Source organism: Xanthomonas sp. WHRI 10207, from assembly GCF_040202975.1.
Taxonomy (GTDB): Bacteria; Pseudomonadota; Gammaproteobacteria; order Xanthomonadales; family Xanthomonadaceae; genus Xanthomonas.
This window is the reverse complement of the sequence record NZ_JBEGDX010000003.1, coordinates 266,978-497,663: the sequence shown is the minus strand read 5'-3', so window position 1 is coordinate 497,663 and position 230,686 is coordinate 266,978. Positions and strand designations below refer to the sequence as shown.

General features: G+C 64.3%; 187 protein-coding genes, 1 tRNA gene, 13 other RNA genes and 5 pseudogenes (1 of these 206 only partly in view). 110 read left to right on the top strand and 96 right to left on the bottom strand.

Features of this window, described 5'->3' with window-relative positions; translation table 11 throughout:
- The 4 genes and pseudogenes from ABQU90_RS12620 to ABQU90_RS12605 form a co-directional block, all read right to left on the bottom strand.
- On the bottom strand, positions 1-13,242 hold the 5' portion of the coding sequence (locus tag ABQU90_RS12620; protein ID WP_349775720.1) for an SDR family NAD(P)-dependent oxidoreductase. 1,767 nt of this gene lie to the left of the window's left edge; 13,242 of the gene's 15,009 nt are visible here — the first part of the coding sequence; it begins with the start codon at positions 13,240-13,242; the stop codon falls past the left edge of the window.
- Between the two features lie 505 nt (positions 13,243-13,747).
- A pseudogene (locus tag ABQU90_RS12615) lies at positions 13,748-14,295 on the bottom strand (integrase core domain-containing protein); the annotation flags it as partial.
- A gap of 14 nt (positions 14,296-14,309) precedes the next feature.
- Positions 14,310-15,430, bottom strand: a protein-coding gene (locus ABQU90_RS12610) for an IS3 family transposase (RefSeq protein ID WP_323522792.1) whose coding sequence is annotated in 2 segments (ribosomal slippage) — positions 14,310-15,172 and positions 15,172-15,430 — 1,122 coding nt in all. Because the reading frame shifts where the segments join, the coding sequence is not laid out codon by codon here.
- 73 nt (positions 15,431-15,503) lie between these two features.
- Positions 15,504-16,216, bottom strand: a pseudogene (locus ABQU90_RS12605) (transposase); the annotation flags it as partial.
- A 534-nt stretch (positions 16,217-16,750) separates the two neighbouring features.
- Between ABQU90_RS12605 and ABQU90_RS12600 the strand changes: the two are divergent.
- Complete coding sequence (locus tag ABQU90_RS12600) at positions 16,751-17,434, top strand: acyl-homoserine-lactone synthase (RefSeq protein WP_323522791.1); 684 nt, start codon at positions 16,751-16,753, stop codon at positions 17,432-17,434.
- Positions 17,435-17,458: 24 nt separating this feature from the next.
- Here the strand turns inward: ABQU90_RS12600 and ABQU90_RS12595 are convergent, their stop codons facing one another.
- Positions 17,459-18,223: a helix-turn-helix transcriptional regulator gene (locus tag ABQU90_RS12595; protein ID WP_323522790.1), complete on the bottom strand. Its 765-nt coding sequence runs from the start codon at positions 18,221-18,223 to the stop codon at positions 17,459-17,461.
- Positions 18,224-18,776: 553 nt separating this feature from the next.
- Here ABQU90_RS12595 and ABQU90_RS12590 point away from each other — a divergent pair.
- A pseudogene (locus tag ABQU90_RS12590) lies at positions 18,777-18,984 on the top strand (transposase); the annotation flags it as partial.
- A 251-nt stretch (positions 18,985-19,235) separates the two neighbouring features.
- Here ABQU90_RS12590 and ABQU90_RS12585 read toward each other — a convergent pair.
- From ABQU90_RS12585 to yegS, 5 genes are all read right to left on the bottom strand, one after another.
- Positions 19,236-20,459 (bottom strand): tyrosine-type recombinase/integrase, encoded by a 1,224-nt coding sequence (locus ABQU90_RS12585; RefSeq protein WP_323522789.1) that lies wholly within the window; start codon positions 20,457-20,459, stop codon positions 19,236-19,238.
- Positions 20,460-20,646: 187 nt separating this feature from the next.
- Positions 20,647-21,411, bottom strand: a complete 765-nt coding sequence (locus ABQU90_RS12580; RefSeq protein WP_323522788.1) for an SIMPL domain-containing protein — start codon at positions 21,409-21,411, stop codon at positions 20,647-20,649.
- A gap of 4 nt (positions 21,412-21,415) precedes the next feature.
- Entirely contained in the window at positions 21,416-22,501 is a 1,086-nt protein-coding gene (locus ABQU90_RS12575; protein WP_323522787.1) for a threonine aldolase family protein, read from the bottom strand.
- Positions 22,501-23,976: an anthranilate synthase component I gene (gene trpE, locus ABQU90_RS12570; RefSeq protein ID WP_115512744.1), complete on the bottom strand. Its 1,476-nt coding sequence runs from the start codon at positions 23,974-23,976 to the stop codon at positions 22,501-22,503. Before trpE ends, ABQU90_RS12575 begins: the two co-directional genes overlap by 1 nt.
- A gap of 642 nt (positions 23,977-24,618) precedes the next feature.
- Positions 24,619-25,548, bottom strand: a complete 930-nt coding sequence (gene yegS, locus ABQU90_RS12565; protein WP_055853249.1) for a lipid kinase YegS — start codon at positions 25,546-25,548, stop codon at positions 24,619-24,621.
- Positions 25,549-25,836: 288 nt separating this feature from the next.
- Between yegS and ABQU90_RS12560 the strand changes: the two genes are divergently transcribed.
- Positions 25,837-25,909: non-coding RNA, sX9 sRNA (locus ABQU90_RS12560), on the top strand.
- Positions 25,910-25,913: 4 nt separating this feature from the next.
- On the opposite strand, the gene ABQU90_RS12555 is transcribed toward ABQU90_RS12560, so the two are convergent.
- Together ABQU90_RS12555 and rpe are read right to left on the bottom strand one after the other, a co-directional pair.
- The gene (locus ABQU90_RS12555; RefSeq protein ID WP_323522786.1) at positions 25,914-26,405 is read right to left on the bottom strand and encodes a GNAT family N-acetyltransferase; all 492 of its coding nucleotides are present in this window, start codon (positions 26,403-26,405) and stop codon (positions 25,914-25,916) included.
- Complete coding sequence (rpe, locus tag ABQU90_RS12550; protein ID WP_323522785.1) at positions 26,402-27,073, bottom strand: ribulose-phosphate 3-epimerase; 672 nt, start codon at positions 27,071-27,073, stop codon at positions 26,402-26,404. The genes ABQU90_RS12555 and rpe overlap by 4 nt, the downstream gene beginning before the upstream one ends.
- Before the next feature lie 129 nt (positions 27,074-27,202).
- Between rpe and ABQU90_RS12545 the strand changes: the two genes are divergently transcribed.
- Positions 27,203-28,042, top strand: a complete 840-nt coding sequence (locus ABQU90_RS12545; RefSeq protein ID WP_323514485.1) for an outer membrane protein — start codon at positions 27,203-27,205, stop codon at positions 28,040-28,042.
- Positions 28,043-28,161: 119 nt separating this feature from the next.
- Here ABQU90_RS12545 and ABQU90_RS12540 read toward each other — a convergent pair whose 3' ends face one another.
- Positions 28,162-28,491 carry a J domain-containing protein gene (locus ABQU90_RS12540; RefSeq protein WP_055853254.1) on the bottom strand — a complete coding sequence of 110 codons (330 nt, stop codon included), beginning with the start codon at positions 28,489-28,491 and terminating at the stop codon, positions 28,162-28,164.
- Between the two features lie 207 nt (positions 28,492-28,698).
- Between ABQU90_RS12540 and ABQU90_RS12535 the strand changes: the two genes are divergently transcribed.
- Together ABQU90_RS12535 and ABQU90_RS12530 are read left to right on the top strand one after the other, a co-directional pair.
- A complete protein-coding gene (locus ABQU90_RS12535) occupies positions 28,699-29,625 on the top strand; it encodes a phosphoribosylaminoimidazolesuccinocarboxamide synthase (RefSeq protein WP_055853256.1) in 927 nt (308 codons plus the stop codon).
- Between the two features lie 112 nt (positions 29,626-29,737).
- Positions 29,738-30,472, top strand: a complete 735-nt coding sequence (locus tag ABQU90_RS12530; RefSeq protein WP_407078727.1) for a hypothetical protein — start codon at positions 29,738-29,740, stop codon at positions 30,470-30,472.
- Positions 30,473-30,475: 3 nt separating this feature from the next.
- Here ABQU90_RS12530 and ABQU90_RS12525 read toward each other — a convergent pair.
- Positions 30,476-30,552: non-coding RNA, sX9 sRNA (locus ABQU90_RS12525), on the bottom strand.
- 333 nt (positions 30,553-30,885) lie between these two features.
- Between ABQU90_RS12525 and ABQU90_RS12520 the strand changes: the two genes are divergently transcribed.
- The 6 genes from ABQU90_RS12520 to ABQU90_RS12495 all read left to right on the top strand — a co-directional run bounded on the left by ABQU90_RS12520 (position 30,886) and on the right by ABQU90_RS12495 (position 36,786).
- On the top strand, positions 30,886-31,386 hold the full coding sequence (locus tag ABQU90_RS12520; RefSeq protein ID WP_323522784.1) for a hypothetical protein: 501 nt from the start codon (positions 30,886-30,888) through the stop codon (positions 31,384-31,386).
- A gap of 311 nt (positions 31,387-31,697) precedes the next feature.
- Positions 31,698-32,093 (top strand): hypothetical protein, encoded by a 396-nt coding sequence (locus ABQU90_RS12515; RefSeq protein WP_349780861.1) that lies wholly within the window; start codon positions 31,698-31,700, stop codon positions 32,091-32,093.
- Between the two features lie 119 nt (positions 32,094-32,212).
- Complete coding sequence (locus ABQU90_RS12510) at positions 32,213-33,949, top strand: peptidoglycan-binding protein (RefSeq protein ID WP_323522782.1); 1,737 nt, start codon at positions 32,213-32,215, stop codon at positions 33,947-33,949.
- A 451-nt stretch (positions 33,950-34,400) separates the two neighbouring features.
- Entirely contained in the window at positions 34,401-35,996 is a 1,596-nt protein-coding gene (locus ABQU90_RS12505) for a M4 family metallopeptidase (protein WP_323522781.1), read from the top strand.
- A gap of 109 nt (positions 35,997-36,105) precedes the next feature.
- A complete protein-coding gene (locus tag ABQU90_RS12500; protein WP_115512754.1) occupies positions 36,106-36,591 on the top strand; it encodes an Mpo1 family 2-hydroxy fatty acid dioxygenase in 486 nt (161 codons plus the stop codon).
- Between the two features lie 118 nt (positions 36,592-36,709).
- Positions 36,710-36,786, top strand: a non-coding RNA gene (locus ABQU90_RS12495) — sX9 sRNA.
- Between the two features lie 90 nt (positions 36,787-36,876).
- On the opposite strand, the gene ABQU90_RS12490 is transcribed toward ABQU90_RS12495, so the two are convergent.
- Complete coding sequence (locus ABQU90_RS12490; protein ID WP_323522780.1) at positions 36,877-37,779, bottom strand: NAD-dependent epimerase/dehydratase family protein; 903 nt, start codon at positions 37,777-37,779, stop codon at positions 36,877-36,879.
- A 167-nt stretch (positions 37,780-37,946) separates the two neighbouring features.
- Between ABQU90_RS12490 and ABQU90_RS12485 the strand changes: the two genes are divergently transcribed.
- Genes ABQU90_RS12485 through ABQU90_RS12460 form a run of 6 tightly spaced genes read left to right on the top strand, consistent with a single transcriptional unit; the run spans position 37,947 to position 43,893 of the window.
- Positions 37,947-40,775, top strand: coding sequence for a monovalent cation/H+ antiporter subunit A (locus tag ABQU90_RS12485; RefSeq protein WP_323522779.1), 2,829 nt, complete (start codon positions 37,947-37,949; stop codon positions 40,773-40,775).
- Entirely contained in the window at positions 40,775-41,149 is a 375-nt protein-coding gene (locus tag ABQU90_RS12480) for a Na+/H+ antiporter subunit C (RefSeq protein ID WP_055853268.1), read from the top strand. Before ABQU90_RS12485 ends, ABQU90_RS12480 begins: the two co-directional genes overlap by 1 nt.
- A complete protein-coding gene (locus ABQU90_RS12475) occupies positions 41,146-42,690 on the top strand; it encodes a monovalent cation/H+ antiporter subunit D (RefSeq protein ID WP_323522778.1) in 1,545 nt (514 codons plus the stop codon). The genes ABQU90_RS12480 and ABQU90_RS12475 overlap by 4 nt, the downstream gene beginning before the upstream one ends.
- The gene (locus ABQU90_RS12470) at positions 42,687-43,193 is read left to right on the top strand and encodes a Na+/H+ antiporter subunit E (RefSeq protein ID WP_115512758.1); all 507 of its coding nucleotides are present in this window, start codon (positions 42,687-42,689) and stop codon (positions 43,191-43,193) included. Before ABQU90_RS12475 ends, ABQU90_RS12470 begins: the two co-directional genes overlap by 4 nt.
- Positions 43,190-43,474, top strand: coding sequence for a K+/H+ antiporter subunit F (locus ABQU90_RS12465; protein WP_055853273.1), 285 nt, complete (start codon positions 43,190-43,192; stop codon positions 43,472-43,474). The genes ABQU90_RS12470 and ABQU90_RS12465 overlap by 4 nt, the downstream gene beginning before the upstream one ends.
- Positions 43,471-43,893: a Na+/H+ antiporter subunit G gene (locus tag ABQU90_RS12460; RefSeq protein ID WP_115512759.1), complete on the top strand. Its 423-nt coding sequence runs from the start codon at positions 43,471-43,473 to the stop codon at positions 43,891-43,893. Before ABQU90_RS12465 ends, ABQU90_RS12460 begins: the two co-directional genes overlap by 4 nt.
- Before the next feature lie 374 nt (positions 43,894-44,267).
- Here the strand turns inward: ABQU90_RS12460 and ABQU90_RS12455 are convergent, their stop codons facing one another.
- On the bottom strand, positions 44,268-44,915 hold the full coding sequence (locus tag ABQU90_RS12455) for a lectin (protein WP_407078726.1): 648 nt from the start codon (positions 44,913-44,915) through the stop codon (positions 44,268-44,270).
- Positions 44,916-45,056: 141 nt separating this feature from the next.
- Here ABQU90_RS12455 and ABQU90_RS12450 point away from each other — a divergent pair, with 141 nt between their 5' ends.
- Positions 45,057-45,614, top strand: coding sequence for a hypothetical protein (locus tag ABQU90_RS12450; protein ID WP_323522777.1), 558 nt, complete (start codon positions 45,057-45,059; stop codon positions 45,612-45,614).
- Positions 45,615-45,919: 305 nt separating this feature from the next.
- On the opposite strand, the gene ABQU90_RS12445 is transcribed toward ABQU90_RS12450, so the two are convergent.
- The 4 genes from ABQU90_RS12445 to hppD form a co-directional block, all read right to left on the bottom strand.
- Positions 45,920-45,996, bottom strand: a non-coding RNA gene (locus tag ABQU90_RS12445) — sX9 sRNA.
- 61 nt (positions 45,997-46,057) lie between these two features.
- The gene (hmgA, locus tag ABQU90_RS12440) at positions 46,058-47,371 is read right to left on the bottom strand and encodes a homogentisate 1,2-dioxygenase (protein WP_323522776.1); all 1,314 of its coding nucleotides are present in this window, start codon (positions 47,369-47,371) and stop codon (positions 46,058-46,060) included.
- A 60-nt stretch (positions 47,372-47,431) separates the two neighbouring features.
- Positions 47,432-47,824, bottom strand: a complete 393-nt coding sequence (locus ABQU90_RS12435; RefSeq protein ID WP_323522775.1) for an endonuclease domain-containing protein — start codon at positions 47,822-47,824, stop codon at positions 47,432-47,434.
- 278 nt (positions 47,825-48,102) lie between these two features.
- Complete coding sequence (gene hppD, locus ABQU90_RS12430; RefSeq protein WP_323522774.1) at positions 48,103-49,218, bottom strand: 4-hydroxyphenylpyruvate dioxygenase; 1,116 nt, start codon at positions 49,216-49,218, stop codon at positions 48,103-48,105.
- Between the two features lie 122 nt (positions 49,219-49,340).
- On the opposite strand from hppD, the gene ABQU90_RS12425 reads away from it, so the two are divergent.
- Positions 49,341-49,829 (top strand): MarR family winged helix-turn-helix transcriptional regulator, encoded by a 489-nt coding sequence (locus ABQU90_RS12425; RefSeq protein WP_323522773.1) that lies wholly within the window; start codon positions 49,341-49,343, stop codon positions 49,827-49,829.
- A 296-nt stretch (positions 49,830-50,125) separates the two neighbouring features.
- Here the strand turns inward: ABQU90_RS12425 and ABQU90_RS12420 are convergent, their stop codons facing one another.
- From ABQU90_RS12420 to ABQU90_RS12410, 3 genes are all read right to left on the bottom strand, one after another.
- Complete coding sequence (locus ABQU90_RS12420; RefSeq protein ID WP_104614334.1) at positions 50,126-50,716, bottom strand: thioredoxin family protein; 591 nt, start codon at positions 50,714-50,716, stop codon at positions 50,126-50,128.
- Between the two features lie 11 nt (positions 50,717-50,727).
- The gene (locus tag ABQU90_RS12415; RefSeq protein ID WP_055853290.1) at positions 50,728-52,248 is read right to left on the bottom strand and encodes a peptide MFS transporter; all 1,521 of its coding nucleotides are present in this window, start codon (positions 52,246-52,248) and stop codon (positions 50,728-50,730) included.
- Positions 52,249-52,795: 547 nt separating this feature from the next.
- Positions 52,796-53,692, bottom strand: a complete 897-nt coding sequence (locus ABQU90_RS12410) for a tryptophan 2,3-dioxygenase (RefSeq protein ID WP_323522772.1) — start codon at positions 53,690-53,692, stop codon at positions 52,796-52,798.
- A 961-nt stretch (positions 53,693-54,653) separates the two neighbouring features.
- On the opposite strand from ABQU90_RS12410, the gene ABQU90_RS12405 reads away from it, so the two are divergent.
- From ABQU90_RS12405 to ABQU90_RS12380, 6 genes are all read left to right on the top strand, one after another.
- Positions 54,654-58,241, top strand: coding sequence for a lamin tail domain-containing protein (locus ABQU90_RS12405; RefSeq protein WP_323521122.1), 3,588 nt, complete (start codon positions 54,654-54,656; stop codon positions 58,239-58,241).
- A gap of 177 nt (positions 58,242-58,418) precedes the next feature.
- Positions 58,419-59,507 (top strand): pyruvate dehydrogenase (acetyl-transferring) E1 component subunit alpha, encoded by a 1,089-nt coding sequence (gene pdhA / locus ABQU90_RS12400; RefSeq protein WP_104614330.1) that lies wholly within the window; start codon positions 58,419-58,421, stop codon positions 59,505-59,507.
- On the top strand, positions 59,500-60,570 hold the full coding sequence (locus tag ABQU90_RS12395; RefSeq protein ID WP_055853297.1) for an alpha-ketoacid dehydrogenase subunit beta: 1,071 nt from the start codon (positions 59,500-59,502) through the stop codon (positions 60,568-60,570). Before pdhA ends, ABQU90_RS12395 begins: the two co-directional genes overlap by 8 nt.
- 1 nt (position 60,571) lies before the next feature.
- Entirely contained in the window at positions 60,572-60,955 is a 384-nt protein-coding gene (locus ABQU90_RS12390) for an SH3 domain-containing protein (RefSeq protein WP_323521121.1), read from the top strand.
- On the top strand, positions 60,952-62,481 hold the full coding sequence (locus ABQU90_RS12385) for a dihydrolipoamide acetyltransferase family protein (protein WP_323521120.1): 1,530 nt from the start codon (positions 60,952-60,954) through the stop codon (positions 62,479-62,481). Before ABQU90_RS12390 ends, ABQU90_RS12385 begins: the two co-directional genes overlap by 4 nt.
- Before the next feature lie 396 nt (positions 62,482-62,877).
- Positions 62,878-64,167 (top strand): DEAD/DEAH box helicase, encoded by a 1,290-nt coding sequence (locus tag ABQU90_RS12380; protein WP_323521119.1) that lies wholly within the window; start codon positions 62,878-62,880, stop codon positions 64,165-64,167.
- A gap of 67 nt (positions 64,168-64,234) precedes the next feature.
- On the opposite strand, the gene ABQU90_RS12375 is transcribed toward ABQU90_RS12380, so the two are convergent.
- The 7 genes from ABQU90_RS12375 to ABQU90_RS12345 all read right to left on the bottom strand — a co-directional run bounded on the left by ABQU90_RS12375 (position 64,235) and on the right by ABQU90_RS12345 (position 69,121).
- Positions 64,235-64,313, bottom strand: a non-coding RNA gene (locus ABQU90_RS12375) — sX9 sRNA.
- A 272-nt stretch (positions 64,314-64,585) separates the two neighbouring features.
- A complete protein-coding gene (locus ABQU90_RS12370; protein ID WP_323521118.1) occupies positions 64,586-64,918 on the bottom strand; it encodes a DUF6172 family protein in 333 nt (110 codons plus the stop codon).
- A gap of 342 nt (positions 64,919-65,260) precedes the next feature.
- Positions 65,261-65,337, bottom strand: a non-coding RNA gene (locus ABQU90_RS12365) — sX9 sRNA.
- 61 nt (positions 65,338-65,398) lie between these two features.
- Positions 65,399-65,836 carry a VirK family protein gene (locus tag ABQU90_RS12360; protein ID WP_407078725.1) on the bottom strand — a complete coding sequence of 146 codons (438 nt, stop codon included), beginning with the start codon at positions 65,834-65,836 and terminating at the stop codon, positions 65,399-65,401.
- Between the two features lie 223 nt (positions 65,837-66,059).
- Positions 66,060-66,491: a VirK family protein gene (locus ABQU90_RS12355; RefSeq protein WP_055853312.1), complete on the bottom strand. Its 432-nt coding sequence runs from the start codon at positions 66,489-66,491 to the stop codon at positions 66,060-66,062.
- Positions 66,492-67,138: 647 nt separating this feature from the next.
- A complete protein-coding gene (locus ABQU90_RS12350) occupies positions 67,139-68,548 on the bottom strand; it encodes an FAD/NAD(P)-binding protein (RefSeq protein ID WP_323521116.1) in 1,410 nt (469 codons plus the stop codon).
- A 497-nt stretch (positions 68,549-69,045) separates the two neighbouring features.
- Positions 69,046-69,121: non-coding RNA, sX9 sRNA (locus ABQU90_RS12345), on the bottom strand.
- A 242-nt stretch (positions 69,122-69,363) separates the two neighbouring features.
- On the opposite strand from ABQU90_RS12345, the gene ABQU90_RS12340 reads away from it, so the two are divergent.
- Positions 69,364-70,122 (top strand): SDR family NAD(P)-dependent oxidoreductase, encoded by a 759-nt coding sequence (locus ABQU90_RS12340; protein WP_323521115.1) that lies wholly within the window; start codon positions 69,364-69,366, stop codon positions 70,120-70,122.
- Between the two features lie 203 nt (positions 70,123-70,325).
- On the opposite strand, the gene ABQU90_RS12335 is transcribed toward ABQU90_RS12340, so the two are convergent.
- From ABQU90_RS12335 to glgA, 9 genes are all read right to left on the bottom strand, one after another.
- A non-coding RNA gene (locus ABQU90_RS12335) (sX9 sRNA) lies at positions 70,326-70,402 on the bottom strand.
- A gap of 61 nt (positions 70,403-70,463) precedes the next feature.
- The gene (locus ABQU90_RS12330; protein WP_323521114.1) at positions 70,464-71,096 is read right to left on the bottom strand and encodes an NAD(P)H-binding protein; all 633 of its coding nucleotides are present in this window, start codon (positions 71,094-71,096) and stop codon (positions 70,464-70,466) included.
- A 16-nt stretch (positions 71,097-71,112) separates the two neighbouring features.
- The gene (glgX, locus tag ABQU90_RS12325; RefSeq protein WP_055853318.1) at positions 71,113-73,275 is read right to left on the bottom strand and encodes a glycogen debranching protein GlgX; all 2,163 of its coding nucleotides are present in this window, start codon (positions 73,273-73,275) and stop codon (positions 71,113-71,115) included.
- A 113-nt stretch (positions 73,276-73,388) separates the two neighbouring features.
- On the bottom strand, positions 73,389-73,574 hold the full coding sequence (locus ABQU90_RS12320) for a DUF2934 domain-containing protein (RefSeq protein WP_055853319.1): 186 nt from the start codon (positions 73,572-73,574) through the stop codon (positions 73,389-73,391).
- A gap of 24 nt (positions 73,575-73,598) precedes the next feature.
- Complete coding sequence (treY, locus tag ABQU90_RS12315; protein WP_323521113.1) at positions 73,599-76,202, bottom strand: malto-oligosyltrehalose synthase; 2,604 nt, start codon at positions 76,200-76,202, stop codon at positions 73,599-73,601.
- Entirely contained in the window at positions 76,199-78,130 is a 1,932-nt protein-coding gene (locus tag ABQU90_RS12310; protein ID WP_323521112.1) for a 4-alpha-glucanotransferase, read from the bottom strand. The genes treY and ABQU90_RS12310 overlap by 4 nt, the downstream gene beginning before the upstream one ends.
- Positions 78,127-79,884 carry a malto-oligosyltrehalose trehalohydrolase gene (gene treZ / locus ABQU90_RS12305; RefSeq protein WP_323521111.1) on the bottom strand — a complete coding sequence of 586 codons (1,758 nt, stop codon included), beginning with the start codon at positions 79,882-79,884 and terminating at the stop codon, positions 78,127-78,129. Before treZ ends, ABQU90_RS12310 begins: the two co-directional genes overlap by 4 nt.
- A 2-nt stretch (positions 79,885-79,886) precedes the next feature.
- Positions 79,887-82,121: a 1,4-alpha-glucan branching enzyme gene (locus tag ABQU90_RS12300; protein WP_323521110.1), complete on the bottom strand. Its 2,235-nt coding sequence runs from the start codon at positions 82,119-82,121 to the stop codon at positions 79,887-79,889.
- Entirely contained in the window at positions 82,118-83,701 is a 1,584-nt protein-coding gene (gene glgA / locus ABQU90_RS12295; RefSeq protein WP_115512780.1) for a glycogen synthase GlgA, read from the bottom strand. The genes ABQU90_RS12300 and glgA overlap by 4 nt, the downstream gene beginning before the upstream one ends.
- A gap of 485 nt (positions 83,702-84,186) precedes the next feature.
- Between glgA and ABQU90_RS12290 the strand changes: the two genes are divergently transcribed.
- Positions 84,187-85,815 (top strand): GGDEF domain-containing protein, encoded by a 1,629-nt coding sequence (locus tag ABQU90_RS12290; protein WP_115561062.1) that lies wholly within the window; start codon positions 84,187-84,189, stop codon positions 85,813-85,815.
- Positions 85,816-85,874: 59 nt separating this feature from the next.
- Positions 85,875-85,949: non-coding RNA, sX9 sRNA (locus tag ABQU90_RS12285), on the top strand.
- Positions 85,950-85,963: 14 nt separating this feature from the next.
- Here ABQU90_RS12285 and ABQU90_RS12280 read toward each other — a convergent pair.
- Positions 85,964-86,905, bottom strand: coding sequence for a DUF808 domain-containing protein (locus ABQU90_RS12280; protein WP_115526854.1), 942 nt, complete (start codon positions 86,903-86,905; stop codon positions 85,964-85,966).
- 255 nt (positions 86,906-87,160) lie between these two features.
- Here ABQU90_RS12280 and ABQU90_RS12275 point away from each other — a divergent pair, with 255 nt between their 5' ends.
- The 3 genes from ABQU90_RS12275 (at position 87,161) to ABQU90_RS12265 (ending at position 91,716) form a co-directional block, all read left to right on the top strand.
- The gene (locus ABQU90_RS12275; protein ID WP_055853336.1) at positions 87,161-88,885 is read left to right on the top strand and encodes an ABC1 kinase family protein; all 1,725 of its coding nucleotides are present in this window, start codon (positions 87,161-87,163) and stop codon (positions 88,883-88,885) included.
- Between the two features lie 494 nt (positions 88,886-89,379).
- Positions 89,380-89,455: non-coding RNA, sX9 sRNA (locus tag ABQU90_RS12270), on the top strand.
- Positions 89,456-89,607: 152 nt separating this feature from the next.
- Complete coding sequence (locus ABQU90_RS12265; RefSeq protein ID WP_323521109.1) at positions 89,608-91,716, top strand: phosphoglycerol transferase I; 2,109 nt, start codon at positions 89,608-89,610, stop codon at positions 91,714-91,716.
- A gap of 130 nt (positions 91,717-91,846) precedes the next feature.
- Here the strand turns inward: ABQU90_RS12265 and ABQU90_RS12260 are convergent, their stop codons facing one another.
- Complete coding sequence (locus ABQU90_RS12260) at positions 91,847-94,270, bottom strand: DUF3772 domain-containing protein (RefSeq protein WP_323521146.1); 2,424 nt, start codon at positions 94,268-94,270, stop codon at positions 91,847-91,849.
- Positions 94,271-94,621: 351 nt separating this feature from the next.
- On the opposite strand from ABQU90_RS12260, the gene ABQU90_RS12255 reads away from it, so the two are divergent.
- A complete protein-coding gene (locus tag ABQU90_RS12255) occupies positions 94,622-94,963 on the top strand; it encodes an HPF/RaiA family ribosome-associated protein (RefSeq protein ID WP_055853941.1) in 342 nt (113 codons plus the stop codon).
- Positions 94,964-95,402: 439 nt separating this feature from the next.
- On the opposite strand, the gene ABQU90_RS12250 is transcribed toward ABQU90_RS12255, so the two are convergent.
- Positions 95,403-95,479: transfer RNA gene (locus ABQU90_RS12250), tRNA-Arg, on the bottom strand.
- Positions 95,480-95,773: 294 nt separating this feature from the next.
- On the opposite strand from ABQU90_RS12250, the gene ubiA reads away from it, so the two are divergent.
- The gene (gene ubiA, locus ABQU90_RS12245) at positions 95,774-96,673 is read left to right on the top strand and encodes a 4-hydroxybenzoate octaprenyltransferase (protein WP_323514522.1); all 900 of its coding nucleotides are present in this window, start codon (positions 95,774-95,776) and stop codon (positions 96,671-96,673) included.
- 685 nt (positions 96,674-97,358) lie between these two features.
- Here ubiA and ABQU90_RS12240 read toward each other — a convergent pair.
- The gene (locus tag ABQU90_RS12240) at positions 97,359-98,084 is read right to left on the bottom strand and encodes a ComF family protein (RefSeq protein WP_323521108.1); all 726 of its coding nucleotides are present in this window, start codon (positions 98,082-98,084) and stop codon (positions 97,359-97,361) included.
- 49 nt (positions 98,085-98,133) lie between these two features.
- Between ABQU90_RS12240 and bioB the strand changes: the two genes are divergently transcribed.
- Together bioB and bioF are read left to right on the top strand one after the other, a co-directional pair.
- Positions 98,134-99,168 carry a biotin synthase BioB gene (gene bioB / locus ABQU90_RS12235; RefSeq protein ID WP_115561056.1) on the top strand — a complete coding sequence of 345 codons (1,035 nt, stop codon included), beginning with the start codon at positions 98,134-98,136 and terminating at the stop codon, positions 99,166-99,168.
- A 204-nt stretch (positions 99,169-99,372) separates the two neighbouring features.
- A complete protein-coding gene (gene bioF / locus ABQU90_RS12230) occupies positions 99,373-100,578 on the top strand; it encodes an 8-amino-7-oxononanoate synthase (RefSeq protein ID WP_055853344.1) in 1,206 nt (401 codons plus the stop codon).
- A 4-nt stretch (positions 100,579-100,582) separates the two neighbouring features.
- Here bioF and ABQU90_RS12225 read toward each other — a convergent pair.
- Positions 100,583-100,659, bottom strand: a non-coding RNA gene (locus ABQU90_RS12225) — sX9 sRNA.
- 379 nt (positions 100,660-101,038) lie between these two features.
- Between ABQU90_RS12225 and ABQU90_RS12220 the strand changes: the two genes are divergently transcribed.
- From ABQU90_RS12220 to lpxO, 5 genes are all read left to right on the top strand, one after another.
- Positions 101,039-101,422, top strand: a complete 384-nt coding sequence (locus tag ABQU90_RS12220) for a DUF7079 family protein (RefSeq protein WP_323521107.1) — start codon at positions 101,039-101,041, stop codon at positions 101,420-101,422.
- Positions 101,423-101,450: 28 nt separating this feature from the next.
- Complete coding sequence (gene bioH, locus ABQU90_RS12215) at positions 101,451-102,212, top strand: pimeloyl-ACP methyl ester esterase BioH (protein ID WP_055853348.1); 762 nt, start codon at positions 101,451-101,453, stop codon at positions 102,210-102,212.
- Between the two features lie 44 nt (positions 102,213-102,256).
- On the top strand, positions 102,257-103,039 hold the full coding sequence (locus tag ABQU90_RS12210; RefSeq protein ID WP_323521106.1) for an SDR family oxidoreductase: 783 nt from the start codon (positions 102,257-102,259) through the stop codon (positions 103,037-103,039).
- Between the two features lie 213 nt (positions 103,040-103,252).
- On the top strand, positions 103,253-104,137 hold the full coding sequence (bioC, locus tag ABQU90_RS12205) for a malonyl-ACP O-methyltransferase BioC (protein ID WP_055853352.1): 885 nt from the start codon (positions 103,253-103,255) through the stop codon (positions 104,135-104,137).
- Between the two features lie 197 nt (positions 104,138-104,334).
- Positions 104,335-105,240 (top strand): lipid A hydroxylase LpxO, encoded by a 906-nt coding sequence (gene lpxO / locus ABQU90_RS12200; RefSeq protein WP_055853354.1) that lies wholly within the window; start codon positions 104,335-104,337, stop codon positions 105,238-105,240.
- 247 nt (positions 105,241-105,487) lie between these two features.
- On the opposite strand, the gene ABQU90_RS12195 is transcribed toward lpxO, so the two are convergent.
- From ABQU90_RS12195 to ABQU90_RS12185, 3 genes are all read right to left on the bottom strand, one after another.
- Positions 105,488-105,907, bottom strand: coding sequence for a nuclear transport factor 2 family protein (locus ABQU90_RS12195; protein WP_323521105.1), 420 nt, complete (start codon positions 105,905-105,907; stop codon positions 105,488-105,490).
- Between the two features lie 258 nt (positions 105,908-106,165).
- The gene (locus ABQU90_RS12190; protein ID WP_055853359.1) at positions 106,166-106,783 is read right to left on the bottom strand and encodes a YdcF family protein; all 618 of its coding nucleotides are present in this window, start codon (positions 106,781-106,783) and stop codon (positions 106,166-106,168) included.
- Positions 106,768-107,727, bottom strand: a complete 960-nt coding sequence (locus tag ABQU90_RS12185; RefSeq protein ID WP_323521104.1) for a pyridoxal-phosphate dependent enzyme — start codon at positions 107,725-107,727, stop codon at positions 106,768-106,770. The genes ABQU90_RS12190 and ABQU90_RS12185 overlap by 16 nt, the downstream gene beginning before the upstream one ends.
- A gap of 158 nt (positions 107,728-107,885) precedes the next feature.
- Between ABQU90_RS12185 and ABQU90_RS12180 the strand changes: the two genes are divergently transcribed.
- The 4 genes from ABQU90_RS12180 (at position 107,886) to ABQU90_RS12165 (ending at position 112,742) form a co-directional block, all read left to right on the top strand.
- Positions 107,886-108,350 (top strand): hypothetical protein, encoded by a 465-nt coding sequence (locus ABQU90_RS12180; RefSeq protein ID WP_323521103.1) that lies wholly within the window; start codon positions 107,886-107,888, stop codon positions 108,348-108,350.
- A gap of 600 nt (positions 108,351-108,950) precedes the next feature.
- Positions 108,951-110,855: a tRNA uridine-5-carboxymethylaminomethyl(34) synthesis enzyme MnmG gene (gene mnmG, locus ABQU90_RS12175; RefSeq protein ID WP_323521102.1), complete on the top strand. Its 1,905-nt coding sequence runs from the start codon at positions 108,951-108,953 to the stop codon at positions 110,853-110,855.
- Between the two features lie 75 nt (positions 110,856-110,930).
- The gene (locus tag ABQU90_RS12170; protein ID WP_323521101.1) at positions 110,931-111,752 is read left to right on the top strand and encodes a nucleotidyltransferase domain-containing protein; all 822 of its coding nucleotides are present in this window, start codon (positions 110,931-110,933) and stop codon (positions 111,750-111,752) included.
- Between the two features lie 279 nt (positions 111,753-112,031).
- Positions 112,032-112,742 (top strand): DUF2490 domain-containing protein, encoded by a 711-nt coding sequence (locus ABQU90_RS12165; protein WP_323521100.1) that lies wholly within the window; start codon positions 112,032-112,034, stop codon positions 112,740-112,742.
- 146 nt (positions 112,743-112,888) lie between these two features.
- Here the strand turns inward: ABQU90_RS12165 and ABQU90_RS12160 are convergent, their stop codons facing one another.
- Complete coding sequence (locus ABQU90_RS12160; RefSeq protein WP_323521099.1) at positions 112,889-113,836, bottom strand: alpha/beta hydrolase; 948 nt, start codon at positions 113,834-113,836, stop codon at positions 112,889-112,891.
- 438 nt (positions 113,837-114,274) lie between these two features.
- Positions 114,275-115,135 (bottom strand): PA4780 family RIO1-like protein kinase, encoded by an 861-nt coding sequence (locus ABQU90_RS12155; protein WP_115512800.1) that lies wholly within the window; start codon positions 115,133-115,135, stop codon positions 114,275-114,277.
- A gap of 146 nt (positions 115,136-115,281) precedes the next feature.
- Here ABQU90_RS12155 and ABQU90_RS12150 point away from each other — a divergent pair, with 146 nt between their 5' ends.
- Entirely contained in the window at positions 115,282-116,142 is an 861-nt protein-coding gene (locus ABQU90_RS12150) for an IclR family transcriptional regulator domain-containing protein (RefSeq protein WP_323521098.1), read from the top strand.
- A gap of 209 nt (positions 116,143-116,351) precedes the next feature.
- Here ABQU90_RS12150 and ABQU90_RS12145 read toward each other — a convergent pair whose 3' ends face one another.
- The 9 genes from ABQU90_RS12145 to ABQU90_RS12105 all read right to left on the bottom strand — a co-directional run bounded on the left by ABQU90_RS12145 (position 116,352) and on the right by ABQU90_RS12105 (position 124,433).
- On the bottom strand, positions 116,352-117,278 hold the full coding sequence (locus tag ABQU90_RS12145) for an alpha/beta hydrolase (RefSeq protein WP_323521097.1): 927 nt from the start codon (positions 117,276-117,278) through the stop codon (positions 116,352-116,354).
- Positions 117,279-117,366: 88 nt separating this feature from the next.
- Positions 117,367-117,753, bottom strand: a complete 387-nt coding sequence (pcaC, locus tag ABQU90_RS12140) for a 4-carboxymuconolactone decarboxylase (protein WP_055853377.1) — start codon at positions 117,751-117,753, stop codon at positions 117,367-117,369.
- Positions 117,754-117,779: 26 nt separating this feature from the next.
- Positions 117,780-118,562, bottom strand: coding sequence for a 3-oxoadipate enol-lactonase (pcaD, locus tag ABQU90_RS12135; RefSeq protein ID WP_055853379.1), 783 nt, complete (start codon positions 118,560-118,562; stop codon positions 117,780-117,782).
- A gap of 10 nt (positions 118,563-118,572) precedes the next feature.
- On the bottom strand, positions 118,573-119,925 hold the full coding sequence (locus ABQU90_RS12130; RefSeq protein WP_323521096.1) for a 3-carboxy-cis,cis-muconate cycloisomerase: 1,353 nt from the start codon (positions 119,923-119,925) through the stop codon (positions 118,573-118,575).
- A gap of 271 nt (positions 119,926-120,196) precedes the next feature.
- The gene (pcaG, locus tag ABQU90_RS12125) at positions 120,197-120,760 is read right to left on the bottom strand and encodes a protocatechuate 3,4-dioxygenase subunit alpha (RefSeq protein ID WP_323521095.1); all 564 of its coding nucleotides are present in this window, start codon (positions 120,758-120,760) and stop codon (positions 120,197-120,199) included.
- A 4-nt stretch (positions 120,761-120,764) separates the two neighbouring features.
- Positions 120,765-121,496, bottom strand: coding sequence for a protocatechuate 3,4-dioxygenase subunit beta (gene pcaH, locus ABQU90_RS12120; protein ID WP_115526837.1), 732 nt, complete (start codon positions 121,494-121,496; stop codon positions 120,765-120,767).
- 83 nt (positions 121,497-121,579) lie between these two features.
- Positions 121,580-122,788: a 3-oxoadipyl-CoA thiolase gene (gene pcaF, locus ABQU90_RS12115; RefSeq protein ID WP_323521094.1), complete on the bottom strand. Its 1,209-nt coding sequence runs from the start codon at positions 122,786-122,788 to the stop codon at positions 121,580-121,582.
- Complete coding sequence (locus ABQU90_RS12110; RefSeq protein ID WP_055853388.1) at positions 122,785-123,573, bottom strand: CoA-transferase subunit beta; 789 nt, start codon at positions 123,571-123,573, stop codon at positions 122,785-122,787. Before ABQU90_RS12110 ends, pcaF begins: the two co-directional genes overlap by 4 nt.
- The gene (locus ABQU90_RS12105) at positions 123,570-124,433 is read right to left on the bottom strand and encodes a CoA transferase subunit A (protein ID WP_323521145.1); all 864 of its coding nucleotides are present in this window, start codon (positions 124,431-124,433) and stop codon (positions 123,570-123,572) included. The genes ABQU90_RS12110 and ABQU90_RS12105 overlap by 4 nt, the downstream gene beginning before the upstream one ends.
- Positions 124,434-124,689: 256 nt before the next feature.
- On the opposite strand from ABQU90_RS12105, the gene ABQU90_RS12100 reads away from it, so the two are divergent.
- The 7 genes from ABQU90_RS12100 to glpK all read left to right on the top strand — a co-directional run bounded on the left by ABQU90_RS12100 (position 124,690) and on the right by glpK (position 132,897).
- A complete protein-coding gene (locus tag ABQU90_RS12100) occupies positions 124,690-125,766 on the top strand; it encodes an aromatic ring-hydroxylating dioxygenase subunit alpha (RefSeq protein ID WP_323521093.1) in 1,077 nt (358 codons plus the stop codon).
- Positions 125,767-125,788: 22 nt separating this feature from the next.
- Positions 125,789-126,592, top strand: a complete 804-nt coding sequence (locus ABQU90_RS12095) for a GntR family transcriptional regulator (RefSeq protein WP_323521092.1) — start codon at positions 125,789-125,791, stop codon at positions 126,590-126,592.
- Positions 126,585-127,568 carry a PDR/VanB family oxidoreductase gene (locus ABQU90_RS12090; RefSeq protein ID WP_323521091.1) on the top strand — a complete coding sequence of 328 codons (984 nt, stop codon included), beginning with the start codon at positions 126,585-126,587 and terminating at the stop codon, positions 127,566-127,568. Before ABQU90_RS12095 ends, ABQU90_RS12090 begins: the two co-directional genes overlap by 8 nt.
- Before the next feature lie 141 nt (positions 127,569-127,709).
- The gene (locus ABQU90_RS12085) at positions 127,710-128,537 is read left to right on the top strand and encodes a DeoR/GlpR family DNA-binding transcription regulator (protein ID WP_055853396.1); all 828 of its coding nucleotides are present in this window, start codon (positions 127,710-127,712) and stop codon (positions 128,535-128,537) included.
- Between the two features lie 223 nt (positions 128,538-128,760).
- Entirely contained in the window at positions 128,761-130,275 is a 1,515-nt protein-coding gene (gene glpD, locus ABQU90_RS12080) for a glycerol-3-phosphate dehydrogenase (protein ID WP_323521090.1), read from the top strand.
- A 170-nt stretch (positions 130,276-130,445) separates the two neighbouring features.
- Complete coding sequence (locus tag ABQU90_RS12075) at positions 130,446-131,267, top strand: MIP/aquaporin family protein (protein ID WP_323521089.1); 822 nt, start codon at positions 130,446-130,448, stop codon at positions 131,265-131,267.
- A 130-nt stretch (positions 131,268-131,397) separates the two neighbouring features.
- A complete protein-coding gene (glpK, locus tag ABQU90_RS12070; protein WP_115512812.1) occupies positions 131,398-132,897 on the top strand; it encodes a glycerol kinase GlpK in 1,500 nt (499 codons plus the stop codon).
- 111 nt (positions 132,898-133,008) lie between these two features.
- On the opposite strand, the gene ABQU90_RS12065 is transcribed toward glpK, so the two are convergent.
- Both ABQU90_RS12065 and pobA read right to left on the bottom strand, forming a co-directional pair.
- Positions 133,009-133,521 carry a nuclear transport factor 2 family protein gene (locus tag ABQU90_RS12065; RefSeq protein ID WP_055853403.1) on the bottom strand — a complete coding sequence of 171 codons (513 nt, stop codon included), beginning with the start codon at positions 133,519-133,521 and terminating at the stop codon, positions 133,009-133,011.
- A 214-nt stretch (positions 133,522-133,735) separates the two neighbouring features.
- Entirely contained in the window at positions 133,736-134,923 is a 1,188-nt protein-coding gene (pobA, locus tag ABQU90_RS12060) for a 4-hydroxybenzoate 3-monooxygenase (RefSeq protein ID WP_323521088.1), read from the bottom strand.
- Between the two features lie 96 nt (positions 134,924-135,019).
- Here pobA and ABQU90_RS12055 point away from each other — a divergent pair, with 96 nt between their 5' ends.
- Positions 135,020-135,916, top strand: a complete 897-nt coding sequence (locus ABQU90_RS12055; RefSeq protein WP_323521087.1) for a helix-turn-helix domain-containing protein — start codon at positions 135,020-135,022, stop codon at positions 135,914-135,916.
- A 126-nt stretch (positions 135,917-136,042) separates the two neighbouring features.
- On the opposite strand, the gene ABQU90_RS12050 is transcribed toward ABQU90_RS12055, so the two are convergent.
- The 6 genes from ABQU90_RS12050 to ABQU90_RS12025 all read right to left on the bottom strand — a co-directional run bounded on the left by ABQU90_RS12050 (position 136,043) and on the right by ABQU90_RS12025 (position 143,309).
- Positions 136,043-137,524, bottom strand: coding sequence for a benzaldehyde dehydrogenase (locus ABQU90_RS12050; protein ID WP_115526830.1), 1,482 nt, complete (start codon positions 137,522-137,524; stop codon positions 136,043-136,045).
- Positions 137,525-137,554: 30 nt separating this feature from the next.
- Positions 137,555-138,322, bottom strand: a complete 768-nt coding sequence (locus ABQU90_RS12045; protein ID WP_055853410.1) for a coniferyl-alcohol dehydrogenase — start codon at positions 138,320-138,322, stop codon at positions 137,555-137,557.
- A 33-nt stretch (positions 138,323-138,355) separates the two neighbouring features.
- Entirely contained in the window at positions 138,356-139,375 is a 1,020-nt protein-coding gene (locus ABQU90_RS12040) for a SphA family protein (RefSeq protein WP_323521086.1), read from the bottom strand.
- Between the two features lie 137 nt (positions 139,376-139,512).
- The gene (locus ABQU90_RS12035) at positions 139,513-139,989 is read right to left on the bottom strand and encodes a MarR family winged helix-turn-helix transcriptional regulator (RefSeq protein ID WP_115552710.1); all 477 of its coding nucleotides are present in this window, start codon (positions 139,987-139,989) and stop codon (positions 139,513-139,515) included.
- Between the two features lie 605 nt (positions 139,990-140,594).
- Positions 140,595-141,848, bottom strand: a complete 1,254-nt coding sequence (locus ABQU90_RS12030) for a cyclic di-GMP phosphodiesterase (protein ID WP_311239197.1) — start codon at positions 141,846-141,848, stop codon at positions 140,595-140,597.
- A 150-nt stretch (positions 141,849-141,998) separates the two neighbouring features.
- Entirely contained in the window at positions 141,999-143,309 is a 1,311-nt protein-coding gene (locus ABQU90_RS12025) for an MFS transporter (RefSeq protein WP_323517967.1), read from the bottom strand.
- Positions 143,310-144,225: 916 nt separating this feature from the next.
- Here ABQU90_RS12025 and ABQU90_RS12020 point away from each other — a divergent pair.
- Entirely contained in the window at positions 144,226-144,771 is a 546-nt protein-coding gene (locus ABQU90_RS12020; protein ID WP_115552709.1) for a gamma carbonic anhydrase family protein, read from the top strand.
- 56 nt (positions 144,772-144,827) lie between these two features.
- Here the strand turns inward: ABQU90_RS12020 and ABQU90_RS12015 are convergent, their stop codons facing one another.
- Positions 144,828-145,094 carry a YkgJ family cysteine cluster protein gene (locus ABQU90_RS12015; RefSeq protein WP_115561029.1) on the bottom strand — a complete coding sequence of 89 codons (267 nt, stop codon included), beginning with the start codon at positions 145,092-145,094 and terminating at the stop codon, positions 144,828-144,830.
- 405 nt (positions 145,095-145,499) lie between these two features.
- Between ABQU90_RS12015 and ilvD the strand changes: the two genes are divergently transcribed.
- Entirely contained in the window at positions 145,500-147,338 is a 1,839-nt protein-coding gene (gene ilvD / locus ABQU90_RS12010; RefSeq protein ID WP_055853423.1) for a dihydroxy-acid dehydratase, read from the top strand.
- Positions 147,339-147,738: 400 nt separating this feature from the next.
- Here the strand turns inward: ilvD and ABQU90_RS12005 are convergent, their stop codons facing one another.
- Positions 147,739-148,401 carry a phage integrase N-terminal SAM-like domain-containing protein gene (locus ABQU90_RS12005; RefSeq protein WP_349780860.1) on the bottom strand — a complete coding sequence of 221 codons (663 nt, stop codon included), beginning with the start codon at positions 148,399-148,401 and terminating at the stop codon, positions 147,739-147,741.
- Positions 148,402-148,603: 202 nt separating this feature from the next.
- Here ABQU90_RS12005 and ABQU90_RS12000 point away from each other — a divergent pair, with 202 nt between their 5' ends.
- From ABQU90_RS12000 to ABQU90_RS11935, 15 genes and pseudogenes are all read left to right on the top strand, one after another.
- Positions 148,604-148,948 carry a hypothetical protein gene (locus tag ABQU90_RS12000; RefSeq protein ID WP_161964593.1) on the top strand — a complete coding sequence of 115 codons (345 nt, stop codon included), beginning with the start codon at positions 148,604-148,606 and terminating at the stop codon, positions 148,946-148,948.
- A gap of 412 nt (positions 148,949-149,360) precedes the next feature.
- Complete coding sequence (locus ABQU90_RS11995) at positions 149,361-149,825, top strand: DUF6392 family protein (RefSeq protein ID WP_115552704.1); 465 nt, start codon at positions 149,361-149,363, stop codon at positions 149,823-149,825.
- 178 nt (positions 149,826-150,003) lie between these two features.
- Entirely contained in the window at positions 150,004-150,207 is a 204-nt protein-coding gene (locus ABQU90_RS11990; RefSeq protein ID WP_153066732.1) for a hypothetical protein, read from the top strand.
- A 70-nt stretch (positions 150,208-150,277) separates the two neighbouring features.
- Positions 150,278-150,634, top strand: a complete 357-nt coding sequence (locus tag ABQU90_RS11985) for a hypothetical protein (RefSeq protein ID WP_153066214.1) — start codon at positions 150,278-150,280, stop codon at positions 150,632-150,634.
- Between the two features lie 437 nt (positions 150,635-151,071).
- Positions 151,072-151,329, top strand: a complete 258-nt coding sequence (locus ABQU90_RS11980; protein ID WP_153066731.1) for a hypothetical protein — start codon at positions 151,072-151,074, stop codon at positions 151,327-151,329.
- Between the two features lie 584 nt (positions 151,330-151,913).
- The gene (locus ABQU90_RS11975) at positions 151,914-152,273 is read left to right on the top strand and encodes a hypothetical protein (RefSeq protein ID WP_115526818.1); all 360 of its coding nucleotides are present in this window, start codon (positions 151,914-151,916) and stop codon (positions 152,271-152,273) included.
- Between the two features lie 19 nt (positions 152,274-152,292).
- Positions 152,293-153,243 (top strand): hypothetical protein, encoded by a 951-nt coding sequence (locus ABQU90_RS11970; protein ID WP_153066213.1) that lies wholly within the window; start codon positions 152,293-152,295, stop codon positions 153,241-153,243.
- Positions 153,244-154,026: 783 nt separating this feature from the next.
- Positions 154,027-154,764 carry a DUF4304 domain-containing protein gene (locus ABQU90_RS11965; protein WP_323521084.1) on the top strand — a complete coding sequence of 246 codons (738 nt, stop codon included), beginning with the start codon at positions 154,027-154,029 and terminating at the stop codon, positions 154,762-154,764.
- A 71-nt stretch (positions 154,765-154,835) separates the two neighbouring features.
- Positions 154,836-155,204 carry a hypothetical protein gene (locus tag ABQU90_RS11960; RefSeq protein WP_153066730.1) on the top strand — a complete coding sequence of 123 codons (369 nt, stop codon included), beginning with the start codon at positions 154,836-154,838 and terminating at the stop codon, positions 155,202-155,204.
- A 66-nt stretch (positions 155,205-155,270) separates the two neighbouring features.
- Positions 155,271-155,687 (top strand): hypothetical protein, encoded by a 417-nt coding sequence (locus ABQU90_RS11955; protein ID WP_115552699.1) that lies wholly within the window; start codon positions 155,271-155,273, stop codon positions 155,685-155,687.
- Between the two features lie 1,274 nt (positions 155,688-156,961).
- Entirely contained in the window at positions 156,962-157,420 is a 459-nt protein-coding gene (locus tag ABQU90_RS11950) for a hypothetical protein (RefSeq protein ID WP_323521083.1), read from the top strand.
- 44 nt (positions 157,421-157,464) lie between these two features.
- A pseudogene (locus tag ABQU90_RS22795) lies at positions 157,465-157,620 on the top strand (NIF family HAD-type phosphatase); the annotation flags it as partial.
- 5 nt (positions 157,621-157,625) lie between these two features.
- Positions 157,626-158,003 (top strand): NIF family HAD-type phosphatase, encoded by a 378-nt coding sequence (locus ABQU90_RS11945; RefSeq protein WP_323521082.1) that lies wholly within the window; start codon positions 157,626-157,628, stop codon positions 158,001-158,003.
- Positions 158,004-158,423: 420 nt separating this feature from the next.
- Complete coding sequence (locus ABQU90_RS11940; RefSeq protein ID WP_323521081.1) at positions 158,424-158,771, top strand: hypothetical protein; 348 nt, start codon at positions 158,424-158,426, stop codon at positions 158,769-158,771.
- Between the two features lie 349 nt (positions 158,772-159,120).
- Positions 159,121-159,336, top strand: coding sequence for a DUF4287 domain-containing protein (locus tag ABQU90_RS11935; RefSeq protein WP_323521080.1), 216 nt, complete (start codon positions 159,121-159,123; stop codon positions 159,334-159,336).
- 37 nt (positions 159,337-159,373) lie between these two features.
- Here ABQU90_RS11935 and ABQU90_RS11930 read toward each other — a convergent pair whose 3' ends face one another.
- Positions 159,374-159,619, bottom strand: a complete 246-nt coding sequence (locus ABQU90_RS11930; protein WP_323521079.1) for a hypothetical protein — start codon at positions 159,617-159,619, stop codon at positions 159,374-159,376.
- 115 nt (positions 159,620-159,734) lie between these two features.
- On the opposite strand from ABQU90_RS11930, the gene ABQU90_RS11925 reads away from it, so the two are divergent.
- From ABQU90_RS11925 to ABQU90_RS11915, 3 genes are all read left to right on the top strand, one after another.
- Entirely contained in the window at positions 159,735-160,208 is a 474-nt protein-coding gene (locus ABQU90_RS11925; protein ID WP_323521078.1) for a GNAT family N-acetyltransferase, read from the top strand.
- 481 nt (positions 160,209-160,689) lie between these two features.
- Positions 160,690-161,481: a hypothetical protein gene (locus ABQU90_RS11920; protein ID WP_323521077.1), complete on the top strand. Its 792-nt coding sequence runs from the start codon at positions 160,690-160,692 to the stop codon at positions 161,479-161,481.
- A gap of 246 nt (positions 161,482-161,727) precedes the next feature.
- The gene (locus tag ABQU90_RS11915) at positions 161,728-162,114 is read left to right on the top strand and encodes a YfeK family protein (protein ID WP_115515070.1); all 387 of its coding nucleotides are present in this window, start codon (positions 161,728-161,730) and stop codon (positions 162,112-162,114) included.
- A 4-nt stretch (positions 162,115-162,118) separates the two neighbouring features.
- On the opposite strand, the gene ABQU90_RS11910 is transcribed toward ABQU90_RS11915, so the two are convergent.
- A non-coding RNA gene (locus ABQU90_RS11910) (sX9 sRNA) lies at positions 162,119-162,195 on the bottom strand.
- Between the two features lie 515 nt (positions 162,196-162,710).
- On the opposite strand from ABQU90_RS11910, the gene ABQU90_RS11905 reads away from it, so the two are divergent.
- From ABQU90_RS11905 to ABQU90_RS11895, 3 genes are all read left to right on the top strand, one after another.
- Positions 162,711-163,064 (top strand): hypothetical protein, encoded by a 354-nt coding sequence (locus ABQU90_RS11905; protein ID WP_323521076.1) that lies wholly within the window; start codon positions 162,711-162,713, stop codon positions 163,062-163,064.
- Between the two features lie 76 nt (positions 163,065-163,140).
- A complete protein-coding gene (locus tag ABQU90_RS11900; RefSeq protein WP_323521075.1) occupies positions 163,141-163,536 on the top strand; it encodes a DUF1801 domain-containing protein in 396 nt (131 codons plus the stop codon).
- 131 nt (positions 163,537-163,667) lie between these two features.
- Positions 163,668-164,090 carry a DUF5655 domain-containing protein gene (locus ABQU90_RS11895; protein ID WP_323521074.1) on the top strand — a complete coding sequence of 141 codons (423 nt, stop codon included), beginning with the start codon at positions 163,668-163,670 and terminating at the stop codon, positions 164,088-164,090.
- Between the two features lie 106 nt (positions 164,091-164,196).
- On the opposite strand, the gene ABQU90_RS11890 is transcribed toward ABQU90_RS11895, so the two are convergent.
- Positions 164,197-166,281 carry a methyl-accepting chemotaxis protein gene (locus tag ABQU90_RS11890; protein ID WP_323521073.1) on the bottom strand — a complete coding sequence of 695 codons (2,085 nt, stop codon included), beginning with the start codon at positions 166,279-166,281 and terminating at the stop codon, positions 164,197-164,199.
- A gap of 980 nt (positions 166,282-167,261) precedes the next feature.
- The gene (locus ABQU90_RS11885; protein ID WP_115515067.1) at positions 167,262-167,699 is read right to left on the bottom strand and encodes a winged helix-turn-helix transcriptional regulator; all 438 of its coding nucleotides are present in this window, start codon (positions 167,697-167,699) and stop codon (positions 167,262-167,264) included.
- A 135-nt stretch (positions 167,700-167,834) separates the two neighbouring features.
- Between ABQU90_RS11885 and ABQU90_RS11880 the strand changes: the two genes are divergently transcribed.
- Complete coding sequence (locus tag ABQU90_RS11880; RefSeq protein WP_323521072.1) at positions 167,835-168,725, top strand: SDR family oxidoreductase; 891 nt, start codon at positions 167,835-167,837, stop codon at positions 168,723-168,725.
- Positions 168,726-169,508: 783 nt separating this feature from the next.
- A complete protein-coding gene (locus ABQU90_RS11875) occupies positions 169,509-170,960 on the top strand; it encodes an OprO/OprP family phosphate-selective porin (protein ID WP_323521071.1) in 1,452 nt (483 codons plus the stop codon).
- A gap of 429 nt (positions 170,961-171,389) precedes the next feature.
- On the opposite strand, the gene ABQU90_RS11870 is transcribed toward ABQU90_RS11875, so the two are convergent.
- The gene (locus tag ABQU90_RS11870; RefSeq protein ID WP_055853470.1) at positions 171,390-171,761 is read right to left on the bottom strand and encodes a winged helix-turn-helix transcriptional regulator; all 372 of its coding nucleotides are present in this window, start codon (positions 171,759-171,761) and stop codon (positions 171,390-171,392) included.
- Between the two features lie 191 nt (positions 171,762-171,952).
- On the opposite strand from ABQU90_RS11870, the gene ABQU90_RS11865 reads away from it, so the two are divergent.
- The 5 genes from ABQU90_RS11865 to ABQU90_RS11845 all read left to right on the top strand — a co-directional run bounded on the left by ABQU90_RS11865 (position 171,953) and on the right by ABQU90_RS11845 (position 175,274).
- Positions 171,953-172,936, top strand: a complete 984-nt coding sequence (locus tag ABQU90_RS11865) for a quinone oxidoreductase family protein (protein WP_115515064.1) — start codon at positions 171,953-171,955, stop codon at positions 172,934-172,936.
- 636 nt (positions 172,937-173,572) lie between these two features.
- Positions 173,573-173,648, top strand: a non-coding RNA gene (locus ABQU90_RS11860) — sX9 sRNA.
- 63 nt (positions 173,649-173,711) lie between these two features.
- Complete coding sequence (locus ABQU90_RS11855) at positions 173,712-174,344, top strand: dihydrofolate reductase family protein (RefSeq protein WP_323521070.1); 633 nt, start codon at positions 173,712-173,714, stop codon at positions 174,342-174,344.
- Positions 174,345-174,421: 77 nt separating this feature from the next.
- Positions 174,422-174,829 (top strand): DUF4259 domain-containing protein, encoded by a 408-nt coding sequence (locus ABQU90_RS11850; RefSeq protein WP_104615232.1) that lies wholly within the window; start codon positions 174,422-174,424, stop codon positions 174,827-174,829.
- A gap of 58 nt (positions 174,830-174,887) precedes the next feature.
- The gene (locus ABQU90_RS11845) at positions 174,888-175,274 is read left to right on the top strand and encodes a hypothetical protein (RefSeq protein WP_323521069.1); all 387 of its coding nucleotides are present in this window, start codon (positions 174,888-174,890) and stop codon (positions 175,272-175,274) included.
- A gap of 166 nt (positions 175,275-175,440) precedes the next feature.
- On the opposite strand, the gene ABQU90_RS11840 is transcribed toward ABQU90_RS11845, so the two are convergent.
- The 3 genes from ABQU90_RS11840 to ABQU90_RS11830 all read right to left on the bottom strand — a co-directional run bounded on the left by ABQU90_RS11840 (position 175,441) and on the right by ABQU90_RS11830 (position 178,112).
- Positions 175,441-176,439 carry an NADP-dependent oxidoreductase gene (locus ABQU90_RS11840; protein ID WP_323521068.1) on the bottom strand — a complete coding sequence of 333 codons (999 nt, stop codon included), beginning with the start codon at positions 176,437-176,439 and terminating at the stop codon, positions 175,441-175,443.
- Positions 176,440-176,497: 58 nt separating this feature from the next.
- Complete coding sequence (locus ABQU90_RS11835; RefSeq protein WP_323521067.1) at positions 176,498-177,358, bottom strand: oxidoreductase; 861 nt, start codon at positions 177,356-177,358, stop codon at positions 176,498-176,500.
- A 160-nt stretch (positions 177,359-177,518) separates the two neighbouring features.
- Positions 177,519-178,112 carry a TetR/AcrR family transcriptional regulator gene (locus tag ABQU90_RS11830; protein WP_236699310.1) on the bottom strand — a complete coding sequence of 198 codons (594 nt, stop codon included), beginning with the start codon at positions 178,110-178,112 and terminating at the stop codon, positions 177,519-177,521.
- Between the two features lie 602 nt (positions 178,113-178,714).
- On the opposite strand from ABQU90_RS11830, the gene ABQU90_RS11825 reads away from it, so the two are divergent.
- On the top strand, positions 178,715-179,650 hold the full coding sequence (locus ABQU90_RS11825; protein ID WP_323517926.1) for an NAD(P)-dependent alcohol dehydrogenase: 936 nt from the start codon (positions 178,715-178,717) through the stop codon (positions 179,648-179,650).
- Between the two features lies 1 nt (position 179,651).
- Complete coding sequence (locus tag ABQU90_RS11820) at positions 179,652-180,350, top strand: helix-turn-helix transcriptional regulator (RefSeq protein ID WP_323521065.1); 699 nt, start codon at positions 179,652-179,654, stop codon at positions 180,348-180,350.
- Between the two features lie 101 nt (positions 180,351-180,451).
- On the opposite strand, the gene ABQU90_RS11815 is transcribed toward ABQU90_RS11820, so the two are convergent.
- Complete coding sequence (locus ABQU90_RS11815; RefSeq protein WP_323521064.1) at positions 180,452-181,189, bottom strand: SDR family oxidoreductase; 738 nt, start codon at positions 181,187-181,189, stop codon at positions 180,452-180,454.
- Positions 181,190-181,566: 377 nt separating this feature from the next.
- On the opposite strand from ABQU90_RS11815, the pseudogene ABQU90_RS11810 reads away from it, so the two are divergent.
- Positions 181,567-181,731 (top strand): annotated as a pseudogene (locus tag ABQU90_RS11810) (porin); the annotation flags it as partial.
- Between the two features lie 162 nt (positions 181,732-181,893).
- On the opposite strand, the gene ABQU90_RS11805 reads toward ABQU90_RS11810, so the two are convergent.
- From ABQU90_RS11805 to msuE, 3 genes are all read right to left on the bottom strand, one after another.
- A complete protein-coding gene (locus ABQU90_RS11805) occupies positions 181,894-182,925 on the bottom strand; it encodes a methionine synthase (RefSeq protein ID WP_115552680.1) in 1,032 nt (343 codons plus the stop codon).
- Between the two features lie 28 nt (positions 182,926-182,953).
- The gene (locus ABQU90_RS11800) at positions 182,954-183,937 is read right to left on the bottom strand and encodes a DUF1852 domain-containing protein (RefSeq protein ID WP_323521063.1); all 984 of its coding nucleotides are present in this window, start codon (positions 183,935-183,937) and stop codon (positions 182,954-182,956) included.
- Between the two features lie 160 nt (positions 183,938-184,097).
- The gene (gene msuE, locus ABQU90_RS11795; RefSeq protein WP_323521062.1) at positions 184,098-184,709 is read right to left on the bottom strand and encodes an FMN reductase; all 612 of its coding nucleotides are present in this window, start codon (positions 184,707-184,709) and stop codon (positions 184,098-184,100) included.
- 97 nt (positions 184,710-184,806) lie between these two features.
- Here msuE and ABQU90_RS11790 point away from each other — a divergent pair, with 97 nt between their 5' ends.
- The 3 genes from ABQU90_RS11790 (at position 184,807) to ABQU90_RS11780 (ending at position 188,843) form a co-directional block, all read left to right on the top strand.
- Entirely contained in the window at positions 184,807-185,721 is a 915-nt protein-coding gene (locus tag ABQU90_RS11790; RefSeq protein ID WP_323521061.1) for a LysR family transcriptional regulator, read from the top strand.
- A gap of 19 nt (positions 185,722-185,740) precedes the next feature.
- Positions 185,741-186,616, top strand: a complete 876-nt coding sequence (locus ABQU90_RS11785; RefSeq protein WP_323521144.1) for a methylenetetrahydrofolate reductase — start codon at positions 185,741-185,743, stop codon at positions 186,614-186,616.
- A gap of 274 nt (positions 186,617-186,890) precedes the next feature.
- Positions 186,891-188,843 (top strand): choice-of-anchor X domain-containing protein, encoded by a 1,953-nt coding sequence (locus ABQU90_RS11780; RefSeq protein WP_323521060.1) that lies wholly within the window; start codon positions 186,891-186,893, stop codon positions 188,841-188,843.
- A gap of 242 nt (positions 188,844-189,085) precedes the next feature.
- Here ABQU90_RS11780 and ABQU90_RS11775 read toward each other — a convergent pair whose 3' ends face one another.
- The 8 genes from ABQU90_RS11775 to ABQU90_RS11740 all read right to left on the bottom strand — a co-directional run bounded on the left by ABQU90_RS11775 (position 189,086) and on the right by ABQU90_RS11740 (position 197,175).
- On the bottom strand, positions 189,086-190,225 hold the full coding sequence (locus ABQU90_RS11775; protein ID WP_323521059.1) for an MFS transporter: 1,140 nt from the start codon (positions 190,223-190,225) through the stop codon (positions 189,086-189,088).
- Positions 190,226-190,370: 145 nt separating this feature from the next.
- Positions 190,371-191,222: a formyltetrahydrofolate deformylase gene (gene purU, locus ABQU90_RS11770; RefSeq protein ID WP_311239162.1), complete on the bottom strand. Its 852-nt coding sequence runs from the start codon at positions 191,220-191,222 to the stop codon at positions 190,371-190,373.
- Positions 191,223-191,440: 218 nt separating this feature from the next.
- Positions 191,441-191,833, bottom strand: coding sequence for an XVIPCD domain-containing protein (locus tag ABQU90_RS11765; RefSeq protein ID WP_323521058.1), 393 nt, complete (start codon positions 191,831-191,833; stop codon positions 191,441-191,443).
- A 197-nt stretch (positions 191,834-192,030) separates the two neighbouring features.
- Positions 192,031-192,906, bottom strand: coding sequence for an NAD(P)-dependent oxidoreductase (locus tag ABQU90_RS11760; protein WP_323521057.1), 876 nt, complete (start codon positions 192,904-192,906; stop codon positions 192,031-192,033).
- A 39-nt stretch (positions 192,907-192,945) separates the two neighbouring features.
- A complete protein-coding gene (locus tag ABQU90_RS11755) occupies positions 192,946-194,043 on the bottom strand; it encodes an NADH:flavin oxidoreductase/NADH oxidase (protein ID WP_503064413.1) in 1,098 nt (365 codons plus the stop codon).
- 81 nt (positions 194,044-194,124) lie between these two features.
- Entirely contained in the window at positions 194,125-195,006 is an 882-nt protein-coding gene (locus tag ABQU90_RS11750) for an NAD-dependent protein deacetylase (protein WP_323521055.1), read from the bottom strand.
- 674 nt (positions 195,007-195,680) lie between these two features.
- Complete coding sequence (locus ABQU90_RS22790; protein WP_323521054.1) at positions 195,681-195,938, bottom strand: VOC family protein; 258 nt, start codon at positions 195,936-195,938, stop codon at positions 195,681-195,683.
- On the bottom strand, positions 195,901-197,175 hold the full coding sequence (locus ABQU90_RS11740) for an MFS transporter (protein ID WP_323521053.1): 1,275 nt from the start codon (positions 197,173-197,175) through the stop codon (positions 195,901-195,903). The genes ABQU90_RS22790 and ABQU90_RS11740 overlap by 38 nt, the downstream gene beginning before the upstream one ends.
- A gap of 97 nt (positions 197,176-197,272) precedes the next feature.
- On the opposite strand from ABQU90_RS11740, the gene ABQU90_RS11735 reads away from it, so the two are divergent.
- The gene (locus ABQU90_RS11735; RefSeq protein ID WP_115526793.1) at positions 197,273-198,160 is read left to right on the top strand and encodes a LysR family transcriptional regulator; all 888 of its coding nucleotides are present in this window, start codon (positions 197,273-197,275) and stop codon (positions 198,158-198,160) included.
- A 969-nt stretch (positions 198,161-199,129) separates the two neighbouring features.
- Entirely contained in the window at positions 199,130-199,798 is a 669-nt protein-coding gene (locus ABQU90_RS11730) for a hypothetical protein (RefSeq protein ID WP_323521052.1), read from the top strand.
- Positions 199,799-200,016: 218 nt separating this feature from the next.
- Here ABQU90_RS11730 and ABQU90_RS11725 read toward each other — a convergent pair whose 3' ends face one another.
- From ABQU90_RS11725 to ABQU90_RS11715, 3 genes are all read right to left on the bottom strand, one after another.
- Entirely contained in the window at positions 200,017-200,517 is a 501-nt protein-coding gene (locus ABQU90_RS11725) for a hypothetical protein (RefSeq protein ID WP_323521051.1), read from the bottom strand.
- Between the two features lie 328 nt (positions 200,518-200,845).
- Positions 200,846-201,652, bottom strand: a complete 807-nt coding sequence (locus tag ABQU90_RS11720; RefSeq protein WP_323521050.1) for a TatD family hydrolase — start codon at positions 201,650-201,652, stop codon at positions 200,846-200,848.
- A gap of 204 nt (positions 201,653-201,856) precedes the next feature.
- Positions 201,857-202,774, bottom strand: a complete 918-nt coding sequence (locus tag ABQU90_RS11715; RefSeq protein ID WP_115515045.1) for a LysR family transcriptional regulator — start codon at positions 202,772-202,774, stop codon at positions 201,857-201,859.
- Positions 202,775-202,900: 126 nt separating this feature from the next.
- On the opposite strand from ABQU90_RS11715, the gene ABQU90_RS11710 reads away from it, so the two are divergent.
- From ABQU90_RS11710 to ggt, 6 genes are all read left to right on the top strand, one after another.
- Positions 202,901-203,953 (top strand): Rieske 2Fe-2S domain-containing protein, encoded by a 1,053-nt coding sequence (locus tag ABQU90_RS11710; protein WP_323521049.1) that lies wholly within the window; start codon positions 202,901-202,903, stop codon positions 203,951-203,953.
- 17 nt (positions 203,954-203,970) lie between these two features.
- Complete coding sequence (locus ABQU90_RS11705) at positions 203,971-204,930, top strand: PDR/VanB family oxidoreductase (protein WP_323521048.1); 960 nt, start codon at positions 203,971-203,973, stop codon at positions 204,928-204,930.
- A gap of 400 nt (positions 204,931-205,330) precedes the next feature.
- On the top strand, positions 205,331-206,644 hold the full coding sequence (locus ABQU90_RS11700) for an NCS2 family permease (RefSeq protein ID WP_323521047.1): 1,314 nt from the start codon (positions 205,331-205,333) through the stop codon (positions 206,642-206,644).
- A gap of 118 nt (positions 206,645-206,762) precedes the next feature.
- The gene (locus ABQU90_RS11695; protein WP_323521046.1) at positions 206,763-208,307 is read left to right on the top strand and encodes an adenosine deaminase family protein; all 1,545 of its coding nucleotides are present in this window, start codon (positions 206,763-206,765) and stop codon (positions 208,305-208,307) included.
- 403 nt (positions 208,308-208,710) lie between these two features.
- The gene (locus ABQU90_RS11690) at positions 208,711-210,171 is read left to right on the top strand and encodes an AtzE family amidohydrolase (protein WP_323521045.1); all 1,461 of its coding nucleotides are present in this window, start codon (positions 208,711-208,713) and stop codon (positions 210,169-210,171) included.
- Positions 210,171-211,751 carry a gamma-glutamyltransferase gene (ggt, locus tag ABQU90_RS11685; protein WP_323521044.1) on the top strand — a complete coding sequence of 527 codons (1,581 nt, stop codon included), beginning with the start codon at positions 210,171-210,173 and terminating at the stop codon, positions 211,749-211,751. Before ABQU90_RS11690 ends, ggt begins: the two co-directional genes overlap by 1 nt.
- A 149-nt stretch (positions 211,752-211,900) precedes the next feature.
- Here the strand turns inward: ggt and ABQU90_RS11680 are convergent, their stop codons facing one another.
- Positions 211,901-212,794, bottom strand: a complete 894-nt coding sequence (locus ABQU90_RS11680; protein ID WP_323521043.1) for a tetratricopeptide repeat protein — start codon at positions 212,792-212,794, stop codon at positions 211,901-211,903.
- A gap of 164 nt (positions 212,795-212,958) precedes the next feature.
- On the opposite strand from ABQU90_RS11680, the gene gvpU reads away from it, so the two are divergent.
- A complete protein-coding gene (gene gvpU / locus ABQU90_RS11675) occupies positions 212,959-213,417 on the top strand; it encodes a gas vesicle accessory protein GvpU (protein WP_055853542.1) in 459 nt (152 codons plus the stop codon).
- Between the two features lie 147 nt (positions 213,418-213,564).
- Here the strand turns inward: gvpU and ABQU90_RS11670 are convergent, their stop codons facing one another.
- The gene (locus tag ABQU90_RS11670; protein ID WP_323521042.1) at positions 213,565-216,069 is read right to left on the bottom strand and encodes a S9 family peptidase; all 2,505 of its coding nucleotides are present in this window, start codon (positions 216,067-216,069) and stop codon (positions 213,565-213,567) included.
- 114 nt (positions 216,070-216,183) lie between these two features.
- Positions 216,184-217,071, bottom strand: a complete 888-nt coding sequence (locus ABQU90_RS11665; protein ID WP_323521041.1) for an alpha/beta fold hydrolase — start codon at positions 217,069-217,071, stop codon at positions 216,184-216,186.
- 371 nt (positions 217,072-217,442) lie between these two features.
- On the opposite strand from ABQU90_RS11665, the gene ABQU90_RS11660 reads away from it, so the two are divergent.
- The 3 genes from ABQU90_RS11660 (at position 217,443) to ABQU90_RS11650 (ending at position 220,565) form a co-directional block, all read left to right on the top strand.
- Positions 217,443-218,336, top strand: coding sequence for a LysR family transcriptional regulator (locus tag ABQU90_RS11660; RefSeq protein WP_323521143.1), 894 nt, complete (start codon positions 217,443-217,445; stop codon positions 218,334-218,336).
- Positions 218,337-218,816: 480 nt separating this feature from the next.
- Positions 218,817-219,605 carry an SDR family NAD(P)-dependent oxidoreductase gene (locus tag ABQU90_RS11655; protein ID WP_323521040.1) on the top strand — a complete coding sequence of 263 codons (789 nt, stop codon included), beginning with the start codon at positions 218,817-218,819 and terminating at the stop codon, positions 219,603-219,605.
- A gap of 150 nt (positions 219,606-219,755) precedes the next feature.
- A complete protein-coding gene (locus tag ABQU90_RS11650; RefSeq protein ID WP_311239146.1) occupies positions 219,756-220,565 on the top strand; it encodes an oxidoreductase in 810 nt (269 codons plus the stop codon).
- A gap of 101 nt (positions 220,566-220,666) precedes the next feature.
- On the opposite strand, the gene ABQU90_RS11645 is transcribed toward ABQU90_RS11650, so the two are convergent.
- Both ABQU90_RS11645 and ABQU90_RS11640 read right to left on the bottom strand, forming a co-directional pair.
- Complete coding sequence (locus tag ABQU90_RS11645; protein WP_323521039.1) at positions 220,667-221,866, bottom strand: MFS transporter; 1,200 nt, start codon at positions 221,864-221,866, stop codon at positions 220,667-220,669.
- A gap of 539 nt (positions 221,867-222,405) precedes the next feature.
- Positions 222,406-223,299, bottom strand: coding sequence for a LysR family transcriptional regulator (locus tag ABQU90_RS11640; RefSeq protein WP_055853559.1), 894 nt, complete (start codon positions 223,297-223,299; stop codon positions 222,406-222,408).
- A 571-nt stretch (positions 223,300-223,870) separates the two neighbouring features.
- Here ABQU90_RS11640 and ABQU90_RS11635 point away from each other — a divergent pair.
- The 8 genes from ABQU90_RS11635 to ABQU90_RS11600 all read left to right on the top strand — a co-directional run bounded on the left by ABQU90_RS11635 (position 223,871) and on the right by ABQU90_RS11600 (position 230,635).
- Positions 223,871-225,142 (top strand): allantoate amidohydrolase, encoded by a 1,272-nt coding sequence (locus ABQU90_RS11635; protein WP_323521038.1) that lies wholly within the window; start codon positions 223,871-223,873, stop codon positions 225,140-225,142.
- The gene (locus tag ABQU90_RS11630; RefSeq protein ID WP_323521037.1) at positions 225,132-226,388 is read left to right on the top strand and encodes a pyridoxal-phosphate-dependent aminotransferase family protein; all 1,257 of its coding nucleotides are present in this window, start codon (positions 225,132-225,134) and stop codon (positions 226,386-226,388) included. The genes ABQU90_RS11635 and ABQU90_RS11630 overlap by 11 nt, the downstream gene beginning before the upstream one ends.
- Positions 226,385-227,275, top strand: a complete 891-nt coding sequence (puuE, locus tag ABQU90_RS11625) for an allantoinase PuuE (RefSeq protein ID WP_323521036.1) — start codon at positions 226,385-226,387, stop codon at positions 227,273-227,275. The genes ABQU90_RS11630 and puuE overlap by 4 nt, the downstream gene beginning before the upstream one ends.
- Complete coding sequence (hpxZ, locus tag ABQU90_RS11620) at positions 227,272-227,667, top strand: oxalurate catabolism protein HpxZ (RefSeq protein ID WP_323517898.1); 396 nt, start codon at positions 227,272-227,274, stop codon at positions 227,665-227,667. Before puuE ends, hpxZ begins: the two co-directional genes overlap by 4 nt.
- Positions 227,664-228,155 carry a 2-oxo-4-hydroxy-4-carboxy-5-ureidoimidazoline decarboxylase gene (gene uraD / locus ABQU90_RS11615; protein ID WP_323521035.1) on the top strand — a complete coding sequence of 164 codons (492 nt, stop codon included), beginning with the start codon at positions 227,664-227,666 and terminating at the stop codon, positions 228,153-228,155. Before hpxZ ends, uraD begins: the two co-directional genes overlap by 4 nt.
- Positions 228,152-229,573: an FAD-dependent urate hydroxylase HpyO gene (hpyO, locus tag ABQU90_RS11610; RefSeq protein WP_323521034.1), complete on the top strand. Its 1,422-nt coding sequence runs from the start codon at positions 228,152-228,154 to the stop codon at positions 229,571-229,573. The genes uraD and hpyO overlap by 4 nt, the downstream gene beginning before the upstream one ends.
- A complete protein-coding gene (uraH, locus tag ABQU90_RS11605; RefSeq protein ID WP_323521033.1) occupies positions 229,570-229,902 on the top strand; it encodes a hydroxyisourate hydrolase in 333 nt (110 codons plus the stop codon). Before hpyO ends, uraH begins: the two co-directional genes overlap by 4 nt.
- 259 nt (positions 229,903-230,161) lie before the next feature.
- Complete coding sequence (locus ABQU90_RS11600) at positions 230,162-230,635, top strand: YehS family protein (protein ID WP_055853578.1); 474 nt, start codon at positions 230,162-230,164, stop codon at positions 230,633-230,635.
- Positions 230,636-230,686: the final 51 nt, after the last annotated feature.

The following is a 230,686-nucleotide window of genomic DNA, read 5'->3' as shown; positions in this document are numbered from 1 at the left end:
GCCAAACCACGGGTACTGGACCATCGGCAGCGTCATCGCCACCGGATCGGATGTTCTCTCGCGCCCGCCGTCCGGCGGTGAGAACGCACCGAGCCCGTTCAAATACTCGACCAGTTCCGCCGGCGTACGTCGGTCTAGCAGGTCGACGAGTTGCACCTCGACGCCCATCTGCTCGTTGATCGCCGACAGCAACCGCATGCTCATCAGCGAATCGAAGCCCATCGTGCTCCAGTTCGTATCGGCGCGCAACGCGTCGGGTTGGTCGCCCGTGATCGCCGCGACCTGCCGCAGCAACCAGCGTTCCGGCCGTTCGGCTGCCGGCTCCTCCGGTGCGAGGGGCGCCGCGATCGCCTGCGACAGTAACCAATGGCGGGTCCGCTCGAACGGATAGGCGGGCAGCGACAGTGGCGCCAGATCGCTCGCGGCGAATCCGCGCCGAGCGTCGAACGCGACATCGTGCACATACCAGCGAGCGGCATGCGCGAGCGGCAACGCGTCCTGCCCTGTGTTGAACTCCGCGGCATCGCGGCGCAGTGCCGAAAGGCGCGCTTGATCGGCCGCCGACTCCGCATCGCCCGACGCCGAGTCGAGATTCGTCAGCACGTCGGGATCGGCCTCATTTGCGAGGAACCGCGCCAGCAAGGTCTCGGTGTGCAAGCGATCGCGCACGCGCAGCGCGCACCGATAACGGAAGTGATTGCGCCGCAACAATAGGTTCGCGGAGAGCTGCGCGAGCGACCATGGCGGCGCCGGCGTGGCGCTTACGTAATCGAGCAGATCGCGGCAGCGCTGCCGCAGCGCGTCGACCGTGGGCGCGGAGATCGCCAGCAGCACCGGCTCCGGTCGCGCGGACGATGCCGTGAAAGCGGCGGGCGGCGCTTCGGACACAACCAGATGGACGTTGATGCCGGTCGCACTGTACGAGCTGACACCCGCGCGACGCGCCACGCCCGCCTGACGCGGCCACGCCCGGACGCGCGTTGGAAGCTCGAACGTGTCACCGTCGCTGCCGGCGATCGCCGTCGCGGGATCGATGTTCGCGGTCGGTAGCAGCGTGTCGCGATGAAGCGCAAGGATCACCTTCAGCAGATGTGCGATTCCGGAGGCGGCAAACGAATGACCGACGTTGTTCTCGACGGTGCCGAGCACCAGCCGCTGCGTGGAGCGCTCACCGAACACTTTCCGCAGTCCTTGCAGTTCGACCTTGTCGCCGAGTGACGAACCGCTCGCGTTGGCCTCGAAGAAGCCGATCGAATCGGGATCGATGCCGAAGCTCCGATAGGTGGACGTCAGCAGATCCGCCTGCGCGACGGCGCTCGGTGCCGCGATGCCCTGGGTCCGGCCATTGTGGTTGCTGCCCCACGCATCGAGGACGGCGTAGATACGGTCGCCGTCGCGCTCGGCCGCATCGAGTGGCTTCAACACCATCGTGCCGACCGCCTCTCCGGGCAGCATGCCGGTCGTACCGGAGAGCAGTGCGGCACCATGTTCCGTGTCGCTCAGCAGGCGGTAGTAATGGCTGGTCGCGATCAGGTTGCGCGTCGAATACACCATCGCGCCGCCCGCGATCGCGATCTCGCACTGACCGAGCCGCAGGCTGTCGCATGCATGCCGAATCGCCATCAGCGACGATGCGCAGCCCGCATCGATCGCCATCGTCGGCCCGGTCAGATTCATGTGATACGCAACGCGGCCAGGCAGCGTCGATTGCGAGACCTGCGGCGCGATGCCGAGTACGGTCTGGACGTGCAGGTTGTAGTCGCCGCCGCTGCCGGTGAACACCCCCCAGTTCGAGCCGGCGAGTCGATCGGACACGAGACCGGCATCCTCGACGGCGCGCCACGCCTCCTGCAGGAACAACCGCTCGGCCGGCTCCATCAGTTGCGCCTCGTTCGGGCTCAGATGGAAGAACGCATTGTCGAACTCGTCGATGCGCTCGAACAGGCAACCGTAGTCCGTCGCGCCGTCCGCCGAGGCGAAGCGCCCGGCCGGCGCCGCGCGAATCAGGCTCTCGCCCGCAGACAGCACGCGCCAGAACGCATCGACGTCCTCGGCACCCGGAAACCGCGCCGACAGGCCGATCACAGCGACCCGAAACGCGCCCGGTCCGGCGCTGGTCGCCGGCGCCGCGGCTGGCGCCTGTGCGACGATCGGCGCGCTGTCGGCGGGCGTCGCATGTTGCGCCGCGGCCGGGTGCATGCGATGCATCGACGCGAGCACGGGACCGATGACTTCCTCATTGCCGATGCCCTGGCTGCAGAGCTGGAAATGGTCGTCGCCGCCCACGATCACGGTGCGAACCTGCGGCATCTTCTCGACCCATGTATCGAGCAGGGGAATCATCGATCCGTGCACGCGCTGCAGCTTGTACAGATAGTTCGGGTTGTAGACCTCGTCGGACGTCGCCTTGGCGGTCTCGGTACGAAACATCAGGATCTCGACCTCGTCCGGCCGCGCGAGCGGTTGCCAGCGGTATTCGCGCATGCTGCGCAAATTGTTTCGGTGCGTGTCGGACATCGACCGCAGGCGCAGGCGCAGGATATCCGCCGCCTGGCGAACGCCCCGCTCGACGATGAGCGCGACGAGGCTCGCCTCGACCTGGTCGGCATCGAGCGCTGCGCCGTCGTCGATCCGCAAATCGGACTCGGTGATCACGAGATCTTCCCATTTGACGATCCCGGCCCTCTTGCGCTGCCGGAATGCCGGATCGAGATGCAGCATTGCGATCATCAGGAAGTTCGCGTTGGTCAACCAGTTCTGCAGCTCGTCGAGCGCGAAGATTTCCTCGTCGCGTTGGTCGGTGATGAGTGGCGTCTCGAGCATGAACACCGACTTCACGTGCTTGCCCGCGTGTTGCAGTACGCGCGCAACCTCGTAGGCGACGACCCCACCCATCGACGCACCCATCACGTAATACGGTCCGACCGGATCGATCGCCTGGATCACCTCGGCGTAGTACTCCGCCATCTCGCAGGCGTCGGCGCACAAAAGCCGTTTCGTCAGGAAACCCCGCGCTTTGATACCCACCGCGCGGCAGCGTGTGCCGACCGCCGTGACCAGCCTGCCGAACATCGCGACGTCGCCGGACGCCGGATGCAGGCAGAACAACAATGGGCCCTCCCCCTCGGTCTGGAGCGGCACCGCTTCTTCATAGGTGCGGCCGTAGCGGCGCAGGTTTTGCTGCAGTTCCGCCTGACCGAGCCATGCCGGCGGCGAATCGGCAAGCGCCGCGGTGTCGGCCCGCCGGAGCACAGCGAGATGGCCGGCGAGCGCGACGATCGACGGATGATCGAACAGTACTGTCTCTTCGAGATCCAGGCCCAGTCTCGCCGAGAGTTCGCGGACGAAACCGACCATCCGGATCGAATCGACGCCCAGCTCGAAGAACGTCACGTCGTTGTCGAGGATCTCCGTTTCCGGGTACTGCAGGATCGTTCTGACCAGCTCCTTCAGTTGCCGCAAGACCGCATCGGTCACCGGTGCGGCCGTCTCGACGCGCGTCCGGCCGGCCGTCGCGAGCGCGACCGGCGCACTGCGACCGGCAGCACCGTCATCCATCCCGGTAGCGCGGTCCACGGTGGCCGCGCGCAAGCGCGCAACGTGTTCGCAGAACCTGGAGATGGTCGGGTAATCGAACAGCACCGTCTCGTCGAGGTCGACTGAGAGCCGGTCCGCGATTCCGCTTACGAACGGCACCATCCGGATCGAGTCGATGCCGAGTTCGAAGAACGTCGCCCCGTCGTCGATCGCATCGGCCTTGTCGAAACCCAGTAGCGCACCTATCGCATCTTTCACCTCGGCGACGATCTCGCGCAACGTCGCCTCGGGCGACACAGGTGCAGGCGATGCTGAGGGCGAAGCCGCGGGTCTCGACGCGGCCTCGTTGCGCTGCGCGGATGCCGCGGGCGAGTACGCGGCCACTTCCGGTTCGACCGGCGCCGAGGCTGAGCCCGTGCGCCCACTTACGCCCGGCGCATGCGCTGGCGCGCGCCAATAGTCGCGCGTTTCGAACGGGTATGCGGGCAGCGCGAGCGGCGCGCCATGCGCGTTCGTCCACGCGCTGCCGTACGCATCGGACCAGTCCACATTCTGCCCGTCCACCCACGCCTGCAACGCCACCTCCAGCCGCATCTGCGCATGCACGGACGCCACAGGCAGCGTGGCATCCCTTTCGCCAGACGTCGGTGGCTCGCCCGACGCCATTGCGCGCAACCGGCCCATCAGCTCCCGGCGGCTCGTGACGACACAGCCGGTGCGCACCTTCATCGCCTCGCGGCCCTCGTGCAGCGTATAGGCGATGTCCTCCAACCGATGCTCGGGATATGCAGCGAGATGATCGTGCAGATCGGCGGCGACGCGCTTCAAGGCCTCTGCGGTGCGCGCGGACAGCGCGATCGCGACGACGGCGTTGGCGGTGCGATCCGCAGGTGCATCCACTCGGTCCGGCGCCTGCTCGACCACCATCGCCGCGTAGGTGCCGCCTGCACCCGCAGCCGTGATCAGGCATTTGCGCGGGCCGGCCTGCGCCGGCCAGGGTTCGTAACGCGTGACAAGTCGCAACCCGCTATCGGCGAGCAGATCGCTGTCCAGCGATGTCTCGTCCACGAGTGTCGGGGCGAGCGCGCGGTGCCTGAGCTGCGCGACGACCTTGCTGAGTTGCGCAATGCCGGCGGCGGCTTCCGGATGGCCGATGTTCGGCTTGACCGAGCCGATCGCGCATGGCTGCGTCCGCGTGCGGAACACGTTCTTCAACGCGCCCCACTCGATGGCGTCGCCCATGCTCGATCCGTTCGCAGCGGATTCGACGTAGGCGATGTCGTCGACGTGATTGCCCGAGCGTTCGATGACCTGAAGAATCAGCGTCTCCTGTTGCGCGAGGCTCGGCGCGGTATAGCCATGCGTACGCCCGCTGTGGCTGACGCCTGTCGCCGTGATGACCGCGTCGATCCGGTCGCCGTCGGCGAGCGCCGCGTCGAGGCGCTTCAGAACGACCGCGCCGACCGCCTCGCCGGGGATGAAGCCGTTGCCTTCCATCGCGAAGCAGCGCACCTGCGCGTCGTCGCTCAGCATGTCGAGCCGTTCCAGCGCGAGGTAATCGTTCGGATGCAGATGTAGATTGACGCCGGCCGCAATCGCAAGCTCTGCCTCGCCATGCTGCAGATACCGGCACGCGTGATGGATCGCCGTCAACGACGACGTGCACATGGTGTCGAATGCGATGCTCGGGCCGCGCAGGTCGAGGAAATACGACACGCGGTTAGCCATGTTCGCAAACGAGGTCGACGTGACGGTCTCGCGTGCGTCGGCGCCGCCGGATGGCACGGCGGCGCCCGAGGAGAAGTGATTGAAACCGCTCTTGGTTGCGCCGACGCAGACCGCGACATTGCGCCCGTGCCGCGCATTGAGCCGCTGGCGCGTGTAGCCGCTACTTTCGAGCGCTGCCCAGCTCGCCATCAGCACCAGCCGCTCCTGCGGGTCGATCGAATACGCGTCGATGGGCGCGATCTGGAAGAAGACCGGATCGAACTGCGCGAAATCGTCGAGGAACGCGCCCTTGCGGCCGCGCAGCAGCGGATGCACGTCGCTCTCCGGGTCCGCCTGCGGACCGTACCAGCGGCGCACCGGCAGCTCGCCGATCTCGCTCGATTCGGTCTTTAGACGGCGCCAAAACGCCTCGAACGACGGCGCGTTCGGGTAGCGACCGCCGATACCGATGATGGCGATCGGCTGTTCGCGCGGAGGGTCGGCATCGCGCATAGCCGGCGTGTTGGCTGCGCTGCGCATCGCAGGATGCACTGGCGGCCGGGCGGCCGGCGCATCCGCCGGCTGTATCAGCCGCGCCGGCTCTGCCGCGGAGCGCGTCGCGAGCGCCGGCACCGCCGGTTCGCTCATCGCATGCGCGGGCACAAAGCGGTCGGCGGGAATATCCTGAATGCGGATCTGCTCTGCCAGATAGCCGGCGAGCGCCTCGAGCGTCGGATATTCGTAGAACAGCGTCCTCGGCAGCTGGCGGAAGCTCCCGGCCAGCACCTTGTTCAACTTCGCGAGCATGATCGAATCGAGACCGAGCTCCGACAGTGGCCGATGCGGGTCGATCGCCGAGGCATCGAGTTTCGTAGCGTCGCCGAGCACACGCTTCAGATACGGATACAGATCGGCCGCGGCCAACACCGAGGGCGCCAGAGTGAGCGCAGACGGCGCCACCGGCTGGCGACCGCCCCTCTCCGCTGGCTGCCGGCGCGCCGACGCGGCCAGCAGACGAGCGACCTCGTCCTCGATACCGGTCCCGACGAACACTTGATGCGCGTCCGAGCCAAGCGCACGATCGAGCGCCCGCATTCCGGCGTCGTTCGAGATCGACGCAAGGCCGTGCTGTTCGTGCAACAGCGTCGCTAGCTCGCGGTCCAGCGTCATTCCGCCGTCCCGCCACAACGGCCAGTTGATCGACACGGTCCGACCCGAGCGCGCACCTGCGCGCACCTGCGCGGCGCGGCGATGTGCGAACGCATCCATAAACGCATTGGCCGTCGCATAGTCGGCCTGGCCAGAATTGCCGAGCACGCCCGAAATCGACGAGAACAAGGCGACGAACGCAAGCGGCTGGTTCCGCGTCGCCCAGTCAAGATTCAGCGCGCCGGCGACCTTCGGCGTCAGGACCGCGCGGAAGTCCTCCTCGGACTTGTGCATCAGAAATGCGTCGCGGACGATGCCCGCGCAATGGATCACACCGTGAATCGGCCCCAGCGACGCGCAAATCTCCTCGACGCACTCCGCAAGCGCGCGGCGGTCGCCAACATCGACGCGCCGGTATGCGACCCGTACCCCTTCGGCGCGCAGCGCGTCGATCCGGTGGCCCTGCGACGAACGCATCAAGTCGGCCTCGTCGCGACGCGCGAGCAGGACGATCGTCGCGTCGCGATCGTGCGCGCCGATCCATCTGGCACACGGCAGCGCAAGTGCCCCCGATCCACCGGTGATCAGGTACGCGCGCGGCGCACCGGCGGAGACGACAAGCCCGTCGAAGAACGGCCCGATTGCCGGCGTCAACGGCTGCCATGCGCGTACGCACCGTTGCGGACAATAGCGGACCGCTACGTCGCGGCCAGCGCGCATTTCGTCATGCAGAACATCGAGCCATGCGGCCGCAGCCGGCGCCTCGTCCAATACTATGCATTGCGCCGACAGATTCGGATTTTCCTGCCCCGCCGTCTTCAGCAGCGCCGCGAGTCCGTCCAAGGTTTCGCTGTCTGCGCCGGCCGCCGTCACCTGCACGAGCACTGGCTCGTGCAGACCGTGCAAGAGCCGCTCGCGCAGCGACGCGAACAGCGCGGCTGCGTGGTCGGCAAATGCGGTGTCCTCCGGCTGTACAGGCGGCAAGAACTGCACGGTCGCGTCGGTTGCGCCGAGCGCGGCGCGCAGCGCAACACTCGCGACGGTGTCGAGCCCGCAGAACACGATATGGCGCGCGCCGCTACGCGCCGGCAAGCGCGCCTCGGTGGGCAGATCCTCACGGACCCATGCCGGCGTGAACAACGACGCGTCGCCATCGGCGGAGGCAACGGAGGCCGGAGCCGGCTTCGCGGCAAGTCCTGCAGGCGCATACGTGTGTTCGAGCCAGTGCGGACGTCCGCGGAACGGATAGGTCGGTAGACTGATCCGCACCGGCGGGGTCGGGGCATGCAGCTCCTCCCACGGCAGGGTGAAACCGTGCAACCACAGTTGCGCAATCCGATGATGGTCGTGCTCACGAGCCCATTTCCGGAGCAGCTCGAGCATGTCCGGCTGGCGGTCGAGAAAATCGCCGAGTACATTGCGCTCGGCCGTGCTGCCGCACAGCCAGCACGGGTCTGCGCCAGCGCCTGCCGCGAATCGCTCAAGCGCATCGAGCAGCGTGCTCCGCCCGTCGACGATGAAGACGACGCGGTGGTCCAAGTGTTGACGGCCGATCTGCAGCGTGTAGGCGATCGAGCCGACATCGCACGCGATCGCGTCGACACGCAGCAGATGTTCGCGCAGACGATGGGCGATGAGCGGCAAAAGCTCTGCCCGATGCGCGGACAACGGCACCAGATGGCGCGTCGCGCCGCCAGGTGTGCGCGCCGCACGCGCGGGCCACGCCTCCAGCACCACGTGCGCATTCGAGCCGCCCGCGCCAAAGTTGCTGATACACGCGGCGACCGTCCCTTCGGCCTCACGCTCGGACCAATCGCCGAGTGTGCGCTGTACCTCGAAGCCAGCCGCCGCGAAATCGATCGCTGGGTTGCCCTGCTCAGAGGTCAGCGTCGGCGCCCATTGGCGATGGCGGAACTGCAGCAGCACCTTGCTCAGGCTCGCAAGGAACGCGTTCGATTCGCCGTGGCCGACGTTCGCCTTTACAGATCCGATGCGCCGTACGCTCTCGCCGCCGATTTCGCGGAATGCGCGGCTGAGTGCGCTGACCTCGATCGGATCGCCGAGCGCGGTGCCGGTGCCGTGCGCCTCGACGTACGCGATACCTGGTGCCGGCACGCGCGATGCGCGCAGTACGCTCGCGATCAGGCCAGCCTGCGCGTTCGGATTCGGCACGGTGAAGCCGTTGGTCTTGCCGCCGCTGTTGATCGACGACGCTTTTACGATCGCGTAGATGTTGTCGCCATCGGCAGTTGCGCGCGACAGCGGCTTCAGCAGTACCGCGCCGACGCCTTCGCCGAGCAGCGTGCCGTCGGCGTGCTGCCCGAACGGCGTGCAGCTGCCGCTGTCCGACAGCATGCCCGTCTGCGAGTACTGGATCAGGCGACTCGGATGCAGGATTAGGTTCACGCCACCGACGATCGCTGACTCGCAATTACCATCGCGGATCGACCGGCAAGCGAGATGGAACGCGGTGCCCGACGACGCGCAGGCCGCGTCGATCGCCATGCTCGGCCCGGTGAGGTCGAAGTGGTACGACACGCGATTCGCGATCTGGTAGTAGTCGGTGTGGCGGTACTGCTCGGGATGCTGCAAAGCATGCAGATTTGCGTACATCGCATAGTCGTTCGACAGCACGCCGACAAACACGCCAGTCGAGCGATCGAGTGTATGCCGCGTATAGCCGGCATCCTCCAACAGCCCCCAAACGACCTGCAGGAACAAGCGCTGCTGCGGGTCCATTAACTCGGCTTCCTTCGGCGTGATGCCGAACAGCTCTGCCTCGAAGCGCTCGATTCCGTCTAGATAGCCGGCACGGTCCATGTAACCGTGCAGCGTCGATGCAATGCCCGGGAACGCGCGATCGATCAGCTGCCGGCGCGCTTCGGGCATCGGCACGATCCGGCACTCGCCGGTCTGCAGCAATTGCCAGAACGCGTTCATGTCGTCGGCGCCCGGATAGATGCCGTGCAAGCCAACGATCGCGATGTCCTCGCGGGTACCGTCGCTCTCGTTCGCTTCAGCATGGTCGGCCGGCGCCCGCCGCGACGTGTTGGACGCCGCCGGCGCAGTGGGAGTTGCGGCCGGATGTGCAGTTTCATGTGCAGCGCCAGGCACGCTCGTGCTGTAATCGGTGATCAATGCGCGTACGGCGCTGTGCAGGGTACGATGCTCGAACAGGAAGGCCGGCGCGAGGCCCGGTACGAGCTTGGCAAGTTCGACAGTCAGGTTCACTACGTCGATCGACTCGAGACCGTATCGCTCGAGTTCCTCGTATTCGTCGATCGTGTCGGGACCGATACCTAGCACGCGCGCGTAGCGCGCCTTGACTTCACGCATCAGTGCCGCCTCGCGCTCCGCCTCGCGGCCAACCACGCCCATCGCCATACGCTGGTCGGCTGCAGCGACAGTCGCACCGGCAATCGGCTGCACGTCCGCTTGCATGGCACCGAACGCGATCGCCTCAACGCCGGACACGCGGATATCGTCGAATGCCAGGTTCATACGTTCCGCGATCTTCCCGTAGTCTACGTCGTGCGTCAGACGCCGTTCGTTTACGATGAATGGCGGCCGATGCTCGGCCGGCGCGTCATCGCTGCCCTCCTGCTGTGCCAGATATGCCTGCCGATCGAGCACGGCGCGCAAAGTCTCGCGATCGAACAGGTAGCGGCTAGGCGTGGCCTCCGCACCATCGCCGGAGACAATCTCCTGTGGCGCGATTTTGTCCAGAAATTGCCGGAACGGCGTGTTTTTCCTGGTAGCCGCAAACGCAACATGGACCTGCCCGACGCCGGTCTCCTCAGCGATTTCGATGAGCCGCTGCATCACCCGGTCTTCCACGGTTCGGCCGAGCACTCGGCAACTGAGTAGGAACGATTCGACGTAGAGGCACGACGGTTCGAGTCGATACGCGACGAATCCCGTCGTACCGTAGTCACCGAATCGGTCGACAACGTCGATCACGAGCAGATGCCATGCGTCGTCGCGCATCATCGCAATGACTTCCGACCGGTCACGCCGGATCGTGGTGTTGTTGAACTGGTTCGTGCGCAGCGTCAGCTGCGACGCGCGATCCACCATCTCCGGCGTCATCGGTTTGATCGCAACGTGCAGATTCAGTCCTTCGATGAAACCGCGGAACGACTCGGCGGACTCTCGGAACCTTTCACGTTGCGATTGCTCACGATACATCTGAGTGCGCGCACTGTCCTCGCGGGTCAAGGTCAACTGGTCGAACACCCACAGAAGCCCCGTCCACTGCGACAGAGGAACCTCGCTCTGCGTCGTGCAGATCGTCAGCACTTCGGACGCATTGGCCCGAACCTCCGCGCACTCCAGCGGGTTGTCGTCGAAAAACACGAAGCTGTTCAAGCCAAGATCGAGTTCGCCTGCGAGCGCACGGAGATTGCTGGATTTCGGCAGCCAGTTGATCTTCGCAGCGGCGATATCGTCGCGCGTGAGCACCATGTCCGGATGCTGGTCGAATACGTGCCAGACGTCCTCCTCGCGATTCTTGCTGCAAAGACACAAAATGAAACCCCGGCCTAGCAGATCCTTCATCGAGCGCTGGAACCCGCGCATCTGTTCGTCGATCACGAGATTGCGGACGTCGTTCTCCTCGCCGCAAACCCCCTTCCACAACGTGTTGTCGCAGTCGAGCACCACCACCTTCGCTGTCTGCTGACGCTTTGCGTTTAGCATGCGCACGGCCAGCGCCGCCAGAAAGCGGAAATAGCTCTGCACATACGGGATATGCGCGATCCGGTTACGCTGGGCGTCGTCGATCCGACCGGGGTCGATGTCGTGGATCGCGTGATAATCTCGCGCAAATACGGTCATCAGGTTCGGCAGTTCGATCGCGAGGGCCGCAAACTGCGCATAGACCGCCTCGAGCAAGGCCGGAGCACCCGGATCGGCCGGATCTAGGCGCGGATCGGGACAGACGATCAGCAGTTGCGTTGCGCGACTGCGCTTGGCAAAGCCGCGCAACGCAGCGACGAACTCATCGGCGATCTGATGAACGAACGCCTCCTCGCCGGACAGATTGAGGCCGCTGTCGCGCCAGCAGGCATCGCGCTCGTATAGCCAGTCCGACACGCGCACATACAGCAGGTTGGCCGTACCCTCGGCCGTGTTCAACGTACTGTCCGGGCTCACCAGATCCTGCATCATCCGGTTGTAGCCAGTCTGCCGAACTGCGTGCTGACCGGGCAGGCATGCCAGCCATCCGTCGAATTCATCGAGCATCGCATCGAGCGTGAAGTTGCCGGTCAACATCAGCACCGACACCGCAACCGCCGCAGCTTTATCGGAGAAATTCGTCAGCAGACAATGCCGCTCATCCATCGTCGACAGCACGTTTACGATCCGCATCGCAACCTCGTCTGGCGCCTGCGCGTTCAGTATTCGCGTCGGCGTGTTGCTCATCTCGGTCAACAGGTTCGACGGACGCACGACGAGCGTGCGGACCGACGGTTCGGCGTCGGCAAGCTCCCGCACGCGCGCTTCTGTCTGTCGCTTTAAGTCAACGTAATGCGCATACCCCGCCGGCGAGGTGTCGACCATTTCCGAAGAGATCGCCACGCATGTACCGCCACTTGCCGCGAGCAGAGTTGAGAATGCACTGAGCGGCGCATCAATGAGATGCAAATTGCGCTTGACGTAGTTGGCTCGGTAAAGTAAGGATGACGCGTCTTCATCCACCCTTGAGGGAGGTTCGCAAGCATTGCAAACCAGGATGTCAAGCCGTTGGTGTTTCGCAGACAGCTCAGCTTCTACAGAGGCAAGCCAAGTGCTGTCTCCGGCATTGCCATGAAGCAGTGTCACAGATAGACCATGCTCCTCTAGGTCGCGAGCTACTTCACGTGCTTGATCACCGCTATCTCGGTAATTTAGATAAACGTGTGCGCCCAATACAGCAAGACTTCGAACAAGCGCTGAGCCAAGTCCCCGCCCTCCTCCTGTAACGAACGCAATCTTGCCTGAAAGAAGATGGGTCTCTGAGCTCTCAAGCGCAGCGATGTAATTTCGGACTGGTAAATCAGTTATTTTCTTTCTAACGAACGATCGGAGCTCTCCCCGTGCGAATGTTGATTGCGTGTCATCTACCAACAATTGCGTTTCTAACAATCCATAATCTCGATTAAAGTGTTGCGTCGATAGAATATATTTGAAATAACCACCTTGCGATCCTCGCTCGAAATTTAAGCTCAACCCAGAAAATATCGCCCGCTCCCCAGGCAGTTTCATACCGGTCAGGTAACTTGTAAGTGCAAGCATGTCAATTAACGCTGAACCATACCGCTTGACTGCACTTTTATAAAATTTACCAAGTCCTGTCGACGCATAGCTACCAGTCATCGCCACGCCAGCATTGAGCACAGCGTCGTCGTAGTCGCAGATATCAGAAGCCTCTTTAATATATTCCTGCTGCTGCCCAGCAGGTTCATACTTAAGCTGGCTTAGAACAGCTTGCCCGTTATCATCTCCGATCAGCCAATAAATTTCGACTTGTATTAGGACCCGCCTTCCTTCCCGCACGGAAAACCTGCAGAAGCCTTCGCTTTCTAGATCGACTGTGCAGGAGTAATTACGATTCACATAGAGAGGATTTTTAAATTTGACTTTAAGCGTACCCAGCCTCCCTACCAATGTAATATTTATTCGTTCGAGTGCTGCTAAAACTCCCATCACACCGGGTACAATGCAGGCGCCAAAGGAAGATCGCTTCCCATATTGAGGATCTATATGAAGTGGGTTGATATCCCCGCTTAAGAGCGAGAACAGGTCAACTTCTTCTTGACTAAAAGCAAATGATTCATCTAATGGCGGAACTAATGATGCAGTTTCCATGGGAAATTTTACCTTTGCGAGCCACGGAATGTTCTTAAACGAATTTTAGAAATTCTTGTAAGAAATTAATGAGGTCAACTGGCGACACCATCGTTAACCAAATCAACCTTCTCAACATCCCGTAAAATTCCTAGATTCTTCGCTTTATATTTCTTGCTATGCTTATATAAAATGGCATCATTAGACCCCCCCCGCACTTTTGTCTACTAGCAATTGGAAGCTAATATGATGCTCTTGTTTTTTCTTATGTACGTCCTATGTGTTTCTATTTTTTTATTTTTTTCTATAACAGCACTAAAAAAATCGAGGAACTCCAAGCCTAGAATCGACCAAGAATGTGAAGAGAAATATAGATTTATTTGCGCGCTACGGTATCTTTTTAGAGAAGCAACGAGATGTGGATATTTTGATGCTGCCAAACACCTGAAACGCGCGCTTGATAGTATGCGTTGATGTCCTGCCTAGCGGCTTACTTATCTATATGTCGACTCCCCGCAATTCAATGTCAGCTAAAGCTAGGGGTCTGCGGTTGATGTTGATCACGGAACTCGGCGGGCGTTAGCCCGCCCAGGCTGTCGTGCGGGATCTGCTGGTTGTAGTCGGCAAGCCAGTGTTCGGCCTGTTCGCGAACCTCGCTCAGTGTGCGGAAGAGATGCATGTCCAGCACGCCGCGCCGGTAGCTGCCGTTGAAGCGTTCGATAAAACCGTTCTGAATCGGACGCCCCGGCTCGATGAAGTCCAGGGCGATGCCCTTGCGCTCAGCCCACTCGGCCAATTCGGACAACAGCGCAATAACATCATTATCCCGATCGGGACGACGCTGATAGCGCATCGTCGAGCGCGCCACGCCAACCACCGAACAGGCCCAGCGCTCGCTCCAGCCATGCTGCTCGACGAGCCAGGCAAGAAGCGGGCGCTTGTCCGCCGGGTCTACAACTTTTTTGCGATGACATCTTTGAGTGCATGGTTTTCCATCGCGAGCTCGGCATACATGCGTTTGAGCTTGCTGTGCTCGGTCTCCAGGTCGCGAAGGCGCTGCACATCAGCTGCCTCCGTAAGCTCCCCCGTCAAGCAGGCACTTCAAAAGTAGAGCTTTCGGCGTGCTTGTTGCGGCACTCGACCGGGGTCATTCCGCCGAGCGAATCATGGGATCTTGCTTCGTTGTAGTCGATCATCCACCAGTGGGCGGCTTCGCGCACATCGTCGAGGCAGGCGAAGAAATTCAGGTCGAGCACTTCCTCGCGGAACGTGCGATTGAAGCGCTCAATGAAGGCATTCTGATTTGGCTTTCCCGGCTGGATGTACTGCAGTGCGACGCCATTCGTCTTGAGCCAGCTGGTGAACGCTTCGCCTAGGAACTCGGGGCCGTTGTCCGAGCGCACCACCTGCGGCAAGCCATGATCGCGTTTGATCTGCTCGAACACACGCACAAGCCGTTGCGAGTTGATCGAGGTGTCAACCTCGATGTGCAGCGCCTCGCGATTGAAGTCATCCACCACGTTGAAGGTGCGAAAGCGTCGTCCGCATGCCAGCGCATCGCTCATGAAGTCGACCGACCAGACCGTGTCTGGCAGCCTCGGCACGTAGAGCGGCACCCGCTCACGCTTGGGAAGGCGACGCTTTGCAGCGCGGCGTAGGTTGAGCTTCATGGCCTTGTAAACGCGATAGATGCGTTTGGGATTCCAGCCTGGTTGCTGCTTGCGAAGGTAGTCGCTGCACTTCCAGAAGCCACGACTGGGGTGCGCTTCAACGTAACGCGCGATCTCGGCAATCAGCTCGGCATCGCGCACCGTCCAGTCCAGAGGCGGTGCGTACCAGGCGGCACGCGACAGCCCGACGCGTGCACAGGACCGGCGCAACGGCCGCGCGTGGACCTCGATAAGGAACCGCACCGCCTCGCGCTTACGCGCCGGCCCTAGAGTTTTTTTGCGATCAGGTCCTTCATTGCCGCATTGTCGAGCGCCAACTCGGCGTACATCCGTTTGAGCTTGGCGTTCTCGGACTCGAGCTCCTTGACCCGCAGCAGCTCGGACGCCTCCAAGCCGCCGTACTTGCTCTTCCACTGGTAATAGGTCGCCGTGCTGATGCCGACCTGGCGACGGCGACAGATGTCTTTGACTGGAACGCCTGCGTCGGCCTGCTTGAGCGTGGCGATGATCTGTGTCTCGGTGAACTTCGATGTGCGCATGGAACCTCCTGACTTGGGAACGATGCCAGAAAGATCTACTTATGCGGTGTCTGCCGATCGGGGGAGCTTACGCGATCGCCAAGGCTTCCCGGCTGAAGTCATCAATGATATTGAACGTGCGGAAACGCCGACCATCCCACAGCGCATCGGACATGAAGTCGATTGACCATCCGGGACTGGGCCGTTGTCCGCACACCAGCGGCTGTGGATGGCGCGTCGGGACCCGGCGCCTGCTGCGACGACGTTGATTGAGCTTCATCAGGCAATACACGCGCCACACCCTTTTGTGATTCCACACATGCCCACGACGGCGGATGAGTTGAAACAGCTTTCCAAAACCACGCTCGGGAAAGCGCTCGGCCAATTCGGACAACAGCGCAATGACCTCCTCATCGCGATCGGGACGGCGCCGATAGTGCGCTGTCGAGCGCGCCACGCCAACGACTGAACAAGCCCGGCGCTCGCTCCAGCCGTGCTGCTCGACGAGCCAGGCAAGAAGCGGGCGTTTGTGCGCCGGGTCTACAGCCTTTTTGCGATGACATCCTTGAATGCATGGTTTTCCATCGCGAGCTCGGCGTACATGCGTTTGAACTTGCTGTGCTCGGTCTCCAGGTCGCGAAGGCGCTGCATATCAGCTGCCTCCATGCCACCGTACTTGGACTTCCAGACGTAGTACGTCGCGTCGGAAATACCCAGCTCACGGCACACATCCTTGACTTGGCGGCCGCCCTCAACCTGCTTCAGCGTGGCGACAATCTGGCTCTCGGTGAACTTGCTCTTGCGCATCGTTGGTCTCCTCGGGGGCTAGTGTGCCCGGAGACCTCTAGTGATGGATGGATCAATTTTACGGGGGGCTGACAAATACAGTCCTGCAGCTGGGCTGATAGTGGGCCCGACATATGCGTTTTACCGAACTGATAGAGCGGCTGAACATCGGCCGTGATTTGCCGATCCAGATGCACAGTGGCGATCCGGCGGCAACGAGCACACTAACGATCTACTTCGCCAGCTCCTGTCCAAAGGGGCGGACCTAGCCACCATCAGCCAGAAGTATCTAAACCACATCACGTTACTGATGAACGCGCATCCACCGACAATCACCGGTATGGAATACACCCAGGGAGGCGGTGGAAAAATAACTCGCGCCGATCAAATCATGCATTGCACTTGAATCTTTAGATCGCCTTACCGTGCGGTTAGATGCACGCGCGACATAGGGCACCCGGTAATTTTACCTGCCCATCAAAGCAGTTATTTCCCCAGATTCAATCTCTCGCCAAATGATTAATCATTTTTTTAATCATTGGATGAGAATTATAAATGATATTTTTATTAAAAAACCATAGTTCCGAAACGCATAATCATTTATTTGAGTCTTTTCTTGAACTTCGCCATGATATTTTCATTAAAAAGCTAGGCTGGCGCATCCCGACGGCGAACGACAAAATAGAACAGGATAAATTTGATAACGATCAAGCTATTTATTTAATGATAAATAATAGCCGGGGCCAAGTGGTTGCAGGTGCCCGTCTAATTCCAACGTCTACTCCCGGAATTATAGATATGTTCCCGGAACTGATTGATGCTAATTCACCGAGGTCTTCTCGAACTTTTGAAATAACCCGTTTTGCCATTGACCAGCGCAAGGATCGCATAAGAGACAACTTAGATCTTCGAGCTTCTTTACTATGGGGCATTCAAGCTACAGCGCTGGCTATCGGTGCCGATAAACTTGTCTCAGTAACTTATCTCCATCTAGAAAGTATGCTGACTAAAACGGGTTACTCATTTAGACGACTTGGTCAAATACATGAAATTGATGGTGTGCCGACCGTGGCACTTGAGCATGAAGTTTCAGTAAAAATCCTAAACGATTGCCGCAATCAAATCCGATCCAGCGAGGTACGCCAAAATATTCGACTTCACTGCATTGGCAATCAAGATCAGCACCACGGCAGCATTATCCATTCACCACCTGCTGTAGAGCAATCCCTTCATGACTAAAATTCAGCGCTAACCAGAGAAATGTTATAACTCAATTAATCCTAATATTATTGCTTTCACGACTGCATGAGCTCGATTTTCAGAATAAAGTTTCTCTCTTGCAGTTTCCGTGTAAAAATCCACGCTTTTCTTTGAAATTTCTAGTATTTGCGCTATCTCAGCGGCTGTTTTACCCTTCGCAATCCAGGTCAACACATCCACCTCTCTGGAAGATAACAGTGTCTTTCTGCGAGATGAAATTTCTTTCATCGATTGGCCAAATAGAATTTTCCTAGCCCTATGGTGAAAACATTGCGCAAGTATATATATTTCGGAAATTGATGAAATTAATCTTTCCTTTTCCGCCAGCCCCTGCGGCACAAGACTAATCGCAACTGATTCCCCAAACTCGGCTAATAGAGGAAATGTAATTCCACTTGATAAACCAACGCCACGCGCCTCCATCATGACGCCCGCCTGCCTTTTACTTAATCCACTTAGATCTTTTATGTTATCCCAATCAACAAAACCTGATTTCGAAGATAACAATTCAATTACCGGATCAATAGTATCGTATTTTTCCCAGAAATAATACGACAACCAATCTTGGGGATAATTCGTTATTAAAAAACGCTGAGAATCAGACGCCAGATGGCTGTGAGATATGAGTGGACTTATTCGATGGATATTATAGGCGAAAAATCTTACGCCGTAGGCTAACAGGTACTTTTCGAACTTTTCTTGCAAGTCCTTTTTGTCGTTACAGGCTTCCACTTCCTCTATAAAACTTCGAATAAGATCATTTAGCATTCCAATCCTTATCTAGGTCGTGCAGCAGGTCTACTATTCAATTACAGTAGACGTCAAGATGCATGTATCTACCAAGCTGATAATTGCCACATCGTTGAGATAAGTCAATTCGAATTTACTTACTTTTTGTATAATTGAATCGACATACTTTGTAAGAGCCGGAAAAACTGTTTGTCTCTGATTTATGCAACGACCATCCCAGTTCATTTTGCATGACATCACACAAAAAAGAGGGCGAGAATCAATCTTAATCCGAGCAATAATCTGCCTCGCGGTTTAGACTGCCACCTCGGGGGTATGGTTCCAGGAAGTATGTTACGAAAAAATCCCCTGCTCTACGTTTTTTTGAATTTAGTACTTTCGCTTTATTAATATGCACTGAGCAGACACGTATCGGATCGATTAATGCCAGCCGCGGATAGCGCTGGTATAGCTTAGTGCCTGACTCTGGCTGACGGGTCAAGAGCTCCGATCGGCTATTGAACAACGCCCCCCCCGATTTTAAGAATCGCACTAGTTTGGAGTCCAGTTCTCTACCCCGAGGAAATTGGACGTGAAGAAGCGTTTTTCCGAAGAGCAGATCATCGGCCTCCTGCGCGAGGCGAAGCGGGCGTGGCGATCAAAAACCTTTGCCGGCGCCATGGTTTCAGTAAAGCCTCTTCTGCCTGTGGCGCAGCAAGTTCGGTGGGATAAGCGTGTCCGACGCAAAGCGGCTTAGGCACCTTGATGCCGAGAGCGCGCTATTGAAGAAACTGCTGGCCTAGCAGCTGCTCGATAACGACCTGATCAGGGACGCGCTACTTCAGATAATTCCAAGCGCTGCATTATGCGACGCTGTTCCATACCTCGTTGCACGCGATGTTTCAGCAAATCACTGAGATTCCGATCACGAGCGCTGGTATCGACGCCCCCCCACCCCGAGTAGCGACTGCAGTGGGTGTGCAAGGGTTCGGATGACGCCAGATGATGTGCACTGGGCACCGGCTAACGGCTGTTCCTCAGCACAGTGATTTTAAACCTTATCTAACACATATACCGCTCTCGATATTCTTCTTGCTGGATTCTCAACAAAATCTGCCCATTTTTGCATCATTACTTCTCGTTCGTGCATGTACTCGGCCTGGTTGTAACTCGCCCGAACTTTATTTCGCTCGGCGTGAGCAAGCTGGCGCTCGATGACATCGAGACGAAAGCCCATCTCGTTTAGAAATGTTGATGCCGTTGCGCGGAAGCCATGCGCGGAGAAGCCGATACTGCTTTTTCCGTTAAAGCCCATTCGCTCAAGAGCGCGATTCAACGTGGTGGCGGTCATTGCCTCTTTCGGTGTCCGGTAGTTCGGAAATAGAAAGCCACGTCCACCTGTGTACGTTTGCAATTCCTTCAACAGCTCGATAGCCTGCCTAGATAGCGGAACGACATGCGGTTCGCGCATCTTCATCCTTTCGGCAGGTATCCACCATGTCGTCTGATCAAGATCGAATTCCTGCCACTGCGCGTTGCGCAGTTCCACAGTACGAACGAAGGTCAGTAACATCAAACGCAAGGCAATGACTGTTGTGCGATAGCCACCGTACTTCTCCAGCGCAGCGCCGAACTGCACAATCTGCTCGCGCGACAGGGGCTTATGGTGCTGGACCTTTGGGCGATGAATTGCGCCCCTCAAGGCAGCTGCAGGGTCGTTGTCTGCACGGAGCGTAGCAACCGCATAGCGAAAGATCGCTGAAGACCATTGCCTGACAAGCAAGGCGACAGTGGAGGCTCCACGCTGCTCTACCCGCCTGATGATCTCAAGCAGGTGAGCTGCCGTTACGGTGCGAATCGGCAGCCTGCCGATATGAGGAAAGACATCCGCAGTGAGGAAGTTTTCAACTTGCCGCTGATAGTACGGCGTCCAGCTTCCAGACTTCTTCGAAATCCATTCCTCCGCGATTGCTTCAAACGTATTAGCATTCGCTGCGTGGTTGGATAGCCGCTCCGCTTGACGGCTATGGGCAGGATGAAGCCCCTGTTTTACCAGCGCGCGCACCTTGTCATGCTCGGCGCGCGCAACTGCCAGCGATACCTCCGGATACTCGCCCATGGCATAGACGTTTTCCTTGCTAGCGATACGGTAGCGATAGCGCCACAGCTTTGCCCCGGTGGGCCGCACCTCAAGGTAGAGACCTCCGCCGTCAGTCAACTTGACTGGCTTAACGCCAGGCTTGGCAGTTCTGATTTTTGCGTCGGTCAGCGACATGCGCGGGTATCGGCCTATTGATACCCGCTACGATACCCGCAAATTCACTGGATTACGATGGATCCAAACGAATCACACTGGACAAGAAATGCTTTGAAACCTTTGATACAAAAGGCTTTCCAGGACTCTGGCGGACCATCCTGCACTGCAATGCTAGTTATCGAGCATCAGCAGCATGGCAAGGGACTCATTGCGCGATCAGGAAGACCGCATAGATGTTTTCGGAAATCGTGAGCGAACCCGCCTCCAGCGAATCAACGGTAGCTCCAGCGTCGGCAGCTGGTGCTGGAGGCAACGGCGGCCCGGACACTAGCGATACCTGGACCGGCCAATCGCCAGCTTCGACTCCATAGGAAAATTTCGGCGCGACATCGGAAATCGTATAAAGGCCACGAAGACTGACTCCATACGCCTTCGCGAGTTCGGCGGCAGAAGCACGCGATTGTTCGGCAGCTTGGTGCTTGAGTTGCGCTCGCAGCTGATCTTCCTTGCTGTAAGAGGTCTTGATACCAGACAGTTCCATCTCGCTACTGGTTTTTATTTCGCTCAGGAATTGGCGAACATCCTCCAGCGACTGAAAGCTGCCACCGATACCGCGCTTGACCTCAGTTCCCTCGAAATCACGTCCGCCTTGCTGCGAGTATTTATAGGTAGGCTGGATCTGCAGCGATGAGGCTTCGATGCTGTCCTTAAGCACGTGATGCCTCTTCAGCGCGGTCAAGATGTGCTCTGCAGATGCCTGGACACGCTTTCTGGCAGCTTCCGGCTGCAAATCGACCGCGCGCAGGTTGACGCTCAGCGAGAACCGATCGGGCATCACCTCGCGCTTGGCCTCTCCCTTCACCAGTAGGTGTGGTTGCGACGGTAGCGTATTGATCTGGGCGGCTGCCACGAACGGCAGGGCGAGAAGGCTTGCGAAAATCCAACTGGTCACTCGCTTCGTCGTTCTCATCGTTTCATCCTTGAGAGTGGTAAGGCAGGTGCACCGGGAGTGGAAGAAGCGCAGCAACATCCGCACACAACCGATCGACTGCATCGGCCGTGGTCGCCCATGAGGTCACGAAGCGAATGACTAGCCGCCCATCGTCGCGCGTTTCCCAGCGTTCGAAGTCGTAGCGCTGCGCGAGTTGCTCGGCCTGCTGCGCGGTGACGGCGATGAATTGTTGATTGGTTGGCGAGTCGCTGGTGAATTCCACGCCTGCTGCCAGCAGACCGGCGCGCAGACGCTGCGCCATGGCGTTGGCGTGCGCGGCCAGTGCGAAGAACAAGCCATCCTCGAACAAGGTGGCGAACTGCGCGCCGAGCACCATGCCCTTGGCAAGCAACGCACCGCGTTGCTTGATCAGATAGCGCAGATCGGCCTGCAAGGCAGGGTTGATCACGACCAAGGCTTCGCCGAGCAGCGCACCGTTCTTGGTGCCGCCGATATAGAACGCATCGGTGAGCGCGGCAATCGTCGGCAGATCCAGATCGTTGCCGTTGGCGGTGAGCGCCGCACCTAGCCGCGCGCCGTCGAGATACAGCAGCAGATCGTGCGCGCGACAAAAGCGCGACAGTGCATCGAGTTCGGCGCGCGTATAGATAGTGCCGCTTTCGGTGCTATTGGAAATGTAGACCAGCCGCGGCTGCACCATGTGCTCGTTGCTGTGCACCTCCAGCACTGGCGCGATCAATGCCGGTGTCAGCTTGTCGTGCAGCGCCGGCACCGTGAGCACCTTGTGCCCGGTCGCTTCGATGGCGCCGGTTTCGTGCGTGGCGATATGCCCCGCTTCGACCGCAATCACTGCCTGATGCGGGCGCAAAAACGCACTGATCGCAATCAGGTTGGTCTGCGTGCCGCCTACCAGCAACTGCACGGCAGCCTGCGGTTGCGCGATGGCAGTGCGAATCAATGCCGCAGCACGTTCGCTATGCCGATCGGTGCCATAGCCGCCATTCTGCTCGGCACTGGCTTGCACCAACGCCTGCAAGACACGCGGATGCGCGCCTTCGCTGTAATCGTTGCGGAAGCTGATGCGCGCGGCGCTGCCCTGCCCGTCCATCACAGCCCCTTTGCGGCCTGGGCGACGGCGCGAAACAGCGCACGCCCCTTGTTCATCGTCTCCTGCCATTCCAGGTCGGGGTCGGAGTCGTAGACCACGCCGCCGCCGGCCTGCACATACAGATAGCCGTCCTGGATGACCGCGGTGCGGATGGCGATGGCAGTGTCGGCATCGCCGTGCCAGCCGATGTAGCCAACTGCACCGGAGTAGACGTTGCGCTTGACCGGCTCCAGCTCGCGAATGATTTCCAGCGCACGAATTTTCGGCGCGCCGCTAACGGTACCGGCGGGGAACGTGGCGCGCAGCACGTCGCTGTAATTGAGGCCGGCCTTGAGCGTGCCGGTGACCTCGCTGACGATGTGCATGACATGGCTATAGCGTTCGATGACGAACTGCTCACCCACCTTGACCGTGCCCGGTTCGGCAACGCGGCCGACATCGTTGCGACCCAGGTCGATCAGCATCACGTGCTCGGCGCGCTCTTTCGGGTCGGCCAGCAATTCTTCTTCCAGCGCCTTGTCCAGCTCCGGCGTTGCGCCACGCGGGCGGGTGCCGGCGATCGGGCGCACGGTGACCACGCCATCGCGCAGCCGCGCCAGGATTTCTGGCGACGAGCCGACGACTTGGGTGCCGCCGACATCCAGAAAATACATGTACGGTGAGGGATTGAGCGCACGCAGCGCGCGATACACATCCACCGGGCGCGCACGAAATGGCACGCGCAACCGCTGCGATGGCACCACCTGGAAGATATCGCCGGCGCGCACGTATTCCTGCGCCTTGCGCACCACTGCGTGGTACTCCTCGCGGGTGAACGAGGAATGGAAATCCGATTCGTCGATGGCATCGGAGATCTGCGCCTGCGGATACCCGGCGCCGCCCTGACGCAGGCGATGCGCCAGCTCGTCCAGTCGGCGGTTTGCGCGCACATACGCCTGCGGCTGACGCGGGTCGGCATGCACGATCAGATACAGCCGGCCCTTGAGATTGTCGAACACCGCCAGCTCTTCGGAGAGCATCAGCAGGATGTCGGGCGTGCCCAGTTCGTCGGGCTTGTCGCCACTACCCAGGCGCGGCTCGATGTACTGGATGCACTCGAAGCCGAACCAGCCGACCAGCCCGCCGGTGAAGCCGGGCAGGCCATCGAGTTGCGGCACCGAATGCTCGGCACGCAGCGCGTCGACTTCGGCCAAGGGGTCGACGACGTTGCGGGTGTCGATGACTTCGCCGTGTTCGCTGACTTCCAGCGTGTGGCCGCGGAAGCTGTACACGCGCCGCGCCGGCAGGCCGATGATGGAATAGCGACCGAAGCGCTCACCGCCTTCGACCGATTCGAACAGATAGGTGTAAGCGCCGTCGGCGAGCTTCAGATAGACCGAGAGCGGCGTGTCCAGGTCGGACAGCACTTCGCGGACAACGGGGATACGGGTGTGACCTTCAGCGGCTTGGCGCTGGAACTGCTCTGCAGTGATCAAGACGACTTTCCTTCCGGGACTCTGTGGCGGGGCGGACGACGGCAACGGGCCACCATCGCCACCAGCGGCGAGCGGAAGAGAAGGAGCGTGGGGTCGTCAGGCGGGACACGTGGCTACTGTAGCGCAAGTGCCGCTTCAGGGCAGCAGGTGCGCGGGCGGATGCGGTGCGAATTGCGAAGGCGCTTTGGGTTGGTTTGGGTGTTGTCGGGCAGAGTCTGTCAACTCGGACCGATATCTCTTCCGGGCAACGCGAGCCTGTCGTTGTGCGCCTGTTGCGCTGTTGGCAGCCACTGTCCTGAGCCGTCGCAGGGCGAGGTGCCTCTAGTAGTGTCGGCATCGGTGTCGGCGCAGGGACCTTCACCCCAGCCCCTCTCCCGGGGGGAGAGGGGCTTTGAGCGGTGCGCACTGCAGGTCGTTGCACGCCTGTTGCGCTGTGGGCAGCCATTGCCCTGGGCCGTCGCAGGGCGAGGTACCTCTGGTGTCGGCATCAGTGTTGGCGCAGGGACCCTCACCCCAACCCCTCTCCCGGGGGGAGAGGGGCTCTGAGCGGTGCGCACTGCAGGATCAGGTTTTCCAAATCCTGCGTTCGACTTCCCAATCCACAATCCCCAATCCGGACTCCCGACTTCCCAACCCCAGCGCTCACGCGCTCAGCAACGGGCAATCCACCGGCAAATGCATCCGCAGCCGCGCCGGGACGCAGTCGATATGGAAATGCAGCGAGGTTTCCGGTTCGCCATCCAGGTTCAACGTGAGCGGTTGATGCGAGACGATTTCCAACCATGGCAGCCGCGCGCGGACGGCGACGCGTTCCAACGCCGCCTGCTTGCCGCTGGTGACCAGGGTCCCGAGCGTGGCGGCGACCTCGCCATTGAGCGCGGGCACGATGGTGACGTCGAGCAGGCCATCGTCGATCACCGCTTCCGGGCACAGCGCCTGGCCGCCGCCGGCCTGACGGCCATTGCCCAGACCGAGTGCGATGAACTCGCCTTCCCAGCTGAAATCCGGACCTGAAAAGCGGGCACTGATTGGGTCGATCCGGCCCAGCCGCGACATGCCGGTGATCAGGTAGGCCAGGCCACCGAGCATTTTTTTGAGGCCGTCGTCGGTTTCCACGGTGACCTGGGTACCGAAGCCGCCGCTGGCGACATTCGCGCACCAGTGGGGGCCGTGTGGGGTGTCCAGGCGCAGCAGATCGATCGCTTGGGCGGGGCGCTCGGCAATCAGGCTCAGCGCATCGAGCGGCTCGATCGGGATGTTGGCGGCCGTGGCGAAATCATTGGCGGTACCCAACGGGACCAAGCCCAGCGATGGCAGGCTGGCGGCATCGCCGTCGTGGTGCGCGAGCGCGGCGGCCACCTCGCTCAAGGTGCCATCGCCGCCAGCCGCCACCACCGTGTGCACGCCATCGGCGACCGCTTCGGCGACATAGCGCTCGGCGTCGCCCTCTTCCCAGGTAACGCGTACCTCGAGCCGGACGCCGCGTTTGCGCAACTCCCCCACCGCCTCACGCAGGTCCAGATTATCGGTGGACTTGCCGTTGAGGATCAGACGCCAGTGGGACGGGGCCATGCGCGCTGCCGATGCTGTGAGAGTGGTGCACGCAGGCTAGCAGCGCGCCAATGGGTGGATCGTGAATACGTAATGCCACCGGGCTGTCATTGGCATGTCATCGATGACCCGGAGAGTAGAAGTCCATAGCAGGGACGACGGGCGGAGGCAGGATCAGCCTCCAATTTTCTTGAAGGCCGCTCCGGGTGGAGCGGCCTTCCTTTTGTGTGCGATGCCGGGCCTGGAGCGGCCAAGCAAGACGACTGCGCTCAGCGTCAGGCGGAGTTGGCATTGCGCGGGACGGCACCGACCACGCGCACATTCCGGCTCTGAATGCGCCGTCCACATCCAGCTGTCGACTGCTCGCGACGATCTGTCAGCCGCTCTTAACCGCCTGCGGCAAATGCGGCCAGGCGCTCGCCATCGAGCCGGTATACCGTCCAGCCTTCCATCGGGCGGGCGCCGACGGCTTGGTAGAAGTCGATTGCCGGTTGATTCCAGTCCAGCACCGACCATTCGAAGCGCCCGCAGCCACGCTGCACCGCCAGCTGCGCCAGATGCCGCAGCAGCGCCAGACCGGCGCCCTTGCCGCGCGCTTCCGGGCGCACGAACAGGTCTTCCAGATACAGGCCGTTGCGGCCCAGCCAGGTCGAGTAATTGAAAAAATACACCGCAAATCCCAGTGCCTGGCCATCGTGCTCGCAGATCAGCGCATGTGCGGTGGCGCCCTCGGCGAACAGGCTGGCACGCAGATCGTCGGGGCTGGCCTTGACCGCATCGGGCTCGCGCTCGTACACCGCCAGTGCGGTGATCAACGCATGCAGCAGCGGTACGTCATCGGGCGTGGCGCTGCGGATCTGCAGCGTGGTCGCACTCATCGCACCGCATCCACCGCTGCGCGCATCTGCGCGATCACATCGGCATAGTCGGGCGCATTGAAGATCGCCGAGCCGGCCACGAAAGTATCGGCGCCGGCGGCGGCAATCGCGCCGATATTATCGACCTTGACCCCGCCATCGATTTCCAGGCGGATCGGCTTGCCCAGTGCGTCGATCTTGCGGCGGATGGCACGCAATTTATCCAGTGCCGACGGAATGAATGCCTGCCCGCCGAAGCCGGGGTTGACCGACATCACCAGCACCAAGTCCAGCTCCGGCAGCACCCAATCGAGAATATCCACCGGGGTGGCCGGATTGAGCACCAGCCCGGCCTGGCAGCCGTGCGATTTGATCAACTGGATGGTGCGGTGCACGTGGCGGCTGGCTTCGGGGTGGAAGCTGATGGTGGTGGCGCCGGCCTCGGCGAAGTCCGGCACGATGCGATCCACCGGCTCGACCATCAGGTGCACGTCGATCGGCGCGGTGATGCCGTGCTTGCGCAGCGCCTGGCACACCATCGGGCCGATGGTCAGATTGGGCACGTAATGATTGTCCATCACGTCGAAGTGCACCCAGTCGGCGCCAGCCTTGAGGACGTTGTTCACTTCTTCGCCAAGACGGGCGAAATCGGCGGACAGGATGGACGGGGCGATCGCCGTCGATTGCATGGGCAGCTCGTAGGAAGACGGAAACCCCATTGTCGCAACCCCTGCCCGACGAGGAAAGGCGTGCATCCGTGGCGGGCCCAACTGCGTATGCACTTGACCGGCGCAATGCGCCCGATTTGAGGAGACTCCATGAAAACCACCCCGCTCGCCTCCGCCGCCATCGTGTTGCTGGCCCTCGCTCCGTCCGCCTGGGCGCAAACCGGCCCGGCCGACTGGTCCGGCTTCTCCATTGGCGCCAATGTGGGCGGTGCCGATCCTGCCGGCGTGTCAGGCGGCCGTTTCGGCTTCGATACCAACCTGGATGGCCGCGACGGCGACCAGGTCAGCACCGCCACCGGCGCCGACGCGTTCTCGCCGGGCTTCTGCGGCGGCGCGGCGGCCGGGCGCACGCCAGCCAGCGGCTGCAGCAAGGACAAGGGCGGCGCCGAATACGGTGCGCGGCTGGGCTACGACTGGCAGGCCGGCAACTGGGTCTATGGCGTGGTGGCCGAATACACCCGCAACGACATCCGCGACAGCGTCAGCGCCTTCAGCACCACGCCTGCGCTGTACACCTTCACCCGCCAGCTCAACCGCACCGCCGCGCTGCGCGGCCGGATCGGCTATGCATTCGGCGCGCAGGGCGATTACCTGGCGTACTTCACCGCCGGCGTGGCGCGCGGCGAGTTCGACCATAGCTTTGCCAGCAGCAACACCGCCAACAGCTTCACCGGCAGCGGCGGCGACAGCGCCGATGGCTACCAGGCTGGCGTGGGCCTGCAGCGTCGTTTGAGCGACCATGTCTCGGTGGGTGTGGAATATCTGTTCACCCGCCTGCAGGACGAAGACACCCGCGTGCGCGTCGGTCCAGGCACCGCGCCTGCCACCAACCCGTTCCTGCGGGTCAATCCGGCCGGTACCGACCTGCGTCGCACCGACACCGACTTTTCGACCAATGCAGTGCGGCTGACGGCGACGTATCGCTTCTGATACAGGGCTGACGGCAGCGCCCCCTGGGCTCGGCCTGGGTGGCGCTGTTTCTATTTGGGATGGGCAGCGGCCCTGCTTGCTACGACCTGTTGAACGCGCAATGCGTTCACCTCTGCCACTCAGCGCTTGCGCAGCCGCTGGATCCGGTCGTACGCGGCGTTGATCTGACTGGCTTTTTTCTCTGCCTGGCGGCGCGCCTCCGGCTCGGCGTTGATCACCTTGTCCGGGTGATAGCGCGACATCAGCCGGCGATAGGCCAGATCGATCTCGGCCGTGGTCGCGTCCGGCTCCAGTCCCAGGGCTTCGTACGGGTTTTCCGCGCGCCGCTTGAACCAGCCGGCATCCACCGCGTGCCCGATGGCCAGGCCGATCATCAGCCCCACGAATGGCGCGCCGCGGAACAGCAAGGCGCCGGCCAATGCGCCGAGCAATTTTCCGTACCAGGACATGAGCAATGGGGGGTGGCAAGGCGGGCTGGCGATCTTACCCGAACGCCCGCCTGGCCTGGCTGACGGGCCGTCCACAACCGGTGCACGGCAGCCGCCAATAAATCCAGCGGGGCGCGCCGAAGCGCCGTACACTACGCGGCCCGCTGCCCACCCGCGGGCCCGCCGGGTCCCGGGGACAGCGTCATAGCGACGTCCTTAGGAGTGCCTGTGTCGACCACGCTGTTGCAATCCGATCTGCCCGGCCTGCCGTTGCGTCATCGTGGCAAGGTCCGCGATGTCTTCGATATCCCCCGCGACCGCCTGCCCGCCAACGCGCCGCCCGGCGACTATCTGTTGATGGTGGCCACCGACCGCCTGTCCGCGTTCGATGTGGTGTTGCCGGACCCGATTCCCGGCAAGGGCGAGATGCTGTGCCAGGTCTCCAATTTCTGGTTCCACAAGACCGAACACCTGATGCCCAACCACCTGGTCAACATCGCGGTGGAGCAGGTGCTGCCCGAGGGCGTGGACCCGGCGCTGTACGCCAAACGTGCGGTGGTCACACGCAAGCTCAAGCCGGTGCCGGTGGAAGCGATCGCCCGCGGCTATCTGATCGGTAGCGGCTGGAAGGACTATCAGCGCACCGGCAAGGTCAGCGGCATCGAATTGCCCGACGGCCTGCGCCAGGCCGAGAAACTGCCCGAACCGATCTTTACCCCGTCGACCAAGGCCGCCGTGGGCGACCATGACGAAAACATCGACTTCGATGCGATGGTCAAGACCGTCGGCGCCGAACTGGCCGAACGCGTCCGCGATGCCACCTTGCGCATCTACCGCTTTGCCGCGGATTTTGCCGCGGAACGCGGCATTTTGCTGGCCGACACCAAGTTCGAATTCGGCACCGACGCCGATGGCCGCCTGTACATCATGGACGAGATGCTGACCCCGGATTCGTCGCGCTACTGGCCGGCCGATCAGTACGAAGTGGGCACCAGCCCGCCAAGCTACGACAAGCAGTTTGTGCGCGATTATCTGGAGACGCTGGACTGGGGCAAGACCGCACCGGGCCCGAGCCTGCCGGCCGACGTCATCGACCGCACACGCGCCAAATACGCCGAAGCGCTGCAGCGGCTGGCCAATATTTCGGTTGATTGATGAGTTAAAGCCCCGAGTGCGGGGCTTTAGTTTTTGCGGTCGCCGATCATCGCTGTCGGCACTGGAGATGCCGGTAACGCATCGATCGATAATGCGCGCATGAAACAGGGCAATGCGCGCATTTGATGATGTGCGAGACTTCTCCCAGCGAACTGTTTCAGCAGTTTTCACACCCAGCAGCCAGGTTTTGACGATGTCGCGCTCTTCAACTAATCGCCTCACGCCATTGTCTCGAGTCGTGCTGCCTGCGCTGTTGTTCGCAGCGATGGCATGCAGCGCTGGCGAGCCAATTGCTACGCAGGCCGCAGCACGCGCCTTAACGGCAGCACCTGCAGCGGTTACTGCTGTCGGTCAGCCATTCGCAGCGGTGATCAAGGCCAGTGGCGTGACGTGTGCCAATCCATTCTCCGGAACAGGCTGCACGGCAGGCAATATCGATGCGGGCGATTTTTACGATGTGGAGCTGCTACCGGAGTGCGGTGACACAGGATTCTTCGCAGGCGTCGCACGTGCAACGGGCGCAGACATACTTGATACCGTGCCAGCCACAGGCAGCACCGCAACCGCCACTGCTCGCCTGACGCAAGGTCAACTCGTCTGCGTCCAGGGCATCGCCCGCACCGGGCAGAATCCGCGCTATTACTACGTGATCGCAATCCCGGCGAGCAGTGTCGCTGCGTGCAAGAACGCGACGCTGTGTGAAACGTATGGCGACAGGCCGATCAAACGTTTGAAGCCAACGGGCGGCACGGCCTGTCGGCCCGCTGCGCAGGGCCGCTATGTCGGCGACTGTGCACAGGGCTGGGTCGATGCAGATGCGCTGGACGTTTTTTCGAACGGGATTTAGGGCGGTTTATAAAACGTAGCGAGTCGTCGTCAGGCGGGTGTGGACGGCGCGCTCAAAACCGGCATGTACGCGTGGTACACGCTGCACTGAGCACCGGCCACGCTCGCCTGGCGATAAGCACAGGAGTTTTGTCAGCCGCTCTAAGTTACGTTTCGCACATCGGGGATGCTAAGAGGAGCGCAATGCGCACGTGCGCCGACAGATGGTCCCGGTGACACACTGGTTCGATCAGCGGAGCCTGCGTGCCGTATCGGAACGGCCGCATCCCTCGAAACCACGGCTGCGCGCTCGCGGCTGCGCAGCCTCTTCACTAGCGCCGACGCTCCGACTGCAGGATCTTCACACACTACAACCGGGCCGCCGATAGACTCCTGCCGCGCGCATGCTGCCCCGACACGATCAGGAGGATCCCATTGGCTAGTTACCGTACTACCCTGACCGCTCTGGTATTGAGCTTGGCGCTTGCGGCCTGCTCCGCACAGGCGCCGCCGGCAGCCTCAGGCTCACCGGCGGCCGCCACGCCCGCGACCACCGTGTCAGCCACCGCGCCGGCACCGGCACCGGCAGCAAGTTGCCCGGATACCGACTTCTTCACGTTCTTGAAGCGCTTCAGTGCAGAGATCGCTGTGCAGGAGAAGGCCACTGCCGATCCGCTCACCATGGTCCAGCTAGACCCGGAGGCGCAGCCCGAGCCGGCACCGGTGACGCGCGAGGTCCCGCTCGCAAAGGTCGAGTGGCCGGTCATCCCCAACCTGGACGCTGTCCGCAACGGCGGCCGCGAAGTCGCCGTCTCCGACGACGCTGGCGGTCGCCAGGTACTGGTCCGCACACCGAACACCGGCGACCAGCAGGTCTACCATTTCGCTCAGCGTCCGTGCTGGACGTTGGTCAAGGTGGACGACCAGTCGCTGTAACTCGGCAGCCGGTAGAACCCACGCGGCGGACGTTACAGGCGCGTTGATGCAGCTTTCGACGCTACGTAAGCCGCCGGCAGGCGTTCCGATGGATTGGGCATAGGGGCGAGATACTTTGATGAGACCTCCAAGGAGGCCAACCAATGCGACGTGACACGTTTCTGTTACCTGTGCTCGCTGCGACGCTGTGCTTGTCCGCCTGCGGCGACAAACCGATGTCCGCAACGAGTGCCCCAAGCGCGCCGGCGGCGGCGGCGCCCACTCCCCAACCTGCTGTTTCAGCGGAAGCGGTCCGACCAGGACAAAACGACATGATCAAGGAATGCCGCGGCATGCGTCTGCGTTTGACCGCACTGCCTTCACAAGACGCAACTTCCACCAAGACGCGGGTGGACATGGAGCGCGAGGGCCAACGCCAGACCTTGCCGGCACCTGCCGAGATGGCGGAGTACACGCCCGTCGGGATTGGCTGTGCGGAAGATGGCACGGGGACCGCCTACGCTGTCGTCCAGTATGGCGAGCTGCCTTATGGTTGCGAATTCTGCGAGTGGTTCTTCCTCTACGACGCCACAGGGAAACTGCTCAATCACGCGACCCCGCCGCTTCTCGAGCAGGACGGCCAGCAGAGCCCGAACAACGACGACTACGAACACATGCTTGAACAGCTGGGGTTGAAGCACCCCGAGCTATTGCCGTTCCAGTCTTGACTGGAACAAGAGATGCGCATGCACCGTCACGGATTTGGTGCATGGCGAATGAAGTACGCAGTACATGGAGCAACACCCCCGACACGGAAGAATCTGTCTCATAGAAAGGAACGCACATCATGACCGACGATACGATCTACACCGACATGGTCCAGCCCCGCGGCGCTGGATACAGCAGCGACAAAATCAAAGCCTGGAGCCATTATCGCGAGCCCATCGACAGCACCGATGGCCGGCTGCACGGCGAGTCCCGGCGCTGGGGCGATGCCAGTCCACAGACCCAATCCAGAGTGATCGACAGCCTGATCGATTCCTCGCGGGATGCCGGGCTTTCCGCGCGCGAGACCGCTTACGTTCTTGCCATCGCCCGCGTTGAATCAGGCTTCAATCCCGATGCCGCTGCGGGCACGACGTCTGCCTCGGGCCTGGGTCAGTTCATTGACCGCACTGGCGCGCATTACGGGGTCAACGCGTCCAACCGCTTCGACGTGCAAACGCAGTCGCAGGCGTTGGTGCAACATTTTGTCGATAACCGCGACCTTGCGCGCAGCCGCGGCCAGGGTGAGGATTACATCTACAAATATCACCACGATGGCCCTAGCAAGGATTATGGTGGCCTTGCGCTGTCGCGGCGCGAGATTGCCCCCCATTTGGACAACTACACCCAGTTTGTAGAACAGCGTCTTGCCCAGACCCAGGGCAACACCGTGGATCGGCCGGCACCGGCACCAGCGATGCACCAGGCCGAACCCAGCCATGACGCTCGCAGCAATTTTCAGCAAACGATGGAACGCATGCTGCCTGGTCAAGGCCGTACCGATCCGCATATCACTGGTCATTATGGAGAGCACCGCGGTAGCCACGGGCCGCACGGCGGGACCGACTTCAACTACCAGGGTGGCCAAACAGGCCGCAATTTGCAGCATCCGACCGTGCATGCGCCGATCTCCGGGACCGTCACCTTCGCAGGCGGCAACTACGGCACCGTCAAGATTCGCGATGCCCAGGGTAACTCGCACGAGATCCTGCACCTGGACGCACTCAAGGTAAAAGAAGGTCAGACACTGTCCGCGGGCGATGCCATCGGCACGATGGGTGGACGCGGCCCTGATGGTAAGAGCCAGTACGCGCAGCATGTGCATTACCAACTGCGCGATGCCAACGGCAAGCTGACCAGTCCTGAGACGTTCTGGAATCAGGGCCATCAGCAGGAGTCCGGCGCTCGCCAATCACAGCCCGCCACACCGGCCGGCAATGGCACGCTGCGTCACGGCGAGCAGAGCGGCGATGTCGGCAAGCTACAGCAGGACCTCAACCGCCTCGGTGTACGCGATGCGCAGGGCAATCGGCTTGCCGAGGATGGCCGCTTTGGCGACAACACGCGCGAGGCGGTGATGGCGTTCCAGAAGCAGCATGGGCTGCAGCAGGACGGTGTCGTCGGTCGCGATACGCGGACGGCGTTGTCGGCGCCTGCGGCGCAGATTGCGGCCAAAGCGGCCGACGCCCCGGTTGCGGCGCCAAAGGGTCCGTCGCTCAACGATGCATCGCATCCGGACCATGCGTTGCACAACGCAATTCGCACCAAGCTGCCAGGCATGATCTCCAACGAGACCGCGGCCAACATCACCTTGCAGGCCAAGCAGAACGGCATCGACAGCGCAGACAAACTGCAAAGCGTGACGGTGCAGGACGGCAAGGCGTTCGTGATGGGAACCACGCCGGGCTTCCGTGCGGCGGTGGATCTGAACCAGCCTGCCCCGCCGTTGGAGCAGACCAGCGCACAGTTGCTGGCCGGCCAGTCGCAGCAGCAACAGGCGCACGAAGAGCAGCAAAAGGTCGCCATCGGCGGCCGCTGAGTTTTCGCAGCGCACGAAAAAGCCGGCCGGCCTGTATGGCCGGCTTTTTTGTATCTGCCTTTTCCCTGCACAGCGGTTTATGCACTCGGGTAGAAGTGAGATCTCACGTCTTTGACTGCTGACTTCATGCAGCCGCGTCATTCCTCGTGATTGTCTGCCGCACGACCCGCATGTCGGCGCATCAATCCCCGCAATCTGCTGAGTACGATAGAGAGATTGCGCGGACGCAAGGCTACGAGAGCTCTGCGCGCAATGGGACAGGCACATCTCTGCGATGCGGTCCGCAGCGCAAAGTGGCCGGGCGCACAGAACGCGATACATCCGTAATTTTTACTACTGTCCAGTTCGGGACTGTGCAAGCGTAGCTGCCGGCACCCGAGGTGCCATCGGCGACCGGCTGTCGGGGGGTGCCGCCGGTCTTTGCATTGCACGTTTTCTGGAGAGAGTCGTCATGCAATTCCATGTACTGGGCGCGGCAATCTGCTGCGCGCTATCGTTTTCTGCTGTCGCTACGGCTGCTGATTTATCCACCACTGCTGCGGTATCGCGTGCGCAGTCGCTGCTGGGGAACAACGCCGCAGCGCTGGCCAATCGTGCGCCGGCCGATACCTTTATCGCACGCGACAGCATCGTCGATGCCGATGGCACCGAGCATGTGCGCTTCGATCGTACCTATCAGGGCTTGCCGGTCATCGGCGGCGATGTGGTGGTGCATTCGCGGCGCGGGGTGATGCGGCAGTTGAGTCAAACCATGGACACCAACCTACGTCCCAGCCTGCTGCCGGGCATCGATGCAGCCACCGCATTGCGCGTCGCTGGCGCGCAGTTCGATGTGCCGCAGGCTGCCACGCCACGCGCCAGTCTTGCGCTGTACGCGCGCCAAGGCGCACCGCGATTGGTGTATGAGGTGATCTATAGCGGTATCAAACCCGATCAGACGCCGACCGAAATGCATTACATCGTCGATGCGGCGGATCAACGCATCCTCGAATCCTGGGACACGGTGCATACCGCATGCGCAGGCGGCACCAGTGCGGCCGGCACCGGGCGCTCGCTGTATGCGGGCAGCGTGGCGCTGTCGACCACGCGTTGCAGCAGCGGATATGAGCTGACCGATCTGAGCCGCGGTGGCGGTGCCACTTACAACCTGCGCAATGCCACCTCCGGCAACGGCACCTTGATCACCGATGCCGACAACACCTGGGGCAACGGCGCCACCAGCGATGCAGTGACGGTGGCTGCCGACGCGCACTTCGGTGTGGCGCTGACCTGGGATTACTTCAAGAACACCCACGCGCGTACCGGGATCGCCAACGACGGCAAAGGCGCGCGCAGCCGCGTGCATTACGGAAGCCGCTACAACAATGCATTCTGGTCGGACGACTGCTTCTGCATGACCTTCGGCGATGGCGACGGCAGCAGCCTGACACCGCTGGTGTCGGTGGATGTGGCAGGCCACGAGATGACACACGGCGTAACCAGCCGCTCGGCACGGCTGGTGTATTCCGGCGAATCGGGCGGATTGAACGAGGCCACCTCCGACATCATGGGCAGCATGGTGGAGTACTACGCCAACAACCCGGCCGAGCCGGGGAATTACCTGATCGGCGAAAAAATCATCCCCGGCAACAGCAGCGGGACGCTGGCGTTGCGCTACATGTTCAAGCCGAGCCTGGATGGCGATTCGCCGGACTGCTACCGCAGCGGCATCGGCTCGCTCAACGTGCATTACAGCTCCGGTGTGGCCAACCACTTCTACTACTTGTTGGCCGAAGGCGCGGTAGTGCCGAGCGGTTTCGGTGCGGGCACCAGCTACAACGTGACCCCGGCCGGGCTGGTCTGCAACGGCAATACCGCATTGACGGCGATCGGCCGGGCCGCGGCCAGCCGTATCTGGTATCGCGCACTCACCGTCTACATGACGTCCTCCACCAATTACGCGGCAGCCCGTCGGGCGACGTTGAGCGCGGCCACCGATCTGTATGGCGGCACCTCCACGCAGTACCGCGCGGTTGCAGCCGCCTGGAGTGCGGTGTCGGTCAACTGATGCCGTCCGGGCCTCCCACGCCATTGGGGCGTGGTGGGGCCCGGTTGCCGGCAGAGCGCCACTGCGGCCGTTCGCACGCGTATGCTTGGAGTCATTCCTGGGAGGGAACATGACCGAACGCACCGCGACCGCGCGACCGATCGAACGCTATTTCGCCAGCTATTCCGATGATCACCGCAACGACACCAATCAACTGATCCATGTGGTGGCCGTGCCGGCAATCCTGTGGTCGGTGGTGGGGCTGCTGTGGTGCATTCCGGTGGGCGGCACCTGGTTCAGCAGCGGCGTGTGGGCGGCGTTGTCGATGTTTGCAGCATGGTCGTACTACAACCGGCTGTCGCGCCCGCTCGGGTTGGGCATGCTGGGCATCTTCTTTTTCTTCGGCTGCCTGTGCCGGTTGATCGAAGGCCGGATCGGGCTGACTGGATTGTTCGCCACCGCGCTGTCGGTGTTCGTACTGGCGTGGATTGCGCAATTTGTCGGCCACAAGATCGAAGGCCGCAAGCCGAGCTTTTTGACCGATCTGACCTATCTGCTGATCGGGCCGATCTGGGTGCTGGCCAAGGTGTATCGGCAGTTGGGTTGGCGCTACTGAGTGCGGTGAGCGCGCAGACCCGGCAGATGCAAGGCCACGCAGCTGTCATCCCGTTTAAAGCGGCTAACAAAACGACTGGGCTCACCGCCAGGCGGCCGCGGCCGGTGTTCGATGCAGCATGTACCACGCGCACCTTCCGGTTCTGAGTGCGCCGTCCGTACCGACCTGACGACTGTTCGCTACGGTTTATTAGCCGCTTTTAGTCGCGCGTGAGCACTGCGACTGTCGGCGCGTCGAACCGGCTATGCGCTGCTCAACACCGCGACCGGACGCGCGCGCAATCGCTTACTCGCCAATACCGAGCTCTTCGGGCAGCGGGCGGAACGCGCGCGGGGCATAGCCGAAATCGCGACGTGCCGGCTCCAGGTCGAACACCAGATCGTCGCGCATGCGTTGCAGCGCCGCCGCGTTCATGCCACGCAGGCGGCCCAGGCGTTGCGCGGCAGTCAGCGCAAACCCGAACAGGCTTGGTGGCACCTGATAGAGCCGCGCCGGCCGTGGCAGCGCTTCCAGCACCCGTTCCACCATCTGCGTGTAGGCCAGCACTTCGCCGCCGCCCACCGCGTAGCTGCGTTGCTGGGTCGCCGCTTGTCCGATCACCGCCAGCGCCGCGCTGGCCAGATCGTCCACATGCACTGGCTGACGCAAACCGGTGGCATTGGCGGGCAGCACGAAGGCGCCGGTGCGCTGCGCCAGGCCGGCAATCTGGGTGAGCGTCTTGTCGCGTCCGGCACCGTAGACCAGGGTCGGGCGCAGTACGGTGGCGGTGGCGCCGCGCGCCATGGCCGCAGAAAACAATGCCTGTTCGGCATGCGCCAGCCGTTGCGCCACGTCGCGCTCGGCCGCATCGATCGAATGCTCCTTGACCTCCACGCTGGTCGAACCGAACGCCACGATGCGCGGCGCGGCGACCGGGTTTTCGGCATACCAGCGGGCGAAGTGGTCCAGCGGTCCGCAGCTGAAGATCACCTCGAACGCCTCGCCCGCGGCGGCCGGCACGGCCAGATCGCCTTGCCGCCAGATCAACCCGGAGCGCGCCGCGCGCGGCTGCCGCGACCATGCCGTTACCTGCCAGCCGCGGCTCAACAGCCGGGTCAACAGGCGCTCGCCAATCTGCCCGCTGCCGCCGAACACCAGGGCGCGCGGCGCAGACACAGCGGTGGACGGAGCGGGATGGGCAGCGGTCACAGGAAAACTACGCGGTGATGAATGACAGCAGCATACCGAGTCCCTCACGCCGATGCGCCTGCCGTTTGGCGGGTAAGTCCTCGTATGCACGGCACCGGCGTTGACACGGGCGTCAGTCAACGTTTTGTTAAACTCTCTGGCCTGCTCGCGAATCTTGTGTTCCCTGCATGCCTTTTCCGCTGGAAATTCTGCTGGCGCTGCCCTTTGTGATGGCCGCCGCCGCTGCGCTGTTCGCGCGCGCGCCACGTTCGCTCACTGCGTGGTTAGCCGCGGCCGCGCCGTTGGCCGGCCTGCTGGTGCTTGCCAGCTTGACCCCGGCAGTGCTGCGCGGCGAGGTGATCCGCAGCGAGCATGCGTGGTTGCCGCAGATCGGGTTGATGTTCTCGCTGCGGCTCGATGGGCTGGCCTGGATGTTCGCGCTGCTGGTGCTGGGCATCGGCGCGCTGGTGGTGATGTATGCGCACTACTACCTGAGTGCACGCGATAGCGCGTCGCGCTTCTTCGCCTATCTGTTGCTGTTTATGGGCGCGATGCTCGGCATGGTGCTGTCGGGCAATCTGCTGTTGCTGATGGTGTTCTGGGAACTCACCAGCATCAGTTCGTTCCTGCTGATCGGGTTCTGGTCGCACCGCAAGGATGCGCGCGAGGGCGCGCGCATGGCGTTCGTGCTGACCGCTGGCGGTGGGCTCGCACTGCTGGGCGGTGTGCTGATGCTCGGCCGCATCGTCGGCAGTTTTCAGCTGGATGCGGTACTGGCCGCAGGCGACGTGATCCGCGCCAGCCCGCTGTATCCGTATGCGTTGGGATTGGTACTGCTGGGCATCTTTACCAAGAGCGCGCAGTTTCCGTTCCACTTCTGGTTGCCGCATGCGATGGCCGCGCCCACCCCGGTATCGGCGTATCTGCATTCGGCCACGATGGTGAAGGCCGGTGTGTTTTTGCTGGCGCGCCTGCATCCTGCGCTGGCCGGCACCGATCTGTTCTTTTACACCGTCACCAGCATCGGCGCGATCACGCTCTTGCTGGGTGCGTGGTATGCGATTTTCCAGCACGACCTCAAGGGCGTGCTGGCGTACTCCACCATCTCGCATCTTGGTCTGATCACGATGCTGTTCGGCCTGTCGACACCGATGGCGGTGGTTGCGGGCGTGTTCCACATCCTCAACCACGCCGTGTTCAAGGCGTCGTTGTTCATGGCCGCGGGCATCATCGACCATGAAACCGGTACGCGCGACATGCGCAGGTTGGGCAATCTGCGCCGCTTGATGCCGTTCACCAGTGCGTTGGCGATCATCGCATCGCTGGCGATGGCCGGCATTCCGCTGCTCAACGGCTTCCTGTCCAAGGAAATGTTCTTTGCGGTGGCGCTGGACACGCAAGCGCCGCAGCTGATGCGCATACTGGCGAGTATCGCGGCGTTGCTGGCCGGCCTGCTCGGCGTGGCCTACAGCCTGCGGTTCGTGCACGATACCTTCTTCGGCGACGGCCCACGCGCGCTGGAGACAACGCCGCACGAGCCGCCGCGCTGGATGAAGATCCCGGTGGAAGTGCTGGTGCTGATCTGCCTGGCGGTCGGCATCGTGCCGGCGTGGACGGTGGCGCCGGTGCTGCGCGCCGGTGCCAGCGCAATTCTTGGCGACCGATTGCCCGATTACAGCCTGGCGCTGTGGCATGGCTTCAACTGGCCGCTGGCCATGAGCTTCGCTGGCATGATCGGCGGCACGCTGCTGTACATGGCGATCCGCCGCATGCTGGATCTGTATGCGGTGCAGAACCGCTCGCCAGGCAAGGCGGTGTTCCACTGGAACCTGCGTGCGCTGTTTGCTGCCACCGCCCGCATGACCGATACGGTCACCAACGGCAATCTGCAGCGCATGCTGATGTTGCTGGTGCTGAGCGCGGTAGTGGTGGCGCTGGTGCCGTTCCTGCAGGGCGGCACACTGCCGGCCTGGCCGGCGCCCACGCCGATGCCGTTGCTGGGGTGGACGGTGTGGCTGCTGTTGATCGCCTGTGCGCTGGGCAGCCTGTTCCTGTACAAGCAGCGCCTGCTGGCGGTGCTGGTGCTCGGCGGGACCGGGCTGGCGGTCAGCCTGACTTTCGTCTTCCTGTCCGCGCCGGATCTGGCACTGACGCAGTTGCTGGTGGAGATGGTGACGCTGGTGCTGATGCTGCTGGCGATGAACTACCTGCCCGAACGCTCGCTGCCCGAGCGCGCGCGGCTGCGCAAGATCCGCGATGTCTGCATCGCGATCGTGGGCGGCGCCGGTCTGGCCGCGTTGTCGTACACCTTGATGACGCAATCCAGCCACACCGTTGCCGGCGAACTGCTGCAACGCGCACTGCCCGAGGCGTATGGCCGCAACGTGGTCAACGTGATCCTGGTGGATTTCCGCGGTTTCGACACCTTTGGTGAGATCACCGTGTTCGCGATTGCCGGGTTGGTGGTGCATGCGCTGCTGCGACGCTCGCGCATGGCACCGGAACGCAACATGCCGGGGCCGGCGATCCGCTTGCCGGTGCCGGCGGATCTGGCGCAGATCATGTTCCCGCTGACCTTGACGGTGTCGCTGTTTCTGTTCCTGCGCGGTCACAACGCACCCGGCGGCGGCTTTATCGCCGGGTTGGTGCTGGCGGTGCCGTTGCTGATGCAGTACGTGATCCAGGGCGCCGCATCGGTGGAGTCGCGCTTCGGCTTCGACTACATCCGGCTGATCGGCATGGGCTTGTTGTGCGCATTGCTCAGCGGTGCCGGGTCGCTGCTCTTCGGCTTGCCGTTCTTGAGCAGCGGGCACGTCAACATCCCCTTGCCGCTGTTGGGCGAGCTGGAACTTGCCAGCGCGCTGGGCTTCGATATCGGTGTGTATCTGGTGGTGTTCGGTGCGGCGATGTTGATGCTGTCGATGATGGGCACTATCAAACCGTCGCGTACGCGCAGTTCGCAGCGCGGCGAGATCGACCCCACCCAACGTTCGACACGCACCGCGGAGCAGCATTGATGGAATTGGCAATGGCAAGCGCGATTGGCGTCCTCACCGCATTGGCGATCTATCTGCTGCTGCGCGCGCGCAGCTTCGATGTGATCCTGGGGATGACCTTCCTGTCGTATGCGACCAATCTGCTGATCTTCGCCGGTGGGCGGCTGCGCAGCGGCCAGCCGCCGGTCTTGCGCGACGGCGTGCCGGTGGACCTGCAGCACTACACCGACCCGTTGCCGCAAGCGTTGGTGCTGACCGCGATCGTGATCGCGTTTGCGATGACGGCCGTGAGCCTGGTGCTGGCGATCCGTAGCCGCAGCGACAACGGCAGCGACCATGTGGATGCGCATGAAGATGCCGCCACCGGCATGGACACGCGGCAGGCGCGGCGATGAATCATCTGCTGATCCTGCCGATCCTGATTCCGATGCTGGGTGCATCCGCATCGCTGTTCGTCGAGCACCGCCGCTATGGGCCGCGGGTGCAGCGCAGCGTGGCATGGGTGAGCATGGCGTTGCTGGCGGCTGCGGTGATCGCGTTGTTTGCACGTGCCGCCGATGGCGGTGTGCTGGTCTATCTGCTCGGCGACTGGCCGGCGCGGCTCGGCATCGTGCTGATGGGCGACCGGCTGTCTGCCTGGATGCTGTTGACCACCTTGATCCTGGCCTCGGCGTGCCTGCTGCATGCCTGCGCCGGCTGGGACCGGCGCGCGCCGCACTTCCATGCCTTGTTCCAGTTCCAGCTGATGGGCTTGAACGGCGCGTTTCTGACCGGCGACATCTTCAATCTGTTCGTGTTCTTCGAAGTGATGCTGATCGCGTCCTATGGGCTGTTGCTCAGTGGCGGGCGCGGCCTGCAGATGCGCGTCGGCTTGCATTACGTGGTGTTCAACGTGTGTGCGTCGACGCTGTTTCTGATTGCGCTGGGCTTGGTGTTTGGCGTGTTCGGCACGCTCAACATGGCCGAACTGTCGCAGCGCATTGCCGACCTGCCGGCGCAGGATGTGCCACTGGCCAAGGCCGCATTGGGATTGTTGCTGCTGGTGTTCTGCAGCAAGGCCGCCTTGTTGCCGCTGTACCTGTGGCTGCCGGAAACCTACTCGCGCGCGCCGGCCGCGGTAGCCGCGCTGTTCGCAATCATGACCAAGGTCGGGCTCTACGCAACGCTGCGCGTGTCGTCGCTGTGGTTCGGCGCCGGGGCCGGCGCGCTGCATGGCTTTGGCCGGCATGCGCTGCTGTGGCTGGGCATTGCCACGCTGCTGATGGCCGCCTTCGGGGTCATGGCCGCATCGCGACTGCGGGTGATGGTGTCGTATCTGGTGGTGTTTTCGGCAGCGACCTTGTTCATCGCCTTCTCGCTCGACGATGCGGGCGCACTGGGCGCGGGTCTGTATTACCTGCCGCACAGCAGCTTTGTGGCCGCGGCCTTGTTCATGGTGTCGGACCTGATCCGGCGCCGCCGCGGCACTGCCAGCGACCGCAAGGAAGTGGTGGCGCCGCTGCCGGGGCGGGCGATTCCCGGCACGATGTTCCTGATCGCCGCGATTGCGGTGGCCGGCCTGCCGCCGTTGTCCGGATTTCTCGCCAAGGCCGCCTTGTTGCAGCATGTGCCCGAAGGCCTGGTCGGGCCGGTCTGGGGCGCGATTCTCGGCAGCAGCCTGCTGGTGGTGATCGGTTTGACCCGGGCTGGCGTGCGGCTGTTCTGGCGCGTGCCGGAGGCAGTGGAAGACACGCCCGCGCTGCAACCGCAGCGCCGCGGCCGCATGCGGCCGGTGGAGACCGCCGCCACGGTCTTGCTGCTGACCGGGCTGGTGGCGATGACGGTCGGTGCCGCGCCGCTGATGCGCTACACAGATGCCGCCGCCGCGCAGCTGCACGACCCCGGCGCCTATGTGGATCAGGTACGCGCCACCACGCCGCAACGGAGGCAGCCATGAACGCGCGCGTCTCGTGGCGACACCGCGTCTTTCCATCGGCGCCATTGAGCGTGACGGTCTTCGTGTTCTGGCTGTTGCTCAGCGACAGCTTCGGGCCGCAGCAGTGGGTGCTGGGCGCGCTGCTGGGCGTGGTGGTGCCGATCTTCGCCGCAAGGCTGGACCGCGAATTCGCCCGCATCGGCTCGTTGCGCTCGGTACCGCGCATGTTGCTGGTAGTGGCCGCCGACATCGTGCGTTCCAACATCAAGGTGGCCATCCAGGTGCTCGGGCCGGAATCGCGCATCCATCCCGGGTTTATCTGGGTGCCGCTGGATATCGCCAATATCCATGGCATTGCCGCGCTGACCAGCATGATCACGCTCACGCCGGGCACGGTGTCGGCGGCGTTGTCGGACGACCGCAAATATCTGCTGGTGCACGTGCTGCATCTGGACGACCCGGACGCGTTGATCGCCGAGATCAAGACCCGCTACGAAAAGCCTCTGATGGAGATCTTTCCATGACCGGTCACATGTTCATCGAATCGACCATCGTCATCTGCATGCACACGGTGGGCCTGGCCATCCTGATGGCGCTATGGCGGCTGCTACGTGGGCCGACGGTGCCCGACCGCATCCTGGCGCTGGACACGCTGTCCATCACGGCCATCGCCGAACTGATGCTGCTGGGCATGTATCTGGATTCGCCAATCTATTTCGAGGCCGCACTGGTGATTGCGATGCTGGGCTTCGGCAGCACCGTGGTGCTGAGCAAATACGTGCTGCGCCGGGATATCGTCGAATGATCGCACTCACCGAGTATCTGCTGAGCGCGCTGTTGCTGGTCGGCACCTTCTTCATCCTGATCGGCGCATTCGGGCTGGTCAAACTGTCGGACTTCTTCAAGCGGCTGCATGCGCCGACCAAGGCCAGCACACTGGGCGTGGGCTGCGTGCTGCTGGGCTCAGTGGGCTATCACCTGTTCCTGGGCGTGGACCCGCAACCGCGCGAGCTGCTGATCACCGTGTTTTTGTTCATTACCGCGCCGATCAGCGCGCACATGATGGCCAAGGCCGCGTTGTCGTTGATGATGGAAGACCGTCCGGAAGTACCCAATCACGGCGAGATGGAAAAAGAAGGCCTGCCAACGCCGGCCACCGAAGGCGACGTCGGCGAGAACGCAGAGACCGCCAAGCAACATGAGCGGCCAGCGTCGGAGCGCTGATCTCGCGCGGGGCCGGTAACGCGGGTGCGCGACGTGGCTTGGTTACGCGCCGCGCATTGCCACAGTGACGCTGCTGCGGGCGCGATGGATGCCACGTGACTTCAGGGGTCGCGATGCGGCATCTGTGCGAATTGCAGAAAGCCGTACGCCGACGTCTGTGTTGCTAGCACTCCGGTAGACCTCGACCACTGCCCGTTGCATCGTGCATCCGCCACGCCCGGCGGCGGCTGAGCCAGCAAAGCACGGCTGATCCGTTCGCCGTATCGCTGCAGCGACGCTGACGCCGGCAGCGCCAGCGTGATCCATCCACCGTGCGCTGCTGCGTACGCGTATGCGGCGAAAGGCCCACACCGACATGCGACGTGACGCGGAGCTCAGCCGCAGCCTTCCACATAATCGACTTGCGGTGCCTGCCCTACCCACCAGCTGCTGACCGTGCCACCGGCATCGGTCTCGAAGACCAGCGCAGACTGCGTCGCGGCATCGGCATGGCGCAGCGTCTGCGCACCGGGCAGGTATTTGTGCGGCTGTGCGTCCAAGCCATCGGGATACAGCGCGCGCAGCTGCGCCACCGTCATGCCGACCTTGCCGCCGCCGGGCGCGATCTCCTTCGGCTCGTTGGTCTGGTAACGCACCAGGTGATCGCCTTCGAACATGAAACCGAATCGACGCGCGTCATCGGCCCACTGCGGGCGCAGCAAGTAACACCCGCCATCGCTGGCGGCATCGCCGCGCAATTCGCCACCCCAGGCCGCGCGCGCCTGCGCAGCGTCCATGCCTAACCGCAGGTCGCCATAGCCATCCAGCCGCGCAAGCGTGGTGGGTTCCTGGCGCAGATGCGGCGGAAACGTGCCGGGCGGAGCGGTTGCCGGCGGCATCGCGTCTGCGGGCTGATCGTTGGCAGACGCGACCGCTGCATGCGCGGTATCGGCCGGCGCTTGCGCAGCCGGCGCATCGTCGCCGCGATGACAGCCAGCCACCATCAGCACCATACCTATCCAACCAAGCAGTCTGCGTGTCATCGATGCGCTCCGTTATGCGTTGGCCCAGCCTACACAGCCGGCATCGCGGCGATGTGCAGGGCACGGCAACCTGCCGTCGCGGTGATGTCATCGGCGCTTCATTGGCAGCGGTCACGCTGTCGGCTTCGCAGGACTGCCGCCATGACCCCACGCAAGACCGAACTCGCCCTGACGGCACTGCAATCGCACCGCAGCCCACTGACGTTACTGCAGCGCCGTGCGCTGATCCTGGCCGATGGGCAGCGCGACCTGGCGACACTGGCGCTGTTGCTGGGAGATAACGGAGCCGCGTTGGTGCAGACACTGTGCGCGATGGGGTATCTGACCGGCGCTGAAGATGCGCCAGCCAGTGCATCGCGCTCGACCGCTCCGATGGTTGCGGTGATGCCGATTGCCGCGGTGCCTGCGGCGGTCCAGGCGCCGCCAGTTACTGCGCCCACCGAGGAAGACCTGCAACGCCTGCGCCGTCGCGCTGCCACCAACGCGCGCCTGTATCTGCTCGACATCCTGCAGTTGCAGCGCAACCCGGTGGCGGTGGTGTTGCACCGGCAGTTGCAGGCCGCACGCGCGGAAGAGGAGATCGGCATCGCCATCAATACGGCGTTGCGTGAGCTTCCGCAGTTCACGTCCGCCTCGTATACGCAGCGCGTGCGCACCCGGATCGAAGAGCTACTGCCGGATGCGTTGCAGGCCGCGTAATGCCGGCCGGCACGCGGATTCGATTCTGGAGCGCAGCACGCGGATGTGGGCGATGAACTAAAAGCGCTCGGTCATTTCCTGGCGATCGCCGAGACCGACGCTGCCTGCTGTTGTCGCAGTCCGTCGCAGCAGCGACGCGAAGCCAATGGCGAAGAGCACGCCAGCACCTGCGTTGCGCTGAATGCACATGGGCGTGCCATGGATGCCGGTGACACGACGGCCGGCAGTGTCCGCGTTGGAAACGTTGGCCCCGATTGCACGCCATTGCCGGCGGCGCAAACCGGTTTGATCGGCACGCTTAGAGCGGCTATGGAGACTTAGCGTGCAGTCGTCGGGCCTGTGTGGAAGGCGCACTCAGAACCGGAGTACACGCGTGGTCCATGCCGCACCGAGCACCGACCGCGCCCTCCTGTTGGTGAGCACAGTCATTTTGTTAGCTGCGCTTAGTCTGCCGGGCCAGACGTCGGCGCCTTGAACCCTGCACGCAAGCCGGACCAGCATTGCTGGTAGTCGCCTTGTCGATGGGTGGCCTGTAGCGCCTGCTGGGTGGGGCGCAATACCGCACGGGTTTCGAACATAAAAGCCATGGTCTCGGCGATAACGTCCGGACGCGATAGATCCGCCTGCGAGGCCTTGTCGAAGGTTGCCGCATCCGGGCCGTGCCCGCTCATGCAGTTGTGCAGCGACGCACCGCCCGGCGCGAAGCCTTCGGCCTTGGCGTCGTAGACGCCATGCACCAATCCCATGAACTCGCTGGCCACATTGCGGTGGAACCACGGTGGGCGGAAGGTGTGCTGCGCCACCAGCCAGCGCGGCGGGAAGATTGCAAAATCCATGTTGGCCGTGCCGTGCGTGTCGCTGGGCGAGGTCAGCACGGTGAAGATACTGGGATCGGGGTGATCGAAACTGATCGAGCCGATAGCGTTGAAGCGGCGCAGATCGTAGCGATACGGCGCGTAATTGCCGTGCCAGGCCACCACGTCCAGCGGCGAATGGCCGATGTCCGCACGCCACAGATGGCCCTGGAATTTAGCGACCAGTTCGAATGCGCCTTCGCGCTGCTCGAAGGCGGCGTGCGGGGTCTCGAAGTCGCGCGGGTTGGCCAGGCCATTGCTGCCGATCGGGCCCAGGTCGGGCAGGCGCAACAAGCCACCGAAGTTTTCGCAGACATAGCCCCGCGCGGTGTCGTCGCGCAGCTCGACACGGAAGCGCACGCCGCGCGGGATCACGCCGATCTGCTGCGGCTCCAGTTCCAGCACGCCAAGCTCGGTGTGCACCCGCAGCCGGCCCAGCTGCGGCACCAGCAACAACTCGCCATCGGCGTCATAGAAAAAGCGATCGTGCATGGAAGCGTTGGCCGCATACAGATGCACGGCAACCCCGGTCATCGCCTCGGGGCCGCCATTGCCGGCCATGGTGTAGAGCCCATCGATGAAATCGGTCGGCGCGGTCGGCAGCGGCAACGAACTCCAGCGCAGTTGATCCGGCGGCACCGGCCCGCTGCCGAACGCGTTGTGGAGCTGCGACTGCTCGATCAAGGAGAAGCTGCCATGCACGGCCGCCGGGCGAATGCGGTACAGCCAAGAGCGCCGGTTCTCGCCACGCGGTGCGGTGAACGCGGTGCCCGACAACTGCTCGGCATACAGCCCGTGCGCCACGCGCTGCGGCGAGTTCTGCCCGACCGGCAGGCCGCCCGGCACCGCCTCCGTTGCGAACTCGTTGCCGAAGCCGGTCATGTAATGCTGCTGGTTGTGCATGGTGGCGCGTCCGGATGTTGACCCTCCTCCTCGACCGCAGAAGGCTGGGCTTGGGGTGAATCAAGCCCCTCTCCCATCGGGAGAGGGGTTGGGGTGAGGGTACGGCGGCGCAATGGCATGACAGATCGCCTCCACCACCGCATCCAGCGAAAGCAACACATCGTTGTTCCAGAAGCGCAGCACTGTCCATCCCTTGGACTGCAACCACCGCGTCCTTGCCTGATCGCTGAATGCCTGGTGCTGCGATCCATCCAACTCAACAATCAACCTGACTTCGACGCAGCAAAAATCTGCGATGTACGGCGGAAGTGGATGCTGACGTCTGAACTTGAGGCCTTGCAGCTGATTGCTGCGCAGACAGCGCCAAAGCTCACGTTCTGCGTACGTCAACTCTTTGCGTAATGCGCGCGCATGGGTGCGTGTGACAGTGGGTAGTGGCAGTTTGATTTTCATCGCTCCACCGTACCCTCACCCCACCCCCTCTCCTGCAGGGAGAGGGGCTTTAATCACGTGCGTCTTCGTTGCCCTGTGTTGTCAGAAAAACACCTTGCCTGGGCGTACTGGATTGCTGCCACTTGCCTAACGCGTCGTCTCATCCGTACCGGAACCACATCCGACGTGACGGGCAGACAGGCGCGACACCGCAACAATCTGCACCACTCCAAACTCGCGCCGACGCAGCTAATGGCACCAACCACAAATCCCGAACGGCGAATCACCCATCCCTGCCCTCAAAGCACCCCGCGCTTGATCTGGTCGCGCTCGATGCTCTCGAACAGCGCCTGAAAATTGCCTTCGCCGAAGCCTTCATTGCCCTTGCGCTGGATGATCTCGAAGAAGATCGGGCCGATGCTGTTGGTGGTGAAGATCTGCAGCAACTTGCGCTGCTTGGTGTCCACGTCCGCATCGATCAGGATCTTGTTGCGGCGTAGGCGCGCGACGTCTTCGCCGTGATCGGGGATGCGCAGGTCCACCACGTCGAAATAGGTGTCGGGCGTATCCAGAAAACTCACGCCGGCCTCGTGCATCTTTTCCACGCTGGCGTAGATGTCGTCGGTGAAGCAGGCGATGTGCTGGATGCCTTCGCCCTGATAAGCGTCCAGATACTCGTTTATCTGGCTCTTGGGGTCGGACGATTCGTTGAGCGGGATGCGCACGATGCCATCGGGTGCGGTCATCGCCTTGGACACCAGGCCGGTCTTGGCGCCCTTGATGTCGAAGTAGCGAATCTCGCGGAAGTTGAACAAGCGTTCGTAGTAATCCGACCAACGCTGCATGTTGCCGAAATACAGGTTGTGGGTGAGGTGGTCGATGAAGGTCAGGCCGAAGCCGACCGGGTGTTGGTCGGCGCCTTCGATCGGCTCGTAGTCGGCGTCGTAGATGCTGCCGGTATCGCCATAGCGGTCCACCAGATACAGCATGCAATCGCCGATCCCCTTGACCACCGGTGCCGGCACCGCGCGCGTCTCCGGCTTGTTCTGCACCGCTTCGCCGCCGTTGCCCAGCACCGTCTGCAGCACGGTATCGGCCGGGGTGCGGAAGCGGATGGCGAAGCCGCAGGCGCAGGGGCCATGCGCGGCCGCAAAATCGGCGGCAAACGAATCGGGGTCTTCGTTGAGCAGGAAATTGACCCCGCCCTGGCGATAGACGGTAATGGCGCGACTGCGGTGCCGCAGCACCGCACTGAAGCCCATCTTGCGAAAATAGTCATGCAGTTGCGCGGCCTGGCCGGCCGGTGCGGCGAATTCGACGAATTCGAACCCGTCGATTCCCATCGGATTGTCGAAGGTGGTGACCTGCATCCCTGGATCGGGGCGGGCTACAGTGGTGTTCGGTTGTGCGCTCATCGTCGTTTCTCCACGCTAGGCGGCCCGCAGGGCTATGCGGGGTGGCAGAAGACCCGCGAGAATGCGCAGGCCACCCCTCGTTTGTAGTTGCAAATGAAACCAAAATCAAGACACAGTGCAACATGAGCGATCACGACACCTCCAACCCGCCGCAACATCCCGTGCTGCTCAACCTTGAGCAGTTCCTGCCGTATCGCCTCAGCGTGCTGTCCAACCGCATCAGCGCCAACATCGCCAAGGTCTACGGCAACCGCTACGGCATGGCCATCCCCGAGTGGCGGGTGATCACCATCCTGGCGCTGTATCCGGGCTCGTCGGCCAGCGAGGTCTCCGACCGCACCGCGATGGACAAGGTTGCCGTGAGTCGCGCGGTGGCGCGGCTGCTGGAACGGGGCTTCATCCGCCGCGAGACCCACGGCGACGACCGCCGCCGCTCGATGCTGGCACTGTCGCCGGCCGGACGCCAGGTGTACGAAACCGTCGCACCGCTGGTCAACGAAATGGAACAACGGCTGATGTCGGTGTTCAGCGACGAAGAACAGCAGTTGCTGGAACGCCTGATCGACCGGCTGGCCAAGGATGGGCTACCGCGCATGGCGGGCAAGGACTGAGCTTCGCTTTGCAGGACGGCAGCTGGCGTTCGTGCAGCGCTGCGATGATCGGGTTAGACGCGGGTTTGCCGCGCTGCCAGGCACGCGGCTGATGTCGACGTCGCCGAGTGTGTTGCGCGATCGCTGCGGGCACTGCGTTATTGCAGGCAGCGATGCCCAGCCCGCTCGCGTCATCGGGCATCGCATGCAACGGTCCAGGCACACATCTGCGTGGTCTTCGGACATTGCGCTCGACAGGTACCCACAAAAAACCCCGCAGCAGTGCGGGGTTTTTTGTGTGACGCATTCGCAGGGAATCAGGCTTCCGGCGGTGCCCACTGCTTGAGGAAATCGAACAGCTTCTTGCGATCGAAGCCCTCGCCCTTGCGCAGCTCCGGGCTGGTCTGGGTGGTCAATAGCTTGCCGTCGTTGTCCAGCACCAGCAGCGACGGATAGTCGTTGAGTTGGGCGAACTGCGACAGGAACGCAGCGTTTTCGTTGGCCGCATCGCGATTGACCTTGACCACCACAAAGTGCGCGTCGCGGAAGCTGCGCAGTTCGGCATCGCCGCCCATCAGCTCGTCCAGCGTCTTGCACGGCTCGCAGGCGGCGTTGCCCACGTTGAGCACGATGCGCTTGCCGCCGCGCTTGGCCTCGACCTTGGCCGTTTCCAGATCGGCGGCCGGATCGCGCGATGGGTCGTACTGCGCATTGAGCGCGGCCGCGGCCGCAATATCGGCCGCGGTGGGCGTGTTGCCCGAGGACACCGGCTGGCTGGGGTCGGCACTGGGTGGCTTCTGCATCGACGTATCCAGCGGCCGTGGCGCTTCCTGTTGCTCGGCATGCTGCCCGCAGGCACTCAACAGACCGGCCAGCAGCAGGCCACAGACAATGGGTTTGATCGGCATCGCTTTTCTCCTCACTTCACACCATGCATCAGTTTGTTGATCAGCGGCGCGATCAGGAACAGCAGCGCGCCGGCGCCCACCAGCGCCCAGAACCCGAAGGTATACCCGCCCAGCGCCGACGACACGCTCATGCCTTCGCTTCCGCTGACATGGCCGGCAAAGATACCCGAGAGGTTGTTACCGATGCCGGTGGACAAAAACCAGCCACCCATGCCGAAACCGACCAGGCGCACTGGTGCCAGCTTGGTCACCATCGACAAGCCGATCGGCGACAGGCACAGCTCGCCCACCGACTGGATGACGTAGACCATGAACAAGGTCCAGAACGGGATCTTGCCGGCATCGTTGACCAGGCTGGACAACGCAAACATCAGCAGCAGGAAGGCCAGGCCGTTGAACAGCAGACCCAGGCCGAACTTGCGCGGAATCGACGGATTGAAGCGGCCGGACTTGACCCAGATCCACGCGATGACCGGCGCCAGCGCAATGATGGCGATCGAGTTGACCGACTGGAACCACGCCGTCGGGAAGGTCCACGCGCCGAAGTTGCGGTTGACGATGTTGTCGGCCAGGAAGGTGAACGAGCTGCCAGCCTGTTCGAAGAACATCCAGAACAGCACGTTGAAGGCGAAGACGATCAGCATCGCGATCACCTTGTCGCGCTGCACCTTGCCCTCGCGGATACCTTCGACCAGCAGCATCACCGACAGGCCGATAAACAGCACCGTCAGCACGATCTGCAGCACATCGGCGCCGACAGCCAGCAAGAAGTACACCACCGGAATCGCCAGCACGCAGCCGGCCAGCACCATCAGCACACGGCCGATGCCCTGCGCGTCCGGTGCGGGTGCACCAATGCCCTTGAGCTGCGCGCGGCCGATCCAGAACCACACCAGGCTGATCAACATGCCCACGCCGGATGCCATGAACACCATCTTGTAAGCCGGCATGGCCTCGGTGCCGAAGACCTTTTCGGCCAGCAGCTGGGTCAACACCGGCGAGATCATCGCGCCCAGGTTGATGCCCATGTAAAAAATGGTGAAGCCGCTGTCGCGGCGCGGATCGGCCACCGAATACAGCTTGCCGACCATGGTGGAGATATTCGGCTTGAACAGCCCGTTGCCGACCACCACGGTCGCCAGGCCGATCTCGAACATGGTGTGGTCGGGGATGGCGATCAGGAACAGGCCGGTCGCCATCACCGCAGCGCCGACCAGGATCGAGCGCTGGTAACCGAGCACACGGTCGGCCACATAACCGCCGAAGATCGCCGCTGCATACACCAGCGCCAGATACGCGCCGTAGGTACGCCCCGCCGGCGCCTGGCCGGTGGCATCACCGCCAAAGAACTGCGCCACGATGTACAGCACCAGCGCCCAGCGAATGCCGTAGAACGCAAAGCGTTCCCAGAACTCGGTCATGAACAGCATCCACAGCGGCCGGGGGTGACCAAGCAGCGTGGGGAACTCGGGAGGCGCAGGCGGCTGCGGCGGGGTGGAAGCGGATGTCGGCGCAGTTGCGTCAACGCTCATGTGGTGTCCCTTGCGTATTCAGTAATGGCTGGGTGCCCCAGGGCGGAACCCTGGGCGACGCGCGAGGATCACTTAGACGTCATGTACGCGTCAAATTCGCCGGAGTCGGCGGCGTGATGGGGATGGGTGGAGTGGCCGGGTGTTGTTGGGTTTGCTGCGTATCCTCCACCAGCGTGCGCGACACCATTTCCACATCTGTGATGTTCTTTTGGCGGCCCTTTGGGTGATCAGTGGGTTGGTCGGTAAGGCGACCAAGGCGCTGCCGGTCAGCGGTAACCAACCCGCATCTCCCACCGCCGCATGCCCGCTTCCGCTTCTCCGGCCGGGAGAAGCTGCCCGTAGGGCGGATGAGGGTGCGATGTCGCTGGGTGGTGCCGATCGCCGAAATAAGAGCATCAGCAAGCGGCTGATCCCGGGGATGAGGCCCGTACCCTCACCCCAACCCCTCTCCCGACGGGAGAGGGGCTTCAAGCGACTGCTTTCCCGAGTAAGTGCTCTCCCGAGTTTCAGCGCGCGCGCCCCTGCGTTGCTAAGCTTTTTGCCTCGCTCAGCGCTTCCCCGCGTCCGCACTCCCCCCCGGCGCCCGGCTTTCCACACCCACCGAGGTGCGGACGTCGAACAGTTCCGGGAAGAACGTCAGCGCCAGCGCCTGCTGCAAAAATCCCACGCCGCTGGAGCCGCCGGTGCCGCGCTTGAAGCCGATCACCCGCATCACCGTGCGCATGTGGCGGAAGCGCCAGAGCTGGAACTGGGTTTCCACATCCACCAGGTCCTCGCACAGCGCATATTCGCGCCAGTAGCGGTCGGTGTTTTCGTAGATGCGCTCGAACACCGGGCGCAAGGCGTCGTCTGCCACATGCGCGGCGGTCCAGTCGCGGGTTTGGTACTGCTGCGGAATCGCATGGCCGAAGCGGGCCAGATAACGCAGGAATTCTTCGTACAGACTGGGCGCTTCGAGCACTTCGCGCAGGCGCTCCTGGCCCTGCCGGTCATAGGCGAACACCTGCAGCATCTGCGGGTTTTTGTTGCCCAGCAGAAACTCGATATAGCGGTATTGCAGCGACTGGAACCCTGACGAGGGGCCGAGCACATCGCGAAATCCCATGTATTCGCTGGGCGTCAGCGTCTCCAGCACCGACCATTGCTCGGTGAGCTGGCGCAGCACCTGCTTGCTGCGCGCCAGCACCTTGCGGCACTGCCAGACCTCGTCGCGCTGCAGATGCACGATGGCCGCGCGCAACTCGTGCGCCAACAGCTTCAACCAGAGCTCGGAGGTCTGGTGCTGGATGATGAACAGCATCTCGTCGTGGTGCGCCGGCTCGGACAGCGGCTGCTGCGCGGACAACAGCTGATCCAGCCGCAGATAGCCGCCGTAGGTCAGCCGCCCCTCCAGATCGGTGTGGATGCCGGGTTCCAGGTCACGCAGGTTCTTGTCGACGGGCATGGCAGTGCAGATGGATCGGGCCGGTCAGGGTAGCTCAGCGGTAGGGAGTAGGGAGTAGGGAATCGGGAATCGGGAATCGGGAATCGGGTCAGGGTCAGGGTCAGCGGTTGGCTTTGCTGTTGCGAGTTCAGAATGGAATGCGAGTCGTCGCTGAGGTGGAACTGAAAATCCGCGCGTGCTGTCGAGGTCGAAGGCGATTCGAGGTGTCGGGCCAGTGAGGCCGCGTCCCTGGCGACCGGGATGGATGAAAGTTGATAGTGGAATGCACGTCGTCGCCGAGGTGGAACCGGAAAGCCGCGCAGGCAGTCGAGGTCGACGGCGATTCGAGGCGTCGGGCCAGTGAGGCCGCGTCCCTGGCGACAGGGATGGATGAAAGTTGATCGTGGAATGCACGTGGCCGCCGAGGTGGAACCGAAAAGCCGCGCGTGCAGTCGAGGTCGAAGGCGATTCGAGGCGTCGGGCCAGTGAGGCCGCGTCCCTGGCGACCGGGGTAGATGAAACGGGCGTCCGTTGCTTGCAAGCATCTCGGTGCGACTCGGCGCAGATGGCTGCGGCCTTTTGTTGCGCCCGGTTCGGGGATGGGCGGGCACATTCCGAGTTGCCTGGTTGCCTGGTTGCCTGGTTGCCTGGTTGCCTGGTTGCTTGGTTGCTTGGTTGCTTGGTTACCAGGCTGCTTGCAGCGCTGGAGAACCATGCAAGGGCCAGCCGGTGCCTGCACCGGATGCCGCGCGACCCGGCGACACATCAAACGCCACACGTCCAGGCGTGTTCGACGCCGGCACTTATTTCGCTTCTGAACCACCCGGCCAGCCGCCAGTGCAGTCTCAGCCAGTGCACCGCTGTCACAGTATCGTCAACCAAGGTCTGCAAATTCATGCAGAATCGAACGGCGCTGCCGGCCAGGGACGTGGCCGGACCAGGGGAGCGTTTCACGTCTCAAGGATCAGGGGACTCTCATCTCATGCATGTGTTGCAGCGTCGTGCAGCCGTATTTCTCTGTGCGCTGGCAGTTGCCGGCCACGCCAATGCCCAGGTCGTCATCAGCCAGGTCTATGGCGGTGGCGGCAATAGCGGCGCCACCCTCCGCAGCGATTTCATCGAGCTGCACAACATCGGCAGTACCACGGTCAGCCTCGACGGCTGGTCGGTGCAGTACGCCTCGGCCGCCGGCAGCAGCTGGCAGGCCACCCCGTTGGCAGGCAGCGTGCCGGCCGGCGGGTATTACCTGGTCAAACAGGCCGATGGCAGCGGCGGCAGCGTTGCACTGCCCACGCCCGATGCCACCGGCACCCTGGCCCTGAGCGGTACCGCCGGCAAGGTAGCGCTGAGCACCACCGCGTCCGCACTGAGCGGCACCTGCCCCACCGGCAACGCCGATCTGGTCGGCTATGGCAGCAATGCCAGCTGCGCCGAAGGCAATGCGCCCACGCCGGCCCCCAGCAACACGCTGGCGGTGCTGCGCGGTGGCGATGGCTGCACCGATACCGACAACAACGCGGCCGATTTCGCCACCGGCGCCCCCACGCCGCGCAATAGCGCCAGCGCTGCGCGCCTGTGCAGCGGCGGCGGCCAGCCGATCGCCACGCTGGCCGATGTCAGCCAGGCCGAAGGCAATAGCGGCAGCCGCAGCGTCGTATTCACGCTGAGCCTGAGCCAGCCGGCCGGTGTGGGCGGGGTGAGCTTCACCGCCGCCACGCGCGATGGCACGGCCACCGCCGGCAGCGACTACATCGCCCTGCCCGCGACCACTGTGCGCATTGCCGCAGGCGACCGCACGGCCACCATTTCGGTGGATGTGCTCGGCGACACCCTCTCCGAGCCGGACGAGCGCTTCAGCCTGCAGATCAGCGGCCTCACCGGCGCGTTGCCGGCCACGCTCAGTGCCACTGGCACCATCGTCAACGACGACTTCAATCTGTTGCCGATCCACAGTATCCAGGGCAAAGGCGCACGCTCGCCGCTGGACGGCCAGGTGGTGGCCACCTCCGGCATCGTGACCGCACGCCGCAGCGCCGGTTTCTTCCTGCAGGCCCCGGATACCGAGGCCGACGCCGACCCCGCCACCTCCGAAGGCGTCTACGTCTATACCGGCAGCGCCCCGCCGGAAGCGGCCGTCATCGGCAACCGGGTGCGCGTACAGGGCACGGTGATCGAATACGTGCCCACCGCCGACCCGACCCAGCCGCCACTGACCGAAATCGGCGGCAGCGTCACCGTGCTGGCCGATTCCACCGGCAACCCGCTGCCGTCGCCGGTGCTGTTGCGCCCGGACTTCCCCAACCCCAACGGCGCCTTCGATCAGCTCGAAGCGCTGGAAGGCATGCGCGTCGCCGCGCCCAGCCTCACCGTCAATGCGCCCACCGGCGGCAGCGTCAACGAGACCAACGCCACGGCCACCAGCAATGGCGTGTTCCATGCGGTGGTCACCGGCGTGCCGCGCGCCTTCCGCGAACCCGGCGTGCAAATGCCCGACCCGCTGCCGGCCGCCGCGCCTGTCGGCGTGCCGCGCTGGAACACCAATCCGGAAGTGATCGCCGTCGGCAGTGCCGGCGTCGGCGCCGAGCGGCTGGATCTGGCCGCTGGCTGCCAGGTGCTCAATGTGGTCGGCCCTCTGGATTACAGCTTCCGCCGCTACACGCTGTACCCCGAGCGCACCCCGCAGGTGAGTTGCAACGATGCGGATAAACCGCGTCCGGCACCGATGCCGCAGGCCGACGATGTGTCCGTGGCCACCTACAACATGGAACGTTTCTTCGACGACCAGAACGACCCGGCCATCGGCGAACCGGTGCTCACCCCGGCCGCGTTCCAGGCGCGCCTCAACAAGGCTTCGCTGGCGATCCGCCGTTATCTGCATCTGCCCGACATCCTGGGTACGGTGGAAGTGGAAAACCTCAGCGTGTTGCAGGCATTGGCGGCACGCATCAATGCCGATACGGCAGGCTCCGGCCAACCGAATCCGCAATACGTGGCCTACCTGCAGGAAGGCAACGACGTGGGCGGTATCGACGTCGGCTTCCTGGTCAAGACCGCCGACGTTGCCGCCGGCGTGCCACGCGTGGAAGTGCTTTCCATCGCGCAGGAAGGCAAGACCACCACCTGGACGGAGCCGGCGGGCGCTGTCAGCCTGCTCAACGACCGCCCGCCGCTGGTGCTCACGGCCAACGTGCGTCAGGTCGACGGCCGCGTGCTGCCGCTGACCGCCATCGTGGTGCATCAGCGCTCGCTCAACGGCGCCGAGACCGACGACGCAGCCGGCACCCGCATCCGCGCCAAGCGCCAGGCCCAGGCCGACTATCTGGCGCGCCTGCTGCAGACGCGTCAGCAACTCAATCCGGCAGAAAACGTGCTGGTGATGGGCGACTTCAACGCCTTCGAGTTCAACGACGGCTATGTGGATGCGATGGGCACCGTCACCGGCAAACCGGCGCCGGATGTGCAGACCGTGGTGGGCGGCGATGGCGTGGATCTGGTCGACCCGGACTACACCGATCTGACCTGGTTCAACACGCCCGACCAGAGCTACTCGTACGCCTTCGATGGCAACGTGCAGTCGCTGGATCACATCCTGGCCAACGCGGCACTGATGCGCGCACCCAACATCGCCTCGCTGTCGGTGGGCCATGCCCGCATCAATGCCGATTTCCCCGGCACCGCGCGCAACGATGCCAACACGCCCACCCGTCTTTCGGATCACGATCCCACCGTGGTGCTGTTGCGCATGACTCCGCAAGTCAACGCGGACCTGGGCGTGGCAGTCAGTGCCGCACAGGCGCAGGTCACCGAAGGCGAGCGCATCGACTTCCGTGTGGATGTGGAAAACCGTGGACCCGACAGTGCAGCGTTTGCAGCAGTGGCATTTGCCTTCGATGCAGCGGTCAGCCCACGGCTAACTGCGGCACCGGGTTGGAGCTGCCTACCGCCGGAAACCGGCACCCAGACTGTGGTCACCTGCACCATCGCCTCGCTGGCATCCGGCAACGCACAAAGCTTCGCCGCGCAGGTCGAAGCTAGCTCGCAACTGGCCGGACGCACCCTCACCCTGGCCGCCTCGGTGGCCTCGCAATCGCCCGACCCGCAGCCGGACAACAACACCGACACCGCGGCCGTCGTGGTACAGGCACGGCCGCAGCCGCGTAGCGACCTGGCGGTGCGCTTCGATGGCCCGGCCAGTCTGCCGACCACCGCGTTCAACGCCAGCTATCGCGTGCTGCTGGACAACGTCGGTGCCGCGCCGGCGCAACGTCCCGGCCTGGTGATCGAAGGCAATACGGTGTCTGCGTTGTCGCAGCTGGTGCCGCCGCAGGGCTGGCGCTGCGACAAGCAGGTGCAATCGCTGCGCAGTGCCCGCTTCGTGTGCAGCAGTGCGGCAGTGGTGCTGCCGGGCGCGCAGCTGGCCTTCCAGCTGACCGTGGCGGCCAAGCCGATCCCGGCCGACGGTGCCATCCGCGTGCAGGCAAGTGCCACATCGGCATCGCCGGATGCCAACCCGGCCAACGATTCGGCGCTGATCGTCACCCCGATCGGAGGAGGCGCCGGCCGCCGCTGATCGCAGTGCACCACGTCGCAGTTTCTTACTGCGACAAAGGGCGCGGCCTGGTCCGCGCCCTTTTTTTTGTGCATGCCAGCATCATTATGTGTTGCGGTGCAGGACAGCGTTTTGCTTCGCCGTCCTTAACATGGCAACTCATATCATTTGAAACTTCTTGATGAAGGTGTCGCCGCAATGAGCGTAGCCGCGCAGTTCCAGATCGACTATCTGCAATACATGGACGCGGACGGCAACTTCGTCCGCGACGACCTGCCGGCCGACGCCGCCAACCCGCAAACCCTGCTCGCCCTGTTCAAGCGCATGCTGTTCGTGCGCACCTTCGACAGCAAGTCGGTGGCCCTGCAGCGCACCGGCAAGCTCGGCACCTACGCTGCCAGCCTGGGCCACGAAGCCACACATGTGGGCATCGGTGCCTCGATGCGCAGCGGCGACGTATTTGCGCCCAGCTACCGCGAGTACGGCACCATGTTCGAGCGCGGCGTACGCCCGCGCGATGTGCTGCTGTACTGGGGCGGCGACGAGCGCGGCAGCGATTATCCGCGCGATGCCGATGCGGCCATCGACTTCCCGATCTGCGTGCCGATTTCCACCCAGTGCCTGCATGCGGCCGGCTCGGCGCTGTCGTTCAAACTGCAGAACAAGCCGCAGGTGGCCGTGGCCTGCTGCGGCGATGGCGGCAGCTCCAAGACCGACTTCTATGCCGCGCTCAATTCGGCCGGCGCCTACAAGCTGCCGCTGATCCTGTGCGTGATCAACAACGGCTGGGCGATCTCGGTGCCGCGTTCGGCGCAGACCGGTGCGCAGACGCTGGCGCAAAAGGGCTTGGCCGGCGGCCTGCATTGCCTGCAGGTGGATGGCAACGATCTGATCGCGGTGCTCGAAGCGATGCGTCAGGCGCGCGTGCGTGCGCTGGCCGGCGAAGGCGGCACGGTGATCGAGTTCATGACCTATCGCCTCACCGACCACACCACCGCCGACGATGCGCGCCGCTATCGCGGCGAAGACGAAGTCAAACAGGCCTGGACGCGCGAACCGCTGCTGCGTCTGCGGACCTATCTCACCGCGCAAGGTCTGTGGGACCAGGCGCAGGAAGACGCGTGGAAGACCGAATGCGGCGCGCGTATCGACGAAGAGGTCAACGCCTATCTCAATACCCCGGTGCAGCCGGTGGAGGCCATGTTCGATTACCTCTATGGCGACCCGCCGGCGCAGTTGCTGGCGCAGCGCGCCGAAGTGATGGCCCTGGAGGCGCGTCATGGATGAGCTCAAGCAGGTGCATGCGGAAACCTCGCACCACGCCAGTGCCCCCTACAACGCCGCAGCCACGCGCGGAGACAGTGCCATGAGTTCGCCCATCACCTTGATCGAAGCCATCACCCAGGCGCTGGCCTGGGAGTTGGAGCACGACCCCGCAGTGCTGGTGCTGGGCGAGGACGTCGGCGTCAACGGCGGCGTGTTTCGCGCCACCGCCGGCCTGCAGCAGCGCTTCGGCAGCGAGCGCGTGCTCGATACCCCGTTGGATGAAACCACCATCGCCGGCCTCAGCGTCGGCCTGGCCGCACAAGGCATGAAACCGGTAGCCGAAGCGCAGTTCGACGGCTTCGTGTATCCCATGGTCGATCACCTGATCTGCCACGCCGCACGCCTGCGCAACCGCACCCGTGGCCGCCTGCATTGCCCGATGGTGCTGCGCGTGCCGTGGGGCGGCGGCATCCGCGCGCCGGAACATCACAGCGAAGCCAACGAAGCCATCTTCACCAACGTGCCCGGCTTGCGCGTGGTGCTGCCGTCCTCGCCGCAGCGCGCCTACGGCCTGTTGCTGGCCGCGATCCGCGACCCGGATCCGGTGATCTACATGGAGCCCAAGCGCATCTATCGGCAGTACAAGGAAGTGGTCGCCAACGATGGCGAGGCCTTGCCGCTGGATGTGTGCTTCGTGCTGCGCGACGGCACCGACGTCACCCTGGTCACCTGGGGCGCGCAGGTCAAAGAAGCGCTGGAAGCGGCCGACAAACTCGCTGGCGAAGGCATCAGCGCCGAAGTCATCGACGTGGCCACGCTGCGCCCGCTGGATTTCGACACCATTGCCGAATCGGTGGCCAAGACCGGCCGCTGCGTGATCGTGCAGGAGGCCCCGCGCACCGCCGGCTTCGGTGCCGAAATCGCCGCACAGCTCGCCGAAAAATCGATGTACGACCTGCTCGCGCCGGTCGAACGCGTCACCGGTTACGACACACATATCCCGCTGTTCCGGCTGGAAATGAAGTATCTGCCGAGCGTGGAGCGCATCGTCACGGCAGCGCGCCGTGCGGTGGCTGCCGGCTGACATGCGCGCCCGTCTGCTCTGCGATCACCGCGCCAGAGTCGTTAATCCGATCCGCTTCCGTGCCGGCCAACAGGTCGGTATCGGCGTACGCGATGAAGAATGGCCGGCGTTTGCCTGGGTCAACACTGGCGAAGGCCATGCCGGCTGGGCGCCGGTGGCGTGGCTGCGCCCGATGGGCGATGGCCGGGCCGAAGCCCTGCGCGATTACGACGCACGCGAACTCGATGCCCGCCAGGGCGAGGACGTGTTGCTGCACTACGAACACGGTGGTTGGTGGTGGTCCGAGCGTGCCGATGGCGCGCAGGGCTGGCTGCCGGCAGCCGATCTGGAACTCCTCGACGACACCACGCCGCAGTTGCCTGCGGTGCAAGAGAATCTGCCATGAGCGAAGCGAAGAATTTTCATCTGCCCGATCTGGGCGAAGGCCTGCCCGATGCCACCATCGTCGAGTGGTTCGTCAAGGAGGGCGACACGGTGCGCCTGGACGACCCGCTGGTGTCGATGGAAACCGCCAAGGCGGTGGTCGAGGTGCCGTCGCCGTTTTCCGGCACCGTGGTCAAGCTGGCCGGCGCGGCCGGCGATGTGATCGTGACCGGCTCCATGCTGGCGCAGTTCGCACTGGATGCCTCGCAGCCGCAACGCGCCGATGGCCAGGACACCGGGCATGGTCACGGCGGCAGCGCGCAGGCGGCCACGCCGAGCACCGGACAGAGCGCGGCGGGCCCCACCGACCGCGTGGTCGCCTCCGACAACGGTGGCGAAATTGCCGATGCCGACGCAAATGCAGCTTCCGATGCGGCAGGCGAGCGCGATGACGCCGGCACCGTGGTCGGTGCGATGCAGAGCTCCAACACCGTGCAAAGCGAACAGGCCATCGCGGTCGGTGGCGTCCGCGCCATGCCGGTGGTGCGCGCGCTCGCGCGCAAGCTGCGCGTGGATCTGACGCAGGTCCGCGCCACCGGCCCGGACGGCACGGTGACGCTGGCCGACGTGAAGCAGGCTGCCGCGGCAGGGACCGCGCAGCCCTCACCCGGCACGCAGGGCGCGCCGACCTCTCCCGCCAGCGGGAGAGGTGGCTCGTTCGCCAGCGGTCCGTTCGGTGAAGGTGGCAGAGCCAATGGGATCGCTGCCGACGGCCGCGATCGACCGGCAACGGCAACCCTTCTCCCGTCTGCGGGAGAAGGTGCCCGCAGGGCGGATGAGGGCCAGCACCGCTCCGCACTCTCCACCAGCGGCAAACCCATGCGCACCCAGCCGCCAGGCGTGGTCGCCAAAGGCCAGCCCGAGCAGCTCAAGGGCGTGCGGCGCAACATGGCGCGCGTGATGGCCGATGCGCACAGCAAGGTGGTGCCGACCACGCTCAACGACGACGCCGACCTGCACGCCTGGCAGCCCGGCAACGATGTCACCGTGCGGCTGGTGCGCGCCATCGTGCGTGCGTGCCAGGCCGTGCCCGCGCTCAACGCCTGGTTCGACGGCGATGCGCTCAGCCGCACCCTGCACCACCAGGTCGATATCGGCATTGCGGTGGATACCGAAGAAGGCCTGTTCGTGCCGGCGCTGCGCAATGCCGACATGCTGGATGCGTACGGCATCCGCGAAGGCGTCAACCGGCTGCGCCAGCAGGTGGAAACCCGCAGCATCGCCGCCTCCGAATTGAGCGGCTACACCATCTCGCTGTCCAACTTCGGCATGTTCGCCGGCCGCTATGCCACCCCGGTAGTGGTGCCGCCGTGCGTGGCCATCGTCGCTGCCGGGCGCGCGCGTTACCAGCTCACCCCAGTGATGGGCGGGGTGGAAACGCACAAGGTGATGCCGCTGTCGCTAACCTTCGATCACCGCGCCGCCACCGGCGGTGAAGCCGCACGCTTCCTGCGCGCCATGCTGGACGATCTGGCACTGGCGCAGTAATCGCCCTGGTCCATCCACCGGCGGCGCTGCGCCTGCAACGCTGCCGGTGAAGCGAAAGCCGCAGTGGGCACGCAATGGCTGCACGGCACACAAAGCCGCTCGAGACGGGCGGCTTTTTTGTGGGTCTGCAGGTGGACTGACGCCATCATGTTGGGGCGATGTCCGCATCAATGTGACGAGGGCCTACGGCGTTGCAGTGAAGCTGCATGGCACGCGTTTGTTTTGTGCACAGCGCTTCCGAGAGCGCTGCGTGCAGCGTCTTCGCGTAACACGGGTTGGTTCGCGGATCGGCCGCGACGCCGATCGCGCGCCCAATCCAATGCTCAGCCCGCAGTGCGCACGCGCCATCGCCATCGCCATCGCCATCGCCATCGCCAATCCTGGATAATCGGCGGCATGTCATTTGCCCATCTCTCGCTGTCGCCGCAGCTGCAGCCGTTCTTCGACACCGCGCTGAGCAAGGCCGGTCATCGCACGCCCACACCGATCCAGCAGCAGGCGATCCCGCCGATGCTGGCCGGGCGCGACCTGATTGCGATGGCGCAGACCGGCTCGGGCAAGACGCTGGCCTACGCATTGCCGCTGCTGCAGCAGCGCTGCCTGGCCCCGGACACCGCACCGCGCGTGCTCGGTGCGCTGGTATTGGTGCCCACGCGCGAACTCGCCGCACAGGTGGACGACACGCTACGTCAGCTGGCCGCGCATCTGCCGCGCCGCTTGAAGACGGTGGTCGCCACCGGCGGCAGTTCGATTAACCCGCAGTTGTTGGCGCTGCGCGGCGGTGCCGACATCGTGGTGGCCACGCCCGGCCGGTTGCTGGATCTGGTCGATCACAACGCACTGCACCTGGGCGAGGTAGCCACGCTGGTGCTGGACGAGGCCGACCGCCTGCTGGAGCTGGGCTTCGGCGCCGAGCTCGATCGCATCCTGGCGTCGCTGCCGGCGCAACGGCAGAGCGTGCTGTTTTCTGCCACCTACCCGCCGGCCATCGCCGCGCTGGCCAAACGCAGGCTGCGCGACCCGCTGCGCATCACCATCGACGCCACGCCCGAGCAGGCCCCGGCGATCGAACAGCGCGCCATCGCGGTGGATGCCGGCCAACGCACGCAACTGCTGCGGCATCTGCTGACCGAGCACGGCTGGTCGCATGTGCTGGTGTTCGTGGCCAGCCGCCACACCGCCGACAAGGTCGCCGAAAAACTCACCAAGACCGGTATCAACGCCCAGCCGCTGCATGGCGAATTGAGTCAGGGCCGCCGCGGGCGCACCTTGCACGCATTCAAACAGCACGAGGTACAGGTGCTGGTGGCCACCGATCTGGCCGGGCGCGGCATCGATATCGACGCCTTGCCGGCAGTGGTCAACTACGACTTGCCCCGCTCCACCATCGACTACACCCACCGCATCGGCCGCACCGCGCGCGCCGGCGCCAGCGGGCTGGCGATCAGCTTCATCACTGCCGACAACGCGCAGCAATGGCGCCTGATCGAAAAACGTCAGGGCCTGCGCGTACCGACCAGCGTGATCGAAGGCTTCGAGCCGACCCCCGCCGAGGCCGCCGCACAAAACACGCCAGCCGCAGACGCGCGCGCAGCGGACGATAACGGCGGCATCAAAGGCAAACGGCCGAGCAAGAAAGACAAACTCCGCGCCGTGGCACAGGCGCAGCTCGGCAAGCCGGGCTGAGAGCGGCCGACACGCCGCAGCGAGCAGTTGTCACCTGATGTGCATAGCCACTCGAATGGCTAAGAGTGGCTAACAAAACGTAGCGAGCAGTCGTCAGCTGGGTCTGGACGGCGCGCTCAGGACCTTAGTGTACGCGTCCGATTCCTAACACCGGCCGCGCCCGCCTGGCGGTTGCACAGCTGTTTTGTTAGCCGCTCTTAGCGCGAGCGGCAGATGCCGCTACTTATCACCAGCAGGCCAGGCAATTGTCCATCAGCCACCTGAAAGCGCTCGCTGGAGCACTACAACCTTCGTGTGAGCCGTGCCACTGGCATCCGCAAGACGGTACGCGAAATGCATTCGATCCGGCGCCGGTCACAGCGCGACAGAGATTGGTCGTCCCGCAGCGGTGCGCCGCCACGGGAGGAGAGCGAGGAGCTCAGTCCTGCTCGAAATCCAGCTCGCTACCGGCCAGCGCATCGCCATCGGCACGCGGAACACGCTTGGCGGGCTTGCGCAGGATTTCCACAAAGAACTGGTCGCCGCCTTCGCCGGTCAGCGCATTGATCGCGCGGATCAACTCGGCCGGCGGCAGCGGCGCGGCGCTGGCCTCGTCCACCCCGAAGCGCATGTCGAAGTCCCAGTAGTCCGCGCCTTCGGGCAGGTCCTTGCGGCGCTCGCGGCGGATGTACTTGCGGATATCGTTCTTGCTGGCTTCCAGCAGACGGTCGCGGTTCTTGCCTTCGAGGTTGAGCTGGTAGGTCTTGCGCATGGGGACATCGTTCCGGAACTGGCCGCCTATTGTGAGGCCATGCGGGCGTTGTGGGTGAATCGGCGGCGTCCAGGTCTGCCGCGCAACCAATCCATGCTGCGCCCACCTCGACCAATCCTGACCGCTCATCGTCGTGGGACCTCATGCGGCATGGATGTCGCGTCACCGCCTCCATGGAAGGACTCACGGCATGTCCCGCGGCATTGGCCGGCCACGGGCGCTGCGGCCGAGCCGCAGTTCAACCCCTCTGCAATGACGCATCCAACGTTTTCAACCCTCGCCAGGGCAGCCTATCTCTCACCGTATCGAAGTGGTTGAAGAAACTTCGCGACCAATCAGGGTCACCAACAAAACGTAGCGAACAGTCGTCAGCTGGATGTGGATGGCGCGCTCAGAACTGGGGTGCACGGGTCGTCCATGCCGCATCGAGCACCGGCCGCGCCCGCCTGGCGGTGAGCACAGTCGGTTTGTGAGCTGCTCTTAATCGGCGTGGAAACGGATGCCCTGGTCGAGCGTGCACTGATACGCCAACAGTGGGCCGCGCTGCTGCAGGCTCGGCAAATCGTACATATACGTGGTCAGCCGCACGCGATTGTCCGGGCTCACCTGGTAGCGCTGAAACTGCTGAAACGGCCGGCCATCGCTGCTGGCGGCAATGAACTGCGTATCGGAAAACGACAGCGTTCCATCGTCGGTCAGACGGTAGGCACCGAGACGCACCCCGCCGCGGCTGCGGCTGGCCGCAGTGCCCGCCTCCGGCGTACAGCGCGACAGGTCGACCGACACTGCAACGTCATGGCCGGACTCCAGCGTGGCGATCAGATTGGCTGACGAGGTGATGCTCTGCTTGGCGAATGCCGGTGGGATCGTCGCAGACATAGCGGCAACGGCAACAATTGCAAGACGACCCGTCGACATGATGGCTCTCCTTGCGAAGCGCACAGGCGTGCAATCGTCGACGTATGCGCGCGGGATGATGGGTTGACGATGTGTTCAACGCATGCGCTGCAAACCCCGCACGGCTGGCACAAGTGTGTTGCAGAGGTGTAGCTGCATGACGCTGGCGCTGTACTGGCCCAAGCTGGCCAGGCGACACATCGCACGCGTCATGCAGCTGCGCAATCGTTTTTGTCAGTGGCTCTCAATCGGCGTGGAAGCGGATGCCCTGATTGATCGTGCACAGATACGCCAGCATCGGCCCGCGCTGTTGCAGCGCCGGTAGGTCGTACATGTAGGTGGTGAAGCGCACACTGCCATCCGGACGTAGCTGATAGCGCATGAACTGCTGGATCGGCTTGCCATCGTTGGCCACGGTGAAATGCGAACCCGAAAACGCTGCGGTGCCATCTTCGGTGATGCGGTAGGCATCGATATGGCGGCCACCGCGGGTGCGACTGACCGGGGTGCCCTCTTCGGGGGTGCAACGACTGAGATCGCTGGACAGACTGACGTCGTAACCGGCATCCAGCGCAGCGATGACATCGGCACGCGTATTGAGCGTTTCGCTGGCGACGGCGGGTAGCGCGGACGCACACAGCACAGCGGCGAGAGCAATGGGAGCAAGACGGGGCATGGCGAACTCCAGGCAGACAAGGGAATGCAGCGCCCTGGGCTATAACGAGCCCAGGGTGCACAACATGACCCACTCCTGTCCGCGGGAGCATCCTGCGCTACGCATCGCGCTGCATGTTTGCGCTGTTTGGCGCAGCACGTGCGCATGTGCACAGTTTTGAGAGATGCCTGCACGCGCAGAGATTGGTTGAAACGCATCGGTAGAACCGCGATAGAACGAGCGTCACATCACGATCCAATAGCGCAGCGGCGCGCGCCACGCAACAACTCACGCACTCCGCAAACACCAGATTCTCGCAGTTCCAACGAAGCAAGCCTGAGATCAAGACAGAGTCCATTTCTTGCCGCGAGAGGGATTGGGGTGAGGGTACGAAGCAAAGCGACGCCTCCACTCAAACCGAACGCTGCAGGCACACTCTCTCCGCACACCACCTCGATCCCGAGAAAAACACATCAAGCGCCTAAGCAACCTCTGAATAACTCATGGCCCAGCGAGAGAGAGTTGCAATCTAGCCTAATCACGACAATCGCCGGCGCTTAAAATCAAACACATGCGCGTGATTTAGTCTGTCCAAGGCATCGATCGGAAACCTATGAAAGAGTTGTTCAGAGCTTCCCGAATGCAAACAGCCCATCACATATCCCCATCTACAAACGCGCATTGACCTCGCGCGACACCGGCTCACGCTCCGGCTGTAACGCCGGCGTCGCGCCCAGCAGCAAGCGCTCTGCCAACGCACGTGTTGCCACGCGCAGTTCCGGCACTGCGGTGATTTCCCAGTACCGGCCGCGTAGCAGCGGCCCCACGCAATACAGCCCCTGCACGATCTGTCCGGCGCCGTCGCGCACGCGCAGTTGCGCATCGGTGTCCACACCCAAGCCCAGTGGATCGGCGCGCAACAGGCCGGCTTCGCGCATGCCAGCAATCAGTGGGTCGCTGGTGCGGTCGATATCGGTATCCAGGCCAGTAGCGCGGATCACCGCATCGAAGCGATGCGTCTGCGCATCGGCGGCGGCACGCGGACGGATCACCGCTTCCACGCCATCGGGCACCCAACGCGCACGCAGCAGCCGCGCTGCGACGATCTGCAACCGGCCGGACGCCTGCAACTGCTGCAAGTGCTCTGCCGCACCCGGCGCGACGCGATGCCGCGCCACTTCCCAATAGGGGCGCAGATGGCGCAGGAAACGCGCACGCTGCGCCAGCGTGAGCCGCTGCCACAGCGGCTGCAGATGCGGGCGCAATGCGTCCACCACACGACGCCAATCGTCCACCACCGCGCTGAGCTGACGTACGCCGCGCAGCAGGCCGCGCAGATCGGCATCCTTGAGCGCACGTTGCAGATGCGGCGGCAGGTCCAGCGGCGCACCGGGCTGACGCAGATGCGCCTGCGGGGCCAATCCGCGCCGCGAGATCGCCAGCATGCGGCCGCGGTGTCCGCGCGCGTGCAGGGTCAACGCCACATCCACCATGGTCAGCCCGGTGCCCACGATCAGTACGTCATCGTCGGGTGCAAGCCGCGACAATGCATCGCCCTGCCACGGCCAGCCGATGTAGCGCGCATGCACGCTCAACCGCGGGCCAATGCCGGCCAGCGCCTGCGGCTGCAGCGCACCGACCGCCAGCACCACACGGTCGCTATGGAAGGCATCGCCGTTGGCAAGAAACACGCGGAAACCGCTACGCGCGCGCTCCACCGCCACCGCTTCCTGCGACAGCCGCATCACCGATGCCTGCGCACCGCTCACCGCCGCATCCAGCTCGCTGCGCAAGTAATCGCCGTAAGCCAACCGCGGCAGGAACTCCAGCCGCCCGCTCTCGCCCAGATGCAAGGTATCGGCGAAGGCGCCGGGCGCCTGCGCATCGATGCCCAGATCCTTGGCACGCACGTTGAGCAGATGCTCCGGTCGCGCCGCGCCATACGCGATGCCGCTACCGAACGTCTCGGCCACGCCGACCAGGGTGATACGCACCTGCGCATCGGCCGTCTGCGCCAGCGCACGGACCAGCGCGGTGCCGCAAAAGCCGGCACCGATGACGGTGATATGGGTTTCCATGTGCAACTCCCACTGAATGACTCGCACGTTGTGCCCGCAGCGCCGCGTGGTTGTGTAAACAAATGGTTAGCGGCGAGCAACCTGAAAGGCATGAGCTGATCGCCAGCCGTGATGAGGCTTATGGTGCAGGCTGCGCGTGTTGCAGATGGCAGTAAGATGACAGCGGCCGCCACTGCAATTGTTGCTGCCGATGGGGATGCGTGTGGTGGGTTTGGCTTGCGCTGCGCAATGCACGCCGGGTCGTCTCCGGGGCTGACGAAGTGCCTTGTCGAGTTGCAGCTGCGTCGAGCTTCGAGATTTGGTGTTGGTGTTGGTGTTGGTGTTGGTGCTGGTGCTGGTGTTGGTGCTGGGTGTTGGTAGTTGGTAGCTGGGAGCTTGGTGTTGGTGTTGGTGTTGGTGTTGGTGTGATTTTGGAGATGGTGGCGACTCTGTGCCGGCGCTGATGTCGCGCCGGCAACCGTGTTTTATGTCAGGGCGCCTGTATCCGAACCAAGAGCGGCTGACAAAACGTAGCGAGCAGTCGTCAGGTGAGTGCGGATGGCGCACAAGAACCGGAGTGGACGAGTGGCCCATGCAGCACCGGGCACAGGCCGCGCCAGCCTGGCGGGCATCCAATCCTTCTGTTAACTGCTCTAAGCGCAGCATCAGGTGTTGCCCCACGACTCTCCAATCGACGTGGGCAGCGCCGTGCAGACTTGTTGCAGCGCTTTATGCGATGACGCCTTACGCCTGGACAGCACAACGGCCAGCGCACGCAGCGGCCACGTCGGTACCAAGCTGTTCGATAATGCGGGTTTTCCGCAGTGAGTAACGCCATGCCTCTTTCTGCACACCGTACACAACGCGTGCTGATCGCCGGGGGTAGCCGCGGCATCGGCCTGGCGATCGCAGAGGCGTTTGTGCGCAGCGGCGCTCACGTATCAATCTGCGCGCGCAGTGCAGACGGCCTGACCCAGGCGGCACAGACACTGGCAGCCTACGGCACGCTGGTACATACCCTGCCCTGCGATCTTGCCGATGCAGCGCAGATCGAAGCGTATGTGCAGGCCGCAGCGCAGGCGCTGGGCGGCCTGGACGTGGTGATCAACAATGCCTCCGGCTACGGTCATGGCAACGACGACACCAGTTGGCAGGCGGGACTGGACGTCGACCTGATGGCGGCAGTGCGCTGCAACCGCGCCGCGCTGCCGCATCTACGCACCAGCGATGCAGCGGTGATCCTCAACATCAGCTCGATCAACGCCCAGCGCCCCACACCGCGTGCGATCGCCTATTCCACCGCCAAGGCCGCGCTCAATTACTACACCACCACACTGGCAGCCGAACTTGCGCGCGACCGCATCCGCGTCAATGCGATCGCACCGGGCTCCATCGAGTTCCCGGATGGACTCTGGGACAAGCGCAGTCGCGACGAACCGGAACTCTACGCACGCATCCGCGACAGCATCCCATTCGGCGGCTTCGGGCAGGTGCAGCACATCGCCGATGCTGCGCTGTTTCTCGCATCACCGCAGGCGCGCTGGATCACCGGGCAGGTGCTGGCGGTGGATGGCGGGCAGTCGTTGGGGGTGTGATCAGCGAGTGCGTTGATGGAAGACTGCCAGTACGCAACGCTTGGTAGGAACGTGTTGTTGCGGGATGAGGCCATCTTGTTACACGACGTCGCGCGCAGGCACGCTCCTACGCAGGCAGCTGTTGCGCTCTGCGTTCTCATGAAGCTGTCTCCATGCAGCAGTGCGTGCATGCACCACTGCATGGTGGTGGCAGTATTTAGAGTGGCTAACACAACATAGCGAGCAGTCGTCAGGTGGGTGTGGACGGCGCGCTCAGAACCGGAGTGTACGAGTGGTCCATGCCGTACCGAGCACCGTCCGCGCCCGCCTGGCAGTGAGCACAGTGGTTTTGTTAGCTGCTCTCAGCCAGCCAGTTCCGCCGCCTCGACACTATGCTCGCCACGCGCCGGCGATAGCGCGGCGGCGACCATCGCGGCGGCAATGCGCTCGGCTGGATTGATGCGGAAGCGCCGTGGCAGGATCGGGCCGAGTGCACCAAGCACCAGGCTGCCGAGGTGTTCGCCGGTGCGGCGTTCTTCGCGTTCGCCGCCGATCAGCCCAGGGCGTACGAAGGTCAGCGAGGGGAAGCCGATCGTGCGCAGATCGCGTTCCAGTTCGCCCTTGACGCGGTTGTAAAAGATGCGCGATTGCGCATCTGCGCCGGCCGCCGAGTTCAGCACGAACACCGACGTACCCTGCGCGCAGGCCGCGCGCGCCAGGGCCAGCGGGTAATCGTGGTCGATGCGATAGAAGGCCTCGCGCGAACCGGCCTGTTTCATGGTGCTGCCCAACGCGCAGATGGCCGCTTCCATGCGCGGTGCGGTCCAGTGGTCCAGGCGCTCAAAATCGATCACCTGGTTGCGCAGTTTGGGATGGATCTGCGTCAGCGGGCGACGCGTCAGCGCCACCACGCCCGTGCAGCGCGCATCGGCGAGCAGCTGCCGCAACACCTGTTTCCCGACCAGCCCGGTCGCCCCTGCCAACAACACATCCATCAGGCCACTCCGCTCATCAACGCCCACCTTCGGAGACGATGCGCGCACTGCTGATCACGCGGTCGCGCTCCACTGCCAGCAAGGTGAGCGAATGCGCGGGCGCCTTCCACTCGCTGCCGCCGGCCACCACGCGTCCGCCGTGCCGTGCGGTGTCGACCAGTACGCGCCAGTGTTCGTCGTGCATGGCCGGCAGCGTGAACGACACAGTGGTGGAAGCGGCGTTGATCAGCATCAGCAAGGTGACGTTGGCGGCAATCTCGCGCAGGCCGGTGGTCGGCGAGCGGCCGTCCAGGCGCAGCATCAGCGCGCGCGCTTCCGGGTCGTGCCAACCGGCTTCGTCCATCTCGGTGCCGTTGGGCGCCAGCCAGGTGAGATCCCGCAAGCCCAGCGCTTCGTCGAACTTGCCGTCGAAGAAGCGTGCGCGATGCAGCAACGGGTAACGCTGACGGATGCGGATCAAGCGGCGCACGAACGCGGCCTGATCGGCAGCGGCAGCCTTGGTGGCGGCCGTCCAGTCGATCCAGCTCAGCTCGTTGTCCTGGCAATACGCGTTGTTGTTGCCGTTCTGGCTATGGCCAAATTCATCGCCGGCCAACAGCATCGGCGTGCCTTGCGACAGCAGCAAGGTGGCGAGCAGATTGCGCATCTGTTGACGGCGCAGCTGCTTGATCGCCGCGTCGTTGGTCTCGCCTTCGACGCCGTAATTGGCGGAGATATTGTGGTCGCTGCCGTCCCTGCCGTCTTCGCCGTTGGCGAGGTTGTGCTTGCCCTCGTAACTGACCAGATCGCGCAGGGTGAACCCGTCGTGCGCGGTGACGAAATTGACCGACGCGGTCGGCCGGCGGCCGCTGTGATCGAACAGATCGGCAGAGCCGGTCAGACGCGTGGCCAACTCGGCCAGTTGCCCGCCATCGCCGCGCCAGAACGCGCGCACGTTGTCGCGGAACTTGTCGTTCCACTCCACCCAACCCGGCGGGAAATTACCCACCTGGTAGCCGCCGGGGCCGATATCCCACGGCTCGGCGATCAACTTGGTCTGGCTCAGCACCGGGTCCTGCCGCACCGCATCCAGAAAGCTGCCCGACGGATCGAAACCATAGCGCTCGCGGCCAAGGATGCTGGCCAGATCGAAGCGGAAGCCGTCCACGTGCATTTCCTGCACCCAGTAGCGCAGCGAATCCATCACCATGCGCAGCGCGCCGACGTTGGTCAGGTCGAAGGTGTTGCCGGTGCCGGTGTCGTTGATATAGAACCGGCGATCGTCGGCCAGACGGTAGTAACTGGCGTTGTCGATGCCCTTGAACGACAGCGTCGGCCCCAGCTCGTTGCCTTCGGCGGTGTGGTTGTAGACCACGTCTAGCAGCACTTCCAGGCCGGCGTGGTGCAGCCGCGCCACCATCTGCTTGAACTCGGCCACGGTGCGCGTGGACATGTAGCGGCCCTGCGGCGCAAAGAACCCGAGCGTGTTGTAGCCCCAGTAATTGCGCAGGCCTTTTTCCAGCAGGTATTGGTCGTCGACGAACGCGTGCACGGGCAGCAGTTCCACCGCAGTGACGCCGAGTGAGCTGATGTGGTCGATCAGCTCGTCGGTCTTCAGCGCCGAGAACGTGCCGCGTTCTTCCGGCGGCACCGCCGGGTGCAGCATGCTCAACCCGCGCACGTGCGCTTCGTAGATCACCGTGCGGTTCCAGGGCGTTTGCGGCGGGCGGTCCTGGCCCCAGGTAAAGGCCGGGTCGATCACCGCGGATTTAGGCATGAATGCCGCACTGTCGCGGCGATCGAAACTCAGGTCCTTGTCGCGGTGACCAATGGTGTAACCGAACAGATGCGGCGCCCATTTGAGTTCGCCGACAATCTGCTTGGCATACGGGTCCAGCAGCAATTTGTTGTGGTTGAAGCGATGCCCGGCCTCGGGGGCGTAGGGCCCATGCACGCGGTAGCCGTACAGCTGACCGGGGCGGGCGTCGGGCAAATAGCCGTGCCAGACCTCATCGGTGTATTCGGGCAGCGCGATGCGCTCCTGCTCGCGGCCACGCTCGTCGAACAGGCACAACTCCACGCGCGTGGCATTGCGCGAATACAGCGCAAAATTGACGCCCAAACCGTCCCAGGTGGCGCCGAGGGGGTTGGGACGGCCTTCGCGGATGCGCGAGCGCTGAGTGAACTTGCGAGTGGCCATCGGTAACTCCTTAAAACGGTGAACTCAAGACAATGCGCGGTGTGCGGCTGCGGCGGGCTGTGCACGCTTGCAGGGGCGCGCGGCACAACCCACGCAAGGTGGCAGACACCGCGTTACTGGCGCGCAGTGATCGGCGTGGCCGCGTGCTCGGCGGACTGCTCGGCCGCGCGTTCTTCGGCATCCACCAGCCGCTCGGCCATGGCCCAGTGGCGGTGCGCATGCCCGTCCGGGCGGCCTTCGGCCTCCCAGATCTCCTGTGCCAACTGGCGAAGCCGCGCTTGCCGTTCCGTGTCATTCATTGCGTACATTTCCCTCAAGGTCGATTACGGGGTCAACAACACTGCCACCGGCGCACGTGCAAACACCGTGGATAGCGCCACGCGGCCGCGCTGCGGCTGCAGTGTGCTGCCGTCGAGCACATTACGGTATGTGGCTTCCGGCAATGCCAACGACGCCTGACCCCAATTGGCCGGCGGCACCAGCAACGGCAGATCGCCTTCGCTGTGCGCACCGGCACCCAGCCGAGTGACCGCAACCACCAACGACTGGCCCCGGTACTGACGACGGAACGCGAGCACCTGCGCAGCGCCGCTGGCCGCGACGTTCAATGGCTGGTAGTCGCCCTTCGCAAACAGCGCCGGATGTTCGCTGCGCAGCTGCAGCAGCACAGCGGTGAGACGCGCCTTGACTGCGCCATCGCGCCAGCCGCGCAGCAGGTTGTTGAAATCGCGCGCCTGCTGCAGCCACTGCTGCCGCTGCGTGTAATCCACCGGGCGGCGGTTGTCCGGGTCCACCAGCGACAGATCCCAGCCTTCGGTGCCCTGATACAGGTCGGGCACACCTGGCACGGTCAGGCGCAAGGTGGTTTGCACCAGCGAATTACGCGCACCGGCCGCGGCGATGTGGTTACTGGCACGTAGCAGCGCGCGGCGTAGCGGCAACCCGGCACGGCTGGTCAGCACCTGCTCCACGGTGGCCTGCACGGCCTGTTCGTACTCGGCAGAGCCATCGGTCCAGCTGGTATGCAGCTTGGCTTCGCGGACCGCCTTGAGCAGCCACTGCGCCACGCGCTCGGCATAGGCGGCGAGCGGCTCGGCCTGATCGGCGCCCAGCCCGATGGGCCAGGCCGCCACCAGCGTCTGCCACAGCATTTGTTGGTCGCCACCGGCCAGCGCCGGCGATTCCAGCGTCTGGGCCAGGGCATCGAATTGGGCGCTCTGCTCGACCCACCACTTCGGCTGCTCGGATAGCACCGCCAGCCGCATGCGCAGGTCTTCGCCGCGCTTGTGATCGTGCGTGGCAGTGGCCAGCAGCGCGCGCGGATAGTGCTTGGCGCGCTGCTGATTCTGCGCGTGGAACTCGGCGGCCTCGTTGGCGAAGTGGGTCGGATGGCTGCCGACCTCGTTGCGCGACAACAGCACGCCGTGCCGGTAGAACGCGGTGTCTTCCACCGACTTGGCGTTGAGCGGTGCGGACAGCTGCTCCACGCGGCGGCGCAGGATGCGCCGCAACGCGATCTGCGCGCGGTCGGCACCGGCATCGTCCAGCAACCAACGCTCGATGGCGTCGACCGCTGCAACGATCGACTCGGGCATGCCGTCGCGGGCACGCGCAGCGGTGCTGCGCAGCCGCTCTGCCTCGCTGCCGGTAACGCCCTTGGCACCGGCATAGGTGCGATACACCGGGAACCAGCGCAGCAGCACGCACAGACCGCGTGCCAGCATCTGCGGGCTGAACTCGCGTGTTGGCGGGTCCAGGCGTGCCAGCGCCGACAACGCACCCACGGCGCGATTGAATTCGGTCTGCAGCGGGCCGCGCAGGATTTCATCGCGGGCCGCGCGTTCTTCCTGCGCGAAGTCGCCACTGCGTCCGCTCACGCGTTGCCAGGCACGCGCCAACGGCTTGAAGCCGGCCGCGTCGTGCAACACGCCGCCGACCTGGTCCATGAAGTCGTAACCGGTGGTGCCATCGCAGGGCCAGTCGGCCGGCAGATGCTCGCCGGGGGCGAGGATCTTTTCCAGATACAGGCCCAGCGTGCCGGGCTTTAGCCCGCGCGTGCGCCCGGCCGCATCCAGCCGGCTGCGCAGCTTGCGCACGTAACCGGTGGGGTCGGTGAGCCCGTCCACATGGTCGATGCGCAGGCCGTCCAGGTGTCCTTCGGCCACAAGCCGCAGCGGCAGCGCGTGCACCGCATCGAACACCGCCGGCAGCTCGACCCGCAACGCCACCAGCGAGGTGATGTCGAAGAACCGGCGGTAGTTGAGCATGTCGTTGCCCACCCGCCACCAGTTCAATCGATACGGCTGGCGTTCGATCACCTTGTGCAGGCGGCCATCGCCACGCTTGGCACCGTCGTTGTAGCCGCGCAGCCACTGCGCTCGTGCGGATGGTTCCGGGATCTCCAGCGTCTGCGGACGAATTGGATAACGCTGGTCGTAATGCGCCAGTGCGGCACTGCCGTCGTCCTGGATCACCAGCGTGATCAAGCCGTCGGCCAGCGCGGTGGCGTACGGGCGGTCCAGCACTGCCAGCCACACCTTTCCATCGCGACCCGGCGCACGCCAATCGATATCGAACCAGTCGGCATGCTTGGCGCTGCGGCCATTGCGCAACACATCCCACCACCAGGCGTTCTGCGCGTGGGTGGCCATGTGGTTGGGCACGATGTCGGCGATCAGACCCATGCCGTGTTCGCGCGCGGCCTGCGACAAGGCGATGAGCGCGTCTTCGCCGCCGAGTTCGGGATTGACCACGGTCGGGTCGATATTGTCGTAGCCGTGCGTCGAGCCCGGCACCGCAGTACCGATCGGCGACAGATACAGATGGCTGACGCCAAGGCCGGCGTAGTACGGCACCTGCGCAAGCGCATCGTGCAAGGTGAAGCCGGCATGCAGCTGCAGGCGGGCGGTGGCGCGAAGATCGATCATGACTGTGGTTCCGAAACGGCCGCGACGCGACGCGCCTCGGCAAAGCCCTGCAGCGCCGTGGTCAGGCGCGCATGCGGCAAGGGATCGGGCAGGCGTCGACGCCAGTTGGGATGGACTTCGACGGTGCCCGGCAGATTGGGTTGTTCGTCCAGCGCCAGTGCGTCTTCGGCCGGCAGCAAGGCCAGCGGCGACACGCTGCTGGCGGTAAACCGCAGCGCACCCAGCAGCGCATCGTCGCTGGACAGGCCGACGTGCTCCACCGCTGCATCCAGCCGCGCGACATCCTTGGTGCGGTGGTTTGCGTCGTCGCTGGCTTGCTCAGGCTTGATCAGCGCGAGCTTGCGACGCCAGTCGATATCGCGGCCAGCGCGCCAGCCGGTAAGCGTGGGCAGATCATGGGTGGTGGTGGTGGCCACCGCATCCGGGCGCCACAAGCCGGGCGCAATGAATGCACCATCTTCGTCGCGGGTGAACATCAGCACATCAATGCCCATCACGCCGCGGCGCGAGAGTTCTTCGCGGATGCCCGGCGGCACCACGCCCAGATCTTCGCCGATCACAATGGCGCGGTGACGCCACGATTCCAGCGCCAGCAGATTGAGCAGATCGTGCAGCGGGTATGCCAGATAGGCGCCTTCGTTGGAGCCGGCACCCTCGGGCACCACCCACAACCGCAACAGGCCAAGAATGTGATCGATGCGGATCCCGCCGCGATCGCGCAGCACCGCGCGTAGCAGCGCGATGTACGGCGCAAACCCGCTGCGTCGCAAGGCGGTGGGCGAATACGCACCGATGCCCCAATGCTGACCATCGGCATTGAAGGCATCCGGCGGCGCACCCAGCACCAGGCCACGCAACACCGTGTCGGCGGCGGCAGCGGCTTCGGCACCGTTGGGGTCGAAGCCCACCGCCAGATCGGCGATCAGGCCGATCTTCATGCCGCGCTCGTGCGCTTCGCGCTGCGCATCGGACCAACTGCGCGCCGCCAGCCATTGGGTGAACACATGCAGCTGCGGATCGTTGTCGCCATAATCCTGCGCGGCGAAGCGTGCGAATCCGTCCAGCGCTGCGCCGCCCGCAGTGCGGAAGGCAAGCAGATCGGCATGATCCGGCGCCACGCGCGCATGCAGATGGCGCAACAGCTCCCACTTGGCCTGCGCCGAGGCAGGCCAGTCGATCAATGCATTGGTGTGCAGCTTGTCGAAGCGCTGGCGCAGGCCTGCGATCTCGTCGATCGCCTCCAGCGCCAGTTCGCCCAACACGCGGACCGGTGCGGCATGCAAGGGATCGAAAAAGCGTCGGTCACTCGGCGAATACGGGCTGTAACCACCGGTGATCGGGCGCGAGGCGTGCACCGGGCTCAGTGCCAGCGCATCGGCGCCAGCCAGCGCCGCGTGCCGCAGCCAATCGACAGCGCCGGCAGCATCGCCGATGCCACCATCATCGAGGCTGCAGGCCGAATACACCTGCAGCGCCATGCCCCAGGCACGCGGCGACGGCTGGCCGCAGGCATCGGCCACGCTGAAACAGCGTTGCGGCGCGACTGCCACTTGCTGGATCAGCGCACCGATCTGCAGCGTCCAATAACCAAAACGCTGCGGTGCAAGCAATTGCCCCTGCGCATCCGCACGCGCTTCTTCGCTGCTGCCGCTGTCATCGGTCCAGCGGCCACTCGCATTGGCGGCAACGCGCAACGGCAACGGCGCGCCCACCTGCACGGTGAGCAGCGCTGCCGGCTCATCTGCCTGCGCCTTGCAGCGTCGCAGGCTGTCTTCGCGTTGTGCGGCAGTGGCCGATGGCAATTCAAGAGCGGTCAATACTGCCTGCACCGACTGCTCAGACACCTGTCGCGGTTGGTCGCTGGCGTCCACCCACTCCACCATCACCCCGGCCGCGGCGGCCAGGGTGTGCAAGGTGTTCGTGCTCATGTACGGTCCTCATGCCAGGCAATGAAACTGTCGACCGGCAACTGCTGCGCGGAGATATCCACGTTTTCGGCAAACGCCACGCGCCCGCGCAGTGGTGGCAACGGCACGGCCGCGCTGCCGACGTTGAAGGCGATATGCCACAGCCCGCCCGGCAGCTCCCAGGTGGCGGTGAGCGCGCCATCGGCCAGCACGCTGGCACGCACCGCGCGCGCGTCGGCAAGACCGGGCACCAACCACTGCCGACGCACGGCGAGTAGCGCAGTGAACCACGCTGCCCACTGCGCGCCGTCGCCGTGCGCTGCATCGCCGATTGGCGAGCGCGAGGCGGCGAAGGTGGCATGGCTGTTGGGGTCGGGAATGGTGGCGCGCTGCGCCTCGTCAGCGAACGCGGCAAAGTGCGCAAACTCGCGACGCCGCCCTTCGCGCACCGCCTCATCCAGCGGCGGACCGAAGTCGGTGAAGAACAGGAACGGCTGCGTCGCACCCCAGGGCTCGCCCATGAAAAACAGCGGAATCATCGGCGTCAATGCGGTCAACGCCAGCGCTGCGCGCAGGCGCGGCTGCGCGACCAGCACGGTCAGCCGCTCGCCACGCGCACGGTTACCGATCTGGTCGTGATTCTGCGCAAACACCACAAACTTGTACGGCGGCAACGCACCACTGGGCTCGCCACGCACGTGGCCACGCGGGTCCGGCTCGCCCTGATAGGCAAAGCCTTCGCCGAGCACGCGCGCAAGATGCTCGGTGGGCTTGTCGGCGAAGGCGGCGTAATAGCCTTCGGCCTCTCCGGTCAGCAACACATGCAAGGCGTTGTGGAAATCGTCGTCCCACTGCGCGGTGTAGCCACGTTGCAGTTGCGAGGCCTGGTTGGCCTCGTTTTCCAGCACCAGATGCACGTGGCGGCCAGACGGCAGGCTGCTCTCCACGGTCTCGCGCAAGGTGTCCAGAAATGCATTGGGCGTGATCGCGTGCACCGCATCCAGGCGCAAGCCGTCGAAGCGGTATTCGTGCAACCACATCAATGCGTTATCGAGAAAATAGCGCTGCACCGGCGGCTTGTGGAAGTCGATCGCCGCGCCCCACGGGGTGGGCTTGTCTGCATTGAAGAACGGGCCGGCATAGCTGTGCAGGTAATTGCCGTCCGGGCCGAAGTGGTTGTAGACCACGTCCAGCAACACCATCAGGCCGTGGCCGTGCGCAGCATCGATCAACGCCTTGAGTGCGTCGGGCGTGCCATAGGCGTCGGCCGGCGCATACGGCAGCACGCCGTCGTAGCCCCAGTTGTGCGCACCGGGGAAGGCGCTCAACGGCATCAGCTCGATGGCGGTGATGCCCATCGCGGCCAGCTGCGGCAACTGCGCCTGCACGCCGGCATAGCCGCCGCAGGTGCCCACGTGCAGCTCATAGATCACCGCCTCGTCCCACGGACGGCCCTGCCACTGCGTGTTGCTCCAGCGGTAGCTATCGGTGGGCTGCACGGCGCTGGGGCCGTGCACGCCATCGGGCTGCCAGCGCGAGGCTGGATCCGGCACCGGCTCGCCGCCATCGACGCTGTAGCGATAGCGCGCAGTTGCCGCGCAGGCCAGGGTGGCGGTGAAGAATCCGTCCTGCCCGGCCTGCAGCGCGCTACGCGTGCCGTCGTCGAACACCACTTCCACGCGCGTTGCGTCCGGTGCCCAGAGCGCGAAGCGCACCTGTCCCTCACCCGCTGGCCATGCGCCCCAGGCCGGGATGATGTCGTTGCGCTGGTTCATTGTTATTTCTCCGCTTGCAGGTAGATCGTGGCCAGCGGCGGCAGAGTCAGGCGCAGACGTTGCGTATGCCCATGCATGCCCATCGGCTCGGTCGCAAGACGACCGCTGTTGCCGAGGTTGCTGCCGCCGTAACGGGCACTGTCGGTATTGAGGATTTCGCGCCAGATGCCGGCGCGCGGCACGCCCACGCGGTAGTCGTGCTGCGGTTGCGGGGTGAGGTTGCTCACTGCCAGCAACGGCGGCGCACCGCCTTCGGGATCGTGACGAATGAAGGCCAGTACGCTATTGCGTGCGTCGTCGGCCACGCTCCAGTCGAAGCCGTCGGCGCGATGCGTGCTGCGATACAGCGCCGGCACGCGGCGCAAGGTGGCATTGAGATCGCCCACCAGTTGCTGCACGCCGCGATGCGGCGCGCCGTCGAGCAGATGCCAGTCCAGCGACTGGTCGTGATTCCAATCGCTCCACTGGCCGAATTCGGCGCCCATGAACACCAGCTTGTCGCCCGGATGCGCCCACATCAGCGCCAGATACGCGCGCAGGTTGGCGAAGCGGCGCCAGTCGTCGCCCGGCATCTGCCCAAGCAGGCCGCCGGTGCGATGCACCACTTCGTCGTGCGACAGCGGCAACACGAAGCGTTCGGAGAACGCGTACACCAGGCCGAAGGTGAGCTGGCTGTGGTGTTGCGCGCGCTCGGCAGGATCGCGCTGCATGTAGCTCAGCGTGTCGTGCATCCAACCCATATTCCACTTGTGCGTAAAGCCCAGCCCGCCGTCGCTGATCGGCGCGGTCACGCCGGGCCAGGCGGTGGATTCTTCGGCGATGGTCAGCACGCCGGGATGGCGCGCGGCAATCTCGCGGTTGAGCTGGCGCAAGAACGCCACCGCCTCCAGATTCTCGCGGCCGCCATGCGCGTTGGGTACCCACTCGCCTTCTGCACGGCCGTAATCGCGGTACAGCATCGAGGCCACCGCATCCACGCGCAGGCCGTCGAGGTGGTAATGATCGATCCACTCCAGCGCGCTGCCCAACAGGTAGGCGGTCACTTCCGGGCGGCCGTAGTTGTAGATCAGCGTATTCCAGTCGCGATGCATGCCTTCACGCGGGTCGGCATGCTCGTACAGCGCGGCGCCATCGAACTGCGCCAGGCCGTGCGCATCATCGGGGAAGTGCGCGCTGACCCAATCCAGGATCACGCCGATGCCGGCACGGTGGCAGGCATCGACGAACTGCGCAAAGCCATCCGGGCTACCGTGACGGGCAGTCGGCGCATACAGGCCCAGCGGCTGGTAACCCCACGAGCCACCAAACGGGTGCTCGGTGATCGGCAGCAACTCGAGATGGGTGAAGCCCAGCTCCTGCACATACGGGATCAGTTGCTTGGCCAGACTGGGCCAGTCCAGCGGCTGGTTGTGGCCATCGCGGCGCCACGAAGCGGCATGCACCTCGTAGATGGACATCGGCGCCGGCAATGCCTGCACCGCACGCTTGTCCATCCACTCGGCATCGCTCCACGCAAACGCGGCGCCACCGGGCACGACCGAGGCGGTGGCCGGCGGCAGCTCGCTCTGGCGCGCGACCGGGTCGGCCTTGAGCAGCACACGGCCGTCCGCGGCGGTGATGGCGTATTTGTAGCGGGCGCCGGCTTCCACACGCGGCAGAAACAGCTCCCAGAAGCCGCCCAGACGCTGGCGCATGGGATGCCGCCGCGCCTCCCAGCCATTGAAGTCGCCCACCACCGCCACGCGCTGCGCGTGTGGCGCCCAGACCGCAAAGCGTACGCCCGGCACATCGTCGCAGCGCAGATGCTGTGCGCCCAGCGTGCTGCGCAACGCCTGCCCATCGCCGGCGGCGATCTGCAGCAGCAGCGACTCGTCCAGGGTGGGGGCAAACGCGTACGGGTCTTCGATCTCCTGCACTACGTCCGGCCAGACGATGCGCAGCCGATACGGGCCATCGATCGCCAGCTCGCCTTCGAACACGCCATCGACCGCGCCGGCCTGCATGCGCGCCAGCAACTTGCCGCGTGGATCGATCAGGCCCATCGCCTCGGCGCCGGGTGCCAGCACCCGAACGCGGCGGCGGCCATCGGCCTGCAGATGCGGGCCCAGCACCGCGAACGCGTCGGTCGGCGCTCCGTCGGCCAGCGCCTGCAAGGCAAGCGCGCTATCAGACACTCCTTCCGTGGTCACAGCCTCGCCTTCCGTTCCCTGCCCTTGCACGCCCAACCGTTCGCTCATGACACCGTCGCAAGCGCAGGTGCGGTTGCGGCGGTGCGTTCGTAAAGGGACAGATACTTCTTGCCGGCCACATCCCAGCCGCTGGGCCGCAGCATGGCCGCGCGGCGCATGGCCGACAGCAGGCTGGGCAGCCGGAAGGTGCGGAACGCGCGTTCCAGGCAGCGGCGCAAGGCCTCCACGCTGGCGTGCTGGAACAGGAAACCGGTGACGCCGTCGTCCACGGTATCGATCAGCCCGCCGGTAGCGTGTGCGATCGGCAGGCAGCCGAAGCGCTGCGCGTACATCTGGCTCAGGCCGCAAGGCTCGAAGCGCGACGGCATCAGCAGGAAGTCCGCACCGGCGAACATGCGCCGCGCCAGGCCTTCCTCGAAGCCGATGAAGGCGCCGACCTGGCCGGGATACCGGCGGGTCAACTCGGCCACCTGTTGTTCGATCTCCGGCTCGCCACCGCCGATCACGGCGATCTGGCCACCGGCCGCCACGATCTGCGGGGCAACCTCGCAGATCAGGTCCAGGCCCTTTTGATGCACCAACCGCGACACCACCGCGAACAACGGCCCGGTGCTGTCGCGCAGCCCGAAAGCCTTGCGCACCTGGGCGGCATTGGCCTGCCGGCCCTGCCACTGGTTCACGCTGAAGTGCGAATCCAGGTGGACGTCGGTGCGCGGGTCCCAGCTGGCGTCGATGCCGTTGACGATGCCGGTCAGCGCGCCCTTGGCAGCGCGGCCGGCCAGCAGCCGGTCCAGCCCACAGCCCTGCGCCGGGCCGGTGATCTGCTTGGCATAACTGATGCTGACGGTGTTGACGTGGTCTGCATTGACGATACCGCCACGCAGGAACGACATCTGCCCGTAGAACTCCAGCTCGGCCACCCGCTCGGCCGGGATGCCCAGTGCCGATGCCATCGAATACGGCACCAGGCCCTGATAGGCCAGGTTATGGATGGTCAACAGGCACGGGGTGGTGCCGCCGGACCAACGCACGTAGCCGGCCGCCAGCGCGCACGGCCAGTCGTTGAGATGCAGCAGGCGCGGCTTCCAGCCCAGGCCGGCATGACCGGCGGCAATCTGCGCGGCGGCATGCGACAAGGTGGCGAAGCGGATTGCGTTGTCTTCGAACTCCGAACCGCTGGTGCTCACATACGGCGAGCCATCGCGTTCGAACAGTTCCTTGGACAACAGGATGTAGATCGGCAGGCCATCGGATTGCACGATGCGACCGATGTCGCAGGCCGGCAGCGCGGCATGCGCCAACACGCGGCCCACGATCTCCACCTTGCCGGCGCGCTCGAGCACCGCGCGGTAGCCGGGGATCAACACACGCACGTCGTAGCGATGGCGCAGCGCGCGCGGCAGTGCTGCCGCGACATCGCCCAGACCGCCGGCCTTGATGAAGTCGGCCATCTCCGACACCACGAACAACGCACCGCGCGTATCGGCCAGCGACACCGGCAATCGCTCGTGATGGCGAATGAAACGCCCGCGTGCATCACGCGGCCGCCCGCTCTTCTTCAGCGTGGGGATCATCGTGCTGCGCTCTAAGCGTGCAGTGCTGGCGTGAAGCGGCATCGTGGCAACCATCTAAACGTCCGTCGTAAAGTGGGTGGAGACGGAAAACGGCGAAGCGAAAACCATCGTCTGCCGATGTGGCCAGACGACCTGCTACGAATGAGGAGCAGGGACGACGCGCGTACTCCACGTTGTCCTTGGTGATGAATCTACACCCCGTACAAATAAAATATGCGTGAACATGTGCTGACTTTTCTGCGACAGCCCACATTCCTTTACGCACAGTTGCGCAGGTCTGCGGGCATAAGCGATGCATTGCAGTGCGATGACATCCCCGCATCGGTGCATAGGCACTGAGATGCACCGAATGCGGGAAAGTGCAGCTGTGGTCGTCGTCATCTGTGTAACTTGTTCATGCCCACGTTCGCGTCATGCATCGCATCGCGGCGTCGCGATTGGATGCATGCTGCGGACTGCGCCGTACGGTCCGGTCTGCTCAAGCGACTCGCATACGCGCCGATAACCAGCGATAGCACGTCGACCTTTCGAGACCTGGCATGACCGACCAGCCTGACCTTCCAAGCCGCCCGCGTGGCGGGCTGCGCCGTCTGTTGCCCTGGGGCGGCACGGACACCGCGCGCCCGGTCGCTGCGCTGCCGAGCGTGCGCGGCAGTGCGCATGCCGCGCCGGGGCTTGCGGCACATCAGCTGGTTCCCGCCAAGACCAAGTCCGGCGCGCACGATCCGGCGGCCGCCACGGCGATGCTCGTTCGCCTGTTTTCGCATGCCGCGCATCCCGAGGCACTGCTGCTGGCGTTCGCCGAAGGCATCGCCAGCCTGCATGGTGAGCTGGGCGACATGGGCGTACGCCTGAGCGCGGCCTATGCGGCCGGCGACTGGCCAGGCTACGGCCGCACGCTGCGCCAGCTGATCGACAAATACATCCGCACCATCGATATCGGCGACTCCATCGCCGAAGGCCGCACCGAAGCCGAACAGTTACGCGACCTGCTGCGGCACGCGCTGGGCAACGCCCTGGCCACACTGCTGCAACGCAGCCCCGAGCTGGCCGAAGAAGCCCAGACCCTGGCATCGGCCCTGCGCCATTGGCGCCCGGGACATGAGCTGATCACGCTGGAGCAGCGACTGCGCGAACTGAGCCATCAGATCGGCCTGCGCGCCGAGGATGCCAGCGAACAACAGAACCTGTTACTCGGTTTGTTCGACCTATTGTTGGAGAACGTCGGCGAACTCCTCGACGATCGCAGCTGGTTGCAGGGCCAGATCTCGGTGGTGCGGCAGCTGCTGGCCGGCCCGCTGGACGTGGAATCGATCGAACAGGCGCGCGGCACCCTGCGCGAGGTGATCTACAAGCAGGGCCTGCTCAAGCAGGGCATTGCCGATTCCAAGAGCGCCATGCGCGAAATGATGGTGTCCTTCGTCGACCGGCTCGACGGCATGGCCACCAGCACCGGCGAGTACCACGACCGCGTTGCCGGCTATTCGCAGGCGATCGGCGACGCTCGCAGCATTCCCGATCTCAACCGCCTGCTGCAGGACGTGCTGCAGGACACCGCCGGGGTCCAGGCCCAGGCGCTGGCCGCGCGCGACGAACTGCTGTCCGCACGCCGCCAGGTCGAAGATGCAGAACAACGCATCGCCTCGCTCGAACAGGAACTCAACGCAGTCGCCGGACTGGTGCGCGAAGACCAGCTGACCGGCGCGCTCAACCGGCGCGGCTTCGAAGAACTTTTCCAGCGCGAAGCGGTGCGCACCCAACGCAGCGGCCAGCCGCTGTGCGTGGCGATGCTGGACCTGGACGACTTCCGCCGCCTCAACGAAGCCCACGGCCACGCCGGCGGCGACGCCGCGCTACGCCACACCGTGGACGTGGCCAAGGCGGTATTGCGCACCACCGATGCCATTGCCCGCTTCGGCGGCGAAGAATTCGTGCTGCTGCTGCCGGACTCGACCATCTTCGAGGCCAGCGCGGCGGTCATCCGCCTGCAACGTGCCATGGCGCAGCGCTCCTTGCTGCACGAGGACGTGCGGATCTTCATCAGCTTCAGCGCAGGCGTAGCGCTGCGCCATACCGACGAAACCCAGGACGAGCTGGTGCGCCGCGCCGACCGCGCCATGTACGACGCCAAGGCCGCGGGCAAGAACCGGGTGATCAGCGCAGATTAGAGCGGCTGACAAAACGACTTGCTCACCGCCAGGCGGATGCGGTGAGTGCTCGGTGCGGCATGGTCCACTCGTCCGCCGTGCTCCTCCGCAACGTCCACACTCACCTGACGAATGCTCGCTACTTTCTGGTAGCCGCTCTAGGACAAGATCAGTGCGCGGCCTTATTCCCGCGCAGCTTCTGGAACAACATCACGGCTCCCAGCACGACCGCACCGGCGACCACGCCGACCACCATGTTGCCCAGCGCCTCGACCAGCCAGCCCATGCTGCCGGCCGACTTGGCCAGATCCATGACGAGGTGGTGCAGCGCGGGGATGTTGTGAACCAGGATGCCGCCGCCGACCAGGAACATCGCCAGCGTGCCGGCTACCGACAGGAACTTCATCAGCCATGGCGCGGCCACCAGAATGCCGCGGCCGAGCGCCGCCAGCGACGCGCCCTTCTGGGTCAGGTACAGGCCCAGATCGTCCAGCTTCACGATCGCCGCGACCAGGCCGTACACGCCGATGGTCATCGCCAGTGCGATCGCCACCAACACCGCCACCTGCTGGCCGAACGACACACCGGCCACCACGCCTAGCGACAACACGATGATCTCCGCCGACAGGATGAAGTCGGTGCGGATCGCGCCCTTGACCTTGTCCTTCTCCAGCGCCACCACATCGACCTGTTCGTCGGCCAGCGCGCGGGTGCGCTCGGCATGCCGCTGCGCTTCTTCGTCCGCGTCGTGCAGGAACTTGTGCGCCAGCTTCTCCACCCCTTCGAAGCACAGGTAGGCGCCACCGATCATCATCAGCGGCATCACCAACGGCACGTTGTAGCCGCGTCCGCGCAACCAGGCTTCCAGCGCGCTGATCGCCAACGCTGCCGGCACCAGGATCACCTTGTTGACCAGCGACCCCTTGGCGACTGCCCAGACCACCGGCAACTCGCGGTCGGCGCTGACGCCGGTCACCTGCTGCGCGTTGAGCGCCAGATCGTCGCCCAGCACGCCGGCGGTTTTCTTGGCCGCAACCTTGGTCAGGATGGAAACGTCGTCCAGCAGGGTGGCGATGTCGTCGAGCAGGGTAAACAGGCTGGCACCGGCCATGCGGAGGTCCTTCGAGGGTGGTCGTGCGTGAGTAGGCGTGAATTCTCGCCCATCCTGCGCCCGCATGGGGTGATGGCAGGCCATTGCCCGGTCGTTGCGTGCCGTTGCCGGGCGGTTGCCTGCACTGCCAAACCCAGGCCAGACACGTGCCAGCGCAGGCGTCGGCAGCGCTCGCAACGCTGTCACGGCGCACCCGGATTCACCGGCTGACGACCCCGCGCTGGCCACACTCGCTGCTCGCATGACGCCCCGGAGATGGCCTTGAGTCCGAATGACCCGCACCGCACACCGGCTCCGGCAACGCACCCGGCCGATCAGGCCGTGGTGGGCGGCATGAGCCGGCGTACGCAGATCCTGCGCTTGTTGCTGCGGTACCGCGGGTCGGGTGTGTTTGCCGGCATGAATCTGGATCCGGCCGCCATCAACGAGTACGAGGTGCCGGCCGAAGGCACGCCCGACCAGTTCGTCTCCGACCTCGAATCGCTAGGCCCCACCTTCGTCAAACTCGGCCAGATGTTGTCCACGCGCCCGGACATCGTGCCGCCAGAGTTCGCCACCGCGCTGGAGCGCATGCAGGAAAACACCAGTTCGGTACCGGTGGAACGCATCCGCCAGATCATCGAAGAAGAACTCGGCGTGTCGGTCAACAAGGCGTTCTCGTTCTTCGATCCAGTGCCACTGGGCTGCGCCTCGCTGGCGCAGGTGCATCGGGCCGCGTTGCGCGATGGCACACCGGTGGCGATCAAGGTGCAAAAACCCGAAGTCGCCGCGCAAGTGCGCTCGGACCTGGATGTCCTCAAGAGCTTTGCCACCGCCGCCGACCGGCTCACCGGCATCGGCCGCCGCGTGCGCTTTGCCGACTGGCTGGGCGAATTCGGCAAGACCCTGCGCGCCGAGCTCAATTACGAAGACGAAGCCGAAACCCTGGTGCGCTTCGGCAAGCATCTCAAGCCGTTTCCGTTGTTGTGGATACCGCAACCGATCTGGGACCTGAGCAGCCGCAAGGTGCTGACCATGCAGCTGGCCGAAGGCGTGCGCGTGGACAAGATCTCCGGCCTGCGTCGCACCGAACAGCCGATGGATAATTTGGCGGCGGAGCTGGTCAAGGGCTATCTGGATCAGATGTTCGTGCATGGCGAAATCCATGCCGACCCGCACCCGGGCAACCTGCGTGTGCTGCAGGACGGTCGGCTGGCCATCTTCGACCTGGGCATGGTGGCGCATGTACCGCCGCGTCTGCGCGAACGGCTGCTCAAGCTGCTGTTTGCCGCCGTCGACGGGCGCGGCGAAGAAGTGGCCGAAGAGACCATCGCGCTCAGCACGCGCCTGGAGGATTACGACGAAGACCGCTACCAGCGCGAAACCGGGCAGATGATCGCCCGCTATGCCGCGCACGACACCACCTCCGAAGGCCGCGTGGTGCTGGATCTGGTGCGTATCGCCACCGCGAACGGACTGCGCACGCCACCGGAGCTGAGCCTGCTCGGCAAGACCCTGCTGAATCTGGAAGGCGTGTGCCGCGCGTTGTCGCCGAACCTGGACACGCGCCGCATCGTCGAACGCCACCTGCAGCATGTGATGCGCGCGCGGCTGAAAAAATCGCTGTCCGCCGCCAACCTGGCCAGCGAAGCGATGGAACTGCAGCATCTGGTGCGCGAAGGCCCGCGCCGCATGTCCGAGATCCTGTCGCTGGCCGCGGAAAACCGCCTGCAGATGCGCGTCACCGGGCTGGAAGAATCGCATCTGATGGAAAGCCTGCAGAAGATTGCCAACCGCGTTGCGGCAGGCATCGTCACCGCTGCGCTGATCATGGCCTCGGCGCAGATGATGCGCATCGAAACCGGCCTGAAACTGTGGGGCTATCCGGCCATTGCGATGGTGCTGTTTCTGCTCGGCGTCGTGCTGGGCCTTGGCATTGTGCTGAGCGCACTGCTATTCGACCGTCGCGTACGTGCACGCGAAGAGCGTGGGCACAGATAGCGGCCGCCGAGTCAGCGCGCTCCCATTCGACAAAGCCCCTCTCCCACCGGGAGAGGGGTTGGGGTGAGGGTACGGGGCAACGCCGCTCATCGAGCCCACGCATCAAGCCTCGACGGCGTGACGCAAACCCCGCATCGCCCTCAACGACGCGCTGACGCAAACAGACGCAAACGCTCCCGCTAACGATATGACCGATTACATCGATCAGTGAAGACCGAACCCGACGTAATCGGCCGATCTCGATCATCCATCGCCAGTCGCCAGTCGCCAGTCGTGACCACGCACAGCAGATACATCGCGCACAGCGCATTGCAAAATTACCTTGCCAGCACCCAGTGCGACTGCCTTGAATCAACACCGCACACACCGCCCCACAGCACACCCAAACAACACTCCATACGCGTGGACACACCCGCATCGAACGACGCATTAAGAGCGGCTAACAAAATCACTGTACTCACCGCCAGGCGGGCGCAGCCGGCGCTTGGTGAGGCAGTTACCACGAATACACTGCTATTCCAGCGCGCCGTCCACACCCACCTGACGACTGCTCGCTACGTGTTGTTTGCCGCTCTAAACCCACATCCAAACGCAACAAACATTTCAGTCAGCTTCAGCGCGGCATAGTCCGTCATCCGGGTGTCACATTGCAGGTGGCGCACAGGACATGGCGAGCAAGGCGTCCGGTACGCGCTCGCATCATTCCCCCACGGACGTTGCGCATGCATTGGATGTTGTTGTTCTCGTTGTTGCTATTGCTGTGGCTGTTGGTCGCCTCGCCGCGTCTGGCCTGGCTCAAGGCCTGCCTGCTGTCGCTGTTGCTGCTGCTGCTCAGCGCCTGGGGCTTGGTCGACCGGCTCAGCGGCGACGGCGTCAATGCGGCCACGCTCTATCACCTGCGCGCAGACATGGACGGTGCCGGCGTCAGCGACTTTTCCGGCTATATCGCCGTGTTCATCGGCATGCTGCTGCTGTCATTAAGCCCGCTCATCCTGGTCAAGGTGCGCCGTTTCCGCCGCCCGCGCGGCGGCGGTGTGGTGTTCGGATCGTTCGTGGCGATGTTGTTGGTCAGCATCGTGGTGAGCCCGCTGTATCGCGATGGCAAACGGCTGTACTACCAGTTGCGCCCGGTCGATTACGCCACGGTGGTGCCGGAGTATCAGGTGCCGCAGCAACCGCTGCAAAAGCGCAAGAACATCGTCTGGATCTACGGCGAGAGCCTGGAGCGCACCTACTTCGATGAGTCGGTGTTTCCGGGCCTGATGCCCAACCTGCGCGCGCTGGCCACCGAAGCGGTGGACGTGCGCAACCTCAGCTCCACCGAAGGCAGCGGGTGGACCATCGCCGGCATGGTGGCCTCGATGTGCGGCGTGCCGCTGACCACCGCACCGGGCGATGAAAACAGCATGGATCGCATGGGCATGTTCCTGCCCGAAGCGCGCTGCCTGGGCGACTATCTCAAGGATCAGGGCTACCGCAATCACTACGTGGGCGGTGCCGATGCCAGCTTTGCCGGCAAGGGCCGTTTCTTGGCCAGCCATGGCTTCGACGTGGTGGATGACGTGCAGCATTTCCGCGATAAAGGCGTGGCGCCCAAGCATTTTTCCGCATGGGGCGTGCATGACGACGTGTTGCTGGACGATGCCTGGGACAGCTTCCAGACCCTGTCGCGCGCCGGCCAACCGTTCATGCTGACCACGCTGACCATGGACACCCATCACCCGGCCGGTCACCTGCCGCTGGCGTGCAAGGGCCAGCGCTACGACAGCGCGCTGGGCGACATCGGTCTGTTGCATGCGATCAAGTGCAGCGACCGCCTGATCGGCGAGCTGGTGGCACGCATCCGCAACAGTCGCTACGGCAACAACACCATCATCGTGATCGCGTCCGATCATCTGGCCATGCCGAACGATCTGAGCGATGTGTTGGCCCATCAGAAACGCGAAAACCTGCTGTTGTTTCTCGGCAAGGGCATCGCGCCGCAACAGGTGCTCACGCGCGCAGGCAGCACGCTCGATTCCGGTGCCACGCTACTGCAATTGCTTGAGCCGGGCATGCGCACCCTGGGCTTCGGCCGCTCCCTGCTTGCCAGCGATGCACCGCCCAGCGCCAGCGTCGCCGCCAGTCGCGACAGCGGCAAGGACTACCCGCGCTATCTCGCCTTTGCGCGCACGCTGTGGACCGGGCAAAGCACCCGCATGCTGCGCGTCAACGGCAATGGCGATGTGGTGGTGGGCGTGCAACAGGTGCGTCCGCCGGTGCTGCTCGAATACGACGAAGACACCCATCTGAAAACGGTGTATCTGGAAAACACCTCGCGTCAGTTCGACCGCACCCACAGCAAGGGCACGCTGGCCTACGTGGACCGCTGCACCGCATTCGAGGACGGCTCAGCCGATGGCGACTGGTGCGCGCTGGTCGTCGATCGCCAGCAGAACATGAAGCTCTACCGCGACCCGGACCTGACCCGCGGCATCGCCGTCGATGCGCCCCTGGATGCCACCCCGCAAGGCCCGCGCCCGCGCGTGCGTCAGCCGATCATGCTCACCCAATCTGCGCGCAAGACTGCTGCAGGCAGCTACATGCTCGAGCTCTACGCCAAGCGTCGCCCTACCCGCGCGTTCTGGGTGGAAGCGGTGTCGTCCGAACGCAAGGTGGTACTGGCCCAGCAATGGGTGGTGCCCGATGCCGCCGGACGTATCCGCATGCCGGTGGGCCTGGAGCATACGGTGGAGGACTTGGAAATTCGCGCCTGGCTCGACTACACCGAAGATGTCAGCGTCGACGATCTGGCACTGGTCAAGGACACTCCGGTGGCCGACCGTTCGTAAAGCAGCATTGCTGCCAAACGCGTTGGCCTCGCAGGAGCGCGCTGGCGCGCGATGCAGCGTTACCGGCGATGTCCAACACATACCGGCGCACGTCTACGTCACGCACGTTAGGCGGGGCGCACACGCCGCATCACTGCGGCGCTGACGACGCGTCCTCGCCACCGTCGCGTGCCACCGCCACCCCGGCACGACTGAAGCGGATTTCCTGCGGCGACTGCAGCGCAATCCCCACCGTTTCCATCCGCTGCAACAACGCAAAGAACAGCTCGCTGCGCACGCCATACGAATCGCGCGGGCTGCGCACGTAGGCGAACGAATTGAAGTTGACATGGCCGCCGGCCAGCGAGTCGATGAATACCGACGGCGCCGGCTCGGCCAGCACCTTGGCATGCTCGGCGAACAGTTCCAGCAGCATGTCGCGCACCTTCGCCACTTCGGTTTCCAGCGGTACCGAGAACTGCAATTGCACCCGCCCCATCGGATTGGACAGGGTCATGTTGCGCACGCTTTTGGTGATCAATTCCGAATTCGGCACGATCAGGGTGGAGCGATCACCGACCTGGATTTCAGTCGCACGCACACTGATCTTGCGCACATCGCCTTCCTGGTCGCCGATACGCACCCAATCGCCGATTTTCACCGGCCGCTCGGCCAACAGGATCAACCCCGACACGAAGTTCTGCGTGATCGCCTGCAAACCGAAACCGATACCCACCGACAATGCGCTCAACACCAGCGCCAGCCGCTTCAGATCCAGGCCCAATGCGGTCAGACCCCACACCACCACGATCAACCAGCCCAGATAGCGCGCCACCGTGCTGATCGAGTTGCGCGCCCCGTCATCGAGCTCGGTCTTGGGCAAATAGGTATTGAGCAGCCACTGCTGCGCCACGTGCACCACCCCCATGCCAAGCAGGAACACGCACAGCGCTCGGAACACATCGCCGGGAGTGATCACCAGTTCCTTACCGATGTGGATGCCGTGCGCGATGTTCTCCGCCCAGTCGGTGACCACGTTGATGTTGGCGCCATACGGCGTCAACAGCACCGCAATGCCCAACAGCACCAACAACACCCGCGCCGCCGCCGAGATCAGCAAGCCCAGCTGTACCAGGCGTCCGCTCCCGATGCTGAGCGCGTGCGACAGCGCGCGGCTGAAGCGCCCATCCGGCTTGAACAACCAGGTCATCAGATCATCGGCAAAAATCACCAGCAAGCCGAGCAGGCTGCACACCAGGGTGATCCAGATGATCTGCCGCTCTACGAACAAGGCCAGATTGAGATAGCCGAACAAGGCCGCGATCAACGCGAAGATCACCGCCAGGTGGCCCAACAGGCGGATCAGCACGATGAAACCGCCACCGCGCGACACCACCGGCGGCGGCGCATCGCTATCGGGATCTGCCACGCCTGCATTGGCCGCATGCGCGCGCAACGACAGGCTCAAGCCAGCCAATGCCGACAGGATCAAGCCGGCGTACAGCAGGGCAGCAAGCGCATCGGTGGCGGTGAGCAGCGCGCCGCTGCTGCCGGCCACCTCGTTGGTCTTCATCGCCATGCCGCTGAACCAGATCACTGCCGCAGTGGCAAGACAATGCAGGCGCAGGCGATCGACGGTGGCATCGTCCAGCGGAAACAGGCGCCAGCTGGGCTGGTGTTTCATCAGCAGGCTGGCACTGAGCGAACCGACGAAGGCTGCCACCACGCTGATGGCGACAAACCCGGTCAGCCATTGATCGAAATCCTCTGGCAGCTCGCTCAACCCGCGAATGCTTTCGGCCAGCACGAACGCCGCCACCCCCAGGCTCAGGGTACCGACCAACAGGAACCACAGCGCCAGCCCGGAGCGCCGCAGGCGTCCGCCCGGCGCACGCGAGGCCGCGTAACGGCGCCCCAGGTGGCGCAGGAAAATACGCAGCGGGAGTGCCAGAAACAGCGCGACCAAAGCACCGGTGATCAACCCACCCACGCCGTTGGCTGCGGTTCCCGCCTGCACCACCTGCACCGCCTTGCCGGACAGCGCCTGCAGGCGGCCACGATCGTCGGGCCATTGCTGTGCGATCTGGCCCCACAACGCAGGCGACAGCGGCGAGGCGACCCGCGTGGAGAGCTTGACGCTGAAGCGCTGCACCCGCTCGCGTTCGAGCCGATCGGCCAGATCCTTGGCATTGGAGACCAGCAGCGTGGCCTGGATGAACTCGGCATTTAACTGATCGCGCTCTTTGATCAACGCTTTGCGCTGTTTGACCAGATCGGCCGGCTCGTTTGGCGGCGCGATACCGAGCCCCTCCAACCGAGCGTTGAGATCTTTGAGCGGCTGCTCCAACGTGCGCACCAGCTCCTGCGCCTTCCGCTGGGTGCCGGTGACGTCATCGGTCAGCTTGACGAGCTGCTCGGTATCGGCCTTGTCCATGCCCGCGTCGGCCTTGGTCACCACCTGCTGCATGCTGTCCAGCTGGGTCTTCGTACTCTCCAGCTGCTTGTCCTCGTCCTGCGCCGCCGCCGCGCCCACGCAGACCGTCCACAGCACGGCCAGCAACAGCAGACGCCGCACCACACCCCACGGAGCACTTCGAACAACTCGGAATTCGGACACAGGCAGGCATCGGACAGGCGCGGACTACCGCGGTGCCGGCATCTTAAGCCACTGCCTACAGCGCAGCCGATCGCCACTGCCACCCGGGTTCAGGCTGGCAGAGCTCGCCAATGTGCAATTGCAAGACGCAATGGGAGGCTCGTCAGCAAAGGCAGCCATCACGCCAGCAGCCGCATGTGACGTGGCATCCCCGCATCCAAACCTGCGCATGAACGTTGTGCGGCTTGTCACCTCGCGGCAACAGTGCGCTGTCGCAGAATCAGGTCACCGCTGCGGCAGACGCAGCGGATGACCGCGAAGGAGAACTCCATGCAGATTCAGATCCAGACCGACAAGCACGTGCCGCATGACCCGTCCGTCGTGCAGCATGTCGAGAAGACCTGCACCGCCCAGCTGGCGCATTTCGCCAACGACATCACCCGCGTCGAAGTGCATTTGCGCGACGAGAACGGCCAACGCGGCGGCGCAGCGGATCGAACCTGCAGTATCGAAGCGCACGTCGCCGGCTTGCCGCCGATCGCCGCCACCAATAGCGCCGAAACCACCGCCTCCGCCGTCACCGGCGCGGCCCGCAAGTTGCGCACCGCCATCGAACATGCGCGCGGCAAGCAGCACGCCAGGGCCACCGCACCGGCACCGGACAGCCTCTGATTCGCTTCAAAGGCAGGGCGTACGCGCCCTGCCTTTGAGTGAGCCCAACGTCTGAGTGAGCCCAACGTCTGAGTGAGTCCAGCGTCGAGGCCTGTTCGGCGCACCACGTTCTTCAACACATGGCGTGGAAGCGATTCGCTACAGGCTTGAGCGCAGTCTGCAATGGACGCCTCGCATGGCGCTCACCGGCGCACTAAGCGAAGGCCATCAGCGCTCACACACGATGACATCGGCCCACACTGACGCTGCGACGTAAACGTCCGGTTTCACAGCGGTGCATCCGCGCTGCCGGCACAGAACATCACGGCCTCCGACACCAGCGCTGGCGACATGCAGCGTCAGTTGCGACGCAAAGCTTAGAAACTGTAAGACCTGACCCCAGAAACGATTTCGGCCCGCTGCAATGGAATGCCACTGCAGCGGGCCGAACGATGCGATCTGGTGCGCCCGGAGGGATTCGAACCCCCGACCAATGGCTTCGGAAGCCACTACTCTATCCGGCTGAGCTACGAGCGCCTGGCCGCGCATTATGCCAGAACCCGTGCCACCCGCGTGATGCCTTGGGCCGCTGGCGTCCGCAGACCGCCCGGCGGGAGCTGCCAATGCGCTCCGCAGACTCCCCCCACGCGGAGCGCGCACTCACTGAAGCAGCCGACACACGACGCAGCCACCGAGCCTCACGCACACGTTGTATCGCCCCAGTTCCGACCGCAGATGCATGTCCCCGTGTTGACCGGAGTTCTTGCAGCCGGCACGTGCATGGCCGCATCCAGATGGCCGCATCCAGGGCGCGCTGCTACCCTTTGCAGCATGAGCAAGCATGGTTTCGAACAGGCACCCGCAGCGCCCGCGCTGACGTGGTCCGAGCGGCTGGGGCAATACTGGAAACTGGTGCGTGGCGACCGCCCGATCGGCAGCTTGCTGCTGCTCTGGCCCACCTGGTGGGCACTGTGGCTGGCCGCCGACGGCATGCCACCGTTATGGACGTTGTTCGTGTTCACCGCCGGGGTCTGGCTGACCCGCTCGGCCGGCTGCGTGATCAACGACTACGCCGACCGCTGGCTGGACCCGCATGTAGAGCGCACCAAGTCGCGCCCGCTCGCCACCGGCGCGGTGTCCGGGCGCGAAGCGCTGTGGGTATTCGTGGTGCTGATGCTGGTGGCGTTCGCATTGGTGCTCAGCCTCAACTGGCTGACCGTGGCACTGAGCGTGCCCGGCGTGTTCCTGGCCGCGAGTTACCCCTATTTGAAGCGCCACACCCACCTGCCGCAGGTCTATCTGGGCATGGCGTTCGGCTGGGGCATCCCGATGGGCTTTGCGGCGGTACAAGGCAGCGTGCCGTTGCTGGGCTGGCTGTTGTATGCGGCCAATATCCTGTGGGCGACCGCGTACGACACCTGGTACGCCATGGTCGACCGCGACGACGACATCCGCATGGGCAGCAAGTCCACCGCCATCCTGTTCGGCAAGTACGACCTGCTGGCGCAAGGCGCGCTCTATGCGTTGATGTTTGCGACCCTGGCAGCCGTCGGACTGCGCGCCGGCCTGGATGCAGCCTACTGGGCGGGCCTGGGCGTGGCGGCGGCGCTGGTGCTCTACGAATTCCGCATCGCCCGCCACCGCGAACGCGGCCCCTGCTTTCGCGCCTTCCTGCATAACAACTGGGTTGGTCTGGCGATCTTTGTCGGGATCGCGGTGGCGGTGCGTTAGGAGCGGGGATTGGGGATTCGTAGTTTGGGATTCGTAATTCGTAATTCGGGGTGTGGGCTTTGGGCTTTGGCCTTTGGCCTTTGGCCTTTGGGCTTTGGGCTTTGGGCTGTGGGGTTCGGGGTTCGGGGTTCGGGGTTCGGGGTTCGGGAGACGCTAAAGGCTGTGCGCCAGGCTTTCCGAGCAGGCGATCTCTTTCCACAACCGCGCTGGTAGAACCAGCACCGACCTCTGCAGATAAGGCCCAGAGTGCTGAGAGCCGATCCGCAGGCGACAAGCCCCTCTCCTGCGGGAGAGGGGTTGGGGTGAGGGTACGGGCCGGTGCAACAAGCCCGCACTCGCATCAGCATCTGCTTTTGGCCTCGGCTCACTTCACCCCTGTTTTAAGCGTTTTAAGCGCGACAGCAGCCCACCGACACTCGCGTCTACGCCTGTGATCGCGCTCACCGAGTGAAAAGAACACCTGCCTGCTACCCGAGAGCCCGAGGCAGCGTCGCGCTAAAAGAACAGCACCCACCTGACCACCACACCCGAGCCGAAGCGAGAAACGCGTAACGCGCTGACCCGCCGCACAGAGCGGCAAAGCGCCCGCCGGCCCGATCCCGTCGTTGGCCTAGCTTGCCACCACCTACGGCAGCCTTGCCTCAGCCCCGGCCATCTCGACCACAGACCGCTCCCAGCCACACCATCACGGCACCCGCGCGCACACCCAGGCATCGACCCGCTGCACGCCCGCGCGTCGCAAGGCCAGCGCTGCCGCGTGCAGCGTAGCGCCGGTGGTCATCACGTCGTCCACCAGCGCCACATGTGCGGGCAAGGCGCCGCGTGCGATGAAGGCGTCGCGCAGATTGCGTTGGCGCTCGACGGCATCCAGCTCGGATTGCGGCGCCGTCGCACGCACGCGGCGCAGCAACGGCAAACACGGCAACCGCAGTGCGCGGCCCAGCGGTTTGGCCAGCTCAAGCGCCTGGTCGTAACCGCGCTGACGCAGGCGCTGCCGATGCAGGCTCACCGGCACCAGGGCCTGCGGCCGCGGCAACCGTGCGCAGCGCCTGGCCATCAATTCGCTGAGCAGTCGCCCTGCCGCCAGGTCCTGATGGAACTTGAAGCGCCGCAGCAATCCGTCCACCGGCCAACGATAGGTCAAGCACGCATGCACGCGCTGCAGCGGCGGGGTCTGCTGCAGGCACTGCCCGCACAGTGCCACCCCATCGGAGGCGAACAGCTGGGTGGCGCAGCACAGACAGGCATGGCCGTGCTCCGGCAATGCGGCCCGGCACGATGGACACAGATCGCAATCGGCCATGCCCGCTTCCGCGCAGACCAGGCACAGGCTCGGCAACAGCAGGCGCAACACCCGTTGCGGCCATCTGTAAACCGACCCCACCTCTTCAAAGTTGACAGCCTCTTCCATGCTCACCAGACTGCCTGGCTTCCAAGCCGCTGACTGTCAGGAAACTCCGATGTCTGTTGTCGTACGCCATGACTGGGATCGCAAAGAGCTGCAGGCATTGTTCGATCTGCCGTTCCCCGAGTTGCTGCATCACGCGGCCAGCGTGCACCGCGCACAGTTCGATCCGGCGCAGGTGCAGGTCTCCACGCTGCTGTCGGTCAAGACCGGCGGTTGTCCGGAAGATTGCGCGTACTGCCCGCAAGCGCAACGCTACGACACCGGCGTGACCGCGCAAAAGCTGATGGAAACCGAAGAAGTGGTCGCCAAGGCGCGCCAGGCCAAGGCCGCCGGCGCCTCGCGCTTCTGCATGGGCGCAGCCTGGCGCTCGCCGAAGGAGCGCGACATCCCCAAGGTGGCCGCGATGATCCGCGAGGTCAAAGCCATGGGCCTGGAAACCTGCGCCACGCTCGGCATGCTCGACGCCGGCCAGGCACGTGCGCTCAAGGACGCCGGGCTGGATTACTACAACCACAATCTGGACACCGCGCCGGATTACTACGATTCCATCATCCACACCCGCCAGTACCAGGACCGCCTGAACACCCTGGAGCACGTGCGCGATGTGGGCCTGAAGACCTGCTGCGGCGGCATCGTCGGCATGGGCGAGACCCGCGAGCACCGCATCGGCCTGCTGCTGGCGCTGGCCACCTTGCCGGCGCATCCGGACTCGGTGCCGATCAACCAGCTGGTGCAGGTCCCCGGCACGCCGCTGCACGGCACCCAGCAACTGGACCCGTTCGAGTTCGTGCGCATGATCGCGGTGGCACGCATCGTCATGCCCAAGTCGATGGTGCGCCTGTCCGCCGGCCGCGAGGCGATGAGCGACGAGCTGCAGGCGCTGTGCTTCCTGGCCGGCGCCAACTCGATCTTCTACGGCGAAAAACTGCTGACCACCGGCAACCCGGACACCGAGCGCGACCAGGCCCTGTTCCAGCGCCTGGGCCTGCGCCCGATGCAGATCACCGTCGACGCCGCCGACCACGATCACCCCGGCACCGTGCATGCGGACATCACCCGCGGCGCGGCGTGCGAGCACGCAGCGTGACGACGGCGCACGCCGTCCAGGGATGAGCCTGCACTGCGCCTGGCCCTGCTGACCGCAGAAGGGCCAGACCCGGCAGTAAACCATCATGACTGGCAGCCCAAGCTCACCGGGTAGCCAACCCGCCCCACCGGCCGTCGGTGCCGGCTGGGCGATGTGACCGCGGCACGCTACGCTAGCGGCCCTTATCTGTTGTCGAACTCCCTCATGGCTCGCCCCGATCTGCACGAACGGATTTCGTCGCTGCGCAAGTTGCGCGTCGCCCAGGAACGGGTGCGGGTGCGCCGCCAGGTCGGCCGCCGCGATGGCGTGCGGCTGGAGATCGACGGCCGCTGGCTGACCGGTTTCTGTTCCAACGACTATCTGGGCCTGTCGCAACAGTTCGAAGTGGTTGCCGCCCTGCAGGACGCCGCCGCGCGCGATGGCGCCGGTGCAACCGCCTCGCATCTGATCTGCGGCCACCACACCGCACACGAAACGCTCGAGCGCGAAATCGCCGAGTGGCTGGGCTACCCGTCGGCGCTGCTGTTCGGGAGCGGCTTCATCGCCAATCTGGCCGTGCAGCAAGCCTTGCTCAGCGAAGAGGACGATGTCTGCGTGCAGGACCGGCTCAACCACGCCAGCCTGCTCGACGCCACGCGCCTGGCCGGCTGCCGGCTGCGGCGGTATCCGCATCTGGATGTGGAAGGCGCGATGCGCCAGCTCAAGGGCGCCCCCGAGGGCGCGGCGATGCTGGCCAGCGACGGCGTTTTCAGCATGGACGGCGATGTGGCGCCGCTGCGTGCCTTGAGCCTGGTGGCGCGCATGCAAGAGGCGCTGTTCTATGTCGACGATGCGCACGGTGTGGGCGTGCTGGGCCCGCAGGGGCGCGGCTGCGTCGCCGATGCCGGCCTGGGCGTTGCCGAAGTGCCGCTGCAATTGGTGACGCTGGGCAAAGCGCTCGGCGGCTACGGCGCGGTCGTGGTCGGCGAAGAAGCGCTGATCCGCCATCTGGCCGAAACCGCGCGCCCGTACATCTACACCACCGCCCTGCCGCCGGCGCAGGTAGCCGCCACCTTGGCTGCGGTACGGCTGGCGCGGCGCGACGATTGGCGGCGTGCGCGCCTGGTCGAACTGATCGGCAACTTCCGCGATGGCGCGCGCCGGCATGGGTTCGAACTGATGGCCTCCGACACGCCGATCCAGCCGCTGCTATGCGGCGAGGAAGCCACGGTGATGGCGATGTCGGCCGCACTCGAACAGGCCGGTTTCATGGTCGGCGCGATCCGCCCGCCCACCGTGCCCGAAGGCAAGGCGCGTCTGCGCGTGACCTTGTCGGCGCTGCACACGCCGCAGCAGGTGCAGGCATTGATCGAGGCGATCGTGCAGGCGCGTGACGTGGTCAGCCGGCAGCCGCTGCGCGCGTCCGCTTAAGAGCGGCTAACACAACGTCGCGAGCAGTCGTCAGGTGGATGTGGACGGCGCGCTCATAACCGGAGTGTACGAGTGGACCATGCCGCACCGCTCACCGGCCGCGCCCGCCTGGCGGTGAGCACAGTCGTTTTGTTCGCTGCTCTAAACCGTTGCCGGCAGCGCGCTCGTGCACAACGCCGGGCCGACGCGGCTGGCGCCCGGACGCTCGATGTATCGCGCGAATGGTTCGATGCGTGCGCACTGTCCAAGCGCACGTGCCGACTGCATGCAACCCTGCGTTGGCGGCCTTGGGCGCACGGCACCTCACCGCACCCCCCGTCATGCGCGAACCCAACAACCGCACGCCTGATCAACCCACTGCGACAACGCTTCGACTCGAACGCAGCCACCCGCGTGTCGACAGCTCCGCGCCGATACCGCATCGTCCACGCCGGCAGTCACTCGGAACAAGTCCGCTGACATGGCAATGACCGCGCCCAAGACGCAAACCGCCACGCCGGCGCAACGCCGCGTCTGGGAGGCGCTGTCGCTGCTGTATCTGGACAGCGCGTGCGATGGCGACCACGCGCGCATTGCCCAGATCCTGGCCGCCTCGCCGTTTACGTTGCCGCAACTGCGCACGATGCTGCTGCACGAGGTACACCCGGTGCTGATCGGCAATCTGCGCAGCGTGGCCGGCGTGTGGGAGGGCTTCGATCACGACTGGCTGGCGGCGGCGATCGCCACACAGCGCGCGCGTCGCTGGCGTTGGCCGGATCGTTGGAGCTGGCGCCGGTATGCGCGCCAGCAATGGGCAGTGCTGGCGCCTGCGATCAATGCAGTGCGCACACACGCTGCACGCTGAGCGCGCGCCAATCGGCGACAATCCACGCATGCATATCGATGTCATCGGCCACGGGCCTGCGCTGGTTCTTCTGCACGGTTGGGCGTTGCACGGCGGCGTGTTTGCGCCACTGGTGGAGCGGCTGTCGTCGCACTACCAACTGCACCTGGTCGATCTGCCCGGGCACGGTTTCAGTCGCGACGACACCACGCCGTTGGCGTTGCCGTACGTGGTCGCCGCGATTGCCGCGGCCACGCCGCCGGCAGTGTGGGTGGGCTGGTCGCTGGGCGGCCTGTTTGCCTTACATGCCGCCGCCACCCAACCGCAGGTGCGTGGGCTGGCGATGATCGCGGCAACGCCGCGCTTTGTGCGGGGTGCCGACTGGGCTGATGCGGTCGAGCGCGACGTGTTCGTGCAATTCGGCCAAGACCTGGCGCGCGATTACCGCGGCACCCTGGAGCGTTTTCTGGCGTTGGATACCTTGGGCTCGGCGCATGCGCGCGCCGAACTGCGCAGCCTGCGCGAAACGCTCACCGCACGCGGCGAGCCGGCGGCCGACGCCCTGCAACACGGCTTGCGCCTGCTCGAACGTACCGACCTGCGCCGCGCATTGCCGCAGCTGGCGCGCCCCAGCCTGTGGATTGCCGGGCAACGCGATCGGCTGGTGCCGGCCGCCGGCATGCACGCCGCCGCCGCGCTCGCGCCACACGCGCAAGCGCTCACCATCGCCGGCGGCGGCCACGCACCGTTTCTCGGCCATGCCGATCAGGTGGCCGAGGCGTTGCAACGCTTCGTTGCGTCCGTGCCGTGAGCAGATCGCCGATCATACGACTTCGCTGATCGAGGACACATCGCATGGATCTGGGAATCGCCGGGCGCTGGGCATTGGTCTGCGCTGCCAGCAAAGGGTTGGGCCTGGGTTGCGCCCGCGCGTTGGCGCGCGAAGGCGTCAACGTGGTGATCGCCGCACGCGGCCTCGCTGCACTGGACGCGGCCGCCGATGCATTGCGCGCACTGCCCGGCGCCGGAGACGTGCGCAGTGTCGTGGCCGATATCTCGACATCGGAAGGACGCGCCGCCGCGCTCGCGGCCTGCCCGCAGGTCGACATCCTGATCAATAACGCAGGCGGCCCGCCGCCGGGCGATTTCCGGCAGTGGGAACGCGAGGACTGGCTGCGCGCGCTGGACGCCAACATGCTGGCGCCGATCGAACTGATTCGCGCCACCGTCGATGCCATGCGTGCGCGCCGCTTCGGCCGCATCGTCAATATCACCTCCAGCGCGGTGAAGGCGCCGATCGACATCCTGGGCCTGTCCAACGGCGCACGTGCCGGCCTCACCGGCTTCGTTGCCGGGCTGGCGCGCAGCACGGTGGTCGACAACGTCACGCTCAACAATCTGCTGCCCGGCCAGTTCGCCACCGACCGCCTGCGCGGCAACTTCGCCGCCATCGCGCAACAGCAAGGCAGCACCGCCGAAGCGGTCGCCGCGCGCAAGCAGGCCGCCATCCCGGCCGGGCGCTTCGGCGAGCCGGACGAATTCGGCGCGGCTTGCGCGTTTCTGTGCAGCGCGCAGGCCGGCTATATCACCGGGCAAAACCTGCTGATCGACGGCGGCAGCTACCCGGGCACGTTCTAGAGCGCGTCGGCCATGCGGAGCTTGTGGCAACCGCGGGCGACGTCGCGGTTGTTTTCGGCCACGACTGGGCTTGTCGAAACACATTGCTAGTTCATTGCGGTCGCCACGCAGTCGCTGGCAGAGCGACCGCTCGCAGAGTTCTCCAGGCCGATTGCCACGCCACACCACGCATCGATTCCCTCCGCCGCGCCCACGGGCGACAATAGCGCCGCAATGAACAGCACTTTCGATCCCCGCCACGTCCGCCGCGCCTTCGCGCGGGCCGCCAACAGTTATGCCGCCGCCGCCGCGCTGCAGCGCGAAGTGGAAACGCGCCTGCTCGAATCGCTCGATTACCTGGGCGAGCAGGTGCCCAAGGTGGTGCTGGATGTCGGCGCCGGCCCCGGCCACGCCAGCGGCGCGATCAAGAAACGCTGGCCCAAGGCGCAGGTGATCGCGCTCGACCAGGCCATGCCGATGCTGCGCCAGGCGCGCAAGGCCGCCGGTTGGTGGAAGCCGTTCGCGCAGGTCTGCGCCGATGCGCGCGCGCTGCCGGTGGCCGACGGCAGCGTGGATGTGATCTTCAGCAATCTGTGCCTGCAGTGGGTGGAAGACCTGCCGGCAGTGTTCGCCGGGTTCCGCCGCGCGCTGCGGCCGGGCGGGCTGCTGTTGTGCTCCACCTTCGGGCCGGAAACCTTGATCGAGTTGCGCGACGCGTTCGCCCAGGCCGACACCGCCCCGCACGTCAGCCGCTTCCCGCCGATCGCGCAATTCGGCGATGCGCTGCTGATGTCCGGCTTCCGCGACCCGGTGCTGGACCGCGACCTGTTCACGCTCACCTATAACGACTTGCCCGCGCTGATGCGCGAGTTGCGTGCGATGGGCGCGACCAATGCGCTCAGCAACCGACGCGCCACGCTGACCGGCCGTGGCCGCTTTGCCGCTGCCAGCGCCGCTTACGAACCGTTACGGCGGCCAGATGGCACCCTGCCCAGTTCCTGGGAAGTGATCTACGCGCACGCCTGGGCCCCGGCACCGGGCGCGCCCATCCGCGAGCGCGGCCAGGACATCGCCAGCGTGCCGGTGTCCTCCATCCCGATCCGCCGCCGCATCGACTGACCGTGCTGCGGTACACATCGCCCGCCGCAGCGCGCCTGTGCCGGTGATACACAGCATTGCGCCGGCGCCGATGCTGCGCCGGCGGGCTTTGTAGTGACTGCCGGTAGAATTCATTAATAAAGTGCCGCGATCCTGTGCTGGCCTACCCGCTTCTGGTCCCCGCCCCAAGCGACCCCCGCCCCCAAACGGTTTCCCCCATGTTGAAGTGGCTTCTCATCGCGCTGTTCATCGCGTCGGCGCTGTACATCCATTACCGCGGTCGCGTGCGGCACCGGCTCAGCCGGCAGCTGCTCGACCATTCCACCTTCATGGCGCCGATCAACACGCTGATGTATCTGTGCTCGCGCGTGCCGACCACACCGTTTATCGACCCGGGCAAGGAATTCCCCGAGTTGGCGCCGCTGCGCGCCAACTGGCCGGTGATCCGCGATGAAGCGGTGGCGTTGCAGCAGATGCAGAAGATCCGCGCCGCCGACGGCTATACCGATATCGGCTTCAACTCGTTTTTCCGCCGCGGCTGGAAGCGCTTCTATCTGAAGTGGTACGGCACCGCGCACCCGTCGGCGGCCGAGTTGTGCCCGCAGACCACCGCGTTGCTCAAGTCCATCCCAACGGTGAAAGCGGCGATGTTTGCCGAGTTGCCGCCGGGGAGCGAGCTACGCCCGCACCGCGACCCGTTCGCCGGCTCAATGCGCCTGCACCTGGGCCTGGCCACGCCCAACGACGACCGCTGCTTCATCGACGTCGATGGCCAGCGCCACAGTTGGCGCGACGGCGAGTGGACCATGTTCGACGAGACCTATATCCATCACGCGCGCAATGACACCGACCAGGACCGCATCATCCTGTTCTGCGATATCGAACGCCCGATGCGTTGGCGCTGGGCGTCGGCGCTGAATCGCTTCGTCGGCCGCAGCCTGCTGTCGGCCGGCGCCTCGCCCAATCAGGACGGCGACAAGACCGGCGGCATCAACCGCGTATTTCGGTATTTCTACGCGGCGCGCCTGAAAGCCAAGGCGTTGAAAGAGCGCAACAACCCGCTGTACCAGGTACTCAAGTGGAGCATCTTCATCCTGGTGGTGGTCGGTATCGTGCGGCTGTAACGCCCGACCACCCACGTAGGAGCGCACCCGGGCGCGAAGGCTTTCCCCAGAACGCATCATTCCGCGCAGACACGTGCAAACACCCGCCCAGACGCTCCTGCCATGCCGCCGACCAAACATGCAGCATTGCTACAACGCCAGACCACCCGCGTAGGAGCGCACCTGGGCGCGACAAGATATTCCCGGTAACGCTTCATCGCGCCCGGGCGCGCCCCTACACAGGTCTAGCGCATGCCGATCGACGCTCTCAGCGCGACACCTGCGCGATCCATTCCTGCAGGTTGTAGTAGTTGGTGACCCGGGTGATCGCGCCGTCCTGCACATCGAAGAACGCACCGCCCGGCAGCACATAGGTCTGGCCGTTGGCGTCGGGCAGGCCTTCGTCGGTGGTGTGGTAAACCCCGTGCACCACGTATTCGGCCCCCACCCGCGTGCCGTCGTCGTTGGCGGTGATCACGATGTCGCGCAACTGCTCGCGGTAGCTGTCGTTCATGCGCTGCAGGAAGGCCGCGAATTCCGCACGGCCGATCTCGCGCGCGCCTTGATTGAGGTCGTGCGCCACATCCTCGGCCAGGAACGCCAGCATGGCGTCCCAATCTCCGCGATTGAAGGCGTCGTAATAGGCCTGGACCAGGCTGATGGCGTGTTGCCGATTGCTCTCGCTCATGCTCGAACCTGCCGCTGGGAAAGCCGCATCATAGAGCGGGTTTTGCGTGCGCGCTGAGACGCGGTCAGCGTCCGACCGCATCGCAGGCGCCCCGCCTACCTCGACGGCCGCGCCGTTACGCGCAGCGCACCACCACACCATGCACCGCTGACGCCCGGTGCCGATCCATCGCGGCGAGGCGCTCGTGCAACCGCGACGCGCCATCGCGCCGACTGGCTGAATCGCCAGCTCGATGCCGCCGGATGCCACGCAGCCGTTTCAGGGGCCCTGCACCACCAGATCGCGGTGGAAGAAGTAAACCTCCTGCAGCAGGAAGCGCCAGCTGGTGTGGAAACTGCGAAAGCGCGTACTTGGTGTGGACGAGGCCAGCGCATCCACCCCCAGCTCCTGGCTCAGCCGCAGCGCGCGCGCCATGTGCAGCGGGTCGCTGACGATGATCGCCCGGTGCATGCCATGACGGGCCATCAAGATGCGCGCCTGCTCCAGGTTCTGCCGGGTAGTCCGCGAAACCGTCTCGATCACGATCGCTTCCGGCGGCACCCCGTGGCGCAGCGCGTAGCGCCGTGCCACCTGGGACTCGGAAAACCGCGCGCCATTGCCGAAGCCGCCAGTGAACAACAGCCGCGGCGCATAGCCCTGGTCGTACAGATCCAGCGCATGCCGGATCCGTTCTTCGAAGACGGGCGACGGGCGCGCGTCGTAAGCCGCCGCGCCCAGCACGATGATCACGTCCGCCGGCGCGGCCTGATCGCGGTCGCCGACCCAGACGATCCAGCCAGCCACCGCCACCAGCCAGATCAGCGCCAGCATGCATAACCGCCAGCCCCAGCCCCACAGGCCGAGTCCGCGCGCACGCCTGCTCACGCCGCGGCCCACGGCAGTGCGTCCAGATCGACATTGCCGCCGGACAGGATCAGCCCGACCCTGCGCCCGGCAAACCGCGCCGGCTCGGCCAGCACCGCCGCCAGCGTGATGGCCGAAGACGGCTCCACCACCTGCTTGAGCAGCTGCCAGATCAGCCGCATCGCCTGCACCACGGCCGCATCGTCCACCGTGATCACCTGCGCGCCGGCCGCCTGCAGCAACGTAAAGTTCGGCCCGCCCAGGGTGCCGCGCAGACCATCGCAGATGGTGTCGGGTACGAAGTCGACCAGGCGCTGCCCAGCGGCCAGCGAGCGCGCTGTGTCGGCCGCCCCGCTCGGCTCGGCCAGCACCAGCGCACAGCCCGGCGCAGACCGCAGCGCCAACGCCGCACCGGCCGCCAGCCCGCCGCCGCCGACCGGCGCCACCAGCACATCCAGCCCGCCGCTTTGATGCAGCAACTCCAAGGTGGCCGTGCCCTGCCCGGCGATCACGGCCGGATCGGTGTACGGATGCACCAGGGTCGCGCCACTGGTGGCCTGGACCTGGGCACACAGCTGCTCGCGTGCTGCGATGGTCGGCGCGCAACGCCACAACGTGGCGCCATGCCGGGAAATATTGGCCAGCTTGGCGGCAACCGCGCCTTCGGGCACCACGACATGACAGCCGATACCGCGCGTACGAGCGGCCAGCGCCAACGCTGCGCCATGATTACCGGACGAGTGGGTGACCACGCCGCGCGGTGCCACGTCGTCAGGCAGCGACCACACCGCATTGCAGGCGCCGCGGAACTTGAACGCGCCGCTGCGCTGCAGGTGCTCGGCCTTGAAGAACAGCTGCGCACCGCACAGTGCGTCCAGGCGGTGCGAGGTCAGCAACGGTGTCGTCGCGCAGTGCGGCGCAATGCGCGCGGCGGCTTGCAGGACATCTGAATGGGCAAGAGGGACCGTGTCGATCATGCCTGCAAGATTAACGTATCGCCTCACTCTTCACGGCTCGCACGCACACCGCCTGCGCATGCTGGATCGATGAAAAAGCGCCACATTGCGGCACAGTTAAGGACCGATTCAATGCAGCGGTTCGAAAGTGAGATCATGGTTGCAGGAGGGCACCATCCATGAAATTCCGTCTGATCTTCGCCGCCGGGCTATTGGCCTTGGGCGGCTGCGCAACTTACGACTACACCGGAGGCGGGTCGGGCGGCTATTACCGTGGCGCGCCTGCTGTGCAGTATCGCTATCCGCCGGGATACTCGCCCTATAACTACGGCGGCTTCTACGGCGCCCCGTATGGTGCCGGTGCGATCGGGCTGTACGACTACCCGGTGTATCCGGTCTACCATGGTGGCGGCTATTACTACCGGCAGAACGATCGCCGCCCGCAGTACCGCCCGCCGCGTCCGAACGGATCGTTCAACAACGGCCCGCGCCCAAATGGCCCACGTCCGCAGCGTCCCAATTCGCCACCGGCGACGGGTGCACCGCCCGCGCGGCCACCGGCACGGATCGGCGCGCCGCCGCGTGTGATTCGCGAGATCCAGCGCCAGACAGCGCCACGCAACAGCCGCCAGCAAATCCCATGACGCGCTGACTGCGACGTGCCCCACAAATGGCGACATTGGGGGCTTGCGTTCAGTCGGCACTTGGTCGCAAGCTAGGTGCTCTGTGTGACCCGCCACGTCATGTTATGACCCGGCCCGCCCCACTGACCGACTTATGTCGATGTCCGACAGGGAAATCTGGATCCCCCCTGTTCCGGCCCTGTCGGATATCGGCGCCTCCAATGCATAAAGCCCCGGCATGCCGGGGCTTTATGCATTGGTAGATCGAGGATCGCAGGCGCATCAGGACGCGCAGTGCCTGCAGCCGCGCAATGATCGAGAAAGCGTGCAGGTGTTGCCGGAATCGCAGAAAAAAATAAGGGTCGGCAGTCCCCCGACTACCGACCCTTACGCTACCCCATCGCGCGCGCGGCTGGCCCCTGTTCCAATTCCAGCCTTTGCGCCCATGTCGCAATGCCACGATAGGTGCAGTAGGGATATCCGCATGGAACGTGCCAACTTGAGGGTCACTATCTTAAAATGTGACTTGAATCACATATTTAACGATTTAGTGACCATCGCGGCGCTTCAGTCGATACTTCTGCGGCCGTTTTCCTTCTTTCTGCTGATCAGTCCACGCCCATGTCCGACTCTTTCTATCGCTTCGACGTCATCGTGATCGGCGGCGGCCATGCCGGCACCGAGGCCGCACTGGCGTCTGCGCGCGCAGGTGCCCGCACCTTGCTGCTGACTCACAACATCGAGACGGTGGGCGCGATGAGCTGCAATCCGGCCATCGGCGGGATCGGCAAGGGCCATCTGGTCAAGGAGATCGATGCGCTGGGTGGCGCCATGGCGCACGCGGCGGATCTGGCCGGCATCCAGTGGCGCACCCTCAATGCCTCCAAGGGCCCGGCAGTCCGCGCCACACGCTGCCAGGCCGACCGCAACCTCTACCGCAACGCCATCCGGTGCATCGTCGAGGCACAGCCCAACCTGACCGTGTTCCAGGCGGCGGTGGATGATCTGATCATCCACAACGGCACCGCCGAGGGCGACAGCGTGCGCGGAGTCATCACCCAGACCGGGCTGCGCTTCGAGGCGCCGGCGGTGGTGCTGACCGCCGGCACCTTCCTGGCCGGCAAGATCCATGTGGGCGAAACCCAATACGCGGCCGGGCGCATGGGCGACCCGCCGGCCACCACGCTGGCCGCGCGTCTGCGCGAGCGGCCGTTCGCGATCGACCGCCTCAAGACCGGCACCCCACCGCGCATCGACGGGCGCACGCTGGACTACAGCGTCATGGCCGAACAACCCGGCGACGACCCGCTGCCGGTGATGTCGTTCATGGGCCAGGTCAGCGACCACCCGCGCCAGGTCAGCTGCTGGATCACCCACACCACCGAGCAGACCCACGACATCATCCGCGGCGCACTGCACCGCTCGCCGCTGTATTCGGGGCAGATCGAAGGCATCGGCCCGCGCTACTGCCCGTCGATCGAAGACAAGGTGGTGCGCTTCGCCGAGAAGACCAGCCACCAGATCTTCGTCGAACCCGAAGGGCTGGAGGTGACCGAGATCTATCCCAACGGCATTTCCACCTCGCTGCCGTTCGATGTGCAGCTGGCGCTGGTGCGCTCGATCCACGGCTTTGCGCAGGCGCATATCACCCGCCCCGGCTACGCGATCGAATACGACTTCTTCGACCCGCGCGGGCTCAAGGCCTCGCTGGAAACCAAGGCGGTCGGCGGGCTGTTCTTTGCCGGACAGATCAACGGCACCACCGGTTACGAAGAGGCCGCCGCGCAAGGCCTGCTGGCCGGCCTCAATGCTGCCCGCCATGTGCAGGGGCTGCCGGCTTGGTCGCCGCGCCGCGACGAGGCCTACCTGGGCGTGCTGGTGGACGATTTGATCACCCACGGCACCACCGAGCCGTATCGCATGTTCACCAGCCGCGCCGAATACCGGCTGCAGCTGCGCGAAGACAATGCCGATGCACGCCTGACCGGGGTGGGCCGCGCGATGGGTCTGGTCGATGACGCGCGCTGGGCGCGCTTTTCGGCCAAGCAGGATGCAGTGCAACGCGAGACCGCACGCCTGTCGGCGCTGTGGGCGACGCCGGGCAATGCACTGGGTCGCGAAGTGGCGCAGACGCTGGGCGTGTCGCTCAGCCGCGAAACCAATGTGCTGGACCTGATCAAGCGCCCGGAACTCACCTACGCCACGCTGATGCGCGTGCCGACACTGGGGCCGGGCGTGGACGATACGCAGGTGGCCGAACAGGTCGAAATCAGCGTCAAGTACGCCGGTTATCTGGATCGCCAGCGCGACGATATCGCACGCCAGCAACGCCAGGAAAATACGCCGATCCCGGAAGACTTCGACTACGCCGGCGTGCGCGGTCTGTCGATCGAAGTACAGCAGAAACTCGAACGCGTGCGCCCGCAACACATCGGCCAGGCACAACGCATTCCCGGCATGACCCCGGCAGCGATCTCGCTGCTGCTGGTGCATCTGGAACGCGCGCGGCGTAGCAAGGTTGCATGATCTGGTCGTGTGCCGGGCTGCATCTGCGTGAGCTGGTTATGATTGGGGCACGTCATGCACAAGGACAGCGACCCCATGGACATCCATCCCATCGCAGCGGACAAACGCGAGGCAGTGCTGGCGGCGTTGCGCGAGATCGAGCAGCAACATGAGGTCCGCATTCTGCTGGCGTGCGAATCGGGCAGCCGCGGCTGGGGATTTTCGTCGCCCGACAGCGATTACGACGCACGCTTTGTCTACGTCCATCGGCGCGACTGGTATCTGACCGTCAACGAAAGCACCGGCCCCGGCGAGCCGCAGCGCGACGTGATCGAGCTGCCGATCTCCGACGATCTGGATGTCAGCGGCTGGGACCTGCGCAAGGCACTGCGGTTGGTCTCCAAGTCCAATCCGACGCTGTTGGAATGGCTGCATTCGCCGGTGGTGTATCGGCAAGATCCGGTTGCTGTCGAGCAGTTGCGGACGATCGCCACGCACTTCTATTCACCGCTTGGCACCTGGTGGCATTACTTCAACATGGCCAAGAGCAACTATCGCGGCTACCTGCGCGGTGAGCGGATTCGTACCAAGAAATATCTGTACGTCTTGCGCCCGATTCTGGCCTGTCAGTGGATCGAGCGCCGCCAGGACATGCCGCCGATGGCATTTGAATTGCTGCTGGACGAACTGCTGCCGAGTGGAGACCTGCGCGAGGAAATCGAGCGTTTGCTGGCGCTCAAGCGCATCTCCACAGAAGTGGAAGATGGACCACGGATTGCGGTGATCAGCGATTTTATCGAAGCAGAACTCGACCGCATGGGCACGGCGCAGCCACAGCTGCCGGCCGGCAGCGGGCGTTCGGATGCCCTGGACACCTTGTTTCGGCAGATGCTCTCCAACGACGCTGCATCGCCCTGAGGCATTGGGATGCGCTGTCGGCCTGGCTATCGACCGCCAGTCACTGCAGAGCAGCCCAGGGCTGGCGATGTCGGCGTATCGGCCTGGTCTCACAGAAGGCAAACACAGACATGTCACTTGGCTCCAGGCCTGCACACCTTGCCAGTGAATGCACTGAAGCGATGGCGTATCCCGATTAGCGAAGCCCCAGCCGAACAGAGGCGTTACGGGTGGACCAGACGGTCGATGGAAACGCGATAGATGTTGCTATGATTTGCCAACGCCGACACATTTCACTAAATGAACGCATTTGGCACGCTACGGACCGCAACGTTTCGCATCGCCGGTCCTGTTCTGTTTTTACTGCTGGGAAGTATCTCCACCGCCCATGCCAATACCGAAGAAGATGGCCGATATTGGTTGAGTATCTACGCCCAGGGCAAATTGCCGGTCGAGAACCTTTACTGGAGCATGGATATTCATCCGCGCTGGCGCGAGGAAGGCGAGCAGTTCGATCAATTGATCCTGCGCCCTGCGGTGTTTTACCGGCTCAACTCCAAGGCCAGCGTCTGGATGGGGTATGACACCATCATCAGCCATCCGGCCGGTCAGCCGTCCAACCGCGAAAATCGCTGGTGGGGACAGTTTCAGTATCAGTTCGATCCGATCGCCGAGATCAGCATCACCAGCCGCACCCGTCTGGAGCAGCGCCACCGCGAAGACTTCAGCGATGAGGGCTACCGCGTGCGGCAAATGATCCGCGCCACCCGCCCGAGCGGATTCAGTCCGCAACTGTCCTGGGTGCTGTTCAACGAACTGTTCGTCAATCTCGATCAGACGCAATGGGGCGCACGCCGCGGTATCGACCAGAACCGCGTCTTTGTCGGCATCAACTGGAAATTCAACGCCATTTCCAATATGGACGTCGGTTATCTCAACCAGTTCGTCAATACGCGTGCAGTGGACCGCGAAAACCACGTATTGATGACGACGTTCCGCTTCAACTTCTAAACGCTGCGGTAGCGCACCGGCACCGAGTGCCGGATCGCGCCGGAGTTTCTTCGCGTGGACCGAAGCGGTAGCGCGTTTGCATCTGCACCGTGCGCCGACGCGCCACGATGCTGCGCGTATTGCCGACACCTCGGCACTACGCCGGATTACACCGGCAACAGCCGCTGTCGCAGCATTTCGGCAAACAGGTCCACGGTCTTGTCGGCTGCCTGGATGATGCTGGCCATATGGATGAAGCCGTGCACCATGCCGGGAAAGGTGTGCACGCTGACCTCGACACCGGCTGCGCGCAGGCGCTCGGCATAGCGCAGACCTTCGTCGTGCAGAACGTCGCGCTCGGCCAGCACGATCAGCGCCGGCGCAACGCCGCTCAGATCCGGAGCAAGCAGCGGCGAGACGCGCCAATCCAGGGCGATGGCTGGATCCTTGATGAAATGCTGATTGAAAAACTGCGTGGCCTGCCGGGTCAGCGGTGGAATGTCGGCATTGGTCGTGCGGGACGGATACTCGCCGCTGTCTTCGCGTGCGTCTGTCAGCGGGTACAGCAACAGCTGACAGCGCAGCGCAATGCCGGCATCGCGTGCAGCCACTGCAGCGGCGGCAACCATCGCGCCGCCGATGCTGTCGCCGGCCACCGCCAACCGCTGTGGATCTGCGCCGACCTGCCCGGGATGCGCGGCCAGCCACTGCACCGTGGCGATGACGTCCTCCACGCCGGCCGGCGCGGGGTGCTCGGGAGCCAGCCGGTAATCGACGGCCAGCACCTGGCAACCGGCGCGTGCCGCGAGCTGTCGGCACACATCGTCATGCGACTCCAGATCGCCCACCACGCCGCCGCCACCGTGCACAAACACGCAGGTTGGCGCGGGCGCATCGCTCAGGCCCGGCGGCCGATACAACCGTAGCGGCACGTTGCCAACAGCGGTGTCGGCCTGCACGGCGCGCACCTGCGCCATCTCCAGCACCGGAAAGCCGAGCTGCGCGCCCAGCCCACGCATCATTGCGCGTGCGTCTGCCAGGGGCAGCGTTTCCATCGGCGGCTGGGCGGCCTGTTGGAGAACAGCGAACAGGCGAACGACATCGGGATCGAACATGGCGGTCTCGTTGGCAGTGAAGGACTACCGAGTTTGCCTGATACTTATTTCAAATAACCATTAAGTAAAATAACTACCTGACCGGATGGCGCGCTATCGCTTGGGCAGGCCGGTACTGGCTTGATACAGAAGGGTTCTGACCTGCAACGCGTTACATCTTGCGGGCATGCACGCGACCACTTGCACCCCGATTGCTGCGTTGCATCGCGTGGATGCGCAACCGCATGACGCGTGCGTAGACCGTGCGGGGCATGACGCGGCAACGCGCCTCATCCCGGTGCCGTCGTTTAGACGCACCGTGGCTCAGGTCGCGTCAATCGCATCAGTGCGCAAGCAACATGGTCGCGTCTGGACAGGTGCCGCCCGTGCCACGGCAGGCCCCGTGCCGCCGGCCAGCCGGGTAATGCAGTGCAATGCGCCGTGTGGCGCACGCAGCGATCAGTCGTCGTCTTCGGCGGCGGCTTCGCGGCCTTGCTGGCGGATGAGGTTTTCCTGCCGCGCGTCTTCGATGGAGGCGCGGATGGCGCGCACATCGGCGCGCTTGGTGTCGAACTTGAAGCGGCCGGTGAGCACGCTGTCCGGGCGCAACTCACCCTTTTCGTAAAGCGCCCACATTTCTTCGCCGTAGTGGGTGTCGAGCAGCTCCGGAGCGAAGCGGCCCAGGCAGTCGCGCAAGTTGTGTACATCGCGCAGCAGCATGTCGCGCGCGGCATTGTTGCCGGCGGCGCTGACCACCTGCGGGAAATCGATCACCACCGGGCCGTCGGGCGAGACCAGCACGTTGTATTCGGACAGATCGCCGTGCACCAGACCCAGCGACAGCATCTTGACCACATCGCCGATCAGGCTGACATGGAACGCGTGCGCCTGCTCCGGCTCCAGCTCCACTTCGCCCAGCCGTGGTGCGCTGTGACCGGCGGCGTCGGTAACCAGATCCATCAGCAGCACGCCATGGAAGTAGCCGCGCGGCTTGGGCACGTGCACGCCGGCATCTACCAATTGATAGAGCGCGTCGGCTTCGGTGTTCTTCCATGCGGTCTCGGCTTCGCGACGGCCGAACTTGGTGGCCTTGCCCATCGCGCGCGCCTGGCGGCTGCCGCGCACCTTGCGGCCTTCCTGATATTGCACGCGCGCCTGGAAGCTGCGTTGCGCCATGTCCTTGTAGACCTTGGCACACAGGATGTCGGCGCCGGCGCTGACCACGTAGACGGAGGCTTCCTTGCCGCTCTTCAGTGGTCGCAACACTTCGTCGATGACACCGTCGTCGATCAGCGGCTGCAGGCCCTTGGGGGTTTTCATGGACGAGGGGGACCGATCCGAAACAAGTCAGCAGCGATTATGCGGCAAGCAGGATGAAGTGCTTACATGCGAGGCGCACAGTGCGACCGGAAGCAGGCATTGGCGCGAGCGCTTACCATGCGTGGACCTGCCTGACGCGCGATCCGATGCCCGAGCCCACCACCAGCCGCCGCAAACGTCCCGCCGCCATCGCCGCGACCGGTAGCGAGCGCGGCCTGCCCTACGAATTGATGCAGCAGATTGCCGCCGCCCAGGGCGACCCGGACTTCATGACCTCGCTGGGGCGCGGGCTGGTGGTACTGAGCGTGTTCGCCCAGCACCCGCGCGAGGTGACCATGTCGCAGATCAGCCTGGAAACCGGCATCTCGCGCGCGGCGGTGCGGCGGGTGCTGCATACGCTGGCCAAGCTGGGCTATGTCGGCGAGCAGGGCCGTGGCTATGTGCTGTTGCCGCGCGTGCTGGGGATTGGCGGCGCCTACGCGGCGTCTTCGGCGATGACCGCGGCGGCCCAGCCGGTGCTGGACGGGCTGCGCGACCAACTGCACGAGTCCTGCTCGCTGGGCGTGCTGGATGGCGACGACCTGCTGTACGTGGCGCGTGCGGAGACGGTGCGGATCATGTCGATCGGGCTACGCCCGGGCACGCGGTTGCCGGCCTATTGCACCTCGATGGGCCGGGTGCTGCTGGCGGCCCTGCCCGCCGATACTTTGCAGGCCTATCTGGAGCGCACCACGCTGCGCCCGCGCACCGACCGGACGGTGACCCAGGCCTCGGCGCTGCTGGAGATCCTGGCGCGCGCGCGCCGCGAAGGCATGTGCCTGACCGACCAGGAGCTGGAAATCGGCCTGCGCTCGATCGCGGTGCCGGTGCGCAACCTGCGTGGCGAGGTGATTGCCGCGCTCAACATCGGTGCGCAGGCCGGGCGCGTCAGCCTGCAAACCATGCAGACGCAGTTGCTGGAGCCGTTGAAGCTGGCGGCGCAGCGCTTGGGGGCGTTGCTGAGTTAGCGCGTGCGGCGCGTCTTGAGCGCTGTAGCAGTCTCGATCCTGGGTGAAGCGGCCGAGGGCTGCGGCTGCGCGAGTGGCCTGGGTCCCGCACACAAGCGTGACGTGCGCCCCGCGCACAGCTGCATGTCATTGCTTCGCATGCAGCAGGCAGCGCGTTGGTCGCGTGCTCCTGCACCCTGCCAATGCACCCGCCTCACCCGCCTCAGGGCTCAGCGCGGCCGACGCAGGAAGCCCACCACCGCCTCCACCCAGGCCGCGTGGGTGTCTTCCACATGCGCCACATGATCGGCGTGCGGCAAGGTGATCCAGCTACGGTCTTGGCTGCCCAGGCGTGCGAACAGATGCGCGTTGTCGGCTTGCGTGGCGATGGGATCGTCGACGCCGCGCAGCAGCAGCACCGGCAACGTCGTGACCTGCTCGGGCTGGAGCGCGAACTGCGCCATCGCGTGCCAGTCCGTGCGCACCGGGTCGGCCGCCAGCGACTGCGCCACGTAGGCCGCACGCACGCCAGGGGGCGCGGCGTTGGCAGTGATGAAATCCTCGCCGGCCGCCGCGGCGGTGGTGCGTGCACGCAAGGGCTGGGCCGGTGTTGGCGCGTCGGTGGGCGGTGCATCGACATCGTCGGGGAAGCCGTACAGCACCAGCGCGGACACCGCCTGCGGGTGTTGCTGGCCGACCAGCAGCGCCACCCGCGCGCCGTTGGAATAGCCGATCAAGGCGGGCGGCGGCAGACCCGGGTGTTGCCGGGCAACCCAGGCCAGCATCTGCGCGACATCGCGCACCGCGCGGTCGGGCGTGTTCCATCCGCTGCGGTCGCGTGCACTGCCGCCGTAACCGCGCAGGTCCACCGCGTAGGCGGCGAGCCCGGCCTGTGCGAAGGCGGCCAGCACCGAGCGCGAATCGGCCGCTTCGCCCGGCACCTGCAGGTCGAAGTTGGGCAGCGAACTCCAGGTGCGGCCATGCACCAGCAGTACCGTGCCGCGCGGCTGCGCCGGCACGCGCGACCACACCGCCAGTGTCTGGCCATCGTCGGCGCGCACCTGCGCCAGCTGGGTGCCGGGCCCGGGCTGCGGTTGTGCCCCGGCAGCCAGCGAGAACAGCAACAGCAGGAGCAGGTAGACGGGTCGGAACGTCATGCGGCATCTCGTCATGGGCGCGGTGGACCGGGCACGCTGCGTGGCACGGCATGCAGACGCGAAAGCGCAAGCGATGACGCGAGCCGGATCAGGTCTCGGCAGCCTGTTCTTCCAGAATCGGTTTGGCCAGCGCGAAGGCGTGGTTGGCCGCCGGGACGCCGCAATAGATGGCTGCCTGCAGCAGCACTTCCTTGATCTGCTCGGGAGTGACGCCGTTGTTGCGCGCGGCGCGCACATGCAGCTTGAATTCTTCGTCGTGGCCCAACGCGACCATCATCGACAACGTGATCAACGAGCGGGTATGCGCAGGCAGGCCGTCGCGGGTCCAGATGGTGCCCCAGGCGTAACGGGTGATCAGGTCCTGAAACTCGGTGGTGAGCTCGGTGCGTGCGGCCAGCGAGCGCTCCACATGCGCTTCGCCCAGGACGCGGCGGCGTTCGCGCAGGCCGGCTTGATAGCGTTCGTCTTCGTGCATGGGGCGTCCTCGTCATACGGAAAAAATCAGTCGGCTTGCAGGAACCCCAGCACCGCGTCGTTGAACGCGGCCGGCGATTCCAGATTGCAGATATGGCGGCCCGGTACCTGGGCGTAATGTCCGTCGGGCGCGGCGTAGGCGATCTCGCGCAGGTCCGGCGGCGGGCATACCGGGTCGTCGTCGCCGGCCAGGGCCAGCAGCGGCAGGTTCAGCCCATCCAGCGCGCCGCGGAAATCGGCCTCGGCCACTGCCTGGCAGCAGGCGATGTACCCGTCCGGGGAGGTGGAGACGAAGGCGGCGGCGATCATGTCCAGGCGCTGCGCGTGGCTGATGGAAAATTCCGGGGTAAACCAGCGCTGCAGCGTGGCATCGATCAGCATCGGCAGGCCTTCGCTGCGCACCTGCTCGATGCGGGTTTCCCAGGTGGCGGTGCTACCGATCTTCTGCGCGGTGGCGCAGACCACCAGCCGGCGCAGCCGCTGTGCGGCATGCAGCCCCAGCCACTGCCCCGTCAGCCCGCCGATCGACAGCCCGCAGAAATCACTGCGCTCGATCTGCAAGGCATCCCACAGCGCCAGTACGTCCTGTCCCAGGTCGGCCACGCTGTAGGGGCCTGGCGGAGAGTCGGAATAGCCATGGCCGCGGCGGTCGTAACGCAGGATGCGGTAATGCGGGGCGAACGCTTCGATCTGCACGTCCCACATGTGCATGTCGGTGCCGAGCGAATTGCAGAAGGTCAGCCAGGGCCGCCCGTCGGTGCCGTCCAGACGGTAATGCAGGCGATGCGTGGGCAATTGCAGATAGGCCATCGAAGCACCGTCAACGGGAGGAAGAAGCGGCCAGTACGCGATCGATCCAGACCGAGGACATGCCGCGCCAGCTGTCGCTATCGAACACCGCGTGCAGTTGCGCGTGCGTGAGTACCGCGCTCACCTGCGCGTCCTCTGCCAAGACCTCGCGCAGATGCCGCTGCTGCGCCTGCGCACGCGCCACTGCCTGTTCGACCAGCGCGTGCGCCTGCGGCTTGCCGAGCTGCGGGGCCAGCGCGAACACCACCGCCTCGGCGTAGAGCACGCCGCCATGGCTGTCCAGGTGCTGGCGCATGCGCGTGCGGTCCAGTTCCAGCTCGGCCAGGCAGGCCTGCATCTGCGCCAGGCTGCCGGCGGTCAGGCAGACGATTTGCGGCAAGGTGTCCCATTCGGCATGCCATTGCCCGGCGGCACGCTCGTGCGGCTGCGCCATCGCACTGAACAAGGTAGAAATCAGCCCGGGCACGCGGGTGGCCGCGGCCACCGCCGCCACGCTGGAAACGGGGTTGCGCTTGTGCGGCATCGCCGATGAGCCGCCCTTGCCAGCCGCCGCAGGCTCGAACGCTTCGCCGACCTCCGATTGCATCAGCAGCACCACATCACCGCCGATCTTGCCCAGCGTGCCGGCGAGCAGGCCGAACGCGCAGCCAACCTCGACGATGCGGTCGCGCGCGGTGTGCCAGGGCAACGCAGGCAAAGGCAGCGCCAGGGTGGCGGCAAGCGCCTGGGCCACGTCCAGGCCGCGCACCTGCAATGAAGCCAAGGTGCCGGCCGCGCCACCGAACTGCAGCACCAGCGCGTCGTGCCGCAACGCGTGCAGGCGCCGATGCGCGCGCTGCAAGGCATCCAGCCAGCCGGCCACCTTGAGCCCGAAGGTCACCGGCACGGCCTGCTGCAACAAGGTGCGCCCGGGCAGACCGGTGTCGCGCTCGCGTGCGGCCAACGCGGCCAACGTGTCGCACAGACGCTGCAGGCGCGGCAGCAGCAAATCGAGCGCGACACGCAGCTGCAACACGCTGCCGGTATCGATGACGTCCTGGCTGGTGGCCCCCCAGTGCACCCAGCGCGCGGCCGCAGCATCGTGCGCAGCGACGCGCGCGGTCAGCGCCTTGACCAGCGGAATAGCGGGGTTGCCGGCGAGCGCGGTGGCCTGCGCCAAGGCGGCCATGTCGTAGTGCTGCACATCGCAGGCCGCTGCGATGGACGCGGCAGCTTCGGCAGGAATGACATCGCACTGCGCCTGCGCGCGGGCAAGCGCGGATTCGAAGTGCAGCATGGCCTGCACACGCGCCGCATCGTTGAACAATGCGTCGCACGCAGGCTCGCCAAACAAGGATCCCAACAACAAAGACGTCGCACTCATGCATCGCATCTCTTGGCGTGCCGGCAGCATGGCACCGAAGCACGGGGGTGCCAACTAGACGTTAGGGCAATACGCGCAGCGCCCGCAGCGCGGTCGCAGCGGGCGAAGGTGACAGCGTGCACGCCTGGTTTGCATGCGTGCCTTGGGCACCCCGATGTGCGCTTGTGCACCCGCCATGCTGCCGTGCGCGGCGCTGCATGCCGCCTGGCCAGGCCAGTGGCGCAGGTGCAGACACAGGCCGTCGTGTGCGGCACGTGCGCCGATCTACGGATCAATAGCGGAAGAACACGGTCTCCGTGTCGCCTTGCATATGGATATCCCAGGCATAGGCGCCATTGCCGGATGGCTGGGCCAGCAAGGTGGCGCGGCGCGCGGCCGGCACCAGCGCCAGGATCGGGTCGCTGCCTAGCTGCGGGTCATCGGCGAAGTACAGGCGTGTCGATGCGCCCCGCAACAGCCCGCGCATGAACACCAGTACGCTCAAATGCGCAGCCTGCGGCGTGCCCTCCGGCCCGGCGACGGCGCCCGGCTTGACCGTGCTGAAGCTAAAACGCCCCTGCGCATCGGTCGGCACCCGGCCCCAGCCATCGAAGCTGGCGTCATGCGTCTGGTAACGGCTGTCGGCCGCATGCGCATAGATACCGGCGGCATCGGCTTGCCACAGTTCCAGCACCGCGTCGGACACCGGGACGCCGGCGCCATCGAAGACGCAGCCGCTGATCTGCACATGCGTGCCGGCGGCCTGCGCCGGTGCGAGCTGGTCGCGATACAGCGGTTCCAGCCCAAGCCGGTAATACGGGCCGACGGTTTGCGAAGGGGTTGCGTGCAGGCTCATCGATTCACTCCCAGACCGTTTGCTTGCGGCCGCGCAACACGATGTCGAAGCGGTAGGCCAGGGCATATTCGCTGATGGCGTTTTCCCAGTCGAAACTGGACACCATGCGCTCGCGCGCCAGCGCATCGTCGACGCAGTTGTAGATGGGGTCGTGCGCCAGCAGCGGGTCGCCCGGGAAATACATCTGGGTGATCAGCCGTTGCCCGATGCCATCGCCGTGCAGCGAAAAATGGATGTGCGCCGGCCGCCAGGCGTTGTAGTGATTGCGCCACGGATACGCGCCCGGCTTGATGGTCTTGAAGACGTAGCGGCCATGCTCGTCGGTGAGCACCTGGCCAGTGCCGCGGAAGTTGGGGTCCAGCGGTGCGTCGTGGCGGTCGCCAGCATGTTGGTACCGGCCGGCCGCGTTGCATTGCCACACTTCCACCACGCTGTTGCGCACCGGCTTGCCGTTTTCGTCGAGCACGCGGCCGGAAACGATGATGCGCTCGCCCAGCGGCTCGCCACTGAATCCTGCGGTGAGGTCGGCTGCATGCTCGCCCAGGGTGAGCCGATCCAAACGCGGGCCGGTGACTTCCGACAGCGTGGCCGGGATATCGATGGGCGCCTGCGTTGGGCCGCGCAAGGCGGTGGAGGCGTAGGCCGGATGCAGATAGGCCGGCTGCGTGCCCGGCCGGGTGCGGCGATAGCCGAGCAGCGGGTCGGCAAGTGTCGAATCATCGGGGGCATCGCGCATCGTGAGATCTCCCTGCGCCGCACTGCGGCATGGTCAAGCGGTGTAGGTGTGCGGTGGCGGCGCAGTGGTTGCAGTTGGCCGGCTCACAGGCGCTCGATCGCCAGTGCCACACCCTGCCCCACACCCACGCACATGCTGGCCAGCCCGAGCCGGCCGTTGCAGGCTTCCAGTTGCCGCAGCAAGGTGAGCGCCAGCCGCGCGCCGCTCATGCCGAGCGGATGACCGAGCGCAATGGCGCCGCCGTTGGCGTTGACATGCGCGGCATCGTCGGGGAACCCGAACGCGCGCGTGCAGGCCAACGCCTGCGCGGCGAAGGCTTCGTTGAGTTCGATCGCATCGAACTGCTCGATGCGCAAGTTCAGCCGCGCCAACAGACGCTGCGTGGCCGGCACCGGGCCCATGCCCATGTAGGCCGGCTCGACACCTGCCGACGCAAAACCCAGCACGCGTGCGCGCGGGGTCAACCGATGCGTCTGCACGGCCTGCGCGGATGCCAACAACAACGCGGCAGCACCGTCGTTGATGCCGGACGCATTGCCGGCCGTCACGCTGCCGGGCTGGCGGAACACCGGTTTGAGCTTGGCCAGCATCTCGGCGGTGGTATTCGGGCGCGGCGCTTCGTCGTATTCGACGGTGACGGCATCGCCGCCCTTGCGTGCGGCCACCGGCACCGAGGTGATCTCCGCATCGAAGAAACCGGCCGCCTGCGCCGCCGCCACACGTTGCTGGCTGCGCAGTGCGAAGGCGTCCTGATCCTCGCGCGTGATGGCATGGCGCTGCGCGACGTTCTCGGCAGTTTCGCCCATCAACTCGGTGCCGTAGGCGGCCTGCAGGCGTGGGTTGATGAAACGCCAGCCCATGGTGGTGTCTTCCAGCTGCTGGGTGCGGGCGAAGGGGCTTTCGGCCTTGCCCATCACCCAGGGCGCGCGCGACATCGATTCGACACCGCCGGCGATCGCCAGCCCCAGCTCCTCGGCGCGGATGCCGCGCGCCACCGTGCCGATCGCATCCAGCCCGGAGCCGCACAGGCGATTGAGCGTGCTGCCCGGGACCGAACTCGGCAGGCCCGCCAGCAACAGGCTCATACGCGCGACATTGCGATTGTCTTCGCCGGCCTGATTGGCGCAGCCCAGATACACATCGTCGATGGCGGCCGGGTCCAGCTGCGGATGACGCGCCAGCAACGCGGCAATCGGCACCGCGCCGAGGTCGTCGGGACGCACGCTGGACAGCACGCCGCCGTAACGGCCGATGGGCGTGCGGATGCCGTCGATCAGATAGACCTCGCTCATGCCTCCGCTCCCGCCGAGTGGGTGCCATGCGCGGCGTCGGTACGCGCCTGCAGCGCGCGCAATGCCTGCAGTTCCGTCGTGCTGGGCGGTGCGGTCTGGGCGAGGTCGTCGGCAAAGCGGATCGGCCAGCCAGTCGCCGCGCTGACCTGTTCGCGGCTGATCCCCGGGTGCAGCGAAGTCACGGTGAGTTCGCGGGTCACCGCATCGGGCTCCATCACGCACAGGTCGGTGACCACCACGGTGGGGCCGGCGCCGGGCAGGCCGGCACGCGTGCGCGCATCGCCACCGTCCAGATGCCCGACCGTGGTGATGAAGTCCAGCACCGACACGAAGCTGCGTTTGGACTGCCGCATGATGATGAACACCTGCTTGGCGCTGGCCGCGATTTCCGGCGCGCCACCGGCGCCCGGCAACCGCGTCTTCGGCGCTGTGTAATCGCCGATCACGGTGGTGTTGAGGTTGGCGTGGCGATCGATCTGCGCCGCGCCCAGGAAGCCGACATCCACCCGCCCCCCCTGCAACCAGTAGCGAAAGATCTCCGGCGTGGAGACCACGGTGTCGGCAGTCTCGGCCAGCTCGCCGTCGCCGATCGAGAGCGGCAGCACGTCCGGGCGTGCGCCGATCGGGCCGGATTCGTAGATCAGGGTGACATCCGGCGCATGCGTGAGCCGGGCCAGATTGGCCGCGGTGGACGGCAGACCGATGCCGACGAAACACACCGCCTCATCGGGCAGGCGCCGCGCCGCGGCCACGGTCATCATTTCGTTGGTGCTGTACGCGCTCATGCGGCCACCTGCTGCTGCGAGTGCTCATACACGCGCATGAATGCGGCGAAGTCGTCGGTGTCCAGGATATGGGTCTGGATCCACGCCTGGAAGCGCGCGCGGTCGCGCGCAATCGCGTCCCAGGCCAGATAGAACCGGTTGTCGCGGGCGTAGTAGCCATGCGCGTACGACGGCGCCGCGCCGCCAGGCACATGACACACCGCATCGACCACCCAGCGCGGCAGGATGCAGGCGTTGGGTGGCGCGTCGAGCGTGTCGACGATTTCTTCCACCGTCACGATCAGCTTGCGCGCGGCCAGTGCCGCCTCTTTCTGCACCCCAAGAATCCCCCACAGCAAGACGTTGCCGCGGCGGTCTGCCTGCTGTGCGTGGATGACGGTGACATCGGGATTTACCGCCGGCGTGGTGGCCAGCGTTTCGCCGGTGTACGGGCATTGCAGGAACTTGATGCTGTCGTTGACGCGCGGCAGGTCCGAACCGACATAGCCGCGCAGCACCGCGAATGGCAGGCCCGACGCACCGGCCACGTAGGCGTTGGCCATGTCGGCATGGCTATGTTCGCGAATCTGCAGCGGCTGCGGCCAGTCGTGTTCGACCGCATCGCGCAGCCGGTGCAGCGAGCCGACCCCCGGATTGCCGCCCCACGAAAACCGCAGCGCCGATGCGCAGCCGGCGCCGATCAGCTGGTCGTAAATCAGGTCCGGTGTCATGCGCACCAGACGCAGCTCGCGTTTGCGCTGGCGGATCACTTCATGGCCGGCCGCATGCGGGATCAGATGGGTGAAACCCTCCATCGCCACGCAATCGCCGTCGGCGATCAGGTGGGACACCGCATCTCTCAGGGAGACGATTTCGACCATGGCACCACCCCGCGCTGCGAACGTGCAGCCACGGTAGAGCCGGCCGAACAGCGCGGTCAATACGATTATCGGCGATTGAATTCGATAATCGCACAATTTCCATCTGGCAATAACGCTCCGACATTGTCTCCGGTGTATACATAACTTCGCTCGCAAGCAGACGCCAGCGCTGGAATGCGCGCTAACTGGTTGCCGGCCGACGCAGTGCGTCGATTCGTATCCCAGGTTGTATACAAAAACCCCAGGAGTCACGGTCATGTCCCAGTCCAAGCCGCTGTTTCCCCTCAACGCGTGGTATGCCGTCGCCTGGGACCACGAAATCAAGCACGCCCTGACGCCGCGCAAGGTCTGCAACCTGGAAGTGGTGGTCTACCGCACCACGGCCGGCGCAGTGGTCGCCCTGGAAGACGCTTGCTGGCACCGGCTGGTGCCGCTGTCGATGGGCAAGCTGCGCGGCGACGATGTGGTGTGCGGCTATCACGGCCTGGTCTACAACACTCAGGGCCGCTGCGTGCATATGCCCTCGCAGGAGACCATCAACCCGTCCGCCTGCGTGCGCAGTTTTCCGGTGGCCGAGAAGCATCGCTACGTGTGGATCTGGCCGGGCGACCCGGCCAAGGCCGACACCGCGCTCATCCCCGACCTGCATTGGGCGCACGACCCGGCCTGGGCCGGCGATGGACGCACCATTTACGCCAAGTGCGACTACCGATTGGTGCTGGATAACCTGATGGACCTGACCCACGAGACCTTCGTGCACGGGTCCAGCATCGGCCAGGACGAGATCGCCGAAGCGCCGTTCGATGTTGTGCATGGCGACCGCTCGGTGGTGGTCTCGCGCTGGATGCGCAACATCGACCCGCCGCCGTTCTGGGCCAGCCAGATTGCGAAACACCTGGATTACCACGGCAAGGTCGACCGCTGGCAGATCATCCGCTTCGAAGCGCCCGGCACCATCGCTATCGATGTCGGTGTAGCCATCACCGGCACCGGCGCGCCGGAGGGCGACCGCAGCCAGGGCGTCAACGGATACGTGCTCAATACGATTACGCCGGAGACCGACACCACCTGCCACTACTTCTGGGCGTTCATGCGCAACTACGCGCTGCACGATCAGTCGTTGACCACGCTCACCCGCGCCGGCGTCACCGGTGTGTTCGGCGAGGACGAGGCGATCCTGGAAGCGCAGCAACGCGCCATCGATGCGCACCCGGATCACGCCTTCTACAACCTCAACGTCGATTCCGGCGGCATGTGGGCACGGCGGGTGATCGATCGTCTGATTGCCCAGGAACAGCGCGCGCAGGATCTGTCGCTGCGCATGGTGGGCTGAGCGCAGCGCACAGGAGACCGCCATGCCACCGACCACACCGTTCCACAGCAGCGCCGCGCAGACCACCCGCGCGCTGCTCTCGCTGCGTGAGCTGATCCTCGACGGCACCCTGCCCTCTGGTGCGCGATTGTCCGAGCTGGCCGTGGTGCAACGGCTGGGCATGTCGCGCACGCCGGTACGTGCGGCATTGCAACGCCTGTGCGAAGAAGGCTTGGCCCGCGCGCTGCCGGGTGGCGGCTATGCGGTGCAGGCTTTCAGCGAGCGCGACGTGCACGACGCCATCGAACTGCGCGGCACGCTCGAAGGGCTGGCCGCACGCATGGCCGCCGAGCGCGGCGTCTCGCACGCGCAGCTTGCCCAGGCGCACACGTTGCTGGCGGAGATCGATACCATCGTCGGCACGCCACCGCAGGCCATCGACTTCGCCGCCTATGTCCAGGCCAATGCGCTGTTCCACGCCTTGCTGGTGGCGATGGCCGGCAGCGACGTGCTCGGCCGCGAACTCACCCGCGTGCTGCAGCTGCCCTTCGCCTCGCCCAATAGCCTGGTCATGGCACAGACCAGTGCTGCCGACGCGCATGTGATCCTGACCCTGGCACAGGACCAGCATCGCGAAGTCATTGCCGCCATCGAGCAGCGCCACGGCAGCCGCGCCGAAGCGCTGATGCGCGAGCACGCGCGTCTGGCGCACCGCAATTTACGCCACATCCTGCAAACCCCCGCGGCCATCGCCCAGGTGCGCGGCGGCGCACTGATCGGCCGCGCCCATGCATTCAACGCCGGCAGTGCCCGGCACGCTCTTCTGCCTGGAGTTCCTTATGCGTAAAGACACCCAATGGCATCGCGCCCATGTCGTCAGCATTGCCGACGCCTGCGACGGCGTGCGCGAAATCGTACTCGATCCGGGCACCGCAGCACGCACCTTCGAGGTGGGCAGCCACCTGGATTTTCGCGTGCAATTGCATGGCCGCAGCGATGTGCGCTCTTACTCGCTGGTGGGCGAGCCGCGTGCGGACGGGTATTACCAGATCGCGGTGCGGCAGATGCCGGACAGCCGTGGTGGCTCGCGGCATATGTGGACGCTGCAGCCCGGCGATGCGGTGGAGATCTCTCCCCCGAACAACAACTTTGCGCTGGACGAACGCGGCGAAGAAATCCTGTTGATCGCCGGCGGTATCGGCATCACACCGATCCTGGGCATGGCGCAGCGGCTGGCGCAGCGGCACCAGGCGTTCCGCCTGCTGTATGTCGGGCGCTCGCGCAGCGCGATGGCCTACGTGGACCAGTTGGAAGCGCTGCTCGGCGCGCGCCTGCAGCTCCATTGCGACGATGCTGACGGCCCGCCCGATCTTGCCGCCGAACTAGCGCGGCTGTCGCCCAATGCCGAGGTCTATGTGTGCGGGCCGTTGGGGATGCTGGAAGCGGTGCGCCAACACTGGCATGCCGGCGGTCGCCCGCGCGCGCGGTTGCATTTTGAAACCTTCGGCAATAGTGGCCGGGTGCCGGCGCAGGCGTTCGTGGTCAAGCTGCCCGGGCTCGGCCTGGAAGTACCGGTGGCCGAAAACGAATCGATGCTCGATGCCCTGGCCGATGCCGGGGTGGAGCTGATTGCCGAATGCCGTCGTGGCGAATGCGGGTTGTGCGTGGTGGAGGTACTCGACAGCGCGGCCGATATCGATCACCGCGATGTGTTCTTCAGCGACGAGCAACGCCGCGAAAATCGCAAGCTGTGCGCCTGCGTGTCGCGTGCGGTGGGCGGCAGCATCAGTATCGATACCGGCTACCGCGGCGGGCTGGGCTGAGCGTAGCCGTCATGCTGACCGCGCCCGCCATTGCGCCGGCGCGGTACTGCTGAACTCGCCATGCGCCGTGCAGCGGCGCAAAGCGATCGGTCCGCTTGGCGGGCCAAGGCCTGCAGCCGCTGTGCTTGCATCCTCACGCGCATGCGCGATCATCTGCGCATGGAGTCAACTCACTACAGGACTGTCCCGGCGCCGGCCTTGAACCCGCGCCAGGAGCAATTGGTGGCGCTGGTGCGGCAGCAGGGCTTTGCCGATGTCGAAGGCCTGGCCACGCGCTTTGAGGTCACCCCGCAAACCATTCGGCGCGATCTGACCTTGCTGTGCGATGCCGGCGTGCTGCGTCGCTACCACGGCGGCGTCAGCATGCCATCCAGCGTAGAAAACCTGGCCTACACCGCGCGCAAGGCGCTGCAGGCACGCGAAAAGCAGCACATCGCCACGCACGTCGCGCGCTTCATTCCCGACGACGCCTCGCTGTTCATCAACCTCGGCACCACCAACGAAGAGGTCGCGCGCGCATTGCTGCAGCATCGCGGCCTGCGCGTGATCACCAACAACCTCAACGTGGCGGTGATGCTCAGCGCCAACCCCAGTTTCGAAGTGATCGTGGCCGGCGGCGTGGTGCGCGGGCGCGACCAGGGCGTGACCGGCGAGGCCACGGTGGAGCTGATCCGTCAGTTCAAGGTGGACTTCGGGGTGATCGGCATTTCCGGGATCGATCTGGACGGCACCCTGCTGGATTTCGATTACCAGGAAGTGCGGGTGGCACAGGCCATCATCGAGCACTCGCGCCAGGTGGTGCTCGCTGCCGACCACAGCAAGTTCGGCCGCAACGCCATGGTGCGGCTGGGCGCCATCGCACAGGTGCACGACTGGTTCACTGACCGACCGCCGCCGCAGGAACTGGCCAGCGTGCTGGCCGAGGCCGGCACCCGGGTGCACCTAGCGAGCGCGACCGACGCCGGCTGAGAGATTGTTCGTTTAAGTACGTTTGCGATACGCAGGTGACGTCCCGGCCCCTTAATTGATTCATTTAATCAATGAATTATCAATTTTCGATGGGCCGCATGACCTGAAAACCCTTTCACTCAAGGGCATCCACGTCTTCACGTTCCGAAAAGGTTCGATGTTCGAATATGTTCGAACATGAAAACTTAGGTTCGCTCCTCAGCGCACCTGGACGGAGATACCGATGGGCGAGACGTACGATCTTCTGGTGGTAGGCGGCGGCATCAACGGGGTCGGCATCGCCCGCGATGCGGCCGGGCGCGGTCTGTCGGTGTGTCTCTGCGAGCAGGACGATCTTGCCTCGCATACCAGTAGCGCCAGCACCAAACTCATCCATGGCGGCCTGCGCTATCTGGAGCAATACGAGTTCGCGCTGGTCGGCAAGGCACTGGCCGAGCGCGAAGTGCTGTTGCGCCTGGCCCCGCACATCATCTGGCCGCTGCGCTTTTTGTTGCCGCATCAGCCGCATTTGCGCCCGGCCTGGATGATCCGCGCCGGCTTGTTCCTGTACGACCACCTTGGCGGCAGCAAGCGCAGCCTGCCGCGCTCGCGCAGGCTGTCGCTGCGCACACACCCGGTCGGGCAGCCGTTGCGGGAATCGCTGCGCACCGGCTTCGTCTATTCCGATGCCTGGGTGCAGGACGCGCGCTTGGTGGTGCTCAATGCGATGGATGCCGCCAAGCGCGGCGCCAAGATCCACACCCGCACGCGCTGCGTGGGTGCCTGGCGCGATGCCGGTTTCTGGTACGCCGAGCTCGAAGACCGCGACGGCCGCCGCCGCACCGTGCAGGCGCGCGCACTGGCCAATGCGGCCGGGCCGTGGGCGGTGTCGTTCCTGGACAAGGTGGCGGCGGTGCCGCATCAGCATGCGCTGCGCCTGGTCAAGGGCAGCCATATCGTGGTGCCCAAGCTGTTCGATCACGATCACGCCTACATCTTCCAGCAACCGGACCGGCGCATCGTATTCGCCATCCCGTACGAGCATGACTTCACCTTGATCGGCACCACCGATGTCGACTACGAGGCCGACCCCGCCGCACCCAAGATCGACGCGGCCGAGGTGCAGTACCTGTGCGATGCGGTGAACCTGTATTTCCAGCAGCAGATCAGCCCGCAGGACGTGGTGTGGAATTACAGCGGTGTGCGTCCGTTGCTGGACGATGCTGAAGACAATGCCGCCGAAGTGACCCGCGACTATCAACTGGAAGTCATCAACGACGGCGCGCCGCTGCTCAACGTGTTCGGCGGCAAGTTGACCACCTACCGCAAGCTCGCCGAAGAGGCGGTCGACCGGCTCACCCATGTGCTGGGCGTCCGCAAGCCGGCATGGACCGCGCGCGGCGACGCGCTGCCGGGCGGTGAACAACGCGATATCGCCAGCCTGCTCGAACGTGTGCGCAGCACGCGCCCCTGGTTGCCTGCCGCCACCGCGCAGCGGCTGGTGCGCAATTACGGCACCTGTGCAGAGCAACTGTTGGGCGATGCGCAGAATGTGGCCGGCCTGGGCACGCACTTCGGCGCAGACCTGTATCAGGCCGAGGTGGACTACCTGCGTCAACACGAATGGGCGCAGACCGCCGACGATATCCTGTGGCGTCGCAGCAAACTCGGGCTGCGGATCGATGCAGCCGGACGTGCGCGGCTGGAAGACTATCTGCAGACGCAGGCGCCCCAACCAGCCGATGCCGCAACTGTTTGAACACACCGCGTTGCCGGCGAGGACGGGTCGTCCGGCAACGTATCCTGGCGCACTGCCTGCATCACCCTGTGGAGGGCACCCCCGATGAGCACGACCCACTCCCCCTGCGCGCCAACGCGCGCGTCGCAATCTCCTGTTCGTCGCAATGACCTGCTCGCGGGCCTGCGCGCATGAGCCGTCAACTCGTGGGTGAGTTGATTTCCGAAGCGATCGCGATGTTCATCATCATCGCGCTCGGCGATTCGGTCGCGGCGATGTACATCCTCTACGACCCCAGTCCTTACCAAAACGCCTATTGGGGCGTGTGTATCGCCTGGGGCCTGGCGGTGACGCTGGCGATCTACGTGACCGGCTTGGTGTCGGGCACGCACGCCAACCCGGCGGTCACGCTAGCGCTGGCGCTATTCCGCGATTTTTCGTGGAAGAAGGTAGTGCCGTACTGGATTGCGCAGGTCATCGGCGCCTTCCTGGGCGCGGCCATCGTCTATCAGTTGTACGGGCCGGTGATCGACCATTTCAACCAGGTGCAGCAGCTCACTCGCGAAGCCGGCGGTGCGGCGGGTGTGTTCTTCACCGCGCCCGGTCTTGCGGTCACCCCGATGCATGCGCTGGTCGACCAGATCATCATCACCGCGTTCCTGATCTTTGGCATCTTCGCCATCACCGAGCGCTTCAACGAAGCCGCGCCGGGCGCCAATTCCGGCGCATTGATGATCGGCCTGCTGGTGGCAACGCTGGGTGCGTCGATGGGCTATCTGGAAGCGTGGGCGATGAATCCGGCGCGCGATTTCGGCCCGCGTCTGTTCGCGTATTTCGCCGGCTGGGGTGAGGCGGCGTTGCCGGCCAAGGACAATTACTGGTGGATCCCGATCGTCGGCCCGTTGATCGGTGGGCCGATCGGCGCACTGGCCTACCAGTGGCTGATCCTGCCGTTCCTGCCGGCGCGCGTGCGTCATCTGCAGGGCGACACCGCGCCGCTGGATCCGCGCTAGTCGCCGCGCAGTGAATCGACCACCACGACGATGCGCGGGCCGCCGCTAACCGGCAGCCCGCACATCGCTCCCAGGCTGCACCGACCACTCTCGCCGCGCGCCAATGCCGGCATTGTTTGAGGAATCTTCGATGGAAAAGCAATACGTCCTTGCGATCGATCAGGGCACCACCAGCTCGCGCGCGATGTTGTTCGATCGCCAGGGCAAGGTGGCCGGTGTGGCGCAGCGCGAATTCGGGCAGATCTTCCCGCAGCCGGGCTGGGTGGAACACAACCCGCGCGAAATCATGACCAGCGTCTACACCACCATTACCGAGCTGCTCAACAACGCGCAGATCGATGCGCGCTCGATCGCCGGCATCGGCATCACCAACCAGCGCGAAACCGCGGTGGTGTGGGACAAGGCCACCGGCCAGCCGATCTACAACGCCATCGTGTGGCAATCGCGGCAGACCAAGGACATCTGCACCCAGCTCAAGGAAGCCGGCCATGAGCAGATGGTGCGCGACAAGACCGGGCTGCTGATCGATGCGTATTTTTCCGGCACCAAGGTCAAGTGGATTCTCGATCACGTGGAAGGCGCACGCGAGCGCGCGCGCAACGGCGAACTGGCTTTCGGCACCATCGACAGCTGGCTGATCTGGAACCTCACCGGCGGCAAGGTGCACGTGACCGATTACACCAACGCCTCGCGCACCATGATGTTCAACATCCACACCCTGGAATGGGATGCGGAGCTGCTGGAGATGCTGGACGTACCGGCGCAGATGCTGCCGGAGGTGCGCTCCTCCAGCGAGGTCTATGGCATGACCCAAACCCAGTATTTCTACGGCGAGCAGGTGCCCATCGCAGGCATCGCCGGTGACCAGCAGGCGGCGTTGTTCGGCCAGGCGTGTTTTGAGCCGGGCATGGCGAAAAACACCTATGGCACCGGCTGTTTCATGCTGATGAATACCGGCGACAAGGCGGTGATCTCCAAGGCCGGCCTGTTGACCACCATTGCCTGGGGTATCGATGGCAAGGTCGAGTACGCGCTGGAAGGCGCGATCTTCGTCGCCGGCTCGGTGGTGCAGTGGTTGCGCGACGGCTTGCGCATGCTGGGCAAGGCCAGCGACTCGCAGGCCTATGCCGAACGCGCTGGCGATAACGATGGCGTCTACCTGGTACCAGCCTTCGTCGGCCTGGGCGCACCGTATTGGCGCAGCGATATCCGTGGTGCGGTGTTCGGCCTGACCCGTGGCACCAGCAAGGAGCACTTCGTGCGCGCGGCGGTCGAATCCATGGCGTATCAGACCCGCGATGTGCTGACCGCGATGCAGAGCGATTCGGGCATCGAGTTGAAGGAACTGCGTGCCGACGGCGGCGCGATCGCCAACGATTTCATGGCGCAATTCCAGAGCGACATTCTCAACGTGCCGGTGCTGCGCCCGGAAGTGGCCGAAACCACCGCGCTCGGTGCGGCGTATCTGGCAGGTCTTGCAACCGGCTTCTGGAGCAGCCGCGAAGAAATCGCCAAGCAATGGGCGGTGGATCGACGCTTCGAACCGGCCATGGCCGAGGACAAGCGCGAGCAACTGTATGCCGGTTGGCAGCAGGCGGTGGAAGCGACGATGGGCTTTAAGATCAGCTAAGCGACTGCGCCTGATAGCGGCCGCCGGCGTGCGTCCTGCTGCAATGTTTGCTGGTTACCCAACGCATCTATCGCCGGCCTGCACCGTGCAGGCCGGCGATACGTCACACGATTACTGACCGCTGGTATTTGCGCGGCCGGCAATGGTGTCCGGGTCCCAATGTTCCTTGATCAGACCCTTTTCGATACGGAACATGTCGAACCAGGTGGTGGTATAGGTCTTGCCCGGGTTACGCGGGTCCGGCAGCGTGCGCACCGACACCAGCGTGACCAGATCGCCATCGGCGGTGATGGCCACCAACGGCAACTGCACGCGCGGCTGCACCGGGGTGGGCCTCACGAAAGCGGTCAGAAATGCAATGAAGGCATCGCGCCCGTTGGCGACATTCGGGTTGTGCTGGATGTAGTTCTTGTCCATGTACATCGGCGCGTACTGCACCTGCCCCGCTTCGAACACGATGCGCCAGAAGTCGTAGACCAGGCGCTTGTTGGCGGTCTCGTACCAATTTGAACCGAGCAGCATCTTCTGGTGATTGGTATTTTCAGTGACGGCGGTCTGCGCGAACGCCGCCATCGGTGCGACCAGCATGATCAGCAACAAGGCGCGGGAAACAATCTTTTTCATGGGGCTCTCCTGGGAGGAAACGGGTCGCGCGCTCGCGGGGGAGTTGGCGCACGGCTCGCTATTGGGGGAATGACGCGTCCTTGCATGGACAGCAACCGCCACGCGTCCATGCCACCCTACCGAGCACATCCGCTGCTGCGCTAGCCACCCGGAAGTGCACCAGGGCACTTCAAAACTGCCTGGTGATAAAAGAATTACCTTCGAAATGGCTGCGTCAGGCCCCGGCCAATTCGGCCATCGGCAGCCCCGCATAGTTCTCCGCGATGGTCGCGCGGCCGGCGTCGCTGCCCAGCAAATACTCCAGCTCGGCCTGGCGGATGCGTGCAGTAAAGGCATCCTCGTCGTCGAAGGTGTGCAGCAGCGTGGTCATCCACCACGAAAACCGCTCGGCCTTCCACACCCGCTGCAGCGCCAGGGACGAGTACTGCTGCAATACGTCGGCATCGCCAGATGCCTTCCAACGCGCGAACAACTGCGCGAGCAGGCCGACATCGGCCAACGCCAGGTTCAGCCCCTTGGCGCCGGTGGGCGGCACGATATGCGCGGCATCGCCGGCCAGAAACAGGCGGCCGTATTGCATCGGTTCGGCGACGAAGCTACGCAGCGGCGCGATGCTTTTTTCGATCGATGGGCCGGTGACCAATTGTTCGGCCAATGCTGCCGGCAAGCGTGCGCGCAACGCATCCCAGAACGCCGCATCGCTCCAGGCTTCCACGCGGGCGTCTGCCGGCACCTGCACGTAGTAGCGCGTGCGGGTGGGCGAGCGCATCGAGCACAACGCAAAGCCGAGCCGATGACGCGCGTAGATCAGCTCATCGTGTACCGGCGGCGTATCGGCCAGCACGCCTAACCAGCCGAACGGATAGACGCGCTCGAACAGGCGCATGCGCTCGGCCGGGATGCTGGCGCGGCTGACACCATGAAAGCCGTCGCAGCCGACGATGTAGTCGCAGGCAACGCGCAGGCGGGCACCGTGATGCGTGAACTCGACGCTGGGTGCGGCACTATCCAACGCGTGCAGGGTGACGTCGCGTGCGTCGTAGTAGGTGGGCGCACCGCTGCGCTGACGCGCCTGCATCAGATCGGCGGTGACTTCGGTCTGGCCATATACCGTGACGCCGCGGCCGCAGCCGCGCAGCAGATCGATGCGCTCACGCTGGCCATCGAGCGATAGTTCGAAGCCGTGATGCGGCAGCCCTTCGCGCTGCACGCGCTCGCCGACACCGGCGCGTTGCAGCAGCTCCACACTGCCCTGCTCCAGCACACCGGCGCGGATGCGCCCCACCACGTGTTCCGGGGTCTGCCGTTCGACGATGAGGGTGTCGATGCCGGCGCGCAGCAACAGCTCGCCCAGCAGCAGCCCGGATGGCCCGGCACCGATGATTGCAACCTGCGTCCGCATGGGGCGCTCCTGCCTTTAATGATCAGACCTGCAGTGTCGGTAGCCAACCGCTGCCATTGAAGGGATGATTGCAGGCAGTACTTGGACTTTTCGACGATGCCCACTCGCACGCACCACACTGCTGCAGTCGCTGCTGTTCCTGCGTTCGGCCTGTACGGCGAGCGGCACGCCGATGCGCCGGAGTTGTTGCATTGGGAGTCGATCGCCGCACGCAGCCGGCTGCATGACTGGCACATCACCCCGCACCGGCATGAAGATCTGGCGCAGCTGCTGTATGTGCAGCGCGGGCCGGCGACCCTGCAACTGGATGGACGCACCCAACGTCTGCGGGGCGCTACCGTGGTATGGCTGCCGCCGCTGTGCGTGCACGGGTTCGCGTTCGACCCGCAGGTGCGCGGGCACATCATCACCTTGTGCATGCCGCTGGTGCGCGACGCCCTGAGCGCTGCACCGCTACTGCAATCCAGCCTGGCGACGCCGGCAGTGCTGCCGGTCAGACCCTCGCAACGCCTGCTCGATGTGCTGTTCGGCAGCATCGCCGACGACCACGCGCATCAGCGCGTCGGGCACGAGGCCGCATTGCAGGCCGCAGCAACGCAACTGGTGATCTGGACCGCACGCGCTGCGCTGCAGGGCCTGCAAGACGCGGCCGTGGCCAACGCGCAAGCCGATCCGGCCCTGCGGCATCTGCGCGCCTATCAAGCCTTGATCGACCAGCACTACCGCGCACACTGGCCGATCTCCCGCTACGCCGACCAGCTGGGACTGACGCCAGGCCACCTCACTGCGTTGTGTAGACGGCTGGCCAATGCGTCCGCATTGGAACTATTGCAGCGCCGGATCATGCTCGAAGCACGTCGCAACCTGCGCTACACCAGCCTGAGCGTGCAGCAGATTGCCGCAGCGCTTGGATTTTTCGACGCTGCGTATTTCAGCCGCTACTTCGCGCGGCAGGCAGGCTGCTCGCCGACGCGTTTTCGCACCGGCGAGTGAGTCGATGAAGCGCCGCCGAGCCGGCGGCACGAAAACGTCGCCACAAGCTCGGCACTGACACAGCGACACAACCCGCCATGTCTTGGAGCTGCGCCGGGACCAGCTAGCCGATCCCGGCGCCTGCCATCAGAACGGGTACTGCGGTACCTCGTTCTTGATCGTCAGCCACTGCCAGTGCGTGTACTGCTCCCAATCAGCAGGGCCACCGACGCTGGTGCCGTTGCCGGATGCGCCGGTGCCGCCGAATGGATTGATCACCTCGTCCACCACGGTCTGGTCGTTGATATGCAGCAGCCCTGTATGCAGGCGTTCGCCCAGGGCCAGCGCGCGCGACACCGACGCCGACATGATGCCGGCGGCCAGACCATACTCGCTGTGGTTGGCCATTTCCGCGGCTTCTTCGTCGGTATCGAACACGGTGATGTTGATCACCGGCCCGAACACCTCTTCATCGAACACGCGCATACCGGGGCGCACGTTGGACAGCACGGTGGCCGCGTAGAACAGCCCCTCGTTGGTCGCGCCGGCTTCCACCACGGCACCGGCAGCGACGCTGTCGGTGACGATATCGATCACGCGTTGCAGCTGGCGCTGGTCGATGATCGGGCCCAATGCCACGGTGCCGCTGACCGGGTCGCCCACCGGCAGATGCCGCGCTTTTTCCGCCAGACGCTGGGTCAGCGCATCCGCCACGCTGCGCTGTACCAGCACCCGTCCGGTGGCCATGCAGATCTGGCCCTGATGCAGGTAAGCACCAAAGGCAATCGCCGATGCAGCGCGGTCTAGATCCGCGTCGTCGAGCACAATCACTGCGTTGTTGCCGCCGAGTTCCAGCGCCACTTTTTTCAGATGTCGCCCGGCAATTTCGCCGATGCGGCGGCCAGCGGCAGTGGAGCCGGTAAAGGCGATCATCGGAACATCCGGCGCTTCTACCAACGCCTGACCGATCTGCGCATCGCCGTGCAGCACATGCAGCAAGCCCTTCGGCAGGCCCGCTTCTTCCAGCACCTGCGCAATGATCACACCACCGGTGTACGGCGTGCGCGGGTCGGGTTTAAGGATGACCGCATTGCCCATCGCCAATGCCGGTGCAACCGAGCGCAGCGACAGAATCAGCGGAAAGTTGAACGGAGAAATCACCGCTACCACGCCCAACGGCAGATGACGGGCAAGGCTGAGCTGGCCCGCGCCGGTCGGCAGCACCTGCCCAACCGCCTGCAACGGCAGGCCGGCGGACTGCTGGTAGAACACCACAGCTTCATCGACTTCGCGCTGCGCCTTGGGCAGGATGCCGCCGGTTTCGCGTGCGATCAGCAACGCGGCTTCGGCACTGCGTGCCTGCATCACCTGTGCAGCGCGATGGAAGATCGCAGCACGCTCGCGTGGCGCGGTAGCGGCCCAGGCGCGCTGCGCCTGTTTGGCCTGTGCCACAGCGGCGGCAACATCGGCCAGATCGGCCTTGCTCACCTCGTGCAACAAACCGCCGGTGGCCGGCTCATAGATCGGCAACGCGCCGCCGTGGCCGGGCACCCAATCGCCATTGAAGATGCAGCCGTGCCAAGCGGGTGTCGCGGTCGCAGCGACCGCTGCGCTGGGAAGAGCATTCATGGTCTAGCTCCTGCTAAAACAGTGGGGGAATTACAGCGTGGTGGATGCCAGGCCGCCATCGACCGGCAGAGTGATGCCGTTGATCCAGCGCGCGGCATCGGATGCGAGAAACACGATGGCCTCGGCCACTTCGTCGGCATACGCAGGGCGTGTCATGCGCTTGGCGTCTTCCTTGACGCGTTCCTCGCCCAGCATGGCGGCGAAATCACCAAGGATCGGGGTAAACACCGGCCCGGGCGAGACGTTGTTGACACGCACACCGCGCTCGGCAAACCACGGCCGCGATTGCAGCAAGGTCCACACGATCAACGCTTCCTTGAAGTACTGATAGCAGGTGTCGTGCGCCACCGGATGCGCGGCCAGCCATGCGGTGCCGGCGTCGAAACTGTCGGTAGCGGCCAATTGCTTGTGCAGGTCCAGCCGCTGCGGCCATTCTGCGCCCAGGATCGACGCGACATTGATGATGCTGCCACCGGCCACGATGCGCGGCAGCAGCGCCTGACTCAGATGCCGCAGGCCCAGGTAATTGACGCGTGCCACCACATCCAGCGGTGCGGTGCCCGGCACGCCGGCCACGTTGGCCAGGGCATCGATCTTCTCCGGCAGCGCGCGCACCAGCGCATCGATGGAGGCCGTATCGCCCAGGTCGGCCTGATGGAAGCCATGCAGGGTCATCTGCACCGGAGTGCGATCGACACCGATCACCGTGGCGCCATGGAACCGCGCAAGCCGTGCGACCTCTGCGCCGATACCCGACGCCACACCGGTCACCACGATCGTCTTGTTTTGCAAATTCATTGCCACCCTCCGTAGGAGCCAGCTGCGCCGGCACTAGAACACATGGACGTACTGCAGGTTGACGTTGTTGCCGGAAGCCGCGTTTCTGACTTTCACCGGCAGATAAAGATTGGCGAACAGGATGTTGTCGGCATCGAACCGCCACACACCGCCCGGGCCGGCGTAGAACACACGCTGGCGGCTGTCGGGCACGCGCTGGCCATTGGTGCGGTTATCGCGAAATTGCGTGAGGTAATACGCGTTGATGCCGAATCGCACATCCGGCACCACTTCCCAGGAGGTGGCGAAATTGATCCAGCCCGCGTCGCCAGCCTGGCCGTTGCGGAAGGCAAACCCGTCGGGCAGGTTGGGCCGGCGCTCGCTGCGAAAGTTGTAGACGTAGTTGAAGCGTGCGCTGATTTCCCACTTGGGCGTGGGCAGCACGGTCACTGCGTAATTGGGGATCAGCGACCAATAGCCCGAGCCCTGGTTGAGATCGCGGTCGCGGTCGAACTTGCCGATCGGTGCCACCGCGTTGAATTCGAAACGCTGCGAGAACACCGGCCGCCCGTCGCGCATTACCGGCAGCATCTGCACATACGGGCCGAAGGTCAGATCGCCCACGCCGGCGCCGTTGTCGCGCAAGGTGGCGATGCTGTTGCGACCGAACGAGGCATCCAGATTCACCAGCGGCAGTAGCGTGTTGAAGCCCACTACGCCACCGAACAATTTGTAAGGCGTGACGTACGCGATCTGCGTCAGCAGCAGCGTCGAGTCGATGCGCGGGTTGTCGAACACCGGCACATCGTCGCCACGCGCGTCCTTCACCGAATCCAGCGAGGTCTGGCGCAGGTAGGTGATCACCGCCCAGCCGGGTGTGGTGCGGGTAAAACCATCCAGAAAACTCGTCCCGCCGGTGTTGAGGCCATTGGTCAACGCCATGCTCTGCGGCACGCCCTGCGCCAGCGCCGCCCCGCTCGCAAACAGCCCCACGATGCCGAGCGCTGCACGCACCCGCCACATTGCCTTTACAGCCACGCCACGCACCACCCAGGGTCGAATCACGACGCACATCTCCAGCGTTGGAAGAAAACAGCGGGCGTGCCACCTGGCACGCGGTCAGGCAGGGGCGATCCCCGCGCTACGCACAGCACGTGCCATCAAGACGTTGGTGAGATCACGCCGCCCGGCAACGGGCTGGCGCAGAGGAGTTACAGCGTGTCGAGCCGATCCAGGCGATCGAGCGCGCGCAGCAGCGGCGCCTCGCTGGTACCGAGTACGGCACTGAGCTGCTGTTCCATGCGCAGCACTTCGGCTTCGGCATCGGTCAGCAGGGTGACGCCGGCCGGCGTCAATGACAGATGCTGCATGCGCCGGTCCTGACGCCCGCGCACCTGACGCAGCAGACGGCGCTTGACCAGGCGCGCCACCACGATGGCCAGATTCGGAGCCGAGACATGCAACACGTCGCCGATCTGGCGCTGATTGATGCCCGGATTGCCGTCCACCAGCATCAGTAGGGAAAAATCGACCGGCTTCAGATCGAAGGCGGCAACGCACTCCTGGAACATCCGCCGCACCAGCAGTTCGGTGCGGGTGATGCGATAGCCCAGCAGTCGCAGCAGACGCGCCTGGTCCACCGCAGTGATGGCATCGGGCAACGGTGCAGCAGTGGCAGTAGCGGGCATGACGGTTCTCGCGACAAAGGCAGCGGGCGGAGCGGTACGCGCCATGCGCCCGGTCCGCAACGCCGATCCCCGGCGTGCAGCGCATTGTAGACGCGGCCAGGCCTGCCGATGTGGACATGCAGGCTGCCGGTACGTGCGGTATCTGCGCACGCGTCCGTGCGCCTGCCGCACCGCTCTTCCACGCATGCGCCTGCCATCGGTACAGCAGCGCTGCGATGTGCGGGGGACGGCGGTGATCCAGGCACGGCTTGGACATGAGATCCGGTCGGCAAGTGATTGCGTTCCGGAATAGTTATTGATCATAACTACATTGCCAAGCTGCAGCGCAGCATGGTCGCGCTCGCTAGTCCGCGGACGGGTGCTGGGTGCTGGGTGCTGGGTGCTGGGTGCTGGGTGCCTGGTGCCTGGTGCCTGGTGCCTGGTGCCTGGTGCCGAGTGCCGAGTGCCGAGTGCCGGGTGGCGGGAAGGCAAGTACCGATCGCAGGTGAGCCAGCTGCGATGGCTGCCACGGCGTTATCGCCGCAGCCCACTGTCGAGATCACCGATGCCCGCGCCCGCCCGCGCTGCGCATGCAACGCCCGGCAACGCAGCCCTGCGCAGCGCGCCTACGGCAGCCAGAGCTTCTCGAGATCGCGGAAGCCCCAGTCGGTCGGGCTTTCCATCTGCGCAATGCGGTCCTGGCAGTCGGGCCGCGACAGGTCAATGTCCTGCACCAGCACGTGGCTGCGCAACTTGGCCGAATAGAACACGCGCACCTTGGGCTTGAGCAGCGCGTCCGGGGTCTGTTCGATCACCACGGCCAACTTTTGCGATTCCAGACGCACCAGCGAGCCGACCGGATAAATGCCCAGCCGGCGCACGAATGCCTGAAAGATCGCCGGGTCGAAGTGACCCTTCCACGACGCCATCTGCTTAAGCGATTCGGCAGGGTCCCAGGCGCGTTTATAGGGGCGGTCGGAACTGATGGCGTCGTACACATCGCACACCGCGCCCATCCGCGACATCAGCGAGATGTCTTCGCCGACCAGGCAGTTGGGGTACCCGCTGCCATCCATCTTTTCGTGATGATGCAGCGCGATTTCCAGCACCACCGCGTTCTGCACGCCGCCGGCCATCAGCAGGCGATGCCCATCCAGCGGATGCTGGCGCATCACTTCCATCTCGTCGTTGGTGAGCCGGCCGGGCTTGTTGAGAATGTCCAACGGCGTCACCGCCTTGCCCATGTCGTGCAGCAGGCCGCCCATCGCCGCTTCCACCACCTGCGCCTCGGGCAGACCGAGCTGCCGCGCCAGCCCGCTCATCAGCCCGGCCACGGCCATCGAATGCAGATAGGTGTAGTCGTCGGCGGTCTTGAGCCGCGCCACGCTGATCAAGGCCTGCGGATGACGCAGTACCGAATCGTTGATGGCTTCCACCAGCGGCATGGCCGCCTCGGTGTCGACGGTGCGCCCCAGCCGCACGTCGCGAAACATCGCTTCCACCATGTCGCGGCCGTCTTCAAAAATACGCCGCGCCCGCACCACTTCGGCTTCGATCCCGACCTGCGCGGTGACGCTGTTGGTCCGTGCACTGCGCGCGGTGGACGCCGGCTCCGGCGGTTCGGGCTCCGGTTCCGGCGTGGGCGGCGGCGGTGGCGCAGCGCCCGTCTCCTGCTCGTCGACCGTCGCGCCGGTGTCCACATCCAGGCCGCGGGCGGTGTCGATCACCAGTTGCTCGATCCGGCTGCCGTGAATCTTGTCCACATCGTCGGAATCGACCAGAAAGGACGTTTTCCAGAACGGATGGTGCACCCACGCGCCCAGCAGCTTGTAGACATACATGCCGGGACGGAGTTGGTCGGAGTCGATGGTTCTGAGCATGCCGGCGCTGGTCTGCACAATATCCACGGAAGAGTCCGCCACGGGCTTGGCGGTCTCCGGAGTTATCGGCACCGGTCGCGATTTCTTTGGTCTACGAACGTAACCGCAGCCGCCACACCAGCCGGCATTGGGCACCGCAAGCTGAGCAATTCAGCGCTCCGGCAAGCGCATCGCCACCACCGCAGCAGCGGCGAACAGCAACGGCACGCCACAGGCCAGATACAACATGGCCGGCGACCAACCGGCATCCAGCAGCACCCCGGCGCACAGCGGCGAGGCAATGGCGCCCAGACGCCCGATCCCGATCGACCAGCCCATGCCGGTGGAGCGCACCGCCGCGGTAAAGACCACCGGCGCAACCGCATACAGCCCACCCATCGCCGCCGTCAGGGCCGCACCGGTCAGCAACGCGGTGACAAATGCCCAACTCAGCACCGTGCTGCTCAACCCGAACGCGACCATCCCGATCGCCACCAGCACCAGTGCGCCGGCGGTGAGCCGCGACAAGCGCCCGCGCAGGGCCAACCAACTGAATAACGTGCCGCCCACAATGCCGCCCAGGTTCAGCAGCACCCCGCCGGTAAGGCCCTCGGCCGCCGACAGGCCGGCGGTCACCAGCAGCTTGGGCGTCCAGCTGAGCACGAAGTAGAACGCGAACATCAGCAGGAAGAACGCCAGCGCGATCAGCAGCGATTGCCGCCGTAGCTTACCCACGAACAAGGCCGCATACCCCTGCGCCTGCCCTGCCGCCTGCGCAGGTGGCAGCGGCAACTGCGGATGCGGCGCCATCCCCATGCGTGCCAGCACCGCATTGAAGCGTGCATGCGCGTGGGGCGGCCGGCGGGCGATCAAAAAGTCCAGCGATTCGGGCAAAAAGGCCAGCACCAGCGGCACGCAGAGCAGCGAGCCGAGCGCACCGAGCCAGAACACCGCTGGCCAGGACCAGTGCTGCACCAGCAGCGCCGCGATCGCGCCCCCGATCGTCGCCCCGACCGGGTAGCCGGTGGCCTGCAGCACCGTCGCCGTACTGCGCCAGCGTGCGGTGGAATATTCGGCAGCGGTCACCGCCACGCAGGCCAGCATGCCGCCGATCCCGACCCCGGTGAACGCCCGCAGCGCGCCCAGCTGCCAAACATCGCCCGCCAGCGCGGACGCGCCCATGCCGACGGTCAGGATGGCCAGGCACACCAGGATCAGCGCACGGCGGCCGATGCGGTCTGCCAACGGCGCCAGCAACAGCGAGCCCACCGCCATGCCGACCAGCCCGGCACTGAACAGCGCCCCCAGCAGCTTGCCCGACAGCTGCCAGTCCGCCGACACGTGCGGAGCGGTGAATGCCATCGCCATCACGTCGAAGCCGTCGAGCATCGTCAGCAGCACGCACACCGCCACGGCCCTCCACTGGAACGGCGTCATGCGCTCCAGGACAAAGTGCGTGGAAGTTGGGGTGCTTTGGAGCATTGGGGTGTCCTGTGAGATGAGGCGTGCTGGTCTAGTGTCGCTGCAGGACGTGCGGCATCGCGGCGTGCCTTGTGCGCCGTGCCACGCCACGTGGCCGCCAACTGGAAAAACTGGTACGTGCGGCAGACCGCGATCAACGCGTGGCAACCGCATGCACGCTAGGCCGATTGCAGGTGGTGTTCAAGACCGATTACCGCAGTGTTGTGCGCTTATCGGACGACCGGCAAACCGGACTTCGCTTGCGCAGCGATGCGTTCGGGTGTGCTCTCTGCGTTGCCGGCTGCTCCTTCAGGTACGGCGCGCCTAGCGATCAGATCCGGCGCGGCCGCAGCGTTCGCCTCCGCAGCGTTATCTCGTTAGCTGTGCGAGATCGCCCTTGACGAGAGTGTGCGTCGCTTGTGCGCAGTGTTGCGCCAACTTGCGCAATACACCGTGTCGACGAATGTCACGGCGACAACGCTCCATGGGGCTTGGAGCGCCTCACAAACCCGCTCGAACAACCGTCAGGTGGGTGCGGACAGCGCGTGCATAAACGGAGCGTACGCGTCGCCCATGCCGATTCCGAGCACCGGCCCTGCCCGCCCGGTGGCCGCGCCGTAGTTCTGTTACCTGCTCCTGGTCATGCATGCATCATGGGCAGCGGACGCGCTGCGTGTCTGTCGGATCGCCGGATGTGCGGCATGCTCAGGCAGCAGCACCGCGTGTGACTTCAAAAGGGCGCTATTCGTCTGCAGCGATTGACCACAGCCTGGCCCAACACACATCGCGGCATGCCGCGTCCACGGCATCCACAACACACGTGCGCATCTGGCGACATCCATTGCGCAGTACGACCGCTGCCGCGCCAATCCGCACCGCACAGGTATCATCCAGACGTGTCCGCAGTTGGCGGCACGTTGATTGACCGGAGAGTGCCGTGACCCCGATTCGCCCGTTTCTGGAACACACCCCACAGCTGGGTGAACGCGTCTATGTCGACCCGGCCTGCACCATCATCGGCAAGGTGAGCCTGGGCGACGATGTATCGGTGTGGCCAGGCACGGTGATCCGCGGCGACGTCAATCATGTGCAGATCGGCGCACGCACCAATGTGCAGGACGGCACCATCATTCACGTCAGCCACCACAGCCCGTTCAACAAGGCCGGCTATCCAACCATCATCGGCGAGGACGTGACCGTGGGCCACGGCACCATCCTGCACGCCTGCACCATCGAAGACCTGTGCCTGATCGGCATGGGCGCCTGCGTGCTGGATGGGGCCACCATCAAACGCTACGGCTTTGTCGGCGCCGGTGCGGTGGTGGGGCCGGGCAAAGTGGTTGGCGAAGCGGAATTGTGGCTGGGCAATCCTGCGCGGCTGGCGCGCACGCTCAGCGACAAGGAAATCGAAAGCCTGCACTACTCCGCGCAACATTATGTGCGGCTCAAGGATCAGTATCTGAGCGCGCCTGTCCGCGACTGAGCAGCCGCACGGCCGACTCCTGACTGGCATCGCCGCACCAGCACAGGGCTGGTCTTTCAGGGCTGCGTGGCGCGCTCCAACGCCGTCAGCATCGTCAACGCCTGTTCGCGCGATGTGCCGCACATCTCCAGCGACGGCCGCAGGCTGCCGCACACCGCCGGGCGCTGCGGCGACCCGAACAACCGGCAGCCCAGCTGCGCGTCCAGCTGCACGCACGCCACCCCGGCCGGCTTGCCGTTGGGCATGCCGGGGATTGGCGAACTGATCGAGGGCGCGATGCAGCACGCGGCACAGCCGGCGCGGCACGACATGGCAGAGGTCATGCGCGCAGTTTAGAGCGGCCAGCAGAACGTAGCGAGCGAACGTCAGGTGCGTGTGGGCGAGGCGCGTGGCACTGCGATTCGCATGGTTGGCGACGACGCTGCGGGGCGAACGCACCGGCCTCACGGTGAGCGCTGCGGTTATCGTGGCACGCCCGAACCGGCGCGCCGGCGTGCAGCCTGGAAGGCGCGCGCGTCGCGCCGCATCGATGAACCGTTCGGCCAGCCGCACACGCCTGCCCGGCCACGCGTTCGCCGCATCCGAGCTCGCCTGCCGCCGCGCTCGTGCCTGGCGGCTGCGTGCTACCGTGACCGATCGCCAGAACGCGCCGTGACGGTTGCAGCAGCAACAGTCGCGACGCGCTCTAATTGCCAGCCACCGCTCGCTGATCAGTTGTCGACATCGCCATGCCCGAATACCGCTCCAAGACCTCCACCCACGGCCGCAACATGGCTGGCGCGCGCGCACTCTGGCGCGCCACCGGCATGCAGGATGGCGACTTCCACAAGCCCATCATCGCCATCGCCAATTCCTTCACCCAGTTCGTGCCCGGGCACGTGCACCTGAAGGATCTTGGTCAGCTCGTCGCGCGCGAAATCGAGCGCGTCGGCGGCGTGGCCAAGGAGTTCGACACCATCGCCGTGGACGACGGCATCGCGATGGGCCACGACGGCATGCTGTATTCGCTGCCCAGTCGCGAAATCATCGCCGACTCGGTCGAGTACATGGTCAATGCGCATTGCGCCGACGCGCTGGTGTGCATTTCCAACTGCGACAAGATTACGCCGGGCATGTTGATGGCCGCGTTGCGGCTGAATATCCCGACCGTGTTCGTCTCCGGCGGCCCGATGGAAGCCGGTAAGACCAAGTTGTCCGAACATAAACTCGATCTGATCGACGCCATGGTGATCGCTGCCGACGACAGCGCATCGGATGAGAAAGTCGCCGAATTCGAACGCAGCGCCTGCCCCACCTGCGGCTCGTGCTCGGGCATGTTCACCGCCAACTCGATGAACTGCCTGACCGAAGCGCTGGGCTTGTCGCTGCCGGGCAACGGCACCGTGGTGGCCACGCATGCCGACCGCGAGCAACTGTTCCTGCGTGCGGGGCGCGTGGCGGTGGAACTGTGCCACCGCTGGTATGGCGGCGAAGATCCCACCGCACTGCCGCGCGGCATTGCCACCTTCGAAGCGTTCGAAAATGCGATGACATTGGACATCGCCATGGGCGGCTCGACCAACACCATCCTGCATCTGCTCGCCGCCGCGCAGGAAGGCGAAGTGCCATTCGGCATGCGCGACATCGACCGCCTATCCAAGCGCGTGCCGCAGCTATGCAAGGTGGCGCCGAATACGCCCAAGTACCACATCGAAGACGTGCATCGCGCTGGCGGCATCATGGCCATTCTCGGCGAGCTCGCACGTGGCGGCCTGCTGCATACCAACGCAGCCACGGTGCATGCACGCACCCTGGCCGACGCCATCGCGCAATGGGATGTCACCCAGACCGGCGATGAAAAGGTGCATACGTTCTACAAGGCCGGACCGGGCGGCATCCCCACGCAGATCGCCTTCAGCCAGGCCACGCGCTGGGACAGCCTGGATACCGACCGCAGCGACGGCTGCATTCGCGATGTCGCGCACGCGTTCTCGCAGGAAGGCGGCCTCGCCGTGCTGTACGGCAATATCGCCCGCGACGGCTGCGTGGTGAAAACCGCTGGCGTGGACGAATCCATCCACGTGTTCGAAGGCAACGCCCGCGTCTATGAAAGCCAGGATTCGGCGGTCAAGGGCATTCTTGCCGACGAAGTAAAGGCAGGCGACATCGTGGTGATTCGCTACGAAGGCCCCAAGGGCGGCCCCGGCATGCAGGAAATGCTGTACCCCACCAGCTATCTCAAATCCAAGGGCCTGGGCAAGCAATGCGCCCTGCTCACCGACGGCCGCTTCTCCGGCGGCACCTCGGGCCTGTCGATCGGCCACGCCTCACCGGAAGCGGCCGCAGGCGGCGCGATCGGTTTGGTGCGCGATGGCGACAAGGTCCTGATCGACATCCCCAATCGCTCGATCAATCTGCTGGTGTCCGACGAAGAGCTTGCTAGTCGTCGCGCCGAGCAGGACGCCAAGGGCTGGAAGCCAGTAGAGGTACGCCCGCGCAAGGTCACCACGGCGTTGAAGGCGTATGCGTTGCTGGCGACCAGCGCGGACAAGGGCGCGGTGCGGGACAAGGCGTTGTTGGACGGCTGAGATATCTCCGAGCCAGGCCCATGCCGTCCGTCCCCGCAGCCGCGGCCGTGACCAACTGCACACCCTAGACTTACGAAGACTCACGGAAAAACCGCCCTCCGCCCTTCCCCCGCCTGCGGGGGAAGGTGCCCGAAGGGCGGATGGGGGCAGCCACGCGATCACGCGACAAAGCCGACGAACCTAAACCGCGCCCGCTGCAACGCACCCAGCAGAACGTCCATGTAAGCGTGACGCCGGCCAATCCGGCGGATGCCTGGATCCACCGACTGACGCGGAGACCGAACGGATACTGCCAACTATGGCGCGGCATCGGCATCGGCATCGGCATCGGCATGGGCATGGGCATGGGAATACTTGCGCGCTACCGCATGCGACAACACCACCCACCGGGCACAGGTCATCACTTCCCCGCACGATGCAGCGGTTCCCGCTCGCATTGCTGCATCATCGCCGCGCGCAGACTGAGCGCCAGTGGCACCAGCCCGTCGCTATCACTCTCGCCGTCGCGCACCACGATCTCGTTGCGTGCCACATCCACATTCTTGATGCGTAGGCGCACGCATTCCACCAAACGCATGCCGGTCCCGTAGAGCAGTGCCGCCATTAGTGCCTGACGCACTTCCATCCGCGCCAGCACCGCCATGACCTCCGCCTCACTCAAGACCGTAGGCAACCGCCGCGGCCGCTTGGCCCGCCGAATCACGTCCATCCATGGTAGATCGCGTCCCAACACCTCGCGATACAGAAACAGCAAAGCGGCCAGCACCTGATTCTGCATCGAAGGCGCCACATGATCGCGCGCCGCCAGCAGAATCAGGAACGCTTCCACGTCGCGCACTCCCATCGCCTCTGGATGCCGTTTGCCGTTGGCCAGGATGAAGCGCCGAATCCAGCCAACATAGGCATCCTCGGTGCGCTTGGCACGGCCCAGCCGCCGCAACCGAACGCAGACGCGATCCAGCAGCCGAGCCGGGCGCCCGGTCGGCGCTGCCGAAGACGGCTGCCTGGCACCCGATGCAGACCAGGAGATTGAAGCCGTTCGGTCGGAATGATACGGTCGCATTCAGATGAGTCGCGCCAGGGAATGCGACATACTTATGTATCGTGGTCACGCACCACGATCGGCACACTGCGTTGATACGACTGGGGTTGCACTGGATGGGGAGGTCAGAAATTACGTACTACGCCCCGGTGCTGTGCACCTTTTTGACTTCGAATAGTTGTTAGCTGGCACTGGGGGTGTCGCGATGACTCGAAAGTTGACTGTGACGATCCCGATCAATAACCGGTCTTGGTCGATAGATGAAGAAGAAATTGAAAAGCTGATCATAGAAAATCAGGCGCAGTTTGCTCCGCTGTTTGAGCTTTCAATTGATGTTGACGACGCCCGAGTGCAACTTGTTGACGAGAGTCTAGACGTGCAGCAGGTTGATATCGACGAGGGAGGCAAGAGTGGTTCAGCGCAAGTCGATTTCATGTCATCGTTCTACGCAGGCTGCAAGGACCAAAACTCAGATGACTGGCACAGCGAGGACTTGGCGTTCGAGATCACTCAAGACGCTTTGATCTTTAACATTAATCTGCCGATTAATTGGCGTGTAGACAACTAGAACGCCATCTAACAATTCATTCAAGCCGAACCCGCTTCGCGGGTCGGCTTAATTCAGGTGTTAGGCATTGCATGTTCAAGATCACGGTCTCTTGCCGGGGAATGTCAGAGCAATCTGCGTTGGCGGGCCTCTCAGAAATTGCAGACGAGTTCGCCAGTCGTCCATGGCACGAGAACGTGTCTTGCCGCTGGGAAAGCGATTGCATCGTGCTTGAAGCTCAGAACGACTTTGACCCAGAGGGAAAGGCCCCCCTAGACGAGTTCTCGGACGCGATCTGCGCTTGCTTGCCCATTGAGTCAGCACCAATATCGTTTGCCGTAGAGTCGGTCCGTGAGGTTCCGGGCAGCAATGCCTAACAATTCATTCAAGCCGATGCTGCTTCGCGGCACGGCTTAATTCAGGCGTTAGCCGCATGGAAGAACTCGCTTCTATTATTGACAAGCCACTCGCCTCGGACGAGACACGGCAAGTTCTGTCTCGCTTCAACCTGCTCGACCAAGTATTCGAACCGCTCGAGGAGGGTATGCATGCGGAGCGCTTCCTGACTGACAAGGCAGGTGGAGTTCAAATTGAGATTAGGCCCGATGACCGTATTGGCACGATATTTCTTCATTCATTCGGCAAGGACGGCTTTGGCCAGTTCTCGCATCCACTGATCGCCGGCCTCAATTTCTCATCCACACAGGCCGACGTCCTAAAGCGACTGGGAAGTCCTACCACAGATGCCACACTAAACCCCCCGTCATTTGGGGTGGTCTCCTGGGCCAAGTACGTCACATCCTCGCACAGCCTGCACTTTAGTTTTGGCGCCAATGGCATCGCTCTAGTGACCATCATGCCTGCTGACTGGCAGCCCGGAGGCTACAGTGGCGGCTAACAATTCATTCAAGCCGAACCCGCTTCGCGGGTCGGCTTAATTCAGGTGTTAGGCGGCTATTCAAATGCGCTCCCACTCGGACATCCTGAAAGACATCGCCAGCTTCGCGCCATTAGCTGACTCGTGGTTGCCCTTAGACAATCTTCTTAACGAGCTATGGCTTGCAGGGGAGCCACACGTGAGTTCACTTCCCACCCTTTTTGGTGTCTTTGAGCGATTCCCTGCGGACGATGGCGCAGGAGTGTTCTGGTCGATCGTTCATGGGGTGGAGGCGTTGCCATACAACTACGGTCCCATGCTTAAAGAGTCGTATAGTCGGGTGCCAGCGGAAATGTCCAAGATCATGCTGGCCAGACTCGCCAACTCGACCGGCACGGCCTAACAATTCATTCAAGCCGATCCCGCTTTACGGGTCGGCTTAATTCAGGCGTTAGCCGGCAATGGAGCATCACGTGGAGCTGAAAGATTTCATTTCCGAGACGTTGGCCCAGATTGTGGGCGGAGTTGTTGATGCTCGCGCCAAGGTCGATGCGCTCAATGCCGTGGCACGCGTCAATCCGTTCCTTGACCCAATGGCTGACCAGCTCGCCAAACATGGCTTCACGCTTGCGGGCGGTGACGCGGTGCAGTTCGTTGAGTTTGAGGTGTCGGTTACAACTAAGGACGTTTCGGGCACAAAAGGTGGGGTCGGCGTGTTCGTCGTACCCTTCACACTTGGTAGCAGCGGACAGTCAAGCAGCGAGCAGTCCGGCAGCAGCAAAATTTCGTTCCGAGTGCCGCTGACCTTGCCACGCGAGCTTGCAGGCTAACAATTCATTCAAGCCGAACTGGCTCCGCCAGTCGGCTTAATTCAAGCGTTAGGCGGCAGTGCTTGGCATCGTTGGTGGCTTCTGTCTTCGGTAACACCTTGGTGGTTTACCGGTCGGCTCCGGTGCGCGGTCTTTGCGTAACAGCGATCGGCCTGTTTGCCACTTCGCCTTGCAACGTCACTGCCGCGCTGCGCTCACTGCCTTTGGCTTCGGTTGCTCTGCGCGGTCGCGCTACCTTGGCAAGCCACGTGACTTCGGTTGTGGCATGCTTGGCCCAGCGATGGTCGTGCTGGGGAGCAGAGGTCATGCGTCACTGCTCTGCGGCACCACCGTCTAACTATTCATTCAAGCCGACGCCGCTTCGCGGCGCGGCTTAATTCAGACGTTAGGCCGCTTTTTATAAGTTCCCGCGTTTGATATCAATCGGAGACACAGACATGCCTGTTCGTAACGTCACAAAAGATGATTGCGGTCGACTCGAGGGTAAAGACATCACACCGCTTTACTCCGCTTTCAAGCAAGTCTGCCCGAGAATCGAGGGTGAGGGTCTTTGGGAAAAGCTCCGAGAAAAATACAACCTTGGCGTCGCTGCTGACTGTGACGCCTGGGTCGTGCGCATGAATAATGCGATCGCGATCTGGAATGCGCAAAATCCAAGAAACTGCGCTGCCGTAAAAACTGCATTTGGCGTTTAGGTTGCTTGCGCGCGGCCTAACAATTCGTTCAAGGCGGACGGCTTCGCCGCCGCTTAAATCCAGTGTTAGGGCTCACATGAGGCTACTCCGCAGATGAAAGGAACAACAAAGCAGGATTATCCCTTGTGCGCTTCATCCGCCGAGTACTATCTGGTGGACTACGACAAGTGCAAGTATTTCCGCTGCGCAAAGTGTGGCCTTTTTCAAATCTCACTTCGGGCAGAGAAGGTTCTGCTTCAGGCACCGCAAGAGTGGCGTGATGGCTACGCCAAGCAGGCCCGAGATGCACCGGAGAATCACGCGCTGGTTATCCGCGTTCCCCCGTCCTCTCAGGAGCCTGGCGTAGCAAGTGCTGCTCTTACCGGTAAGTTTGTTCCCATGCCGGAGCTTCCGCAGGGCTAGTGAGCCCTAACAATTCATTCAAGCCGAGCCCGCATCAGGGCGGCACCTAAGTGCGCGCCTTCGACTATATTAGCACTCAGTCGCCGCGCTGCTGTGGGCCGGCTTAATTCAGGCGTTAGACCGCGCACGAGACACTTATGCAGCCTAAGGTTCCAGTTCCTAGCCGATACGCAGGCCTGCTCATGGGCTTCGCCGCTCTCTTGCATTCGCTGGTGGCATTTGACCTGGTCCTGCACTTCCTCCACGCCACACCAGAGCTTCAAGCGCTGTGGGCTACTAGCCCTCCAGTAAAAACTTTTTGGCTTTGTTTCGTAGCGTTGGGTCTTGCCACTGCCATCTTGCTCTATCGCGCGCCACGTGCTGGTTTCGCCTTGTCCTTGGCGGCAACCGTCTGCCTTTACTTTGCCAGTACCGGACTCTGGCATGAGATCAAGGGTGGCTTTTGGTTTGCCATAGCTGCGAACGTCTTCGCTGCTCTTGGAGCATGGCGGGCGTGGTCTAACAATTCGTTCAAGCCGAAGCCGCTTCGCGGCTCGGCTTAACTCAGGCGTTAGCCAGCACATGAAGATACGTCTCAACTTTGAGAGCTTCAGTCCATTGGACTTTCCAGGGCTCAATGGAACAGTGGACCATGTCACTTCGTGGGTGGACCTCGTCTGGGCTGCAGTAACTTCTGGAAAGAAGGGGCCTTTGTACTGGGTGCCACACCCACAAAACTCTTTCGCAGAGGCTAGCTCACGCGCCTTCTCTCTTTATGCGCACCTGCATCAAAGCTCAGGATTCGTGATGAAATCGGGGCTCTATCACTTCATGGATCCTACTGAGAAGGCAGCGGCCTCGTACTTCCTTGGCATGACCTTAGCCAAACTTATCGCCGAGGACTTCCTCGATACCCCTTGGTTATTTCACGTATCAACTGCATCGCAGGCAATTGCGTACAAGCCTGGGGGTTCGCGGCCGGACTTGATAGGGTGCACGTATAACGGTGGAAAGTGGGTAGTCGTCGAGTGCAAGGGGCGATCCAACGGATTCGCTCCGGATGCGCTTCTCAAAGCAAAAGCACAGTCTGCAATGATCTCTTATATCAATGGGGCTAAACCCCTTTGTGCTCTAGGGCTGCAAGCTTTCTTTGATCCTGAATTAAGCGCCACCGCTATTGATCCGCCTCCTACTGAGGAGGCCGAGCCAGTTGAAGCAGACGTTGGTCATGCAATGCGCGTGTACTACTCGGTACGTCACGCATTGAGGCTCTCAGGTGAACCAGTGAGCTTTGGTGAGACTGAATATATCATTCGTGAGGATCGAGACTCCGGCATCACTATAGGGTTACCAGCATCTATTGTTTTTGCAGAATCCATCCAGGAACCGCCACGCCTGCCCGTGCATGCTTCACGCCAATTGGGCGGCGATGACGGCCGAATGCGCATCTACCGCGATGGATTTTATGTATCCTTAGATCAGAGATGGTCGGAGGAGCAAATGCAACGCGAGCTTGCAGACCGTGCTGGCTGACAATTCATTCAAGCCGACACCGCTTCGCGGCGCGGCTTAATTAAGGTGTTAGGTTGCGCAATGGGACCATTTCGAGACGGATGGACAGAGCAAAACATAGAGGCTGTAGTCGCTCGAGGCATTCCAGAAGAGCTGCTATATGTTCCGATCGTCATAACCATGGACCCGCATGACCGTGCGTGGGCCGAGGCTATTTGTCTCTCGCTGGCTCAGCACCCGCACTTCAATGTTCGCGGCAATGCAATTCTTGGCTTCGGCCACCTCGCACGCACCTGTCGGCGCCTAGACTTGGTAGCAGTTTCTCCAGTTATTGCAGCGGCACTTCAAGATGAGCATGAGTATGTCCGCGGACACGCAGAGGATGCGGCGGGGGATATCCATCACTACCTTAGGCTCCACATTCCAGGTTACGCCTCATCGGGCGCAACCTAACAATTCATTCAAGCCGAACCCGCTTCGCGGGTCGGCTTAATTCAGGCGTTAGGCCGTGCTCACACATAGCGACATCTTCATTAAAGCACCTAGCTCAACCGCTCTCGCCAAGTTCTCCGCGCGAGCTTTTCGGGCGCTTGGGGTTCTTGAGCACGAGGAGCGAGAGAGTAGTAACTATGTTGATGAGCACTACTTCTGTTCTGTCGGTCAGGACCCCAAGTTAGAGATCTGCTACTCAGATGACGAGAGATTCTCCGAGCACCGTTTTTGGCTAACCATCTCGGCAAACTCGATGCCTGCCGACACATACGCCAATGAGTCAGCTATGGTGCTTGCGGATCTCGGTTATGAATGTTTCGTGCCCACACCGGGCTGGGCTCGAAAGGACTGGGATGGCCGTGGCTCGCACTTCACGGCCTAACAACTCATTCAAGCCGAACCCGCTTCGCGGGTCGGCTCAATTCAGGCATTAGAGCGCATCTGCGAACCATGAATCTAGGCATATTCAAAAAGGCACTTTCTAAACACTTTTATCCTGTGCTACGGAAGGCTGGCTTCCGCGGTTCCGGATCTACCCTACGCCGGGTAAATGAGCCACTGATCTATGTAGTCAATGTTCAAGGCAGTAGCGGTGGAGATCGGTGCTACCTAAACCTCGGAGCACACCTTTCGTTCTTGCCTTCCGCAAGTTTCAACAAGGAGCCGGATAAGTTGCCGGAATACGAATGCGCATTTCGGTCTCGCATTTTACCTCCAGAGGGGCAGGCCTTTGGTTGGAGCTATGGCACGTCCGAGCAAGAAGCTGAAGCAAGCGCGTTGTCAGTGGCAGAGGCCTGGGCAACCCAAGGAACTGCCTTCTTCGAACGCTTCAAGGCATATCCAGAGAGCTTCTTCAAGCTCGTTGCCAATTTTCAACCCGAACATGTGCATCCGGCAGATTGCCTCCTCATGGCACGTATAGCTGCACATCTGGGTGAGGCCAACTGCGCAATAGCAATCGCAACGTTGGGTCTTCGTCGCGTCGGAGAGAAGGCAGTCGGTCTCCGTCACTCAATCAACCACTTTATTGCTACTACCAATGCGCTCTAACCCTTCAATCAACCGGACATGCCCCGGCAAGCCGGAGCATGTCCGGTTATCTCAGACGCTAGGCGCTCGAAATGATTACCCGTATCCCTGCTCTTGAATTCATGCAAAATTTGATCGGAACTTACTGCTCAGGTGATGGGCTAGCTTCGCTGCTGGTTACTCGCGTCGGCTACGGACAGATCATTGATTTTCGCTTGGGAGATAAGGTTCAAATTGCTGGAGTGATTGGCGCTTCTGGCTACTCTGTAGAGTTACTTGCCCAACTGGGCTTACCCAACGTGGTTCGCTTTAGCGGCAGTCTTCGTTCTAAGAGCGAGATCTCGTTCGAGGCTTCTGATCTACCAATGGGTCTTGTTATTTCTCGTGACGGGGATACTCTTACACTCATCACATCTTTCAACAGCGCGCCGCCTACCAACTACGTCTTGCAGCGCGCCTAATAATTCACTCAAGCCGAAGCCGCATCGCGGGTCGACTTAACTCGGGCGTTAAACCATCGGAAGCTCATGTCGTACGACCTAGTTGTCTATCTGAAGCGTAACGTGATGCCATCACCAGGCGCTTGGCATGACGCCATAGTTGAGGCGGGCTTTCCGGTCGCGTTGGACTACGATTTTAATGTGGACACGTTCTCTGGCTTCCTTCCTTGTCCGGTTAGCGGTGAGATATCCGGCTTTGAGTACTACGCATCGAACGTTGCAGCTGAGGACGTAGAGGAAATGGGGCTGGCACCGGGCACTGACTTCTCAGTCCAGTTCTGTATCGGCTCACGCCCGCTTGAGCTGGTGTCAGCCCTGGCTGCATCTAGTGTCCTGGCTGCGATGACGGGCGGCTCTCTTGATGACCCTCAGGCAGGCGACTCGGTGCCGGCCGACAGCGCGATTAGTTGGGCAAGAGCTCAGCTAGCACAGGGCGGAGCCTAACAATTCATTCAAGCCGACGCCGCTTCGCGGCGCGGCTTAATTCAGGCGTTAGACCGTTGTGGAGCAAAAGTGTCTGTGGTTGCCGCTTCGGTGAGTTCGCAGGCGTGCTTGCGGTTGGCTCCGGACAGCAGTCATGACCGTTGCTGGTTGCGGCAAGTTCGGTGCTTCGCCTTGGCGAGTCGTTCCCGCGCTGCGCTCGGTGCAGTTGGCATCGGTGGGTATCAGGCGCCGCTGCATCACTGGGCAAGCTCCATCCCGCAAGCTGTGGCACACTCGGTCCCGGCGGCAGTGCTGGGGAGCATGGTTGCACCACTCAAACTCTGCGACCACTGCCTAACAACTCATTCAAGCCGACGCCGCTTCGCGGCGCGGCTTAATTCAGGCGTTAGACCGCAAGGGAAATCGCGTGAAAGGCCCAACCAACAAGTTCCTCATCGTCGGCGGCGCACTGAGTGGCGTTGCAGCACTGATACATCTTGCGTGCTTAGTAGTGGGCGCGCCACTCTTCCGCCTCTTGGGCGCTGGAGAACAGATGGCGCAACTTCACGCTGGGGGCAGCTGGTACCCAACAGTTGTCACGCTCGCGATCGCCACCGTCTTGGCCACCTGGGGTGCGTACGCACTCTCGGCCGCGGGCGTATTCTGGCCGTTTCCGCTACGTCGAACAGTCCTTACGGCGATCACAGGTGTTTACATCGTTCGCGGTGTGGCGTTCGTCCCGGTTATGGCCTACTTCCCTGGCAACAGCCTCACTTTTTGGGTCGTGAGCTCGGCGATATGTCTCGCCATTGGTCTGGTGCACCTTGTTGGGCTTCGACAGTCGTGGGGCAGGCTGCGTCGGCTTCCGGCCTAACAATTCATTCAAGCCGAACCCGCTTCGCGGGTCGGCTTAATTCAGGCGTTAGGTGATTTAAGAGCTACTGTGGCGGTTGCACCGGGAGCGGCCAGATTGCTGGTGTTGTTCTGCTGCACGCTTCTGGGGTTGGCTGGTGCGGCCTTGGCTTCGGCGGGTTCACTTGGCTCACGGTTTTCATGCTGCTGGCATGCGGCTTCGGTGCCAGGAGAGTGTGCTGGGTTGTCAAGTTCTTGTTTCTGTGACTAGGCCGCTGGGGCTGTTTCGGGTGCGCCCAGAGCTGCCTGACTTCGGGTGATTGCTTCGGTGTCCTCTGCTATCGCCGCTGTAGCGCCGAACTCTGATACATTCCCCCCTAACAATTCAATCAAGCCGAACTGGATCCGCCAGTCGGCTTAGTTCAGGCGTTAGGCATTCCAACATGAACCAGCAGCCTGAGACGATCAAACAGCAAGTTCTGCGTGAAATGTCCATCGCAATTTCCCAGAATAACTGGCAGGCCTCATGTGATCTACTGAGCCTTACCCTAACCATCGGCGAGCCAGAAAATCGATCAGACATCCTCAATGAGCTGCTTGTGATGCCAGGGCACGAGCTTCATCAAGAGGTAACCAGGGAAATCCAACTCCTTCGTAGTCCGTCGAGCGTTCGCTACATTCGTCAGGTTCTCGAAGGTGACTTTCAAATGCTTGAGTACACGTGTTCCGAACCAGGCGTTATTGCCAAGTGGTTCAGCCATGCTCTCGCAGACATCAACACGCCCGAGTCCATCGCGCTCATTAAAGAAATCGCCACATCAGGCAAGCCTGAAGTAGCGGAAGAAGTGGCATACCGGCTGAGGCGCCTGAACGCCTCACCCTTCCTTCAAGCGGACGCCTGACCGGGCCACTTAAGTCAAACGTTAGGCCCCACACCCAGCGCTGCATGACACTCTTGATTCTAGATCTCGACGAGACACTCATCCATGCAACCGAAGGTTGCCTGGACCGTGATCCTGACTTTGAGGTTGGACCGTACGCTGTGTACAGGCGGCCGGGCCTTAGCTCGTTTCTGTCTACGGTAGGTTCGCACTTTGACCTAGCCGTTTGGACTCTTCTACTCATCTGTACGCGACGCCGGTTGTCGCGGCAATCTTCCCACCTGACATCGACCTCAAGTTCATATGGTCCCGCGAGCGTTGCACGATGCGCTTTGATCCAGAGCATCAAGACTATGAGTGGACAAAGAATCTTGGCAAGATAAAGCGCCGGGGTTATCGGCTTGAACAGGTGCTGATGGTAGATGACACACCCGCCAAACTTGCCAAACACTACGGAAACCTCGTCAGGGTGAAGCCGTTTTTTGGTGATCTAGCTGACCAGGAACTGTTCCGGCTAGGCGAGTACTTGCCCACGCTCGCAAAGGCATCAAATGTCAGAAAGATTGAAAAGCGCTTCTGGCGCAAATTCGCTAGTGAGCCGTAACAATTCATTCAAACCGAACCCGCTTCGCGTGCCGGCTTAATTCAGGCGTTATGCGCTCATGTCGTCCACCACTCCGAATGTAGTAGTTGCCCACTCCAGTTCCTCCAATCATCGCAAGGAGATTGAGGTCAGCGCCCTGTGTGGTTGCTTCTACTGTCTTGAGACTTTTCAGCCATCTGAGATATCGGAGTGGGTAGACTGGCCTATAGACACGCCGGAGGAGTTTGAGCTTTCTACGGGGACAACTGCTCTATGTCCAAGATGCGGTATTGATTCGGTAATTGGTTCGTCATCAGGTCATCCAATCAACGCAGATTTTCTGTCTGCCATGCGGCACTACTGGTTCTCCTAACGGCGTGTAACAATTCATTCAAGCCGAACGCGCTTCGCGGGTCGGCTTAATTAAGGCGTTAGCTGCCCATGGAAGAACTCAGCACGTTTGAGCGTCAGGCAATCGCGACGATTGCAATTTTTGATCCCCAGCGAGAGATTGTCTTGGCCCAACTCGCCAAGACCACGTGCGTATCGCGTGACTACACTGGCGTCGGCCTCTACACGGAGCTTCAAGTAGATCCAACCGCACCAAAGTTTGACGATGCTCGTTGGAAAATTAAGGATATGCCCAAGGGGCATACTGAGCATCCAGAACTCTCGTCCGGAGCGGGCCTCATCCTGTGGATCAAGGCCGGCGTCATCAGCTGCCTTGAAGCGTATATTTATGAAGGTAGGTGGCCGCAGGACAAGTCACTGTTCCAGCTGACCACCTAACAAATCATTCAAGCCGACACCACTTCGCGGCGCGACTTAACTAATGCGTTAAGCCTCACAGGCAATATCTCGAGTCACCCGATACAGGCTTACTCACCTACTGGTACTAGCGGTGCTGTTGGCTGTTGTGTTTCTTGTCGTCGGCAGCACAGGCGGGAGCAACCTAGTTATAGATCGAAACGCACCTGGGCGCGCCTGAAATCCTCCTGGCTGGGCCCGCTTGATGAGGCGCTTATCCTATAGACGATGCTCTGATCGCCACTTGTCCGACGTCGTGTTGCTGGACAAGCAGGTGCAAGCCAAGCCAGTTATCCTGACCTCCCTACTTCTTCAATAGCGAGAACCGTTTGTGACTACGGAAACGAAGGTCAAGGGACCAGCCTCGTACTTCCCCTCCATCGAGAAGAGCTACGGGAAGCCGGTTGCGCATTGGTTCAATTTGCTTGACTCCGTAAAAGACAAAAAGCATATGGAGCAGGTGGTTTTCCTCAAGACCGAACATAAGATTGGCCACGGCCATGCGAATGCCCTTGTGGCCTACCACAAGACCCAGCGCGATCTCTAAGCGTTTAACGAAGCCAACAGTTCTTTGCGGTGCGAACTCACTCCAGCATTAGGTCAGATGGTAGAGATGACAGATCTTCCCCTTCGGCGTCCCTGCTGCGGGTAAACAATTTATCGAGCCTGGTGGTTTTGACAACTGCGCTGTGTGTCTCTGGAAGGACGATGGCCAGGATGACGAAGATGCTGATGAGGTCCGGGTTGGCCGAAATAGGCACATCAGCCTTAGCAAAGGACAATTGAACTACAAAGAGTTCGGTGCTTGCTGAAAGAAAGACCTCCTTCATGCACGTCCGCCACGTCCCGACGAGATGCTGGCTGTGGGTTAGCAATGCCGCTTCGCCGGCCGGCTTCATTCATCAGTAGGATCCGCGATTCATCATGCGCATTCGACAAGCAAACGTGTCCGATCTCGCCTCGATGTGGAGCATCTTCAAAGCAGTTGTTTCAGCAGGTGATGCACTTCCATTCGCTGCTGACTTCGATCTTTCCACGTTTCAGTCGCATTGGTTCACATCGCAGAGGTCTTACGTCGCTATCACTGATGCCGCTGTGTTGGGCATGTATAAGTTTGGGGCCAATTACCCCGGGCCTGGGTCTCATGTGGCCACTGCCACCTATCTGGTGGATCCGGAGGCGCAAAGCCGGGGGGTTGGACGTGCGCTTGTCCAACACAGTCTGACGCAGGCAAAAGATGCCGGCTATTTAGCCATGCAATTCAACTATGTGGTGAGCAGCAATGCGCCAGCTGCGGAGCTCTACAAGAAGCTGGGGTTCGCCATCGTCGGTACTTTGCCACAGGCGTTTCACCATCGCCGACTGGGGCTCGTGGATGTCTATGTCATGCACAGGCCTCTGCAGGCAGAGGATGCCTGAGGATTCGTCTAGCCAGCCCGTTGGGCAGATCGGTGGTGGTGCCATCTTCGGGTCGCCTGCACATAGACGTTGCACAGAGGGCGAGTTTGCACGATGCGTCGCGATAGCATCGAGAAGACAACTGGCTGTGGCGGAACTGCAGTTGCTTTCATCGAGGCGCCGCTCTTGTGCGCGTGGCTCACAGACTCCGCAGTGCGCAACCCAACGGTGTCGGCTCCTGCGGCGTGCCTCGCCAAATGCGTTCTGCCAGCCCGGCACACGCCTGCGTGCTTCGTTACTTGCATCTTTGCGCCGAAGTCCAACAACAAGCATCCACTCCGACGCGAATGGACAGCGACCGCGAGCGCGTTGCCTGCTCCGTGACAGGCTGGCAAGACGATGCCGCGTCAGGCATGGTTAGCGCCTTGCATCTGCGCGCCGCTCTATCACGCTTGCACTCGGCGCCCTGCGCTGCCACTCACACGTCATCGCCAAGGAAAGCATGTTCTCCTTCTTCAAGAAAAAAACCACATCGTTGTTGATCGTTCGAGCAAACGGAAAAGAGTTGTGTCGCGTGACAGAACAAGATCTCCCTTGCGAAATGACGCCTTCAGTGCAGTTGAAGTCTGGCAGCGTGCTGGAATGTGTGGATTCGGCAGGAGACGTGCGCACGCATGAGCTCGGTAGTGCGTCTGGATGGTTCCATTTTTCCGTGCGCGTCCATGCCAATCTGGGATGCCAGGTGGATTGCGTCATTTCCGAGGACCAGCAGCTCGCTGCGGATGCGTTTGCGACCGGCAAGGCATCCGGGATCAGGTTTCAGCCGTTCTTTTTGCCGGGCGCAGAGGTCAGCAACTCCGCGCTTGCAGGCAAGGGGCTGTTTGCGCGCGGGCTGCACTATGGCGGTACGGTCACCAGTGGCAATGTGGTGCTGTCCTGTGTGTGCGACCACTGCCGGCGTTCATTCCTGATCCGCTCCTATAACGCCGGATTTAGCAACGCGGGCTACTTCTACTCGGTATCTGGCGCGTACACCATGACGGTCGACAGCCATCTACCTGGCAGTCCAGCAGCGCTGTCCGAGCCCGATGCTGACGCACTTGCTGCGCTGGAAAGCGCATTGCCTCTGGCACCCGACGGGTCGAGCTATAGCTACCTCAACCCTTTCCGCTGCCCGCATTGCTCCATGCCATACATCGATTTCAGAGCCAACCCTGGCTTGCGGGAGAGCGAGTATTACGGAAATTATTTTGATGGCTCCACGCTGCTGCGCTATGTCCCGGCAGATGCCTAGCGTTCGCCCTTGATGCGCGCAGGCTGGATTGATGCGGTTAGCCGGACGCGATGCAGTGGCGCGCAGTGATGCTTGCGCACAGTGCACGCCGTGCCGTGCCGATACCCACACTATCTTGCAAGACCAATGCTCCCGACCGTCTTGCACCATGAAGTGGGCCGAGCTCTTGATTGACGGTGGACAGCCCTCGCCTGCATCGGCTGTTCTACCGGCTGACAGGGTGGCGTCCTGCGTTACCATGCGGTCATGAACACTAAATTTCTTCTTGTTGCACTACTGCTGTGTGCCTCTGCTTCTGCACAAGGTGTTTCGCCGACCACCACACGTGAGGTGGGCCAGCTTTTCAAAGCCCTTGAGCAATCCAACTGCGAATTTTCCCGCAACGGATCGTGGTATGCAGCGCCGAAAGCCAGCGAACACCTGCAGCGCAAGTACGAGTACTTGCAAAAAAAGGCATTGGTGACGTCTACCGAGTCTTTCATCGAACTCGCCGCGACCAAGAGCAGCATGTCGGGCAAGCCGTACCAGGTGCGTTGCGGGAACGCCGCGCCGGTATCGAGCCAGTCATGGTTCATTGGCAAGCTACGGGAGTTACGTAAGCGACCCTCGAACAACGACGCCGCGTCCGGCTAAGAGCGGCTGACAAAAGCTAGCGAGCAGTTGTCAGGTGGGTGCGGACGGCGTGCTCAGAACCTAGGTGTAGGCATGGTCCATGCCGCACCGAGCACCGGCCGCGTCCGCCTGGCGGCTGTACGGTGGTTTTGGTAACTGCTCTAAACCACCCGTCCGCGTTTGATCGACCGATCAACATGCAGTGGCAGGCCCAACGCGCTTGAGCGGTTCCAATCGCTGACGCAGTGTTGCCGGCGGGCTTGCGGCACAGGACCGCCTGTTTGACCCCTGCCCGGGGCCATGACGCGTCGATTGCCTGACACACCCACCGATGATGCGCTTTTCTAGCGAACGCTAGGTGACCGGTGGAGTACGGGCCTACGCTATCAACGCGCCTCCGCATCATGCATTGATGCTGCGCGCGCTCCGGTTGTGAGCGCTGCCGATGACGCGTTTCAGATCACGCCGGATGATCCGCGGTTGGCTACTGATGTGCCCGAGATGCAGGTCGAATGCTGCAGGTCTGATGCATGCTGGCGAGGCGCTTGATACCGAACCGGATCGGTGCCCGCAAAACGTCAGCTATGACTGGATCAATTTAAAGTAAGGCGGACAGCGTGAGCTGTCCACCAATCAGTCAAGCCGAATCGGCCTGGCGGGTCGTCTTCATTCAAACATTCGGCGACTCAGTAAAACGTAGCCCGGACCGAGATGATGATGGAGGATCAATTCCAGAGGGTAATGCCCCCGCTTTATCAATCGGTCAGGACAACGCGCGAACGGCTCGCTTCGCGATCTATCGTCAAAAAGATAAGGATTGGATGCCTGAAGCTGGTAACCCATTCAACAACGATGCCACCTGGGACAGGTTCGCTAAGGATCAGGCTGCTTTGAACGAGGGGCTGCAGGTGGTTCGAGAACATGCTATTGAGTCCCTTGTTGGCTTCCCCAGCAAGCGTCGACGCGAGTGATGCAACGGTCTAACAACGCATTCAAGCCGAGTCCGCTTCGGATATCTGCTTGGGGCGATTCAAGGGAGAGCGCACGGTGACGGACAAGAAGCGCAAGCCCGCAATGTCTGTGCAGTCCTTCATTGATGCACTCGACCATCCGCTCAAGCGGGAAGTTGTTGCGATCAGGCAACTCTTGCTGAGTGCGGATCCGACGATCTCGGAGGAGATCAAATGGAACGCACCCAGCTTTCGCACCACCGAGCACTTTGCCACCATGCATTTGCGCGCAACAACCGCGGTGCAGCTCATTTTTCATCTGGGCGCCAAACCCGGACGGAAGGTTCCAGCAGACGCTATCGCTGATCCGCAAGGGCTATTGACGTGGCACGGAACAGACCGCGCCTCGCTCAGTTTTACCGGGGCCGCAGATCTGGCACTCAAGCATGACGCATTACTTGCGATCATTCGGCAATGGATCACGCATGTTTAGAGCGGCGAACAAAAGGACTGTGCGGCCGCCAAGTGCGCGCGGCCAGCACTCGGAATCGGCATGCGCTACTCGCACATTGACGACTGCTCGCTACGTTGTGTTAGCACTCCTCATTCAGTGAATCACCGGTGATGACGCGCATGTGGGCATGCCCCAACTGCAATCGCCAGTTCTCTCGAACGAATCAGCGCCACGCGTGTGGAACAGGTGATCGACGCGAGGTCTTGCGCGGCAGGCCAGCCGATCTGGTGGAGCTGTATACCGCGCTGGAGACTTTCATGACCGCGCTTGGAGCAGTGGAGTGTGTCACGCGGGAGCGGTATGTCCTCTTCCGCAGCTGCAAGGTTTTTGCGGACGCCACCATCATGACAGACGCGATACGCCTTGCTGTCCACCTTGGGCGACGGGTGGACCACGCGATGTTCATTAAATCAGTGACAGATGGAAAGCAGGTGACCCAGATTGCGAAGCTCTACACACGGGCCGATCTTGAAGCCATAAAAACGTTGTTGCACGAGGCCTATGAGCATTCGATTGCTTCGCGTGCACCTTAAAAATCCCGTGAAGCCAACCCACTCGCAAGTCTGCGTGACTGATCGGCGCTTGCTCGGCCCTGCTGCAGCACGACACCGATGAGGGTGCCGGGCTGGATCGTTCGCTTCAGGCTGCGCGTTTAGCGCAGTCATCGAATGCGTCGGCAACAAACGCACTCACCGCATCTTCCAGCTGTGCGGCGTGATCGCCCATCGCGCGTGCAGCAGCACTGGCGTCCTGCATGCGGGTGACGCCGTCGCGCATGTCGGTATCCACGTCATTAAGGGTGTGATGCACCTGCGCAATGCTGCCGGCTTCCTGCTGCGAGGCGATGGCAATCTTGCTGAGCGTGCTGCTGACCTGGCCGATGGTAGCCACGATGTGCTGCATGCCTTCGCCAGCGTGGCGTACCTGCTGCACGCCTGCCTGCATGTGCGTGACCGACTCGCCGATCAGCATCTTGATCTGGCTGGCGGCGGTGGACGAGCGTAGCGCCAGCGCGCGCACTTCGCTGGCGACCACTGCAAAACCACGGCCTTCGTCGCCAGCGCGCGCGGCTTCGACTGCGGCGTTCAAGGCCAGAATATTGGTCTGGAACGCAAGGCCGTCGATCACCGAGATGATGTCCTGGATGCGGCGCGATGCTTGCTCCATCTGCTGCATGGTGCCCATCGCCTGTTGCATGGTGTCGCCGCCACTGCGTGCGGCCTCCGATGCGGCGGCAGTGAGTTTGTCCGCATCCGCTGCCTGCGCGGTGTGTTGCTGCATGGTGCCGAGCACCGCCTGCATCTGGGTAGCGGTGCGGCCCAACGTAGCCGACTGACGCTGCACTTGCTGCTCCAACGCATCGTTGCGGGTGAGGATGTGGCCGGCCGCATGATTGATCGCGCTGCTTGAGCTGCGGATCTGCGCAATGATGCGGGCCAGTTCATCGGCGGTGGCATTGGCATCGCGCTTGATCTGCTCGAACACGCCTTCGCACGGGCGATCGATGCGTTGCGACAGATCGCCGCGCGACATCGCCCCCAGCATCTGACGCATGTCCTGCAGGCTATCGTCGGTGATGGCGAGAAAGCGGTTGACGCCGTCGGCCAGCTGGCCGAGCGTGCCGCCGTTGGCATGCCCGTGCAGGCGCGCGCCCAGTTCGCCGCGCGTGGCCTGTGCGATAACGGTTGCCAGCTGCTCTTCCAGCATCAGGTCCTGGGTGCGGTCCTGCCACTCCACCACCACGCCCAGCGAACTGCCGTCATGATCGTGGACGGGCGTGATGTTTTCCTGCAGCTGCAGCGCAGCCAGTGCGCGTGTTCTGCTGGTGCCGGTGGCATGCCCCAGCTGCACTGCATCGGCCAGTGCGGTCTCCAGCGCATCGGCATCGACATGCGTGCTCAGTTGCTGGAACGACTGATTGCGGTAGATGGCAGCGCCCTGCCCGTCGACGATGGCCACCGCCATCGCCGAGGCGTCCAATGCCAGACGGATGCGGCGGTTTTCCAGCAGTAACTGCTGCTGCTGCGCGATGCGTTCTTCCACCTGCACGCTCATCCGCACCAGCGCTTGCGCCAGCGACCCGCTGCGGAATGTCTGCTGCATGATCGCCGGCGGCAAGGTGGCACCGGTCGCCAGGGTGTCGGCCAGTTCCGCCAATGCGTCGGCTTCGTGATCCAACGCATCGACCTGACGCCGCAGTTGGATAGCCATCACGCAGACGAAGGCGGTTTCCACGATCACGTAGCCAGCGTGCAACAGCACGATGCCGAAGCCGCTGCCGGCAGTGAAGGCCTGCACCGGCATCCCGCGCGATTGCAGCCAGTAGAACGCAAGATGATGCACGGCGATGGCGCCGGCGGCGACCACCACCGGTAGCCAGTCGCGGTAATACAACAACAACGCCAGGATCACGAACACGCCGAAGTGCATTTCCACCAGACCATGCGCTTGCTGGATGGTGGCGGCGACCAGAGCCATCAGCACCAGCGCGTTGGTAATCCGGGTCAGGCGCGTGCCTGGGTTTGCATGCACCTGCCAGGCCATCAGCAGCAGGCTGGGCAGAGTGACGGCAAGAAAGGTGGTCCATTGGCCCTGGCTCCAGGCCAGGACCAGCGAGCCGGCACTCTGCAGCACCGCCAACCACAGGAACAGCCGGTCGGCCTTGATAGCCAGACGCGTGGCGTAGTTGGAGGTCGGCGGCGCCGATGCGGACAGTTCCATCATGACAGCGACTCCACGGCACACGGGCAAGGGGACACCACTGCGGCACTTGCCGCGCGGTTTAGAACTTCAGGCAGCCAACGCGACCACGCCGCTGCACCCGCAGTGCCGCACACCGCGCCACCGTCTGCAGGACCGGCATAGCGCGGCTGACCATCGGCGCCGAGCAGCCACACGGCGTAACCGCTGCCCTGCAGTGCCGGGCTGTCGAGCAGCCGCACCTGGCCGCCGCGGGCGCGCACGGCGGCGCTGAGCACGGCCCAGGCGCGGTCTGATGCGAGATCGGTGCAGGCGCAGGCTCCTGCGACGCCTATCAACATTGGCGCCGCCTGGGCAGCCGGTAGGCCCGCCTGGACCTGGGCCCAGGCACTGCTCAGATCACCGGCTTGCGCGCGCGGAGTTGTCCAGGCCACGGCAATCCAGCCGCACCATAGTGCGAGCAGGGCGATGCCCAGGGTACGTCGCGATGCACAAGACAGGCTGCCGAGCACAGGCATAGAGGAGTGGCTTCGCGAAATAAGGTGAGCCCTTATCGGACGCGCCTGCGTGCGCTTGAGCCAGCTTGCGATTGAAGTTTGCGATGGGAGCGATAGGCGGGCGCTTGGCCGTTGCGCTGCAAGCGTTTGCCATCGCATCTGCCCATGCCGTGGCGATCAGGCATTTAGCTGAAACGCGATTTTGTGAGCACCCGTTCACACTCTTGCAGCTGCCCGCAGCAGGTCGTCAACGCCGCCGAGACGGGCGCGGTGGCATCGCCACGCCTCCGCGACTTGCCGGATTACTCCAGCTCGGCGGCCGTGAGCGCATCGGCGCAACACCGCAGACCGCCTGCCGTGCGCCACCAGACGTCAGCGGTGGCAACACAGCGGGCAATCGGAGCGGCCGGCGGTCTGCCTGCGCCAACCGCGCCGCCACGCGCGTGGCGGCTACCATCGTTTCCACGCCACGGACACCGCGCCGGCCGTCAGCGCGGGTCAGCCCGCCTATGCATGCGCCATCGCTTCGTCGGCATCCAACGCGGGCAGCGGCTGTTGGGCGCGATCGAAGCGCTCGCGTGCGGCGCGGATGCCGGCATGGTTTTCGCCTGCCCAGTTGAGCAGTTGCGAGACCGGGCCGAGCAGGGCGACGCCGAGCTTGGACAGTGCGTATTCCACGCTGGGCGGCTTGGTGGCGTAGACCTTGCGGGTGATCATGCCGTTGCGCTCAAGGTTGCGCAGGGTCTGGGTCAGCATCCGCTTGGAGATGTCCGGCACGGCACGCTGGATGGCGCTGAAGCGGGACGGGCCGGGGATCAGCGTCAACAGGATCAGCAAGGTCCACTTGTCGCCGATCTGATCGAGCACATCGCGCACGGGGCACTTGGTGGCATCGAAGGGGCCTTCCAGGGACGGCGGCGGTGGGAACAAGGCAATCGCATTCACGGGGGTATCTCACAGTAACCAGGGGGAGTAAAACTGCCTCCTTGCGAAGGACCGGGCGGTCCTGACAATAGGCTCGCTGACCACAAGGTCTAGATACTAGACCAAACCTCTTCTCTAAACCTATTGGAGCTCCACATGGCACATGCCTCCCCCCTGATTCTTGTTACCGGCGCCAGCGGACAGCTAGGTGCACTGGTCGTCGACGCGCTTCTGGAACATGTGCCTGCCAGCCGCATCGTAGCAACGGCCCGTGATACTGCGTCACTTGCCGAGTTCGCAAAACGCGACATCACGGTGCGTCAGGCCGACTACGCCGACCCGCACAGCCTGGACCTGGCCTTTGCGGGCGTCGGCCGGGTGCTGCTGGTGTCGTCCAACGCGGTGGGCGCACGCGTGGAGCAGCACCGCAATGTGATCGACGCGGCCAAGCGCGCCGGGGTGGAGTTGCTCGCCTACACCAGCATCCTGCGTGCGGACACCAGCACGCTGTCGCTGGCCGAAGAACATGTGGTCACCGAGGCGCTGCTGCGCGAGAGCGGCGTGCCGCACGTGCTGCTGCGCAACGGCTGGTACACCGAGAACTACACTGGCTCGATCGCCGCCGAAGTGGCGCACGGCGGGACGATGGGCAGCTCGGGCGAGGGCAAGCTCAGCACCGCCACACGTGCCGACTATGCGGCGGCCGCCGCAGCGGTCCTGGCATCGGATGCGCCGCAGGCCGGGCAGGTCTATGAGCTGGCCGGCGATACCGCTTTCACGATGGCCGAGTACGCAGCCGAGCTATCGCAGCTGGCGGGCAAGCCGGTGGCGTACCACGACCTCCCGGAAGCCGACTACGCCGCAGCGCTGGTGCAGGTGGGCGTGCCGGCCGGCTTTGCGCAGGTGCTGGCGCAGTGCTCGGCGTCCTCGCGCGGCGGCAGCCTGTTCGACGACAGCCACACCCTGAGTCGTTTGATCGGCCGCCCCACCACGCCATGGCGCGAGACCGTGGCGGCGGCGCTGGCGGCGGCACAACCGGCAGCCTGAGCCAGGGGGGCCGGGCCGGACGCGAGACGCAGCGATGCGTGTGGCGGCCGGTAGCGAAGACAAGCAACACCATGCCCGTCGGGTGTGGCTTTTTTTTTGGCCTGTGCCAGTGCGCTGCAGATGACGCGCTCGGTGCGGACTGGCTGCGCACGGCGATAGCGCTGGCCGGGCGTGACGCGGTGTCCTTGCCGATTGCGCGGCACGGATGCCGCCACCGAGCCCCCAGGGACGGGTTCACCGTGTCCCGCGAGCGGTGAGGGCACCGCGCATTCGATCCCGCACTCACTGACAGGCGCTCGCTCGGTTCTGTTAGCCGCTGTCACTGGCGAGGTGCCACCAGCCCCGCTCGACGAGCGCATTCCTCAATCTGGCCGACTGCTCGACCGTTCGACTGTTCGACTTTTCGGCCGTCACGGTCAACGTGCGTGCCAGGCGTATCGCTGCACGCAGCGCCTGCTCAGGCGGGTGGGCCACGCAAGGATCAGTGCATACGTTACGGCCGCCAGGGGCCCCCCCATAGCAGGGCCGCCACCGCCTCTAGACACAGCTCGCGTCGCCGGACTGACATCTACCGGACACGCAGTTGACACAGTAACCGGTCGGATAACGGCCCGGATGTCACCAAACTGACATCAAACCTAAATATAACTGCACCCCATCGCTGCTACGGCAGCAGTGCGGAGCGCCATGACGGTGCCCGGCGTCTGGCCGCACGCGCCCTATGCGAGGGCGCTTCGACCGGCCACGCCACCGCCGCCCAGTTTCCCTTGCCGAGCCGGATCCATGAAAAAACGCAATCTCGCCACCGTCCTGTGCGCCCTCAGCGCGACCGCCAGCGGCAGCACGCTGGCCGCCGAGCTTGAGTTGTACGTCGACCGCAAGACCAAGCAGATCTTTGCCGAGCCGGCACCCGGGCGCGACAAGCTGGGCACCTTTGTGCAGGTGGACGAAAACGGCAAGCTGCCCGCCTCGGCGATGCCTGCCTCGCCGGCACAGACGCTGCCTCCGGCACCTGGTGCAACCGTGCCGGCCGACACTGCCATCGCACAGGCCGCCCCTGCACCGGCGCCAGCCGCCGCACCGGCCAAGGCCGGCGATGTCGGCAAGAAGTGGTACGACAAGCTGAGCCTGCGCGGCTACACCCAGATCCGCTACAACCAGGGCATTGGCGGCGATGCGCAGGACCTGCGTGCGCCGGGCGATCGCTTCATCGGCAACGACCAGAGCCTGGGCATCCGGCGTGCGCGCCTGGTGCTGAGCGGCGATCTCAACGAGCACGTGTCGCTGTATTTCCAGCCGGATTTCGCCAGTACTCCGACTGGTTCGACCACCTCCAACTTCGCGCAGCTACGCGATGCCTACGCCGATATCTTCTTCGACAAGAAGCGCGAGTACCGCGTGCGTGTGGGTCAGTCGAAGATGCCGTACGGCTGGGAAAACCTGCAGTCCAGCCAGAACCGCCTCACCCTGGATCGCGCCGACGCGCTCAACTCCGGCCTGCGCGACGAACGCGATATCGGTGCGGTGTTTTATTACAGCCCCACCGTGGCCAAGGGCCGCTTCCAGGACCTGGTCAAATCCGGCCTGAAGGGCTCGGGCGATTACGGCGTGCTGGGCGCGGGCGTGTACAACGGCCAGGGCGCCAACCGCGCCGAGCGTAACGACGGCATGCATGCGGTGGTGCACGCCACCTACCCGTTCAAATTCGCCAACGGCCAGTATCTGGAAGTGGGCGCCGATGCCTACAGCGGGCGCTTCGTGCCGACCGCTGCGGCGGTGAATATCGGCGGCCGCAGTTTCACCCCGGCCATCACCGACCCCAACGGCTATACCGACCAGCGCGTTGCTGCGCACGTGATCTATTACCCGCAGCCGTTCGGCTTGCAGGCCGAGTGGACGGTGGGCCGCGGCCCGGAGCTGGATGTGGCGCAGCGCCGCATCCGCACCCGCTCGCTGAGCGGCGGGTATGTGCAGGCGATGTTCAAGCACGACTTCAACTACGGCACCTTGCTGCCGTACCTGAAATGGCAGACCTACCGCGGCGGCTCCAAGTTCGATACCAATGCGCCGCGCATGCGCCTGGACGAAGTGGAAGCCGGCGTCGAATGGCAGCCGATGGACGCGCTGGAACTGGTGTTTGCGTATTCGAAGATGAAGCGCACCGACGTCACCACGGCGCCGTATCCGGTGGTGGAAGGCGATCTGCTGCGCTTGCAGTTGCAGGTCAACTACTGAGTCACGCCATCCGCGGCTACGCCGCGCGCACCACCGCTGCAGTGGGCGTGATGCAACGCTGCGCTGCTACGACTGCAAACGCCCCGCCCTGTGCGGGGCGTTTGCATGACGACGCTGCGTGTTGTGGTGCAGATGTGCTGGTACGCCCCTGCAATGCGATGCCTGCACAACGTTGAGAGCAGTGGCGGTTGCTGCACGTCAAGGCATCGTGTTGTGCGACTCATCGCGCGGCAGCGACATGTCGAGGACACGGTGTAAGCACTGCATTGCCTTGCGGTTGTCCGTGCCTGCCAGGCTGGTGCAAGCGCGGATCGTGCGCCATTGCATGCGCTGCGCTGCCGGGTCGTCCAGCATCGCAGCGTGACTGTCTGCCACTGAGGTGCACATCGCAACGCAAGCGCGTCCTGTCGCCTGTCTCGGGACCAACGCTTACGCTGCTTCGCGGTCGAATGCCTCACGCGCTTGCTCGATCGCATGCTGGTTATCCAGCGTCCAGGCGCACAGCAATTGGATTGGCTCTTTCAGACGCAGGCCGAGCGGAGTGATGCGGTATTCCACCGCAATCGGCGAGCGCACGATGACCGTGCGCACGATGATGCCGTTGCGCTCCAGCCGACGCAGGCACTGGGTCAAGGCTTTTTGCGAAACGCCTTCGAGATTGCGCTTGATCGCGTTGAAACGCAGCGGCGTCACCAGCAGACAGGCCAGCACCATCACCGACCATTTGTCTGCCAGTTGCTCCAACGTCTCACGGCCTGGGCAATCGAATTTGAAAGCGGGTTGCAGCATCGCTGTGTTCATTGCAAGTGTCTCGTGGGATACCTGGTGGATAAGTGGTGCCTGATTGACATCAGGTTTATAGAATATACCTTGTGATGCATCCCGCGACGACCGGCTGCACAGCCTCTCCCCGGGACAACATCTCCTGCCGGCACTCTGGTTGCGGCAGGCGTCTCCGGCCATTCGGCCCCCTGACCCAGCGAGCATGCATCATGAAGGCAGTACGGTTTCACCAGCACGGCGGCACCGACGTGCTGGTCTATGAAGAAGTTCCGCAGCCGCAGCCCGGCAATGGCGAAGTGCTGATCAAGATCGAAGCGGTCGGCCTGAACTTTGCCGACGTCATGCGTCGGCGCGGCGATTACATCGAGGCATCGCCACTGCCGTACACCCTCGGGATCGAGGTGGCCGGTACGATCGCCGCGCTCGGCGAAGGCGTCACCGGGCTGGAGGTGGGCATGGCCGTGCTGGCCACGCCGGGCGTGGGCGGCTATGCGCAATACATCGCCTTCCCCGCCGCGTTGGTGGTGCCGTTGCCGCCGGGCGTGAGCGCGGTGCAGGCCGCCGCAGTGGTCGCGCACGGGCTCACTGCCGGTATCGCGTTGCGGCAAGCCGCGCGACTGGCACCGGGCGAGACGATATTGATCGAAGCGGCGGCCGGCGGTGTAGGTTCGTTCGCGGTGCAACTGGCCAAACTCTATGGCGCCGGCAAGGTGATCGCTGCAGCCAGCTCGCCGGAAAAACGCGCACTGGCCGAACGCCTGGGCGCCGATGCCTCGGTGGACTACACCGCACCCGGCTGGTCCGAGCAGGTGCTGGCACTGACCGATGGACGCGGCGTGGATGTGATTCTGGAAAGTGCCGGCGGCGACAGTGTGGGCGAAGGCCTGGCGGCATTGGCACCGTTCGGGCGCATGGTGTTTCTGGGCCAGTCCAGCGGCAAAACCGCATTGATCGACCCCTGGCAGCTCACGCTGAAGAACCACACGCTGACCAGTTTCTACATCGGCGGCTACCAGGCCCAGCCCGGACTGCTGCAGGAGGTGCTGGGCGAAATCATGGGCTTCATCATGACCGGCAAGCTGGCCCCGCAAATCGGCACGGTGTTGCCGCTGTCGCAGGCCGCGCAGGCGCACCAATTGCTGGAAAGTCGCCAGACCACCGGCAAGGTAGTGCTGGAGCCCTGGGCCGAGTAAGCGCGACAGACAAAACGACCGCCCCGGCAATCGGGCGCGGTCAGCGTCGGCGAGGTCCATGCACCGGGTTGCGTGGTGAGGCCCGCAACCGGGCTTCAAACCCATCGCGAGATTGGATGGATTGAAGGCATGCACGACATGCTTCTGGTCACACCACACGACACCCGCAGCGACCATCGAATTGGCGGTCACTGCGGGTGTTGCACGTTGCGCGTTTCAAAATGCACGTCTGCATGCCGCACCGCGCGATGGCGCTGCGGTCAGTGCTGGATCGTTGCGCTGCGGCCGGGCCCTACCGGGCGCACTCGGTATCAGCGCCAGCACCTCGTTTGCGGTTAGCCCCCTAAGACGCGGGTAACGACACCGTGCAGCACGCCACAAGGACGCACGCATAGATCGGTTGGCAACCCACCGACATGCGCAGGCGTTGGAGTACGGCGCATCGCGTTTCTGGTGGTTTCTATCTTCCGTAACGGAAAAAACCACTGGCCTGCAGATGTGGTTGCATCAGCGCTGTACCAGGCGAAGACTGCGCATGGTGGGGACTAACAATGCATGCAAGCAGACGCAACTAAGAGCAGCAAACAAAAGGACTGTGCTCACCTCCAGGTGGGCGCGGCCGATGCTCGGTGCGGTGTGGACCACGCGTACACTCCGGTTCCTCCGCGCCGTCCACACCCAGCTGACGACCGCTCGCTACGGTTTGTTAGCCGCTCTTAGCGGGTCGAGTGAATTCGGATGTTCTGCTGCCCTCAGACACGTGACAGGTGAAATCATGAGCAAGGTATTCGTCAGCATCGGCCTTAGCCTTGATGGCTACATGGCGCCGGAAGGGATGACCATGGACGACCCCGAGCACAAGAACTGGGGAGCCAAGTGGGGCGCGATGATGGGGTGGCTGATCACAACGCAGTACTTCCGCGAGAACATACTCAAGCTTGCATCGGATGGTGACACCGGCCCGGTCAACGACCTGGTCCGCAGCACCTTCGCGCGTATCGGCGCCAACATCATGGGCAAGCGAATGTTCGACCAAGGCGAGGTTGCCTGGCCAGAGGAGGCTCCGTTCCACACACCGGTCTACGTGCTGACCCACGAGAAACGCGAGCCCTGGGTGCGCCCCGGCGGCACGACCTTCCACTTCATCAACGACGGGCCGGAACATGCGCTGGAACTGGCTCGCGAATCCGCTGGCAGCCGTGATATTCGGATTGCCGGTGGAGCGGATCTGATCCAGCAGTATCTGAGCTTGGGCGTTGTCGACGAGCTGGAGATTGCGTTGGCACCGGTCTTATTCGGCGGCGGACGACGTCTGTTCGAACACCTTGGCGAGCCCGCGACACAATTTCGTATCGACAGGGTGCTTGATGGGCCTGCGGCCACCCACCTGCGCTATGTGCGGCAGTGAGCTGAGGCCTACTCATCCATCAGGCAGGAGGCCAACGCGCGCCTTATGCCAAACATTCGACCTGCAGGAGTACGTTCATGGGTTGCTGGGGCATCGGTTCTTTTGACAACGACACTGCTGCGGATTGGGTATGCGACCTCACCGAGGCCGGCGACCTGTCGCTTGTTCGCGAGGCAATTGCAGCAGTCCTTGCCACCGATAGCGATGTGGATTCGACGGATGCAACCACTGCGCTGGCGGCCATTGAGGTGATCGTTGCGGCCTTGGGACGCCCCACCGCTGAGGCCCTGGATGAGCCGGATGTCGTGGAATGGATCGACAGGGTAAAGCCGCTACCCGACGCTCAATTGACCAGCGACGCTGCGCAGGCGATTGATCGCATTCTTGGACCAACCTCGGAGTTGCGCGAGCTGTGGGAGGACACCGATGACTTCAACGAGTGGCAAGCGGAAGTGCGTGGTTTACGGTCACGGCTGCAGATCTGACGATTCATTCAATCCGATGCCGCCTCACAGCGCGGCTTCATTCATTCTTTAAGCCGCCATGCAACATCTTCCCACCCTTGATATTCCAGCCACGTTTCGTCGAGGCAAGTCCGTTGAGCAGTTCCTTGGGCGCAGCCCTCTGCATCCGGACTACATTCGCCATATCGAGTTGCGGCCCGTTGATGGATCGGTGCAGATTTGGGTGTATGACGTCCAGGACATCGGCAGTGAGCAATACACCGATCTGTATGACTTTCCATATCTAGCGCCAGAGGATCTTGATGCTGCGGCAGCCACGTTCCAGGCTCCCAACGCAGCTATTGCATATGCAGAGACGTCACTGGCGACCCATCCAGAACGCTGGGTCAACCTCGGCGTTGCCGAGTCCGAGTACCTTGATTACATCCGGGCGGGTAGGCCGGCGGTTTGGCCGGAGATGGCATAAGAATTCAGTCAAGCCGAAGCTGCTTGGCAAATCCACCGGGTTCACCGGCTAGCCACGCACATTGCGCATACGCAAACGGGGTGGGCACCCTGCCCACCCCGTTATCGTTTCCGAAGCACAGCCTTATCGCTGTCACCGATAAGGCAGCACCACGCGATCGCCGCTGCTACAGCGTGACCACGACCTTGCCTTTGACGCGGCCGCTGTCCACCTGCGCGAGCGCTTCTTGCGCACGTGCGAGCGGATACACCGTATCGATCACCGGGCGCAGTACGCCGCTGTCGAGCAAACCCGCCAACGTGCGCAGCTGCGGACCATCGCCGCGCATGAACAGGAAGGTGTACGACACCTGCCGCTGCCTGGCCTGCGCGCGCACCTTGCGGCTGAGCAGGCGCATTACCAACTTGAGCGGAAACGCCAGCCCAAGTTGCTGCGCAAATGCCGGCGTCGGCGGGCCGGTCAGCGAAATCAATACACCGCCGGGCTTGAGCAGTTGCAGCGACTTGAGCAGCGTCGGCGTATCCAGGCTGTGCAGCACCACATCGTAATCGCGCACCAGCGCCTGGAAGTCCTGCCGCTTGTAGTCGATCACCAGATCGGCGCCCAACGATTTGACCAGCTCCACATTGGCAGTACTGGTGGTGGCAGCCACGTACGCACCCAGATGCTTGGCCAGCTGGATCGCGATGGTACCCACACCGCCGGAGCCGGCATGGATCAACACCTTCTGACCCGGTTTGAGCGCGGCGGTTTCCACCAGCGCCTGCCAGGCGGTCAGGCCGACCAGCGGAAACGATGCGGCCTGCTCCATGCTCAGGCTGGCCGGTTTGTGCGCGACCACCGCTGCATCGATCGCCACGAACTCGGCCAAGGTACCGATGCGGCCGGGTTCGATCTTGGCGAACACCGTATCGCCAACCGCAAAGTCGCGCACTGCGGTGCCGACCTGCGTCACCACGCCGGCCACATCGTTACCCAGCACGAAGGGCGTCTTGAACGGCAGCAGCATCTTGAATTCGCCATCGCGCACCTTGGCATCCAGCGGGTTCAGGCTGGCGGCGCTGACCTTGATCAACACATCGTTGGGGCGCAGCTGCGGCATCGGCATCTCGCCGATGCGCACCGGGCCATGTTTCTTGTACTGGTCGACAATGACGGCTTTCATGCGTGTTCCCCACAGGCGCGTGCCCACATCTTGGCATCGGTACGATCAATCGTGTGCATCATGCGCGTGCTCCGGCAGCAGCCGAGCCGTTGGCGCGGGCTGGCGATGCAACCTGATCCAGCTTGAGTTCCTTGCGCAGCGCATTGCCGAGCATGCGGTTGGGCAACAGGCGACGCAGCAGGCTCATCTGCTTGGCCACCTTGCCGGCGGTGTAGCGCACCTTCGGTTGCGGATCCTGCGCTGCCTTGAGCACCACCTCGGCCACCACGCTGGGCGCATCGGCCTTTTGCATCACCTGTGCGACGTGTGCGGCCAGATGCGCGCGCATGTCCCGATAGATCTCCAGCGGAGCATCCGGCTGCAGCGAATTGGCGTCGAACGGCGTCCTGGTGTAGGCCGGCTCGATCACCGACACCCGGATGCCCCAATCGCGCAATTCGTGATCCAGCGATTCGCTGTAACCCTCGACGGCGTGCTTGCTGGCCACATACATCGCCGTATACGGAATTGGCACCAGCCCCAGCACCGAGCCGATGTTGAGGATGCGCCCGCTGCCTTGCTTGCGCATCTGGCCGATCACCGCATTGCTCATACGCACGGTGCCGAAGAAGTTGGTGTCGAACACCGACTGCGCCTGCGCGATGGAGCTCTCCTCTGCCGCGGCCGGTGCAACGCTGAAGCCGGCATTGTTGACCAACAGGTCCAGGCGGCCTTCCTTGCGCAGCAAGGTATCGATGGCGGTGGCCACCGACTCGTCGTTGGTGACATCCAGCGACAGCATCTGCACGCCGGGCGTGCTGGAGCGGCCACCGCGGCGGCTGGTGCCATAGACGGTGTAGCCGGCCTTGGCCAGGTGGGCGGCGGTGGCTTCGCCGATACCGGAGGAGGCTCCGGTGACGAGTGCGATCTTGCTGTTCATGGGTGTCTCTGTCTCGAGTGATGGGTGCCGGCAAGCCATTGAGGGGCTGCCGTCGCACGCGGTGGTGGTGGAGAGCCGCGGCTGCGGCGGACTACGATCTGTACGTCTAAAATATTACGAACATCATATTTTTAAACAACGATCAACCCGAGCGTTTTGCTCAGGCTGCGCCGAAGTGCTCGAGTGCCGCCTCACGCATCGCGGCCGACAATGCGGGGTCGTCCACCGCACGCGCCAGCATCAAGGTGCCGGCCATGGCGCAGACGGTCACCAGCGCACGCGCATGCGCCTGCGGCGTTCCCCAGTCCGGCGATTGGCGCGCGGCCAGGTCGATCATTTCCTTGATGCGACGCGTCGCTACCTGGCGCACCGCCGGTGCCTGACGCGGCATCTCCGAACCCAGCGCGGCGATCGGGCAGCCGGATTCGACGTTTTTGACGTGCCCATCGGACAGATACGCCCGCATCAGTGCCTGCGCCGCCTGCTCCGGCGGCACGGCGGCAGCGATCCGCGCAGAGTTGGCCACCGTCTGCGCGCCCGCATGGTCGGCGGCCTCGGCAAGCAGCGCATCGCGCGAAGAGAAATGCGCGTAGAAGCCGCCGTGGGTCAGGCCGGCCTCTTTCATGATGTCGGCCACGCCGGTGCCGTCATAGCCGGTACGCCGGATCGCACGCGCAGCGACTTCGACGATGCGTGCATGGCTATCGGCCTTGCGGCCTGACGATGCGCGGGAGCGTGGCGAGGTGTTTTTCATGATGGTCATCATACATAAGATCGATAGCAATGGAAGCCGCACCGGCGGCTGTCCGACGAGCGGTAGAACACGGGGCGCCGCCCACTTTCAGGGCACAGCGGCACCGCGACTGCACGGACAAGGGAACGGGAGTGGCAGTCGCACGCTTCCATGGAGTGCTGGCCTGGCAGCGCGCGGCTGTCTGACAGACCGGATGGCGAGCTCGGTTCGCGCCGGTCGGGCTGCGCGGGCATGCCGTGAAGTCACGCGATGCCGGCGCTGGCGACGGCGGTTGCGCGTCCGCGATCTGGCGAAAAGCATGGTGACAAAATCTGTCACCACCGCTTCCTAGACTGGGCGCCCACTCCGAGGAATGTCCTGGTGACCATCTTCACCCGCTCCCGCCCGACCGACCCTGCAGCTTCAAGCGCGCTCGATGCCCACGCGTCCACACTGATGCCCTCGCGTCCGGTCACGTTTGTGTTCCGCAGCGCTGGCCGGCCTTTTGTTGGCCACCGAACCGGACCTGCCGCCCATCCCGGCAACCCGGTCGACCGACGACACGTGGTTCTCGCCTGCAAGGTCACATCCATACGTGCCATTGCCACCGGAGCACTGCGCCAATGAAGCGCCTTCAATACAACCGCTATGGTGGCCAGGACGTCATGCAGCTGGCCGAGTTCACGCTTGCTGCGCCCGCAAAAGGCCAGGTCGCAGTGAAGGTGAAGTACGCCGCGATCAATCCGGTCGACTGGAAGATGCGCAACGGCGTCATGAAGATCGTGACCGGGCGGACCTTTCCGCGTGCGATGGGCATGGATCTGTCGGGCGTGGTGCTCGCGGTGGGCGAAGGCGTCACCCGCTTCAAGCCCGGCGATGCGGTGTTCGGCCTGGCGCGCTTCAAGGAGTGCGGCGCATTGGGCGAAGCGGTGATCACCACCGAAGAGAGCCTGGTCAAGAAACCCGATAACGTCTCCTATGAAAACGCCGCGTGCCTGGGCACGCCCGGGGTCACCGCGTGGAATGGTCTGGTCGACAAGGCGGCGCTGAAGAAAGGCCAGCATGTGTTCGTCAACGGCTGCGCCGGCGCGGTGGGCGAAGCGGCGGTGCAGCTGGCGCAGCTCTTGGGTGCAACCGTGTCCGGGAGTTGTAGCGCGGGGTCGATGGAGCGGGCCAGATCGCTGGGCCTGAAACAGGTCTACGATTACAGGGTGACCCGACCGGAAGACATTCATGAGCGCTTCGACGTGATCTTCGACACCTCGGCCGTCATGAAAGCTGCTGCGGGATTGGCGTTGTTGCGCGACAAGCGCGGCAGCTTCCTGGATCTGGAACCCGACCTGGGAAAGTTCGTCCGCGCCGTGGTGGACCGCCGCTTCAAGCTGGTGATCGGCAAACCGTCCAGCGCCATCCTGGCTTACCTCGCCAGCGCTGCGGAAGCGGGAACCTTCGGCCTGCCGATCGGCGAGATCGTTCCGCTGGAAGGTGCCATCGGCTTGATGAATACCCTTGAATCCGGCCAGAAGCGTCCGGGCAAGGGCCTGGTCAGAATGGACTGACATGTCGCGTAGCCAGCGCCTGTTCGATCTCTTGCAAGTGTTGCGTCGACACCGGGGAACCGTGTCCGGCAGCACGCTCGCACAAGAGCTTGGCGTCTCGTTGCGCACGATCCGGCGCGACATTGCGACCTTGCAGGCGATGGGTGCCGATGTCGAAGGCGAAGCGGGCGTGGGCTACATCCTGAGACCAGGCTTTGTGCTTCCGCCGCTCTCCTTCACCGAGGAAGAAATCCGCGCGCTGGTCACCGGCGCGCAGTGGGTCAGCAGCCAGAGCGACGATGCAATGACGCAGGCAGTGCAGAACGCACTGGCAAAACTCGACGGGGTGATCTCGCAGGAGGTGCGCCTGGCACTGGACGACAACGTGCTGTACATCAGCCGGGCACGGCGGCCAGAAGCAATCGTCGACCTTGGAAAAATCCGCAAGGCGCTGCATGCGCAACGCAAGTTGCAGATCGGCTATACGAGCAAGACCGGGGTGATATCGGAGCGCACGATCTGGCCGATCATGCTGGGCTTGGTCGACGCACGGTGGCATATCGCCGCGTGGTGCGAAGCGTGCGGCGATTTCCGCATCTTCCACGCAGACTCTATCGACAGGATCGATTATCTGCAGGAGCAGTATCAACGCAATCGCCGCCAACTGGTGAAGCAATGGCGGGCTAGCGCTGGTAATCCATGCAAGCAAAGCGATTGCTGAGCGCTTGACCTGCAGCGGCTACGCCGATCGCCATCGTCGCCAGGACGTCGCTGGTGGTGTTGTGCAACATGCAAAAACCACCAGCGACATCACCCAACAACCTAGCGGTGATTCATCCGCTCGAACAAGGCGTCACCCAAGCGACGGGTGTCGGCCGAAATGCCGATCAATACCTCGTCCTTGCCGGCTTCCAGCTGGGCAATGGCCTCTTGCGCAAACTGCTCGGTAGACATCATGTTGCGCGCTACGGTCCCTGCACTGCGCGTGCCGCCACCTAGCCCGGTATCGACGATTGGCGGGGCAATCTCGATCACGCGCACGGTACTGCCTTTCAACTGGTGACGCAGACTCAGGGTGAAGGAGTGCAGCGCCGCCTTGCTGGCGCAATACACCGGCACATCGGCCATCGGTGAGAACGCCAGCCCCGAGGTGATGTTGATGATGGCCGCGTGCTGTTGCTGCTGCAGCAACGGCAGCAGCTCGGCAATCAGATGGATCGGCGCGGTCAGGTTGATGGCAATTTCCTGATCGAGATGGGCCACAGCATCGGTGCCGGTGAAATCGCGATGCTGTTGCACACCGGCATTGTTGATCAGCACGTTGCAGTGCGGGTGGTGTGCCTGCAACCAGTCCACCAGTGCACGACGACTCGCCGTGTCGGTGATATCGCAGACCTGGGTGATCAACGCTGGCAGCGCGTCCTTGGCCTGGCGTAACGCCGCGGCGCTGCGCCCACAAATGATGACGGTGTTGCCCTGCTCCACCAGCGCGCGTGCGAGCGCAAAGCCAATGCCGGTGGCACCGCCGGTGATCAAGAGGGTGTGTGAGGTGAGTTGCATGCGCAATATCCTTCCAGGGTCAGTGGAGGCGCGCCGATGATGGGTCGTGAGAGGTCACCGGGCACACCTTGTTCCGGCAATGCCGGTCTCGGTGTCGCGGATACCCTCAGCGGGAGAGCTTGCCACCCGGATCGGATGGATGACCGGGCTACCATCCGGCCTGCACTCTTTCGACCCCGCCACTGTAGCCATGCCATGCAACGCAGGCAATTGCGCGGGACGCAATGACGTACGCAGGTTCAGCGTCGGCACTGTGTCGGCTGCGCTCACCGCGCGCGCTCCGCTAGCCGGCTACGTCGCGATGGCGCGCGGTCATCATGCCGACGGCGTGGACGTGCACGCCGCAGGCAATGACCAGGTGGTTCGCCCCCACCCCCAATGCGCCGCGCCTGCGCACGGACGCTGTGGGAGCCGCTGTGCCATGAAAATCGATGGACGCGCTGGAGCTGGTGTTGGCGTGCGCGAAGATCAAGCGTAGCGACGTCTCGGCCGCGCCGTCTCCGGTGGTCGAAAGCGACCTGCTGCGGTTGCAGTTGCAGTTGCAGTTGCAGATCAAGTATCGCGTCCTGCAACCCGATGAAGCCATCGCGCCCTCGTGTGCGGGGGCGCGATGTTGTTGCGTCGCCGGCACCGGTCACCAGCTGCAGGATGGAGCGCGCCTCGCCCCACTGCGTCGGCCGCCGATCCACGCAAGCACCAGCGCGCTACCGCGCTGCCAGTTCTGCACGAATGATCTCTGCGCCTGCACTGAGAGCAGTGAGTTTGCCTCTCGCGATGTGTCGGGCGAGAGGCGCCATCCCGCAGTTGGTGGACGGGTAGAGCTTGTCGGCATCGACAAAGCGGAGCGCCTTGCGCAGCGTATCGGCCACTTCCTGCGGTGTTTCGATCGTGTTGCTTGCCACGTCGATGGCGCCGACCATCACCTTCTTGCCGCGGACGAGTTCGATCAGATCGATCGGCACGTGCGAGTTGTGGCACTCCAGCGAGACGATGTCGATCGTGGATGTCTGCAGCTTGGGGAACGACTCTTCGTACTGACGCCACTCCGAGCCCAGGGTCTGCTTCCAGTCGGTATTGGCCTTGATGCCGTAGCCATAGCAGATATGGACGGCGGTTTCGCATTTGAGCCCTTCGATTGCCCGCTCGAGGGTGGCAATACCCCAGTCGTTGACCTCGTCGAAGAAGACATTGAAGGCCGGCTCATCGAACTGGATGATATCCACGCCGGCAGCTTCGAGCTCCCTGGCCTCCTGGTTGAGGATCTTGGCAAATTCCCATGCCAGCTTTTCGCGGCTTTTGTAGTGCGCATCAAAGAGGGTATCGATCATCGTCATGGGGCCGGGCAGCGCCCATTTGATCGGCTGCCGGGTTTGCTGGCGCAAGAACGTTGCATCGTCGACGAAGACAGGCTTGGGGCGGCTCACCGCACCCACGACGGTCGGCACGCTGGCGTCATAGCGATTACGAATCCTGACGGTCTCACGCTTTTCGAAATCGACGCCGCTGAGGTGTTCGATGAAGGTGGTGACGAAATGTTGGCGGGTCTGTTCGCCGTCGCTGACGATATCGATGCCGGCGTGCTGCTGTTCCTGCAGCGACAGGCGCAATGCGTCCTGTTTGCCTTCGATCAGTTCCTCGTCCTGCAGCTTCCAGGGCGACCAGAGTTTCTCCGGCTGCGCGAGCCAGGAAGGCTTGGGCAGGCTACCGGCGGTGGAGGTGGGGAGCAGCTTGTTCATGATGGGCGATGTCTTGGGTTCTGGTTGATCAGAGCGCGTGGCCGGAGGCCCACTGCGCGAGAAGATGTCCGTAGGGCCTGATGAAGTGCTCCTCGGTGAATTTCCCCTGCGTCACCGCGAGCTGACTGCGCTCTTGCCGGTCGTAGACGATCTGGGTCGCCGAATAATCCTGATGCGTCAGGCTCGGCTGGTAGATGGACCCGGCCGCGGAATTGGCGTTGTAGATTTCCGGCCGGTAAATCTTCTGGAACGTCTCCATGGTGCTGATGGTGCCAATCAGCTCGAGATTGCTGTAATCGCCCAGCAGGTCACCAAAGAAATAGAACGCCAGCGGGGCGACACTATTCGCAGGCATGAAGTAGCGCACGGTCAGGCCCATCTTCTCGAAGTACCGATCCGTCAATGACAACTCGTCCTGCCGGTACTCGATGCCCAGGATGGGATGCCGGTTTCCCGTTCGGTGATAGACCCTGCTGCTGGAGACGCTGATGCAGATGACAGGCGGCTTGGCGAAACGCGCGCTGTACGCGTCCGAGTTCACGAAATGCTTGAACAACTGTCCATGCAGGCTGCCGAAATCGTCCGGAATGCCGAATGCGGACCGGTCCTGATTGTGGGCCGGCAGCAACACGCTGAAATCGTAGTCGCGTACGTAGGAGGAAAAATTGTTTCCTGCGATGCCATCGATGCGGGCACCGGTCGTTCTATCGAGAATGTTGGTCTTCAGTATCTCGATCAACGGGAATTCGTCGCCCCGCTCGCTCCCGGCAACCCGCATCTCCACCGAGATGATGTCGAGTTCGACAGCATAGCGGTCGCGCTTTGAGTTATCCCAATGCGCCAGGTCGTTGAAGCGGTTGTTGATCATCGCAAGCGTGTTGCGCAAGTTTTGCTGGCGACGCTCGCCCCTGGCCAGGTTGGCGAAGTTCGTCGTGTTGCGCGTATTGCCCGCGGGACGATAGTCCTCGTCGAAGCGGAGGCTCTTGATGCCGAAGGTGAATTCTTGAGTCATTGCGAGCTGACGCCTTGTTTCCGAGATGAGACGAGCGCGCGTCCCTGCATATGCAGTGATGCGCGCTGGAGGGACGCCGGGAATGCGGATCGGCAAGCGATCGCCCGCTGATCCTGTGGCCGGCAAGAGGCATTGCGGCCGGCCTTGGGCCGAATGGCCCTCAGGCGGCGGCCACGTTTTTTTCTGCGGCAATTTTTTCTGCGGCGAGCGCGTTTGCCTGCTGCGTCAATGCGATCAGCGGCAGTGCGCGCTGCACCGCCAGCTTGGCGCGCTCAGCCAGGGCCTCGTTGTGCACGCGGTAGTCCAGGAAGTCGCGGTCGGTGGCGTAGACGCCCAGCGGCAAGGTGCGTGCCTGGAAGAAACTGAAAAGTGGCCGCAACTGGTGATCGATCACCAGTGCATGGCGTTCACTGCCGCCGGTGGCCGCCAACAGCACGGGCGTGTCGATCAAGGCATCCTGATGGAGGAAGTCGAAAAAGTGCTTGAACAACCCGGTAAAGGAACCGCGATAGACCGGTGTGGTCACCACCACGATGTCGGCCTGCTCCACGGCGGCAAGTTCCTGCTCCACCGTTGCGGGCAGCTGCGAGCGCCAGAGCGCACCGGCGAACTGCGGCGCCAACGTCCCGAGTTCGACCAGATGCTGCTGGCACGGCACTGCGTCGGCGATCAAGGCCAGCAGATGCTCGGCCAAGGCGACGGCCTTGGAGGGGCGTTGCAGCCCGCCGGAGACGGCGACGACACGGAGCGGGTGTGGCACGTTGACAGTCATGCGGGGCGACCTAGAACGATGAGCCCTGATGCTAGGACTCGCATTCGATGAAGTAAAATGGTGTTATTTCAACAATCCATGAATTCGGATCATCTGAATGCTTGAGCGCATCCATCTCACCATCGTCCAGCAGGTCGAGCAGCAAGGCTCGCTGACGGCCGCCGCAGGCGTGTTGAACCTGACCCAGTCGGCGCTGAGCCACAGCATGAAAAAGCTGGAACAGCAGCTGGGCACCGACGTCTGGCTGCGCGAGGGGCGCAGCCTGCGCCTGACCCAGGCCGGCCAGTACCTGCTGGCGGTGGCCAACCGGGTACTGCCGCAACTGGATCTGGCCGAAGAGCGCCTGGGGCAGTTCGCGCAGGGCGAACGTGGCGCGCTGCGCATCGGCATGGAGTGCCATCCCTGCTACCAGTGGCTGCTCAAACTGGTGGCGCCCTATCTGGCCACCTGGCCGGATGTGGATGTGGACGTCAAGCAGAAGTTCCAGTTCGGCGGCATCGGCGCACTGTTCGGCTACGAGATCGATCTGCTGGTCACGCCCGACCCGCTGTACAAGCCCGGGCTGCGGTTCGAGCCGGTGTTCGACTATGAGCAGGTGCTGGTTGTGGCCAAGGGCCATGCGCTGGCGTCGGCGGCCTACATCAAGCCCCAGCAGCTGACGCGCGAAGTGCTCATCAGCTATCCGGTGGACCTTGATCGCCTGGACATCTACAGCCAGTTTTTGTTGCCGGCCGGTGTCACGCCCAGGCGCCACAAGGCCATCGAAACCACCGACATCATGATGCAGATGGTGGCCAGTGGCCGCGGCGTGGCCGCCATGCCGCGCTGGCTGGTGGAGGAATACGCCTCCAGGATGGACGTGGTGCCGGTGCGGCTGGGTGCGCGCGGTATCCCCAAACAGATCTTCCTGGGCGCACGCGAGGCAGATATCGCCATCGACTATCTGCGCGCCTTCATCGAACTGGCCCGCCAGCCTGCCACTGGCACCGCCACGACATCTGCAGCCCACTGAGACAGGACGACAAGACCCCTTGATTGATGCCAAGACGCCCGGCGTCGCCCGCACCATCGCCGACGCCTATTCGCTGGAGGTCAGCGCAAAAGACACGGCCGGGCTGGCAGCCGCGGCGCCGCGGATCATGCGTGGCGCAACCATTGCCATCCCCTACCTGCCCAATCAGGACGACGACGCGCGGCTGGCCGCGGCTCGGCGGGTGCGCACACTCGGCTTTCAGCCGATGCCGCACCTGTCCGCGCGCCGCATCGCTTCGCGCGACGCGCTGCACAGCTTCGTCAGCCGCGCTGTCGATGAAGCCGGCGTTGAGCGCTGCCTGGTAATCGCAGGCGATCCGCCTGCTCCGCTCGGGCCGTTTGCGGACAGCGTGTCGCTGATCGATACCGGGGTCTTTGAGCGCTTGGGTATCCAGACCATCGCCGTGGCGGGACATCCGCAAGGGCATCCGAGCATGCCCGCCATCGATCGATGGGAGGTGCTGGAACGCAAGTGTCGCAGCATCGCCGCGCGCGGCATGGCGCCGCTGATCGTCACCCAATTCGCGTTCGATGCCGACATCGTGCTGACGTGGTTGCAAGCGCTGCGCGCACACGGCATTGAACATCCCGTGCGCGTGGGCGTTCCCGGTCCTGCTGGCGTGGCGGTGCTCGCACGCTATGCCGCACGCTGCGGTGTTGGCGCATGCACAGCGATGCTGTCCACGTACGGCATCTCGCTCGGCAAGCTGTTGGGCACCGCAGGGCCGGAGCGTTTTGTGGATCGCCTGGCCACTGGCCTTACCGAAGCGCACGGAGACGTCAGCCTGCACTTCTACCCTTTCGGCGGGATCGCACAGACGGTCGCGTGGGTGGAGCGCTACCGCTGCCGCACCGCGCGGGTCAGCGCGGACTAACAGCCGCCCAATTCAGCGCCGCACATCGACTGCAGACCTTCGGCTTTTACCAAGCGAAGCGTTGTGGCTTCGACATGTCCACGACCCAGATCACAGTCTGTAATTTCTATTTCTGGCGTTTTGTTTGCTACGCGTGAGGTGCTGCAGCGCACAGCAGACCTGTCACAAGTGCGAGGTATAACCATCGGCGAATCGCGGCGAGGGGGCGCTGCATCCGATGCCGTTGCCCTGCGTGGCGGCATTGCATCCGCAACGTCCAAGGAGAGATGTCGCCATGCCCAAGCCGTCATTGCTATCGCTGATGTGCACCCTGTCGCTCGTGTCCCTGCCGCTGGCAGCGGCCGAGTTGCAGCCCAAATTGCTCGCCGGCCCACCGGAGGAGTTTGCGCAGATGCGCGCGCCCGACCCGGCCGAGTCGGCGATCCTGTCCAAGAGTGCATTGCTGCCGGTGGAGCTGACGCCCGCAGGCACTGCGGCGCGCTGGCAAGGCACGCTGCCGGTGGAAAACGGCCACCTGCGTTTCATGGTGCTGGCGGGCGAGCAGGCGTGGGATGCAGCGGTGAGCGCACCACGCGTTGCCGGCGCGCGCGCCGCTGCTGCTGCACCCCAGGTGCAGGCACAACGCACGGTACTGGGCAGCGCAGAAGGCGGCACCAGCGGCATGCGCTATGCCGTGGACACTGCACAAAACGGCGCGTGGTCGCTGACCCTGCAATCGGCATCGCCGGTGGCGCAGCGTGGCTATGTGCTGATGGAAGGCGATGCGCGCACGCAGCTGGCTTCGTATCCGCGCGACCGCCAGCAACTGGTGGGCAAATCGCTCACGCTCAACGCCATGCTGAGTGGCAGTGACGCGCGCGGCGCGACCTTGCTGGCCGGCCAGGCCGGACAGATCGACCAAGCCAGCCTGCGCGTGATCGACCCGCAAGGCGGCGTGCGCGTTCTGCCGATGGCCGACGATGGTGCGCACAACGATGGCGCCGCCGGCGACGGTGTATATGGCGGCAACTTCCAGCCAACGCGTGAGGGCACCTGGATCGCGCAGGTGATCGTGCGTGGCCACGACCAGGCCGGGCAGGCGTTTGTCCGCACCAGCGAACACGTGCTGCCGGTGCTGGATACCGCGTTGCGATTGCTCGGCAATGCGCTCAGCGCACGTGCTGCCGAAGGCACGCGACTGACCGTGGCACTGCCGGTGGCCGCACGCGGCAATGCGCCGTCGCACTATCGCGTGTTCGGCCAGGTGTGGGGCACCGATGCCAAGGGCAAGGACGTGCCGGTAGCCTGGATCGGCGGCATGCTGACGCCGCAGCAGGGGCAGTTACCGCTGAGCCTGGACGAACGCTGGATCGCACGTGCCGGCGCGCGTGCACCGTTCACGCTGCGTGGGTTGCGTATCGAAGACCCGGACCACTACATCCCGTTGGTGCAGGCCGGCACGCTGCCGTTGCAGGTGCCCGCGTTGCGACGCGCCAGCATCGCGCGGTCCAGCGCTGCGATCGACGACAGCATGCGCATGGGGCCGCGTCCGTCGACGCTGGCCACCGCGATGGCACAGCCGCAGGCGGCCGGGTCGCAGTTGGTGCTGGTGCACGGTTACTGCTCCAACGGCGTGTGGCCGCAGGCGCAGTTCACCAATGCCTCGACGTTTCTCGATGCCAAGCAGAATCGCAGCAACGACCAGTTCGCACAGCGCATCGCACAGTTCGCCAGCCAGTGGTCGTCGTTTTCCACCGTGGCGCACAGCCAGGGCGGCATGGCCGCACTGCATCTGTATGCGTACTACTGGAGCGGCCTGGATAACGCCACCGGTGGGCGCGTGATGCAGTCGGTGGGCACGCCCTACCAGGGCACCAATCTGTCGGGCGTGCTTGCTGCGGTGGGCTCGTGGTTCGGCGTGGGCTGCGGCACCAACACCGACCTCACCTACGACGGCGCCAAGGCCTGGTTGGCCGGCATTCCCGCCGACGCACGCGCCAAGGTCAACTACTACACCACCTCGTTCGCCAAGACCAACTGGTACACCAACGACTATTGCAACGCCGCGTCCGATCTGATCTTGAACGACCCCGAAGACGGCACCGTGGAGCAGGTCAATGCGCAGCTGCCGGGCGGCGTGAATCGCGGCCACACCACCGGCCAATGCCATACCACCGGCATGCGCGACCCGGCGCAGTATCTGGATGCAAACCGCAATGCGGTGATGAACGCCAACGCGGCGCGGTGATGCAGTTCTAGCGGTGTGCAATGCGATGGCCGGCGTCTGCGTCGGCCATCGCGACATGCATGCGAACACGTGGTGTGTTGCGTGTATTGATTCTCTCTCGCCTAAGCGCGGCCAACACCACTCCTACGGCTTTGAGTATTTATCCACCGAGGCGTAATCCACGCTCTGCCCTTGGTAGGAACGTGCCTACGCGCGACACATTACCGACAACCCACCAACGACAGGCGGATGACGCCCAACACTCACACCTTCAACCACCGCGTGGAAATCGCCACGCCCACCATCAACACCGCAACCCCGATCAAGGCACCGATCAGGCCGATGCCGTGGGCGGCGAACCCGATCAATGCCGGCCCGGTCAGAATACCGGCGTAGCCCAATGTCGTGACTGCGGTGATGGCGATGCTCTCCGGCATGCGCGTCTGGTTGCCGGCCAGCGAGAAAAGGGCCGGCACTATATTGGCGCACCCCAGCCCCACCAACACGTAACCGCCCAACGAGGCCTGCCACGGGCTCACCAGCGTGAGCACCAGAAAACCCGCACTGGCCAGCAGCGCGCCAAGCACGATCGAACGGAGGCGTCCCAGCCGCTCCACCACCGAGTCACCCAACAGACGGGTCACCGTCATGGTCAACGCAAACACCACATAGCCCAGGCCGGCGGTACTGGGGTGGACCTGGTGCACATCTGCCAGGAACACCGAGCTCCAGTCCAGAATGGTGCCCTCGGCAAGAAACACCACAAACGCCAGAACGCCGATAAACAGCACGATGCCCTTGGGCAGCGCGAGCAACGGCCCCTGCTGGGAGATACGCTCGGCACGCCAATGCCGAACGGACAGTGCACCGACAAGCAGCATGGCAATCACACCGGCGATCGTAGCGCTCAGCGGACCAATGCGCGCCGACAACAGCAGTGTCATCGCTCCGGCACCGACAAAGCCGCCGATGCTGAAAAACGCATGAAATCCCGACATCATCGCGCGCCTGGCATCGCGTTCGACCACCACCGCCTGCATGTTCATCGCGCAATCCATCGCGCCCACGCCGGCGCCGAACACGAACAGCACCGCGCCCAGCATCCACGGGTTGGCGACAACGGCCAGAAACGGCAGGCTGATGCAGATCAATGCAGCCGTCACCGCCATCACCATGCGAAAGCCGAAGCGCGCTGACAGGGCGCCGGCCAGCGGCATCGCCAGAAACGAGCCTGCGCCCAGGCACAGCAGGATCAACCCGAGCGCACCATCGTCCACGCCGGTTCTGGCCTTGGCGAACGGCACCAGCACCGCCCAGATGGCTGCAGCAAAGCCGGGAATGAAGAAGGCTGCGCGCGTGGCGTATTGCTGCGCGCGAGCGCTGGAGCTAGGTGCAAGCGACATGCAAACAATTCCAATGGGAGCTGCGAACGGAAACGGCGACGGGGCCGCCAAGCCGGCGCTCGTTGGTTGAAACATGGCATGACCACTGCTGCACCACGCTTGCTGCAATCGTCCCTGGCCGATGGGATGACACGCATCACTATCGCTAGCGAAACACCACCGTGCGATGGCCGTTGAGCACGATGCGATGCTCGACATGGCGTCGTACCGCGCGCGCCAGCACCAGCGATTCGGTGTCGCTGCCCAGGCGCACCAGATCGCGTGGGGTCATGGCGTGGTCCACGCGGGCGACGTCCTGTTCGATGATCGGGCCTTCGTCCAGATCTTCGGTGACGTAATGCGCGGTGGCGCCGATGATCTTGACCCCGCGCGCGTGCGCTTGGTGGTACGGCTGCGCGCCCTTGAAGCTGGGCAGGAAGCTGTGATGGATATTGATCGCGCGCCCGGCCAGCGCGCGGCACAGGCCGGGCGAAAGAATCTGCATGTAGCGCGCCAGCACCACCAGATCGATGTGCAGGTCGTCGACCAGCGCGAGCAGCTGCGCTTCCTGCTCGGCGCGCGTGTCTGCGGTCACCGGCAGATGATGGAAGGCGATGCCGTAGGACGCGGCCAGCGGTGCAAAATCGGGGTGATTGGAGACCACCGCGACAATATCCACCGGCAACTGCCGGCTATGGGTGCGGAACAGCAGGTCGTTGAGGCAATGACCCTGCTTGCTCACCAGCACCAGCAGCCGCGCGCGACGGCGCGCGTCGTGCAGCTGCCATTCCATCTCAAACGCGTTGGCCAACACCGAAAACTGCTGCTCCAGGGTGGCGATGTCGGTTGATGGCGGTTTGTCGAAATGCACGCGCAAGAAAAAGCGGCCGCTCTCGTCGTCGCCGAATTGCTGGGCGTCGAGGATGTTGCAGGCAAGATCGAACAGCAGCCCGGTGACGCGGTATACGATACCGGTGCGGTCGGGGCAGGACAGCGTAAGAATGTAGTCGGAGCGCATCGGCGCAATGATAGCCAATGCATGACACCGCTGGCGCAGTGCTTGCGTCGGTAACTTTTACACTGCGACGTGGTGCAAACGTCGGGGCAGCTGCACTGCAGGTATGCGCGATGGCGTGTTGCCTGCGACGCGCTCGGCTCAGCCGATCAGCGCACTGCAGGCGTTGCGCTGGTGGCATGCCTCGCCAAACGCGATGCGCATGCCACTCCCGATCAAGATCAGCGCGGCGGCAGCCGCAACATCAGTCGCCGATTGATCTCGTCCAGTTGCGCCATCGAGGTCTCCACCGAGGTCTCCATCGCTTCCTGGGTGGTGATGTGCGCACGCAGATGCGCGGGGTCGGAGAGTTCGCCACGCACCAGAAACACGTTTTCACCCACCTCGCCGACGTGCCGGCTGAGCACCACGTAATCCACCTGATCGAAGCCATGTTGCTTGGCCAGCGGCAGCAGGCGCGCGGCCATGCGGACGCTGGCTTCGTCGGTGGGTTTGTTCAACTCGGCATCGAGCACGCCCACCGCTTCGCGGATCTGCGCGAACAGATAGTGGTCCGGATGTTCGGGATGGTCCGGACCCACCGGGCCCTGGTTGAAGACCGGCTCGGCGGTCATCGTGTGCCACCGGCGCAGGTCAGTGCGCGCGGTGTGCGCTCGGTCGAACCGAGCGTGATATGCAGGTGTCGCATCGCATCCTCCCTGGAGCGGCGGCTGTAACGAGCCGGCATTTTAGAAGGTCTGCTGCATGTTGAGGTGAGCAAGACGCATCGCGCCGCGCTTTCAAGCGAAGCGCACGCGCCTCTGCGTGGCCATCAGGCCTGCCCTGCCCGCCGCGCCGACACCTCTGCCAGCACTGCCCAGTCTGCATTGCCATCGCCGTGCGCGATGGCGTCGTCCAGGCTGGCGCGCAGCAGTTCGCCCAACGGCATCGGCACCTGTTTGTCGGCGCCGGCCTGGATGGCCAGGTCCACATCCTTGCGCCCCAGCGTGGCGGTGAAGCCAGCCGGTGTGTATTGGCGCTGCATGATCAGCTTGCCGTAGCCCTGGTACGCGGGTGCGGCGAACAAGGTGGTGGTGAGCATGCCCAGGAATTGGGTGGCGTCCACGCCGTGCCCGCGTGCCAGTGCGCTGGCCTCGGCCATGGCGCCGATGGCGCTGGCCAGGCAGAAGTTAGCCGCCAGTTTCACCGCGTTAGCCTGCTCCGGGGCATTGCCGATGTGCCAGGTCTTTTGCCCCAGCACATCGAACATCGGCTGCACCCGCGCCAGCGCGGCCGCATCGCCGGCCGCCAGGATATTGAGCTTGCCGGCCTCGGCCACGTCGACGCGGCCCAGCACCGGTGCGGCAACATAGGCGATGCCGCGCTCGGCGTGCAGTGCAGTCAGCTCGTGCGCCAGCGCCACCGAGATGGTGGCCATGTTGACGTGCACGCTGCCGGCCGGCAGTGCGTCCAGCACGCCGCCGTCCAGCACGGTCTGACGAACCGCGGTGTCGTCGGCCAACATCGAGAACAACAGCGGGCCGTGTGCGGCGCCCACCGGCGCATCCACCACCGTGGCCCCGGCATCACGCAAGGTGTGCGCGCGTTCTGGCGAACGGTTCCAGACGCTCACTTCGAAGCCGCCGCGCAGCAGGTTGTGCGCCATCGGCAGGCCCATCGTGCCCAGCCCCAGAAATCCTATCGGCATGCGTATGCTTCCTCTTCGGTATGACGTCGGTGGCGTGCGTCAGCTGGCAAACACGCCGCGTGCATCGCGCGGTTCGCAGCGCAGATATTGCGGCGCCGGTGTGACCGACGCACCCAGCGCAGCGGCGGCATGCCACGGCCAACGCGGGTCGTACAGGATGCCGCGCGCCAGTGCGATTGCGTCAGCCTGGCCCTCCTGCAAAATCGCCTCGGCCTGCGCCGGCTCGGTGATCAGGCCCACGCCGATCACCGGCATCGTGACCTGCGCACGAATCTCCTGCGCAAACGGAATCTGGTAGCCGGCCTGCACCGGAATCTGCTGACGCGGATCCAGCCCACCGCTGGAGACATGGATGTATTGCGCGCCACGTGCATCCAGCGCCTTGGACAAGGCGATGCTCTGCTCCAGATCCCAGCCGCCTTCCACCCAATCGGTGGCCGAGATGCGCACGCCGACCGCGATGCGATCGGACACCGCCGCACGTACCGCGTCGAAGACGCGCAGCGTCAGGCGCATGCGGTTTTCCAGCGAGCCGCCATACGCGTCGCTGCGCTGATTGCTCAGCGGCGACAGGAACTGATGCATCAGATAGCCATGCGCGGCATGCAGTTCGATCAGCTCCAGGCCCAGGCGTTCGGCGCGGGTGGCCGCGGTGACGAATGCGGCGACCACCGCATCGATTCCGGCCTCGTCCAACGCCTGCGGCGCCGGTTTGCCCGGCTGGAACGGCTGCGCCGAGGCAGACACGGTCTGCCAGCCATGCGCGTGATCGGGGGCGATGGCCTCACCGCCCTTCCACGGCAGATCGGTGGACGCCTTGCGGCCGGCATGCGCCAGCTGGATGCCGATCGGCATCGGCGACCAGCGTCGCACCGACTGCAGCACCTCATCCAGCGCCTGCTCGGTGGCGTCGTCGTACAAGCCCAGATCGGCGTAACTGATGCGCCCTTCCGGCAGCACTGCGGCGGCCTCCAGGATCAACAGGCCCGCGCCCGATTGCGACAGCGTGCCCAGATGGATGCGGTGCCAATCGCTGGCGCGGCCGTCCTGTGCGGAGTACTGGCACATCGGCGCGATGACGATACGGTTGGCGAGCGCGAGCGGGCCGAAGGCGATGGGGGTGAACAACTGGCTCAAGGCAACATCCAGACGCGACATGGGGACGCCCATTGCACTGCGCCACGCGCCGCCGCACAACCGCTGCAATGGATCACTGCGTCATGCAGAGCGCGCACTGTCGTACCTGGCCGCCGCGCTGTGCAGCGGGTCCGGTGGCTGCTGCAGGAAGGCCAGCGCCTGCGCGCACGACTGCTCCACCTTCAGGCTGAGCAAGTCGTCGGCGCGGGTACGCCCGAAGTTCAGCGCGGCGATCGGCAGGCCGTTGCGCGCGGCAGTCTGCACGAAGCGAAAGCCCGAATACACCATCAACGACGAGCCCACCACCAGCACCGCATCGGCGGCCTGCAAATGCGCAAACGCGCGCTCCACACGCTCGCGCGGCACGTTCTCGCCGAAGAACACCACATCCGGCTTGAGCACGCCGCCACACATCGGGCACGGCGGCACCACGAAGGTCTCGAAGGCGACATCGTCCAGATCCGCATCGCCATCGGGTGCTTGGGCCGCGTCCAGCGTGGCCCAGCCGGGATTGTCACGCTCCAGCAGCAGCTGAAACTCGGTGCGCGGCATGCGCCGCTCGCAACCCATGCACCGCACTACATCGAGCCGGCCGTGCAGATCGATCACCGCCTGGCTGCCAGCGGCCTGATGCAGGCGGTCCACGTTCTGGGTGAGCAACACTTCCAGTTGCCCGCGCGCTTCCAACGCGGCCAATGCGTGATGGGTGGCATTGGGTTGCGCCAGCCCGAAGCGCGGCCAGCCGACCAGGCTGCGCGCCCAATAGCGCTGCCGCGTGGACAGCTCGCCCATGAAGGCCTGAAAGGTCACCGGTTGCGGACGCTTCCAGCCGCCTTGCAGATCGCGGTAATCGGGGATGCCCGAGTCGGTGCTGCAACCAGCGCCGGTGAGCACGAACAGGCGCTGGTAGCGCTCGATGAACGCTTGCAGCGCATCGCCGGTGTGGTCGGTCAGGCCCGTCATCATGCAACTCCGTTAGCGGTGAGATCACTGTGCAACACCTTGGCGTGATGTGCTTGCAGCGGCGCGACACGTTCAGCCGGTGCACTGCGGGGCAGTAGGTAGCGCGCGACGCGCGCCAGTGCGCCACGTGATGTCTGCAGCACAGGGGTACGACCTGTGCGTTGCGCTGGATGCAAATGCAGGTCCATCCGCAGGCAGCAAGCGGCTGTGTCGCTCACGATGGGGCCGTGCGGGCCAATTCCAAGCCGACGCCTGCGGCGGACTCAGGCGCCGCATCTGCGACAAGGCAATATGCAGTTGCGGGTTTGCGCCTGTCGTTCGTCGTGTGCCTGCAGGCAGGGAGCCGAGCGTGTACAGCGTGACCCGGTGCTTGCGTGCATCGCCATCTGGCGGTGGAGTTGCGACACCAACGCGCAGCGCGTGTGGGTGAGCGATGACCATCGCGTCACGACCCTCCGCCGCGCGAAGAACCGCAGCATCGCGCACAGGCGCGCAGATGCGGCAGCAATCCGCCGTTACAGCAAGCTGCTGACCTCGACCAACTACCATCCGGGTCACGGCGGAGACCGACAACACCGCGCCGGTTGCGCCGGTGCGCTGGATCGGGCCCTGCTCGATCATGACGCTGGCAGCGATGATGTGGTCCTGCGCCTGCTGCAGCACAGTTGCGATGATCAGGCATGGATCGGCCGATCCGGGCGTGGCACCCGCAGCTTGGGTGCGAAGGCATGCCCGGCGGCATGAAGGTTGATCTTCTGCTGCCCGAAGGCCAACGCACGCCGCCGGTCGCCAAACCTCACCACCTGCATGCCGAGCACGCGCGCATCAAAGTCGCAGGTGGCATGCAGGTCGGCAACGGTGAGCAACAAGTGGTCGAGTCGCTCGATCCGCCTGTCATTCGCCTCGCGCAGGATGCGGCGCAAATCGGCCATACGGGCGTGCATCATCGGCGCGTTGGCGCAACACATGCGCGGCGGCAAACGCCAGCGCCAACAGCGTCAGGCACATGCCGACCAGCCCGGCCCAACCGCCGTGTTGCCAGAACCAGCCGCCGAGCGCGCCGATCACACTGGAGCCGGCGTAATACGCCAGCAGATACAGCGACGCAGCATGACTGCGGTGCGTGCCGCCGAGCCGGCTCACCCACGCGCTGGCAGCCGAATGCGCGATAAAAAAGCCGATCGTCAGCAACACGATGCCGCCCACCACCAGCGCCAGCACATGCGCCAGGGTCAGCGCCACGCCGAGCACGCACAGCACGATGCCGGCACTGACCACCGGCCCGCGACCGAACCGATCCGACGCCGCCCCTGCCACCGACGAGCTGACGATGCCGAACACATAGGCGCTGAAGATCATGCCGATCTGGCTCTGGCTCAGGCCGAATTCCGGCCCGCCCAAGCGAAACCCGGCGTAGTTGTAGAGGCTGACGAACACGCCCATCAACAGGAACGGCAACGCAAACAGCCACGGCAGATTGCGATCGCGCAGATGCCCGGCCCAGGCGTGCAGGTGGAACTGCAGATTGACCCCATGCCGACGCACGAAATGGCGCGACGGCGGCAGCAACCACACAAACGCGACGGCACACAGCAGGTCGAATCCGCTCAACAGCGCCAGTGCCGTACGCCAGTCGGTGTGGTCGGTCAGCACGCTCATCATGATGCGCCCGCTCATGCCGCCGAATGCATTACCGGCCACATACAGGCCGGTGGCCGCGCCAAGTTTGTTGGCCGGCAGTTCTTCGCCCAGATACACCATCGCTACCGCCGGCACGCCGCCCAACGCGATGCCGGACAGGGTGCGCACCACCACCAGCGCGCCCCAGTGCGGCAGGAACGCCGCGATGAGGTTCAACACCGCAGCCAGCGCAATGGAAGCGAACATCAGCCCGCGCCGGCCCAGATTTTCCGAGACCGCACCGGCACAGAAGATCGCCACGGCCAGCCCGCCGGTGGCCAGCGACAGCGGCAGCGAGGCGGTGGCCGCATCCACGCCGAAGGCGCGTGCGAACTCGGGCAGCACCGGCTGCACGCTGTAGAGCAGCGAGAAGGTGGCAAAGCCGGCCAGGAACAATGCCAGCCGGATGCGGCCAGTGGCGGGCACCGCGATCTCGGGGACGGCGGCACTGGCCGGTAGGGCGCTGGAGCGGGAATCGGAAGCAGGCACGGGTATCTGGATGAGACCGGGGACAGGGAGTATTCGCCCGCCACAACCCCCTGTCCAATATATGATGCTGGCAGTTGCCATATATGAAACAGATACCATGGAGCTGCGTCACCTGCGCTATTTCCTGGCGGTTGCCGAGGAAGGCAACTTCACCCGCGCTGCGGCACGGGTCGGCATCGGCCAGCCGCCGCTGAGCCAGCAGATCCAGACACTGGAGCGCGAGCTGGGCACGCCGCTGTTCCGCCGCACCCATAGCGGCGCGGAACTGACGCCGGCCGGCGAGGCCTTTCTCGGCGAAGTGCGCCGGGTGCTGGCCGATGTGGAGCGCGCCGCGGAAACCGCCCGGCGTGTGGCGCGCGGCGAATCCGGCCGGCTGCGCATGGGCTTCACCGCTTCGGCCGCCTTCAGCCCGGTGGTGCCGCGCCTGATCCGCGACTTCCGTCGGCAATGGCCGCAGGTCGAACTGCTGCTGGAAGAAACCAACACCGCCAGCCTGCTGGTGGGCCTGGCCGATGGCCGCCTGGATGCGGCGTTCGTCCGCTACGGCCTGAGCACGCCACCGGACCTGCAGCTACTGCGCTTTGCCGATGAGCCGATGAAGATCGCGGTGCCGGCGGCGCACCCGCTGGCCGCCCACAACAGCGCGCCGTTGGCGGCGTTGGCCGGCGAGCCGTTCATCCTGTTTCCGCGCAGCTTCGGTTCGAGCCTGTACGACGAAATCCTCGCTGCGTGCCGCGAGTCGGGCGTGACCTTGCGCATCACCCAGGAGGCGCCGCAGATGTCGTCGATCATCAACCTGGTCGCCGCCGAACTGGGCGTGTCGGTGGTGCCCGCCTCCACCGCGCAATTGCAGCGCCCCGGCGTGCGCTACCTGGATATCGAAGGGCGCATGCCGCTCGCTCGACTGGCCCTGGCGGTTGCACCGGGCGCGCTGGACAGCGCTCCGCTGGTGCGCCATTTATGGGGGCTGGCGGAATTGATCTGAATGTAATCAAGAACCGACGTCGCAACGACCTCAAGCGGCTGATCGCCCTTTACGCGCCCGGCAGCGGGCGCGGCACTTTCCACACCTGCGCACTGGCTTGCCGCACCGCTCTCGCCGCTTTACTCCTACCCCCAGGGTAATCCGTTGCTTGGAACAAGGTCCATGCCGTCACGCATCACTGCTGCCAGCGACATGCCCTGACTGCAGCAGTGATATGCGCGGCAGATATCAGCGCAGTGAGAACCAGAAATTTGTAAGACGGTCAAACCCTGGGACAGTCGACATCCTACGTAGCACGATACCGTTCAGACAACGAGTTGAAGTAAATCCACGAATGGTTACAGGTGTTCCGTTGGCCACCAGAGATTGGGGAGGTGTAACCCACGTGATTGCTCCACGATCGTTTCCACGAGTCACTCTAATACACGTTTCAAATCCTGTATTATTGATACCTCTGCCAACCACATAAACTGAGTTGATGTTACTGCTATTCGGAACACCGACCATCAACACATGGTAATCCTGGCTCAACTGGGCATTGGCACTCGGCAAAAAGCACAGCGATGCTGCCAGCACGCTGGCGGCCATAAACGAACTCTTTATGCTCATTTTTATTCACTCCCGGATTTTGATCGATTAAAGATGAGAAACCCATTTGACGGGACTTCCGGTGACCGCGGTCATCATTGTGCAATGGGTTCCACCCAAGGATGGCAACTTGCATCCGCTGTTGCGCGCAGTGACAATCGCTAATCACATCCGGACTCTACTTGACGGCTCTGCAAAAAAAACGGAGGCAACTTCGTGTAATGCCCCACGGGTTCGCCATGCGACATATTCCGGTCACATTTAGCGCGATCAGGTTCGGGCCTGCCATCACGACTACAGCGCTTTGTTGGCAACGGGGTCTTGATCTCAACCGTGATTGAGGTTGTTCAATATGGACTTCCCCGCTACAGAAGTATCGCCATGCAACTGCGCCAGCTTGTTCTACCCTGCCTCGATCCGACCCTCAGCCTGCGCTTCTATGCAGATACGCTGCAGTTGCCACTGTCGGGCAACAGCGTTCGCATCGGCTGGAGCACGCTGGAATGCATCCAGGCGCAGCAGCCTGTGGGCAGCGTGCACCTGGCCTTCAACGTGGCGCCTGCGCGCTTCGATGCAGCGGCGGCCTGGATCGGCGCACGTGCAACGCTGCTCACCGATCCCGCTGGCCAGGAACGCTTCCAGCTCGATGGCGTGTGGCAATCGCGTTCGGTCTACTTTGCCGGCCCCGATGGCGCCGTGCTCGAACTGATTGCGCGCAATGCACTGCAAGACGCACCCACCGGCCAGGGCATATTTCATGGCAGCGAACTGCTGTGCCTGAGCGAGATCGGCCTACCCAGCAGCAACGTGGCCTCGGTAACCAGCAGCGTTGGTCATCATTTCGGCGTGCACCCGTTTGCGCCGGCCGTGGAAGGCTTTGTCGCGCTGGGCGACGATGACGGCTTGTTGATCGTGGTGGATCAGCGCCGGCGCTGGTTCCCGCAACAACGCCAGCTGCCGTGGGCAGACGGCTTGCGCGTCAGCGTGGATGCACCACAGCCGGGCCTGCGGCTGCGCGATGCGCAGGGCTGGGAACTGCTGGCTGCCTAGGCCACGGCACCACGATGGCTTTGCAGTGCAAGGCAGCGTCGCGCCGCATCGCCGTCACTTCAACCATGCATGCTTTGCTCCGCTTCCGTGCTGCCGTGCTGGTGGGCGATAGCCACAGCACGGCGCTCTGCCATCGCGCAGCCACTGGCTGACGTACTCGACCCAAGCACTGCGCCGCCACCGATGTGGCAGCCCAGTGCATCGGTCGCGTTGCAAACTCAGAGGTAGTACCAGGTCACATGGGCAGTCATCCCACCCAGGCCGGACGACTCCACCGCTACCGTCATGACCGGATTGCCCCGGGCGTGGCCACCCACGTAGTAGCACTTGATGTACGCATAACCGCGCTTGGGCGGGCATGCGCCTTTGTAATAGCCCACACGCTCGCCAACGATTTCCATCTGCGTTGCGGCGGACAAATGGATCGCGTCCCAGTAAGCATCCTTGTCGGCATTGTCGCAGCCGGTGAGCTTGGCGCCCGATTCGGATTTGTTGTACCAGTGCGCCGCCGCACAATTGGCGAGGCGTTTCACCTCGGTCGAGCGATAGGACAGATTCCCGCTGACCTTGAACGAATCCGCGTAGGCCGACGTGACGCCGCCAAGGGTCAAGGTGAGCACTGCAGCCACGGCGAACACGCCGCGCTCCAGGTAACGAGAAATGCGCATGGTCTTTCCCTTCGGTGCGAGGGCCGATTGCCCGTCGGCGAAGGTGGACACTGGCGGTGACCGCATGACGACCTGCGCGTGACAACACCGGCACATCACTCGACAACGCGCTACGTGGCTGCACGCTGCACTATCGCGTTAGCGGCCGGCTACACGTCGTGCCTTTAAGTGCCCTGGTCTCCACGACGAGATCGAGGTGAATCTGGCGGTTTTAGCGCAGTGCACAGGTGCTAGCGGGCAGCGGGTTATCGAACGACAGCCATCGTGTCTTCGGCACCATCGTCAATGCACGAAACAGCGCGCGATGGTGCGGATAACCAGCGCACTCACTTCCTCGATGCGATATCTCGGCGATGCGGAAGCCGATAACTGCGTATCTTCAATTGGCCGCCTGAGCTGCCGGCAAACGGAAAAATGCGCGCGCCGCAGCGGTACTGTTGGCAGCGGTCACCGCTACGTCTTCGCCGCGGTCGCGCGCCAGTTCTTCGACGATATGCGACAGAAACATCGGCTCGTTGCGGCGGTCCTTGGGCATGGGCTTGAGCGTGCGCGGCAACAGGTAGGGCGCATCGGTTTCGATCATCAAGCGGTTGGCCGGGATATTGCGGACCAGCTCACGCAGATGCGCGCCACGGCGTTCGTCGCACAGCCAGCCGGTGATGCCGATGTAGTAGTCGCGATCCAGATAGGCGAACAGTTCTTCGCGCGTGCCGGTGAAGCAATGCACGACGGCCGCACCCAGCTTGCCGTCGAAGCTGCGCATGATGGACAAAAAGTCGTCGTGCGCATCGCGTTGATGCAGAAACAGCGGCTTGCCATTGTTGGCGGCCAGTTGCAGCTGCCGCTCGAAGGCCTTGTGCTGGGCCGGGCGCGGTGCGAAATCGCGGAAGTAGTCCAGCCCGCATTCGCCCACCGCCACCACCTGCGGATGCGCCTGCAAGGTGCGCATTTCGGCCTCGCATTCGGCGGTGAATTCCACGGCATGATGCGGGTGGACGCCGGCGGTGGCGTACAAGACTCCGGGATGTTGTTGCGCCAGTTGCAGGGCCAACGGCGAATGCTCGCGGCTGGCACCGGTAATCACCAGCTGCGCCACGCCCGCCTCGCGTGCGCGTTGCAGCACGGCGTCGCGGTCGCGATCGAAGGAATCATGGGTGAGGTTGGCGCCGATATCGATCAACTGCATGGTGCGGGTGTGGCCTGAAAGAGCAGATGCGATTGTACTGGGTGAGCGTTACCCTCATCCGCCCTGCGGGCACCTTCTCCCGCAGGCGGGAGAAGGGATAGCCGTTGCGGCGTCTGCATGCCATCCGCCTGTACAAACGCGTTGCCGTTCCCCTCTCCCGCCTGCGGGAGAGGGGCAGGGGTGAGGGCCGCTTGCGCAACACACTCACCCCACCACTGGCACCACCATCGCATCGATCTTCGCCGCCAGCGCCTGGATTGCCAGCTGCGCCGAGCGCGAGAGTTGTCGCTGTGGGGCCACGCACAACGCCAGCGTCATCGGCTTGGTCAGGTGCTGGCGGAACGGCACGAACGCCAGTCGCCCATCGGCCACGTCGGGCGCCGCATCCAACCACGACATCAGACCCACGCCCGCACCCGCGCGCACCAATCCGCGCAGGGTGCGCACATCGTTGCAATGGGTGAGCCGCTTCACGTCGATGTGCTGGCGCTGGTACAGCACCTTGGCGTGCTCGCCCACGATCAGCGGCGCGGCCGGCAGCAGCAACCGGTGCTCCAGCGTTTCGCTCAGCTGCAGCTCGGTGCGCGTGCTCAACGGGTGGCCGACCGGCATGGCAATGCCCAACGGGATATCCGCAAACGCGCGCACCTCCAGGTCCACGCTGCTCACCGGGTCCAGCAGCAAGCCGATATCCACGTCGGCGGAGGTCACCATTTCCATCACCCGCTGATTGCGCGCGGTAGACAGATTGAAGGTGATGCCCGGGTATTCCTGCACCAGCGCGGCCACCGCTGCCGGCACCACGCCTTCGCTGAGTGCGTCGATCATGGCGATCTCCACATGCCCGCGGCGCAGCCCCTTGAGCTCGTCGAAGCGCTCCAGGGTGCGCGCGTAGGCCTTCTCCCAGCCGCGCACATCCACCAGCAGCAGCTCGCCGGCGGCGGTCAGCCGCAGCCGGCCGGGCAGGCGCTCGAACAGCTGCGCGCCCAGCTCCTCTTCGGCCTTGAGGATCTGCCGGTCGATCGCCGAGGCGGACACGTGCAACACGTCGGACGCCTTGCGGATGCTGCCGCAGCGGGCCACTTCGATGAAGTAACGGGTGAAGCGGGAGAAGGTCAGCATGCGGTGGGGCTCGGTTGGTGTTGCATTTTTTGCAATGGCTTGGCGGAAAAACGATGTTTGATCACACACCCCCGGCTTCCTAGAGTCAATCGGGCACCGCTCCCGCCTCACGCCAGAGACCGCCCCATGGATGTCGCCGTCCCCGCCCTGCCGCTGCACTGCACCTTCGAAGCCGCCGACTGGCAGCGCCTGGCCCAGCACTGGCATGCGGTGGCGCTGAGCAGCGAGGTGGGGCAGGCGCCGTTCAAGGCCACCCTGCTGGACGAGCCGCTGGTGCTGTACCGGCTGGGCGAGGAGCTGGTGGCCGCGCGCGATGTCTGCCCGCACCGCGGCGTGCCGCTGAGCATGGGCACCGCCGACGGTGGCGGCGTGGTGTGTGCGTATCACGGCCTGCGTTTCGGCGCGGGCGGGCGCTGCAATCACATCCCGGCCAGCCCAACTCAGAACATCCCGGCCAAGATGCGCCTGCACACCTATGCGGTGGCCGAGCGCTACGGCTTGATCTGGGTGTGCCTGGCCAAACCGGCCGGAGTGAGCGCGGCCGAGGTGCAGATCCCGCCGATGCCGGGTTGGGACGAGGACGGCTTCCAGCAGATCGTGTGCCCGGCGTTCGACATCGGCGGCAGCGCCGCCCGCCAGCTGGAAGGCTTCATCGACGTGGCGCATTTCGCCTTCGTGCACACCGCCACCTTCGCCCAGCCGGACAAGCGCGAGGTACCGGCCTACACCACCACCGAAACGCCGACCGGCTTCAACGCCGATTACCTCAGCAGCGTGGCCAACTATTCGGTGGACATGCCGTTGCCGGAGGTGGACCCAAGGTTCCAGTGGCTGCGGCACTTTGAAATCCATCTGCCGTTTACTGCCACGCTTACCATCCACTTCCCGGTGCCGGGCAAGCGGCTGGTGATCATGAATGCCGCCAGCCCGGTGTCCAAGCACAAGACGCGGCTGCTGGTGCCGATCGCACGCAACTTCGACACGCATCTACCGGTGGAAGACGTGCACGCCTTCAACCTGCGCGTATTCGAGGAAGACCGCGCCATGGTCGAAGCGCAGCGCCCCGAATACCTGCCGCTTGACCCACTGCTGGAGGTGCACATCCCGGCCGACCGCAGCTCGATCGCCTATCGCCGTGGCCTGCGCAGCCAGGGCTATAGCGACTTCTTTCTACGCTGACCGCCAAGGACACTGCCATGAGCCTGCATCAAGTGCGCGTTGCCGCGGTGGTGGACCAGGGCCATCGCCAGCGTGCGATCCGGCTGGAACCGATCGATTCCGAACTGCCTGCCTTCGAGGCCGGCGCGCACGTGGACCTGCATCTGCCGGATGGCTTGATCCGGCAATATTCGATTGCCAGCGCACCGCATGCGCGCGATCACTATTTGCTATGCGTCAAATTGGCCGACGCCTCGCGCGGTGGCTCGCGGCACCTGTGCGAGCAGCTCAGCACCGGCGACCGCCTGCAGATTTCCAGCCCGCGCAATCTGTTCCCGCTGCATCCGGGCGAGCGGCATGTGCTGCTGGCCGCCGGCATCGGCATCACCCCGCTGCTGTCGATGGCCGAAGCGCTGGAAGCACGTGGCGAGCCGTTCGTGCTGCATTACTACGCACGCCGGCATGCCGATGTGGCCTTCGTGCAGCGGCTGCAACAAGGCTTCAGCCATGGACAGGTGCACGTGCATCTGAGCGATGGCGGGCAGAGTCCGCGCGTACATGTGCCCGACGCACTCGCCCAGGCAGGTGCGCGCGATCAACTGTATCTGTGCGGGCCGGCCGCCTTCATGGATCACTTCACCACACTCGCCCAGGCGTACGGGTGGTCGGCGGCGCAGCTGCACCGCGAACACTTCGCCCCCGCCGCGCTCAGCCTCGCGCACGATGCCGACCACGCCTTTGAAGTGGAACTGGCCGCCAGTGGCCGCGTGGTGCAGGTGCCAGCCGATTGCAGCATCGCCAGCGCCTTGCTGGATGCCGGTATCGCGGTGCCGCTGTCCTGCGAACAAGGCATGTGCGGCGCCTGCCTGACCGGCGTCATCGCCGGCACGCCGGATCACCGCGACAGTGTGCTCAACGACAGCGAGCGCGCCGCCAATGCGCAGATCACGCTGTGCTGCTCGCGCAGCCGTTCGCCGCGCTTGGTGCTGGATCTTTGAGCGCTCCGTGCGGCATGCGCGTATGCAGACAGGACGACAGCGAGCGCGGAGGTGGGTGATGCGGTTAACGCCGCAGCGCGATGCACGCACCAGCGCCGCCGAAACCTGCGGACAGGCGTGAGCGCTGCGTCTTCTTGCACGGAGCGATTGAGGCGGGCACAGCGCAACGTTGGCACAACCCCAGCCAGACAGGGGCCGGCATGCCTTCCTGCTACGCAAGACGCAACGCGCCTGCGCCGCATTCCGTGCCCAAGGTCCGTGGCAACCGCCGTCGCACAGTGCAAGATGATCGCCCCGCGCGCGTCCACCGCGACCGCGCGTGTCCCCCTGTGTCGATGAGATGTCTGCCGATGGTTGTTTGTGTGATCGCCTTCGCCCGCCCTTGCCGGGGCGCATGCTGATGCGCTGGCAAGGATTTGCGCTTGCAGCCAATGGCAGCAGCGTGCGCACGGAGGTTCTGGCCGGCGCCACCACCTTCCTGACGATGGCCTACATCGTCTTCGTCAACCCCGACATTCTGGCCACCACCGGCATGGACCACGGCGCGGTGTTCGTGGCGACCCGTCTGGCCGCCGCGCTCGGCTCGCTGTTGATGGGCGTGCTGGCCAACTATCCCATCGGGATGGCGCCGGGCATGGGCTTGAATGCGTTTTTTGCCTTCTCGGTGGTGGGCACGCTGGGCTACAGCTGGCAGCAGACGCTGGGGCTGGTGTTCGTCTCCGGCTGCGTGTTCTTGCTGCTCAGCGTCACCGGTGCGCGGCGCTGGCTGGTGGATGGCATTCCGCCCGCGTTGCGCAGTGCGATTGCGGCAGGTATTGGCCTGTTTTTGGCGCTGATCGGATTGCAAAAAGCCGGGCTGGTGGTGGCGCATCCGCAGACACTGGTGACACTGGGCGACCTGCATCGTCCCGAGCCGTTGCTTGCGCTGGCGGGGCTGCTGCTGATCGGCGTGCTCGAAGTCCGCCGCGTGCGTGGGGCGATGTTGCTGGGCATCCTGGCGGTCACCGTGGCGGCGCTGGCGCTGGGTCTGGTGCAGTACCAGGGCGTGCTGTCGCTGCCGCCGAGCCTGGCGCCTACCCTGCTGCAGCTCGATATTGCCGGCGCCTTGCAGGGCCATGGCGGCAGCGGCGCATTGACCGCCGTGCTGCACGTGGTGCTGGTGTTCGTGCTGGTGGAGATGTTCGATGCCACCGGCACCTTGATGGGCGTGGCACAGCGCGCCGGCCTGTTGCGTACCCCGGCGCACCGTCGCCAGTTCGACCGCGCCCTGCTCGCCGACAGCACCGCCATCCTGGCCGGCTCGCTGCTTGGCACCTCCAGCACCACCGCCTATGTGGAAAGCGCTGCCGGCGTGCAGGCAGGCGGGCGCACCGGCCTCACCGCGCTGGTGGTGGCAGCGCTGTTTCTGCTGGCGCTGTTGTTCTCGCCATTGGCGGCGATGGTGCCGGCGTATGCCACCGCACCGGCGCTGATCTACCTGGCGTCGGTGATGCTGCGCGAGTGCACGCAGATCCAGTGGGACGATGTCGGCGACGCACTACCGGCCGCGATCTGCATGCTGGCGATGCCGCTCACCTACTCCATCGCCACCGGCCTGGCCTTCGGCTTCATCACCTACGCAGCACTCAAGCTGGGTAGCGGCCGCTGGCGCGCGGTGCATCCGGCCACCTGGGCGATTGCCGGCCTGTTCGTGCTGCGCTATGCGTTGGAATGAGCGGATCGCCGCAGCTATTTCAATTTACACCCCACTGGCCACGCGCAGCGTCGCGCGGCAAGCTGCATCGCAACCGGCAGCGCCACAGCATTGCCGCCTCTTTCCCAGAGTTCACCGCATGCCACATCGTTATCGCTGTCTGATCCTTGCCTTGTGCACCTTGTTACCAGGCATGACGCTCGCACGTCCTGCGCAAGCGCCCGCGCAACACCGCGAGCAGCAGGTGGCGCAGTTGTTCCACGACGCGGCCGCGCAACCTGCGCAATTACGCGCGTGGCTGCAGGCCATGCCCAAGGGCGGCGACCTGCACAATCATCTCTCCGGTTCGATGTATGCCGAGGACTATCTGCAGTGGGCCAGCGAAGACGGTGCCTGCGTGCAGTTGGACGACCTGAGCCTGCGCGCTGCGCCGTGCGGTCAGGGGCAGGAGCCCGCACGCGGTCTGGCCGCGCGCAATGCGGCGCTGTACGGACGGGTGGTCGATGCATTGTCGATGCGCAAGTTTCTCCCCGATGCTGCCCAGCCCAGCGGGCATGACCAGTTCTTCAGCACCTTCGGCAAGTTCGACGCGGTAGTGCGTGCGCGTGTAGCAGATACCGTGGCTGCGGTGCTCGACCAGGCCGCACGCGACAACGTGCCGTATGTGGAGATCATCGCCAACCCGCCACAGATGGATCAGGCAGCGCAGCGCATGCAGTCGCTGCCGTGGAATGGTGATGACGATGCCGCAAACCTGCGCGCCCTGCAGGACGCCTTGCCGCCGCTGGTACAGGCCGCGCAACGCGAGCTGGCGGCCAGCGACACGCAGGTACGCCGCGTCCTGCGCTGTGACCAGGCCGATGCACGCCCCGGCTGCCAGGTGAGCTATCGCTACGTACCCTATGTGCTGCGCGTGCTGCCGCAACCGATGGTGTTCGGGCAGATGGCGCTGGCGCATGCCCTGATCGCCGCTGGTGGCAGTCGCGCGGTGGCGGTGAATATCGTCGCGCCCGAGGACCACCCGGTGGCATTGGCCGATTACACCCGGCATATGGCGATGTTCCGCTTCTTCGCTACGCGCTATCCGGGGGTGCCGCTGTCCTTGCATGCCGGTGAGCTGACGCTGGGGTTGGTGCCGCCAGCGCAACTGCGCTCGCATATCCGCCAGGCCGTGGACGCCGGTGCGCGGCGCATCGGCCATGGGGTGGATCTGCCCTACGAAGACGATGCCAATGGGCTACTGCAACAGATGCGCAGCCAACAGGTTGCGGTGGAGATCAACCTCACCAGCAACGATGTGATTCTGGGCGTCAAAGGCGCTGCGCACCCGCTGGCGATGTATCTGCGCGCCGGTGTTCCGGTGGTGCTGTCCACCGACGATGCCGGCGTTTCGCGTGCGGACATGACCCACGAATATCAGCGTGCCATGCAGGAGCAAGGCATCGACTACCCGACTCTTAAACATTTGGCACGCAACGGCCTGAGTTATAGCTTTCTGCCCGGCGCCAGCCTGTGGACCGCCGAAGGCGCCGCCGTGCCGGCCTGTGCCGCAGCGATGCAGCGCGAAACCGACGATGCGGCCTGCGCCGAGTTCCGCAAGGCCAGCGAGAAGGCACGCTTGCAATGGCAGCTGGAAGCCGACCTGGCGCAGTACGAGCGCACGTTGCTGGCGCAACGCAACTAGGGCCGAGACCATGCTTATGAAACACGCAACATGCGAGCGCGTCTGCACGCGATGGACTTCATCGATACAGCGTCATCGCGCGCAGGCACGCTCCTACGCATGCGAGGTCCGCTCCATCGTCGCCGCAGTACCGTCCTTTTCCCGACCCAAGCGCAATGACCCACTTGCGCGCTACCAGTGCCCCACGCATCCCCAACCTATCGGGCACCCTCACCTAACGCATCACCCGCAGAAAGGGGCTAGCGTCCAGAGCGCAACACGCTGAGACAAAATCGCCGCACTTTCCCGCCGCATCGTGCTTTGATCGCGCATCCGCAGCGTCGCCTGGCCCCACAGCCGCAGGCGCCGCGGTCCAGTAACGCAGCACACACCCGCACCACTCCCAGCAACCCAAGGTGACCCCATGCAACTCCCAGCGCAGTGGCAGGCCGGCATCGATCGCAATAGCGAGGTCCTGCGCGGCCACGCGCAGCTACTCGCCAACTTCATCGTCCCGCGTCCCGCATCACCGGACACCACCATCCCGCGCGGCCAGATCGCAGCGATTGTCAGCACCACCCGCAGCCAGCCCACGCTGGTAGCACGTCATGCCACCCAGACGCTCACGCGCATCAACCAGGCCAATGACCGCCTATGCGCGATCACCCGCCTGCTGCCCGCACGCACCGCTGCCGATGCTGCGCGCGTGCAGGCCGCGCTGGCCGGCGGCAGCGATGGTGGTGCGTTGGCCGGGGTGCCGTTCGTGGTCAAGGATCTGTTCGACGTCGCCGGCCAGGTCACCACCGCTGGCGCCGTGGTCCGCGCGCAGTGCGCGCCCGCCAGCCGCGATGCGGCGGTGGTGCAACGCCTGTGCGACGCCGGCGCGGTGCTGGTGGGCACCGCCAACATGGACGAATTCGCCTACGGCTTTGCCACCGTCAACGCGCATTACGGCACCACCGCCAACCCGCACGATCACCGGCATCTGGCCGGTGGTTCGTCCGGCGGCTCGGCGGCAGCAGTGGCGGCCGGGCTGGTGCCGTTCGCACTCGGCTCGGACACCAACGGTTCCATCCGCGTGCCGGCCGCGCTGTGCGGCGTGTACGGCCTGCGCCCCACCCATGGCGCCGTGCCGTTGGAGGGCGTGTTTCCGTTCGTCGATGCACTGGATGTGGTCGGCCCGTTCGCTAACTCGGTGGCCGACCTGCGCCGCGTGTACGAAGTCATGCACGGCCATGCGCTGCGCAGTTGCAACGTCGCCAACCTGCGTATCGCCAGGCTTGGCGGCTGGTTTCAACGCAATCTCGATCCCGAGCTGGATGCCGGCATCGGCGCGTTACTGGCCGCCTGCAACAGCAGCACGCTGGTCGAATTGCCGGAAGCAGAGCGCGCCCGCGCCGCCGCCTTCGTGCTCACCGCGGCCGAGGGCGGTCACCGCCATCGCGCAGCACTCACCACGCATGGCGATCAATTCGACCCGGCCACGCGCGACCGCCTGTTCGCCGGTCTGCAGCTGCCGGCCAGCGCGGTGGCCGATGCACACCGCTTCGCACACTGGTTTCGCGCAGCCATGCAACAGCTGTGGGACGACGTGGACGTGCTGATCGCCCCGGCTACGCCCTGCGTTGCGCCGCGCATCGATCAGGACACCATCGTGATCGATGGCCTGCCCGTGTCTGCGCGCGCCAACCTCGGCATCTTCACCCAACCGCTCGGCCTGGCCGCCTGCCCGGTGCTGGCCGCACCGTTGCCGCGTCCAGGGCGCCTGCCGCTGGGGGTGCAATTGATCGCCGCACCTGGCCGCGAAGACCGCCTGTTCGCGCTCGCCGCACAACTCGAGCGCGACGGCTTGCTCGCCTTCAGCGCGCCGCCGGAGACACCCTGATGCTGCACACCTTGCGCGCACGTCGCGGCATGGTCGTCGCCCCGCACCATCTGGCCGCGCAAGCCGGGCGCGACATCCTGCGCGCCGGCGGCAACGCCATCGAAGCGGCCGTCGCCACCGCCGCCTGCCTGGCCGTGGTGTATCCGCACATGACCGGGATCGGCGGCGATGGCTTCTGGCTGATCCATGAGCCCGACGGCCGCGTGCACGCCATCGATGCCTGCGGCCGCGCCGCGCAGGCGGCCACGCTGGACTTCTATCGCGGCCACACGCAGATCCCCTGGCGCGGCCCGGGTGCAGCCAACACCGTGGCTGGCACCGTCTCCGGCTGGGCGCTGGCGCTGCAACAGGCCGGTGGCGCACTGTCCTTGCCGCAGCTTCTGCAAGAGGCCATCCATCACGCCGACGCAGGCGTCCCCATCACCCTCGGCGGTGCACACGTCGCCGCCAGCAAGGGCGATGCACTGCGCTGCCTGCCCGGCGCGTATGCGCGCATCTTCGAGCCACGGGGCGCGCCCCTGCACGAAGGCGCAGTGCTGCAGCAGCCGCAACTCGCGCGCACCCTGCAGCGGCTGGCAAGCGATGGGCTGGACAGCTTCTACCGCGGCGCCCTGGCCGACGACATCGCCGCCGATCTGCACACGCTCGGCAGCCCGCTGCAGGCTAACGACCTGGCCGCACACAGCGCCGACGTCAGCGTGCCGCTGTCGGTCGCCATCGCCGGTGCGCGCTTGTACAACCATGCACCGCCCACGCAAGGGTTGGCCTCGCTGCTGATCCTGGCCTTGTTCGATCGCCTGCATGCCGACCAGCCGGACAGCTACGCGCATCTGCACGGCCTGATCGAAGCCACCAAACAAGCCTTCCTGATTCGCGATGCGCACATCGGCGACCCGTCATGGATGTCGCTCGACGCACAGGCGCTGCTCGACGATAGCGCCGCGCTCGACGCACTCGCCGCGCGCATCGACATGACCACCGCGTTGCCGTGGCCGCAACCCTCGCAGGCTGGCGACACTGTCTGGTTCGGCGCCATCGACGCGCACGGCCGCGCGGTCAGCTGCATACAGTCCACCTATTTCGAATTCGGCTCCGGCCTGGTCCTGCCACGCACCGGCATCACCTGGCAAAACCGCGGTTGCAGCTTTCGTCTCGCACCCGATGGCTGGAACGCCCTCGCCCCAGGGCGCAAACCCTTCCACACGCTCAACCCCGCGCTGGCCACCTTCGACGACGGCCGCGTCATGACCTACGGCACCATGGGCGGCGAAGGCCAACCGCAAACCCAGGCGGCGATGTTCTCGCGCTACGCCCGCTACGGCATGCCGCTGCAACAGGCCATCACCGCACCGCGCTGGCTGCTCGGCCGCACCTGGGGCGAAGACAGCACCTCGCTGAAGCTGGAAGACCGCTTCGATCCGGCCGTGGTACAGGCACTGCGCGACGCCGGACATGCAGTGGAACTATTACCCGCCTACACCTCGGTGATGGGCCATGCCGGCGCGTTAGTGCGCGAGGTGGATGGCGTGATCAGCGGCGCCAGTGACCCCCGCTCCGATGGCGCGGTGGCTGGGTGGTGAGGGTTGAGGCTTGGAGTCATCCAAGCGGACCGACAAGATCAGGGAAGCCAAGACCTGGCGCGTTTTCCAACCCTGGGGACCACACAGATCAAATGCGGGCTGACGCATCCCAGGCCGCAGCTCAAAGACTGCACATCAACCTAATGCTTTCAGTGCGCCTGAGGGTCGAAGTACGCCTGCCAGGACAGAGGCGAGGCCTGACATGATCGTGCCTTGTCGAAGAACGTCATGGCGTCCTTGCCGCTTCTGGAGTTGAGCAGTGCAACCCCGAGATTGAAGAAGGTATTTCTGTCTTGTGAGCCGTGCGCTATCGCATGGCGCAATTGCAGTGCGGCGTCTGTGTGTTGGCCTTGATCGCAAAGAACTGCACCCAGGCAGGTGCGCAGAAGCGGGTTGTCTGAATCGTCCACCAGCGCTTCGGAAAGCAGCCGCTGAGCTTGCGCAAGATTCGCCTCCCACTTCTCTGGAGAGAGATATCCCTCTTGGACCAGCATGTTGCAGGCTTCTACAGTCTTCATTGGCGGCGCGCTTCTGTTTAGACGACACAGGTAAATCTTGATCGAAACCGAGCCAAATCGTTGCAATGGCATGTCCCTTCTTCGCTCGGCAACCACCCTCGCAAGTGGCTCTACATCTTCCAGTGCTGGCTGGGCGACACGCAGCCGATGGCGTTTTTTTGGAAATCCACCGCCTATCGGGGAGCCACGACGATTGGCCTGTTCTCTCGACGCGGTGTGATTGTATCGGCGCTCCTCAATGAAGAGGCGGGCAGGCATCGCGATGCCATCAAGGCTGACACGTGTCGAAGCAAGCCACCTCCAGCCGCGCACGTTCCGCAGAGAACCTTGGTCATCCAGGCCTATGCCGAGCCGTCGCTCACACCGCTGCGGACCGCCAAGCTGCGCCGCGACTGCCCGGCGCTCAACAACAAACGTTGACCGACACCCCAATCGAACACGCACGCGAGCAGAAAGCCTACGCAGCAGCACGCGCTGGCGCTTAGGATCGAGATTCCGGCCGAAGCAGGCCGACAAGGTGAACATGTCATAGACTCTGGGCATGCTCTCCAAGGCGACCATAGCGGACCCAACTGCGCCAATCACTGGACAGTGATGCACTTGCTTTCTTGGGCATGCGGGGCGATGAGTAGGGACATCGCCACGCTTATTTCGACAGACGCATCAAACCTTCCACCAAGGAGAGCCACATGACAGATCAAGAAGACAATCAACCGAGTCTGGAAGACGTCAAGCTGGCGTTCGACGGCCAGAGCCTGGATTGGTATCTGCAGAAGCTGGTCGCAACCGTCAACACCTCGAACGTGCAGTTCGGCATCACGCTGTTTGTGGAAGGCATCATCGTTTCCGGCCAGCTGGTTAGCGGGAAGCAATACTTCGAAGCGTTTGCGCAGGAATTTTCCGCTGCCTATCCCGGCGATGCCGAGGAAAAAGAGGATATCCGTCGCGCGTTTGCCAGCCATGCCAGCATCTACGACACCGAGGACGATGCGCAGCAAAGCAGCAGGCCGCCGCAGTTCATTCACCTGATCGAGTCACGTTGCTTCTCGCCCGGCGGCCAGCCGCTGCCCAGCAACCGCGGCGTGCTGTGGCGCGGCAAGGTCAATGCAGTGTCTGGCTTTACGTTGGGATCGCTGTCGGCAGACTAAGCCCAGCACGCTCCGCTTTGGTGTGAGGTGCTCGCCACCTCACATCAAACTGTTCGAACGGATCTCCAGGCATGCTGCAGCGCTGCACAACGGCGAAAGCGGCGTGCGTTGCCGCCGCTGTTCCAGCCAGCGCCAGTGGCCCATGATTTACCGCGCTGGCTTGCCAGCCGCATCACGCGGCGGCGCATTTTTCACGTAACGGTCGAACCAGTCCAGCATCTCGGCGACCACGTCTTCGGTGGATTCGCGTGCGGTATACCAGTGCGGTTCGAACGGCAGCAGTACCAGCCGTGCGGTGCCGCCGTTGCCGCGAATCGCCTGAAACAAGCGCGGTGCCTGGGTGGTTTCGGTGCCGGGGTTGGCGTCGTCCATGCCGTGCACGATCAACAATGGCTCGTTGATCTTGTCGGCGTGGAAGAACGCCGATGCCTGCGCGTAGATCTCCGGCGCGGCCCAGAACGAGCGTCGCTCGCTCTGGAAACCGAATGGCGTCAGCGTCTTGTTGTAACTGCCGCTGGTGGCGGCACCGGCGCGGAACAGGTCGGTGTGTGCCAACAGGTTGGCCGTCATCAGCGCGCCGTGGCTATGCCCGGTGACGCCGATACGCTGGCGGTCGACCACACCCAGCTCCACTGCCTTGTCCACCGCTGCGGTGGCGTCGTCCACCAGCTGCTGCAGGTAGGTGTCGTACGCGGTCTTGGGGTCGCCGACGATGGGGAAGGCGGCATCGTCGATGATCGCGTAACCGGCCAACAGCAGCACTTGGTAGTAGCTGAGGCGGGTGAAGTCGCGCTCGCTGGCGCCGCTGACCTGGCCGGCCTTGGGGGGGTCGGCATAGTCGAGCGGGTAGGCGTACAGGATCGCCGGTACGCGCGTGCCTTCTTTATAGCCGGGCGGCGTGTACAGGGTGAACGACAGCTCCACGCCATCCTTGCGCTTGTAAGTCACCAGGCGCTTCTTGATCTGCCGCACCAGCGGGGTCGGATCCGGGAAACGGGTGACCGGCGTGGCAGTGGAGGCAAGGATCGCCTCACCCGTCGCCGCCGTCGGCAATGGCTGACCCAACGTGCGCAGATACACGTTGGGCGGGTCGGTCGGCGACTGGTGCCAGGTCAGCAGGCGCGACACGTCATCGCCGGCAAAGCCGAAGAACAGTTCGTCCACACTGGCGTCGCTGCGGAACAGTCGCTGGGTCTTGCCACTGGCCAGTGCATAGCGATCCAGAAACGGCCGGTCGCCCGCCGGTGAGGCGCCCTGCCCGCTCAGGAACAACGCACCCTGTTCTTCGCGCAGTACGGCCTGGCCGTTGGCCAGCAGATGCGTTTCCGGCACGCCGGGATCGGCATACAGGTCGTCGGTGGACAAGTCGAACAACACCCGCCCGGCAGTACCGGGGCGGTCGGCATCCAGCAGCGTGGTGCGACGCCAATGGCGGTTTTCGTCGTACTCGTCCAACAGCGCCCGGCCGCCTTCGGCAAACCACGACAGGCCGGCATAGCGCTGCTGCACGCGCGTGAGTTCACGCGGCTTGGCGGTGAACGGTGCAGCCAGCGTCATCAGCTTGTCGCGCGCGGGCACGCTGGTTTTCCAGTCGCCTCCATCCAGCGCCTCCGCCCAGACCAGCGTGGCCGGTTGATTGGCACGCCAGGAATAGGCGCGCGGGCCGATCGCAACCCCTTGCACCGGCACCCGGTCGGCAACCGGCAGATCGGCCAGCCTGCGCTCGCTGCCGTTGGCCAGATCCAGCACCGCCACCTCGTGGGCGAAGCGCGCATAAGTGGTGACGTAGGAATACGGCTGCTTCAACCGCTCCACCAGCACGTGGCGGCCATCGGGCGCGCCATCCACGTTGCTGTAGACCGCAGGCGAACCGAGCTTGCGCTGGTTGCCGGTGGCCGCATCCACCGTGAGCAGCTGGGAGGTGGCGTAGTAGCTAAACAAGGCCTCGTCTTCTGGGCTGGAGAGCGTGTCGCGCGCCTCGTAGGTGCTGCTTTCGCCCTTGCCCTGGATGGTTTCCTTGACCTCCGGACCCGGCGGCACCGCCGCCTTGCGCGGCGCGGCGCCCAGGTCGTGCGGCACCGTCTTCAGCAGCAAGGTGTCGCTGCCGCCCAACCACTGGATTTCGCCACCCAGCACCGGGTTGAGTTGCACACCGTCGATCTTGCGCACGCTGCCGGTGGCCACCTCGCCCACCCAGAGCTCGACGCGATCGTTGGCCGTGTTGTTGAAGGCGAAGCGGCGCCCGTCCGGCGACCACACCGGCGCTGCCGGGCAGGCGCCGGCCGGCAGGGTCACCGCGGTCTGCTTGCCAGTGGCGACGTCGACCAGGCTGAAGCCTTCCAGGCAGGAACGAATGCCGTAGCCGCTGGACATGTCGTGACGGCTATGCGTGCGCGGCTCCACCCGCACGCCGGCCAGCTTCAGGTACGGCTCGGCCACGCGCGCGATCGGTGGATACTGCGTGCGCTGCACCAGCAACAGGGTCTTGCCGGTGGGATCCAGCCGCGGCGATGGATTGAGCGGCGCGCGCAACACGCTCAAGAGCGGCTCCGGCGGCTGCCGGTAACCGCCATCGGGCGTGGCGGCAAAGGCAGACACCGGCAACAGGCTGGCAAGCACCAGCCACCCGCTCCATCGGTACGCGCTGAGCATCTCGGTCGTTCTCTGGGCAATGATCGCAGCAAACTAGCACGCGCCTGCAGCCCTACATCTGCGTGCGCACGCAGCCCTGTCGCCGCGTCCGCAGCACGCGTGCAAACGCGCCGGTTACGCCGATGCCGTGAGCGTCCGCTGCAGGAACTCACCGATGTACTGCGCGATCTCCGGCGCATGCGTTTCCAGCGCGAAGTGCCCCGTGTCCAGCAGATGGATTTCGGCCTTCGGCAGATCCTTGGCATACGCCTGCGCGCCCGCCGGAATAAAGGCCGGATCGTGCTTGCCCCACACCGCCAGCAACGGCGGCTGATGCTTGCGGAAATACGCGTGGAATGCCGGATAGGCCGCCACATTGCTGCGGTAATCCAGGATCAGATCCAGCTGGATGTCTTCCGCACCGGGGCGCGCCATGTACGCGATGTCCAACGTGTAGCCATCGGGCGAGAGCTTGCTCGGGTCGGCACCGGTGCCGTATTGCCAGTCGCGCGTGGTCTGCGGCGACAAGGTGGCGCGGCACGCTTCACGATTGGCGTCAGTCGGCTCGCGCCAATACGCTTGCCACGCACCCCACTGGTCGCTGAAGCCGTCCAGGTACGCATTGCCGTTCTGGCTGATGATGGCGCTCACCTTGTGCGGGTTTGCCGCAGCCAGGCGAAACCCGACCGGCGCGCCGTAATCGAACAGATACAGCGCGTAACGGCTTAGTCCCAGCGCTTCGGTAAAGCCCTCGATCACCTTGTAAAGCTGTTCGAAGGTGTAATCGAACTGCCCGCGTGGCGGCGCCTTGGTATTGCCGAAGCCCGGCAGGTCCGGTGCAATCAACCGGTAGCGGCTTGCCAGCAACGGCATCAGATCGCGGAACATGTGGCTGGCGCTGGGGAAGCCATGCAGCAACAGCAACACAGGCGCATCCGCGCGCCCGGCTTCGCGATAGAACACCTCGACATCGCCGACGCGCTGGGTCTTGTAGGTCACGTTGATGCTTGGATCATGAGACATAGCGGCTCCTTTATTGGTCTGCGTGTTGCCGGAAAGCGCACCTGCATGCAGGCTGCCGGCGCCCAGCGCGACTGCCGTTCCGATGCACGAAACAAGCATCTTGCGGCGGCCGAGTTCGATCGCGTGATCGGCATTGAGCGTGATGGGTGAAGCGGACTGCGTCATGGCACGTCGACGATCGGATGAAGTGATCGACATGCTAGGCCTCGCTTCGCAGCAGCAGAACCACCGCGCCCATCAATTGACCATTGCGGCGCTCGCAATGCTGCGGCGCTCCCTGCACACGCCCTGCCCTGCACCGTGCATCGGCGGCGCACTGCTACTCTGTGGCGATAACCAAGCGTGAGGCACCGGTGGATCGCATCCAGGAAATGACGCTGTTTGCCGCACTTGCAGAGCAAGCGAGCTTTGCCGGCGTCGCACGCCGCCTTGGCATTTCCACCGCCACGGTGACGCGCACCATCGCGCAGCTGGAAAAACGCCTCGGCGTGCTGTTGGTGGTACGCACCACCCGCACCATGCGGCTCACCGAGGCTGGACAGCAGTACGCCATCGACTGCCGACGCCTGTTGGCCGACCTGGAGGATGTCGAAAATACAGCAGCCGGGTTGCACGCACTCCCCAGCGGATCGCTGACGGTGACGGCTCCGCAGATGTTCGGCGCGTTGCATGTCATGCCGGTGTTGACGCGCTTTCTCAGTCGTTACCCAAAGGTCACAGCACGCGCCATTCTGGCCGACCGCGTGCTACCACTGCTGGACGAGGGCATCGACGTCGCGGTGCGCATCGGCGCACTCCCCGATTCATCGTTGACCGCGATCCCGGTGGGCAGCGTGCGTCGCATGGTCTGCGCGTCGCCAAGCTATCTGGCAGAACACGGCATTGCGCAGCATCCAGACGATCTATCGCAGCACCACACCCTCTCGGTCGCATCTTCGGAGCGCGCACCCAAGTGGCCGTTTCGCATCGATGGGCGTGACTCTCTGGTCGAGGTTGGCTCACGCCTCAGCGTGACCTCGTCCAAGGCCGCCATCGGCGCCGCGGTACAGGGCTGGGGACTGACGCAAGTGCCGTCTTACCAGATCCGCGAACACCTCCAGAACGGCACACTTACGTGCATCCTCGAGACGTTCGAGATCGCACCGGAACCGGTGCATGTGGTCTACGTGGAAGGCCGTCGGGGCTCATCCAAGGTGCGCACGTTTGTCGATGACTGCGTGGATGCCCTGCGGCAGGATCTGATTTCTGCTGCATCGCTGAGCTAGACGTTTCGCCGTCACTGCTTCCGGGTTGTCCCCTCATGCAGCGGCTAGCCAGTCAGACCACGTCGACGGGATTGCTGCATTGCGCCTGCTCGATGAGTGCACCGGAATCACGGCCCAACAATGCTGGCCTAGCTGGCCGCGGATGCATTGCCGAGACAGCCGATGCCCGGCGATGCATGCGCACGCAAGATGCGTTCGCCACGGCGTTAAACAGCGCCCGTCACCGGTCACGTTGACGCAGCGGACTTCGCAAGTCCCCAGGCAGCCGTTCGGATTGTCGATGCAACGCCAGTCTGACGACAGCGCTGCACGGGGTTCCACCGCGCCTACCCAACAACACCCTGCCCGGCCGATTGCCCGGGCACGCGCGGCGCCCATCCAACCAGTCCTTGGCAGGACCCGACATCGAGCATCAGCAAACGCTTGCTTTTTTAGATGATGATAATCATCATAAATTCCATCTCAACTCGAAGACCTGTCATGACCATGCGTCCCACTGTTCTGATCACCGGCGCTTCCAGTGGCATTGGCGCCGTCTATGCCCAGCGCTTTGCGCAGCGCGGCCATGCGCTGGTGCTGGTGGCGCGCGACAAGCAGCGCCTGGAGGCATTGGCCGCCCGTTTGCGCGACGCCCACGGCGTCACGGTCGACGTCTTGCAGGCAGACCTGACCAGCCACTCTGAGTTGGAGGCGGTCGAGGCGCGCCTGCGCGACGACAGCCAGATCGAGATCCTGATCAACAACGCCGGCATTGCGCAGTCCGGTGGGTTTCTGGACCAGGATGCCGCCAGCATCGAGCGCCTGGTCGCGCTTAACACCACCGCACCGACCCGCCTCGCGGCGGCGGTGGCCGCGCGCCTTGCCGCTGCCGGTCGCGGCGCCATCGTCAACCTCGGCTCGGTAGTCGGGCTGGCGCCGGAGTTCGCCGCCACCGTCTATGGCGCGACCAAGGCCTACGTGCAGTTCCTGTCGCAGGGCCTGCACGTGGAACTCTCGCCCAAGGGCGTCTACGTGCAGGCCGTGCTGCCGGCCGCCACCCGCACCGAGATCTGGGAGCGCGCCGGGATGGACGTCAATGCATTGCCCGAGGTCATGGACGTGGAGGAGTTGGTCGATGCGGCGCTGGTCGGTTTCGACCGCCGCGAGCTGATCACCATCCCGCCGCTGCACGTGGCCGAACGCTGGGACGCACTGGACGGCGCCCGCCAGGGCCTGCTGTCGGACCTGCGCCAGGCGCATGCGGCCGAGCGGTATCACACCAGCACCTAAGCGCAATCCACAACGCGGCTGCGCGGGTGAGGCCACAACAGCCCTGCACGCCGCGCGTCAGCCGGCCGCACAGCAACACAGCCACGCGTTACCGCACACTCCACGTGTGGCAACGCGCTCCTTCTTCGCCGTGACCATCGAGAACATTCCATGACATCCAAGCATCCCGTGGCGCTGGTCACCGGCGCTTCTTCAGGTATCGGCCTTGCCGCGGCCACGCAACTGGCCGCTGCCGGCTACACCGTCTATGGCACCAGCCGCCGCGGCGCCGATGCAGGGCAGCGCGGCTTTCCGTTGCTGGCGCTGGACGTCACCGACGATGCGTCGGTGCAGGCCGCCATCGCAACGCTACAGACGCGCGAAGGACGCATCGACCTGTTGGTCAACAACGCCGGCATCGGCATCACCGGGGCCGCCGAGGAAAGCTCGATCGAGCAGGTGCGTGCGCTGTTCGACACCAACGTGCATGGCGTGGTGCGGGTGACCAATGCGGTGCTGCCGATCATGCGTGCGCAACGCAGCGGGCGCATCCTCAACGTGGGCTCGGGTCTGGGCTTGCTGCCGGCACCCTTCAGTGCGTACTACTCGGCCACCAAGCACGCGCTGGAAGGCTATTCCGAATCGCTCGATCATGAAGTGCGCGGCTTCGGTATTCGCGTGGCGGTCATCGAGCCGGGCGCCACCAAGACCGGTTTCGAGTCGGGCACCGCAACGGCGGACCGCCTGCTGCCAGCCTACGATGCGCTACGCGCCAGCTACCAGCGCGCCTACGACACGGCGATGGCGGTTGCCGACAGCGCCGACAGCGTGGCCGAGACCATCGTGCGGGCGGCCCGCGACCAGCACCCCAAGCTGCGCTATCCCTCGGGTAAGTCGGCACGGCAAGGCGCATTCGCCCGGCGATTTTTGCCACGCGCGTTGCTGGACAAGGTACTGCACAAGCAATTCGGCATGGGCTGATTCCAGCCCTGGGGTACGCGCCGCGCGAAGCTCAGCTGACGCGGCGCTCAAGGCAACGCGCTTTGCGTGTTGCTGCGTCCGTGCCGGCGAGAGCGCTGGCATCACGGCTGTAGCCGCGCGCCGTTGCTCGCCACCAGCGAGGAGGCCAGCAGCAATACGCTTGCCCCAATGAATGTGGCGCCGATCGACAGGTGATCCAGCAACACACCGCCCAGCGCGCCACCGAGCATGATGGACAACTGGATCGCAGCCACCATCAAGCCGCCGCCGCTTTCCGGCGCATCCTTGATGCAGCGGCTCAGCCAGGTGGACCACGCCACCGGAATTGCCGCGTTGAGCGTGCCCCAGGCGATCATTGCCACCGCCACCGCCCACAGCACGTGGCCGCCCAGCAACATGCCAAGCGTGACGACGCCCAGTGCGGCCGGCAACACGCTGAGCAAGCCGAACAGCCGCTTGGCGACCAGCGCGGTGGCCGCGTAGGTGCCAACGAAGCCGGCAAGACCCAGGCCAAGCAGCAACAACGACAGCTGCGACACATCGACCTGCGCGACGGTTTCCAGGAACGGGCGGAAGTAGGTGAATGCAGAGAATGCGCCAGCAAAGCCAAGCATCACCGCGAGCATTGCGCGAGCGACGTAGCGGCGCTTCAACAAGCGGGCGATATCGCGCAGCGAACTGGCACCTTGCGCCGGCATCGACGGCAGGCTGCGCCATTGCCAGGCGATGGCCAGCACCACCAACGGCACCATGCCCCAGAACACACCACGCCAGCCGATGATGGCACCGAGATAACTGCCCAGCGGTGCGGCAAAGGCAGTCGCGACGGCATTGCCGATAAACACGATGCCCAATGCCTTGGGCACGGCATGCTCGGGCATGATGCGCATCACCGTGGCGGTGGACAGCGCCCAGAACCCACCGATGGTGATGCCGAGCAAGGCACGCGCGACCATCAACATGCCAAAGCTGTGTGCGCTGGCAATCAACAACAACGACAGCAACATCACCGCGCTCAGGCCCAGCAATACATGGCGCCGGTTCAAACGCGACGACAGCGGCGCGATCAGCAGGCTGGCGATCACCGCAAACAGGCCGGAGATGGAGATCGCCTGCCCGGCCATGCCGGCGCTTGCGTGCAGGTCCGCAGCAATCGGCGTCAGCAGGCTCACCGGCATGAATTCCGATGCGATCAACAGCGCAACGCACAGCGACATCGAGCCGACCGCGCTCCAGGTCTGACGGGTCGCGACAACGGCATCGGGCTGGGCTGTATCGGTGGTCAAGGTGTTGGCTGGCATGGGGAAGCCTTAGGTAAGAGACAGGACACACGCACATGGGTGCGCTACGGCGCGCAAGCGACTGTGTTGTTCGGGATGGATGCGCTACGGGCGGCGATGGACTGCACCAGCCCGCACTTGCTTCGGCCGCACGACAAACGTGATGCAGCGCATGATCGCGGCGCCGGCGTACGCGTGTCTGGAGGTTGCGCAGGTTACGTGGTCCGCGTGCGCGGAGTAAGACACCTGCGCCGCACGAGCTTATGAGGTGCACTCATGAGCGTGGTCTGCGGATGATCGTGGTGAAGCGCGCGATGCACGGGAGATCGACGGTGCGTCCATACACGCACAGACCGGGAGATCGAATGCAATGCTGGTGCAGCCTAGATCCAGACGCCATCTTTGCTACAGCTGCGCGGCTGCGGCGCCTGTTTTCAAGTTCAGCGACCTGGCTCACGGTGCCGCCGTTCGACTCACATCAACAACGCTTCGCCGATCTCTGCAGATCCATGCAACGCGTCGCACGCCTGCACCGAATGCTCCGCCATCACACGCGCGCATCAGCCTTTGTAACGCAATGCATCCAGCACCAGATTGAACGCTGGCGACGAGTGGCGGCGGCTGGGATAGAACGCATGCAGGCCCGGCCAGGTGGGCGACCAATCCTTCATGATCCAGCGCAGGCGTCCGGCCTTGATATGTGCGCGGGCAAGATCCTCCTGCACGAACGCGATGCCGAAACCATCGACGGCCGCGTCCACCGCTTCATAGGTGCCGTTGAAGGTCAGCTGGCCCTGCACGCGCACGATGACTTCGCGGCCGTCCTTCTCCAGCTCCCAGGCATAGATGCCACCGGCGGTTTTCATACGCAGGTTGATGCAGCGATGGGCGGTGAGGTCCTGCGGCGTTTTCGGCAGCGGCCGGCGCGCCAGGTACGACGGCGATGCAACAAGCGCCATGCGCATGTCGGGCGCGATGCGCGCGGCGATCATGTCCTTTTCGACCTGGTCGCCCAGACGCACGCCCAAATCGTAGCGATCGGCAACGATGTCGGTCAGTCCATTATCGATGACTATCTCGACGTTGATGTCGGGGTATTGCTGCAGCAGCTTGGACAGTTTGGGCCACAGGATCGCGCGCGCGGCATAGTCGGTGGCGGTGATGCGCACGTTGCCTGCAGGGGTATCGCGCATTTCGCTCAGCGCCGACAGCGCGTCTTCGATCTCCGTAAATCGCGGCGCCACCGTCTGAATCAGACGCTCGCCCGCCTCGGTGGGCGCCACGCTGCGGGTGGTGCGCGTCAGCAGGCGCAAGCCCAGCGTGGCTTCGAGCCCGCGGATGGTATGGCTCAACGCCGACTGCGAGACGCCCAGCGTGGCCGCGGCCCGGGTGAAGCTGCCTTCGCGGACGATGGCGATCAGCGCCAACAAATCCTTGAAATTGTCGCGCGCCATTGGTGAATCTCTTTCATGGAATGCGCCGACTGTAGCAGCCGTTTGGATTGGAGGCGGCACAGTTATCGCCACTCTCCTGCGGGGCTCCAAGGCACGGCGTGCGCGCCACTGGCGTGCGTGCATTGGTGCGCCCGCGCCGCAAGCGTGGGCCGGGGCGTGGAGCCGGGGTTGGGGAGGGAGGGCTTGGCGAAGCAGGCGGTGCCTCGCTTCTATAGGCGCATGGCGAGGCGTTTGTCTTTGCAGGGACTGACAGCGCTCTGCGACGCCGCCTCATCCGCCCTTCGGGCCCCTTCTCCCGATAGGAGAGGGGACGCATGGCCACGGCGCCTGTCGCATTTTTTGCAACGCGTGACCCTAAAAAAACCGCTTTGGGGTGACGGGGGTGGTTCGTATAGTCGATCTCAAGGCGCTGCCCGCTCGGTAAGCGCCTGTCGCCACGCCATCGTCCGGGCACGCCATCGCCCGGCGATGCCTCGCCCTTCCCCACCGCCTGCGGAGGCTCCATGCATCAGTCGCTATCGCATCGCGGTCCGCGCAGCGCCTGTGGATCGGCTCACCCGCATCACGCCCTATGCTGAGCACCCAGCGCCTCTCACCGGACAGCGGCTCCGGCGCACGTGCGGTGGCGCGTTGCGATGCATTGGGCGTCGCGCCCTACAGCGACACACCCGAGGGACTGTTCCGCGCCTGGCTCAGCCCGGCGCACCGCGCTGCCATCGCGCAGGTGAGCACGTGGATGCGCCAGGCCGGCATGCAGGTGCGCCTGGACGCGGCGGCAAACCTGATCGGCCGCTACGACGGCACGCAGGCCGACGCACCGGCGCTGCTGATCGGCAGCCACCTGGACAGCGTGCGCGATGCCGGCCGCTACGACGGCCCGCTCGGCATCCTGCTCGGCATCGAATGCGTCGCCGCACTGCACGCGCAAGCGCGCCGCTTGCCATTCGCCATCGAAGTGATCGCGTTCGGCGACGAAGAAGGCTCGCGCTTTCCGGCCTCGATGTTCTGCAGCCGTGCGGTGGCCGGCACGCTCGACCCGACCACGTTGGCGGTGACCGACGCCGCCGGCATCGACGTCGCCACCGCATTGGCAGACTGGGACCTGGATATCGCGCACATCCAGCACGCCGCACGCACGCCGGGCAGCGTGCTGGCGTATCTGGAAACCCATATCGAACAAGGCCCGGTGCTCGAAGCCGACGGCCTGCCGGTGGGCATCGTCACCGCGATCGCCGCGCAACGCCGCTTCGCGCTGCGCTTTGACGGCAGAGCCGGGCATGCCGGCACCACCACGATGGTGCTGCGTCGCGATGCCCTGAGCGCTGCGGCCGAGGCGCTGCTGGCGATCGAACGCATCGCACGCGATGGCAGCAACGATCTGGTCGCCACCGTCGGCAAGCTGCAGCTCGCACCCGGCGCCGTCAACGTGGTGCCCGGTCGCGTGGATTGCACGCTGGACGTGCGCGCCGGCGACGACGCCACCCGCGATGCCGCAGTGCGCGCCATCGAACAGGCACTGGCACGCATCGGTGCAGCGCGCGGTATCGCCATTGCCATCACCCCGCTGCAAACCCTCGCCGCCAGCCCATGCGCACCGACGCTGATGACCCGGCTCGACCACGCCGTCGCCGCGCAAGGTATCGCCCCGCGGCGGTTGGTCTCCGGTGCCGGCCACGATGCGATGACGATGGCCGCACTCTGCCCAACCGCGATGCTGTTCGTGCGCTGCGCCGGCGGCATCAGCCATCATCCGGACGAACACGTCGACCCGGCCGATGCCGAGGTCGCCCTGGCGGTCATGCGCCATTTCATCGAACACCTGGGAGACCCCCTTGTCACCTGATCTGCGCCACCTGCATACCTTTGGCGAACTCGACCCACCACAACGCCTGTTGATGGGCCCCGGCCCGGTCAATGCGCATCCGCGCGTGCTGCGCGCGATGGCGGCCGATCTGCTGGGCCAGTTCGACCCGGAAATGACCACCTACATGAACGAGGTGATGGCGCTATACCGGCCCTTGTTCGGCACCGAAAATCGCTGGACGTTTCTGGTCGACGGCACCGCGCGTGCCGGCATCGAAGCGGCGCTGGTATCGCTGGTGCAACCGGGCGACCGCGTGTTGGTGATCAACTTCGGCCGCTTCGGCTTGCTGCTTACCGAAATCCTGCAGCGCCTGGGCGCCGACGTGCACAGCGTGGATGCACCGTGGGGCGAGGTGGTGCCGCTGGCCGCCATTGCCGAGGCGATCGAACGGGTGGCACCCAAACTGGTAGCCACCGTGCACGGCGACACCTCCACCACCATGGCGCAGCCGCTCGATGGCCTGGGCGCACTGTGCCGCGCGGCCGGCGCGCTGAGTTACGTGGATGCCACCGCCACCATCGGCGGCATGGAGATCGCCAGCGACCGCTGGGACGTGGACGTGGTGACCGCCGGCCTGCAGAAATGCCTGGGCGGTCCGTCCGGCTCGGCACCAATCACCGTGTCCGAGCGCGCGGCCGAGGCGATCTTTGCGCGCCGGCATGTCGAACGCGGCATCGTGCGCAACGACATCGTCAACGGCACCGGGCCACGCATCGCGTCGAACTATTTCGACCTGGCGATGATCATGGATTACTGGTCGGACAAGCGCCTCAACCACCACACCGAAGCCACCACCATGCTGTACGGCGCACGCGAATGCGCACGTGTCGCGCTGCAGGAAGGCCTGCACGCACGGTTCGCGCGCCACACCGCCGCCAGCCGTGCGGTGAGCGCCGGCATCACCGCGATGGGGCTGGAGGTGTTCGGCGACGCGGCGCATCGCATGACCAACGTCACCGGCGTGGTGATCCCGGCGGGTATCGACAACGACGCGGTGCGTCGGCGCATGCGCGAGGATTTCGAGATCGAGATCGGCACCGCCTTCGGCCCGCTACAAGGCAAGATCTGGCGCATCGGCGCGATGGGCTACAACGCGATGAAGCACAAGGTGCTGCTCACCCTGGCCGCGCTGGAAGCGGTGCTGCGTGCCGAAGGCTACACCTGCACGCCGGGCCTGGCGGTGGAAGCCGCCCTGGCGGCCTGGCATGCGGAGCCGGCTGCATGAGCGCGGCGCGCGACATGGTCGGCTACGGCGCCACCCCGCCGGCTGCGCAGTGGCCGGGTGGCGCGCGCATCGCCGTGCAGTTCGTCATCAATTACGAAGAAGGCGCAGAAAATTGCGTGCTCAACGGCGATGCGGCATCCGAAGCATTTCTGTCGGAAATGGTCGGCGCACACGCCCAAACCGGCGCACGCGCCATGGCCATGGAAAGCCTGTACGAGTACGGCAGCCGCGCCGGGTTCTGGCGGCTGCATCGGCTGTTCACTGCGCGCGCGGTGCCGGTGACCGTGTTCGGCGTGGCGAACGCACTGGCCGCCAATCCCGACGCAGTGGCCGCGATGCAGGCTGCCGACTGGGAAATCGCCAGCCACGGGCTGCGCTGGATCGACTACCAACACATCGACGAAGCCACCGAGCGCGCGCATATCGCGCAGGCCATCGCGGTGCACACCCGCGTCACCGGCAGCCGCCCGCTGGGCTGGTACCAGGGCCGCACCAGCCCCAACACCGCACGCCTGGTTGCCGAAGAAGGCGGCTTTGTCTACGACGCCGACAGCTATGCCGACGATGTGCCGTATTACGACACCCGCCACGGCCGCGCGCAGTTGATCGTGGCGTACACGCTGGACGCCAACGACATGAAGTTCGTCGCCTACAACGGGTTTGCCGATGGCGAACCGTTCTTTCGCTATCTGCGCGACAGCTTCGAGCAGTTGCGCAGCGAAGGCGGGCGCATGCTCTCGATCGGCCTGCACGGGCGCATCGTCGGCAAGCCCGCACGCGCGGCCGCACTGGCGCGCTTTGTCGATCACGTGCTGGCCAGCGGCGATGCGTGGGTGGCGCGACGCATCGATATCGCGCGCCACTGGTTGCAGGTGCATCCGGCATGAGCATTGTCACTGCCGACATCGATCTGCCCGAGGTGATCGCGCAGGTGACTGCCGCCTTCCACGCTTACGAAAGCGCATTGATGCGCGATGACATTGCCGCGATGGATGCGCTGTTTCATGCAGCGCCCAGCACCGTGCGTTACGGCGTGGGCGAAGTGCTGTACGGCATCGACGCGATCCGCGCGTTTCGCATCGGCCGCGGCGGCTCGCCACAACGCCAGCTTGCGCATGTAGAAGTGCACAGCTATGGCCAGGACTGCGCAACCGCCCATGCGGAATTCGTCCGCGAAGGCAGCAGCGCGCGCGGCCGCCAGAGTCAGAGTTGGGTACGTTTTGCCGATGGCTGGAAAGTGGTGGCCGCGCACGTGTCGCTGCAAGGGACTCACGCATGAGCGTGACCAACGACCGTGTGCTGGACGAGGCTGCCTTCGTGGCGCGCTATCGCGAGGTGTTCGAACATTCGCCGTGGGTGGTGGAGCGCGCCGTGCGTCGCCGCCCGTTCGAGGACGTGTATCACGGCTTGATGCAGGTGGTGTTCGATGCATCGCCGCAAGATCAGGTCGCGTTGATTTGCGCGCATCCGGAGCTGGCCGGCAAGGCGGCCATCGACCGCACGCTCACCGCCGCCTCGGCGGCCGAGCAGGCCTCGGCCGGTCTTGATCGGTTGAGTGAGGACGAATTCACCCGCTTCCATGCGCTCAATCAGGCCTATCGCCAGCGCTTCGGTTTCCCGTTCGTGATCTGCGTGCGGCTGCACGACAAGGCCGGCATTTTGGCCGCGCTGGAGCAGCGCATGGATGCCTCGCGCGACGCCGAGATCGCCACCGCCCTCGCCGAGATCGGCAAGATCGTCCACTTGCGCCTGGAGGCACTGCCATGAGCCTGGCCCAACTCGAACGCGAGCTCGCCCGCGACCTACAACGTCTGGCCCATGGCGGCGATGCCTGGGTGCAACCGCGCGTACATCCGGCCGGGCATGTCTACGACGTGGTGATTGTGGGCGCCGGCCAGAGCGGGCTGGGCGCGGCGTTCGCACTGCAACGCGAGCGCGTGCACAACGTGCTGGTCATCGACGAAAACCCCGCAGGCCAGGAAGGCCCCTGGGTCACCTACGCACGGATGCAGACACTGCGCACGCCCAAGCAGATCACCTCGATCGACCTGGGCGTGCCCTCGCTGACCTTCCGCGCCTGGTGGGAAGCGCAACACGGCAGCGCGGCCTGGGACACGCTGGACAAGATTCCGCGCGCCCGCTGGATGGACTACCTGCGCTGGTACCGCGCGGCGCTGCGGCTGCCGGTGCGCAACGCCACGCAGCTGGCACGCGTCGAACCCGAGGTCGCGCCCGGCATCCACCGGCTGCATCTGTCGATGGGAGCGCCGCTGCTGACGCGCAAGCTGATCCTGGCCACCGGCATCCAGGGCGGCGGGCAGTGGGTGGTGCCGGACTGGATCGGCCGTGCCCTGCCCAGCCACCGCTACGCACACACCTCCAGCCATATCGACTTCGCCGCGCTTGCCGGCAAGCGCGTGGGCATTCTCGGCGGCGGCGCCTCCGCATTCGACAACGCCTGTTTTGCGCTGGACCAAGGCGTCGCCACGGCCGAAGTGTTCGTGCGCCGCAGTGAATTGCCGCGCATCAACCCGTTCCGCCACATGGAGCAGGCCGGCATCATTCCGCGGTTTCTGACGCTGCCCGATGCGGACAAGTACCGGATGATGGCCAGCTTCTTCGCACACAACCAACCGCCCACCAATGACACCTTCCAGCGCGCTTGCGCGCACCCAGGCTTTGCGCTGCACCTGGGCGCGCCGTGGCTGGAGATGGCCGAGCGCGATGGCGCGGTGGTGGTGCGTACCCCGCACGGCGAACACCGCTTCGATTTCCTGGCCGTCGCCACCGGCCTGGTCACCGACCCACAGCTGCGCCCGGAGCTGGCCGCGCTATCCGGGCGCATCGCCTGCTGGGCAGACCGCTACCAAGCACCGCCGGGCCAGGCCAACCCGGTGCTCGATGCACACCCGTATCTGGGGCCGGGCTTCGAACTGTTACCACGCACGCCCGACGACGCCGCACTGCTGCACGGGCTGTTCGCCTTCAACTATTCGGCGCTGATCAACCACGGCCCCTCGGCCGCCGCGCTATCCGGGCTCAAGGTTGCGCTGCCGCGGCTGGCCCGCGCGGTGGCCGACCAGCTGTTCCTGGACGACCGCCAGGCCATGGTCGACAGCTATCTGGCCTACGACCAACCCGAATTCGTCGGCCAGTGGCCGCAACCGACCCAGGCGGTCGCATGAGCACCCTGTCCACCCATGTGCTGGATACCGCCGCCGGTCGCCCTGCTGCCGGGGTGCCGCTGCGCCTGTTCGCCGGCGACACATTGCAGCTGGAGGCGGTCACCGACCAGGACGGGCGTTGCCCGGCGCTGGCTATCCTGACCCTGCTACCCGGCCGCTACCGGCTGGAATTCGACGTGGCCGGCTACTGGCGCGCCACCGGCACCGCACTGGCCGACCCTCCGTTCCTGGAACAGGTGCCCATCGCCTTCGGCATTGCCGACGACGGCCATTACCATGTGCCGCTGCTGCTGTCGCCGTACGGGTATTCCACGTATCGCGGCAGCTGAGTGGCGCTCAGACCGACTGTGCTCGCCCGCAAGACCGGCGCGGTCGATACCGTGGTCCGACGCCTACCGCTCAACCTGCAACTCCCACGCACCAGCCGTATGCACCCGACAGCGGCTCACGACGGCTGCCCACAACGCCTTGTCAGCCGCTTCCGGGCGGCTTCAGATCGGTAACGGATCGGCGCGACACACGCCGCATTCCACCCCGGCCCCGTAGAATGACGCCTTTCCGGCGACAGGCCGGGGCCCCGGAATTGTCATGATCCACAACGATGTACTGCGCAGCATCCGCTACATGCTCGACCTCAGCGACGACAAGGTGGTGGAAATCACTCACCTGGCCGACCCCGAGTTCGCGCTCGACAAGCCGCAGGTACAGGCCTGGCTGAAGAAGGAAGACGAGCCCGGTTTCGAGCCCTGCACCGATGCGATGCTGGCGCGCTTTCTCGATGGCCTGGTGCTTCGCTTCCGCGGCCGCGATGAAAGTCAGCCGGCCCGCCCGCTGGAAACCCGCGTCGGCAATAATCTGGTGCTGAAAAAACTGCGCGTGGCCTTCGAACTGAAGGACGTGGACATGCACGCCATCTTCGCTGGCGCCGGCTTCCCCCTGTCCAAGCCTGAACTGTCGGCCCTGTTCCGCCAGCCAGGCCACAAGAACTTCCGCCCTTGCGGCGACCAACTGCTGCGCGCCTTCCTCAAAGGCCTCACCGCCCGGGTGCGCGAAGCGGGTTAAGCGTGCCTGGCGCACTGCCCGACGGATCCCGATCCGTACGGGCGTGCCGCA

Bases quoted from the DNA above. Each gene is read 5' to 3' on its own strand.
- ABQU90_RS12600 (WP_323522791.1), top strand. From the start codon at position 16,751: ATGATATTTTTATTAAAAAACCATAGTTCCGAAACGCATAATCATTTA.
- ABQU90_RS12595 (WP_323522790.1), bottom strand. From the start codon at position 18,223: ATGCTAAATGATCTTATTCGAAGTTTTATAGAGGAAGTGGAAGCCTGT.
- ABQU90_RS12585 (WP_323522789.1), bottom strand. From the start codon at position 20,459: ATGTCGCTGACCGACGCAAAAATCAGAACTGCCAAGCCTGGCGTTAAG.
- ABQU90_RS12580 (WP_323522788.1), bottom strand. From the start codon at position 21,411: ATGAGAACGACGAAGCGAGTGACCAGTTGGATTTTCGCAAGCCTTCTC.
- ABQU90_RS12575 (WP_323522787.1), bottom strand. From the start codon at position 22,501: ATGGACGGGCAGGGCAGCGCCGCGCGCATCAGCTTCCGCAACGATTAC.
- yegS (WP_055853249.1), bottom strand. From the start codon at position 25,548: ATGGCCCCGTCCCACTGGCGTCTGATCCTCAACGGCAAGTCCACCGAT.
- ABQU90_RS12555 (WP_323522786.1), bottom strand. From the start codon at position 26,405: ATGAGTGCGACCACGCTGCAGATCCGCAGCGCCACGCCCGATGACGTA.
- rpe (WP_323522785.1), bottom strand. From the start codon at position 27,073: ATGCAATCGACGGCGATCGCCCCGTCCATCCTGTCCGCCGATTTCGCC.
- ABQU90_RS12545 (WP_323514485.1), top strand. From the start codon at position 27,203: ATGAAAACCACCCCGCTCGCCTCCGCCGCCATCGTGTTGCTGGCCCTC.
- ABQU90_RS12540 (WP_055853254.1), bottom strand. From the start codon at position 28,491: ATGTCCTGGTACGGAAAATTGCTCGGCGCATTGGCCGGCGCCTTGCTG.
- ABQU90_RS12530 (WP_407078727.1), top strand. From the start codon at position 29,738: ATGCGCGCATTTGATGATGTGCGAGACTTCTCCCAGCGAACTGTTTCA.
- ABQU90_RS12515 (WP_349780861.1), top strand. From the start codon at position 31,698: ATGATCAAGGAATGCCGCGGCATGCGTCTGCGTTTGACCGCACTGCCT.
- ABQU90_RS12510 (WP_323522782.1), top strand. From the start codon at position 32,213: ATGACCGACGATACGATCTACACCGACATGGTCCAGCCCCGCGGCGCT.
- ABQU90_RS12505 (WP_323522781.1), top strand. From the start codon at position 34,401: ATGCAATTCCATGTACTGGGCGCGGCAATCTGCTGCGCGCTATCGTTT.
- ABQU90_RS12500 (WP_115512754.1), top strand. From the start codon at position 36,106: ATGACCGAACGCACCGCGACCGCGCGACCGATCGAACGCTATTTCGCC.
- ABQU90_RS12485 (WP_323522779.1), top strand. From the start codon at position 37,947: ATGCCTTTTCCGCTGGAAATTCTGCTGGCGCTGCCCTTTGTGATGGCC.
- ABQU90_RS12480 (WP_055853268.1), top strand. From the start codon at position 40,775: ATGGAATTGGCAATGGCAAGCGCGATTGGCGTCCTCACCGCATTGGCG.
- ABQU90_RS12475 (WP_323522778.1), top strand. From the start codon at position 41,146: ATGAATCATCTGCTGATCCTGCCGATCCTGATTCCGATGCTGGGTGCA.
- ABQU90_RS12470 (WP_115512758.1), top strand. From the start codon at position 42,687: ATGAACGCGCGCGTCTCGTGGCGACACCGCGTCTTTCCATCGGCGCCA.
- ABQU90_RS12465 (WP_055853273.1), top strand. From the start codon at position 43,190: ATGACCGGTCACATGTTCATCGAATCGACCATCGTCATCTGCATGCAC.
- ABQU90_RS12460 (WP_115512759.1), top strand. From the start codon at position 43,471: ATGATCGCACTCACCGAGTATCTGCTGAGCGCGCTGTTGCTGGTCGGC.
- ABQU90_RS12455 (WP_407078726.1), bottom strand. From the start codon at position 44,915: ATGACACGCAGACTGCTTGGTTGGATAGGTATGGTGCTGATGGTGGCT.
- ABQU90_RS12450 (WP_323522777.1), top strand. From the start codon at position 45,057: ATGACCCCACGCAAGACCGAACTCGCCCTGACGGCACTGCAATCGCAC.
- hmgA (WP_323522776.1), bottom strand. From the start codon at position 47,371: ATGCACAACCAGCAGCATTACATGACCGGCTTCGGCAACGAGTTCGCA.
- ABQU90_RS12435 (WP_323522775.1), bottom strand. From the start codon at position 47,824: ATGAAAATCAAACTGCCACTACCCACTGTCACACGCACCCATGCGCGC.
- hppD (WP_323522774.1), bottom strand. From the start codon at position 49,218: ATGAGCGCACAACCGAACACCACTGTAGCCCGCCCCGATCCAGGGATG.
- ABQU90_RS12425 (WP_323522773.1), top strand. From the start codon at position 49,341: ATGAGCGATCACGACACCTCCAACCCGCCGCAACATCCCGTGCTGCTC.
- ABQU90_RS12420 (WP_104614334.1), bottom strand. From the start codon at position 50,716: ATGCCGATCAAACCCATTGTCTGTGGCCTGCTGCTGGCCGGTCTGTTG.
- ABQU90_RS12415 (WP_055853290.1), bottom strand. From the start codon at position 52,248: ATGAGCGTTGACGCAACTGCGCCGACATCCGCTTCCACCCCGCCGCAG.
- ABQU90_RS12410 (WP_323522772.1), bottom strand. From the start codon at position 53,692: ATGCCCGTCGACAAGAACCTGCGTGACCTGGAACCCGGCATCCACACC.
- ABQU90_RS12405 (WP_323521122.1), top strand. From the start codon at position 54,654: ATGCATGTGTTGCAGCGTCGTGCAGCCGTATTTCTCTGTGCGCTGGCA.
- pdhA (WP_104614330.1), top strand. From the start codon at position 58,419: ATGAGCGTAGCCGCGCAGTTCCAGATCGACTATCTGCAATACATGGAC.
- ABQU90_RS12395 (WP_055853297.1), top strand. From the start codon at position 59,500: ATGGATGAGCTCAAGCAGGTGCATGCGGAAACCTCGCACCACGCCAGT.
- ABQU90_RS12390 (WP_323521121.1), top strand. From the start codon at position 60,572: ATGCGCGCCCGTCTGCTCTGCGATCACCGCGCCAGAGTCGTTAATCCG.
- ABQU90_RS12385 (WP_323521120.1), top strand. From the start codon at position 60,952: ATGAGCGAAGCGAAGAATTTTCATCTGCCCGATCTGGGCGAAGGCCTG.
- ABQU90_RS12380 (WP_323521119.1), top strand. From the start codon at position 62,878: ATGTCATTTGCCCATCTCTCGCTGTCGCCGCAGCTGCAGCCGTTCTTC.
- ABQU90_RS12370 (WP_323521118.1), bottom strand. From the start codon at position 64,918: ATGCGCAAGACCTACCAGCTCAACCTCGAAGGCAAGAACCGCGACCGT.
- ABQU90_RS12360 (WP_407078725.1), bottom strand. From the start codon at position 65,836: ATGTCGACGGGTCGTCTTGCAATTGTTGCCGTTGCCGCTATGTCTGCG.
- ABQU90_RS12355 (WP_055853312.1), bottom strand. From the start codon at position 66,491: ATGCCCCGTCTTGCTCCCATTGCTCTCGCCGCTGTGCTGTGTGCGTCC.
- ABQU90_RS12350 (WP_323521116.1), bottom strand. From the start codon at position 68,548: ATGGAAACCCATATCACCGTCATCGGTGCCGGCTTTTGCGGCACCGCG.
- ABQU90_RS12340 (WP_323521115.1), top strand. From the start codon at position 69,364: ATGCCTCTTTCTGCACACCGTACACAACGCGTGCTGATCGCCGGGGGT.
- ABQU90_RS12330 (WP_323521114.1), bottom strand. From the start codon at position 71,096: ATGGATGTGTTGTTGGCAGGGGCGACCGGGCTGGTCGGGAAACAGGTG.
- glgX (WP_055853318.1), bottom strand. From the start codon at position 73,275: ATGGCCACTCGCAAGTTCACTCAGCGCTCGCGCATCCGCGAAGGCCGT.
- ABQU90_RS12320 (WP_055853319.1), bottom strand. From the start codon at position 73,574: ATGAATGACACGGAACGGCAAGCGCGGCTTCGCCAGTTGGCACAGGAG.
- treY (WP_323521113.1), bottom strand. From the start codon at position 76,202: ATGATCGATCTTCGCGCCACCGCCCGCCTGCAGCTGCATGCCGGCTTC.
- ABQU90_RS12310 (WP_323521112.1), bottom strand. From the start codon at position 78,130: ATGAGCACGAACACCTTGCACACCCTGGCCGCCGCGGCCGGGGTGATG.
- treZ (WP_323521111.1), bottom strand. From the start codon at position 79,884: ATGAACCAGCGCAACGACATCATCCCGGCCTGGGGCGCATGGCCAGCG.
- ABQU90_RS12300 (WP_323521110.1), bottom strand. From the start codon at position 82,121: ATGAGCGAACGGTTGGGCGTGCAAGGGCAGGGAACGGAAGGCGAGGCT.
- glgA (WP_115512780.1), bottom strand. From the start codon at position 83,701: ATGGTTGCCACGATGCCGCTTCACGCCAGCACTGCACGCTTAGAGCGC.
- ABQU90_RS12290 (WP_115561062.1), top strand. From the start codon at position 84,187: ATGACCGACCAGCCTGACCTTCCAAGCCGCCCGCGTGGCGGGCTGCGC.
- ABQU90_RS12280 (WP_115526854.1), bottom strand. From the start codon at position 86,905: ATGGCCGGTGCCAGCCTGTTTACCCTGCTCGACGACATCGCCACCCTG.
- ABQU90_RS12275 (WP_055853336.1), top strand. From the start codon at position 87,161: ATGGCCTTGAGTCCGAATGACCCGCACCGCACACCGGCTCCGGCAACG.
- ABQU90_RS12265 (WP_323521109.1), top strand. From the start codon at position 89,608: ATGCATTGGATGTTGTTGTTCTCGTTGTTGCTATTGCTGTGGCTGTTG.
- ABQU90_RS12255 (WP_055853941.1), top strand. From the start codon at position 94,622: ATGCAGATTCAGATCCAGACCGACAAGCACGTGCCGCATGACCCGTCC.
- ubiA (WP_323514522.1), top strand. From the start codon at position 95,774: ATGAGCAAGCATGGTTTCGAACAGGCACCCGCAGCGCCCGCGCTGACG.
- ABQU90_RS12240 (WP_323521108.1), bottom strand. From the start codon at position 98,084: ATGGAAGAGGCTGTCAACTTTGAAGAGGTGGGGTCGGTTTACAGATGG.
- bioB (WP_115561056.1), top strand. From the start codon at position 98,134: ATGTCTGTTGTCGTACGCCATGACTGGGATCGCAAAGAGCTGCAGGCA.
- bioF (WP_055853344.1), top strand. From the start codon at position 99,373: ATGGCTCGCCCCGATCTGCACGAACGGATTTCGTCGCTGCGCAAGTTG.
- ABQU90_RS12220 (WP_323521107.1), top strand. From the start codon at position 101,039: ATGGCAATGACCGCGCCCAAGACGCAAACCGCCACGCCGGCGCAACGC.
- bioH (WP_055853348.1), top strand. From the start codon at position 101,451: ATGCATATCGATGTCATCGGCCACGGGCCTGCGCTGGTTCTTCTGCAC.
- ABQU90_RS12210 (WP_323521106.1), top strand. From the start codon at position 102,257: ATGGATCTGGGAATCGCCGGGCGCTGGGCATTGGTCTGCGCTGCCAGC.
- bioC (WP_055853352.1), top strand. From the start codon at position 103,253: ATGAACAGCACTTTCGATCCCCGCCACGTCCGCCGCGCCTTCGCGCGG.
- lpxO (WP_055853354.1), top strand. From the start codon at position 104,335: ATGTTGAAGTGGCTTCTCATCGCGCTGTTCATCGCGTCGGCGCTGTAC.
- ABQU90_RS12195 (WP_323521105.1), bottom strand. From the start codon at position 105,907: ATGAGCGAGAGCAATCGGCAACACGCCATCAGCCTGGTCCAGGCCTAT.
- ABQU90_RS12185 (WP_323521104.1), bottom strand. From the start codon at position 107,727: ATGATCGACACGGTCCCTCTTGCCCATTCAGATGTCCTGCAAGCCGCC.
- ABQU90_RS12180 (WP_323521103.1), top strand. From the start codon at position 107,886: ATGAAATTCCGTCTGATCTTCGCCGCCGGGCTATTGGCCTTGGGCGGC.
- mnmG (WP_323521102.1), top strand. From the start codon at position 108,951: ATGTCCGACTCTTTCTATCGCTTCGACGTCATCGTGATCGGCGGCGGC.
- ABQU90_RS12170 (WP_323521101.1), top strand. From the start codon at position 110,931: ATGGACATCCATCCCATCGCAGCGGACAAACGCGAGGCAGTGCTGGCG.
- ABQU90_RS12165 (WP_323521100.1), top strand. From the start codon at position 112,032: ATGAACGCATTTGGCACGCTACGGACCGCAACGTTTCGCATCGCCGGT.
- ABQU90_RS12160 (WP_323521099.1), bottom strand. From the start codon at position 113,836: ATGTTCGATCCCGATGTCGTTCGCCTGTTCGCTGTTCTCCAACAGGCC.
- ABQU90_RS12155 (WP_115512800.1), bottom strand. From the start codon at position 115,135: ATGAAAACCCCCAAGGGCCTGCAGCCGCTGATCGACGACGGTGTCATC.
- ABQU90_RS12150 (WP_323521098.1), top strand. From the start codon at position 115,282: ATGCCCGAGCCCACCACCAGCCGCCGCAAACGTCCCGCCGCCATCGCC.
- ABQU90_RS12145 (WP_323521097.1), bottom strand. From the start codon at position 117,278: ATGACGTTCCGACCCGTCTACCTGCTCCTGCTGTTGCTGTTCTCGCTG.
- pcaC (WP_055853377.1), bottom strand. From the start codon at position 117,753: ATGCACGAAGACGAACGCTATCAAGCCGGCCTGCGCGAACGCCGCCGC.
- pcaD (WP_055853379.1), bottom strand. From the start codon at position 118,562: ATGGCCTATCTGCAATTGCCCACGCATCGCCTGCATTACCGTCTGGAC.
- ABQU90_RS12130 (WP_323521096.1), bottom strand. From the start codon at position 119,925: ATGAGTGCGACGTCTTTGTTGTTGGGATCCTTGTTTGGCGAGCCTGCG.
- pcaG (WP_323521095.1), bottom strand. From the start codon at position 120,760: ATGAGCCTGCACGCAACCCCTTCGCAAACCGTCGGCCCGTATTACCGG.
- pcaH (WP_115526837.1), bottom strand. From the start codon at position 121,496: ATGCGCGATGCCCCCGATGATTCGACACTTGCCGACCCGCTGCTCGGC.
- pcaF (WP_323521094.1), bottom strand. From the start codon at position 122,788: ATGAGCGAGGTCTATCTGATCGACGGCATCCGCACGCCCATCGGCCGT.
- ABQU90_RS12110 (WP_055853388.1), bottom strand. From the start codon at position 123,573: ATGAGCGCGTACAGCACCAACGAAATGATGACCGTGGCCGCGGCGCGG.
- ABQU90_RS12105 (WP_323521145.1), bottom strand. From the start codon at position 124,433: ATGGTCGAAATCGTCTCCCTGAGAGATGCGGTGTCCCACCTGATCGCC.
- ABQU90_RS12100 (WP_323521093.1), top strand. From the start codon at position 124,690: ATGTCCCAGTCCAAGCCGCTGTTTCCCCTCAACGCGTGGTATGCCGTC.
- ABQU90_RS12095 (WP_323521092.1), top strand. From the start codon at position 125,789: ATGCCACCGACCACACCGTTCCACAGCAGCGCCGCGCAGACCACCCGC.
- ABQU90_RS12090 (WP_323521091.1), top strand. From the start codon at position 126,585: ATGCGTAAAGACACCCAATGGCATCGCGCCCATGTCGTCAGCATTGCC.
- ABQU90_RS12085 (WP_055853396.1), top strand. From the start codon at position 127,710: ATGCGCGATCATCTGCGCATGGAGTCAACTCACTACAGGACTGTCCCG.
- glpD (WP_323521090.1), top strand. From the start codon at position 128,761: ATGGGCGAGACGTACGATCTTCTGGTGGTAGGCGGCGGCATCAACGGG.
- ABQU90_RS12075 (WP_323521089.1), top strand. From the start codon at position 130,446: ATGAGCCGTCAACTCGTGGGTGAGTTGATTTCCGAAGCGATCGCGATG.
- glpK (WP_115512812.1), top strand. From the start codon at position 131,398: ATGGAAAAGCAATACGTCCTTGCGATCGATCAGGGCACCACCAGCTCG.
- ABQU90_RS12065 (WP_055853403.1), bottom strand. From the start codon at position 133,521: ATGAAAAAGATTGTTTCCCGCGCCTTGTTGCTGATCATGCTGGTCGCA.
- pobA (WP_323521088.1), bottom strand. From the start codon at position 134,923: ATGCGGACGCAGGTTGCAATCATCGGTGCCGGGCCATCCGGGCTGCTG.
- ABQU90_RS12055 (WP_323521087.1), top strand. From the start codon at position 135,020: ATGCCCACTCGCACGCACCACACTGCTGCAGTCGCTGCTGTTCCTGCG.
- ABQU90_RS12050 (WP_115526830.1), bottom strand. From the start codon at position 137,524: ATGAATGCTCTTCCCAGCGCAGCGGTCGCTGCGACCGCGACACCCGCT.
- ABQU90_RS12045 (WP_055853410.1), bottom strand. From the start codon at position 138,322: ATGAATTTGCAAAACAAGACGATCGTGGTGACCGGTGTGGCGTCGGGT.
- ABQU90_RS12040 (WP_323521086.1), bottom strand. From the start codon at position 139,375: ATGTGCGTCGTGATTCGACCCTGGGTGGTGCGTGGCGTGGCTGTAAAG.
- ABQU90_RS12035 (WP_115552710.1), bottom strand. From the start codon at position 139,989: ATGCCCGCTACTGCCACTGCTGCACCGTTGCCCGATGCCATCACTGCG.
- ABQU90_RS12030 (WP_311239197.1), bottom strand. From the start codon at position 141,848: ATGCTCAGAACCATCGACTCCGACCAACTCCGTCCCGGCATGTATGTC.
- ABQU90_RS12025 (WP_323517967.1), bottom strand. From the start codon at position 143,309: ATGCTCCAAAGCACCCCAACTTCCACGCACTTTGTCCTGGAGCGCATG.
- ABQU90_RS12015 (WP_115561029.1), bottom strand. From the start codon at position 145,094: ATGACCTCTGCCATGTCGTGCCGCGCCGGCTGTGCCGCGTGCTGCATC.
- ilvD (WP_055853423.1), top strand. From the start codon at position 145,500: ATGCCCGAATACCGCTCCAAGACCTCCACCCACGGCCGCAACATGGCT.
- ABQU90_RS12005 (WP_349780860.1), bottom strand. From the start codon at position 148,401: ATGCGACCGTATCATTCCGACCGAACGGCTTCAATCTCCTGGTCTGCA.
- ABQU90_RS11995 (WP_115552704.1), top strand. From the start codon at position 149,361: ATGGAAGAACTCGCTTCTATTATTGACAAGCCACTCGCCTCGGACGAG.
- ABQU90_RS11980 (WP_153066731.1), top strand. From the start codon at position 151,072: ATGCCTGTTCGTAACGTCACAAAAGATGATTGCGGTCGACTCGAGGGT.
- ABQU90_RS11975 (WP_115526818.1), top strand. From the start codon at position 151,914: ATGGGCTTCGCCGCTCTCTTGCATTCGCTGGTGGCATTTGACCTGGTC.
- ABQU90_RS11970 (WP_153066213.1), top strand. From the start codon at position 152,293: ATGAAGATACGTCTCAACTTTGAGAGCTTCAGTCCATTGGACTTTCCA.
- ABQU90_RS11965 (WP_323521084.1), top strand. From the start codon at position 154,027: ATGTTTCGTGCCCACACCGGGCTGGGCTCGAAAGGACTGGGATGGCCG.
- ABQU90_RS11960 (WP_153066730.1), top strand. From the start codon at position 154,836: ATGATTACCCGTATCCCTGCTCTTGAATTCATGCAAAATTTGATCGGA.
- ABQU90_RS11955 (WP_115552699.1), top strand. From the start codon at position 155,271: ATGTCGTACGACCTAGTTGTCTATCTGAAGCGTAACGTGATGCCATCA.
- ABQU90_RS11950 (WP_323521083.1), top strand. From the start codon at position 156,962: ATGAACCAGCAGCCTGAGACGATCAAACAGCAAGTTCTGCGTGAAATG.
- ABQU90_RS11940 (WP_323521081.1), top strand. From the start codon at position 158,424: ATGGAAGAACTCAGCACGTTTGAGCGTCAGGCAATCGCGACGATTGCA.
- ABQU90_RS11930 (WP_323521079.1), bottom strand. From the start codon at position 159,619: ATGAAGGAGGTCTTTCTTTCAGCAAGCACCGAACTCTTTGTAGTTCAA.
- ABQU90_RS11920 (WP_323521077.1), top strand. From the start codon at position 160,690: ATGTTCTCCTTCTTCAAGAAAAAAACCACATCGTTGTTGATCGTTCGA.
- ABQU90_RS11915 (WP_115515070.1), top strand. From the start codon at position 161,728: ATGAACACTAAATTTCTTCTTGTTGCACTACTGCTGTGTGCCTCTGCT.
- ABQU90_RS11895 (WP_323521074.1), top strand. From the start codon at position 163,668: ATGACGCGCATGTGGGCATGCCCCAACTGCAATCGCCAGTTCTCTCGA.
- ABQU90_RS11890 (WP_323521073.1), bottom strand. From the start codon at position 166,281: ATGATGGAACTGTCCGCATCGGCGCCGCCGACCTCCAACTACGCCACG.
- ABQU90_RS11880 (WP_323521072.1), top strand. From the start codon at position 167,835: ATGGCACATGCCTCCCCCCTGATTCTTGTTACCGGCGCCAGCGGACAG.
- ABQU90_RS11875 (WP_323521071.1), top strand. From the start codon at position 169,509: ATGAAAAAACGCAATCTCGCCACCGTCCTGTGCGCCCTCAGCGCGACC.
- ABQU90_RS11870 (WP_055853470.1), bottom strand. From the start codon at position 171,761: ATGAACACAGCGATGCTGCAACCCGCTTTCAAATTCGATTGCCCAGGC.
- ABQU90_RS11865 (WP_115515064.1), top strand. From the start codon at position 171,953: ATGAAGGCAGTACGGTTTCACCAGCACGGCGGCACCGACGTGCTGGTC.
- ABQU90_RS11855 (WP_323521070.1), top strand. From the start codon at position 173,712: ATGAGCAAGGTATTCGTCAGCATCGGCCTTAGCCTTGATGGCTACATG.
- ABQU90_RS11850 (WP_104615232.1), top strand. From the start codon at position 174,422: ATGGGTTGCTGGGGCATCGGTTCTTTTGACAACGACACTGCTGCGGAT.
- ABQU90_RS11845 (WP_323521069.1), top strand. From the start codon at position 174,888: ATGCAACATCTTCCCACCCTTGATATTCCAGCCACGTTTCGTCGAGGC.
- ABQU90_RS11840 (WP_323521068.1), bottom strand. From the start codon at position 176,439: ATGAAAGCCGTCATTGTCGACCAGTACAAGAAACATGGCCCGGTGCGC.
- ABQU90_RS11835 (WP_323521067.1), bottom strand. From the start codon at position 177,358: ATGAACAGCAAGATCGCACTCGTCACCGGAGCCTCCTCCGGTATCGGC.
- ABQU90_RS11830 (WP_236699310.1), bottom strand. From the start codon at position 178,112: ATGAAAAACACCTCGCCACGCTCCCGCGCATCGTCAGGCCGCAAGGCC.
- ABQU90_RS11825 (WP_323517926.1), top strand. From the start codon at position 178,715: ATGAAGCGCCTTCAATACAACCGCTATGGTGGCCAGGACGTCATGCAG.
- ABQU90_RS11820 (WP_323521065.1), top strand. From the start codon at position 179,652: ATGTCGCGTAGCCAGCGCCTGTTCGATCTCTTGCAAGTGTTGCGTCGA.
- ABQU90_RS11815 (WP_323521064.1), bottom strand. From the start codon at position 181,189: ATGCAACTCACCTCACACACCCTCTTGATCACCGGCGGTGCCACCGGC.
- ABQU90_RS11805 (WP_115552680.1), bottom strand. From the start codon at position 182,925: ATGAACAAGCTGCTCCCCACCTCCACCGCCGGTAGCCTGCCCAAGCCT.
- ABQU90_RS11800 (WP_323521063.1), bottom strand. From the start codon at position 183,937: ATGACTCAAGAATTCACCTTCGGCATCAAGAGCCTCCGCTTCGACGAG.
- msuE (WP_323521062.1), bottom strand. From the start codon at position 184,709: ATGACTGTCAACGTGCCACACCCGCTCCGTGTCGTCGCCGTCTCCGGC.
- ABQU90_RS11790 (WP_323521061.1), top strand. From the start codon at position 184,807: ATGCTTGAGCGCATCCATCTCACCATCGTCCAGCAGGTCGAGCAGCAA.
- ABQU90_RS11780 (WP_323521060.1), top strand. From the start codon at position 186,891: ATGCCCAAGCCGTCATTGCTATCGCTGATGTGCACCCTGTCGCTCGTG.
- ABQU90_RS11775 (WP_323521059.1), bottom strand. From the start codon at position 190,225: ATGTCGCTTGCACCTAGCTCCAGCGCTCGCGCGCAGCAATACGCCACG.
- purU (WP_311239162.1), bottom strand. From the start codon at position 191,222: ATGCGCTCCGACTACATTCTTACGCTGTCCTGCCCCGACCGCACCGGT.
- ABQU90_RS11765 (WP_323521058.1), bottom strand. From the start codon at position 191,833: ATGACCGCCGAGCCGGTCTTCAACCAGGGCCCGGTGGGTCCGGACCAT.
- ABQU90_RS11760 (WP_323521057.1), bottom strand. From the start codon at position 192,906: ATGCCGATAGGATTTCTGGGGCTGGGCACGATGGGCCTGCCGATGGCG.
- ABQU90_RS11750 (WP_323521055.1), bottom strand. From the start codon at position 195,006: ATGACGGGCCTGACCGACCACACCGGCGATGCGCTGCAAGCGTTCATC.
- ABQU90_RS22790 (WP_323521054.1), bottom strand. From the start codon at position 195,938: ATGGCCGATTTGCGCCGCATCCTGCGCGAGGCGAATGACAGGCGGATC.
- ABQU90_RS11735 (WP_115526793.1), top strand. From the start codon at position 197,273: ATGGAGCTGCGTCACCTGCGCTATTTCCTGGCGGTTGCCGAGGAAGGC.
- ABQU90_RS11730 (WP_323521052.1), top strand. From the start codon at position 199,130: ATGCAACTGCGCCAGCTTGTTCTACCCTGCCTCGATCCGACCCTCAGC.
- ABQU90_RS11720 (WP_323521050.1), bottom strand. From the start codon at position 201,652: ATGCAGTTGATCGATATCGGCGCCAACCTCACCCATGATTCCTTCGAT.
- ABQU90_RS11715 (WP_115515045.1), bottom strand. From the start codon at position 202,774: ATGCTGACCTTCTCCCGCTTCACCCGTTACTTCATCGAAGTGGCCCGC.
- ABQU90_RS11710 (WP_323521049.1), top strand. From the start codon at position 202,901: ATGGATGTCGCCGTCCCCGCCCTGCCGCTGCACTGCACCTTCGAAGCC.
- ABQU90_RS11705 (WP_323521048.1), top strand. From the start codon at position 203,971: ATGAGCCTGCATCAAGTGCGCGTTGCCGCGGTGGTGGACCAGGGCCAT.
- ABQU90_RS11700 (WP_323521047.1), top strand. From the start codon at position 205,331: ATGCGCTGGCAAGGATTTGCGCTTGCAGCCAATGGCAGCAGCGTGCGC.
- ABQU90_RS11695 (WP_323521046.1), top strand. From the start codon at position 206,763: ATGCCACATCGTTATCGCTGTCTGATCCTTGCCTTGTGCACCTTGTTA.
- ABQU90_RS11690 (WP_323521045.1), top strand. From the start codon at position 208,711: ATGCAACTCCCAGCGCAGTGGCAGGCCGGCATCGATCGCAATAGCGAG.
- ggt (WP_323521044.1), top strand. From the start codon at position 210,171: ATGCTGCACACCTTGCGCGCACGTCGCGGCATGGTCGTCGCCCCGCAC.
- ABQU90_RS11680 (WP_323521043.1), bottom strand. From the start codon at position 212,794: ATGTTCACCTTGTCGGCCTGCTTCGGCCGGAATCTCGATCCTAAGCGC.
- gvpU (WP_055853542.1), top strand. From the start codon at position 212,959: ATGACAGATCAAGAAGACAATCAACCGAGTCTGGAAGACGTCAAGCTG.
- ABQU90_RS11670 (WP_323521042.1), bottom strand. From the start codon at position 216,069: ATGCTCAGCGCGTACCGATGGAGCGGGTGGCTGGTGCTTGCCAGCCTG.
- ABQU90_RS11665 (WP_323521041.1), bottom strand. From the start codon at position 217,071: ATGTCTCATGATCCAAGCATCAACGTGACCTACAAGACCCAGCGCGTC.
- ABQU90_RS11660 (WP_323521143.1), top strand. From the start codon at position 217,443: ATGACGCTGTTTGCCGCACTTGCAGAGCAAGCGAGCTTTGCCGGCGTC.
- ABQU90_RS11655 (WP_323521040.1), top strand. From the start codon at position 218,817: ATGACCATGCGTCCCACTGTTCTGATCACCGGCGCTTCCAGTGGCATT.
- ABQU90_RS11650 (WP_311239146.1), top strand. From the start codon at position 219,756: ATGACATCCAAGCATCCCGTGGCGCTGGTCACCGGCGCTTCTTCAGGT.
- ABQU90_RS11645 (WP_323521039.1), bottom strand. From the start codon at position 221,866: ATGCCAGCCAACACCTTGACCACCGATACAGCCCAGCCCGATGCCGTT.
- ABQU90_RS11640 (WP_055853559.1), bottom strand. From the start codon at position 223,299: ATGGCGCGCGACAATTTCAAGGATTTGTTGGCGCTGATCGCCATCGTC.
- ABQU90_RS11635 (WP_323521038.1), top strand. From the start codon at position 223,871: ATGCTGAGCACCCAGCGCCTCTCACCGGACAGCGGCTCCGGCGCACGT.
- puuE (WP_323521036.1), top strand. From the start codon at position 226,385: ATGAGCGCGGCGCGCGACATGGTCGGCTACGGCGCCACCCCGCCGGCT.
- hpxZ (WP_323517898.1), top strand. From the start codon at position 227,272: ATGAGCATTGTCACTGCCGACATCGATCTGCCCGAGGTGATCGCGCAG.
- uraD (WP_323521035.1), top strand. From the start codon at position 227,664: ATGAGCGTGACCAACGACCGTGTGCTGGACGAGGCTGCCTTCGTGGCG.
- hpyO (WP_323521034.1), top strand. From the start codon at position 228,152: ATGAGCCTGGCCCAACTCGAACGCGAGCTCGCCCGCGACCTACAACGT.
- uraH (WP_323521033.1), top strand. From the start codon at position 229,570: ATGAGCACCCTGTCCACCCATGTGCTGGATACCGCCGCCGGTCGCCCT.
- ABQU90_RS11600 (WP_055853578.1), top strand. From the start codon at position 230,162: ATGATCCACAACGATGTACTGCGCAGCATCCGCTACATGCTCGACCTC.